Annotated in this window: 232 protein-coding genes, 2 tRNA genes and 3 pseudogenes (2 of these 237 only partly in view); 124 read left to right on the top strand and 113 right to left on the bottom strand. The window is 69.6% G+C overall.

Going from position 1 to position 222762, the window contains the following annotated elements; translation table 11 throughout:
- Positions 1-500, top strand: the 3' portion of a protein-coding gene (locus tag OG407_RS24950) for a Yip1 family protein (protein WP_405861341.1). 526 nt of this gene lie to the left of the window's left edge; 500 of the gene's 1026 nt are visible here — the last part of the coding sequence; its start codon lies beyond the left edge, outside the window; the stop codon is at positions 498-500.
- Positions 501-794: 294 nt separating this feature from the next.
- Here OG407_RS24950 and OG407_RS24955 read toward each other — a convergent pair whose 3' ends face one another.
- The 10 genes from OG407_RS24955 to OG407_RS25000 form a co-directional block, all read right to left on the bottom strand.
- On the bottom strand, positions 795-2219 hold the full coding sequence (locus OG407_RS24955) for a recombinase family protein (RefSeq protein ID WP_405861343.1): 1425 nt from the start codon (positions 2217-2219) through the stop codon (positions 795-797).
- A 120-nt stretch (positions 2220-2339) separates the two neighbouring features.
- A complete protein-coding gene (locus OG407_RS24960) occupies positions 2340-3671 on the bottom strand; it encodes a replication initiator (RefSeq protein ID WP_405868570.1) in 1332 nt (443 codons plus the stop codon).
- 152 nt (positions 3672-3823) lie between these two features.
- Positions 3824-4066: a SpdD protein gene (locus OG407_RS24965; protein WP_405849441.1), complete on the bottom strand. Its 243-nt coding sequence runs from the start codon at positions 4064-4066 to the stop codon at positions 3824-3826.
- Positions 4067-4091: 25 nt separating this feature from the next.
- Positions 4092-4286: a hypothetical protein gene (locus tag OG407_RS24970; protein WP_019075277.1), complete on the bottom strand. Its 195-nt coding sequence runs from the start codon at positions 4284-4286 to the stop codon at positions 4092-4094.
- Positions 4287-4302: 16 nt separating this feature from the next.
- Positions 4303-4494 carry a mobile element transfer protein gene (locus OG407_RS24975; RefSeq protein WP_405861345.1) on the bottom strand — a complete coding sequence of 64 codons (192 nt, stop codon included), beginning with the start codon at positions 4492-4494 and terminating at the stop codon, positions 4303-4305.
- Between the two features lie 2 nt (positions 4495-4496).
- Complete coding sequence (locus tag OG407_RS24980) at positions 4497-4679, bottom strand: hypothetical protein (protein WP_405861347.1); 183 nt, start codon at positions 4677-4679, stop codon at positions 4497-4499.
- Between the two features lie 3 nt (positions 4680-4682).
- A complete protein-coding gene (locus OG407_RS24985; protein WP_405861349.1) occupies positions 4683-5321 on the bottom strand; it encodes a DUF2637 domain-containing protein in 639 nt (212 codons plus the stop codon).
- Positions 5322-5402: 81 nt separating this feature from the next.
- Positions 5403-6785, bottom strand: coding sequence for an FtsK/SpoIIIE domain-containing protein (locus tag OG407_RS24990; protein ID WP_405861351.1), 1383 nt, complete (start codon positions 6783-6785; stop codon positions 5403-5405).
- Complete coding sequence (locus OG407_RS24995) at positions 6785-7141, bottom strand: hypothetical protein (RefSeq protein ID WP_317772501.1); 357 nt, start codon at positions 7139-7141, stop codon at positions 6785-6787. Before OG407_RS24995 ends, OG407_RS24990 begins: the two co-directional genes overlap by 1 nt.
- A gap of 168 nt (positions 7142-7309) precedes the next feature.
- Complete coding sequence (locus tag OG407_RS25000) at positions 7310-8098, bottom strand: GntR family transcriptional regulator (protein WP_362985588.1); 789 nt, start codon at positions 8096-8098, stop codon at positions 7310-7312.
- A 110-nt stretch (positions 8099-8208) separates the two neighbouring features.
- Between OG407_RS25000 and OG407_RS25005 the strand changes: the two genes are divergently transcribed.
- Genes OG407_RS25005 through OG407_RS25020 form a run of 4 tightly spaced genes read left to right on the top strand, consistent with a single transcriptional unit; the run spans position 8209 to position 10091 of the window.
- Complete coding sequence (locus OG407_RS25005; protein WP_200715647.1) at positions 8209-8616, top strand: NUDIX hydrolase; 408 nt, start codon at positions 8209-8211, stop codon at positions 8614-8616.
- A 46-nt stretch (positions 8617-8662) separates the two neighbouring features.
- Positions 8663-9091, top strand: coding sequence for an ATP-binding protein (locus OG407_RS25010; RefSeq protein WP_405861353.1), 429 nt, complete (start codon positions 8663-8665; stop codon positions 9089-9091).
- A 59-nt stretch (positions 9092-9150) separates the two neighbouring features.
- Complete coding sequence (locus OG407_RS25015; protein WP_405861355.1) at positions 9151-9522, top strand: hypothetical protein; 372 nt, start codon at positions 9151-9153, stop codon at positions 9520-9522.
- A gap of 35 nt (positions 9523-9557) precedes the next feature.
- Positions 9558-10091, top strand: coding sequence for a hypothetical protein (locus OG407_RS25020; protein WP_405861357.1), 534 nt, complete (start codon positions 9558-9560; stop codon positions 10089-10091).
- Between the two features lie 217 nt (positions 10092-10308).
- Here the strand turns inward: OG407_RS25020 and OG407_RS25025 are convergent, their stop codons facing one another.
- Positions 10309-12006: an ATP-dependent nuclease gene (locus OG407_RS25025; RefSeq protein WP_405861359.1), complete on the bottom strand. Its 1698-nt coding sequence runs from the start codon at positions 12004-12006 to the stop codon at positions 10309-10311.
- A gap of 2068 nt (positions 12007-14074) precedes the next feature.
- On the opposite strand from OG407_RS25025, the gene OG407_RS25030 reads away from it, so the two are divergent.
- The 9 genes from OG407_RS25030 (at position 14075) to OG407_RS25070 (ending at position 20314) form a co-directional block, all read left to right on the top strand.
- Positions 14075-14326 carry a hypothetical protein gene (locus OG407_RS25030; RefSeq protein ID WP_330282271.1) on the top strand — a complete coding sequence of 84 codons (252 nt, stop codon included), beginning with the start codon at positions 14075-14077 and terminating at the stop codon, positions 14324-14326.
- 221 nt (positions 14327-14547) lie between these two features.
- Positions 14548-14889 carry a hypothetical protein gene (locus OG407_RS25035; RefSeq protein ID WP_405861361.1) on the top strand — a complete coding sequence of 114 codons (342 nt, stop codon included), beginning with the start codon at positions 14548-14550 and terminating at the stop codon, positions 14887-14889.
- A 304-nt stretch (positions 14890-15193) separates the two neighbouring features.
- The gene (locus OG407_RS25040) at positions 15194-15949 is read left to right on the top strand and encodes a hypothetical protein (RefSeq protein ID WP_405861363.1); all 756 of its coding nucleotides are present in this window, start codon (positions 15194-15196) and stop codon (positions 15947-15949) included.
- A 38-nt stretch (positions 15950-15987) separates the two neighbouring features.
- Positions 15988-16965, top strand: coding sequence for a ComEC/Rec2 family competence protein (locus OG407_RS25045; RefSeq protein WP_051741057.1), 978 nt, complete (start codon positions 15988-15990; stop codon positions 16963-16965).
- A gap of 42 nt (positions 16966-17007) precedes the next feature.
- On the top strand, positions 17008-17220 hold the full coding sequence (locus OG407_RS25050) for a KTSC domain-containing protein (protein ID WP_405861365.1): 213 nt from the start codon (positions 17008-17010) through the stop codon (positions 17218-17220).
- Positions 17221-17682: 462 nt separating this feature from the next.
- Entirely contained in the window at positions 17683-18252 is a 570-nt protein-coding gene (locus tag OG407_RS25055) for a hypothetical protein (protein ID WP_405861367.1), read from the top strand.
- Between the two features lie 34 nt (positions 18253-18286).
- Positions 18287-18628 (top strand): hypothetical protein, encoded by a 342-nt coding sequence (locus tag OG407_RS25060; protein WP_405861369.1) that lies wholly within the window; start codon positions 18287-18289, stop codon positions 18626-18628.
- Positions 18629-19340: 712 nt separating this feature from the next.
- Entirely contained in the window at positions 19341-19748 is a 408-nt protein-coding gene (locus OG407_RS25065; RefSeq protein ID WP_405861371.1) for an NUDIX domain-containing protein, read from the top strand.
- A 251-nt stretch (positions 19749-19999) separates the two neighbouring features.
- A complete protein-coding gene (locus tag OG407_RS25070; RefSeq protein WP_405861373.1) occupies positions 20000-20314 on the top strand; it encodes an immunity 53 family protein in 315 nt (104 codons plus the stop codon).
- A gap of 211 nt (positions 20315-20525) precedes the next feature.
- On the opposite strand, the gene OG407_RS25075 is transcribed toward OG407_RS25070, so the two are convergent.
- From OG407_RS25075 to dcd, 3 genes are all read right to left on the bottom strand, one after another.
- On the bottom strand, positions 20526-20750 hold the full coding sequence (locus OG407_RS25075; RefSeq protein ID WP_405861375.1) for a hypothetical protein: 225 nt from the start codon (positions 20748-20750) through the stop codon (positions 20526-20528).
- A 572-nt stretch (positions 20751-21322) separates the two neighbouring features.
- Complete coding sequence (locus OG407_RS25080; protein ID WP_405861377.1) at positions 21323-21832, bottom strand: phosphoribosyltransferase; 510 nt, start codon at positions 21830-21832, stop codon at positions 21323-21325.
- 2 nt (positions 21833-21834) lie between these two features.
- On the bottom strand, positions 21835-22410 hold the full coding sequence (gene dcd, locus OG407_RS25085) for a dCTP deaminase (protein WP_033284765.1): 576 nt from the start codon (positions 22408-22410) through the stop codon (positions 21835-21837).
- Positions 22411-22967: 557 nt separating this feature from the next.
- On the opposite strand from dcd, the gene OG407_RS25090 reads away from it, so the two are divergent.
- The 3 genes from OG407_RS25090 (at position 22968) to OG407_RS25100 (ending at position 26085) form a co-directional block, all read left to right on the top strand.
- Positions 22968-23041, top strand: a tRNA-Gly gene (locus OG407_RS25090).
- Between the two features lie 384 nt (positions 23042-23425).
- Positions 23426-24706 (top strand): hypothetical protein, encoded by a 1281-nt coding sequence (locus OG407_RS25095; protein WP_405861379.1) that lies wholly within the window; start codon positions 23426-23428, stop codon positions 24704-24706.
- Positions 24707-24822: 116 nt separating this feature from the next.
- Positions 24823-26085, top strand: a complete 1263-nt coding sequence (locus OG407_RS25100) for a DUF4041 domain-containing protein (RefSeq protein ID WP_405861381.1) — start codon at positions 24823-24825, stop codon at positions 26083-26085.
- A gap of 310 nt (positions 26086-26395) precedes the next feature.
- On the opposite strand, the gene OG407_RS25105 is transcribed toward OG407_RS25100, so the two are convergent.
- Positions 26396-28324, bottom strand: a complete 1929-nt coding sequence (locus OG407_RS25105; RefSeq protein WP_405861383.1) for an ATP-dependent nuclease — start codon at positions 28322-28324, stop codon at positions 26396-26398.
- Between the two features lie 274 nt (positions 28325-28598).
- Entirely contained in the window at positions 28599-28877 is a 279-nt protein-coding gene (locus tag OG407_RS25110) for a hypothetical protein (protein ID WP_405861385.1), read from the bottom strand.
- 244 nt (positions 28878-29121) lie between these two features.
- Between OG407_RS25110 and OG407_RS25115 the strand changes: the two genes are divergently transcribed.
- Both OG407_RS25115 and OG407_RS25120 read left to right on the top strand, forming a co-directional pair.
- Positions 29122-29937 carry a hypothetical protein gene (locus OG407_RS25115; RefSeq protein ID WP_405861387.1) on the top strand — a complete coding sequence of 272 codons (816 nt, stop codon included), beginning with the start codon at positions 29122-29124 and terminating at the stop codon, positions 29935-29937.
- Positions 29934-31142 carry a hypothetical protein gene (locus OG407_RS25120; protein ID WP_405861389.1) on the top strand — a complete coding sequence of 403 codons (1209 nt, stop codon included), beginning with the start codon at positions 29934-29936 and terminating at the stop codon, positions 31140-31142. Before OG407_RS25115 ends, OG407_RS25120 begins: the two co-directional genes overlap by 4 nt.
- Before the next feature lie 260 nt (positions 31143-31402).
- Here the strand turns inward: OG407_RS25120 and OG407_RS25125 are convergent, their stop codons facing one another.
- Together OG407_RS25125 and OG407_RS25130 are read right to left on the bottom strand one after the other, a co-directional pair.
- Positions 31403-31813, bottom strand: coding sequence for a PIN domain-containing protein (locus OG407_RS25125; protein ID WP_399118465.1), 411 nt, complete (start codon positions 31811-31813; stop codon positions 31403-31405).
- Entirely contained in the window at positions 31810-32031 is a 222-nt protein-coding gene (locus tag OG407_RS25130; RefSeq protein WP_399118464.1) for a type II toxin-antitoxin system VapB family antitoxin, read from the bottom strand. The genes OG407_RS25125 and OG407_RS25130 overlap by 4 nt, the downstream gene beginning before the upstream one ends.
- A gap of 990 nt (positions 32032-33021) precedes the next feature.
- Here OG407_RS25130 and OG407_RS25135 point away from each other — a divergent pair.
- From OG407_RS25135 to OG407_RS25145, 3 genes are all read left to right on the top strand, one after another.
- Complete coding sequence (locus OG407_RS25135) at positions 33022-34005, top strand: AraC family transcriptional regulator (protein ID WP_405861391.1); 984 nt, start codon at positions 33022-33024, stop codon at positions 34003-34005.
- A 617-nt stretch (positions 34006-34622) separates the two neighbouring features.
- The gene (locus OG407_RS25140; protein WP_403865170.1) at positions 34623-35000 is read left to right on the top strand and encodes a nuclear transport factor 2 family protein; all 378 of its coding nucleotides are present in this window, start codon (positions 34623-34625) and stop codon (positions 34998-35000) included.
- 301 nt (positions 35001-35301) lie between these two features.
- Complete coding sequence (locus OG407_RS25145) at positions 35302-35928, top strand: hypothetical protein (protein ID WP_405861393.1); 627 nt, start codon at positions 35302-35304, stop codon at positions 35926-35928.
- Between the two features lie 185 nt (positions 35929-36113).
- Here the strand turns inward: OG407_RS25145 and OG407_RS25150 are convergent, their stop codons facing one another.
- Both OG407_RS25150 and OG407_RS25155 read right to left on the bottom strand, forming a co-directional pair.
- Positions 36114-36368: a PASTA domain-containing protein gene (locus OG407_RS25150; RefSeq protein ID WP_405861395.1), complete on the bottom strand. Its 255-nt coding sequence runs from the start codon at positions 36366-36368 to the stop codon at positions 36114-36116.
- A gap of 142 nt (positions 36369-36510) precedes the next feature.
- Positions 36511-36585: transfer RNA gene (locus OG407_RS25155), tRNA-OTHER, on the bottom strand.
- 85 nt (positions 36586-36670) lie between these two features.
- On the opposite strand from OG407_RS25155, the gene OG407_RS25160 reads away from it, so the two are divergent.
- The 3 genes from OG407_RS25160 (at position 36671) to OG407_RS25170 (ending at position 38370) form a co-directional block, all read left to right on the top strand.
- The gene (locus OG407_RS25160; RefSeq protein ID WP_405868572.1) at positions 36671-36994 is read left to right on the top strand and encodes a CPCC family cysteine-rich protein; all 324 of its coding nucleotides are present in this window, start codon (positions 36671-36673) and stop codon (positions 36992-36994) included.
- Positions 36995-37199: 205 nt separating this feature from the next.
- The gene (locus OG407_RS25165) at positions 37200-37649 is read left to right on the top strand and encodes a hypothetical protein (protein WP_405861397.1); all 450 of its coding nucleotides are present in this window, start codon (positions 37200-37202) and stop codon (positions 37647-37649) included.
- A 256-nt stretch (positions 37650-37905) separates the two neighbouring features.
- Positions 37906-38370 carry a DUF6221 family protein gene (locus OG407_RS25170; RefSeq protein ID WP_405861398.1) on the top strand — a complete coding sequence of 155 codons (465 nt, stop codon included), beginning with the start codon at positions 37906-37908 and terminating at the stop codon, positions 38368-38370.
- A gap of 299 nt (positions 38371-38669) precedes the next feature.
- Here OG407_RS25170 and OG407_RS25175 read toward each other — a convergent pair whose 3' ends face one another.
- The 3 genes from OG407_RS25175 to OG407_RS25185 all read right to left on the bottom strand — a co-directional run bounded on the left by OG407_RS25175 (position 38670) and on the right by OG407_RS25185 (position 41450).
- Positions 38670-39689 carry an NADPH:quinone reductase gene (locus OG407_RS25175; RefSeq protein WP_405861400.1) on the bottom strand — a complete coding sequence of 340 codons (1020 nt, stop codon included), beginning with the start codon at positions 39687-39689 and terminating at the stop codon, positions 38670-38672.
- 313 nt (positions 39690-40002) lie between these two features.
- Complete coding sequence (locus OG407_RS25180) at positions 40003-40896, bottom strand: aldo/keto reductase (RefSeq protein WP_405861402.1); 894 nt, start codon at positions 40894-40896, stop codon at positions 40003-40005.
- Complete coding sequence (locus tag OG407_RS25185; protein WP_405861404.1) at positions 40893-41450, bottom strand: TetR/AcrR family transcriptional regulator; 558 nt, start codon at positions 41448-41450, stop codon at positions 40893-40895. The genes OG407_RS25180 and OG407_RS25185 overlap by 4 nt, the downstream gene beginning before the upstream one ends.
- A 390-nt stretch (positions 41451-41840) precedes the next feature.
- Here OG407_RS25185 and OG407_RS25190 point away from each other — a divergent pair, with 390 nt between their 5' ends.
- From OG407_RS25190 to OG407_RS25210, 5 genes are all read left to right on the top strand, one after another.
- Positions 41841-42401, top strand: a complete 561-nt coding sequence (locus OG407_RS25190; RefSeq protein WP_405861406.1) for an RNA polymerase sigma factor — start codon at positions 41841-41843, stop codon at positions 42399-42401.
- Complete coding sequence (locus tag OG407_RS25195) at positions 42398-43252, top strand: zf-HC2 domain-containing protein (RefSeq protein WP_405861408.1); 855 nt, start codon at positions 42398-42400, stop codon at positions 43250-43252. Before OG407_RS25190 ends, OG407_RS25195 begins: the two co-directional genes overlap by 4 nt.
- A 63-nt stretch (positions 43253-43315) precedes the next feature.
- A complete protein-coding gene (locus OG407_RS25200) occupies positions 43316-44125 on the top strand; it encodes an ABC transporter ATP-binding protein (protein ID WP_405868574.1) in 810 nt (269 codons plus the stop codon).
- Complete coding sequence (locus tag OG407_RS25205) at positions 44122-45576, top strand: hypothetical protein (protein ID WP_405861410.1); 1455 nt, start codon at positions 44122-44124, stop codon at positions 45574-45576. The genes OG407_RS25200 and OG407_RS25205 overlap by 4 nt, the downstream gene beginning before the upstream one ends.
- Positions 45577-45689: 113 nt before the next feature.
- The gene (locus OG407_RS25210; RefSeq protein ID WP_405868576.1) at positions 45690-46283 is read left to right on the top strand and encodes a hypothetical protein; all 594 of its coding nucleotides are present in this window, start codon (positions 45690-45692) and stop codon (positions 46281-46283) included.
- A gap of 52 nt (positions 46284-46335) precedes the next feature.
- Here the strand turns inward: OG407_RS25210 and OG407_RS25215 are convergent, their stop codons facing one another.
- Complete coding sequence (locus OG407_RS25215; RefSeq protein ID WP_405861412.1) at positions 46336-47094, bottom strand: hypothetical protein; 759 nt, start codon at positions 47092-47094, stop codon at positions 46336-46338.
- The gene (locus tag OG407_RS25220; protein WP_405861414.1) at positions 47087-47689 is read right to left on the bottom strand and encodes a SigE family RNA polymerase sigma factor; all 603 of its coding nucleotides are present in this window, start codon (positions 47687-47689) and stop codon (positions 47087-47089) included. The genes OG407_RS25215 and OG407_RS25220 overlap by 8 nt, the downstream gene beginning before the upstream one ends.
- 158 nt (positions 47690-47847) lie before the next feature.
- On the opposite strand from OG407_RS25220, the gene OG407_RS25225 reads away from it, so the two are divergent.
- Both OG407_RS25225 and OG407_RS25230 read left to right on the top strand, forming a co-directional pair.
- The gene (locus OG407_RS25225) at positions 47848-48993 is read left to right on the top strand and encodes a sigma factor-like helix-turn-helix DNA-binding protein (RefSeq protein WP_405861416.1); all 1146 of its coding nucleotides are present in this window, start codon (positions 47848-47850) and stop codon (positions 48991-48993) included.
- A complete protein-coding gene (locus OG407_RS25230) occupies positions 48990-50675 on the top strand; it encodes a transglycosylase domain-containing protein (protein ID WP_405861418.1) in 1686 nt (561 codons plus the stop codon). The genes OG407_RS25225 and OG407_RS25230 overlap by 4 nt, the downstream gene beginning before the upstream one ends.
- Positions 50676-50725: 50 nt before the next feature.
- Here OG407_RS25230 and OG407_RS25235 read toward each other — a convergent pair whose 3' ends face one another.
- From OG407_RS25235 to OG407_RS25250, 4 genes are read right to left on the bottom strand one after another with little or no spacing between them, the layout of a single operon-like run.
- Positions 50726-52078, bottom strand: a complete 1353-nt coding sequence (locus OG407_RS25235; RefSeq protein WP_405861420.1) for a DUF4407 domain-containing protein — start codon at positions 52076-52078, stop codon at positions 50726-50728.
- On the bottom strand, positions 52068-53558 hold the full coding sequence (locus tag OG407_RS25240; protein ID WP_405861422.1) for a hypothetical protein: 1491 nt from the start codon (positions 53556-53558) through the stop codon (positions 52068-52070). The genes OG407_RS25235 and OG407_RS25240 overlap by 11 nt, the downstream gene beginning before the upstream one ends.
- A gap of 5 nt (positions 53559-53563) precedes the next feature.
- Positions 53564-55804, bottom strand: coding sequence for a hypothetical protein (locus OG407_RS25245; protein ID WP_405861424.1), 2241 nt, complete (start codon positions 55802-55804; stop codon positions 53564-53566).
- 28 nt (positions 55805-55832) lie between these two features.
- Entirely contained in the window at positions 55833-56609 is a 777-nt protein-coding gene (locus tag OG407_RS25250; protein ID WP_405861426.1) for a hypothetical protein, read from the bottom strand.
- A 326-nt stretch (positions 56610-56935) separates the two neighbouring features.
- On the opposite strand from OG407_RS25250, the gene OG407_RS25255 reads away from it, so the two are divergent.
- The gene (locus OG407_RS25255) at positions 56936-57454 is read left to right on the top strand and encodes a Pycsar system effector family protein (RefSeq protein ID WP_405861428.1); all 519 of its coding nucleotides are present in this window, start codon (positions 56936-56938) and stop codon (positions 57452-57454) included.
- 10 nt (positions 57455-57464) lie between these two features.
- On the opposite strand, the gene OG407_RS25260 is transcribed toward OG407_RS25255, so the two are convergent.
- On the bottom strand, positions 57465-58163 hold the full coding sequence (locus tag OG407_RS25260) for a Crp/Fnr family transcriptional regulator (RefSeq protein ID WP_403602435.1): 699 nt from the start codon (positions 58161-58163) through the stop codon (positions 57465-57467).
- A gap of 270 nt (positions 58164-58433) precedes the next feature.
- Here OG407_RS25260 and OG407_RS25265 point away from each other — a divergent pair, with 270 nt between their 5' ends.
- The 5 genes from OG407_RS25265 to OG407_RS25285 all read left to right on the top strand — a co-directional run bounded on the left by OG407_RS25265 (position 58434) and on the right by OG407_RS25285 (position 61764).
- Complete coding sequence (locus OG407_RS25265; RefSeq protein WP_405861430.1) at positions 58434-58757, top strand: hypothetical protein; 324 nt, start codon at positions 58434-58436, stop codon at positions 58755-58757.
- A gap of 196 nt (positions 58758-58953) precedes the next feature.
- Positions 58954-60096, top strand: coding sequence for a lactonase family protein (locus OG407_RS25270; protein ID WP_405861432.1), 1143 nt, complete (start codon positions 58954-58956; stop codon positions 60094-60096).
- Between the two features lie 194 nt (positions 60097-60290).
- Positions 60291-60875 carry a sigma-70 family RNA polymerase sigma factor gene (locus OG407_RS25275; protein WP_405861434.1) on the top strand — a complete coding sequence of 195 codons (585 nt, stop codon included), beginning with the start codon at positions 60291-60293 and terminating at the stop codon, positions 60873-60875.
- A complete protein-coding gene (locus OG407_RS25280) occupies positions 60872-61015 on the top strand; it encodes a hypothetical protein (protein ID WP_405861436.1) in 144 nt (47 codons plus the stop codon). The genes OG407_RS25275 and OG407_RS25280 overlap by 4 nt, the downstream gene beginning before the upstream one ends.
- Complete coding sequence (locus OG407_RS25285; RefSeq protein WP_405861438.1) at positions 61012-61764, top strand: anti-sigma factor domain-containing protein; 753 nt, start codon at positions 61012-61014, stop codon at positions 61762-61764. The genes OG407_RS25280 and OG407_RS25285 overlap by 4 nt, the downstream gene beginning before the upstream one ends.
- A 10-nt stretch (positions 61765-61774) precedes the next feature.
- Here OG407_RS25285 and OG407_RS25290 read toward each other — a convergent pair whose 3' ends face one another.
- The 3 genes from OG407_RS25290 to OG407_RS25300 are packed head-to-tail and all read right to left on the bottom strand — an operon-like array spanning position 61775 to position 63386.
- A complete protein-coding gene (locus OG407_RS25290) occupies positions 61775-62134 on the bottom strand; it encodes a hypothetical protein (protein ID WP_328681046.1) in 360 nt (119 codons plus the stop codon).
- Positions 62131-62805, bottom strand: a complete 675-nt coding sequence (locus tag OG407_RS25295; RefSeq protein WP_405861440.1) for an Asp23/Gls24 family envelope stress response protein — start codon at positions 62803-62805, stop codon at positions 62131-62133. The genes OG407_RS25290 and OG407_RS25295 overlap by 4 nt, the downstream gene beginning before the upstream one ends.
- The gene (locus OG407_RS25300) at positions 62802-63386 is read right to left on the bottom strand and encodes a sigma-70 family RNA polymerase sigma factor (protein WP_328681048.1); all 585 of its coding nucleotides are present in this window, start codon (positions 63384-63386) and stop codon (positions 62802-62804) included. The genes OG407_RS25295 and OG407_RS25300 overlap by 4 nt, the downstream gene beginning before the upstream one ends.
- Positions 63387-63652: 266 nt before the next feature.
- On the opposite strand from OG407_RS25300, the gene OG407_RS25305 reads away from it, so the two are divergent.
- The 7 genes from OG407_RS25305 to OG407_RS25335 all read left to right on the top strand — a co-directional run bounded on the left by OG407_RS25305 (position 63653) and on the right by OG407_RS25335 (position 69222).
- Positions 63653-65182 (top strand): molybdopterin-dependent oxidoreductase, encoded by a 1530-nt coding sequence (locus OG407_RS25305; protein WP_405868578.1) that lies wholly within the window; start codon positions 63653-63655, stop codon positions 65180-65182.
- Between the two features lie 73 nt (positions 65183-65255).
- Positions 65256-65906, top strand: coding sequence for a fasciclin domain-containing protein (locus tag OG407_RS25310; RefSeq protein ID WP_405861442.1), 651 nt, complete (start codon positions 65256-65258; stop codon positions 65904-65906).
- A 111-nt stretch (positions 65907-66017) separates the two neighbouring features.
- Entirely contained in the window at positions 66018-66509 is a 492-nt protein-coding gene (locus OG407_RS25315; RefSeq protein ID WP_399395376.1) for an Asp23/Gls24 family envelope stress response protein, read from the top strand.
- Positions 66510-66571: 62 nt separating this feature from the next.
- Positions 66572-66757 carry a hypothetical protein gene (locus OG407_RS25320; RefSeq protein ID WP_327402562.1) on the top strand — a complete coding sequence of 62 codons (186 nt, stop codon included), beginning with the start codon at positions 66572-66574 and terminating at the stop codon, positions 66755-66757.
- Positions 66754-67749, top strand: coding sequence for a DUF6286 domain-containing Asp23/Gls24 family envelope stress response protein (locus OG407_RS25325; protein WP_405861445.1), 996 nt, complete (start codon positions 66754-66756; stop codon positions 67747-67749). The genes OG407_RS25320 and OG407_RS25325 overlap by 4 nt, the downstream gene beginning before the upstream one ends.
- Positions 67749-68333: a hypothetical protein gene (locus OG407_RS25330; protein ID WP_405861447.1), complete on the top strand. Its 585-nt coding sequence runs from the start codon at positions 67749-67751 to the stop codon at positions 68331-68333. The genes OG407_RS25325 and OG407_RS25330 overlap by 1 nt, the downstream gene beginning before the upstream one ends.
- Positions 68323-69222, top strand: a complete 900-nt coding sequence (locus OG407_RS25335; protein ID WP_405861449.1) for a YihY/virulence factor BrkB family protein — start codon at positions 68323-68325, stop codon at positions 69220-69222. Before OG407_RS25330 ends, OG407_RS25335 begins: the two co-directional genes overlap by 11 nt.
- Here OG407_RS25335 and OG407_RS25340 read toward each other — a convergent pair whose 3' ends face one another.
- The 7 genes from OG407_RS25340 to OG407_RS25370 all read right to left on the bottom strand — a co-directional run bounded on the left by OG407_RS25340 (position 69223) and on the right by OG407_RS25370 (position 75996).
- Positions 69223-69660, bottom strand: coding sequence for a VOC family protein (locus tag OG407_RS25340; RefSeq protein WP_405861451.1), 438 nt, complete (start codon positions 69658-69660; stop codon positions 69223-69225).
- A gap of 27 nt (positions 69661-69687) precedes the next feature.
- Positions 69688-70356 (bottom strand): alpha/beta family hydrolase, encoded by a 669-nt coding sequence (locus tag OG407_RS25345; RefSeq protein WP_405868580.1) that lies wholly within the window; start codon positions 70354-70356, stop codon positions 69688-69690.
- 62 nt (positions 70357-70418) lie between these two features.
- The gene (locus OG407_RS25350) at positions 70419-71225 is read right to left on the bottom strand and encodes a DUF1295 domain-containing protein (RefSeq protein WP_405861453.1); all 807 of its coding nucleotides are present in this window, start codon (positions 71223-71225) and stop codon (positions 70419-70421) included.
- Positions 71222-72565 carry a class I SAM-dependent methyltransferase gene (locus OG407_RS25355; RefSeq protein WP_405861454.1) on the bottom strand — a complete coding sequence of 448 codons (1344 nt, stop codon included), beginning with the start codon at positions 72563-72565 and terminating at the stop codon, positions 71222-71224. Before OG407_RS25355 ends, OG407_RS25350 begins: the two co-directional genes overlap by 4 nt.
- Positions 72562-73320 carry a DUF1365 domain-containing protein gene (locus tag OG407_RS25360; protein ID WP_405861456.1) on the bottom strand — a complete coding sequence of 253 codons (759 nt, stop codon included), beginning with the start codon at positions 73318-73320 and terminating at the stop codon, positions 72562-72564. Before OG407_RS25360 ends, OG407_RS25355 begins: the two co-directional genes overlap by 4 nt.
- Positions 73317-74603 carry an NAD(P)/FAD-dependent oxidoreductase gene (locus OG407_RS25365; RefSeq protein ID WP_405868582.1) on the bottom strand — a complete coding sequence of 429 codons (1287 nt, stop codon included), beginning with the start codon at positions 74601-74603 and terminating at the stop codon, positions 73317-73319. Before OG407_RS25365 ends, OG407_RS25360 begins: the two co-directional genes overlap by 4 nt.
- Before the next feature lie 163 nt (positions 74604-74766).
- The gene (locus OG407_RS25370) at positions 74767-75996 is read right to left on the bottom strand and encodes a serine hydrolase domain-containing protein (protein WP_405861458.1); all 1230 of its coding nucleotides are present in this window, start codon (positions 75994-75996) and stop codon (positions 74767-74769) included.
- 643 nt (positions 75997-76639) lie between these two features.
- On the opposite strand from OG407_RS25370, the gene OG407_RS25375 reads away from it, so the two are divergent.
- Positions 76640-79735 carry an FG-GAP-like repeat-containing protein gene (locus tag OG407_RS25375; RefSeq protein WP_405861460.1) on the top strand — a complete coding sequence of 1032 codons (3096 nt, stop codon included), beginning with the start codon at positions 76640-76642 and terminating at the stop codon, positions 79733-79735.
- 67 nt (positions 79736-79802) lie between these two features.
- On the opposite strand, the gene OG407_RS25380 is transcribed toward OG407_RS25375, so the two are convergent.
- The 3 genes from OG407_RS25380 to OG407_RS25390 are packed head-to-tail and all read right to left on the bottom strand — an operon-like array spanning position 79803 to position 83290.
- Entirely contained in the window at positions 79803-82334 is a 2532-nt protein-coding gene (locus tag OG407_RS25380) for an FtsX-like permease family protein (RefSeq protein WP_405861462.1), read from the bottom strand.
- 3 nt (positions 82335-82337) lie between these two features.
- Positions 82338-83081 carry an ABC transporter ATP-binding protein gene (locus OG407_RS25385; RefSeq protein WP_405861463.1) on the bottom strand — a complete coding sequence of 248 codons (744 nt, stop codon included), beginning with the start codon at positions 83079-83081 and terminating at the stop codon, positions 82338-82340.
- Positions 83078-83290: a hypothetical protein gene (locus OG407_RS25390; RefSeq protein WP_405861465.1), complete on the bottom strand. Its 213-nt coding sequence runs from the start codon at positions 83288-83290 to the stop codon at positions 83078-83080. The genes OG407_RS25385 and OG407_RS25390 overlap by 4 nt, the downstream gene beginning before the upstream one ends.
- A 188-nt stretch (positions 83291-83478) precedes the next feature.
- Between OG407_RS25390 and OG407_RS25395 the strand changes: the two genes are divergently transcribed.
- From OG407_RS25395 to OG407_RS25415, 5 genes are all read left to right on the top strand, one after another.
- The gene (locus OG407_RS25395; protein WP_405861467.1) at positions 83479-84798 is read left to right on the top strand and encodes a sensor histidine kinase; all 1320 of its coding nucleotides are present in this window, start codon (positions 83479-83481) and stop codon (positions 84796-84798) included.
- A gap of 74 nt (positions 84799-84872) precedes the next feature.
- The gene (locus OG407_RS25400) at positions 84873-85532 is read left to right on the top strand and encodes a response regulator transcription factor (protein ID WP_403602368.1); all 660 of its coding nucleotides are present in this window, start codon (positions 84873-84875) and stop codon (positions 85530-85532) included.
- A gap of 168 nt (positions 85533-85700) precedes the next feature.
- Positions 85701-86882: a serine hydrolase domain-containing protein gene (locus OG407_RS25405; protein WP_405861469.1), complete on the top strand. Its 1182-nt coding sequence runs from the start codon at positions 85701-85703 to the stop codon at positions 86880-86882.
- A gap of 205 nt (positions 86883-87087) precedes the next feature.
- Positions 87088-87246, top strand: coding sequence for a hypothetical protein (locus OG407_RS25410; protein ID WP_405861471.1), 159 nt, complete (start codon positions 87088-87090; stop codon positions 87244-87246).
- Positions 87243-87461, top strand: a complete 219-nt coding sequence (locus OG407_RS25415; protein ID WP_405861473.1) for a hypothetical protein — start codon at positions 87243-87245, stop codon at positions 87459-87461. The genes OG407_RS25410 and OG407_RS25415 overlap by 4 nt, the downstream gene beginning before the upstream one ends.
- Here OG407_RS25415 and OG407_RS25420 read toward each other — a convergent pair.
- A complete protein-coding gene (locus OG407_RS25420; RefSeq protein WP_405861475.1) occupies positions 87454-87936 on the bottom strand; it encodes a MarR family winged helix-turn-helix transcriptional regulator in 483 nt (160 codons plus the stop codon). The genes OG407_RS25415 and OG407_RS25420 overlap by 8 nt on opposite strands.
- Before the next feature lie 89 nt (positions 87937-88025).
- Here OG407_RS25420 and OG407_RS25425 point away from each other — a divergent pair, with 89 nt between their 5' ends.
- The 3 genes and pseudogenes from OG407_RS25425 (at position 88026) to OG407_RS25435 (ending at position 89920) form a co-directional block, all read left to right on the top strand.
- Positions 88026-88910: an alpha/beta fold hydrolase gene (locus OG407_RS25425; protein ID WP_405861477.1), complete on the top strand. Its 885-nt coding sequence runs from the start codon at positions 88026-88028 to the stop codon at positions 88908-88910.
- A gap of 85 nt (positions 88911-88995) precedes the next feature.
- Positions 88996-89181: pseudogene (locus tag OG407_RS25430) on the top strand (ABC transporter permease subunit); the annotation flags it as partial.
- Between the two features lie 94 nt (positions 89182-89275).
- Positions 89276-89920: a hypothetical protein gene (locus OG407_RS25435; RefSeq protein ID WP_405868996.1), complete on the top strand. Its 645-nt coding sequence runs from the start codon at positions 89276-89278 to the stop codon at positions 89918-89920.
- 2 nt (positions 89921-89922) lie between these two features.
- Here OG407_RS25435 and OG407_RS25440 read toward each other — a convergent pair whose 3' ends face one another.
- The gene (locus OG407_RS25440; RefSeq protein WP_405868584.1) at positions 89923-90825 is read right to left on the bottom strand and encodes a LysR family transcriptional regulator; all 903 of its coding nucleotides are present in this window, start codon (positions 90823-90825) and stop codon (positions 89923-89925) included.
- A 422-nt stretch (positions 90826-91247) separates the two neighbouring features.
- Here OG407_RS25440 and OG407_RS25445 point away from each other — a divergent pair, with 422 nt between their 5' ends.
- From OG407_RS25445 to OG407_RS25455, 3 genes are read left to right on the top strand one after another with little or no spacing between them, the layout of a single operon-like run.
- Positions 91248-92183 (top strand): SDR family oxidoreductase, encoded by a 936-nt coding sequence (locus tag OG407_RS25445; RefSeq protein WP_405861479.1) that lies wholly within the window; start codon positions 91248-91250, stop codon positions 92181-92183.
- A 47-nt stretch (positions 92184-92230) separates the two neighbouring features.
- Positions 92231-92965, top strand: a complete 735-nt coding sequence (locus OG407_RS25450; protein WP_405861481.1) for an SDR family NAD(P)-dependent oxidoreductase — start codon at positions 92231-92233, stop codon at positions 92963-92965.
- A gap of 39 nt (positions 92966-93004) precedes the next feature.
- Positions 93005-93628 carry an NADPH-dependent F420 reductase gene (locus OG407_RS25455; protein ID WP_405861482.1) on the top strand — a complete coding sequence of 208 codons (624 nt, stop codon included), beginning with the start codon at positions 93005-93007 and terminating at the stop codon, positions 93626-93628.
- 92 nt (positions 93629-93720) lie between these two features.
- On the opposite strand, the gene OG407_RS25460 is transcribed toward OG407_RS25455, so the two are convergent.
- Together OG407_RS25460 and OG407_RS25465 are read right to left on the bottom strand one after the other, a co-directional pair.
- A complete protein-coding gene (locus tag OG407_RS25460) occupies positions 93721-94677 on the bottom strand; it encodes a hypothetical protein (RefSeq protein WP_405861484.1) in 957 nt (318 codons plus the stop codon).
- Entirely contained in the window at positions 94674-95348 is a 675-nt protein-coding gene (locus tag OG407_RS25465) for an RNA polymerase sigma factor (RefSeq protein ID WP_405861486.1), read from the bottom strand. Before OG407_RS25465 ends, OG407_RS25460 begins: the two co-directional genes overlap by 4 nt.
- A gap of 202 nt (positions 95349-95550) precedes the next feature.
- On the opposite strand from OG407_RS25465, the gene OG407_RS25470 reads away from it, so the two are divergent.
- From OG407_RS25470 to OG407_RS25480, 3 genes are all read left to right on the top strand, one after another.
- Positions 95551-96375, top strand: a complete 825-nt coding sequence (locus tag OG407_RS25470) for an alpha/beta fold hydrolase (RefSeq protein ID WP_405861488.1) — start codon at positions 95551-95553, stop codon at positions 96373-96375.
- Positions 96376-96413: 38 nt separating this feature from the next.
- Positions 96414-96617, top strand: a complete 204-nt coding sequence (locus tag OG407_RS25475) for a hypothetical protein (RefSeq protein ID WP_405861490.1) — start codon at positions 96414-96416, stop codon at positions 96615-96617.
- Positions 96618-97539: 922 nt separating this feature from the next.
- Entirely contained in the window at positions 97540-98004 is a 465-nt protein-coding gene (locus tag OG407_RS25480; protein WP_405861492.1) for a hypothetical protein, read from the top strand.
- Between the two features lie 358 nt (positions 98005-98362).
- Here OG407_RS25480 and OG407_RS25485 read toward each other — a convergent pair whose 3' ends face one another.
- Positions 98363-99331, bottom strand: coding sequence for an alpha/beta fold hydrolase (locus OG407_RS25485; protein WP_405861494.1), 969 nt, complete (start codon positions 99329-99331; stop codon positions 98363-98365).
- Between the two features lie 74 nt (positions 99332-99405).
- Here OG407_RS25485 and OG407_RS25490 point away from each other — a divergent pair, with 74 nt between their 5' ends.
- Positions 99406-99999 carry a TetR/AcrR family transcriptional regulator gene (locus OG407_RS25490; protein ID WP_405861496.1) on the top strand — a complete coding sequence of 198 codons (594 nt, stop codon included), beginning with the start codon at positions 99406-99408 and terminating at the stop codon, positions 99997-99999.
- Between the two features lie 47 nt (positions 100000-100046).
- Here the strand turns inward: OG407_RS25490 and OG407_RS25495 are convergent, their stop codons facing one another.
- Positions 100047-100910: an SDR family oxidoreductase gene (locus OG407_RS25495; RefSeq protein WP_405861498.1), complete on the bottom strand. Its 864-nt coding sequence runs from the start codon at positions 100908-100910 to the stop codon at positions 100047-100049.
- A 92-nt stretch (positions 100911-101002) separates the two neighbouring features.
- On the opposite strand from OG407_RS25495, the gene OG407_RS25500 reads away from it, so the two are divergent.
- Positions 101003-101374 (top strand): winged helix-turn-helix transcriptional regulator, encoded by a 372-nt coding sequence (locus OG407_RS25500; RefSeq protein ID WP_405861500.1) that lies wholly within the window; start codon positions 101003-101005, stop codon positions 101372-101374.
- 349 nt (positions 101375-101723) lie between these two features.
- Complete coding sequence (locus tag OG407_RS25505) at positions 101724-103064, top strand: lipase family protein (RefSeq protein ID WP_405868586.1); 1341 nt, start codon at positions 101724-101726, stop codon at positions 103062-103064.
- A gap of 37 nt (positions 103065-103101) precedes the next feature.
- On the opposite strand, the gene OG407_RS25510 is transcribed toward OG407_RS25505, so the two are convergent.
- Entirely contained in the window at positions 103102-105045 is a 1944-nt protein-coding gene (locus OG407_RS25510; protein WP_405861502.1) for a serine/threonine-protein kinase, read from the bottom strand.
- Between the two features lie 267 nt (positions 105046-105312).
- Between OG407_RS25510 and OG407_RS25515 the strand changes: the two genes are divergently transcribed.
- The 3 genes from OG407_RS25515 to OG407_RS25525 all read left to right on the top strand — a co-directional run bounded on the left by OG407_RS25515 (position 105313) and on the right by OG407_RS25525 (position 107733).
- Complete coding sequence (locus OG407_RS25515; protein WP_405861504.1) at positions 105313-105504, top strand: GMC oxidoreductase; 192 nt, start codon at positions 105313-105315, stop codon at positions 105502-105504.
- A gap of 123 nt (positions 105505-105627) precedes the next feature.
- Positions 105628-106830, top strand: a complete 1203-nt coding sequence (locus OG407_RS25520) for a cytochrome P450 (protein WP_405861506.1) — start codon at positions 105628-105630, stop codon at positions 106828-106830.
- A 123-nt stretch (positions 106831-106953) separates the two neighbouring features.
- A complete protein-coding gene (locus OG407_RS25525; RefSeq protein WP_405861508.1) occupies positions 106954-107733 on the top strand; it encodes a crotonase/enoyl-CoA hydratase family protein in 780 nt (259 codons plus the stop codon).
- Here the strand turns inward: OG407_RS25525 and OG407_RS25530 are convergent.
- The 7 genes from OG407_RS25530 to OG407_RS25560 form a co-directional block, all read right to left on the bottom strand.
- Positions 107699-108943, bottom strand: a complete 1245-nt coding sequence (locus OG407_RS25530) for a cytochrome P450 (protein ID WP_405861510.1) — start codon at positions 108941-108943, stop codon at positions 107699-107701. The two genes, OG407_RS25525 and OG407_RS25530, sit on opposite strands and share 35 nt — an antisense overlap.
- Complete coding sequence (locus OG407_RS25535; protein WP_405861512.1) at positions 108940-109701, bottom strand: carboxymuconolactone decarboxylase family protein; 762 nt, start codon at positions 109699-109701, stop codon at positions 108940-108942. The genes OG407_RS25530 and OG407_RS25535 overlap by 4 nt, the downstream gene beginning before the upstream one ends.
- Before the next feature lie 61 nt (positions 109702-109762).
- The gene (locus OG407_RS25540; RefSeq protein ID WP_405861514.1) at positions 109763-110758 is read right to left on the bottom strand and encodes a 3-oxoacyl-ACP synthase III family protein; all 996 of its coding nucleotides are present in this window, start codon (positions 110756-110758) and stop codon (positions 109763-109765) included.
- A gap of 52 nt (positions 110759-110810) precedes the next feature.
- The gene (locus tag OG407_RS25545; RefSeq protein WP_405861516.1) at positions 110811-112046 is read right to left on the bottom strand and encodes a beta-ketoacyl-[acyl-carrier-protein] synthase family protein; all 1236 of its coding nucleotides are present in this window, start codon (positions 112044-112046) and stop codon (positions 110811-110813) included.
- On the bottom strand, positions 112043-112279 hold the full coding sequence (locus OG407_RS25550; RefSeq protein ID WP_033284078.1) for a phosphopantetheine-binding protein: 237 nt from the start codon (positions 112277-112279) through the stop codon (positions 112043-112045). Before OG407_RS25550 ends, OG407_RS25545 begins: the two co-directional genes overlap by 4 nt.
- Positions 112280-112567: 288 nt before the next feature.
- Positions 112568-113767, bottom strand: coding sequence for a beta-ketoacyl-ACP synthase III (locus tag OG407_RS25555; RefSeq protein WP_405868588.1), 1200 nt, complete (start codon positions 113765-113767; stop codon positions 112568-112570).
- Between the two features lie 235 nt (positions 113768-114002).
- Positions 114003-115145 carry a saccharopine dehydrogenase family protein gene (locus tag OG407_RS25560; protein ID WP_405861517.1) on the bottom strand — a complete coding sequence of 381 codons (1143 nt, stop codon included), beginning with the start codon at positions 115143-115145 and terminating at the stop codon, positions 114003-114005.
- A 70-nt stretch (positions 115146-115215) separates the two neighbouring features.
- Here OG407_RS25560 and OG407_RS25565 point away from each other — a divergent pair, with 70 nt between their 5' ends.
- The 4 genes from OG407_RS25565 (at position 115216) to OG407_RS25580 (ending at position 119034) form a co-directional block, all read left to right on the top strand.
- Positions 115216-116187 (top strand): helix-turn-helix domain-containing protein, encoded by a 972-nt coding sequence (locus OG407_RS25565; RefSeq protein WP_405861518.1) that lies wholly within the window; start codon positions 115216-115218, stop codon positions 116185-116187.
- A gap of 26 nt (positions 116188-116213) precedes the next feature.
- The gene (locus tag OG407_RS25570) at positions 116214-116576 is read left to right on the top strand and encodes an antibiotic biosynthesis monooxygenase family protein (protein ID WP_405861520.1); all 363 of its coding nucleotides are present in this window, start codon (positions 116214-116216) and stop codon (positions 116574-116576) included.
- Positions 116577-116760: 184 nt separating this feature from the next.
- Positions 116761-117912: an acyltransferase family protein gene (locus OG407_RS25575; RefSeq protein WP_405861522.1), complete on the top strand. Its 1152-nt coding sequence runs from the start codon at positions 116761-116763 to the stop codon at positions 117910-117912.
- Positions 117913-118116: 204 nt separating this feature from the next.
- Positions 118117-119034, top strand: coding sequence for a calcium-binding protein (locus OG407_RS25580; protein WP_405861524.1), 918 nt, complete (start codon positions 118117-118119; stop codon positions 119032-119034).
- A 25-nt stretch (positions 119035-119059) separates the two neighbouring features.
- Here the strand turns inward: OG407_RS25580 and OG407_RS25585 are convergent, their stop codons facing one another.
- Positions 119060-119590, bottom strand: a complete 531-nt coding sequence (locus tag OG407_RS25585; RefSeq protein WP_405861526.1) for a hypothetical protein — start codon at positions 119588-119590, stop codon at positions 119060-119062.
- A gap of 17 nt (positions 119591-119607) precedes the next feature.
- Entirely contained in the window at positions 119608-120255 is a 648-nt protein-coding gene (locus OG407_RS25590; RefSeq protein ID WP_405861528.1) for a TetR family transcriptional regulator, read from the bottom strand.
- 121 nt (positions 120256-120376) lie between these two features.
- Here OG407_RS25590 and OG407_RS25595 point away from each other — a divergent pair, with 121 nt between their 5' ends.
- On the top strand, positions 120377-121939 hold the full coding sequence (locus OG407_RS25595) for an FAD-dependent monooxygenase (protein ID WP_405861530.1): 1563 nt from the start codon (positions 120377-120379) through the stop codon (positions 121937-121939).
- A gap of 10 nt (positions 121940-121949) precedes the next feature.
- Positions 121950-122321: a DUF6479 family protein gene (locus OG407_RS25600; protein WP_403602288.1), complete on the top strand. Its 372-nt coding sequence runs from the start codon at positions 121950-121952 to the stop codon at positions 122319-122321.
- A 67-nt stretch (positions 122322-122388) separates the two neighbouring features.
- Here the strand turns inward: OG407_RS25600 and OG407_RS25605 are convergent, their stop codons facing one another.
- The 4 genes from OG407_RS25605 to OG407_RS25620 form a co-directional block, all read right to left on the bottom strand.
- Positions 122389-123501 (bottom strand): sensor histidine kinase, encoded by a 1113-nt coding sequence (locus tag OG407_RS25605; protein ID WP_405861532.1) that lies wholly within the window; start codon positions 123499-123501, stop codon positions 122389-122391.
- Positions 123502-123507: 6 nt separating this feature from the next.
- Positions 123508-124245 carry a response regulator transcription factor gene (locus OG407_RS25610; protein ID WP_405861533.1) on the bottom strand — a complete coding sequence of 246 codons (738 nt, stop codon included), beginning with the start codon at positions 124243-124245 and terminating at the stop codon, positions 123508-123510.
- A gap of 128 nt (positions 124246-124373) precedes the next feature.
- Positions 124374-124889, bottom strand: coding sequence for a hypothetical protein (locus tag OG407_RS25615; protein WP_405861535.1), 516 nt, complete (start codon positions 124887-124889; stop codon positions 124374-124376).
- A gap of 72 nt (positions 124890-124961) precedes the next feature.
- On the bottom strand, positions 124962-126248 hold the full coding sequence (locus OG407_RS25620) for a hypothetical protein (RefSeq protein ID WP_405861537.1): 1287 nt from the start codon (positions 126246-126248) through the stop codon (positions 124962-124964).
- A gap of 159 nt (positions 126249-126407) precedes the next feature.
- On the opposite strand from OG407_RS25620, the gene OG407_RS25625 reads away from it, so the two are divergent.
- Together OG407_RS25625 and OG407_RS25630 are read left to right on the top strand one after the other, a co-directional pair.
- Positions 126408-126899 (top strand): hypothetical protein, encoded by a 492-nt coding sequence (locus tag OG407_RS25625; protein WP_405861539.1) that lies wholly within the window; start codon positions 126408-126410, stop codon positions 126897-126899.
- A 98-nt stretch (positions 126900-126997) separates the two neighbouring features.
- The gene (locus OG407_RS25630) at positions 126998-127429 is read left to right on the top strand and encodes a VOC family protein (protein WP_405861541.1); all 432 of its coding nucleotides are present in this window, start codon (positions 126998-127000) and stop codon (positions 127427-127429) included.
- Positions 127430-127463: 34 nt separating this feature from the next.
- Here OG407_RS25630 and OG407_RS25635 read toward each other — a convergent pair whose 3' ends face one another.
- From OG407_RS25635 to OG407_RS25645, 3 genes are read right to left on the bottom strand one after another with little or no spacing between them, the layout of a single operon-like run.
- A complete protein-coding gene (locus OG407_RS25635; protein ID WP_405861543.1) occupies positions 127464-127817 on the bottom strand; it encodes a hypothetical protein in 354 nt (117 codons plus the stop codon).
- Between the two features lie 4 nt (positions 127818-127821).
- Complete coding sequence (locus tag OG407_RS25640) at positions 127822-128190, bottom strand: hypothetical protein (protein WP_405861545.1); 369 nt, start codon at positions 128188-128190, stop codon at positions 127822-127824.
- Positions 128187-129440, bottom strand: coding sequence for an APC family permease (locus OG407_RS25645; RefSeq protein WP_405861547.1), 1254 nt, complete (start codon positions 129438-129440; stop codon positions 128187-128189). The genes OG407_RS25640 and OG407_RS25645 overlap by 4 nt, the downstream gene beginning before the upstream one ends.
- A gap of 69 nt (positions 129441-129509) precedes the next feature.
- On the opposite strand from OG407_RS25645, the gene OG407_RS25650 reads away from it, so the two are divergent.
- On the top strand, positions 129510-130751 hold the full coding sequence (locus OG407_RS25650; protein WP_405861549.1) for a threonine/serine exporter family protein: 1242 nt from the start codon (positions 129510-129512) through the stop codon (positions 130749-130751).
- 59 nt (positions 130752-130810) lie between these two features.
- Here OG407_RS25650 and OG407_RS25655 read toward each other — a convergent pair whose 3' ends face one another.
- The 3 genes from OG407_RS25655 to OG407_RS25665 all read right to left on the bottom strand — a co-directional run bounded on the left by OG407_RS25655 (position 130811) and on the right by OG407_RS25665 (position 133067).
- On the bottom strand, positions 130811-131512 hold the full coding sequence (locus OG407_RS25655; protein WP_405861551.1) for a DUF6445 family protein: 702 nt from the start codon (positions 131510-131512) through the stop codon (positions 130811-130813).
- Positions 131513-131610: 98 nt separating this feature from the next.
- On the bottom strand, positions 131611-132546 hold the full coding sequence (locus OG407_RS25660; RefSeq protein ID WP_405861553.1) for a hypothetical protein: 936 nt from the start codon (positions 132544-132546) through the stop codon (positions 131611-131613).
- Positions 132547-132626: 80 nt separating this feature from the next.
- Positions 132627-133067: an ATP-binding protein gene (locus OG407_RS25665; protein ID WP_405861554.1), complete on the bottom strand. Its 441-nt coding sequence runs from the start codon at positions 133065-133067 to the stop codon at positions 132627-132629.
- A gap of 244 nt (positions 133068-133311) precedes the next feature.
- Here OG407_RS25665 and OG407_RS25670 point away from each other — a divergent pair, with 244 nt between their 5' ends.
- The 5 genes from OG407_RS25670 to OG407_RS25690 all read left to right on the top strand — a co-directional run bounded on the left by OG407_RS25670 (position 133312) and on the right by OG407_RS25690 (position 137155).
- Positions 133312-134163, top strand: coding sequence for a helix-turn-helix transcriptional regulator (locus OG407_RS25670; protein WP_366494655.1), 852 nt, complete (start codon positions 133312-133314; stop codon positions 134161-134163).
- Between the two features lie 2 nt (positions 134164-134165).
- A complete protein-coding gene (locus tag OG407_RS25675; protein WP_405861556.1) occupies positions 134166-134345 on the top strand; it encodes a DUF397 domain-containing protein in 180 nt (59 codons plus the stop codon).
- Positions 134346-134361: 16 nt separating this feature from the next.
- Complete coding sequence (locus OG407_RS25680; protein ID WP_405861558.1) at positions 134362-134550, top strand: DUF397 domain-containing protein; 189 nt, start codon at positions 134362-134364, stop codon at positions 134548-134550.
- Positions 134551-134628: 78 nt separating this feature from the next.
- Positions 134629-135648 (top strand): intradiol ring-cleavage dioxygenase, encoded by a 1020-nt coding sequence (locus OG407_RS25685; protein WP_405861560.1) that lies wholly within the window; start codon positions 134629-134631, stop codon positions 135646-135648.
- Positions 135649-135760: 112 nt separating this feature from the next.
- Complete coding sequence (locus OG407_RS25690) at positions 135761-137155, top strand: polysaccharide lyase family 1 protein (protein WP_405861562.1); 1395 nt, start codon at positions 135761-135763, stop codon at positions 137153-137155.
- An 80-nt stretch (positions 137156-137235) separates the two neighbouring features.
- On the opposite strand, the gene OG407_RS25695 is transcribed toward OG407_RS25690, so the two are convergent.
- The gene (locus OG407_RS25695) at positions 137236-137712 is read right to left on the bottom strand and encodes a hypothetical protein (protein ID WP_327402687.1); all 477 of its coding nucleotides are present in this window, start codon (positions 137710-137712) and stop codon (positions 137236-137238) included.
- Positions 137713-137758: 46 nt separating this feature from the next.
- On the bottom strand, positions 137759-137917 hold the full coding sequence (locus OG407_RS25700; RefSeq protein WP_405861564.1) for a hypothetical protein: 159 nt from the start codon (positions 137915-137917) through the stop codon (positions 137759-137761).
- Between the two features lie 44 nt (positions 137918-137961).
- Between OG407_RS25700 and OG407_RS25705 the strand changes: the two genes are divergently transcribed.
- Entirely contained in the window at positions 137962-138093 is a 132-nt protein-coding gene (locus tag OG407_RS25705; RefSeq protein ID WP_405861566.1) for a hypothetical protein, read from the top strand.
- Here the strand turns inward: OG407_RS25705 and metG (OG407_RS25710) are convergent.
- The 3 genes from metG (OG407_RS25710) to OG407_RS25720 form a co-directional block, all read right to left on the bottom strand.
- Positions 138090-139667, bottom strand: coding sequence for a methionine--tRNA ligase (metG, locus tag OG407_RS25710; RefSeq protein WP_405861568.1), 1578 nt, complete (start codon positions 139665-139667; stop codon positions 138090-138092). The genes OG407_RS25705 and metG (OG407_RS25710) overlap by 4 nt on opposite strands.
- Positions 139668-139712: 45 nt before the next feature.
- The gene (metG, locus tag OG407_RS25715; RefSeq protein ID WP_405861570.1) at positions 139713-141443 is read right to left on the bottom strand and encodes a methionine--tRNA ligase; all 1731 of its coding nucleotides are present in this window, start codon (positions 141441-141443) and stop codon (positions 139713-139715) included.
- 172 nt (positions 141444-141615) lie between these two features.
- Complete coding sequence (locus OG407_RS25720) at positions 141616-142143, bottom strand: VWA domain-containing protein (RefSeq protein WP_405861572.1); 528 nt, start codon at positions 142141-142143, stop codon at positions 141616-141618.
- On the opposite strand from OG407_RS25720, the gene OG407_RS25725 reads away from it, so the two are divergent.
- Positions 142111-143346: a hypothetical protein gene (locus OG407_RS25725; protein ID WP_405861574.1), complete on the top strand. Its 1236-nt coding sequence runs from the start codon at positions 142111-142113 to the stop codon at positions 143344-143346. The two genes, OG407_RS25720 and OG407_RS25725, sit on opposite strands and share 33 nt — an antisense overlap.
- A gap of 367 nt (positions 143347-143713) precedes the next feature.
- Here OG407_RS25725 and OG407_RS25730 read toward each other — a convergent pair whose 3' ends face one another.
- The 3 genes from OG407_RS25730 to OG407_RS25740 are packed head-to-tail and all read right to left on the bottom strand — an operon-like array spanning position 143714 to position 147498.
- A complete protein-coding gene (locus OG407_RS25730) occupies positions 143714-145675 on the bottom strand; it encodes an FUSC family protein (RefSeq protein ID WP_405861576.1) in 1962 nt (653 codons plus the stop codon).
- A gap of 26 nt (positions 145676-145701) precedes the next feature.
- On the bottom strand, positions 145702-146700 hold the full coding sequence (locus tag OG407_RS25735; protein ID WP_405861578.1) for an endonuclease/exonuclease/phosphatase family protein: 999 nt from the start codon (positions 146698-146700) through the stop codon (positions 145702-145704).
- Between the two features lie 36 nt (positions 146701-146736).
- Positions 146737-147498: an alpha/beta fold hydrolase gene (locus tag OG407_RS25740; RefSeq protein ID WP_405861580.1), complete on the bottom strand. Its 762-nt coding sequence runs from the start codon at positions 147496-147498 to the stop codon at positions 146737-146739.
- A 79-nt stretch (positions 147499-147577) separates the two neighbouring features.
- On the opposite strand from OG407_RS25740, the gene OG407_RS25745 reads away from it, so the two are divergent.
- Entirely contained in the window at positions 147578-148939 is a 1362-nt protein-coding gene (locus tag OG407_RS25745) for a PLP-dependent aminotransferase family protein (RefSeq protein ID WP_405861581.1), read from the top strand.
- Here OG407_RS25745 and OG407_RS25750 read toward each other — a convergent pair.
- Positions 148821-149798 (bottom strand): hypothetical protein, encoded by a 978-nt coding sequence (locus tag OG407_RS25750; protein ID WP_405861583.1) that lies wholly within the window; start codon positions 149796-149798, stop codon positions 148821-148823. The genes OG407_RS25745 and OG407_RS25750 overlap by 119 nt on opposite strands.
- A gap of 189 nt (positions 149799-149987) precedes the next feature.
- Here OG407_RS25750 and OG407_RS25755 point away from each other — a divergent pair, with 189 nt between their 5' ends.
- Complete coding sequence (locus OG407_RS25755; RefSeq protein ID WP_405861585.1) at positions 149988-150551, top strand: SH3 domain-containing protein; 564 nt, start codon at positions 149988-149990, stop codon at positions 150549-150551.
- A 90-nt stretch (positions 150552-150641) separates the two neighbouring features.
- On the opposite strand, the gene OG407_RS25760 is transcribed toward OG407_RS25755, so the two are convergent.
- Entirely contained in the window at positions 150642-151130 is a 489-nt protein-coding gene (locus OG407_RS25760; protein ID WP_405861587.1) for a hypothetical protein, read from the bottom strand.
- Between the two features lie 101 nt (positions 151131-151231).
- On the opposite strand from OG407_RS25760, the gene OG407_RS25765 reads away from it, so the two are divergent.
- The 3 genes from OG407_RS25765 to OG407_RS25775 all read left to right on the top strand — a co-directional run bounded on the left by OG407_RS25765 (position 151232) and on the right by OG407_RS25775 (position 154443).
- On the top strand, positions 151232-151882 hold the full coding sequence (locus OG407_RS25765; protein WP_405861589.1) for an NAD(P)-dependent oxidoreductase: 651 nt from the start codon (positions 151232-151234) through the stop codon (positions 151880-151882).
- A gap of 35 nt (positions 151883-151917) precedes the next feature.
- Positions 151918-153099, top strand: coding sequence for a PP2C family protein-serine/threonine phosphatase (locus OG407_RS25770; protein WP_405868591.1), 1182 nt, complete (start codon positions 151918-151920; stop codon positions 153097-153099).
- A gap of 99 nt (positions 153100-153198) precedes the next feature.
- Positions 153199-154443, top strand: a complete 1245-nt coding sequence (locus tag OG407_RS25775; RefSeq protein ID WP_405861590.1) for a hypothetical protein — start codon at positions 153199-153201, stop codon at positions 154441-154443.
- On the opposite strand, the gene OG407_RS25780 is transcribed toward OG407_RS25775, so the two are convergent.
- Positions 154440-155051 (bottom strand): TetR/AcrR family transcriptional regulator C-terminal domain-containing protein, encoded by a 612-nt coding sequence (locus OG407_RS25780; RefSeq protein WP_405861592.1) that lies wholly within the window; start codon positions 155049-155051, stop codon positions 154440-154442. The two genes, OG407_RS25775 and OG407_RS25780, sit on opposite strands and share 4 nt — an antisense overlap.
- A gap of 143 nt (positions 155052-155194) precedes the next feature.
- Here OG407_RS25780 and OG407_RS25785 point away from each other — a divergent pair, with 143 nt between their 5' ends.
- From OG407_RS25785 to OG407_RS25795, 3 genes are all read left to right on the top strand, one after another.
- Positions 155195-156127: an alpha/beta hydrolase gene (locus OG407_RS25785; RefSeq protein ID WP_405861594.1), complete on the top strand. Its 933-nt coding sequence runs from the start codon at positions 155195-155197 to the stop codon at positions 156125-156127.
- On the top strand, positions 156124-157683 hold the full coding sequence (locus tag OG407_RS25790; RefSeq protein WP_405861596.1) for an FAD-dependent monooxygenase: 1560 nt from the start codon (positions 156124-156126) through the stop codon (positions 157681-157683). The genes OG407_RS25785 and OG407_RS25790 overlap by 4 nt, the downstream gene beginning before the upstream one ends.
- Positions 157684-157749: 66 nt before the next feature.
- Positions 157750-158157, top strand: coding sequence for a RidA family protein (locus OG407_RS25795; protein ID WP_405861598.1), 408 nt, complete (start codon positions 157750-157752; stop codon positions 158155-158157).
- An 85-nt stretch (positions 158158-158242) separates the two neighbouring features.
- Here OG407_RS25795 and OG407_RS25800 read toward each other — a convergent pair whose 3' ends face one another.
- On the bottom strand, positions 158243-159487 hold the full coding sequence (locus OG407_RS25800; RefSeq protein ID WP_405861600.1) for an amidohydrolase: 1245 nt from the start codon (positions 159485-159487) through the stop codon (positions 158243-158245).
- Positions 159488-159698: 211 nt separating this feature from the next.
- Between OG407_RS25800 and OG407_RS25805 the strand changes: the two genes are divergently transcribed.
- Positions 159699-160484, top strand: coding sequence for a mechanosensitive ion channel family protein (locus tag OG407_RS25805; RefSeq protein ID WP_327402666.1), 786 nt, complete (start codon positions 159699-159701; stop codon positions 160482-160484).
- A gap of 46 nt (positions 160485-160530) precedes the next feature.
- The gene (locus tag OG407_RS25810) at positions 160531-161133 is read left to right on the top strand and encodes a Uma2 family endonuclease (RefSeq protein ID WP_327402665.1); all 603 of its coding nucleotides are present in this window, start codon (positions 160531-160533) and stop codon (positions 161131-161133) included.
- A gap of 274 nt (positions 161134-161407) precedes the next feature.
- On the opposite strand, the gene OG407_RS25815 is transcribed toward OG407_RS25810, so the two are convergent.
- A complete protein-coding gene (locus tag OG407_RS25815) occupies positions 161408-161725 on the bottom strand; it encodes a DUF6401 family natural product biosynthesis protein (protein ID WP_405861602.1) in 318 nt (105 codons plus the stop codon).
- Between the two features lie 113 nt (positions 161726-161838).
- Here OG407_RS25815 and OG407_RS25820 point away from each other — a divergent pair, with 113 nt between their 5' ends.
- The 5 genes from OG407_RS25820 (at position 161839) to OG407_RS25840 (ending at position 166252) form a co-directional block, all read left to right on the top strand.
- Complete coding sequence (locus OG407_RS25820; RefSeq protein ID WP_405861604.1) at positions 161839-162675, top strand: helix-turn-helix domain-containing protein; 837 nt, start codon at positions 161839-161841, stop codon at positions 162673-162675.
- A complete protein-coding gene (locus OG407_RS25825; protein ID WP_405861606.1) occupies positions 162647-162901 on the top strand; it encodes a DUF397 domain-containing protein in 255 nt (84 codons plus the stop codon). Before OG407_RS25820 ends, OG407_RS25825 begins: the two co-directional genes overlap by 29 nt.
- A 48-nt stretch (positions 162902-162949) precedes the next feature.
- The gene (locus OG407_RS25830) at positions 162950-164293 is read left to right on the top strand and encodes a tetratricopeptide repeat protein (protein ID WP_366494682.1); all 1344 of its coding nucleotides are present in this window, start codon (positions 162950-162952) and stop codon (positions 164291-164293) included.
- 145 nt (positions 164294-164438) lie between these two features.
- Entirely contained in the window at positions 164439-165398 is a 960-nt protein-coding gene (locus tag OG407_RS25835) for a permease (RefSeq protein ID WP_405868593.1), read from the top strand.
- Positions 165395-166252, top strand: a complete 858-nt coding sequence (locus OG407_RS25840; protein WP_405868595.1) for a TIGR03943 family putative permease subunit — start codon at positions 165395-165397, stop codon at positions 166250-166252. The genes OG407_RS25835 and OG407_RS25840 overlap by 4 nt, the downstream gene beginning before the upstream one ends.
- Before the next feature lie 175 nt (positions 166253-166427).
- Here OG407_RS25840 and OG407_RS25845 read toward each other — a convergent pair whose 3' ends face one another.
- Complete coding sequence (locus OG407_RS25845; protein WP_405861608.1) at positions 166428-167198, bottom strand: hypothetical protein; 771 nt, start codon at positions 167196-167198, stop codon at positions 166428-166430.
- 534 nt (positions 167199-167732) lie between these two features.
- Between OG407_RS25845 and thrS the strand changes: the two genes are divergently transcribed.
- Positions 167733-168953 carry a threonine--tRNA ligase gene (thrS, locus tag OG407_RS25850; RefSeq protein ID WP_405861610.1) on the top strand — a complete coding sequence of 407 codons (1221 nt, stop codon included), beginning with the start codon at positions 167733-167735 and terminating at the stop codon, positions 168951-168953.
- A gap of 42 nt (positions 168954-168995) precedes the next feature.
- A complete protein-coding gene (locus tag OG407_RS25855; RefSeq protein WP_405861612.1) occupies positions 168996-169955 on the top strand; it encodes a nucleoside hydrolase in 960 nt (319 codons plus the stop codon).
- Between the two features lie 115 nt (positions 169956-170070).
- On the opposite strand, the gene OG407_RS25860 is transcribed toward OG407_RS25855, so the two are convergent.
- Entirely contained in the window at positions 170071-171018 is a 948-nt protein-coding gene (locus OG407_RS25860) for an LAETG motif-containing sortase-dependent surface protein (protein WP_405861614.1), read from the bottom strand.
- Between the two features lie 159 nt (positions 171019-171177).
- Here OG407_RS25860 and OG407_RS25865 point away from each other — a divergent pair, with 159 nt between their 5' ends.
- Positions 171178-172830: a glycoside hydrolase family 13 protein gene (locus OG407_RS25865; RefSeq protein WP_405861616.1), complete on the top strand. Its 1653-nt coding sequence runs from the start codon at positions 171178-171180 to the stop codon at positions 172828-172830.
- Positions 172831-172847: 17 nt separating this feature from the next.
- On the opposite strand, the gene OG407_RS25870 is transcribed toward OG407_RS25865, so the two are convergent.
- From OG407_RS25870 to aspS, 5 genes are all read right to left on the bottom strand, one after another.
- A complete protein-coding gene (locus OG407_RS25870) occupies positions 172848-173576 on the bottom strand; it encodes a DUF4142 domain-containing protein (RefSeq protein WP_403589850.1) in 729 nt (242 codons plus the stop codon).
- A gap of 209 nt (positions 173577-173785) precedes the next feature.
- A complete protein-coding gene (locus OG407_RS25875; RefSeq protein ID WP_405861618.1) occupies positions 173786-174259 on the bottom strand; it encodes a carboxymuconolactone decarboxylase family protein in 474 nt (157 codons plus the stop codon).
- A gap of 150 nt (positions 174260-174409) precedes the next feature.
- On the bottom strand, positions 174410-174784 hold the full coding sequence (locus tag OG407_RS25880) for a hypothetical protein (protein WP_405861620.1): 375 nt from the start codon (positions 174782-174784) through the stop codon (positions 174410-174412).
- 193 nt (positions 174785-174977) lie between these two features.
- Positions 174978-175952 carry an intradiol ring-cleavage dioxygenase gene (locus OG407_RS25885; protein ID WP_405861622.1) on the bottom strand — a complete coding sequence of 325 codons (975 nt, stop codon included), beginning with the start codon at positions 175950-175952 and terminating at the stop codon, positions 174978-174980.
- Between the two features lie 169 nt (positions 175953-176121).
- Positions 176122-177885 (bottom strand): aspartate--tRNA ligase, encoded by a 1764-nt coding sequence (gene aspS, locus OG407_RS25890; protein ID WP_405861624.1) that lies wholly within the window; start codon positions 177883-177885, stop codon positions 176122-176124.
- A gap of 165 nt (positions 177886-178050) precedes the next feature.
- On the opposite strand from aspS, the gene OG407_RS25895 reads away from it, so the two are divergent.
- Positions 178051-180225 carry a SpoIIE family protein phosphatase gene (locus OG407_RS25895; RefSeq protein WP_405861626.1) on the top strand — a complete coding sequence of 725 codons (2175 nt, stop codon included), beginning with the start codon at positions 178051-178053 and terminating at the stop codon, positions 180223-180225.
- On the opposite strand, the gene OG407_RS25900 is transcribed toward OG407_RS25895, so the two are convergent.
- Both OG407_RS25900 and OG407_RS25905 read right to left on the bottom strand, forming a co-directional pair.
- Entirely contained in the window at positions 180147-181241 is a 1095-nt protein-coding gene (locus OG407_RS25900; RefSeq protein WP_405861628.1) for an AI-2E family transporter, read from the bottom strand. The genes OG407_RS25895 and OG407_RS25900 overlap by 79 nt on opposite strands.
- A 73-nt stretch (positions 181242-181314) precedes the next feature.
- Positions 181315-182085 carry an AraC family transcriptional regulator gene (locus OG407_RS25905; protein ID WP_405861630.1) on the bottom strand — a complete coding sequence of 257 codons (771 nt, stop codon included), beginning with the start codon at positions 182083-182085 and terminating at the stop codon, positions 181315-181317.
- Between the two features lie 120 nt (positions 182086-182205).
- On the opposite strand from OG407_RS25905, the gene OG407_RS25910 reads away from it, so the two are divergent.
- Positions 182206-183357, top strand: coding sequence for an MFS transporter (locus tag OG407_RS25910; protein WP_405868597.1), 1152 nt, complete (start codon positions 182206-182208; stop codon positions 183355-183357).
- Between the two features lie 23 nt (positions 183358-183380).
- Here the strand turns inward: OG407_RS25910 and OG407_RS25915 are convergent.
- From OG407_RS25915 to OG407_RS25925, 3 genes and pseudogenes are all read right to left on the bottom strand, one after another.
- Positions 183381-183820, bottom strand: a pseudogene (locus OG407_RS25915) (VOC family protein).
- Between the two features lie 220 nt (positions 183821-184040).
- A complete protein-coding gene (locus OG407_RS25920; RefSeq protein WP_078622785.1) occupies positions 184041-185012 on the bottom strand; it encodes a pirin family protein in 972 nt (323 codons plus the stop codon).
- Positions 185013-185187: 175 nt separating this feature from the next.
- Complete coding sequence (locus tag OG407_RS25925) at positions 185188-185661, bottom strand: SseB family protein (protein WP_019073480.1); 474 nt, start codon at positions 185659-185661, stop codon at positions 185188-185190.
- Positions 185662-185813: 152 nt separating this feature from the next.
- On the opposite strand from OG407_RS25925, the gene OG407_RS25930 reads away from it, so the two are divergent.
- From OG407_RS25930 to OG407_RS25940, 3 genes are all read left to right on the top strand, one after another.
- Positions 185814-187640, top strand: a complete 1827-nt coding sequence (locus tag OG407_RS25930; protein WP_405861632.1) for an acyl-CoA dehydrogenase — start codon at positions 185814-185816, stop codon at positions 187638-187640.
- Between the two features lie 121 nt (positions 187641-187761).
- Positions 187762-189057 carry a M18 family aminopeptidase gene (locus tag OG407_RS25935; protein WP_403589385.1) on the top strand — a complete coding sequence of 432 codons (1296 nt, stop codon included), beginning with the start codon at positions 187762-187764 and terminating at the stop codon, positions 189055-189057.
- Positions 189058-189144: 87 nt separating this feature from the next.
- Positions 189145-189384, top strand: a complete 240-nt coding sequence (locus OG407_RS25940) for a DUF6458 family protein (RefSeq protein WP_405861634.1) — start codon at positions 189145-189147, stop codon at positions 189382-189384.
- Between the two features lie 189 nt (positions 189385-189573).
- Here the strand turns inward: OG407_RS25940 and OG407_RS25945 are convergent, their stop codons facing one another.
- The 3 genes from OG407_RS25945 to OG407_RS25955 all read right to left on the bottom strand — a co-directional run bounded on the left by OG407_RS25945 (position 189574) and on the right by OG407_RS25955 (position 192869).
- Positions 189574-191460 (bottom strand): NHL domain-containing thioredoxin family protein, encoded by a 1887-nt coding sequence (locus OG407_RS25945; protein WP_405861636.1) that lies wholly within the window; start codon positions 191458-191460, stop codon positions 189574-189576.
- 65 nt (positions 191461-191525) lie between these two features.
- Positions 191526-192317 (bottom strand): class I SAM-dependent methyltransferase, encoded by a 792-nt coding sequence (locus OG407_RS25950; RefSeq protein WP_405861638.1) that lies wholly within the window; start codon positions 192315-192317, stop codon positions 191526-191528.
- A gap of 285 nt (positions 192318-192602) precedes the next feature.
- Entirely contained in the window at positions 192603-192869 is a 267-nt protein-coding gene (locus tag OG407_RS25955) for an ATP-binding protein (RefSeq protein ID WP_405861640.1), read from the bottom strand.
- A gap of 229 nt (positions 192870-193098) precedes the next feature.
- Here OG407_RS25955 and OG407_RS25960 point away from each other — a divergent pair, with 229 nt between their 5' ends.
- Entirely contained in the window at positions 193099-193944 is an 846-nt protein-coding gene (locus OG407_RS25960; RefSeq protein WP_405861642.1) for a helix-turn-helix domain-containing protein, read from the top strand.
- Positions 193945-193954: 10 nt separating this feature from the next.
- The gene (locus tag OG407_RS25965; RefSeq protein WP_405861644.1) at positions 193955-194146 is read left to right on the top strand and encodes a DUF397 domain-containing protein; all 192 of its coding nucleotides are present in this window, start codon (positions 193955-193957) and stop codon (positions 194144-194146) included.
- Here OG407_RS25965 and OG407_RS25970 read toward each other — a convergent pair.
- Positions 194131-194526, bottom strand: a complete 396-nt coding sequence (locus tag OG407_RS25970; RefSeq protein WP_405861646.1) for a cupin domain-containing protein — start codon at positions 194524-194526, stop codon at positions 194131-194133. The two genes, OG407_RS25965 and OG407_RS25970, sit on opposite strands and share 16 nt — an antisense overlap.
- A 52-nt stretch (positions 194527-194578) precedes the next feature.
- Here OG407_RS25970 and OG407_RS25975 point away from each other — a divergent pair, with 52 nt between their 5' ends.
- Positions 194579-195586, top strand: a complete 1008-nt coding sequence (locus tag OG407_RS25975; protein ID WP_405861648.1) for a GlxA family transcriptional regulator — start codon at positions 194579-194581, stop codon at positions 195584-195586.
- Entirely contained in the window at positions 195583-196074 is a 492-nt protein-coding gene (locus OG407_RS25980; protein ID WP_327402723.1) for an LURP-one-related family protein, read from the top strand. The genes OG407_RS25975 and OG407_RS25980 overlap by 4 nt, the downstream gene beginning before the upstream one ends.
- Here the strand turns inward: OG407_RS25980 and OG407_RS25985 are convergent.
- Entirely contained in the window at positions 196071-196388 is a 318-nt protein-coding gene (locus OG407_RS25985; RefSeq protein WP_405861650.1) for a hypothetical protein, read from the bottom strand. The genes OG407_RS25980 and OG407_RS25985 overlap by 4 nt on opposite strands.
- The gene (locus OG407_RS25990; RefSeq protein WP_405861652.1) at positions 196385-197209 is read right to left on the bottom strand and encodes a carbon-nitrogen family hydrolase; all 825 of its coding nucleotides are present in this window, start codon (positions 197207-197209) and stop codon (positions 196385-196387) included. Before OG407_RS25990 ends, OG407_RS25985 begins: the two co-directional genes overlap by 4 nt.
- Positions 197210-197388: 179 nt before the next feature.
- Here OG407_RS25990 and OG407_RS25995 point away from each other — a divergent pair, with 179 nt between their 5' ends.
- Positions 197389-198213, top strand: coding sequence for a maleylpyruvate isomerase family mycothiol-dependent enzyme (locus tag OG407_RS25995; protein WP_405861654.1), 825 nt, complete (start codon positions 197389-197391; stop codon positions 198211-198213).
- A gap of 68 nt (positions 198214-198281) precedes the next feature.
- Complete coding sequence (locus OG407_RS26000) at positions 198282-199097, top strand: SAM-dependent methyltransferase (protein ID WP_405868599.1); 816 nt, start codon at positions 198282-198284, stop codon at positions 199095-199097.
- A gap of 36 nt (positions 199098-199133) precedes the next feature.
- Here the strand turns inward: OG407_RS26000 and OG407_RS26005 are convergent, their stop codons facing one another.
- Both OG407_RS26005 and OG407_RS26010 read right to left on the bottom strand, forming a co-directional pair.
- Positions 199134-200471: a nitrate/nitrite transporter gene (locus tag OG407_RS26005; protein ID WP_405861656.1), complete on the bottom strand. Its 1338-nt coding sequence runs from the start codon at positions 200469-200471 to the stop codon at positions 199134-199136.
- A complete protein-coding gene (locus OG407_RS26010; RefSeq protein ID WP_405861658.1) occupies positions 200468-201163 on the bottom strand; it encodes a GntR family transcriptional regulator in 696 nt (231 codons plus the stop codon). The genes OG407_RS26005 and OG407_RS26010 overlap by 4 nt, the downstream gene beginning before the upstream one ends.
- A 278-nt stretch (positions 201164-201441) precedes the next feature.
- Here OG407_RS26010 and OG407_RS26015 point away from each other — a divergent pair, with 278 nt between their 5' ends.
- Entirely contained in the window at positions 201442-202356 is a 915-nt protein-coding gene (locus tag OG407_RS26015; protein WP_405861660.1) for a D-alanyl-D-alanine carboxypeptidase family protein, read from the top strand.
- A gap of 99 nt (positions 202357-202455) precedes the next feature.
- On the opposite strand, the gene OG407_RS26020 is transcribed toward OG407_RS26015, so the two are convergent.
- The 4 genes from OG407_RS26020 to OG407_RS26035 are packed head-to-tail and all read right to left on the bottom strand — an operon-like array spanning position 202456 to position 204814.
- Positions 202456-203559 carry a DUF6183 family protein gene (locus OG407_RS26020; protein ID WP_405861662.1) on the bottom strand — a complete coding sequence of 368 codons (1104 nt, stop codon included), beginning with the start codon at positions 203557-203559 and terminating at the stop codon, positions 202456-202458.
- Positions 203556-203747: a DUF397 domain-containing protein gene (locus OG407_RS26025; RefSeq protein ID WP_405861664.1), complete on the bottom strand. Its 192-nt coding sequence runs from the start codon at positions 203745-203747 to the stop codon at positions 203556-203558. Before OG407_RS26025 ends, OG407_RS26020 begins: the two co-directional genes overlap by 4 nt.
- Before the next feature lie 3 nt (positions 203748-203750).
- Positions 203751-203927 carry a DUF397 domain-containing protein gene (locus tag OG407_RS26030; RefSeq protein ID WP_405861666.1) on the bottom strand — a complete coding sequence of 59 codons (177 nt, stop codon included), beginning with the start codon at positions 203925-203927 and terminating at the stop codon, positions 203751-203753.
- Between the two features lie 5 nt (positions 203928-203932).
- A complete protein-coding gene (locus OG407_RS26035; protein WP_405861668.1) occupies positions 203933-204814 on the bottom strand; it encodes a helix-turn-helix domain-containing protein in 882 nt (293 codons plus the stop codon).
- A gap of 246 nt (positions 204815-205060) precedes the next feature.
- On the opposite strand from OG407_RS26035, the gene OG407_RS26040 reads away from it, so the two are divergent.
- The 7 genes from OG407_RS26040 (at position 205061) to OG407_RS26070 (ending at position 209790) form a co-directional block, all read left to right on the top strand.
- Complete coding sequence (locus tag OG407_RS26040; RefSeq protein ID WP_405861670.1) at positions 205061-205558, top strand: ATP-binding protein; 498 nt, start codon at positions 205061-205063, stop codon at positions 205556-205558.
- Positions 205559-205621: 63 nt separating this feature from the next.
- Positions 205622-206071 (top strand): WXG100 family type VII secretion target, encoded by a 450-nt coding sequence (locus OG407_RS26045; protein ID WP_405861672.1) that lies wholly within the window; start codon positions 205622-205624, stop codon positions 206069-206071.
- A 78-nt stretch (positions 206072-206149) separates the two neighbouring features.
- A complete protein-coding gene (locus OG407_RS26050; protein WP_405861674.1) occupies positions 206150-206467 on the top strand; it encodes a WXG100 family type VII secretion target in 318 nt (105 codons plus the stop codon).
- Positions 206467-208161 (top strand): RNase A-like domain-containing protein, encoded by a 1695-nt coding sequence (locus OG407_RS26055; RefSeq protein WP_405861676.1) that lies wholly within the window; start codon positions 206467-206469, stop codon positions 208159-208161. Before OG407_RS26050 ends, OG407_RS26055 begins: the two co-directional genes overlap by 1 nt.
- 7 nt (positions 208162-208168) lie before the next feature.
- A complete protein-coding gene (locus tag OG407_RS26060) occupies positions 208169-208669 on the top strand; it encodes a hypothetical protein (RefSeq protein ID WP_366494730.1) in 501 nt (166 codons plus the stop codon).
- A 77-nt stretch (positions 208670-208746) separates the two neighbouring features.
- On the top strand, positions 208747-209046 hold the full coding sequence (locus OG407_RS26065) for an RNase A-like domain-containing protein (protein WP_405861678.1): 300 nt from the start codon (positions 208747-208749) through the stop codon (positions 209044-209046).
- 54 nt (positions 209047-209100) lie between these two features.
- The gene (locus OG407_RS26070) at positions 209101-209790 is read left to right on the top strand and encodes a contact-dependent growth inhibition system immunity protein (RefSeq protein ID WP_405861680.1); all 690 of its coding nucleotides are present in this window, start codon (positions 209101-209103) and stop codon (positions 209788-209790) included.
- A gap of 50 nt (positions 209791-209840) precedes the next feature.
- Here the strand turns inward: OG407_RS26070 and OG407_RS26075 are convergent, their stop codons facing one another.
- From OG407_RS26075 to pdhA, 3 genes are read right to left on the bottom strand one after another with little or no spacing between them, the layout of a single operon-like run.
- Complete coding sequence (locus OG407_RS26075) at positions 209841-211226, bottom strand: dihydrolipoamide acetyltransferase family protein (protein ID WP_405861682.1); 1386 nt, start codon at positions 211224-211226, stop codon at positions 209841-209843.
- 10 nt (positions 211227-211236) lie between these two features.
- Positions 211237-212244 carry an alpha-ketoacid dehydrogenase subunit beta gene (locus OG407_RS26080; protein ID WP_405861684.1) on the bottom strand — a complete coding sequence of 336 codons (1008 nt, stop codon included), beginning with the start codon at positions 212242-212244 and terminating at the stop codon, positions 211237-211239.
- Between the two features lies 1 nt (position 212245).
- Entirely contained in the window at positions 212246-213403 is a 1158-nt protein-coding gene (pdhA, locus tag OG407_RS26085) for a pyruvate dehydrogenase (acetyl-transferring) E1 component subunit alpha (RefSeq protein WP_403589410.1), read from the bottom strand.
- A gap of 321 nt (positions 213404-213724) precedes the next feature.
- On the opposite strand from pdhA, the gene OG407_RS26090 reads away from it, so the two are divergent.
- From OG407_RS26090 to OG407_RS26100, 3 genes are all read left to right on the top strand, one after another.
- A complete protein-coding gene (locus OG407_RS26090) occupies positions 213725-214387 on the top strand; it encodes a response regulator (protein WP_405861686.1) in 663 nt (220 codons plus the stop codon).
- A gap of 49 nt (positions 214388-214436) precedes the next feature.
- Complete coding sequence (locus OG407_RS26095; protein ID WP_405861688.1) at positions 214437-214874, top strand: pyridoxamine 5'-phosphate oxidase family protein; 438 nt, start codon at positions 214437-214439, stop codon at positions 214872-214874.
- A 113-nt stretch (positions 214875-214987) separates the two neighbouring features.
- Positions 214988-215992: a phosphotransferase gene (locus tag OG407_RS26100; protein ID WP_405861690.1), complete on the top strand. Its 1005-nt coding sequence runs from the start codon at positions 214988-214990 to the stop codon at positions 215990-215992.
- A 116-nt stretch (positions 215993-216108) separates the two neighbouring features.
- Here the strand turns inward: OG407_RS26100 and OG407_RS26105 are convergent, their stop codons facing one another.
- Positions 216109-217620, bottom strand: coding sequence for a protein kinase domain-containing protein (locus tag OG407_RS26105; RefSeq protein WP_405868601.1), 1512 nt, complete (start codon positions 217618-217620; stop codon positions 216109-216111).
- Positions 217621-217995: 375 nt separating this feature from the next.
- On the opposite strand from OG407_RS26105, the gene OG407_RS26110 reads away from it, so the two are divergent.
- Positions 217996-219621: a protein kinase domain-containing protein gene (locus OG407_RS26110; protein WP_405861692.1), complete on the top strand. Its 1626-nt coding sequence runs from the start codon at positions 217996-217998 to the stop codon at positions 219619-219621.
- Positions 219622-219775: 154 nt separating this feature from the next.
- On the opposite strand, the gene OG407_RS26115 is transcribed toward OG407_RS26110, so the two are convergent.
- Positions 219776-220315: a bacterial proteasome activator family protein gene (locus tag OG407_RS26115; protein ID WP_327402747.1), complete on the bottom strand. Its 540-nt coding sequence runs from the start codon at positions 220313-220315 to the stop codon at positions 219776-219778.
- Between the two features lie 162 nt (positions 220316-220477).
- On the opposite strand from OG407_RS26115, the gene OG407_RS26120 reads away from it, so the two are divergent.
- The gene (locus OG407_RS26120; protein ID WP_405861694.1) at positions 220478-221173 is read left to right on the top strand and encodes a hypothetical protein; all 696 of its coding nucleotides are present in this window, start codon (positions 220478-220480) and stop codon (positions 221171-221173) included.
- A gap of 32 nt (positions 221174-221205) precedes the next feature.
- Here the strand turns inward: OG407_RS26120 and OG407_RS26125 are convergent, their stop codons facing one another.
- Both OG407_RS26125 and OG407_RS26130 read right to left on the bottom strand, forming a co-directional pair.
- Entirely contained in the window at positions 221206-222186 is a 981-nt protein-coding gene (locus OG407_RS26125; protein WP_405861696.1) for an NAD(P)H-quinone oxidoreductase, read from the bottom strand.
- A 72-nt stretch (positions 222187-222258) separates the two neighbouring features.
- Positions 222259-222762, bottom strand: a pseudogene (locus OG407_RS26130) (potassium channel family protein); its annotated part runs 189 nt beyond the window's last position; the annotation flags it as partial.

Raw genomic sequence — 222762 nt, forward strand, 5'->3', positions numbered from 1 at the left:
TCGCCCCCCAGCAGACGTTCCTCCAGATGCGGGACTACACGATGTGGGGCACCGCCCTGATCGTGACGTTCCTCTACGGCCTGCTCGCGGTCTTCGGTTTCGACGGCGCCCGCGCGGACGCCATAAGCGCCACCCTGGCGAACGCGGTCCCGATCGTCCTGATCACGGCCGTGGCGATGGTGCTGTCGTCCTTCGTCCTGGGCGTGGTCACCCACACCCTGGCCCGCCAGCTCGGCGGCGACGGCGCCTGGCAGCCCACGGTCGGCCTCTCCATGCTGATCATGTCCCTCACGGACGCCCCCCGCCTGGTCTTCGCCATGTTCTTCGGCGGCGACGCGACCTTCGTCCAGGCCCTCGGCTGGGCCACCTGGGTGGCGGCCGGCGCCCTCCTCACGATGATGGTCAGCCGCTCCCACGACCTCCCCTGGCCGAAGGCCCTGGGCGCATCGGCGATCCAGCTCATCGCCCTGCTGTCGATCGTGAAACTGGGCACGTTCTAGAGGCTCCTCGGCTACGACAGTTTTTCCGCTACGACGACGAAGGGCTCCCGGTTCGCACCGGGAGCCCTTCGTCGTCGTAGGAGATACCGCTACCGCCGCTCAGGCGTCGAGAACCTGGCCGGTACGGCGCACGACCGGCGGTTCGACGGACCAGAGATCGTTGACCTTATGAGGGTCGTTACTCACGGTGGATCCTCGCAGTTCAGCGCCGATGCGTTCAGCTCTCTGAACAGCGAGAAGGCCCGGCACGAGGCCGGTCCTTCCGTCGGACTTCAGATGGACCTCAGATCGAGGTCAGCGCCATACAGGTTCGATCAGGCTCGGATCGAACTTCCGCTTCCCCCGACCGGCGGGATGGATAAGCACGGCAGACAGGCTGTGCAGGATCAACGCTTGCTGACGCTCGATCGGGAGAGACCTGAAGTCCTCCCCGATGTCGGCACTCAGGGACTCGGCCTGTTGCCGTGCCTTGTTGAAGCGGCCTCGCTCCAGCTTCAGTTCGTCGCGACTCCGCTCAAGATCCGGTAGCAGCTGAAGCAGGGTCGACACGGTGATCTGTTTGGCCTTGGCGGCCTGTGTGAGCTGTGTGAGGTCGGCCTCGACGCGGGCCAGTTCGGATGCCTTCGGCCACTGCTGGGCCGGGGCAACGGCACTGACGGCAGCTCTCTCCCTCTGCTCAGCGATAACCAGACTGATGATGAACTCGTCGACAGGCTCGCCGACGCGTCCGACCTGGCCGCAGCCTCCGTTCACCACGGAACACTGGTACGTGAACTTGGCTGCCTTGGAGCCCGGCCGCCACTTCCGGTTGACCTGACCTCGGATCTTGGCGTGGCACAGTCCGCACCGAGCGATGCCCGACAGCAGGTACTTGCGGGCAAGCATCCGGCCGGGTTCCTTCAGCTTGCGCTCGGCGACGACGGCCGACACCACCTCCCACTCTTCAACGGTGTTGATCGTCTCCCATTCACCGATGACCGGCTGCCCGGCATCGTCGAGGAGGATCTCGCCCCGGTAGGTGCGGTATCCGCACAGCCGCGGATTGGTCAGCATGTGCTCAAGGTGGTGATGCGCGAGCCGTTTGGTCCCCGCACGAGGATGACCCAGCCCCAGCCTCTGCCAGTCCGTACGGATGGTGCCGATGCGGACGCCTGCCAGTAGCTGTTGCTGGGCAGCACGGATGTGCTGGGCGGCTTCGGGATCGACCGTGATTCCGCCCTTCAGCCAGCCGTACGGCGCCGGCCCACCACTCGACTTGCCAAGCCGCGCCAGCTCAAGGTGCTTGCGCTGGATCCTGCGCGAAGCGTCATGCGACGACTTGTTGGCGAAGGCCACCATCACGCGGGCCATGGTGCGGCCGTCAGCGGTTCCGAGATTCAGGTCGTTGGTGACGGTGGCGAACAGACGCCGCTTGGTCTCCTCGAACAGGTCGATGAGCCGTTCAAGGTCCTTCGGCTGACGGGCCAGCCGGTCGAGGTCGTACGCGATGACCCCGTCGATCAGCCCGGCCGCCAAGTCGCTCAGCATCAACTCGAACTCGGGCCGCCGGACGTTCCGTTTGAATGCGGACACGTCGTTGTCCTCGTACACCTTCGCGACGTCCCAACCACGGAGATCCGCCAGCCGTTCACAGTCCTCTCGCTGACGTGCGACACCCAGTCCGTCGCGCTCGTCGTCACGGGAGATCCGCGTGTAAACGGCGACCTTGGACGCTCTCACTCCGGCCGTCCCTGAAGTACGAGTAGCCGACGTACCCATTCCTCATCCCTGACGGGGGCCCGGCGCAGGTGCTTCGCGATCCACTCGTCCTTCGTCATAACGCTCTTACGAGGTTCCTGCTCAGTCTTGCGAGCCATCGAGTTGACCTCCCGTCGAGTCGGCGAAGGCTCCGGAATTGGGCCGCGAATCGGCAATCGAAGCCGAGAGCCAGGCCTCAGCGACCGACAGGCCTGTTCCGGCATAAACCCAGTGGGCGAGGACATATGTCGTGTCGCTATCTCGCCCACGGGCTACTGCGGCTTGGGCTCGGCGCCATTCAGCACGGGCGTCGCGAAGGGCACCGAGGGTGGTGGAGTACCGGCGGGACTTGGTCGAGAAGTGGCCGCGGAAGCCGAGCATGTGGGCCCAGGCACGCAGACGGAGGTACTCCAGGTCCTTCCGGGCGCCGAGGGCCCAGGCCGTGCGGATGAGGCGGCGGGCATGGTCGCTGATGTCGAGTTGGGCGAGTTCAGCGGCGAACTTCAGCGGACGGTCGAGAGCTCCCGTCGCGGTTTCGGCGCCCTTCGTGGCGTACTTGGCGATGTACGCGGCGACGGCTCGTTCGGTGAGTTCCTGGCCGTCGTTGAAGTCGGCGGATCGGATGGTGCGGACGTCGAGTTGGCGGCCGAAGGTGAAGGTGTGGGCGCGGTCGTCGATGGTCGGGCCGTCGACTTGGACCTTGGCGGTTGCGGTGCGGATGGCGTCGGTGAGCAGTTCGGCGGTGGCCCAGGGCGGGGGTGGGGTGTCGCCGCCGGTGGGGCCGTCGATGCGGATGACGGCGTGGAAGTGGACGGCTCCGCGTTTCTGGTACTCGGCGACCTTGGCGAAGGACACGCGGGCGTGGTCGCGGAAGCGGCGTTGGGAGAGGCCTGCGCGCTTGGCGACTTCTCGGCGCAGGTAGGTGGAGAAGCGGCGCCAGAGGGGACCGGCGTGTGCGTTCCAGAGGACGGCGGCTTCGTAGTCGTAGGTGTCCGGGTTGAGTGGGGTGCCGAGGGTGTCGTCGTCCTGGGCGTGGTGGGTGCCGCAGCGGCAGGGGCGGCCGTCGGTGCGGCGGTTGTGGACGGGGCCGAAGCCGGGGGCGGTGAAGGTGGCGAAGACGCGGGGGTGGGTGGCGACGTGTTCGGGGGTGCCCTTGCCGCCGCGCAATCCTGCCGTGATCAGGTGGAAGGTGTCGCGGCGGTAGACCTCGGAGCAGGCCGCGCAGCGGGTGGTGCGGCGGTTGTTGCAGCGGACCAGGAGTTGGCCGGCCGGGAGCGTCGACGAGTTGAGGTGGTGGAGGATGCCGCCGATCTCGCCGGTTGTGGTGTTGACGTTGTATTCGGTGCGGTGGCCGTCGAGGCGGATGGGGTGGGTGCAGCCTCCGAGGCCGGAGAGTTGGCGGAGGATACCCGGGAGGGTGCCTTGCGCGGCCAGGTTCGCTAGTTCGGGGAGTGGGGCCGGGGTGGGGCGGGTGAAGATGGCTTGCTCCTTCTGGCTGGCTCGGTCAGGAGAGACGGGCCCCGGGGCGGCGAAATGCTTGGTCGTGTGCCGCCGCCCCGGAGGCCAGGGATCGTTTCGGGGGTCGGTCAGCGGCGGTGGTCGCGGAGCATCGAGCGCAGGACCACGGCGGCGATGGCTACGGAGATGGCCGTTACGGCGACGGCGGCCAGGAGCGCGGTGAGGACGACTCCGCCGACGACCAGGGCGACGACCGTGTTGCGGTCGATGGCGACCGGCGGGAGCGAGCGCCGTACGGGCATCGGGTCGGCCGGGGTGTGGGTGTGTGCGGGCGGCGGGGTCGGGTTGTCGGGGTACTTGGGCAGGAACACGGCGAACCCTTTCTCATCTACTCGTCTAGTCATGTGAGCCGTTTACGACACCCACGCCGGAACGCGTGCCGGACTCGATGGCGGGGGCGAGGAAGGTGTGCGAGAGCCAGAAGCCGAACAGGGCGATCAGGACGACGATCCAGGTGCGGACGCCGAGGAACTTGACCGCTCCCCAGGCGAAGAAGCCGAGGACGACGACGAGCGGCAGGCTGACGGTCACGGAGTGGAACTCCCTTTCAGCGGACGGGGCAGCGGTGGGTGTGGGCCGCCAACTCGGCGGCGGCGCGGCTGTCGTAGTCGTGCGAGGCACCGCAGCGCGGGGCGGTGCAGGCGGCGGTGTGCTTCTCCTGGCCCCGGTCGTCGTAGGACGTGGCGACCTGGACGAGGCCGATGCGGATGACGTTGCGGAAGCGGCGGTTGGCGGTCATCGTCAGTTCTCCTCTCGCGGGTTCGGGGCGGGGAACTCGGCGAGGATGCGGGCCGCTTGGGCAGGGTCCGAGGTCCGGTCGGCGGCTTCCTCGGCGAGGAGGCGGGCCAGTGCCCACCGGTTGCTGTGGGCCATCTCTCGGGCCGCGTCGAGGTAGTCGGCGGCGGTGTTGAAGGTGAGGGGCACGGGTCAACTTCCTGTCGGTGTGAGGTGGGCGGCGATAGCTTCGGCCATGGGTGCCGGGACGCCGAGGCGGGCGCGGAGGGTCGGGGTGTCGATGGGGGTTCCGGTTCTGGTGTGGTGCTCGGCGGCGACCTTGCGGGCGTGGTCGATGAGGGCGGCCGGGACCGGCACGGAGGGGCGGTTGGGTGGTGCCTCGATGGCCGGTTGCACCGGTATCCCAGGCGGAGGTTCGGGCGCGTCCTCCTGGACGTCGGCAGGCTCAACGTCGTTGTTGGTTAGGGGTGTTGCGGTGTGGGCGAGGAGGGTTCCGCCGAGGAAGGCGACGGCGGGCCAGCCCGCTACGAGGATGCGCAGCCAGGCGGGGACGTCGCCGAGGTCGAGTAGGCCGGCGGTGGCGACGTTCGCGCCTAGAGACGCGGTCAGCGCTATGACGAACCAGCACCAGCCAGAGGCCTTCGCGTGTCCGGTCCGCAGTCGGCGCCAGGCGGCGACGAGCAGGAGATCGACGCTGATGGGATAGGCCCACGCTTTCCACCCGTCCTGCCCGGCCGCCGAGGCGATGTCGTGCAGGTGGGCGAAGGAGAGGGCGGCGGCGATGAGGGCTTGGACGAGTACCGCGTCGACGCGGGCCAGTTGGGCGCGCATGATGCGGCTCCTTCCGGGTTCGGGCATGGAGGGGTAGGGACGTGGCGTGAGGCGGTCACGCCAAACTGGGCTGGGGGAAGGTCAGTTGGTTGCCGGGCGCGGCTGGGCGGTGGGGCCCGGGGTCTTGACCGGTTGCGCGGGTGCGTACGGCTGGAAGCGCTTGAGCGCGGGCAGGTCGGGCACCAGGTGCGCGGAGTCGCGGCAGATTGCGGCGGCGGCGCCGAGGGAGAGGTAGGGGGTGCGGATGCGGGACCAGCCGCCGGAGGTGTCACCCGCTACGGCCAGGCCGGGGCGTTCGGGGGCGATGGCGCAGGCGGCGCCGACGGCTTCGGGTGCGATGTCTCCGAGGGCCATTTTGGCGGAGGCTTCGTCGTTGACGCGGTGACAGACGCGGCCGGTGAGCTGGGCGCGGAGCATGGTGGCGCCCTTGCCCAGTTCGGCGCCGAAGCGCTGGCCGCAGACTTCGAGGTAGATGCCGGCGGCGCGGCCGAGCTGGGCGAGCCGGATGAGCTGGGTGACCATCTCGTCGCGCCGTTCCTCGTCCTTGCGGGTGGCGACGAGGAAGAGTTCGGCGACCTCGTCGACGAACAGCACGATCGGGACCGGGCGTTCACTCTCGGGCAGGCCCCAGATGTCTGAAGTGATCTCCTCATCGGGGCTGTTGGGGGCGATGCCCTGCCGGGACTTGATCAGGTCGTAGCGGTCCTCCATCTCGTCGATGAGCGCGGGCAGCAGGTCGGCGGCCTGGTCCGGGTCGGTGGCCAGGGCCGAGAGACGGGCAGCGAACGGGGACAGTTCCACCCCGCGCTTGCAGTCGATGCCGACCAGGGCGACCGGCTGCCGGGCGAGTCCGGCGACCAGATGGCGCAGGTACATCGACTTGCCCGACAGGGTTGCGCCGAGGGTGAGTTGATGCGGGACGGTGCGGTAGTCCCGTACGAACGGGGTGGCGTCCTCCCGCAGAGCCACCGGCACCTGGAGGAGTCCGGACGGGAGCTTGCGGGTGCGGGGCATGCGGACCCGCCGCAGCACGTCGTAGCCGACGAGCCGGAGTTCGACGACGCCGGGCTTGAGGGTGGTGACGTAGACCGCGTGCACTCCCCATGCGTGCCGCAGCCGTTCGGCGGAAGCGGCGACGTCGGCGGGTTCCTGGCCCGGGGCAAGCCGCAGACGTATCCGCAGGCCGGTCGTGGTGGGTCGGATGATGCCCCGGCGGGGCGGTACAGGCCGGACCTCGCGGCGGGTAGTGGCCTTGACGGCCAGGACCCGCAGCCGGGACGGAGCCACGGTCAGGCCGCAGGCCTCCATGACCGAGCCGTACGAGCTGAGCAGGCGGGTTGTGGATATCGGCAGGCCGATCGTGGACCAGTACGCGGCCGGGTGCTTGGCCCGGGTGTAGGCGGCCCCGCCACCGAGTGCGGCGAGGGGACCACCCACCTCCAGGAGCGTCGCAAGGTCGTTCATCAGGCAGCGGCCTCGGCGACGGCCGGGAACGCGGCCGGAGTGACGGCGGCGGCACGGAAGGCGATGCCGTGGCGCTGCTGCCCGTTGAACACGCTCTCCCACGGCCGGGCAACGAGCCCCGGGAGCGAGACCGGAGCTCCGAGCGCCAGTCCCTCGGACACACCGCCCTCGGGGATTGTGACCTTGATGAGGGACGACTCGCCCTCCTCGATGTAGACGACGCCGAGCGTCATCAGAGCCTCGCCGCTGACGGCGTCCTTGGCGATCTCGCCGGTCTGACGGTCGCGAACCTTCGGCTCCGGGGCCTCGGTCAGCAGGATCGTCGCGGCGGCGGTCTCAACACGGATGGTACGCAAGGAAGTTTCCATATCTACTCGTCTATACATGTAGCGATCCGAGAACCCGATCTCCGGGTTCATGCGGACCACCCTGCCACACAACTTGCCCACTCGTCTATACGAGTATGCATGTTGGGGTGTACGAGTTCGGGAAGCGTCCCCCGCGCACCACCGCCAGTCATGCGATCAAGTCGCCGGGAGCTGGTACGACAGCACGTACGCGTCCGCCGCCATGACCGTGTCGCAGACCTCTACGGCTCGCCCTTCCGTGTCGTAGGCGGTGCGGACGAGGTGGATCACTGGTACGCCGGAGGCCAGCCGGAGCGTCTTGACCTCGGTGGGCGAGGGCATCCGGGCGCGGATCTCCTCCTCGAAGTGGTCGAGGTGATGGCCGAGTTCTTCGAGGCGGGCGTAGATACCGCCGGGGCCGGGGTTGGGTTCGGCGATTTGCGTGCCGCGGGCGATGTCGAGGGGGAGGTAGGAGGTGGCGAACTCGACCGGCTTCCCGTCGAGGAGGTAGCGGCGCCGGCGGGCGAGCACACGCCGTACGGAGCCGAGCCGGGTGGAGATGTCCTGGCTGGCCTTCTCCTCCTTGACCTCCAGGCTGTCGACCTGGGGGTGACTGCCGGCGGCGTCGGCTTCGACGATGAACGCGGACTTGCCCTGCTCGCGGTGGCGGCGGGCGAAGCGGTCGGAGGCGAGACGCCGCACGGGCGGGCGGGGCCGGACGAAGACGCCCTTGCCGTGCTCGGCGTGCACCAGGCCTTCGCCCTGGAGGACGGAGAAGGAGTTGCGGACGGTCATCCGGGAAACCCCGTAGTGCTCGACCAGGTCAGCCTCCGAGGGCAGCTTTTCGCCCTCCTTGAACCGCCCACGGTCGATGGCCTCGCGCAGTTGGTCGGCGATCTGCCGGAAGACCGCACGATCACTCGTGGGGTCGAGATCGCCGAGCAAGCCGGAACGGAGAGGGCTCACGTTGAGTACTCCTTTAGGTATCTAGACGAGTGGGCGAGTGTTGTTGCTACGGTGGAGAGCCTAGCCAGCCGGGAGGGCCGAGGAACGTGAGCACTGACCGTCCGCACTCCGTGAGCGTCGCCGGAGTCATCGTCGACGACCACGGCCGCGCCCTCCTGATCAAGCGCCGGGACAACGGCAAATGGGAACCTCCGGGTGGCGTCGTCGAGCGAGACGAAACCCTCCCCGAGGCCCTTCAGCGCGAAGTCCTGGAAGAGACCGGCATCAAGATCGCACTCCCTGCGACCCTCACCGGCGTCTACAAGAACATGACCGGGCTGATCGTCTCCCTGGTCTTCCGCTGCCAGGCCGCCGACGGCACACCCACCACCGGGGACGAGACCCGCGCACTGCGCTGGGCCACCCGCGAAGAAGTATCCGAACTCGCCGACGAGGCATACGCGATCCGCGTCCTGGACGCACTCGACGCGGCGTCTCCGCCGGCCATCCGCGCCCATGACGGCGTGAAACTCGTCTAGCCCGAACCCGCTGCACATGGCGGCCTACCAGCACGAAGGAACTTGTATGCACGAGTATACGAGCACTGCGCGGGTCTGGGGGCTCACTTGCCCAGGTTTCCCGGAAGAGGTCAGCAGGGCGCGGCGCTGGACACGCGACATCCTGCGCGGTTCGCCGTTGGCCGAGGACGCGGAACTGATCGTGAGCGAGCTGAGCGCGAACGCGATCCTGCATACGGCCAGTGGGCGGGAAGCTGGCAGCTTCCATCTGGCGCTTGCGGTGTCCTTGCAGGTGGTCGCCCTGTCTGTGACGGATGGCGGGGGCGCAGGCACGGCTCCGAAGGTCGAGTACCAGGACCAGGAGGCGGAGCACGGCCGGGGGCTGGGCATGGTCAGCGCGATCGCGCACCGGGTCGTGGTGCACGACAGCGACGGCGGTCACACGGTCACCGCGGAACTCTTCACGGACGTACGACGGGGAGGGCACCCGTGCTGAGCGTCACGACCAGGAGCGGGTTCTGGTGCGAGTGCTGGACGGAGGGCTTGGACAGGCAGTTGCCGCCGACCCTGTTCGGCTCCTACGACGCGTACTCGGAGCGCGAGGCGGACGGTTGGGTGTCGACGATCCTCCGCACCATCTCACCGGCCCTCGACGGCGATGCTTCTCAAGCAGCCTGGACACAGCTCTACGACCACCGCATCGACACGAGACGAGCCCTCTTGCGCAAGGAACCCTGGACGGTGTCCGTCACCCACATCAACACACGCATCACCTGGACAGTCCGGCCGGCACTCTTCCTGCCGATGGCACACCCTCAAGGTGCCGAACTCCCAGCGTGCTCACACGACTTCAAGCCTCACAGGACCCACGCGACCGATATCGAGTCTCAGTCGATGCTTGACGATTCGACGTCGGGTGAGGCGTGACGCTTGCCCTAGACCTGGTGCGTTACGGTCCTGCCATGCCGGACCGGTTTCCTGAGATCACCTCCGTCGAGGAGTTCATTCGTCTGCGCCTGAGCGAGGATCCAGCGGAGAGGGACCGCTCGGCGTGGGCGGCTATGCCGATGCCGGTCTGGGATGAGTTGGTGCGTGAGCACCCGGACATGCGGTTCTGGGCCGCTCACAACCGCAGTTGCCCGCCGGAAGTCCTTGCCGAACTGGTCAAGGACGACGACTGGCGCGTTCGCGGCAGGGTGGCGAGCCGCCGCAACTGCCTGGCCGAACTGTTGGAGAAGCTAGCTAACGATCCCCACGATGCCGTCCGCAACACTGTCGCCACCCATCAGCGCTCCTCGCGCAGTACGGTGCTCCGCCTGACAGACGATCCCTGGGCCGTGATCGCCGAAGCGGCCCGGACCCGCATCGCCAACTGGCCCCAGACAGCTTCGAATGAGACGGACACAGCCAAGCCGATCACGGCCACCGCCAACCATCAGCTGGAACCGAACCATCAAGCATCACCCGGGATCGGACAGCCCCACGCGACCGACTGAGTTACAACTTTCTCTACTGGTTCAAGGCGGCTCGCTCCGCTCCCCGCGCGCGGCCCGACCCCCGGCCGGGCCTGCGCTCCTGTCTCCGCCCCGCTCCAGCCCGGCCGGGGGCCGTGCCGCGCTCAGAGAAGTAGACCGCCTGGCGTCAGAGAAGAAGACGCCTTCGACTTCATGGATCTGCGCAATCAAGGGCCGGACCCTTCGGCCTTTCGCGAGCTTAAGAGCCCATATCGATAAGGCGGCTTTCAAGCGCCACACAGAGTGCCTCGATGCTACTTGAACGTCGAGGATGCAAAGCCGATCTGGGATCAGAAGCCACAAGTTCAGAAACCAGCGCTTTAACTTGGGCACTCACATTCGAGTCATACAGTTTACCTTGCGCACGGAAGGCAGCCGCCACTCGATCGCTCCACTTTTGCTTCGCACTCCTGAATTCCGCGACATTTAGCGATACGCCAAATTTGGCCAGGATCTCACCCTTATAGAGGTCCACGTTGAGAGTATCCTCGAATTCCGACTCTTTCATTGAGGGAACGATGGTATAAGTTTCCTCCCGCGACGACAGCAATCCAGCATCCCGAGACTTTTCACCAGCAAGCAGACCGGAGGCGTCGTAATCCAATAGGACGTGGTACTGACACAACTGCTGACGCAAACCGTCAAGCTTAGGGAGAAGATTTGACGCCCCCTTCAAGTAATCCAGCGCAAGTCCCCCACTGGAAATGGACTGACCGAGCGCAGCACTCTTACTGCCAAGAAGAGCCTCAAGGGAATTTCTGTCTGTCAGCCCTTCGACAACAAGAACCAGGTTGGCCGACGCAAGATTATCTGAAGTCCTCACCCCAAGAACATCTCTAAGCTCATTCAAGGTCTTAGCTGGCGCCGCCTTACTGCCACGCACGATGATATTGTTTGAAATCCTAAACCTGTCAACCAAAAGCGGGCTATGCGTCGTATAGATCACTTGCTGCTTTGCGGCAATCTCATTCACTACCTGCCGAAGCTGGTGCACAGCGCTCGGATGCAAGTGCGCCTCTGGCTCCTCAATTGCCAGAATCAGAGCACGCCTCCCGCTTTCCGCCACCTTCCGGGCCACAGCCAAAGCAGCCAGGCTTTGCACCCCATCACCCTTATATCGAAGATCGGTTTCCGCGCCATCATTGATAAGCACCCTCGTCTCATTCATGAGCCCGTCCAGGATGTCACCTTCCGTTACCTGGATTCGGACACTTGAGATATCGGGAATGAAATCTTTTAGCGTTTCACCTAATTCAGCAGCCAGAGGCTTAAGGGCCTCCGATACCGCATTGGAGAGTTGCCTGACAATTCTTTCATACTGCTCAGAATCGAGCGCCTCACTGATTCGATCACGCAGCATTTCGCGAATCATTTCCGTCGCATCATCTGCGGTCCTCACGGACCCGACATATTCAATATGAAGGCGACGGCCAACGAAATTTGCTACTTTTCCAGATCTCTGATTAAGAGTCTCTTTCCCGGGCCCCTGTTTGCGAACAGTAAATTCCGCATACTTGTTGACGGTGAGGCGAATCGGGAGCTCAGTCTTCAAGCTCACGCCGACTTGGTTTTTGAAATCTCTCTTTTCATCTTCGGTCAGATTGAACCAGAAGTCGATGATAGTGCTTCCGCCCGGCGTCTTCTCCTGGAGGTCTTTTGGGTAGTCATCGAACCAATCATAAAACGCGTCACTGCGCAGCCGAGGGACTCCCGACCTGGTCGTACTAGTGGGGTATCCGAACCGGCGCAACATTCGCATACCCATCACAGCTGCCCGCAAAATATTGGACTTTCCTTCATTGTTTGGGCCCACTAAAACACCGATTTCTCCAAAATTTAGACGAGGTGTCTGCTTGATGGAACGGTAATTCTTCACCGAAAGCCCGGACAGCTGCATTTTCGTTCCCCTCTCACTTCCCCGACTGCAACATGTGTAGGGATCGTATAACCACAAGGTGGGCTGAACGATGCTTTGGTGAGATATCTACGGATGGTCAAGCCCTGAGTGAACGGTTCCCCCCTCGGCCCCAGCGTTCCTGGTCCCGCATGCTCGAACAGCCTCCGTGGGGGACTCCGCGTCGTCAGGACGACATGGCAACGTGGCTGAGGCTGGCGGGAGTACATCGAGACACACGCGCGCCTGGTCGGTCGACGCCCCCGCCATCGTGGCTAACTGTCGTCGGCCGAGGCTCAGAAACTCCTAAGACCAGCTCCGCAAGGGGACGTTCGAGACAATGAGGCCGTGCCATTGACGTGCCAGATCCTGCGGAGAACCTCGGGGACAGCGGGAACCGGTCCTGGGGGCTACCAAGACGTCAGCACCGCTCCGCCCCAGGTCAGCACGGCAATCGACGTCAAGAAACCCGAGCTTCCCAAGCTGAGAGCTCGGCGGCTAGCCCGCCGCCCAACGTGTGACGTCCGGGTGAGCCTATGCCTACGCTCCTCTGCTCCGGCTACCCAATGAGCGCGTTAACCGCGATGCCGGCGCCAACGAGTCCGAAGGTCGAGAGCCCTGCGATCCATACGGAATAGGCGCGCAGACGGGCCACGCGCGGCATGGGTACGTTGAGCTGAGTGCACCGGTCGTTCAGCGGCCTGTGGAGCACGTCCCACCCCTGGTCTCGCTCGAACCTCTCCAGCCAAACTGCGTCCGCGATCGCACTGAGTCGGTGTCTCATCAGCAGCTCAACAGACATGAACGCGACTACTACCGAGAGGAGCCCAGACCCGAGGCGCGCGAGTTGACCGGATCCGGGCCCGAGGCCAATCGTCATCAGGAACGCCTGAGCCGTGAGGGCGATGCCGGGTACCTGCCAGACCATCTGATCGAGACCAGCATGGCGAGCTGCGACAACTTGATACAGAACGAGGCGTTCCTCCGAACTCGGTTGCGTCGCCATCTGAGTCCCCGTAGATCGCTGTTGAAGAAGCAGGCCGTGTTCGTGGCAGATACCCCCAGGGGCTGCCAAGCATCCCCAAGAGGCTGGGGAACACTCCTCCGTCTCAGTTTCCGTCTCATTCAGCTACGTTCACGGTCGTTCAGGCAGGACCGCAGGCTGATTCCCGTCCACGCGTCAAGCGTCGATGAACGCAGTGAACGTCTCCGAACGACGTCCACAACCCCACCACCACAGTTGGAAAGCGTGTTGGTGGGCAGCCTTCCCCTGTGGACGCATGGGGGACGCTTCTGGCAACCGCCACTGGTGCGGCAATCGCCCTGGTGGGGCAGTACCTGAGCAAGCGTAGTGAGGCACGTGCCAGGACTGTGGAGTCGTTGATGGAGGCGTGCGCTCATGTTGCGGCTTCCAGCGGAGATCTCCTGAACCGCGTCTGGGAAGAGCGCGTGCTAAACCTTCAGGGCCGCGTGGTCGACTGGGACCTAGCCAGCCATCGTCTGGCGACCGCTCGCATACAAATCCTGTCTCAGGATGCTGCGCTGTTGGCCGCGCTGCGAGAGGTCAACGATGCCGGCCAAGCCCTGGGGGCGTACTGGCGCCGGGGAAACGCGGAAGAGTCCGAGTACCGAGCCCGACGGGACAGGTACCGCACAGCGCTGCGCGGGTTCGTCGAGCAGAGCAGCCGTGTCGTTGGGAAGCATCTAGAACGTCCATAGGCGCCTGCCGCACCACAACTGCACCAGATCTGGCGGGGAACAGCGGGGAATCATGGGGAAAGCGGCTAGGTCCGACGAGACCGCACTCCGACCGTCCGCCCAGGTCAGCGCCAAGACCGGCCCCCAACGCCCGCAGCTTCCCAAGCTGATGGCTGCATGCCGTCGTCACGGACCGGCCGTCGCGACTTGCTCAGGTCGACGACAAGTCCGATAACGTGACTGAGGCCGGTGGGGGTGCAGCGACACACGCGCGCCTGATCATTCGGCGCACCCGCCGTCGTGGCTGACTTTCGTCGGCTAGGGCCCCCGGAAGTGCGGTTCTCGGCCAAGGCCTAAGGGTAATGACGTCGACGTGAGCGATGACCACAAGGAAGACCTACGCAGTCTCGTCAACGCCTTGGGCGCCAGCATCCGTGACACGCACTACCAGTCCGCGTACGACGCCGCCGCGAACATCTGCTCCAGCATCTTCGACACGATCCCTGAAGCCCTCCACGACGTCGTACACCAGGCGGTCATGGCCGGATACGCAGCCGCCCTCAGCGACCTGGAGCACGGCAAGCTAGACGACCAGGTACGAGAGCGGGCCGAGATCATCGAGTAAGACTCCGCGCAGCGGGCCGTCTCAGTTTCCGTCTCGTTCAGCACCGTTCACGGCCGTTCAGGCGAGACCTGAAGCTGTCTCCACGCTGGCGACTGACCGCCCATGAAACCAACGGACTTGACGCCGGGTCACCTGAAGCCTTCGAGCTCGTTTCCGTCACCGTAGATGGCAAGTCGCGTCCAGTCCGCCGGAGCAGTCGGAAGGACGGCCAGCTCTTCAGCGTGAGCCTCGGTGACGAGGTGCAACGAGGCGAGCAGGTGTCGCTGGCGTACACCTACCGCGTCTTGGTTCAGCAACACGGACACGTACTGCACCTCGATCTCGCTCAACCGACCAAGGACTTCACGGCTGAACTTTGGTACGGCGATTGCGGTATCCGGCATATGAACGTTCTGGACTACCTGTCTGGGCCGCGACAGTCGCGAGTGGCCGAACTGGCCGCAACCGACCCATCACCAAGCGTTCAGGTGGCATATCCAGGCTGGACGTTTCCCAAGGGAGGCGTGGCCTTCGTGTGGGTGTTGGAACGGGAGATGCGCGCGGTCACTGGTCGACAGAAGTGATCACGTTCGGTCAAGAAGGAGGGTGGTCTACTCCTTTTGTCTGCCCTGAGTCTGACGGAGCGTGAGGAGTTGTCGGCCTGTGCGGCTACTGTGTGTGCGGTAGTTGGCCGAAAGCACGGGGGTGCAGAGGCCGTCTCTTCGTGTGATGCGCCAACGCGCCTGGAAGCCAAGGAACCGACGTGCGATACGAGATCGACCTTCTCTCGATCGAGGAGGAGCTCAAGGGCAGCGACGCCACAACTGTTTGGTGTTGCAGTGGGTGCAGATGCCGCCGTGTGCAGATTGCCGCTGGGGGTGCCTGACCGTGGTGTGGCTCGACGAGTACGAACGCCGGGCGAGACTCATACCGGGACTGTTGGCGATCTTTCCATTGGCGATCCTGCTCTCGGTGCTGAGCTTGCGCCAACTCCCCACGGTCTCTTACGCCATGGGCGCGGCGGCCGTCATCGGTATGCCCGTAGTAGTGGCCGACATAGTTCGTCAGCGTGGCCGGAAGACCGAGAAGACCCTTTGGGCCAGCTGGGGCGGCCCGCCAACTACGGCCTGGTTGAGGCTACGGAATTCCTCGGACAACGAGGTGCAGCGGGACCTCTGGCGCAAGGCAGTTGCGGAAGTGTCTGGCGTAGAGCTTCTGAGCCTACGGGCTGAGCGTGCGAATCCATCGCGAGCCGACCAGGCGATTGCAACCGCCGTCGGCCAGGTGCGGGATCGCACGCGGGACACCGCGAAGTTCAAGCTGTTGTTCAACGAGAACCGTAACTACGGGTTTGCACGCAACTTGTACGGAGTTCGCTGGATTGGTCGTGGCATCAGCCTCGGCGGAGTCATGGTTGTAGGCGCCTACATGGCATGGGTGTCGCTTGGGCGGCACCAGGACGGCATTACAGCCGAGAGCCTGTTCGGCGTGGCTTCGTGCCTCGCATTCTTTGTCTACTGGTGTGTTTGGCCGTCTCCAGGGCGGGTGCGAGAAGCGGCCAACAAATACGCCCAGCAACTGTTGCAGTCTGCGGTCACTTTGAAGGGTGAAGCTCCTGCGGCTGCGTCGAATCCGAACGCGTAAGTGTGCATGACCTTGAACGGAGTAGTGGAACACCCGTGATGAAGATTCATTTCCTAAATGTGGGGCACGGAGACTGCACGATCGTGGAGTTGCCCTCGGGCAGGATCATGATGATCGACATAAACAATTCTAAGAGCCTGCCCGAAGCGGATGAAGAGGCATTGGCCGAGAGTAGCGGGGTATCGCTTTATGATTTCCGCTACCGCCGATCCCAGCTAGTCAAAGGAGAGTTTCGCTCCTGGGAGGACTACTACAAGTCCTTGCTGGTCGACCCAGCTGACTACTTTAAAGACAACTTCTCGGGCAAGAGCCTCTTTCGCTACATCCAGACACATCCCGACATGGACCACATGAGCGGCCTGCATCGCCTCTTCTGGCAAGACAAAGTTACTGTTGAAAATTTCTGGGATGTAGACCACGACAAGGAGTTGGAGGAGTCTGGATTCGACAAGAGCAAGTATGCGTATGTCGACTGGCTGGTGTACAAGTGTCTGCGTGGCGGAGTTGGTCCGGACGACACTAAGCAAAAGGTGCTGAATAACCTGCGAGGGGCTTCAGCTCAATACTGGGCTGATGACAACATCGAGATCCTGTCGCCAACGCAAGAGCTGATCGACGGCTGTTCTGTAAGCGGCAGCTACAACGACTGTTCCTATGTTCTGAAGCTCACGCACGCCGGCCGTACGGTGATCCTGCCGGGCGATGCCGAATCGGCAGCTTGGAAGTCAATCTTGGACACCCCTGGGGAAGACGCGATCAAGTGCGACATCCTCAAGGCATCGCACCATGGCCGGGAATCCGGCTATCACGAGGAGGCCGTCGAGGCCATGTCGCCGGAGGTCGTGATCTGCTCGGTCGGCAAGAAACCCGGGACCGATGCCTCCGACGAGTACAAGGGCCACGGTGCCAAGGTGCTCTCAACCCGGTACAACGGCACTATTACCGTCAAGATTTGGGATGACGGCGACGTGTGGGTGCAGAACCACAAGGGGGAGGACATTCACACGATCGACTAGGGCAAGCTGAAGCCAGACAGGTGGATATCTGAGGGAGGGGTCTTGCAGCGACAGTCCGTCGCCTCAAGTAACGTTGCTTCTGTGGGCTATGCCCTTGAAGGTTCGATTCTTGAAGTTGGGTTCCATAGTGGAACCGTGTATCAATACTACGGTGTTCAGCAGTCGGTATATACCGCATTCATGAATGCTCCAAGCAAAGGCCGCTACCACGCTCGCTTCATCAGAGACAGGTATCGTTTTCGGCGAGTGGCGTGAGGGGGCTACTCGCTCCCTCGCTTGCTTCTACGCTCGCCTCGGCTCTGGGTACTTGCTTCAGGATCAGCCTCGTTTACAGTTTCCACTCCCGTGGCCTGCTGCCCGAGGATGCCCGCAATAGCAGTCCTCCGCTCCTGGAGTCGCTTCTCTTCGGCGTCTAACTCAGCCTTGGCTTTCTGTTGAACGGTCTCGTCTTCCAGGGTCTTTACGACCTATATGTATTGGCGTGAACAGATTAGCCCCATTGATCATGCGAAAGACGGGGCTAATCTTGACGTTCATAGTCAGGCTAGTAACGGCCGCTGCGGTCCCGCATCTCCACACCGGCCCGCTTGAGTTTCTTTGATCAGGCGCAGCAGGGGTGCACTCGGGTTCGAAAGGGAGTCGGCCAGGCGCACCAGGCAAAAAAAGCCCCGGACCGATCATGGTCCGGAGCCTGTGACATCCACCATAATTAGGTGCATGGATCTTGGAGGGATAGCCGCCGTAGTCGCAGCCGGATTTACGGCTCTGGGACTTCCAGCGACGTATCTGCAGGCCAGAGCAGCCCGATGCGCTGCAGACAATGCGGTAGAAGCGGCGAAGATAGCCGCTTGTGCCCTACACGCCGAAGCGCGTCGCACCGCCCAGAGACAGGCCTACGTAGATCTTCTCGTAGTAGCAGATGGGTTCGAAAAGGCCGCCGTGAGCATGGCATGGTGTGCTTCGCTTCCGCCAGGGTCCGCAGCTCGTGAGGATGCAGAGACCAGGCTGAATGATGCGCATACAGCTCTGGGCAAGGCCGCCAGCCTGGTCGGATTGGACGCGCCCGAGGCGATCATCCCGCTGGTGGAGCGACTCAAGCATGTTGCTGACGTAGGTCTTTTCTCCTCCCAGAGCGAAGAAGACGTCGAGTGGCCAACCGACGACGGGATAGTGCTCGGGAGCTATGTCCCCGCGCTGTACAGGCGTGCTCGGCAAGCGTTCGTAGATCATGTGCGACATTCCCTCAACGCTGACGTGAGGCAAGCGAGCGACTCTGTTCGGCAATAGTGGCTGTGCAGCAACGCAGCACGTCATCTGCGGCATGGGGATTGATCTGGAGCTGCACTCGTCACGGCCAGTACGCAACAACTGGCGCAAGTCCCGCGCAACACTCCTGCGGAGCTCCTTCGGGCACGGCGACGCACTGACCGATGCACTCGGCTCGCTCCAGCTCCTCGGAGTATCCGGGAGACTCACCGCCGTCGATCCGTACGGGGACACGTTGATGCACGAGCAGGCGGCCGCGGCCGCCCTCAAGGAGATCCACGGCTTGAGGCGGAGTTGCGCTGATGAGCGTCAGCTCGCTGCGCTGGACGATCTCACAACGATGATGGAAGAGTGCGCGGCTACCCCAGGCAGCTACTTGTGGTTCGCGGGCGACTGAAGCTCCCGCCAGCTTGCCGGGTGAGTGTCTAACTGCGTGACAACGCTAACGAACACCGGCGGACGAGCACGGACGCCAGCGGACCGTCAACCCAGTTGAGAGGCACACCAGCCCAAGGCGCCACCCCCACCCAAGTTGCTTCGGGACGAAGAGGTCGTGGGTTCAAGCCGCACCACATCGACAGCAGCCGAGGCCCGGATACAAGAGGTCAAGCCCTACGGGCGGAAGGCGGAAGTGCGCGAGGCATCGTCGCGGAGCAACCTGGTGGTGGGGATAGCCGTGAGGAGGCTCCGATGGCGTATCACGAGGAACGCCCCTGGCACGAGACGCACCGAACCCATCGAGCCCGACCCAGGGCCGCGCTCGGTGGGGTATTCGCGTTGGGAATCACGATCGCGTTGGCCCTGATCGAGCTTCGGGCAGCAGTGATCTTCGTAGGTCTGGCCGTCGTCACCACCTTGGTCTTGCTGATAGGCAAGTGGGTAGAAAATCGCAGCCGAGAAGGGTAACGATGCCTAGTCCGTGCCAGACGCGTGCCAGATCGTGCGGGGAGCCACGAGGAACAGCAGGGAACAAGTCTGCGACCGCCCGTGCGGCGTCCCAGGTACACCGCAGCTCAGAGCAGCTACCGCCTCCAGAGAACCCGAGCTGCCCAAGCTCAGTGTGCGGACGGCGCTGACGCAGACCATGCCTTCCGATACGGTCCCGAGCCATGGCGGATGGCAAGAGCGTGCCGGAGAAGGTGGCGTGGATCCTGGTCCTGGACGACCGGGTATTGGTGACGCGCAGTCACGGCAGAGATCGCTTCTACCTTCCGGGCGGTCATCGTGAGCCGGGCGAGTCCGACAGCGAGACCCTGGTGCGGGAGATCGACGAGGAACTGCGGGCGGCGATCGACCCGGGTTCCATGGTGCACTTCGGCACTTTCGAGATCGGCGAGGGCCATCCGGATCACGACCCCTTCCGGATGATCTGTTACACCGCCGATCACCGCGGTGAGCTGACCCCGTCGAGGGAGATCGCCGAGACAGCGTGGTTCCGCTACGCCGACCGGGACCGGGTCTCGGCCGTCGACGAGATGGCCTTCGACGCGCTGCACGAGGCCGGACGGCTTCCCTGATCCCGTGACCGCGGACTCTACCGTCGCTGCTGCGGCCTTCTTCTATGTCACGGCCGCGCCGCAACCGCACCAGATCGGGCTGGGAACAGCGGGGAATCACAGGGAAAGAGCACCGGACCGAAGAGGCCGACACACAGCCGTTCACGCAAGTCAACGCTCCAAGTAGCCCCAAATGCCGGCAGCTTCCCAAGCTGAAGGTTGGCAGCGACTGCACCGTACGGCCAGATCACGACCTCGTACCATCAGCCGTCATGGCAGACACCGGCGGAGAACTCGGTTGGCTGGAGCAGTGGTACCAAGCCCAGTGCGACGGCGACTGGGAGCACGAATGGGGCGTTCGCATCGCGACGCTCGACAACCCAGGCTGGACAGTGCGCATCGACCTTGAGGAGACGACGCTCTCCGACCGGCCCTATGTGAGAACGGACATCCAGCGCAGCCACTCCGACTGGGTGACGGCGAAGGTGTCGGACGACGTCTTTCACGCATCCTGTGGCCCCCTCAACCTCAGCGAAGCACTCCGCCTCTTCCGCGAATGGGCCACGTCAGTCAGCCAGGAGCGCTAGCCGCCCGACCAGCGTGGGCAGGGCGGTCCGTCTCAATTTCCGTCTCATTCAGCCCCGTTCACGACCGTTCAGGCGAGACCCACAACCCTCCTGGCGCCGACGACCGACCGCCCATGAACCCAGGTGAACGCACCTGCACCCAACCCACAACCCCACCCCCACAGTTGGAAAGCATGTTGGGCCCAAGGCGCTGTTTCGGCAGAACCGAGCGTCAGTTGCTTGCTTCCGGCCCCCAGTGGTCCGGCCCCACCCCGCGCCAGTCGATCCACGGCACCCCCGCGACGTCGGCAGGATCAATCTCCAGACCGGCTCGGCGAAGAAACTCGGCCAAGTCGACCACGTTGTGGGCCAGGCCGAGGATCTCGCCGTCCACGCGCACACGCCGGCCGCCCGAAGGCGAGGGCGGATGGACGATCACCCGAATCGGTCCGGACATGCCTTCAGGATCATCTCGGACATACGGTTCCGCACTCCAGCGCGTCATTCGGGGACCCTCAGGGTCCGGACGGTAGAACGCTTCACGGTGGAGCTGCGGGTAGTTCCGCTGATGGAGCCGCTCAACTCAGGTCCCGGTTCGACCGTCCCAAGCCACGCAGCTCCGACCAGGCCGCGGAACTTGGTCGCCGTTGCTGCCAGTAAGGATGGAAGAACAGCTCAGTCGACAGTCGGTACAGACGTCGCCGCAGCTCTGTACGGCCACGGCCGGGCTGCTCGGCAAGTTGCTGGTAGGTGGCGCTCCACTCCTGCTGCGCCTGGGCGAGGTTGGCGGGAATCGGTCGCATGGCCAAATTCAAGCATGTGTTCGATTTAGGCGTCCAACGGAAGCGATCGCACCCGGTGGCGGTCATGCGGTCTGGTAGCCGGATCACGGTTCAGTGATCAAGCGCCTCGCCAGCCGGCGGGAAGGGGCACATCGTCGGCCGTACGGCGTCGCGTCCCTGAACAGCACGAGAGCCCCTCGATGATCCATCGAGGGGCTCTTCCTTTGATCTACGGAGTACCCGCAGGTCAGACAGCTTCCTTGTTGGACTTAGCCGCTTCCCCCGACCTATGTACTGGAGGCAACACACTCCACGGGAAGTTGATCCACTCGTCGGTGCGCTTCCACACGTACTCGCACTTCACCAGCGACTGCGACTTCTCGTAGACGACCGCGCTGCGGACCTCGGCGACGGCGTCGAGGCAGAAGTCGCGGACCAGTTTGAGGGTCTTGCCGGTGTCGGCGACGTCGTCGGTGATCAGGACCCTCTTGTCGGAGAAGTCGATCACGTCCGGGACGGGCGCGAGCATGACGGGCATGTCGAGGGTGGTACCGACGCCCGTGTAGAACTCGACGTTCACGAGGCTGATGTTCTTGCAGTCGAGGGCGTAGGCGAGGCCGCCGGCGACGAAGACTCCGCCGCGGGCGATGCTGAGGATGATGTCGGGCTCGTAGCCGTCGTCGGCGATGGTCTGCGCGAGTTCGCGCACGGCGACGCCGAACGCCTCGTAGGTCAGGTTCTCCCGCGCACCGGCCACGGTCACACCTGCGTCCGGTGGAAGTTGAGGAAGGAACGGGAGGCGGTCGGGCCGCGCTGGCCCTGGTAGCGGGAGCCGTAGCGCTCGCTGCCGTAGGGGAACTCGGCCGCCGAGCTGAGCTGGAACATGCACAGCTGACCGATCTTCATGCCCGGCCAGAGCTTGATCGGGAGGGTGGCGAGATTCGACAGCTCCAGCGTCACGTGGCCGGAGAAACCGGGGTCGATGAACCCGGCGGTGGAGTGCGTGACGAGCCCGAGCCGGCCGAGGGAGGACTTCCCTTCGAGGCGCGAGGCGAGATCGTCGGGGAGGGTCACGACCTCGTAGGTCGAGGCGAGCACGAACTCGCCCGGGTGGAGGATGAACGGCTCGTCGCCCTCCGGCTCCACCAGCCGCGTCAGATCCGCCTGTTCGACGGACGGGTCGATGTGGGGGTAGCGGTGGTTCTCGAACACCCGGAAGTAGCGGTCGAGGCGCACGTCGACACTCGACGGCTGCACCATGGATTCGTCGTAGGGATCGATCCGGACCCGCCCGGCGTCGATCTCGGCCCGGATGTCCTTGTCTGAGAGAAGCACGCCCCGAGGATACGCAAGACGCGCGGACCGACCACCATCGGACGGACCCGCGCGCCAGCGACTACTGCGATACCGCTACTGCTACTGATGCTGCCGGTTCTACTGCTACTGCTGCCGGTTCTACGGCTACTGCTTCTCCAAGGTCACCAGCACCACACTGCGGAGCCGGGCACACCGCGGACACCTCACGAGTCGGCCGGGGCCGAGCCGCTCCGCCTGCTGCATCGGGAACGAAGCGGTACTGAACACGTGCCCATCGGCACATCGGACGACGGTGCGCTCCATCAAGTCCATGAGTCCCTTCCCCAAGAGCCGCGCCCGACTGCTGCTCGCCGGACGCCAAATGCCACATTACGGGATGAAAGGAACGACTCTCCAGGCGGCACTCCGGTCCCACCCAGACCCTCTTCCACGCCTCCACCGTACGCCCCAACTCCGGCCCACCGCAGCCGCGTCCGCCCTGCGGAACGCAGCCTGCCCACCATGGCCTCAGCGCCGGGGAGCGGACATGCGGTACAGTGACGGGGCGTTCTGACACCGGTTCAACCGGCGTTTTCGCGGGTGTAGTTTAGTGGTAGAACATCAGCTTCCCAAGCTGAGAGTGCGAGTTCGATTCTCGTCACCCGCTCCAATACGAACCCCCAGGTCGATGACCCGGGGGTTGTTTGTTGTCTGGACCAGTGGGCGGGGTGCGCACCACATCCGCACCATAAGGGCGTTTCTAGCTGCCGGTGGGCTTCTCCTTGCGGTGCGCGCGGTTGTCGATGTGGTGCTTCGCACGTTCGGCGCGGACCGTGTCGTCGAGTCCGGCCGCCAGGTCACGTTGCCGGCGGCGGGTAACACCGGGCGCAGGGCCGGAGCCACGGCACCGACCTCGTTCGCCTGGTCACCCGTGTAGGACCGGCGAGAACCTCCGCCCGTAATCCCGGGTTCACCTCGCCAGTGGCAACGATCATGGATACGGTTAACGTCCTACGATCAGGTCCTCGGGTGCCGATTCCTGTGGGGGGATGTTATGGGGAAGCGTCGCGGCTTTTTTGCGGAGCTGAACTACCAGGCACAGCAAGCGGAGAAGCGTCGGCGTCAGCAAGAGGCCGCTGGCCATCGTGCTCATCTTGCGGCGCAGCGCCAAGCAGAGCGAGCCACGAAGGCGTACGAGCGCGCGCAATTGGCGGCGGCGCGATCCTCTGCCGCGGAGAGGAAAGCCGCGGAGCGTGAGGCCGCGCGGCTCCACGTGGAGTCCAGGCTCGCTGAGGTCGAGTCGATGAACGCCAGCCTGGCCGGCGATCTCGCCGACATCGACGGTCTGCTCACGTGGACCCTGGACATGGACGACTACGTCGATCTCGAATCCCTGAAGATCTCGGCGGTCGAGCATCCTCCGTTCACACCCGGTCGCATGGCCGTCCCGGCGCCCAGTGTTCCGGAGCCGACCTACGAGCCCGAGCCCGTGTACGAGGAGCCGGTCGCACCCGGCGGCCTTTCCGCCATGCTCGGCGGCAAGAAGCGGCACCAACAGGCTATCGAGGGGGCTCGGACCGCCTTTGCGGACGCGCATCGCCACTGGGAGCGCGCCAAGGACGCCGCTCACAGCAGCTACGTCAAGAAGGCAGCCCAGCGCGAAAAGTCGGAAGCAAAGCGCGTGGCGGAACTGTCGGCCGCTGAGGAGAAGTACAAGCAGGAATGTGAGAAGCGCGAGGCTGACGCATCAGCTCACAATGCGGAGGTCGCCAAGCTCATCAACGACCTTGCCTTCGATGTCGAGTCCGCCATCGAGGAGTACGTCGGCATCGTCCTGTCCAACTCGGTCTACCCCGAGGTCTTCCCGGTCGAGCACGACCATGTATTCAATCTCGCGTCCCGCGAACTCTCGCTCAAGGTCAGCGTTCCGGAGCCTTCATCCATACCCGCGGTGAAGGCGTACCGGTACGTGAAGGCGAAGGATGAGATCGCTTCGACCAACCTGCCCGTTCGCGAAAAGAAGGAGCGGTACGCGAACGCGGTCTGGCAGGTCGCGGTTCGCAGTCTGCACGAAGTCTTCGAGGCCGACCGCGCCGGGAAAGTGCACTCGATCGCGCTGGCGGTCGGCGTCGACACGATCGACCCCGCCACCGGCCGCCCGGCCACCGTTCCTCTGGTCATCGTGGCGGCGGACCGCGAGACCTTCAACAGCTTCGATCTGGCCAAAGTGGTCCCCCAGGCCACCTTGCAGCACCTCGGTGCCGCGATGTCGAAGTCGCCATTCGACTTGGTCCCGGCGGACACAAGTCGCGGCGTCCGCGTTCGGGGAGAGTGATCATGCGGTTCAACCCACCCCCAGGGTGGCCCACACCGCCCGAAGGCTGGACGCCCCCGCCAGGATGGAACCCTGACCCGGCCTGGCCGGCCCCACCACCTGGCTGGCACCTCTTCGTGCCCGACGACGAGTCCGAACCGGACGTCGACGCCGACAAGTCCGTGACCGGGCAGACCACCGGGGCCCCTCTCACGGACCCGGCGCAGGGGTCACCGGGAACGCGGCAGAACCCCGCATTAGCCGTCCCACCGACTCCGCTACCGCTCCGAGGAGTCGACCCCGCGCCGCTGCTGGCCCGCATCGCGGACCTCGAAGCGGCGCTCGCCGCCGCACAAGGTGGCGCCGACCTGATCGATCTCAGCGATCAGCGTGCCCTGCAGGATGTCGGCATCTATCGCTACCACCATCCCTTGGAAAACGCGGCGGCCTACAAGGACCGATTGCGCAGTCTCGAAGACAAGATCGGCGAGACCGTCAAGAGCAGTCGCGCGATCCTCGCAGCCGACATGTTCACCTTCGACGGTTCTCTGGCCCGGGGACGGAAGCTGGTCGGCGATCTGTCCAAGCTGATGCTGCGGGCCTACAACGCCGAGGCCGACAACTGCGTTCGCTCGCTGCGGTCGGGGAACGTGCGCACTGCGCTGAAACGGCTGGAGTCGGCGGTCACCGCGATCGAGAGGCTCGGGGCGATCATGGAGATGCGGATCAACCCCGAATATCACGCGCTGCGTGTCACCGAGATCGAGCTGACCGCCGACTTCCAGATAAAAATGCAGGAAGAGCGCGAACACGCCCGCCACGAGCGCCAGCTTCTCCGCGAACAGCGCCAGGCCGAGAAGGAGTTGGCCGCCGAGAAGGAACGGCTTGAGAAGGAACGAGCGCACTACGTCAGCGCCCTGGCATCGCTCCGCGCCAAGGGCGACGACGCCGCCGTCACGGAACTCTCCAGCCGCCTCGCCGACATCGAGAAGGCCATCGCAGCCAACGACTACCGCATCGCGAACATCCGTGCCGGTTACGTGTACGTCATCTCCAACATCGGTGCGTTCGGTCCGAACATCGTCAAGATCGGCATGACCCGCCGCCTCGATCCGATGGACCGCGTCCGGGAACTCGGCGACGCTTCCGTGCCGTTCCGGTACGACGTCCACGCCTTGTTCTTCTCCGAGGACGCCGTGACTCTGGAGTCGCAACTCCACAAGGCGTTCGCCAGCCGACGCGTCAACTTCGTCAATCAGCGGCGTGAATTCTTCTTCGCCACGCCGTCCGAAGTCCGGACACTCCTGGCGGACAAAGTGGGCGGCCTACTCGAGTTCACGGAGGAACCCACGGCCCTTGAGTATTTCCAGAGTCGCAACCGCTGGCCGCAGAAGAGCTGAACGCGGGTCCCGCAGAACAGCCCATGTCCGCATGGTTCGTTAACCTTTTGGAAGGGCTCTGCGCGATGTCGTCGAGGACTCCGTCGACACGGCTGCAGAGATTCAACGGGCTGTCGCTGATCCCGCCTCTCAGAGGGACGGCCAGAAGGGAATGTTCGTCACCGACCCTTCAGAGCTGATCGCCGAGTTCCGCAGCGCCTTCGGCCGAATGGTGGCCTCCGTCGCCAGTCCGGCCAAGTCGCAACCCTTCCCACAGCGTCGGGGCTGTAGCTGGCGTAGAACTGCGAGCCCGCGTGAGGGAACCATCTGGCTACCGTCGCCCGGTCAGCGAACGGACGTTCTCCAGCAAGGCGTGGAGCAAGAACGGTGGCTCCGTAGCGGCCGTTCGGGTCGTCTCCAGATATGTCGCCGCGTTCTTCCCGTCGATGCCCTCGCCGACACGAACGAGTTCCTGCCTGCGCTCCTCCCAGGTCGGCCAGTGCTGGTCGAGGTGGGTCTCCAGGGTGTCCTCGAACACGGTGTAGCGGCCGGTCGAGTCGTCGGCGGGCTGGGGATTGGGCGTCGCACCCAGGTACCGGAGAAGATTCGCGTTCTTGGTCTGGTTGTTCCGTGCCTGGCGCTCGAACTCCTGCTCCTTGTCCTGCCGTTGCTGCGGGATGAGGTGTTGCACCGACGCCCGCTTCCGCTCCTCCATGCCGGCGTCGCCGTCGAACACGACGTAGCAGGGCACGCCCAGGGCGCTGAAGAGTGCGTCGGAGATCATGAGGTTGTCCTTGCCGTGGACCTCGATGACGCTGATGCCCTCCGCGCCGAGGTTGATCCCTGACCGGTCCGCGCAACCGGTGATCACTCCTTCGTCCCCGCGCCCCTCGACCAGCACCACGGCATGGGCGAAGAAGCCCTCCGCCAGCGCACCGCCCAGCGTGCCCTCAGTCCTGCTCCTGATCACTTTCTTGTCGACGAGGCCGTCCAAGGCCCCGCACAGGTCCTCCTCCGTGGCCTGCCACACTTCGGTGGCGGGGTGCCCCTCGCCGGCAGCGCGGCCCAGGCGCCGAATCTGGTGGTAGCCCTTCGGATCGATGAAGACCGGGTTGTGGGTGGCGTACATGACCTGAGTACGCGCCTGCGGCGAGGTGGCGACCAGTTCGCGGAGCACCTTCGCGAAGGTCCGCGCCTGAGGCGGGTGCTGGAAAAGCTCGGGCTCCTCGATCGCCAGGCAAAGCGTCCTCATGCCGTCAGCCGAGCGCCTGCGGTCGGCGAGGTACTTCAGCGCGGCGATGATCAGGGCGCGCTGGAAGCCGTGACCTTGCCGGTGCACCGAGGTATGAGCAGCACCGTCTCGGATGCTCACCTGGAAGGTTGTCCGGGCGGGCCTCGGAGCCTGCACCGTGGGGGTCACGACCACCTCGCGTCCGGTGGTGAACTTGGCGACCTCCGCCGAGAGCGCGGCCGACACCTCGTCCAGCACCGGGCCGTACACCTTGCTGTGCACTTCCTGCCGGGCCAGGTGGGCGTTCTCCTCGATCTCACCGAGCTGCTCGTTCGCCTGTGAGCGGTCCACGGCGTGGTCGAGGATGCGGCCGAGCGCAGTCGCCTTCTGATCGTCGGCCTCCTCGTACGCCCGCAGGTCGGCGGAGACGAACACAAAGTCGATCAGCTGGGCGAGGCGGCTCTGCCCGGCGAAGCCGAAGAAGTGCGTGTCCTCGACCTCGGCCTCGGTGAGACGGTCGCGATTGGCCAACTCCCACGTGCGCATCGTCTCCAGGACCTTGTCCTTGGTGCCGGCGGCCGACAACCCCAGGCTCGTGTCGCTCTCCCTCAACTGGTCGTAGGCACGCCGTAGTTCCATGGCTTTCTCGTTCTTGCGCACCTCCTCGAACGGCCCGTACGCGAGAGCCTTGCCCGTGATCTTGTCCTCGCCGTTCTGCCAGGTCCGCCAGATACTCACGCTCGCGGCGCCGTCGGGCGCATACCGCCCAAGAGTCTGGCGATCGTGCTCGGTGAGTCCGTCGAACTCCACCTCCACGGAGATACGGCCGTCCTCGGCCGCCGAATGGATGTCGTCGTCGCTGAGGGCGACGCCCTTCTCGCCGTTGAAGAACCAGTCGAGCGCACGCAACACGGTGGACTTGCCGACCCCCGTCGGCCCGATGAAGGAGGTGATGTCTTCGAAGGTCACGTCCACCTTGTGCAGACAGCAGAAGTTCTCGATGCGAACACGCTTGATCTTCACGGTCATCCTGGCGTTTGGGGCGGGCGGGGCATTTGACTCCCCGTGTGACGTTTGTGGACGCTAGCAGCGCCCCTGACGCCCAATCAGCCGAATTACCGAGATGAGTGATTCCTCGGATTCGGACGCCGCCATCCTTGTGCGGTCGCAATGGCCCCGCGCGGCCGGCCTACGCACCGACAGACCTCCGGCATGTAATGGCCGTACACCAGCAGTGAGTTGACGCGTATTCAGCCAACGCACCGCTGATGGGTCCCCGGGGGCGGCGATGGGCCTGCTCCTCTTACAGAGCGGGCGGACCGCCCTTGAAGAGTTTGATCAGTGCGCGTACGGCCTCCGCCGCGCCGGGGCGGCTCGCCGCGATGATGACGAGAATCGCGAAGACGAGCGGCAGCAGGATGTCAGGGGGAAGATAGCCGCTGATTCCCGACGGCTGGACGACGGTCGGCTGCGTGACGCCGGGCTGGGCGAAGGTGGTTTCCGGGGTCGGCAAGCCGCTCGTGTCGGTGAGCGGTGTGGGGCCGGCCGGAACCGGCGACGGATTCCCGAACGCGGTGGTCATGGCGGTGAACTCCTCGTGGCGGTACAGGGGTCGAGCGAGTGGACACCAAGAGATAGGTCGGCACCGACCTGGAAACCCACGAGCGTGACGAGGACGGAGGTGTGAACGCACTGCCCGTAAAGAATCTTGAACGGCCGCGTGGGTTTGCCTGTACCTCCCCACCTATAGCTCGGGTATCACCGCTGACTTCGACGGCACGACCAGGGCAGGAGGGGATGTGGTGGGGGACAGTACGGCCAGTGAGATGCCCGAGCCACCCGACGGCACACCGGAACCCGAGGAGGAGCCGGTATCCGATGCCCCGGCGGCACAGTCACCGGCTCGGCCCGGTGACGCGTGGCGCCTGCTCCACCGTGAGATGGGAGCGCCCAGAACGCCGCGTACGGCCGAACAGGACCGCAAGCTGTACGAGTTGCTCCGGCAGGCGGGCTTCCGGGGACCGATGTACGACGTGGTCATGGGCAACCTCATCGAGACGGCCAGACACATCATGCTGGCCCAGATCAAGGACGGCAGAGCCTTCGCGGCCTGCGCGAGGATCCACCGGCCCATCACCGACACGAAGATGATCGGTGTCCTCCAGACCGATGTGGGGGAACGGGACGATGTGGTGACCGATCTGCTCGAACTCGGTGTGCCCCGGTTCCGGGAAGACGCTCTGGTCGGAGGACGTTGGAAGCCGCACGGCGGGGCAAGTCTCCAGACGTTCTTCGTCGGAGCCCTGGTACGGGAACTCCCCAATGTCTTCCGCAAATGGAGCACGCAGCATCAACGGTTCAAGCCCGGCCTGACCGATCCGACCCGGTTGCCGACGCTCGTCAGACACTCCGCCCCCGATCCGGTGCGTCATGCGGTCACCACGGATCAGATCGAGTGGGCCCTGTCCGGAGCGGATCTCGGCATCCGCCGCATCGCGGAGATGATCAAGCTCGGATATCCCTGGGCGGAGATTGCGGGGGTCCTCGGAATCAGCGAGGGGGCCGCGCAGCAGCGCTGGACGCGGTTCATCAGGAAGTTCGGCAACGGCGACGACGAGTCCGACGAAGGAGGACAGCGATGAACGACACACTTGCCCCTGCCGAGGACACACCTCGACGAGCGTCCGTGCTGAACGCGCTGGGCATCCTGAGCCGTCTTGAGGAGACGTCCCCGGACCCGACGGGGGAACGGCAGCGGTGGATCACGGCGCTGGTGCATCTGGCACGGCCGGATGGAGCGTCCTCGGACGACGGCGTGGCCGATCCGGAGGTGCTGCGGGAGGCGCTGACCTTCCTGGAGGCCCTGGAGGGTTCCTCTGCGGATCCCCAGGCTCCCGGAGCCGCGGAGGAGGCCCCGGAGACCATGGAGACCATGGAGGAAGCCTGGCAGCTGTTTGCCGAGGGGGACGTAGAGCCGGACTTCGCGGAGGACATGGAGCCGGACTTCGAGGAGGACGCTTCCCAGGCAGTGCCGTCGGATTCTTCCTGGGAAGAGCGGGAGATCGCTATGCGTCTCGACGGCTACACCCAGGAGGAGATCGAGTACGTCCGCACCATCCAGGAGCAGGTTCACGAGCGGGCGATCGCCCGCATTCAGAAGGTCGCACAGTACCCGCCGCAGTACCAGCAGTACCCGCCGCCGGCTCCGCTGCCGGGGCAGGACAGGCAGTCGGCACCCGCACCTATCCCCTGGGTGAAGGGTGATGTGCGACAGTCCGCTCCGATGGCTCCCTCGGTACAGGGAAACGTGCCGCAACAGATGTACTCCATCGAACGAGTCGAGAGCACACCCGCTCCGTCGCCGGCTCGTCGGCCCGACTCGTATCGGCAGTGGGACCAGGAGTCGGCCCCGGAGGAGCGAACAGGTCGAGGCCGACATGCCCGGATCGAGCAGAGGCAGTGGCAGCAGCTCTTCTCCACCTTGGCGAGGAGTCTGGTCCTTGTGGGGGGCTTCGGGTTCGCCGCCCTCGCCTATGCCTCACACACAGCTCTGCTGCCCATTCTGGGCGTGGTGATCGTGATGGGCGGAGCTCTCACGTACGCATGGACGGCCATGCTTCACACCCAGGGCGACTCGCCGAAGGAACATCAGCGAGGAGAGCGCGTGTCATGGCTCAGGGCGCTGAGAATGTGCACGCTCGCCGTCCCGATCCTGACCCTCGTCATCGGCTCGGTGATACTCACTCTCATCGGCAGCACCCTGCTGCCGAAGCACCGCGCCGAGTTCGTCAACGAGTATGCGAGGGAGGCATTGCTGACTGCTCAACGTCTCGCCCTGCATCGCTGACCTCCATAGCCGCGCACTGCGGGCAGAGGACGTCTTCGCCGACCGGCCGGAAAAGCATGGGCTGGACGTAGTCGCCGTCGCATTCCCGAGTGCCAGTCAGGCAAGAGGAGAGGCTGCGACCGGGAGCATGGTCGGGGACGGGCGTCGGCGTGTGAAGGTCCGGGCAGGGGCGAGACCTCGCAGAGGAGGTAGCGCAGGAGGCTGCTGGGGCGGAGTACGGGGTTGCCGTCGTCGGGAAGGCGTCGGGCGGCAAAAGCACGTCAGACGACGTCGTGGATGTTGTGCTCGGTGAGGTCGGACGCGTGCCGGGCGATGGCGCGGTAGTCGGCGTCGTCGTGGAGAACGGCCAAGCCGTGGTGGGCGGCGGTAGCGGCGATGAGGAGGTCCACCGCCGAGGCGCTGCGATGCTCCCCGGCCTGGGCCATGCGGTGTTGCACCGCGCTGATCCACCGTCCGGCGTGCTTCGGTACCGCCGCATCTGGATAGAGGTCGGAGAACATCTCCGCGATCTCGTCGTACTCGCGACGGTCTCGGGCGCTGTACAGGAACTCGGCGCGCTGCACAAAGCAGGACGCGACGGCCCCAGCGTCGATCGCTTCGTACCAGGCAGATTGCAGTTTCGGCTCGCGGAGCAGCCGGACCAGGCCGGACGTGTCGAGCAAGTAGATCACCGGCTGTGCTTCTCCGCCCTGTGCAGACGCTCGGCGTCCTCGACGGCACCCCACTCACGCGCACGCTCGAAGTGACGGCGGATGCGCGCCGCGCGTTCCTGCTGCTCGGCGTAGAAGTTCAGAGCGAGATTGACCGCCTCCTTCTTGGTCCGGACGTGAGCCAGAGCCATGGCGCGCTCCAGGGCGTCATCGTCGATGTCGATCTGGGTCACGGACATACCGTGCCTCCCACGCAATGTTGGTGATGTACATAGAAGAATACGTCACCAACATTTACGGGTCCACCTGTCAGCTCCGGTGTATGCAGTCGCGACGGACCCTCCAGATCAGACCCACAGACGATGTGGTTCGGTCGGCGCAGGCGTTGCGCGCTGTACGGCCCGGCTACTGGTCCACCCCCGTGCCCACAGCGTGCCCGTAAGAGCGGACAATCACGGTCAACAGCGGTGCCACCAAGCACTCACGCCTGCAGCGACAGAACGAATCTGTGCAGTTCAGAAGCCATGTACCGGCCCGAGCGCCGCAGCTTCCCAAGCTGAGAGTGCGAGTTCGATTCTCGTCACCCGCTCCAGAATCTGCCCCCAGGTCAGCGGCCTGGGGGTTGTTTGTTGTCTAGTCCAATTCGGGGGCGGCGCCCGCTCCCAAGGCTCGGCCGCTCGCCGGCCGCCCAGGGGGCCCATCACGACTCCGAGCCGACGGCGTGCCCATAGCGCACCCTCAAGGGGTCGTTTTATCGATATGCACACCTTTGATGGGCCTATACCGGATCGCGCCAGGAGACGGCGTTCTCGCCGGTGGGGTGCCGGGGCGTGAGGTCGGCCATGGCGATGTGAATCACGGACATGGCATACGCCGCTGCCGCCGCCGGGGATGGTCGAAGGCCCGCCTTCGGCATGGGCCCACAGACATCGCCGTGAACATCGAGCGCCTCAGCGGTCCGCCATCGGCCGACGGAGTACCCCCGGCCCGGCCACCGACCGCATTCCAGGACTTCCTGAACCAGCACGGGATCCCTCGCCCGAAGTGCTGGCGGGCCGTCAGCAACGGGTCTTCAGAGCTCCAAGATCTCCGACTAGGTCAGCCCGAGGCGACGTCTCGTTCCGGCCAGATCCGCCGTGAGATGGGAAAACAGGGGCACGGCAGCAGGCAATGGCTGGCGATAATGTGCACCGTCCCTCGTACGGTCCAAAGGCGCAGGAGGTTGCGGTATGCACCACTTGCCCAACCAGGGCCAGGATGTGCTGAAGTTCCGGACGACGGATGTGGACGAGGCTCGGCAGGTCCTCCAAGAACGCTTCTACGCCAACTTCATCGACGTGCCCGACGGCAGCGCCGAGTTCACGGCCCGGTACGACATCGCCGCATTCGGTCCGCTCACACTCGGACGTCTGGCTTTCGGCGAGGAGGTGCGCATACGGTTCGGGGAACTCGGCTCTTACCACGTGGACATCCCCCTGGGTGGCCACCTGGCCTGGCGTCAAGGAACGCACACCAATGCGGTGGCGACCACCACGAACGCCGCCGTATTCCAGCCGCACGGCGACACGGCTCTGGATCGAGTGAGCACCGACTGCTCCATGCTGGCCGTAAAGATCGACCCCAAGGCTCTCAACGATCAACTCGAACGCCTTCTCGGCCGACCGCTGCGCACCCCCGTCGTCCTCACGCCCGAACTCGACGTCGCGCACGGCGCGGGCCTGAGCTGGGTCCGGATGATCCGCGCGGTGTTCGACGAGATGCCGGCCGGCGGGCTGCTCACCCGGCCGGTGGTCGCCCGTCCGCTCCAGGAGGCCCTGCTGACCGGGCTCCTCCTCGCCACCGGCCACCGCTACCGCGACGAGCTCGACCGACCAAAACCCGCCCTGCGCCCGGGCCCCGTCAAGCGTGCTGTCGAGGCCATGCACAGCATGCCGCAACACCCGTTCACGGTAGGAGAGTTGGCCGTGCTCGCCGGGGTGAGCGTGCGGCGACTCCAAGAAGCCTTCCAGCAGTATGTCGGCATGACCCCACTGGGCTACCTCACCGACGTCCGCCTCACCCGCGCCCACGACGAGCTGCGCCGCGGCACGCCGGGCGAAGTGAACGTGAGCGAGGTCGCCCATCGCTGGGGCTTCGACCACCTGGGCCGCTTCGCGTCCCGCTACCGAGCGCGCTTCGGCGAGCTGCCCTCGCAGACACTGCGTTCCGGGTGAGCACGGCCAACGCCACGCCCCGCGCTGTGCGGACAACAGCCGCGCTCAGCGGATCGTGCGCGGCGGCCACCACGGGCTAGATTCCTGGAGTTCGCGCGTCCGCTCGTGAGGTCCGCCGCGCGGACATCGGCCGGCCCGTCTCCACCCCTTCGGGCCGGTCGCCGCCCGTCGGCACCCCCCAACAGCCGCGGGCGGGTCGGCAGCGCACATGCGGCCTGAACTCCGCCTCGGTGTGCTGCTCGACATCGGTCAAGGTCCGGGCCGGGGTCGGCGCCGGCCCGGACCTTGACCGTATCGAAGGCACACCGATGAGCGATCCCGCGCCCCTGGGCGCCGCACGAGAGCGCATATGCCCAGGGCAGAAGCCATCCAGCTCGGCGAGCGCCGTCGCTTCCCAAGCTGAGAGTGCGAGTTCGATTCTCGTCACCCGCTCCAGCACGAACCCCCAGGTCGATGACCCGGGGGTTCTTTGTTGTCTGGACCGGTGGGCGGGGTGCGCGCCACACACAACGGCACCATAAGGGCGCTGCCAGTGCTGTGACCGGGATGGTTCACCGTGGTCGGGCGACGGCTCACGGGACGAGCGCGGTCCGCGAGGCGACTGCTATTAGTGGTGCATGCAGGAAGAGACCGCGCGGTCCGCGATCGACACGTTCATCTCCGCGTTCAACGCCTCGGACGACAGCTATGTGACTGCACTGCTCTCCCAGGCCCTGACCTCGGACGTAGTCTTCTGGGGGCCGTTGGGCCGCAGTGAGGGGATCGAGGCGGTCGAGCGGTTCGTGCTGGACATCCGGCGCCACCCCGCGGGGACCGGCACGATGGTGCGCTGTTCGGCGGTGGACATGCCGGACGAGTGGGCCCGGTACCAGTGGGTCTTCACGACGCCGGACGGAGGCCCCCGCCTGGCGGGAACGGACGTCGTCCATCTGCGGCGGAGCCTCATCGACCAGGTCATCGTCTTCGCGGGCGAGATCAAGCCGTCCGCCTCCTGAGTCGTTCTCCTCCGGCGCCGTCCGAAGTCCTCATCGATGCTTCTCAGAAAGCCTGGACACGGCTCTACGACCACCGCATCGACACGAGACGAGCCCTCTTGCGCAAGGAACCCTGGACGGTGTCCGTCACCCACATCAACACACGCGTCACCTGGACAGTCCGGCCGACGCTCTTCCTGCCGATGGCACACCCTCAAGGTGCCGAACTCCCAGCGTGCTCACACGACTTCAAGCCTCACAGGACCCACGCGACCGATATCGAGTCTCAGTCGATGCTTGACGGTTCGACGTCGGGTGAGGCGTGACGCTTGCCCTGGACCTGGTGCGTTACGGTCCTGCCATGCCGGACCGGTTTCCTGAGATCACCTCCGTCGAGCAGTTCATTCGTCTGCGCCTGAGCGAGGATCCAGCGGAGAGGGACCGCTCGGCGTGGGCGGCTATGCCGATGCCGGTGTGGGATGAGTTGGTGCGTGAGCACCCGGACATGCGGTTCTGGGCCGCCCACAACCGCAGTTGCCCGCCGGAAGTCCTTGCCGAACTGGTCAAGGACGACGCCTGGCACGTTCGCGGCAGAGTGGCGAGCCGCCGCAACTGCCCGGCCGAACTGTTGGAGAAGCTGGCCAACGATCCCCACGATGCCGTCCGCAACACTGTCGCCACCCATCAGCGCTCCCCGCGCAGTACGGTGCTCCGCCTGACAGACGACCCCTGGGCCGTGATCGCCGAAGCCGCCCGTACCCGCATCGCCAACTGGCCCCAGACAGCTCCGAATGAGACGGGCACAGACAAGCCGGACACGGCCCCCGTCAGCTATCAGCTGGAACCGAACCATCAAGGGCCCGCGCAAGCGAGGTTTGGGCCCGGCCCTCTGCGCCTTCGGCGCCGGGCCGTACCCCTGGGGCCGCAAGCGAGTTACGGCCCTGAGTAGAACCTGGACGCACAACGGCCACGGTCAGAACGAGCCTCCGGCGGGGGCGCTCAGGCTCCGAGATGGACGGGGCGCCGTTCGCGAGTGCCGGCCGAATGGTGGCGGGCGCGGGGAGCTCCCATCCCGTCTGCCATCGACCCAGGCAGAGCCGAGCAGACGGGATGGGAGCTGGGGAAAGTGGTGGGTTAAGGGGCGAACTGCTGTGGCCGCCGGTCGTCGGGCAGCGGATCCAATGTCGTCCAGACCCTCACAGCAGCAACAGCAGATGCCATAGTGCCCGCCGGTGGTTCCTGGTGAGCGATCACCCCATGTCTCGGCAATTGCTGGTCCAGGTTGAAGTAGCCCAGGAACAATCCCAGATCCCGACATAACGCATGGGCTTTCTGCGTGGTCATCCCGACAACGTCGGGGACCTCGATGCGCGCCGATGTGTCCTCCATACCAACACCGTAGGGCATAGGTCACGTGCCCCAGCCGTGCCCGATCCAACGGGAAACCTCGGGGAACAGCGGTCAACCACGGACAGCGCTCAGCACAACGGCCCCCGACCGATTTACCTGGTCAGGGGCCGTTCACCTGCGGTGGGTGTGGGATTTGAACCCACGGTCACATCGCTGCGACGACGGTTTTCAAGACCGTGTACCACTTGGCTCGCCCATAGAGACTCCACCGACCGCACGAAAATGGAAGGTGGGTCAGCGTGATCGCACAGCACAATGCGCTCATGGTGTTCGCGTATGTCATGGGCCGAGCCGAGAACGGTCCGTACCGCTGCCCTTGCTGCGGATTCGTCACCCTCGCTGAGCGTGCAATGTACGAGATCTGTCCAGTTTGCTTCTGGGAGGACGACGGTCAGGATGACCACGATGCAGACGAGTGCCGAGGCGGCCCGAACGGTCAGCTCAGCCTGACTGAGGCATGGCGGAACTTCGAAGCTACCGGTGCATGCAGCGGGGGTCTCTCGCCACAGGTACGCGCGCCGCGACCGGAAGAGCACCCGGACATCGCTCCGCACTACGGCACGGGTGTCCTCTACGGCGGCACCCCGTCGAGTGATCAGAGCTAGGTCCCAACTTGTCCGATCGCTCACCTCCGCGTACAGCAGCGAAGTACAGCAACCGAGGCGACCGCAGGTGACCGTCCAGAACCCCCAAGGTCCTCCTGGCTGGGCCGGGAGACCTCACCGACCTCCGCGCCCGTAGTTCGCATCGAGGGGCGCGTGGAAGCTCGACCTCGTGGCGGTGTCAGTCCTGCCGTACACAATGCCGTCCATGAGTGAGCGCTACGAGGTCGTCTTTTCCTGCTACTTGCGCGACGACATCCCCGAATGGGTCATGGCCGCCCTGCGGTGGCACTTGGGCATGGATACAGAGTTCCCCGAAGGTCTCGATGACGAAGATGAATATCTGTACCCACTGCTCGTCCCCGATGCCTACGCCAACCGCCGGATGCCCAGCGGAGACGTCGTGTCCCTCCGTCGCGAGGTGCAAGAGTTCACGAGCTCCGGGAAGCGGTATGAATGGGAGCTTTTCGCGCGGAACGGCTGGATCGACGACTCCATGCTTTACCTCCGGAGCCTGTTGGACCTGATAGCCCCACACGTCGCGCAACCCGGCTACGGAGGATACTTCCGCCATATATCCGACACCGAAGTGACTGTCTTCGACTTCCACGATGGAACGTACGAGCCCATCAAGATATGGGGTATCGACCCGCGGTAAGAGGACGGGCAACGGGCCCGTTCCCCCCGTGTGCCCATCGGAGGAAATCAGCGGAGAGCTGGTCTCGGTCCGGTGCGCCCACGGCCACCACCGTTCGTCGCCGTACGCGCGCTCCCTCTGACCTGCCCGGTGAACCCTACGAACGCCTCTGAACTGCCACGTGGACAGGTTGGAAAGCGTGTTGGTCCAACACTCGGAGATGAGCGACGGACGTAAAACAGGTGCCGGCGCAGGGCCCATGGTTGAGGATGCCGCCATGGCCAACGACCTGGTGGCGTTCCTCAAGGCGCGCCTGGACGAGGACGCCGACCTGGCCCGGCGCTGTGCCGGGGCCGGATTCACTGCGGAGTGGATCGCGCACAGAATCGCAGTCGACTTCGGCCGAGGTGACTTCACCAGCTTCCACACCGCGATCGCGCGGCACGTAGCCCTGCACGACCCTGCCCGCGTGCTGCGCGAAGTCGAGGCCAAGCGGCACGTGCTGAACCGGCACACGCTCAGCCCGGCCGAAGGTGACCCCGAGCGACCTTGGGACGACCGTGACGACTGCCAGTTCGACGGCGACCTCTGGCCCTGCGACGACCTACTCGATCTCGCCCTGCCCTACCAGGAACACCCCGACTTTCCCGAGCGCTACAAGGCGAACCGGGTAACCGAGGAACGGAACGACCGCACCACAAGCGCACCAGATAAGGCGGGGAACAGCGGGGAACCACGGTGAAGACAACCGAGCTCGCCGAAGCCGTAGGTCCGCCATTCGCCCAGGTCAACGCCAAGACCAGCCCCAAATGCCCCCAGCTTCCGAAGCCGAGAGTGCGAGTTCGGTTCTCGTCACCCGCTCCAGGACGAAGGCCCAGGTCATTGACCCGGGCCTTTTTGCTGTCCGCTGTGATCAGGTGTCGCGTGCCGGGTTCGTGCCGGAAGGCAGTTCGGGTTTCGCGCGGGACGGTCGTAGCGTGTCGACGGCGGGGCGAGGCGGGGCTGCTACCGCGCTGTGTTCGCGCCGCGACCGGCCGGGGGTCACTGCGTGATGCTCACCAGGACCTTGCCGACGGCTCCGTTCTCCACTGCCTGGTGCGCGTCGGCCGTGCGGTCGAGTGGGAAGTGGATCAGTGGCAGGCCGTGTTCCTCGCCGACCGGCAGCGCGCCGTCGCGTACTGCTGCGGCCACGTCGTCGACTGCCGCGGTGAGTGCCTCCGGACCGGCCGTGTAGAGGACCAGGAACTGCAGACGTGCGTTCAGCACCATGCTCTGCTGCATGTCCAGTTCGACCGGCTTGCCGCCGTCGTTGGCGTAGGCCGAGATCGTGCCGCGGGTCCGCAGCACGGCCAGGTCCAGGGCGAGGTTGGTGCCGAGCGCCACCTCGGCGACGATGTCGACGCCGTCCGGGGCGGTCCTGCGGATCTCCGCGGCCGGATCGCCCTCGCGGTAGTCGAGCACGTGGTGGGCTCCCGCGGCGGTGGCCAGCCGGGCCTTCTCCGGGCTGCTGACCGTGCTGATCACGGTGGCGCCGGCCCACCGCGCGAGCTGGATCACCGCGTGCCCGACCGCTCCGGCGCCGCCCGCGGCGAGCACCACCCTGCCGTCGAGCGTTCCGGGCCGCAGGCGGCGCGGCCCGTCCTCGGTGACGGTGAGCGCGCGGTGCGCGGTGAGCGCGGGGACTCCGAGTGAGGCGCCGACGTCGAACCCGACCTCGTCGGGCAGCGGCACGGCCCGCTCGGCAGGCACGACGGTGAACTCGGCGGCGGTACCGGTGGGCCGCCCCGCGGCGGCCATGAACAGCCAGACCCGCTGACCGACCCGGCTCCGGTCGATGCCCTCACCGACGGCGTCGATCGTGCCGGCGCCGTCGAGGTGCGGGGTGACCTCCGGGAAGTGCCTGGGGTGGGCTGCGCGGGAGCGGGTCTGCCAGTCGGTCGGGTTGACCCCGGACACGGCGACCCGGACGCGTACCTCGCCGGGGCCGGGCGTCGGCAGGTCGCGGTCGACGAGTCGAAGAACGTCGGGGCCGCCGGCGTCGCGGTAAATGATGGCCTTCATGATTCGTCCTCAGAACCTGGTGGAGGAGGGGCTCCCGGTGCGGCCGGGAGTTCCGTCGGGGTGTCCGGTGGCGTGTGGCCGCGCCCGGGGTCTGGTCGACTCAACTCCGGTCAGCCGACGGAGACCTCGTCGCCTCCGGTCAGCCGACGGAGACCTCGTCAGCTCCGGTCAGCCGACGGAGACCCCGTCGCCTCCGGTCAACCGATGAAGACCCCGTCGGCTCCAGTCAGCCGATCGAGACCTCGTCAGCTCCGGTCAGCCGACGGAGACCTCGTCGCCTCCGGTCAGCCGACGGAGACCCCGTCGGCTCCAGTCAGCCGATCGAGACCTCGTTGGAACGGGACTCGACCGCATCGAGAGCCGCGCGGGTCGCCGCGTCGAGGGTGATCTCGCCGGCGCCCACGTTGGCCTCCAGGTGGGCGGGGTCGGCGGTGCCGGGGATGAGCAGCACGTTCGGGGCGTGGTGCAGCAGCCAGGCGAGGCCGACCTGAGTGGCTGTGACGCCCAGGTGTTTGGCCGCCGCGTGCACCGCCGGCTCGTCGGTCGCCTTGGGCAGGCCCGGGAAGGCCCCGCCGAGCGGGAAGTACGGCACCCAGGCGATGCCCTCGGCCACGCACAGTTCCAGCATGTCCTCGTCGTCGCGGGAGACGAGACTGTAGGCGTTCTGCACGCAGACGATGCCCGCCGGCAGCGCGCGGCGCAGGACGTCGAGAGTGACGCTGCTCAAACCGATCGCACCGATCTTGCCCTCGTCGCGCAGCGCGGTCATCACCGCGAGCTGGTCGTCGAGGTCGACGACCTGGTCGCCCTCGGGACGCAGCCCGGGGCCGGAGTCGAGGCGGCGGAGGTTGACCACCTGGAGCCGGTCGACGCCGAGGCTGCGCAGGTTGTCCTCGACGCTGGCACGCAGCTGCTCGGGGCGCTGGGCGAGACGCAGCGGCGGGTGACCGCCGGGGTCGGGGTCGGCGCCGACCTTGGTGACGACCAGGACGTCGTCCTCGGGGCGCAGTGCCTCGCGGATCACGGCGTTGGCGAACCCGGAGCCGTAGAACTCGGCGGTGTCCACATGGTCGACGCCCAGCTCGACCGCGTGCCGCAGCAGCGCGACGGCCTCGCCGCGGCGGTCGTGCAGGCGCTCCAACTGGAGCGCGCCGTAGCCGATCCGGGAAACGGTGCGGCCGGCGAACGAAGCGGTGGAGGTGGTCATCGCGCTGTCTCCTCGGGCGCTGACTGCAGGGCGGTGTAGAGCAGTTCGGCCTGATAGAGCGCCATCACCCGGTGGGCGACCGGGGTGGCGCTCTCCCGGGCCTCGGCCGGGTCGTGGTGCTCGACCTTGACCAGCCATGCCGTGACGCAGTCGTGCAGCATCGCGCGCATCCGGTCGGTCATGTCGACGACGATGTCGTGGATCACCGGGTTGGTGGTCGCCTCGCCCCAGGTCTGTACGGCGAGCCGGGCCCTGACGGGGTCGATCGCCGCGACGAGCCGGGCGAGCAGTTCGTCGGGGTCCGGCGGGGCGTCGCTCGCGGCGTGCTCGCCGAGGGCCCTGGCACGCTCGGCGAGATCCCCGCGGGCGACTGCCTGGACCAGGTCGGCCTTGTTGCGGTAGTGCGCGTAGATCGAGCCGGCGGAGAGGCCGGACTCGGCGATGATGTCGGCGATCGACGTCCGCTCCAGGCCGTTGCGGCCGAAGCAGCGGACAGCGGCCTCGGCGATCTGGGCGCGCCGGAGTTCCTTGCGCGCGTCGGTGAGTCGCGGCACGACACCTCCCTCACAAAAAGAATCACTGTTCTGCTTGTGGGGGAGACACTAACAGAATGACCGTTTCTTTTGTGATGGGCAGGTCGCGCGGGAACAGGCCAGGTGGCCTCCCGCCGAGTGGTGCGGCCGTACGAACCGCGTCGCCGCGATCAGAGCCATAGCGGCGGTTGCCGACCCACTCGCCCGGCCACGACTGGTGCTGCTCGCCGACCACGGAACCCTGGTCCGGCCCGGAGACTCCGACAAGCGGCCGGTCACCGCGACGGCCAGTGGACTCTCCTCGGTTGAGCCCGTCAGTCCTCGACGGCGAGGTTGACCTGGAACCGCGGCGATGTGACGGGGCTCACCCCGAAGAGAAAACCTCCGCCCCCCGCCCCGCGTCTAGCCGGTGTGAGAGCAGTCAGGAAGGCACTCGGTGAGCTGGACGAGGAGCGTCTCGTGCGGCTGGTGGCGCGGGGGGACCGTGCGGCGTTCGACGAGCTGTACCGGCGTACCGCGCCGTGGATGGCCGTGCGGCTGCGCCGGCGCTGTGCCGACGAGCAGATCGTCGCCGAGGTGATGCAGGAGACGTATCTGGCGGTGTGGCGGGCGGCGGGGGCGTTCGCGGGGGCCTCGGTGGGCGGTACGGCCGTCGGGTGGCTGTGGACGATCGCGGCGCGGCGGCTCGTCGACGCCTTCCGGCGCCGGGCCCATCACGCCGAGCCGCCGACGGCCGCCGCACCCGCCGACGCCGCACCCGGCGCCGAGGAGGAGGTGCTCGCGGCGACCGTCGGCGGCGACGTCGGGGACGCGCTGCGCTGCCTCGCGCCGGAACTCCGGCAAGTACTGCAGGCGTTGGTGCTCGACGGGCTGTCCGTCCGGGAGACCTCCGTCCTGCTCGGACTGCCCGAGGGCACGGTCAAGACCCGTGCGCGCCGGGCCCGGATCGCGATGCGGAGGGCGCTGACATGAGCGTGGAACATGCGTCGACCCGGATCATCGGCGGTTACGCGCGCGGCCTCGGCGGCGACGGCCCCGGTGGCGACGACCTCACCGCCGATGAACTGTGGGCCGTAGAAGCCCATTTGGAGACGTGCCGGGTGTGTCGGGACCGGCTCGCGGCAGTCGTTGCCGCGGAGGTGCCGGACGTGGCGGCGCTCGTGGGGAGTGTGTGGGACGGGCTTGAGCCTCGGCTGGGCGTGACCGTGTCGCGGCGGCGGTATCGGTCGGTGCGGGTGTCGAGTTGGCTGACGCCGGCGATGGTGCCGTGGGTGGGGATGGTCGTGAGCGTCACTCTGCTCGCGCTGTTGCTCGATCTGGCCGGGGGCGGTTACGAGTTCGGGGTCGGCCGTGTGTCGCTGGTGTTGTTGCTCGCGCCGGTTCTGCCGGTGCTCGGTGTCGCGGCGTCGTGGTCTCAAGGGCTCGATCCCGCCTACGAGTTGACGGCTTCCGTGCCGAGGGCCGGGCTTCAGCTGGTGTTGCGGCGTACGGCGTCCGTGCTTGCCGTGGTCGTTCCGGCGCTGTTGGTGGGCAGTTGGGCAACGGGGGTGCCGGGGGTGACGGCCGCGCAGTGGCTGCTGCCCTGTCTGGCCTTCACGTCTACGACCCTGGCGCTCGGCGGTGTTGTCGGGGTGACCCGTGCCGCCGTGGCGGTGGTCGGCGTATGGGCCGCCGTGGTTCTGGCACCGACCGTGGTCGCCAGCCGTGCGACCTTCGCGCTGCAGGCGGGCGGGCTGGCCGTGTGGGGCCTGGTTCTCGCGGTCGGCGTCGGGGTCGTGGTCGTCCGCCGGGGCGCGTACTCCGTGCTGGGAGCCCACCGGTGACCGGCGAGAGATCGATGAGAGATGAGAAAGGCCATGGGGGATCCCGTTGGAAAGGACCAGCACATGATGCCCGCGGTGAACGCGGCCGACCTCGCGCCTACGCCCTACGCCTGGGAGATCCGGGCCACGGGGTTGAAGGTCAGGGTCGGTCGGAAACGGATGGCCGTCGACGGGCTGGATCTGTCGTTGGAGACCGGTGTGCACGGGCTGCTCGGCCCCAACGGAGCCGGAAAGACCACGCTCATAAGGGCGTTGGCCACCGTGCTGCGGCCCGCCGGGGGGACCTTGGAACTGCTCGGGGAGTCCGCGGGCGGGATGGGTGAGCACCGGGCGCTGCGGCGGCGGATCGGTTATCTGCCGCAGGAGTTCGGTTACTACAAGCGGTTCACCGTGCGTGAATTCGTCGAGTACATGGCCTGGTTGAAGGAAGTGCCGAAGGCGGAGATCCCCGGGGCGGTGCAACGGGCCGTGGAACGGGTGGGGTTGGCCGACCGGGCCGACGAGCGGATGAAGGCGCTGTCCGGTGGCATGGTGCGCAGGGTCGGGATCGCGCAGGCCATCGTCAACGACCCGGCGATCCTGCTGCTCGACGAGCCGACGGCCGGGCTGGACCCGGCCCAACGGCTGCGGTTCCGGGGGCTGTTGCAGGAGTTGGGCGCGGACACGTGTGTGGTCGTGTCGACCCATCTGGTCGAGGACGTCGCCGCCGCGTGCGGTGATGTGGTGCTGTTCGCGGAGGGGCGGCTGGTCTTCCAGGGCACCCCGGACGAGCTGGCCGCGGCGGGTGGGCCCGGGCATGTGGGCGACAGCCCGTTGGAGCGCGGCTACTCGGCGCTGTTGTCGGACCCCGAGCGGGAGAGGGGCTCCTGGTGAACGACCGTGTCCCGCGCGTCGGCGCGAACTTCCGTGTCCCGCACGTCGACGTCAACTTCCGTGTCCTGCGTACCGAGTTGAGACGTTCCGTCGCCCCCTGGGCCGGCGGTGTGATCCTGACGAGCGCGCTGGCGTTCCTGTTCCTGGTGAACGGCAGCTGGTGGAACGGCACCACGGCGTGGACGGCCCAGTGGACGTCCCTGGCCCTGTGGACCCGGAGCCTGCTGTTCTATCTGTGGCCGCTCGCCGTGGGGTTCGGGGCGTTGCAGGGGCTGCGCGACCACCGTTCGAGGATGGTCGAGCTGCTGACGAGCACACCGCGTCCGGCCCGGCACCGCGCGGCCGTACCGGCGGGCGCGACGGCGATCACACTGACCTCGGCCTACGCGCTCCTCATCCTGGTCGGCGGAGTCCAGGTACTCACCAACACCGCCTACACGCACGCCGGTTGGCTACCGATCTCCCTCGTGGGGACACTGTTCCTCGTAGCGGGGGCCCTGCTGGGCATGGGCGTCGGCCGGGCCCTGCCGTCCGCGCTCACCCCGCCCCTGCTGGCCATGAGCGCCTTCGCGTTCGCCGCCCTCATGCACCTGTCGCTCGGCCGGACGGCGACGACCGACCCGGCGGGGGGATTCCCGACCACCCAACCGAACCGCGTCTCCCTCCTGTCACCCGAGGTCGACGAGGTCCACAGCGCCCTCGTCACGCTCTCCGCCTCCGTGCACATCGGCCAGACGATCTGGGTCCTGGGCATGGCCACGACCGGTTTCGCCCTGCTGATCGCCGCGACCCGGCGCACCCGGCTGATCGCCCTCACCCCGGTCCTGGCGGGCGCGGTCCTCGCCCTGCTCGTCCTCCCGTCCGACCCGAGCCGGATGTACGTCGTCGACAAGACCGCCGCGGAGCTGGTGTGCGACGGCCCGGTGTGCGTGACGAGGACTCACGAGGACCGGCTCGCCGAACTGGCCGGTCCCGGCAAGGAGGCGCTACGGCTGCTGCGCGGCGCGCTGGGCGAACGGGCGCCGGTCTCGGTGCGCGAGAACACCGCCGTGCAGGCGCAGGGTTCCACGCCGAAGTGGTCCCGTACGACTGTGCTGTTCGACTTCGAGGACGACCTCGTCACGGCGGCGAAGGGCAGGGACCGACTGACGTGGTCCCTGCTCGCCAAGGGCCTGGTCCCGGGCTGCACCCCGACCGGCTGGAGCAGCTTCGGCGACGACCAGTACGCGCAGGCTGTCGCGCTGGGGTGGGTCCTCGGGGAGCTGAAGCCGCTGCCCGGCCTGACGGCCGGAATGCGCGAGGAGGTCGACGCCAAGGCCCGCCCGGTGTGGAAGAAGCTCATGGCGCTTCCGCGGGGTGAGCAGGTCTCGCGGATCAACGCGATGCGGGGCGCTGCGCTGGCTTGTACGGGGGATCCGTTCGAGGTGTTGTCGGGGCGGGGGGCTCGGTGAGGTGGGGCGGGGAGGCGGATATCGGGGAGGCAGGTGCCGGGGAGTGCGTCCCGGTGAGACAGGTGCCCAGGAAATGGGTGCCGGGGAGGTGGGTGCCAGTGACATGGATACCGGTGCGATGGCTGACCCTGTACGCCCGCTCGCGTCAAGTACCCTCCTCCCTCGCCGCGTTGGTGATCAGCGCGGCGGCGATGCGGGCACTCACCAGCGGCAGCGGCCAAGGGCCCGGTGATCCACGCCTGCCCGTGCTCGTCCTCGCCACCGGCGTGATGGCGGCCTCCATCGGACTCAGCGGGCAGGACCTCGCGCTGGACCGGACCGCCGCGATCCGCTGGGTGCCGCGCAGAGCGGGGCATGTGCTGCTCGCCGGGGCGGTGGTCGCGGCGGTGCTGCTGGCTGTGCAGGTGACGGGCGCGCCCATGGTCAGTACTCAGTTCATGGCCGGCACCGAGTTCGTGGTGCGGGACAGCGCGGGCCTGACCGGGCTTGCCGCCCTGGGCGCGGCGTTCTCGGGCGGGCGGTACGCGTGGACGCTGCCGTTCGCCTGGCTGTCGTTCACGTTCTTCGCCCCGGCCGCTACGAGTACGGCGATGCGGGTGGCGACCTGGATGCTGTTGCCGGCCGGCACGGCGGCGAGTACCTGGACTGCCCTGCTGCTCCTGGGAGTTGGCACCGCGGCGTACGCCTTCGCCGGACCGAGGCGGTAGGCGGTGGGCGGTGGGCGGTGGGCGGTGGGTTTCCTGACGGTCATCCGGGCGTTCAGGACGCGGCACCGGTGACCGAAAGAACGCTCCCGATCTCCGCGTCCTTGTAGAACCACTTCGCGTCGGCCGAACCCAGACCGATCCAGCCGGCGCCGGTGTCGCGCTCGCCGGTGATCTTCTCCTTGGAGGAGAAGGCGACGCCGACGTAGACCGGTTGGTCGTCGGGGTCGCGCAGTTCGACCGCGAGCGAGATCTCCGTGGTGTAGGCGACTCCGCCGGTCAGGTCGGTGACGGTCACGACCTTGGTCTCGTGCCTCTTGTAGACGGTCAACGGCCCCGCCAACTTGCGGCCGTCAGGGAGACCGGAGGTCATCGGCATGACCCGGCCCCCGACGATCAGGGCCCGCTTGCCGACGACGACCGTGCCGATGACGGGCGCGCGCGGTACGGGAGTTGACACCTCGGGGGAGGTGACGCGGGGCGACAGGACAGGGTCGGCGTGGGTGGCGGCCGGGATCTGACGCTGGTCCCCCTCCCCCGCGGAGTGCGTGAAACCCACGGTCAACGCGAAGGCGACCACGGCGAAAGCCACCGCACCCGCGCCCAGCACACCCGCCATCCGACGGCGCCCCCGACGCACCGCACGACCGCGGACCGCGGCGCCGGAGAGAACCGGGAAGGCCTCCTGGCGAGCCGCCAACTCGCGCAGAGCGGTGGAGAGTTCAGAGTCGGCGAAGAGTTCGGCCCCGCCGGAGACTTCGGCTGCGGCGAGTTCGGCGGCGGGGACTCCGTCCTTGGAGAGCTCGTCAGACACGGCCACTCTCCTTCCGAACCGACGCGCCCGCCTTGCCCGCGTTACCCGCGTTACCCGCCTTACCCGCGCCGCCCGCCCCATCAGCCCCGTCGGCTCCGTAGACCCCGCCGACCCCATCGCCCTCGTCAACCGCCAAATGCTTCGCCAACGCCGCCCGCCCCCGGTACAACCTGGCCTTGACCGTCCCCACAGGCGCCCCCGTGTCGGAGGCTATCTGCTCGACACTCACGTCACACAGATGGTGCAGGACGATCACCATCCGCTGTGCCTTGGGCAGTTCGCGCAGTGCGGCGACAAGTGCCGTGTGATCAGGGTCGGGTCCCGGCACCGCCCCGGGCGGCGGAGTACGGCGCACCAACTCCAGCCAGCGCCTGGCCCGGCGCCACCGGCTCACCGCCAACCGCATGGCGACCGTACGGATCCACGCCTCGGGCGCCTCGTCCGCGAGAAAGTCCCCGCGCCGGTCCCAGGCCCGTACGAACGCCTCCTGGACCACGTCCTGAGCCTCCTCCCTGTCACCGGTGAACGCCGAGAGCTGGCCGGTCAGACGGGGAAACGTGGCCGCGTAGAAAGCGTCGAACTCGTCCTCGGTCATGACCTCACCGGAGTCTTGGAATTCCCGTGCAACCTGACCGCCCTCGCCGTGCGTACAGGTCCCGATGGCCGCGTCCTCACCACACGCCTCACAGGAAAGACGACAAACACGCGTCCCTGGATCCACTTCCCCCACAGCCGTACCGGAGGACCCCCGAAGTGCCGCACTCCCCCGACGACTTCACCGCGTACGCCCACGCGAGCCTGCCCCGGCTGGTCACCACCGCCCACCTGCTCACCGGCACCCCCGGCGACCGCCGCGAGGCGACCGAGCTGGTGCGGAGAACCCTGGTGAAGGTGTGCGCCCGGTGGCGCCGAATACCTCGGGCCGACGTGGACTTCTATGTACGACGGTTCCTGGTCAAGGAGTACCTGCGCGGGGCGCGGGGGCGGTCGCATCGCCCGAAGGCCCAACGGGCCGTGCTCGTGCTGCTGCACTGGGAAGGCCTGCGCGAGGCGGAGATCGCCCAGTTGCTCGGCTGGTCCGCCGGTGCGGTCAAGAGCCGGGCCCGGCGTGGGCTGGCGCTGTGCGGAGGTGACGAGGAGCGGCTGCGCGGGGCCTTCGCGGAGGCCGCCGCCGGGGTCGTCCCGTCCTCCGTCCCGCTCGATGCCGTCGAACGACGCGGCCGGGCGCTACGACGGCGCCGTAGCGGAGCAGTCGGGGCCGCCTGCGCACTGCTGCTCGTGCCGGGGGTCGTGTTCGGCGCGGACCGGTTCATGAGCGGCGGCTCCACGGACGGGTCGGGCGGAGGCGCCACCGCCGTGGCGCAGAGCCCGATCAGGATCGTCGCGCCCGGCGAACGGGTGGACGCCGTACCGGGCGTACAGGTCTGGCTGACCACCGACGGGAAGCACTGGTCGACTCCGGAAGCGCCGAACCAGTTCCTCGGCCTGACCGACGCCGGTGACGAGGACGCCTACCGGAACAAGTACCAGGACATGTACAAGCAGGACCTGTACAAGCAGGACACGTACAAGTACGGGAGCGGCAGGAAGGCCAGCGTCGAGAGCGGGAAACCAACCGTCTCCGTACAACCCGACCCGCTGAACAACACCTCGTACTTCCTGTCGGGCCTGTACCGAGGCCTGTCCGCCGACCCGGCCCGCGTCGAGGTCACCGTCGGCGACCGAAGGATCACCGGTACGGTCCTCACGCTCGCGGGCAGCCCCGGCTGGGGCGTCTGGTACGCGCGCACACCGGTGACGCCGCAGGAGTTGAAGTCGAGCTCCGTCGACGGCGGCCCGACCGTCACGGTGTACGACGCGTCCGGCAAGGCCGTCGCACAGGGCGGGGCAGCCGAGTGAAGCACCGCATCCGCACCCGCGCCCGTGCCCACCTGCGGCGCATCCCGCTCCGCCTGCGCCTCCGCCGCACCCGGGGCCGCCTGCTGCGCCGACTGCTCATCGCCGTCCTGCTCCTGATCGCGTCACTCTGCACGGCGGCGGTCGTCGCGTACCGCCTCACGGACATCCCCGAACCGCACCCGGAAACGGTCACGCAGAGCACGGTCTTCGTCGACGACAAGGGCTCCTACCTGGGCCGACGCGGACCGGTGGACCGCCAGGAGGTGCCCCTGTCCCAGGTCCCGCGATACGTCCAGGACGCGGTGATCGCGGCCGAGAACCGCTCGTTCCGCACGGACGACGGCGTCTCGCCACGAGCCATCGCCCGCGCGGTCCTGGCCTCCCTCACCGGCGGCGAACACCAGGGCGGTTCCACCATCACCCAGCAGTACGTGAAGAACGCCCTGCTGAGCCCGGAGCAGTCCCTGTCCCGCAAGGCGCACGAGGCCCTGATCGCGATCAAACTCGACCGCACCCGGTCCAAGGACGACATCCTGGCGGGCTACCTCAACACGGTCTACTTCGGCCGGGGTTCGGCCGGCATCCAGGCAGCCGCCCGCAACTACTTCGGCGTGGACACCCGCAACCTGACCGTCTCCCAGGGCGCCGCGCTCGCGGCGATCGTCAACATCCCGTCGTACTACGAGAAGGCGGGCTCCGACCCCAAGGTCACCGCGACCCTCAAGGCACGCTGGGCATGGGTACTCGACGCGATGGCGACAAGCGGCGCCATCACCCCGAAGCAACGCGCCGACGCCACCTTCCCGGCCTTCCGCTTCTACCCGCCGGGCACGACCGAGGGCCAGCGCCAGTACATGATCGACGTGGCGGCACAGGAGGCCGCCGACCGACTAGGCATCTCCGAGGACCAGTTGGCCCGCGGCGGCTACACCGTCCACACCACGTTCGACCTGGCCCTGCAGGACGCCACGACGGAGGCGGTGAAGAACCTGAAGACCGGCAAGGACTCCAAGGCGGGCAAAGGCACGACCCTGCACACGGCGGTCGTGGCGATCAAACCCGGCGACGGAGCGGTCCGGCTCCTGTACGGCGGCTCGGACTACGCCCGCCAACCGTTCAACGACGCGGTCGGCGGCGCCGTAGAAGCGGGAACGGCCCTGGACCCCTTCGGCAAGGTCCCCCTCGGCGCCCCCCTGACCGACCTCCGGAAGACCCCCGCCCCCACCCCGCTGAAACTGGCCTCGGCCTACGCGACGGTGGCGGCGAACGGCGTGTACGCGACCCCGTACACGATCACGAAGATCACCCGGGACGGCCGCCAGCTGTACACGGCCCACCCCGACACACGACACCTGCTGGACGAGCGGGATGTCTTCATGGTGACCGCGCAGATGTCGAAGGCATCCCAAGCGATCCCTTCGACCCCCACCGCCCAGAAGACCCCCCGGACCCCCCAGACCTCCTTCACCGCCGGAGCGGGCGGCGGAATCACCCGCCGAACCATCTGGTCCACCACCCAGGACCCCCAACTCACCCTGACAGTCGCCCTCTTCGCCGACCGCCCGGGCAAGAAGAAGAACACGACCGTCCCCGCCCAACTCCCCAACAACCCACCACCGACCGAGTCCGCGGAGGAGACAGCGGCCCAGATCTGGCAACTGGCGACCGGAGCGACGGGATAGGCGGAACGGGCGGGACAGTCAGTCCCGCCCGCCTGCGCCGATGCCTCCGCTCAGGCGTGGAGTCCGCGTGCTCCGAGAATGCGTTCCATCCTCGCGTCCAGCTCCGCGCGCTCCCGGACCGTGCGTTCCGCCTGGGCCGTGCGGTAGCGGTGCTCCAGCGTCTGCATACGGTCGTTGGTGTCCAGCTCGACGTGGTGGCGCTGCGCCTCGTGTTCCATCCGCGCGCACTCGTGCCGTACCTGGAGCTCTTCGGTGTGCAGCCTGCGGGTGGCTTCGAAGCGGGCACCGAGGAGGGTGTCGTACATCGTGCTGCCGCTCATGAACTTGGCCAGGACGGGCAGTGCGTCGAAGGACACGAGCAGGAGGTGCAGGACGATCGTCAGGAACAGTGCGAAACCGTCCGAGCCGGCCACCTCCCGCAGGCCGTGTGCCCGGGTCAGGATGCCGTCCGTGTCCAGGTCGGCCGCGCGTTCCCGCGTCTTGGAGTTGATGGCCTGCTGGAGCAGCGGCTGGTAGGTGTCCGCGGCCTTGTCCTTCTTGCCCTGGAGCGTCTGGCCCTCGGCCCGCAGCGCCGCCAGCTGCTTCTCGTACACGCCGACCTTGCTCGTCCTGCGGTACGACGAGGAGTCCGCGCGGGCCCGTTCGCAGGTGATGGTGACGTCCAGGCCCCCGCCCCGCCAGATCCAGTTGTTGCGGCCGCACAGCCGCTGCTCGGTCCCCATCTTGTCCTTGAGCGTGTCGTTGAGGGTCTTGACCTGGGTCTGCAGGTCCGTGGTCCGGGACGTGTTGCTCGCTATCTGCCTCGACAGTTCCGCCGGTGAACCCGCGACCTTGAGCTGGTAGCGGCGGCACTCCTCGCGGCCCGCCGTGGACGCGCCGTCCGTCGGGTTGCAGGCGACGAGCATGCCCCGGTAGTCGGCCACCTTCTGGTCGTTGCCGACGGCGATCTCCTGGCGGATCTCCTTGTCGAAGATCTGGAACAGAATCGGCTCGGCGATGAACAGACCCAGCAGCACGGACAGCACCAGACGCAGTCCCAGCGACCACTTCTTGACGCCCGCGCCATGGGTGCTGGAGACCAGCCAGCTGTCCATCACCAGCACCACCCAGAACCACACCGCCGCGACCGCGAGCACGGCCGGCAAGGGGAGGTCGGAGCGGAAGCTGCCGAGCGCCAGGGCCATGGACAGGGCGCCGACCAGGGCCGTGTTGAGGACGATCGCGCCGTACCAGGTGTAGCGGGTGCGCTCCTCCGGCGCCCAGGCGAGGAGTTCCTCGCGGATGCCGATCAGCCGGCGCAGTCGCGCGGCCGGACCGGTGGCCGGGGAGATCGGGCGGACCGAGCCCCGGTCGTCGTCGATCCGGGCACTGTCGGCCGGGCGCAGTGAGATGTCAGTGGCCAAGGCTCGCCTCCGAGTCGGTGCCCCCGAGGTCGAGGTCTCCGTTGTCGTCGTAGTCGATGTCGACGCCGCCGTCGCGGCCGGTCCGTTTCTCGCGTTCGGCCGGTGCGGACCCGCCCTCCAGCTCGCCCTGCGCGTCCTCCTCCGGCACCTCACGCGCGTCGGCGCGCTGCTTGTACAGGACGTCGCCGACGCCGTTGATGAAGTCCCCCGCGTCGCGGATCGTGCTGTCGAACAGGCCCCGGTCGATGGCCCGCCTGCTCAGATCGGCCTTCACGGCGAGCACGTCGTTGGACCAGTCGCGCTCGTCGCGCTGCAGCCGTTCGGTGTCGGCGCGCTCCTCCTGGCGGCGGCGCAGCCCGTCCTCGTGGCCCAGTTCCCAGCGGTGGGTCTCCTCGCGCCGCTGGTCCGCCTTGTCCTCGCGCTCCTCCGCGCGGGTCAGTGCCTCGCGCCGGTCGTCGCGCTCGACCTTCCAGCGTTCGTCCTCCCGGTCGACGGACCGCCGCTCCACCGCGGCCTCGCGGTCGGCCTGCCGCCGCCGGTCCAGCCGCTGGGCGAGTTCGTCGGAGGTGATGTCGCCGGTGCGCCAGGCCTGGAAGTCGGCGGCACTTGGGTCGGCGCCGATCAGCTGGAAGTCCTCGGCGAGTTCGGCACGCGTGAAGCGGTTGCGCCGACCCTGCTGGAAGAGGTCGTGCTCCTGCCGCTCGGCGTCCGTGTCGTGCTCGAAGCGACTGCGCTGCCGCTCCTCCTCCTGCCGGTTGCGTTCCTTGTGGAGGGCGCTGGTGTTGCGCAGTTCCTCGCGCTTGATCTCCAGCTCGGTCTCCAGCAGGGCCCGGCGCAGCGCCGCCTCCTGTTCCCGCTCCTCCCGATCCCGCGTCCATGCCAGCTTGCGACGGTCGTCATCCTCCTTCGCGAGGGCGTCGGCCAGTTCCCTCGGCGTGAGGACCTCGACGATTCCGTGCCGGGCGCGCAGCCCGGACAGCGTGGTCGGCCGCATCTCGTGGTACGCGGTCAGCCGGGCGTCGATCCGGTCGCGCACGACGAGCGAGTCGACGATCGGCCGGTCGCTGCCGTCCTCGACGAGCCCGGGCACCGACCGCAGATGACCCAGCAGCAGCGCCTCCACGTCCGTGACCCCGTCGCGTACGACCGTGCACGGGTCGGTGACGGTGCAGTAGAAGGTGGTCCGCACGGTGAAGTCGCCGGCCTCGGCGGACGGGATGCGGGTCTCCACCACGACGGGCACCTCGACCCTCCGGTCGACGACCGTGACCGAGCCGGCGTCGACCACCGTGGGGTCGTCGGGCCGCAACTGCCCGTGATCCTCGACATACTCCACGCCGACCCTGAAGACCCGCACGTGGTGCGCGGCGAGCCGGGGCAGTTCGTCGTCGGTCCGCGTCATGCGCCGGCTCAGCAGGCCGGCGCGCCTGCCTGCCCGTCCGTACTCGCGCTGCTCGACGAGCGGGTATTTCTCGGCCATACCTGTCAGTCCTCCGTGCTCAGTACGGCATCAAGGAAGATGTCGATCAAGGGAAAACGAACCGGTGTGCCCGGCTCGGTGCGGCTCACGGCCGGTTCCAGACCGGCCCGCAGCCCGGGGCGTTCCGCCGGCCGCAGCGCGGCGCCGACGGCCGCGCCGAAGCGGGCGGCCACCGGTTCGGGCTCCTCGGACACGGTGGACAGCGCCCGCAGGGTGGCGTGCAGTCCGGCCAGGGCTCGGGTCCGGCGGGGCAGATTGCCCAGGACACCGGCCCACAACTCGCCGATCTTCTCGGTCTGTTCGGGGCTGCGTACCAGGACGTCCGCGCAGACCGGGCGCCCGGTGCGCGCGTCGCGGGCCCGCAGGACGGTCAACGTGGCGTCGAGAACGGCGTCCTTGAGATGGCCGGCCAGCAAGTCGCGCTGAGCGCGCAGCCGGTAGGCGAGCGGCCGGAACACCGCGCCGGTGTCCTGACGGCACTCCACGAGCACGGCGACGAGTCCGGCCAGCGCGAACGCCGCCTCCGTGCTCCGGCCGCCGCCCCGCCCGACCAGTCGCAGCAGCGTGTACACGGCGTCGGTCGGAAAGCGCACGCCGAGCGCACCGCTGAACGCCGCGGTCGCTGTCGAGCGCAGCTCCGGGTCGTAGGAGCGAGCCCAGTCACGGGCCACTCCGAGCGCCACGGCGGCGAGGCTCTCGTCGAGGCACATGCAGTGCAGCACCAGCGTGGCCGTGGTCTGGCCGGTGGGGCCCGCGGCACCGGACGCCCAGGGGTGCAGATAGTTCTCGGCAACCTCGTCGAAGGCGGACGGGGTGAGGAGCGCCAGCCCCTGCGCGACGGACAGTTGTGTCTCCAGGCCGGGCCGACCGCCACGCATCAGTTCGGCCAGCCAATCCCGGACGCCGTCCCAGTAGGCCGTCGAGCGGTTGGTCCACAGTTCCTGGAGCACCCACGACCGGTACTGCGGGTGCGAGAAGACCAGGGCGGTGCGGGTGAGCGCGCCGTTCTTGCGCTCCTCGACGGCGACGAGACCATTCCGGTTCAGCGAGAGGCGGCGGTCGGCGGCCCGCCGGGCGGCCGCGGCCGCCGCCTCGTCGTCGGCCGGCGCCGGGAAGGCGGGAGCCACCCAGTGCTCCAGACGCTGCTGGCACGTCTCGAAGTCGCGATAGCCGGCGCCGGTGACAAAGGCGAGCGTCGTGACCTCGGCCCACTCCTGCGGTGAGCGCTCCTGTGCGAACCAGTCGCGCACGGGCGCCGCCGCGCTGCTGCCGTACTCCGTCCACACCACGTCGGGCTCGGCGCCCCGCCCGATCCGGTCGGCCGCCGCGACGACCTCCGCGATCCGGCATCCGGCGGGCATCAGCTCCACGGACCGCTCGACGGTCTCCGGCTCGCACTTCGCGCGTGTGAGCCGCACCCGCAGCACGGCCGCCAGGTCCGGTACCTGCCAGGGCACATGGCGTACGGACTCCAGGGCCCGGCCCTCCATCTCGTGGACGGTGGTCACCACCAGGTGCGCCTCGTGCTCGCGTACGGCGTCCCGCACGCGCCGCCAGTCGAAGTCGACGGTCGCGGACGCGCTCTCGTGCATCCGGTCCAGCAGTACGTAGCCGACACCCTTCTCGAACTCCACCCGTCCGTTGGTGAGTTCCTCCAGGCTGCGGCCCGGCGAGAGCACCACGTATTCGCTGCCCTCGGCGACGGTGGCAACGAGCGCGACGGCCGCGGCCCGCTTGCCCGTGCCGGGCGGACCGACCAGGACCACCACGCCGTCCCGTTGCAGTGCGGTCACCGCCTCCTCGAAGCAGTCGGGTTCGACGTACGAGGCGCGAACGGCGTCGGCCTCGCCCGCGTCGAGCCGGCCGACGGCGCGCCGGCGGGCGTTGGCGGAGTCGGCGACGCCGATGCCGAAGTGGATCTCCGGGGCGTCCAGGGCGCCGAGGAAGTACTGGTTGACGCTGTTGTGATGCACCTGGCTCGCGCCGGCGCGAGCCTCTTCTCCGGCCTTCTTCCGCGCCACGGCGTCACCGGTGTCCTCGTTGTCGGGGACAGAGGGCTCGTCGGACTCCTTGGACTCCTTGGACTCCTGAGGTACGGGGGGTTTCTGCGGGCCGTTCCCGCCGTCGGCGGCTGCCGCGGGGGTGGTGGGCCCGGACTCCTTCGGATTCGGCTCGGGTGTCTCCGGGTTCCCCTCGGGGGACGGAGTGTCGCTCTGGCCGACCTGTTCGTTCTCTTGCTCGTCCATTCTCAGCCGTCACTCGGTTCGGTCGGCGTCAGTTGTGGATCCCGAAGACGGCACGCTCGGTATTGATGGTTCCGGAGACCACGGTGACCACCGTGTTCTTCTGGGACGTTGGAGCACTCAGGGGGCGCGCGCCGGTAACTTCACCACCCCCGTCGTCCACGGCGGGACCGTCCCCGACGTCCGCGGAGCCGCCGTCCCCACCGCCCGCGGTGTCCAGATCCAGCGCCCGCAGGTCCGCCCCCGGCACCCAGATCCAGGCCCGCCCGACGTACTCCTTCTCGGCGATCGGCACCTCGCGGAACTCCTGTGCCCGGAAGGTCGTGTACGCCTCACGCACCACGTCGTTGAAGACGGTCGCGGAGACAGCCACGGCCAGGCAGGCGTCCGGCACCGCGGCCAGTGCCGACCGCAGCACCGCGCTGTCCAGGATCCGCCCGATCTCGACGGGCGCCCGGCCCACGAACCCGGTCGGCGCCGGCGACGCCGTACCGAAGTGCACGGCGGCCCTGAGCCGGAGCCACATCTCGGGCAGCCGACCGTGGTTGAAGTCCCTCAGGCCGGCGTCCAGGCGGCGCATGAACGGGTCGACGAGGTCAGGCTCGGAGGCCCCGTCCGGCAGGACCGCGAGCACCGAGTCGCCGCCTTCCTGCGTCTCCCACCGCTCCCGCTCCAGGCCGACCGCGTCGGCGGCCTCGGCGAGCAACCGCTGGATCGCCTCCTGGAACTGGCGCTGCGTCAGCACGTCGACACCGCCATACCCCTTGGCGTCGACCGCCAGCAGCAGTCTGCGACCGAATGTTCCCATGATCGAACTCTCCGCTCATTTCCTTGGAGTCACGCTCCGTGGCCGTGCGTCCAGGAGCACGCACTGGACACACCGGCGTCCGCTCCCCCCACACGCGGACGCCGGCACGCCAGTCGTACACGCCTCGCGAATGGTGAGACCCCGTCGAAATACGGGATGCGGAAGGGTGCGGAAACATACTGCGGGCGACGGAAGTTACGGGCTGGTACTTGTACGGCGAGGGCGATTACCGGTCATACGGGATCCCGCACAAATGCGGGGTTCCGTGACCCGGCCCGGCGCTTACTGGTGTCCCGGCCGGACCGCCAACCGCAGGAGGAACGCGTATGCCGTCCAACGGAGCCGAACCCGAGACCCGACCCGAGCAGTACATGTTCAGCGCTCTGCACTCCACGCACCAGCACGCCGACACCAAGGCCGGGATCCTGGCCGCCGCACAGGCCGCGATGGTCGGTACCGCGGGGTCCTGGAGCGGCCGGGCCCTGCACACCGCGCAGGGGGGCGGTATACGAGGCGTAGTGGCCGGAAGTCTGCTCATTCTGTTCGTGTGCGGGCTGCTCGGCGGAGCCGTGTTCCTGGCCGCGACCCTGCACCCGCGGGTGATGCGTCCCCATGGCGTCAACCGCTACAGCTTCGTCCATCTCGCGGCCGGGCCCGACATCCTGCCGCCGGCAGGCCACAGCGACGAAGAGGAGCGGCTGCGCCAGGAGTTGTCGTACACGATCCGCTTTCTCGCCCGCGTGGCCGTACGCAAGTATCTGTGTCTGACCGCGGCGGTGCTGTGCACGACGACGATGGGCGTCAGCGCCGGACTGTTGGTGGTGGCCCGCCCGTTGCTGACCTGACGGCTCGGCATCACTCCTGCGGCAGGTCCGCCAGGTACTTGAGCCGGTCCAGATCCCGGATCGTCGTCGAGCGGTATCCCGTCTCCAGCAGTCCGTTCATGCGCAGTTCCCTGAGGCCCTTGTGGACCGTCGTCTCGGCGGCGCCGGTGAGAGCGGCGAGTTCCGGCTGGGACAGCCGGCACCCGACGACCACGCCACCGTCCGTCGGACGGCCGTAGGCGGTGGCGAGTTCCACCAGGAGCCGGGCCAGACGGACCTTGACCGGATAGCCGCGGAAGTCCAGGCGACGACGGTTGGCCCAGCGGAGCCGGTCGGCGATGATCCTGGTGAGGGCCACCGACACCTCGGGCCGCCGCATCAACAGCTCGTGCAGCAGGCCGGGTTGCAGGATGCGCGTCGCCATCGGACCGCAGGCCGTCACGGTGGCCGAGCGCGGCGCCGAACCGTCCACGGCCGCCATCTCGCCGACGGTGTCACCGCCGACGCGGACGGCGAGCAGCGAGGTCTCGCCGTTCTCCACCCGTGCCGTCACCTTGGCGAAGCCGGAGAGCAGCAACACGGCGTGCCGGTCGGTGGCCCCCTCGCTCAGCAGCACGTCACCGGCCTCGAACTGCTTCTGCACCCCCAGTTCGAGCAGTTCCTGCCGCGCCTGCGGCGACAGCACCCCCAACAGACTGCGCGCGGGCCATTCCGCGGAGCTGTACGGCATGAGCGGTCCCCCTGAGCGTCGGCGAGCACCCGGAAATCCTGCCCGTTCGCACCCGCCCTCGCGGCCGATCCCCATAATCGACCCCACCGGCACAGTGTCCTCCTCGTGTCCTCCTCCGCGTTCCGCACGATCCCGTGGCCCCGGTTCGGCGAGCTGAGCGTTGACGTGGGTCTTTACGGTGCCGGCGGCCTCTTCTCCACCCTTGGATAGAGGCCCCCCTCCTCCGCTGCGTCGACGATTCGTCGTCGGCCCGACGGAATGCTTACGGACATGGACCTGGACATGGACATCGCTTCGCTCACCGTCGTGCTCAGTGTGATCGTCGTCGTCTCGGCCTCGGTCCTCATCGCCTTCAATGAACCGCCGCTGTGGGTCTACGTGTTGAGCTGCGCGGGGTCGTTCCCGCTGAGCGGTGTCCTGCTGCGGCAGGCCGCCTTCGCGTCCGTCATCGAGGACGGTTCGGCCGCCGCGTGGGGGCTGCGGCTGACCGTCGCCTCCACCGTCGCCGTCGTGCTGAGCTTCCTCTTCGGCAAGGACAGCCGCGCGGGTGCCGGGAGCGCCACCCGGCGGGCACGGCGGTTCGGCGTCCGCTGATCTCCATGGCCTTCCGCTGATCCCCTGATCTCCCTGATCTCCATGGCCTTCTTACGAACCTGGGACGTCGACCCGGAGTGCGGCTTATGGCCGTTTCATCCCCCCGCTTTCGGTCTAGCGTTGCGAATCGTCCGGCGACGAGCGTGAGAACCCCGCCGGCCCCCATTCCCCTTCTCCACAAGAGGAGTACGCACCCATGACCCTCGCCACCCGCACCGTCGCCACAGGCGCCGCCCTCGCCGCGGCCGCCCTCTTCGCCGCGCCCGCCGCCGTTGCCGCCGACGCACACCACAGCCCCGACTCCCTTGCTCAACACGGCGGCAGCGCAACCGTGTTCGTGCAGAGCGACAACACCGCCGCGAACACCGTCGTGGCCTACGCCCGTGCCGCCGACGGCACCCTCGCCCAGAGGGGCGTCTACTCCACCGGCGGCAAGGGCGGCATGCTGGCCGGTACCGTCGCGGACCACCTGGCCTCACAGGGGTCGCTCGCCTACGACCGGCACCACCAGCTGCTCTACGCCGTGAACGCGGGCAGCGACACCGTGACCGTGTTCGCCGTGCGCGGCACGCACCTGCGGCGGGTGCAGGAGATCTCCAGCGGCGGGAGTTTCCCGGTCAGTGTCACGTTCCACGGGAACCGGGTCTACGTCGCCAACACGCTCGGCGGCGGTTCCGTACAGGGCTTCGTGCGGACCGGCGAACGGCTGGTGAGGGTTCCGTCCTGGCACCGCGACCTCGGGCTGGACAAGGCGACTCCGGCCGTCGGGCAGATCTCCTTCACGCCGGACGGTTCGAAGCTCGTCGTCACCACCAAGGCCTCGGGGCAGAGCATCGACGTCTTCCCGGTCGGCGGCGCGCACGGCGGTCCGTCCGCGCGTCCGGTGGTGACCTCGACCCCCGGCGCCGTGCCGTTCGGGTTCGCCTTCGACTCCGCCGGGCGGATCCGGGTGACGGAGGCCGGAACGAACTCGGTGGGCACCTTCACGGTCGGGCGGGACGGCAGACTGACCGCGAAGGGGACCGTTCCGACGGGCCAGACCGCCACCTGCTGGGCGGTGACCGCCGGCGACAACCTCTACGTCTCGAACGCGGCCAGCGGCACCCTCTCCGGCTACCGGGTCGGCCCCGGCAGCGGGCTCACCGCACTCGGCAACACGGCCACCCACCCCGGCACGGTGGACGCGGCGGCCTCCTCGGACGGCCGGTACCTGTACGTCCAGACCGGCGCCCAGGGCACGGTGGACGAGTTCCGGGTCGGCCCGAAGGGGGCACTCACCGCGATCGGCTCGGTCGTCGTACCCGGCGCCGTCGGCGGCGAGGGCATCGCCGCGGGCTGACCGACACCCGCACCCTCATCGACACCGGCACCGGCACCGACTACGGCAGGACAGGCACCGGGGCCCGCCCACGCACCGCGGCGGGCCCCGGACCCGTACCCGCTCTCCCCGTCTTTTCGTTGGCACCGCATCCAATCCAAGGTCCCGGCAGGAACGGATTACGCCCGGACATGTCCCGACCGCGGAGGCCCTCGGTGAAAGAAGCAGTACATATCGGCAGAAACCCGGCCGCAGGGCCCGACCTGGAGGAACTGGTCGGCCGGGTGGCCCTCGGGGACGAGGACGCCTTCGGGGGTGTCTACGACGCCGTGGCGGGGCCGGTGCTGGGTGTCGTGCGGGCGGTACTGCGCAACCAGGCGCAGTCGGAGGAGGTGACGCAGGAGGTGCTGGTGGAGGTGTGGCGGACGGCTCCCCGTTACCGGCGCGACCGCGGCACCGCCGTCAACTGGATCCTCACCCTCGCGCACCGCCGGGCGGTGGACCGGGTGCGCTCGGTGGACGCCGCGGTGGCCCGCGACCACAAGGCCGCGCTGCTGGCCCAGCTCCCCGAGTACGACGAGGTGGCCGAGCGCGTCGAGGCCCGGCTGGAGCGCGAACAGGTCCGGCGCTGTCTGCGCACGCTGACCGAACTCCAGCGCCAGTCCGTCACGTTGGCGTACTACCGGGGCCTGACCTACCGCGAGGTGGCGGAAGCGCTGGCGCTGCCGCTGGGCACCGTGAAGACCCGGCTGCGCGACGGCCTCATCCGCCTCCGCGACTGCCTGGGGGTGACCGCGTGACGACCACCGCCCCCCGCCGGCCGACCAGCCCGAACGCCGCACACACCTTGCGCGACCGCACGACCATCACCGACCCCCACCACCAGACCGGCCCGAACACCGCACCCACGCTGACCGACCACCCGGGGGTGACCGCGTGACCACCGTCGATCTGCACCGGCTGACGGGTGCCTACGCCCTGGACGCGCTGCCGGACGAGGAGAGCACGGCGTTCGAACGGCACCTCGCGGGCTGTGAACCCTGCGCGGAGGAGACCGCCGAGCTGAGCGCGACCGCCGCCCGCCTGGGCCTCGCCGTCGCCGTGACACCCCCGACCGCGCTGCGCGAGCAGGTGCTGCGCCGCATCACCGCCGTCCGCCAGGAGACCCCCGGCAGGCACCCGCGGAACCGCACCGCGCCGGCCGGCCCGCGGACCCGTACGCTCTCCCGCTGGGCGCTCGCCGCCTGTCTCGCGGCGGCCACGGCGCTCGGCGGTACGGCGGTCTGGCAGCACCAGCGGGCCGAGGACGCCCGCGACCGGGCGCGTCAGGCCGTGCAGGCGTCGGACGAGATCGCCGCCGTGCTGGCCGCACCGGACGCCAGGACCCGGGCCGCCGGACTGGCCGGGGGCGCCACCGGGACCGTCGTCGTCTCGCACGGTCGGGACCGGGCCGTGTTCGTCGTCTCCGGGATGGCCCGGCCGCCGGGCGGCAAGGTCTACGAGCTGTGGTTCGACGACGCCGGGACCATGCGGTCGGCCGGTCTGATGAACCCCGCCCGCACCGACCAGGCCGTCCTGCTGCGAGGCACCGTCGACGACTCGTCCGGCATGGGCATCACCGTCGAACCGGCCGGCGGCTCCCCGCACCCCACCTCCGCCCCGCTCGCCCTGCTGACCTTCCCGACCTGATCCGGGCCGGTCAGACGAGGCCCGTGACCGTCACGGTGACCCGGGGTGCGGACCGTGCCGGTGCCAGGGTGTCCAGGTGCCGTTCGACGGTGTCCCGGACACCGCGGGCCACGTCCACGGTCCTGGCCCGGCGCAGCGCGACGACGTGGATCTCGACCCGCCAGGGACCGTCACCGTCGGGCGGAGTCATCCGCACCCCGGCGGGCGCCGCCCCGGGCCGCGGCACCATCGACCGCAGCCGGTCGGTCAGCCCCGGCCGGAGAAAGGCGACCCCGGAGACGCCCTCGACGGCCGTGGCGACCTCCGCGGCCAGCGTCGCGTGCGCGGGCCGGCCGTACGGCGCGGAGTCCTCGAAGTGCTGCGCGGTCATGCCGAACCGCCTTCCTGATCGTCATCGTCGGCGTCGTCATCGTCGGCGTCGTCGGACATCGGGGTGGACACGAGGTCCGTCACACGGATGTCAACTGCCGTGACCTCCATGCCCAGTTCACGGTCCGCCGCCTCCCACACGCGTTCGCGGACCCGGGCGGCGAGCTCGGGCAGCGGGGCGTCGGCCGGGGCGTGGATGTCGAGGCGGACCTCGACCGTGCCGTCGGCACCGTCGCCGCCGTCCCCGCCGTCCCCGCCGTCACGGAGGCGGCAGGAACCGGCCCGGACGCCCGGTACCGACTCGGCCGCCGCTCGCAGCGCGCGGGCCGCGACCGCCTCCATGATCCAGAGGTCCTCGGCGGGTTCACCGAGAGAAAGGGGGCGGCCCGGGCGCAGTTCGAGGCGCACGACGTCCATGATCCGCCGGGTCAGCGGCTCGGTGTCGTAGGCGGAGGCGGTGGTGTCCGTCTCCGCCTGCAGGCCGCGCACCACGGACTCCAGGTCGTCGAGTCCGCGCACGGCCTGGCGGCAGTGCGGGCAGGTACGGAGGTGCGGGTCGTCCGTGTCTCGCTCCCAGTCGTCCCAGGTCCGCGACAACAGCCGTCCACAGGGCAGGAGTTCGTCGTCGGCCTGGGCGGGCGTGGTGTTCGGCTGGTCGGTGCGGTCGGTCATCGCCAGGCCCCCAGTGCTTGGGTCAGAGATCGGCGGGCGCGGAACACCCGGGCGCGGACGGCCTCCTGGCTGATGCCGACCGCGTCCGCGATGAACTCGTAGGAACGGCCGTCCAGTTCGCGCAGCACCCAGCACGCGCGCTGTTCGGCCGAGAGGAGGTCGAGGGCGGCGCGCAGTTCGCGGACCGCGTCGCGGCCCTCGGCGATCCGGGCCGGGGAGGAGGTGTGTTCGGCGGCGGCCACGTCACCGGCCGCCTCCAGCGAGGCCACCGGTCGGCGCGAACGCAGCACGTTCAGGCAGCGGTTGGTGACGATGCGGTACATCCAGGTGCCGAAGGCGGAGCGCCCCTGGAACTCCGGGAGCCGTCGCCAGGCGCTGAGGAACGCGTCCTGTACGGCGTCCTCGGCCTCCGCGCCGGTACCGAGCAGGCTCGTGGCGAGCCGGATCAGCGCGGGGGCGTGCCGGTGCACGAGCACGGCGAAGGCGTCCTCGTCCCCCTCCGCGGCCCGGACCGCCAGTAGGGCGTCATCGGTCTCGGCCCGGGTGTCCGGTGGTGCGTCGGGTGTGCGGGGCCCCGCCACTGGGCGGCTCCTCTCGTCCGGTCTGTCTGCGGGTTGGACACGGCCGCGCGGCGTCTGTGACGCACGTGCGCCCGCTCCTTCTCCTTGCGCTTCTCCTTGCTTCTCTTTCCGGAGCCGAAGGGGCCGCGGATGGGTCGTCAAGGGAAATTCATCCGATCGGGCGGGCGACCAATCCTCACCCCATTCGGTGCCGGATTCCCCCCGTGACCGAGAACGAGAAGAAACCCGCCACAGCACTGCTGCTGCCGCTCGCCGCGCTCAGCGGCATGCTGGCGGGTCTCGCCGCGCTCGCGGTCGCCGAGGCCGTGGCGGGCGGGGTGCGTCCGCAGGCCGGGCCGGTCGTCGCGGTCGGGGGCGCGGCGATCGACCGTACGCCCGCCGCCGTGAAGGACTGGGCGATCCGCCATTTCGGCACGAACGACAAACTCTTTCTCCAGCTGGGAATTCTCGCGGTACTCGCGCTTTTCGCACTGGCCCTGGGAATTGTCGCGCTGCGATTCCGGCGTACGGGGGCGGCCGGTGTGCTGCTGTTCGGAGTCGTCGGCGCCCTCGCGGCGACCGGCCGCCCGGATTCCACCGGGATCGCGGACGCGCTGCCCTCCGTGGCCGGCGCCGTCGTCGGGGCCGTGGTGCTGTACGTCCTGGTCGGCCGGCTCCGGCCCCGGGGACCGGCCGACCAGGACGCCGTGGCGCCGCCCGGTGCGGGATGGGACCGGCGCGGGTTCGTGATCGCGGCGGGTGCCGCCGCCGTCGGGTCCGCCGGTGCCGGGCTGCTCGGCCGTTCGCTGAGCGGTGCCGGCGGCCGGGACGCGGTCGCCTCCCGCCGGAACCTGGTCCTGCCGGTACCGGCCTCCCGGGCCCGGGCCGTACCGAAGGGCGCCGGTCTCCGGATCCCCGGCGTCAGCCCCTTCGTCACCCCCAACGGCGACTTCTACCGCGTCGACACCGCCCTCGTGGTGCCGAAGGTCGACGCCACGACCTGGCGGCTGCGCGTCCACGGGCAGGGCGTACGACGCCCGGTCACCCTCACGTTCGACGACCTGCTGCGGCGCGAACTGGTCGAGCGCGACATCACGCTCACCTGTGTGTCGAACGAGGTCGGCGGCCCCTACGTCGGCAACGCGCGCTGGATCGGCGTACAACTGGCCGATCTGCTGGCCGAGTTGGGGGTCAAGCCACCGTCGGCGGGCGGCCCGGCGGACCAGTTGGTGGCGCGTTCCGTGGACGGCATGACGATCGGCAGCCCGGTCGAGGACGTGATGGACGGCCGCGACGCCCTCCTCGCCCTCGGCATGAACGGCGAACCGCTGCCCTTCGCCCACGGCTTCCCCGTCCGCATGGTCGTGCCCGGCCTGTACGGCTTCGTCTCGGCCTGCAAATGGATCAAGGACATCGAGCTGACGACGTTCGACGCCTACGACCCCTACTGGGTCAAGCGGGGCTGGGCCCGCCGGGCGCCGATCAAGACCGAGTCGCGGATCGACACCCCGAAGCCGTTCGCCCGGCCGAAAACGGGGACGGTGATGGTGGCCGGGGTCGCCTGGGCCCAGCACCGCGGCATCGACAAGGTCGAGGTCCGCGTCGACGACGGCCCCTGGCAGGAGGCCCGGCTGGCCGCCGAGGACACCCGCGACACCTGGCGCCAGTGGTCCTTCCCCTGGCGGGCGACCAAGGGCGGCCACACCCTCACCGTCCGCGCCACCGACCGCACGGGCGCGGTGCAGACCGACCGACGGACCAAGACCATCCCCGACGGCGCGAGCGGATGGCACTCCGTGGTCGTGACCGTCGACTGACCTCACCGACCACCCACCCTTTCCACCCCCCGTACCGGCGCCCGTCGCCGTACCGATCACAAGGAGTACCCGCATGAACACCCGTATCCGCCGTACCGCCGTCGTCCTCGCCGCCTCCGCCGTACTGCCGCTGGCCCTCAGCGCCTGCTCCGACAGCGGCAGCGACTCCGCGAAGTCCGACGCCTCCACCAAGGCGTCCGCCACCGCCACCGACAACAGCATGAGCGGCTCCGACGCCACCACAGCCGACCAGCCCTTCGGCACCGGCTGCGCGGCCGTCCCGAAGAGCGGCTCCGGTTCCTTCGACGGCATGGCGCAGGACCCGGTCGCCACCGCCGCCTCCAACAACCCGGCCCTGTCCACCCTGGTCGCCGCGGTGAAGAAGGCCGGGCTCGTCGACACCCTCAACAACGCCCAGAACATCACCGTGTTCGCGCCCACCAACGACGCCTTCGCCAAGATCCCGAAGGCCACCCTGGACAAGGTCCTCGCCGACAAGGCCCAGCTGACGAAGATCCTCACCTACCACGTGGTCGGGCAGAAGCTCACGCCCACGAACCTGGAGAAGGGCTCCTTCGACACCCTGGAGAAGTCGAAGCTCACCACCGCCGGCTCGGGTGAGTCGTACACCGTCAACGACTCCGCGAAGGTGGTCTGCGGCAACGTCAAAACGGCCAACGCCAACGTCTACATCATCGACACCGTGCTGATGCCCACCAGCTGACGGTCGGCTGACGCCTCGAAGGATTTCCCGTGCCCGCCGCGTCACAGACGCGGCGGGCACGGGTCTGAAGAAGTGAGAGCACATCGGCCACGAGGCAGAAAGAGGTATGCCATGACCACGCAGACCGCACCGGTCGCCACCCAGGTCCGGCCCACCAAGGACCCGGCCACCACCGCCGTCTCCGGCGGAGCCACCGGCGCCGACCAGCCCGCCGCCGACCGCGGTCGTACGTCGATCGCCGATGTCGTCGTCGTGAAGGTGGCGGGCATCGCCGCCCGGGAGATCCCCGGCGTCCACGACATGGGCGGCGGCCTCTCGCGGAGCATCGGCGCCGTGCGCGACCGCGTACCCGGTGGCCGGCCCAACGTGGGGCGCGGGGTGAAGGTCGAGGTGGGCGAGCGGCAGACGGCGATCGATCTGGACCTGGTCGTCGAGTACGGGGTGTCCGTGATGGACGTCGCCCAGGACGTGCGGGAGAACGTGATCTCCGCCGTGGAGCGCATCACCGGCCTTGAGGTCGTCGAGGTGAACGTCACCGTCAACGACGTCCATCTGCCCGACGACGACGAGCCCGCGCACACCGGCGAGGCCCGGGTGGAGTAGGGCGGCCGGTCGAGGGCACGGGCAGGAGTGGTGGATCGGGTGACAGGTGGAGGTGGACGGGCATGAGCACACCGTTCGTGGGGATGATCGCGGGCATGGCCCTGGCGTTCGCCGGCTGGTTCGGCGGCTTCGGCGCCTTCCTGCTCGTGGCCGCGCTCGGCGGCCTGGGCTGGGCGGTGGGCCGGTGGTTCGACCGCGGCGGCACCGTCCAGGACGTACGGGACGCGTTCGACCGGAGCCGTCGATGACCACCGCCCCGGCCGAGGCCGTACCGGCAGCCGTACCCGCAGCCATCCCCGCACCCGCACCCGCCGCGCAACGGGGCACCACCACCGTCTCGGAGCGGGCGGTGCGCCGGATCGCCGAGCGGGCGACCGCCGAGGCGCTGCCCGGCCGTACGGCCAGGGCGGCGGCGACCGTACGGGGCGGAAGGGCGGAGGTGTCCCTCGGGGTGACGCTCCCCTATCCGGCCCCGCTGGCCGACGGCGCACGGGACGTCCAGCGCCATGTGCTGGAACGTACGCGGGAGTTGACGGGCCTGGACGTGGCGAACGCGCGCGTCGGCGTCACCTCGCTCGCACCGCCGAGGTACTCCCGCGCTCCGGTGTTCCCGGCCGAGGAGACCAACTCCCCCAGCACACCCAGGCGTTGGTGGTCCGCGCGCCGGACCCCGGTCGCCCTGCTCACCTCGGTGGCCGCCCTGGCCTGCGGTGCGCTCGCCCTGGATCTGATCCAGGTGCACACCGCGCACCGGGCGGCGGCGGCCTGGCGCGTCTCGGCGGTGCACTGGCTGTCCGGGCACGGGCCCGGCGACCCGGCCGTCGTGATCGGGGGCGGTCTCACGGCCCTGCTCGGCGTCTGGATGATCGTGCTCGCCCTCACCCCGGGGCTGCGTCACCGGTCCACCGTCCGTACGGCGGCCGGGCGCGTCGACGCCGCCGTGGACCGCTCGGCGATCGGGTCCCTGGTCCGCGACACGGTGGGCGACGTGCCCGGCATCACGGCGGTACGGGTCCGGGTGCGCCGCGGGCGGATCACCGTACGGGCGCGACTCGCCTTCGGCGACCGGGCCGAGGCGCACACCGCGGTCACGGCAGCCGCCCGCGCCGCCGTATCCTCCTGTCGGCTGCGCCGCGCACCCCGGGTACGCGTCACCGTCGCCCCGGAACCGGTGTGGCAACCGCCCACGACACCCTCCGTACCCACAACCACCCCTGCGGCCGAGGAAGTTGACCAGTGATGCGCACCGACCGCACGGCCGTCAACCGAACCGCTCTCGGCGCGGGCGGACTTGTACTCCTCCTCGCCGGTTCCCTGCTCGCCGCCACGGACCGGACCGTCGCGCACCGGTTGCCGTCCTGGTGGCCCAACTCCCGTACGAATACCGTGCTGTTGGACCCGGGCCGGCTGGCGCAGCTGCGGAGCGAGGGCTGGTGGACGCCCACGGTCATGGCCGCGTCGATCGGGCTGACCGTGCTGTTCGCGTACTGGGCTCTCGGGCAGCTGCGTTCGGGGTCGGGGCGGCGGATGGCGCTGCCTTCCCCCGGCTGCACGGTACGTCCGCAGGCGCTGGCCGAGGCGGTGACGGCACGGGCGACGGCCGTCCCCGGTGTCGCCCGCACGCATGCCCGGGTGCTGCCCCGACGCGGGCGCCGCCTGGAGGTGGACCTGCGAGTATGGCTGGACCCGGACACCTCCCCGGACGCCGTACTGCCCGCCCTGCGCGCGGTGACGGCTGAGGCCGAGGACGCGGCGGCCCCGTACACGACCCGCACCCGGCTCCGGCTGAGCGCCGCCAAGCACCGGGCGCCCCATGTCCGCTGAGTCCGCCGAGTCCGCCGAGTCGTACGTCGGCCGGGTCCGCCGGATCGTCGGGGTCAGGCCGCCGGCGGCCTGGTGGCCCGCGCTGCGCCGCACACCCGTGTCCTTGTGGAACGACGACATCTCGGACTACGCGGCGGCGCTGACGTACTACGCGATCCTCGCGGTGCTGCCCGCCATGCTGGCCACGGTCATCGCGTTCGGCATGATCAGCCCGGACACGGCCGAGGAGTTCGTCACCCACGTCACGGCGTACGCCCCCGCCGACTCCGGTACGGAACTGCACGCGGCCCTGACCCACGTCCTGCGCACCGACCGCACGGCATGGCCCCTGCTGGTGGCGGGCAGCGTCAGCGCGCTGTGGTCGTCCACGAGCTACCTCGCGGTGTTCCGCCGCGCCCTGCACCGCATGCACGGCACCCATGACCGGCGTTCGCCCTGGCGCAAGGCCCCGCGCATCGTGCTGACCGCTCTCGCACTTCTCGGCCTGCTCCTCGTCGGTTCGCTCACGCTGCTGCTGACCGGCCCGCTCGCGGAGGCCGTCGGCCGGATGGCGGGCGTGGACGAGACCGCGGCCTGGGCCTGGGACCTGCTGCGCTGGCCCGTCCTGCTGTGCCTGGTCGCACTCCTCGTCGTGGTCGTCTTCCACACCGGCCCGGCGGGGGCGCGTAGACGCGGGCACAGCTTGCCCGGGGGCGTACTGGCCGCCGCGTTGTGGCTGATCGTCTCCGCCGGCTTCTCGACGTACGCCACGACACTCGGCGCCTACAGCAGGCTCTACGGCTCGCTCTCCGGCAGCGTCGTCTTCCTCATCTGGCTGTGGCTGTCCAACCTCGCGCTGCTCAGCGGGGCGCAGTTCGCGGCGGAGCTGGCGAAGACCCGCGAGGCGTGACTAGCCCCAGGTCCGGGAGCACAGGACGAGGCGGTAGCCGTCCGGGTCGGCGACCGTGACTCCGTGCTCGTCCCAGTACGGGTTGTGCGCCGGGACCCGGGTGCCGCCGGTGGCCACCAGACGCTCGACCAGGGCGCCTTCCACGGGCGTGCCCAGGTAGACCACGAAGAGGTCGTCCTCGGTCGGGGCCGGTTCCAGCGGATGCTCGGGGTCGTGGGTCAGCTCGAAGTGCCAGGACGCGCCGGGCGGGCCGACCATCACGAGATCGTGCTCACCCCGGACGCGCTCGGTGGTCCGCCACAGGACGTCGAGCCCGAGCCCGTCCACGTAGAAGCGTTCCGCCGCGGCGAGGTCCCGCGAGGGGCGGGCGACACGGATGTGCGTCGTGGAGTCGATCACGCCGGGCCCGCCCGAGCCGGGCAGCATTGCCTCAGTCATGGACATGATCCTATGGTTCGACACCGCTCACAGCACCGGAATCTCCCCCACCCCATAACCCCCCGCAGGCAGGGGGTCCGGGACAGTCCCCGGGTCGAGCAGACGGGCGACCAGCGCGGCCGTCGTGTGATGCCAGAGGCCGTGGCGGCGGAGCATCCCGTGGTCGCCGTCGGCGATGAACGCCAGGCCCGCCCGCGTCGCCCCCGCCTCCCGCGCCCGGCGCACGCAGTCCGCCGTCTCCGTGGGCGAGGTGACGTGGTCGCGTGCGCCGTGCAGGGCGACGACGTGACGCCCCGCCGTCTGCTCGACGGGTTCCCCCCGCGGCCACCACGGGGCGAGGGCGACCACGCCCGTCACCAGCGGGTGACCGGCGGCGCGCAGGGCGGCCCGGCCGCCCATGGAGTGGCCGAGCAGCACGGTCGGTACGGGGCCGGTGAGTCCGGCCAGGGCGTCCAGTGCGCGCAGGGTGTCCTGGGCCGCGTCCGCGCGGTCGCCGTTCCAGCCGCGGACGCGGTAACGGACCTGGGCCACCAGGACGTCCTGGTACGGGAGCACGGAGATCACCGCGCGTACGACCGGGCCCATGCGCAGCGCGGCCAACTGCCAGGGCCGGGCGGGCCGTTCGCTCGTCTCCTGGCCGCCGTGCAGGACGAGGACGGCGGCCCGGGGGTGCGCCGGACGCCGTCGCACCTTCAACGGAGCGTGCCGATCGGCGTGTTGGGTGGTGTCGTGCTGTGGCTCGATGAGGTGCTCCTTGCTCACTCCGGCCTCGGCGGACGCGGGAGGAAACCGCTGGTGCGGGCACGGTACTCGGCATACCCCGGCCGGTCGGCCATGTGCCGTTCCAGCAGCCGTTTTCCGCTGCCCCGGGTCAGCAACAGGCTCATCACCAGCGGCGATACGACGGACACGGCGGCCGCCGCCGGGGAGTCGCAGGTGAGCAGGAACAGGCCCCACCACACGCAGAAGTCGCCGAAGTAGTTCGGGTGCCGGGTCCAGGACCACAGCCCCCGGTCCATGATCCGGCCCCGGTTCGCGGAGTCGGCGCGGAAACGGGCCAGTTGGGCGTCACCGACCGCCTCGAACCCGATGCCGACCGCCCAAAGCGCCGTACCGGCGGCGTAGTTGAGCACCGAAGGCCGGCCGGGCACGTACTGCGCGGCCTGCACGGGCAGGGACACCAGCCAGACCAGCCCGCCCTGGAGGAGGTAGACCATGCGCAGGGCGTACGCGTTCCGGCTGCCGGGCGCCTTGGCCAACATCCGCTCGTAGCGCGGGTCTTCGCCGTGCCCCCGGCCCCGGCGGGCGATGTGGACCGCCAGCCGCAGCCCCCAGACCGCCGTCAGCGCCGTCACCAGCAGTCGTCGTACGGGATCGCCCGCACCGGCGGAGGCGGCGAAGGTCACGACGGCCACCGCCGTGAAGCCGAGGCCCCAGGCGATGTCGACGATCCGGTGCAGGCCCACACGCACCGCGACCGCGAAGGTGGCGAGCATGACCGCGAGGGCCGCGGCGGCGGACCAGGCGAGGTTGAGCGCGAACGCGCTCCAGGGGAAGCCGTTCACGGCGTGGCCACGCCCTCGGCGGAGTTCGGCTTGGTGAACAGGTACTGCTGAACGTCGAGGTAGCCGGAGCGGAAACCGGCCTCGGAGTAGGCGAGGTAGAAGGTCCACAGCCTGTGGAAGACCTCGTCGAAACCGAGCGCCGCCGCCTCCCCGGCCCGCTCGCTGAACCGTTCGCGCCACAGGCGCAGGGTCTCGGCGTAGTGCGCGCCGAAGGCGTCGCGGCGGGCGAGGCGCAGGCCGGTGTGGTCGCGGGCGGTCTCCTCGATCGCCTCGGTGGAGGGGATGAGGCCGCCGGGGAAGACGTACTTGTGGATCCAGGTGAAGGTGTCGCGGGAGGCGAGCATCCGGTCGTGCGGCATGGTGATGGCCTGGAGCGCCAACCGGCCGCCGGGCGCGAGCCGTTGGTCGATGGCGCGGAAGTACACCGGCCAGAACTCGGCGCCGACCGCCTCGATCATCTCCACGCTGACGACGGCGTCGTACGTCCCGGCCGCCTCGCGGTAGTCGCACAGTTCGATGGAGACGCGCTCGCCGAGACCGGCGGCGCGCACCCGCTCGACGGCCAGGTCCCGTTGTTCGCGGGAGAGGGTGAGCGAGGTGACACGGGCGCCCCGGGCGGCGGCCCGCAGGGCGAGTTCGCCCCAGCCGGTGCCGATCTCCAGGAGCCGGGTGCCCTCGCCCACGTCGGCGAGGTCCAACAGCCGGTCGATCTTGCGGTGTTGGGCCGCCGCGAGGAGGTCGTGGCTCGCGGGGAAGCCCCGGAAGACGGCCGAGGAGTAGGTGAGGGTGTCGTCGAGGAAGAGGGCGAAGAGGTCGTTGGACAGGTCGTAGTGACGGCTGATGTTGGCGCGGGAGCCGTCGGGTGTGTTGCGCTCGGCGTGCGGGTGGCGCGGCGCCCACAGCGCGCGCAGCCGTTGCAGCGGGTCCGGGATCAACTCGGCCGCGTGTCCGGCCAGTACGGTCAGGGCGGCCACTAGATCGGGGGCGTCCCACTCACCGGCCATGTACGACTCGCCGAACCCGACCAGGCCGTGGGTGCCGATGCGGGCGTGGAACGCGGCCGGGTCGCGGACGTCGATCAGCGGGCCGCCCTTGCCGAGGTCCGGGGACCCCGCGAACCGTGCCCGCAGCGGCAGTTGGGCGAGGGCCCGTCGGACGAGGGCCGCGGTGAGCGCCGTACGGAGGCGGGAGGCGGGCGGTACGGCGGCGATGTCGGGCCAGTGCGCGGGGTCGACGGAGGTCGGACCCACGGGCCCGGTACGCCGGTCGACCCTGCTCTCGGCGCCGGCCTCGGCATCGGGCGCGCCGGTGGTGGTGATCCGGCGTTCTGCTGTCGTCATGTCGCTTTCTCCGGAGTGCGGGGTTCGGGGCGGCGGGGCTGCACCGGCAGTCCCCGCAGGTAGAGCCGTATGCCGTGGAAGCGGATCGCGGCCGACACGGCGAGGGTGGACCAGGGGTGGCGCAGCGCCAGCCGCAGCAGCCGCGCGGTGCTCGCCTCGCGCCGGGTTCCGCTCACCGTCGCGGTGAAGGCACGGCCGCCCTCGCGGTCCAGGTGGACGGTCAGGGCGAGTTGGGCGCCGGGCGCCGGCAGTCGCATGCGGTAGCCGCCGTCGACGGGGAAGAACGGTGAGACGTAGAGCTTCTTCTCGGCGCGGGCGGTGTCGGAGGCGTCCGGGTGCAGCAGATAGCAGTGCCGACCGCCGTAGGTGTTGTGCACCTCGGCGACGACACAGCGCGGCTGCGCGTCGGGGCCGTAACACCAGTACAGGGTCAGGGGGTTGAAGACGTAGCCGAACACCCGGGCGTGGGCCAGCATCACCACCCGGCCGCCGTCCAGGTACACGCCGTGCTCGGCGAGGAAGGCGTCGAGGCCGGCCCGGATGGAGAGCCGGTCGCCGTCGGTGAAGTGGTCGCGCGGGTCGAAGCGGGCCAAGGGGCGGAGCAGGCGCGGGAGTTGGGGCGGGTGGTCGGGGTCGATGAGCCACATGTAGGTGCGGTGCCGCAGCGCGTAGCGGCTCGGGGTGGTGCGGACGTGCGCGATGGTGCAGGAGTACAGCGCCGGTACGGCACTCACCCGCTCGGGTACGGCGTTCACCAGCGCACCCCCAGCGCCGCCGCGGCCTCGACACCCGAACGGCAGCCGTCCTCGTGGAAACCCCAGCCGTGGTAGGCGCCCGCGAACACGCAGACGTCACCGGCGAGTTCGGGCAGCCGCTGCTGCGCGGCCACCGACTCGGGGGTGTAGACGGGGTGTTCGTAGACCATGCGGGCCAGCACCCGTGTGGGGTCGACGCGGTGCTGGCCGCCGAGGGTGACCACGAACGTCTCGGTGGCGTCGAGGCGTTGGAGCCGGTTCATGTCGTAACTGACCTGCACCTGGCCGGAGTCGGCCGTGCAGGACGGCATCAGGTGGTTCCAGGAGGCGCGGGCACCCGGGGCGCGCGGCAGCAGCCGGGTGTCGGTGTGCAGGAGCGTGGTGTTGCGGGAGTACGGGAACGCGCCCAGCAACTCCCGTTCCAGGCCGGTCGGTTCGGCGAGCAGCCGGAGCGCCTGGTCCGGGTGGACGGCGATCACGACGGCGTCGTAGGACTCGGTGCTGCCGTCCTCGGCGGTGACGTCCGCGCGGTCGGCATGACGTCGTACGGACCGCACGGGGGTGGACGTGCGGACGTCGCCGATGTGCTTGGCGATCCGGTCGACGTAGGTGCCCGAACCGCCGGTGACCGTGCGCCACACCGGTGATCCGCTCACCGACAGCATGCCGTGGTGTGCCAGGAAGCGGAACAGATAGGCGGCCGGGTAGCGCTGAGCGGTGACGGCGTCGCAGGACCACACCGCCGACACCATCGGCGTGACGAAGTGGGCGCGGAAATAGGCGGAGTAGCCCTCCCGGTCGAGGAACTCCCCCAGGGTGAGGGCCTCTTCACCGCCCCGGGCCAGCAACCGGCGGGCCGCGCGGTGGAAGAGGGGCACCTCGGCGAGCAGCCGCAGATAACGGGGGCGCAGCAGGTTGCGGGGCTGGGCGAAGAGCCCGGCCGGGCCGCGCGCACCGGCGTACTCCAGCCCGCACCCCTCACAGCGCACGGACATGCTCATCTCCGACTCCTGCGTGGGGACGCCGAGTTCGTCGAAGAGCCGCAGCAGGCGTGGGTAGGTGCGCCGGTTGTGCACGATGAACCCGGAGTCGACGCGGTGCACCCGCCCGTCGTGCGCCGACGTCAGCTCATGGGTGTGCGCGTGCCCGCCGAGCCGGTCGTCGGCCTCGTACAGGGTGACGTGACCGGCCCCGCCCAGGATGTACGCGGCGGTCAGCCCCGCCACCCCGGAACCGATCACGGCGGTCCGGCGCCCGTCCCGCGCTGTCCGCTCCATCGCCATCTCCGTCACGTGTCCTCCCGCCGATCAGGGGTTCACGGGTAATCCGGATCAGGTCGGGCGGCGGATTGGCCGAAGGGCGAAACAGGTGGTGGGGCGACCCGGCCCGACACGAAACCCCCAGGTCGGCGACCTGGAGGTGTGGTGTCGGGCGGGCGGGACGGCTCTAGCGCGTGGGGGTCGAGCCGTCGTAGACGTGGCCGGGTGTGGCGATCTGGGTGATCGCGCGGGCGAGCAGGGTGGACGGCTCCTGGCCCCCGGTGGTGATGTCGGTGTTGATCAGCACGACCAGGGTCGCCTTGAGGGCGGGGAGGTAGACGGTCACGGACTCGTAGCCCGGGATGGAGCCGTTGTGCCCGATCCAGCCGCCGGTCTCGAAGATGCCGAGGCCGTAGTCGAGGCCGGGGAATTCGGTCGGCAGCACCTTCAGCCGCTGCTTCTGGGTCTCGGGGCTGAGCAGTTCCCCGGTGGCGACGGTCTTCGCCCAGCTGCGCAGGTCGTGCATGGTCGAGATCATCGCGCCGGCCGACCAGCCCCAACTCGGGTTCCAGTCCGTGGAGTCGGCGACCGCGCCGGTCAGGGTCTGGTTGGTGTAGCCGTGCGCGTGCGGCTCGGGGAACTCACGGACGTTCGGGCCGTCGGGGAACAGCGTCTGGTCCAGGTGGGCCGGGCGCAGCACCCGCCGGTCGATGACGTCGGCGATGTGGTGACCGGTGACCTTCTCGATCACCAGGCCGAGCAGGACCAGGTTGCTGTTGTTGTAGACGAACACCTTGCCCGGCGCGGCGGTGTTGCGGTGCTTGTAGCCGTACGCGAGCAGCTCACGCGGGGTGAACGTGCGGGTCGGGTCGCTCAGCAGGTCGTGCGCGAAGCCGGCGTCGGCGCTGTACGGGAACAGCCCGCTGCGCATCTCGGCCAGGTGGCGCAGGGTGATGTGGCGGCCGTTCGGCACGCCGTGGACGTAGCGCGCGACCGGGTCGTCCAGCCCGATCCGCCGCTCGTCGACGAGCTGGAGCAGCGCGGTGACCGTGAAGGTCTTGGTCTCACTGCCGATCCGCGAGAAGAAGTCGGTGCTCATCGGCTGCCGCGTGACCTTGTCGGCGACACCGGTCGCCCGCACGTAGCACCCCTTCCCCGGCATCCACAGCCCTACGGCGACACCGGGGATGGCGGCCTGCTTGCGGACGTCCGCGACGGCCTTGTCCAGGCGGGCGGTCAGGTCGCGGCCGAGGCCGTGCGACGGGCAGTCGTCGTGGTTGTGCCGATCGACACTCGCGAGGCGGACCGCGGTGGCGGCGGGAGTTGCGGCGGTGGCGGAAGCCGCCATCGTCGGGGTCAGGACGGACGCCACCAGCAGCACAGCTGCGAACAGGCGTCGGGACGGAGTGCGTCGCATGTGGGGGCGCTTCTTCCGGTTCGGGGCTGAGGGGTGCAACGCCACCATCCGGAGTCCGGCGGGAGGCCGTCCTGCGGTACGCGTCCCTGCGAGTCCACTCGATCGGACCGGTGTTCGGCCGCAACACCCGACCGACGCGACAGGCGTTCGACGACGGGCCCGCCGCGCGGTCAGGACACCGGGCCACGGCCTGAGGGCGTCTATCGCCGCATGGGCCCTGCTGCTCGCCGTCACCTCGACCGTCACGGCCGTGTTGAGCTTCTTCGTCGGCGGGGACGGCCGCGCGGGCGCCGATGACGACCACACCACTGACGAGCCCGCGGCCTCTCGTCCGACGGCCTGAACCTCGTACCCGCTTGGTCATGCCCATGCTGTTAGGCTCGCTGCCCTTACGCGCATGGGGGAGCCGTCGGGGGGCCGGGGGAAAATGCCAGGGCGTTGCCGTACGTCCGCCATGCCTTCTTCATTGCCTTCTGGAGGAATCGTGGCTCGACTCGGCCGACGTCGGCACAGACAGAGACCCTCTTTCGGGGCGGGTCAGGCGCGCCTCGTCCCGCCACCGGCGCGTGTCGCGGCCGTCCTGGCGGCGGCACTGACGCTCAGCCTTCCTCTTGCAGCCCTGCCGTCCCCGGCCTTCGCCACCGTGGCCGGAGAAGTCGTGGTGGACGCCGCGCCCCGTGCCGTTCCCAGGGCCACACAGATCCTCGACGCGGGGACCAGCGGCTTCCTCTGGGCCCAGGAGGGCGACGACCGGCTCCTGTGGACGGACTACGTCTCCGGCACCACGACCGCACTGGAGCAACGGCTTGACGCCCCGGTCCAGTACGACATCGACAGCGGCTACTTCACCCACTCCGCCTCCTTCAAGACCGGTTACTACGGGGACGGTTCGGACACCGTCGCTCTCTACTCGGCGGCGGACGGCCGGGTCACCCTCCTCAAGGGCGCGGGCACCTCGGGCGGCACCGGCGTGGTGCCGTTTCCCGAGGGCGCCACCTACCAGGGCACCTTCGGTGACACGGTCCTCACCAGCACCGACGCCGCCGACGGCAACCCGAACGCCTATCAGTTGTGGCGCGTCCAGGACGGGGGCCAGGCCGCTCAAACCGCCGTCACCGGGCTGCCCGACAGCGCCGCCAACATCCAGGTCGAGGACGGCGACGCGCGATCCGTCATCCTCCGCTACGACACCGGCGCCGACGGGGACGGCTACAGCCACTGGGGCCTCGTCGACCTCTCCACCGGCGTCCTCAGCGCGCTGCCAGACCGCGTCGACGCCAACAACGGCTGGGAGGTGAGCGGCTTCCGGCTGGGCGCCGACTCGGTGGTGCGGGTGCGGAGCGGGCGCAGCAAGGCCGACGTGTACGACCGTGCCGACCTGTCCGCCGCACCGCGCACGTTCGACACCAGCTCCCTCAGCTACCAGGCCACGTATGGGATCGTCGGCGACAAGCTGCTCGGCGTGGAACCAGTGTCGCCCGGCGACAACCTGTACCGGGGCCAGCCTCTGTGGGCCCTGAGCTCCGACGGCACGGACACGTCCATGGCCAAGGTCATGGACCCGGCCGCCCACCAGATCGTCCAGGCTCCGGACGGTTCCGTCCTCGTGGCGGGGGCCGACACGTACGTCGAGCGGGGCGACCTCGACTGGGGCGTGTACCGGATCGCCAAGGGCGCCGACGGCTCGGTCACCCGCAGCCGTGTGACCGCCGTGGAGCCGATGCCCGCGACGGTGAACGGACTCGCGCTCGGCAGCGGCGTCCTCACCACGGCCGGCAACAGCACGCTGTACGAGCCGTCCACGGTCGAGGGCGCGTATCGCAGCACCTGGCTCGCCACCGGCACCACCCCCGGCGTGGTCACGTCGAGTGTGGACGCCCTGGTCAACGGCCGGGACGGCAATGAGCTGCTGGCAGACGGCACCGGCCGGCACGGCCGCGTGGACTCCACCGAGTCCGGCCTGACCATGCTGTACGCCAACGGCGCCACCGGCTGGGGCCCCACCCTCGACACCGGCGACGACTCCCCGCAGCTGAAGGGTCTCTCCGGGCGGTACGCGATCGTCGACGGGGCGTCCTCCGGTCAGCAGTACGTCGCCGAGTTCCCCGTGGACGGGACGGCGCCGAAGGTGCTCCAGAAGCGCGACCGGGTCGCCGCCGCTGTGTGGGGCGACACCCTGTGGAGCGGGACGGCCACCGGGAGCACGATCACGGCCACCGGGCTCCCGTCCGGCAGCGCCGGGGAATCCTTCACCACCCGCAACGGCTGCACCCCGGCCGACCTCCAGGCCGTGGGCCGCTGGGTGTACTGGACCTGCGAGGACTTCGGGGGCGTCTCTCGGGGCGCGGGAGTCTACGACCGTACGACGAAGCAGACGGCGACCGCTCCCCAGGGCGGGGTCCTGCTCGGCGACGGCTACCTGGTCCAGCATCTCGCCGGCACCGGGTCGACCAGCGGGCTGACGCTCTTCGACCTGCACGGCGGACTGCCGTCGAGCGGCGCCTACACCGATCTGCCGAGCCACAAGGTGGCCGACTGGACCGAGATCGGCAAGGACAAGGGCCGGATCGGCACCGACTGGACCGTGGACCGCTTCGGCGGCGGCGTCGCGTACACCGACACCGAGCAGCGCGTCCATGTCGTGCCGGCCGGCTTCCCGGCGCCCGCGCTGACCGCGATCGACTCCACGGTCACCGCCAACACCGCGAGCTGGTCCGGTACTTGGTGGCTGTCGAAGCCCGCCGCCGCATGGCAGGTGGCGGTCCGCGACACGGCCGGAACCACCGTGCGCACCTTGTCCGGCGCCGACGCCCGCGGGCTGCTGAAGGCCGCCTGGGACGGCAAGGACTCCGCAGGCCGCCTCGTCCCCAACGGCACCTACACCTGGATGCTCACCGCCCGGCCCGCCGACGGCAAGGGCACCGCCCTCACCCGTTCCGGCAGCCTCACGGTGACGGCGGGAACGGCGGCACCGCGCGACTACGCGGGCAACGACGGCGTCGGTGACCTCGTCACCCTCAGCTCCTCCGGCACCCTCACCGTCCAACGCGGCACCGGCAAGGGCACGTTGGGCAGCAAGGTGTCCGGTAACGGCTGGCCGACGAGCGCGAAGTCCGTGCCGTACGGCGATCTCGACGGCGACCGGTGCAACGACATCCTGGTCCGGCTGAGCAGCGGCGCGCTGCGCGCCTACCACCCCGCCTGCGGCAAGGCGCCGACGCCGACGACCCGGTACACCTCGCTCGGCACTTCCGGCTGGAACCAGTACGACGTGCTGACCTCGACCGGTGACACGACCAAGGACGGCCGGCCGGACCTGATCGCGCGCAACACGGCGACCGGGACCGTCTACCTGTACAAGGGCACCAGTACCGGGAAGTTGTCGGCGCGCGTGAAGCTGTACGCGGACTGGAAGACGTACAAGAAGGTCATCGGCGCCGGCGACCTCAACGGTGACGGCATCGGCGACCTGCTCGTCCAGGACAAGGCGAACAACCTGTACCGCTACAACGGCACCGGCAAGGGGACGTTCGGGGCGCGGGTGAAGGTGTTCTCCGCCTGGGGCGGGTCGTACAACGCGGTCGTCGGGGTGGGCGACATCACCGGGGACGGGAAGGCCGATCTGGTCTCGCGCGACACCGGTGGCAACGTGTGGCGCAACAGTGGCAACGGCAAAGGGTCGTTCGGCGGCCGTACGAAGATCGCTTCGGGCTGGCAGGGGTACAAGTCCGTCGCGTGAGCCTTCTCGTTCCCTCGCGAAGGCCCGGGTCGTCGACCCGGGCCTTCCGCTGTCTCCTGTATCCGGCTCAGTACGCGCGGATCGCATCCGCCGGCGAAGTCCGCAACGCCTGCCGCGTAGGCAGTTCGATGGTCAGGAAAGCCGTCACCGTGACCGTCAGCGCAAGCCCCGGCAGCAGCCAGACCGGCCCCGCCGGCCAGGGGTGGCCGAGGAAGCCCTGGCCCAACAGCGCCAGCGGGATCGCGGAGAGCAGGAGTGCCGTGGTGAGCGCGGTGGCCGCCGTCATCGCGGCCTCGCGGCGCATCATCGCGCGGATCTGGCGCGGGGTCGTGCCGTTGAGCCGGAGGGCACCCAGCTCCACCCGGCGCTGGGCCGTGGCCGCGACCAGCTTGTTGGCGATGCTGAGCAGCAGGTACACGAGGAGCACGACGATCGTCGCGAGGTTGATCCACACCTCGGGCGGGGCGTCCTCAAGTCCGCCCGTGGAAGGGGAGTTGGCGGGTCCGAGGGTCAGTCCGGGGCGGGCGGCGGCGAGGGCCGTGAGGTTCTGCCGGGCCTTCGACGAGCCGTCCGTACGGATCAGGAGGGACTGGTCGAGCGCAGTGGTCGTGTGCCCGGCGGCCAGGTCGTGGGACAGCACCACCGTGCCGAAGCCGAGCCCCCGCCCGTACACGGCGACGACCTTCGCGTCGACGCGCGTACCGTCCCCGAGCACCAGATCCACCGTGCGCCCCACCCCCGCGGAACGCGTACGCGCCACATCACCGCTGACGGCGACGGTCGCGCCGGTGAGCCGGCTCAGGCTGCCGTCCCGTACGTCGAGGTCGAGGACGCCCGCCGCGTCCGGCGTGAGGATCGTCGCGGCACCCGAGTCGACCGCCGGGTCCCCGAACTCCTTGTACTCCCACACCACGGTGGTCGTCCCGACGGGAGCGGCGGCCTTCACCCCGGCCGTCTTCCTTACGGCGGCGAGCGTGCCGTCGGGCAGACCGCCCAACCCCGCTGCGCCGAGGCGCAGTTGGGCCAGGGTTCCGGAACTGGTGTCCTGCGCGGTCGCGGCCAGCACGGTCGTCTGGGTGAAGGTGTACGTCAGCACGAACACGACCGCCATGGCCAGCGTGGAGACGATCCCCGCGTTGCGCAGGGCATAGGCGCGCAGGTTGGCCATCGCCAGCCAGGTCGGCGCGGAAGCCCCTGACCTCGTCATGCGCGCCGCCGCACCGCCGATGCCGCGCACCAGCGCCGGTCCCGCCATGGCCAGCCCGATCGCCCCGATGATGCCGGCGAGCGAGGTGGCCGTAGCGCCGATGACCGTGCGGGAGAAGAGCGGCAGGGCCGACATCACCGTCGCTACGACGATGACGGCCACGCCGATACGGGTCCGGGCCCGCGACGGATCGCGCGGCTCGCTCCGCGACTCGGCGACCGCCTCGGTGGCCGGCATCCGCGAGGTCCGCCACGCCGAGCAACGGGCCGACACCTGGACGGCGAGAAGCATCAGCACGATCGCCGCGAGCGCGGGCAACGGGCTGAAGGTCAGGGGGAGTTGGGACGGGATGACGCCCCGGTCCGCGAGCAGCCCGCGGAACTGTCCGGCCAGCAGGTACCCGAGCCCCACCCCGGGCGCCACGGCGACAGCGGCCACGACGGTGGACTGTGCGGCGGCCAACCGCCGAATCTGCTTCGGAGTCGCTCCGACGGCCCGCATCAACGCCAGGTCCCGCCGCTGCCCACCGATCGCCACGGCCAGCGCACTCGCCATCACGAACCCGGTGATCAGCAGCACGATCCCCGACAGCGACCCCGCGAGCAGCACGAGCAGCGAGCGCGAAGCCCCGGCGCCGGGTGCGGCCGTGTCCCCCCGCTCGGCCCCGGTGACGGTCAGGAGCCCGGTGCCCTTCAGCTTCGTACGGACTTCGGCGGCGACCCGCTCCTCGGCACCGGGTGCGGTACGGAGGCCGACCAGGTCGACACGGCCGGAGCGACCAGCCAGTCCTACGGCCGTCTTATCGGCGAAGTAGACGGCGACGTCAGGCGTGTTGACGACCGCCGATACCCGATAGGCGCTCGCGGGACGGGAGTTGACGACGACCTGGACGCGGTCGCCCGGCTTGATACCGGCCGCTGCGGCGGTGGCGCTGTCCACCGCGACCTCGCCGGAGGCGGTCGGCGCGCTGCCGGTGACCCGCGCCCCCGCCAGCAGCTTCGTCGAGGACCAACCGTGCCCCGACACCTGAGGATCTCCGGACGACGACGCCACGACCCGACCGTGCGCGTCGACGAGAGCGGCCGGGAAGCCGATGTCGCCGACGGAGGTGGTCACACCCGGCAACTTGCCCAGCTCACCGACGAGTTGGGCCGTGATCCTACGGCGTTCCGGGAGCGCGAGCGGGAGATCTCCGGACGGGTGGAACTCCTGGTCGGCCGCGACCACGACGGACGCTCCGGCGAGGCGCCCGGCGGGCAGGTGGGAACGGAGGCCGGACTCGGCCAGGACGCCGGTGGCGGTGACCAGCGCCGCGCCGCCGAGGACCGCGCAGGCCACGGCGATCAGCGCGGTGACGCGGTGGCCGACCATCTGTATCGCGAGACGGAACATGGCTCAGACCCTCCCCAACTCGACGAGACGGGCGGCCAGTTCGTCGGCGGTCGGCGCCTTGAGGGCGTCGACCACGCGGCCGTCGGCCATCACCAGGACGTGGTGCGCGCGGGCGGCGGCTGCCGGGTCGTGGGTGACCATCACGACCGTCTGGTGCAGGTCGTTCACCAGGTCGCGGAGGAGGTCGAGGACCTCGTGGGCGCTGCGCAGGTCGAGCGCGCCGGTGGGTTCGTCGGCGAACACGACCGCCGGGCGGGCCACCAACGCCCGTACGACGGCGGCGCGTTGCTGCTGTCCGCCGGACAGCTCGGCCGGACTGTGGCTCAGCCGGTCCCCCAGCCCGACCCGCTCCACCAGCGTGCGCAGCCAGTCGCGGTCGGCGGTGCGGCCCGCCAGCCGGAGCGGCAGCGTGATGTTGTCCTCGATGGAGAGGGAGGGGATCAGGTTGTACGCCTGGAACACGAACCCGACGCGCTCGCGCCGGAGTTGGGTGCGCTTGGTCTCGTTCAGCCCGGCGATCTCGCGACCGTCGATACGGACACTGCCCGACGTCGGGGAGTCGAGCCCGGCGGCGCAGTGCATCAGCGTGCTCTTGCCGGAGCCCGAGGGTCCCATCACCGCGAGGAAGGTGCCGCGTTCCACGGTCAACGACACGTCGTCCAGGGCGCGTACGCCTCCCGGGTAGGCCTTGCTGACGCCCTCCAGGGCGATGGCGGCGGTGGTCGTGGCGGTGGCTGTGGTGTTCATCGCCGGCCCCGCAGGTTCCGTACGACGAGGGCGCCCGCGCACAGGACGGTGACCGCGCCGCACACCAGGTGCACCCAGGTGTCGGCACCGCCGAAGGAGACCGCCATGTTGGTGAGCGCGCTGGCCACGACCACGATCCAGAGCAGGGTGCGGGCGATCTCACCCCGGGTGAGACGGTCGGGTTCGGTGGTCGTCGTCTGCGACGTCATGGGGCTGCTCCCGTGGTGCTGAGCGGTGCGTTCCGGGGGTCCGGCTGTCGTCATCGACGCTATGGATCAGCACCCCTCGCGGCCGATCCCGCAGCCCGCCCGGTTCGGGGTACAGCAGGCTGTACTCCCCTCTTCCTCCGCTCTTCCTCCGCCCACGGAGAACTCCCGTACGGCATAGGGTCCTTCGCATGACAGCGAGCACGAGCGAGGCGGGTGGCGGCGCGGGTGATGGGGCGGGTGATGGGGCGGGTGATGGGGCGACCGCCCGACGCGAGAGCTTCAAGGACATCGCGCTACGGACCCTGAGCGGCGCCGGCCGGGCCGTCGCTCAGCTCGCCTCCGGCCTCAACACAGCTGTGCTCGCCGCCCTGTTGCTGCTCTGGCTGGCCCTCACCGCCGTGACGAGCGCGGTCGGGGTGGGGCTGCTGATGGCCCCCGCGTCACTGCGCGCCCTGCACGCCCTGGCCGGACGCGAACGTGCCCGGCTCGCCCGCTGGGGCCCCGAGGTCGTAGCCCCGCAGCCCCCGCCCACCCGGCTGCGGGCCGCCCTCGTAGACCCCACCACCCACCGCGAACTGCGGTGGCTGCTACGGCACTCCACCCTGGGCCTGCTGCTCGGACTGCTCGGTGTCCTGCTGCCGATCTCCGCGGTGCGGGACACCGCGTTCCCGCTGTACTGGACGTTCATGCCGGAGCACACGACGGCCACGTCGGTCGGCATCGGCAACGCGCACACCTGGCCGGACGCCCTCGCCGTGGCGCTGCTGGGCGTGGGCTGGATCGCGATCATCCTGGGGCTCACGCCCGGCATGGCCCGGCTCCAGTCGGGGCCCGGACGACGACTCCTCGCGGCCGGCCCCGACGTCGATCTCTCCCTGCGCGTCGCGGAGTTGACCGCGACCCGCGCCGCCGCCCTCGACGCGCACGCCACCGAACTCCGGCGTATCGAGCGCTCGTTGCACGACGGCGCGCAGAACCGCCTTGTCTCCGTGGCCGTGTTGATCGGGGCGGCCCGCCGCATGGTGGCCCGTGACCCGGCCGGAGCCGACGAACTCCTCGAACGCGCCCAGTCCGCCGCCGAGATGGCGCTGGCCGAACTCCGCACGGTCGCGCGCGGCATCCTGCCGCCGGTACTGGCCGATCGGGGGCTCGCGGGCGCGCTCTCCGGCCTCGCCGCGGACTGCGCGGTGCCGTGCCGGATCGACGTGGACGTGCCCGCACGCTGCGCGGCCTCCGTCGAGGCGACCGCCTACTTCGTCGTCGCCGAGGCCCTGACCAACATCGCCAAGCACAGCGGGGCCGCGCACGCCACGATCACGGCTCGCGGCACCGGCGACCGCCTCGTCCTGCGCGTCGAGGACGACGGCCGGGGCGGTGCCGACGCCGAGGGCGGCTCGGGCCTCACCGGCATCCGCCGCCGTATCGCCGCACACGACGGCGACCTCACCCTGACCAGCCCGCCCGGCGGCCCGACCGTCCTGACCGTGGATCTCCCCTGTGGTAGGTGAGTTGGGGATCATGACGACCAACGGGAGCCTGCCATGCGGAACTTGAGCTACTTGAGCTGTGGAGCGTGACCGCCATGCGGATCGTGATCGCCGAGGACGACGCGTTGCTGCGCGAGGGGCTCGCCCTGCTGCTGCGGGCGGAGGGGCTCGACGTGGTGGCCACGGCCGGCACCCCCGACGAGGCGCTGGACGCCATCGACGTCCACAAACCGGACGTCGCCATCCTCGACGTACGGATGCCGCCGACCCACACCGACGAGGGCATCGTCGCCGCGGTCGAGGCCCGGCGCCGACGCCCCGACCTGGCGGTGCTCGTGCTGTCGGCGTACGTGGAGCAGAGCTTCGCCACGGAGCTGCTCGGCGGCGGGGTGAACGGGTTGGGCTATCTGCTCAAGGAACGGGTCGGCCGGGTCGAGGAGTTCCTCGACGCGCTGCACCGCGTGGCGGCCGGCGGCACCGCGATCGACCCGGAGGTCGTCGCCCAGCTCTTCACGCGTTCCCGCCAGGACACCCGCCTCGACCGGCTCAGCCCCCGCGAACGGGACGTACTCGCCCTGATGGCCGAGGGGTTGGGCAACTCCGCCATCGCCGGGAAGCTCGTCGTCACCGACGGCGCCGTCCACAAACACATCCGCAGCATCTTCGCCAAGCTCGACCTGTCCCCGACGGACCAGGTGGACCGCCGGGTGGCGGCCGTCCTGCGCTACCTGGAGGACCTACGACGGTTGGCGTAACACCCCGTCCGTGGGCGGGCGTTGGTACAGCAGGCTGTACGGCGGACCGGCCCGCGCACTGGATCGATCACCGCGTGCCGTCTCCCTAGGTTGGTGAACACACCGGAACACAGCGGAACACACCGCGAGTCCGGTGTGCCGGACCACCAACTCCCTTGGAGACAGACCATGTTGACGACACGTCACCTCACCGCCGTAGCCGCACTGGCCGCACTCGGCCTCGGCCTGGCGGCACCCGCGGCGAGCGCGAAGGACAGCACAAGCGCCACGAAGTCCCGGCAGCGCATCACGCTCCAGCAGAGCGTGGACGCGATCCAGAGGACGGGAACCGTCGCCGTCGTAGCCCAGTCGACGGGTCCGGACGGGCGGCGGTACGCCGCCACCGGAGTCTCCGACACCGCGACGGGCCGGGCGGCCCGCGTGACCGACACGTTCCGGATCGCCAGCAGCACCAAGGCGTTCGTGTCGACGGTGATGCTCCAACTGGTCGGCGAGGGACGGGTGTCGCTGGACGACACGGTCGAACACTGGCTGCCCGGGACGGTGTCCGGGAACGGCAACGACGGAAACGCCATCACCGTAAGGCAGTTGCTGAACCACACCAGCGGTCTCTTCAACTACACCGCCGACTTCCCCGCGATCGCCACGGTGGCCGGCTTCGAGGCCGACCGGTACACCACCTGGACCCCGCAGCAGCTGGTGGGCATCGCCATGCGGCACGCCCCGGACTTCGCGCCCGGCACCGACTGGGAGTACTCCAACACGAACTACATCCTCGCCGGAATGATCATCCAGAAGGCCACCGGCCACACCTGGCAGCAGGAGGTCACCCGGCGCGTCATCCGCCCGCTGGGTCTGCGCGACACCTCGGCCCCCGACACGTCGTCCCGCATCCCCGGCCAACACCTGCACGGTTACTCGGACTTCGGCGGCTCCGGCCCGACCATCGACGTCACCGACCTCAACCCGACGGTCGCCGGTTCGGCCGGCGCGATGATCAGCACGACCAGCGACCTCACCCGCTTCTTCTCCGCCCTCCTGGGCGGCAGGCTGCTGCACCCCGCCCAACTGGCCGAGATGAAGACGACGGTACGAGCCGCCTCCCTCGACCCCGTCTGGCCCGGCGCCCGCTACGGCCTGGGCCTGATGGAGATCCCCCTGACCTGCGGCGGCGTCTACTACAGCCACGCCGGCGACCTGATGGGCTACACCACCCGCGACGGTGTCAGCGCGGACGGCCGCCGGACCGTGGTCCTGGAGGCGACCGGCGACGGCGCGTCCGACCTGTCGACGGAGGTGGCGCAGAACGCGTTGATCGACACCGAACTCTGCGCGGCAGCACGGAAGTAGCGCCCGGCCTCAGGTGGCGGCATCGGCGAACTCGGGCTGCCGCATGCCATGGAGGTTGCGGTACGCGGCCCTCCCCGGCGAGCTCCAGCCCGCCGGCAGCGCGGGGTCGGGCCGGTACACCTCGACTCCCAGCGGGCGGCAGACGTCCAGGGGGTCGCGGGCGTCCGGGCCCCAGAGCGGGACGGAGAGATCGCCGCCGGGGCAGGTGGACAGCGCACTGGGCCTCCTGGTGGCCCTCGCTCAGCAGTCCCGTCTCCGTCCGCTACGACTGCCGGCCGCCGGGTACGTCTGGCTCTTCCGCAGTCTGCCGCTGCTGGTCCTGCTGATCTTCGTCTACAACTCCCCCAGCTCTTCCCCGACTTGAGGCCACTCCTGTCGAGCCCCTTCGCCGCCGGCCTGGTCGCGCTCGTGCTCAGCGAGACCGCGTACATCGCCGAGATCCACCACGGCGGCCTGCTCGTGGCTGGGACCACTTGGGCGGAGGAAACGCCGCCGGTGTCCGCGAAGCGTTCGAATCCCGCCGACGGCTGTCACCTCGGGTCGGCCGGTTCCGTCCGGCGATCGGCCGTCCTCAGATGACCTCGCCGAGATCCTCATTGAGCCGTGCCGCGGCTTCGACGCTCGACGGCCGGCTCGCGACAAGCCGGGCCAGGTGTGCTTCAAGGACCTCGATCTGCCCGGGCCCCATATGCGCCGCCCAGCGCTCGCGCACCTCGTCGAAGAGCGAGGCGCCCAGCGTCATCATGTCGTGGCCGCGGTCGGTGACCCGCAGCCGTTTGAGGCGGCCGTCGCCCGGATCGGGCTCCCGCTCGACGTATCCGAGCTTCTCCAGTGCGGCGATCGTCCTGGCGGCGCCCTGTTTGGATACCGAGAGCCGGCGGCCGAGGTCCGAGGCCGTGTCCGCTCCCTCGTCGATGGCGCGCAGGGCGAACTCATGCGATGCGCGCACGCCCGGGTGCCCGCGGCGCGCCAGTTCGTCGTGCACGTCGTCGACCATCGACTGGAAGCCGCCGAGAAGCAGCAGCGCGAGTTCGGCGCCCGGTGAACGTGCCATGCGGCGAAGCATACGAGAAGCGGGGGTCGACAACCATGTTGTCGACCCGTAGATTGACAACCATGTTGTCGATCGAATCCAGGAGAACGATGCACCCCATGACCGGCGGCGCCACCATCCCGGGAGTCGAACACCACCAGGTCAGCCTGAACGGGACCGAACTGCACTACATATCGGCCGGAACCGTCGGCTCTCCCGTCATGCTGGTCCACGGCTTCCCCGAGACCTGGTGGGTCTTCCACAAGCTGATCCCCCTGCTCAGCGAGCACCACCGCGTCTTCGCCCCCGACCTTCGCGGCTTCGGCGACTCCGCCACCGCGACCACAGCGCACGACAGCGTGACCGCGGCCCAGGACCTGAGTGAACTGATCACGCGGCTCGACGCGGGCCCCGTCCACCTCACCGGCCAGGACATCAGCGGCGCCACCACGTTCCGCGTCACCGCCACACGCCCCGACCTCGTGCGAAGCTATGCGGCGATCGAGACCGGGCTGCCCGGGTTCGGTGTCGAAACGCTCGCGGACGTCGCCCACGGCGGTGCCTGGCACATCGGCGTGCTCGCCGCCCCCGGCATCCCCGAAATGCTGCTCGCCGGACGCGAACGGGCATTCCTCGCGCAGTACGCGATCCCGTCGCTCTGCGGGACCCCCGACGCGTTCACCGACGACGACATCGACGAACTCGTCCGCTCCTACGCACGACCCGACGCGTTCAACGGCGCGGCCGGACTGTATCGATCGATGCTCCGCGAAGGCGACGAAATCCGCCAACTGGCATCCCGGAAACTCACCACGCCCGTCCTCGCCGTCGGCGGCAGATCGGGAGAGTTCACCCCGACGGCAATGCGACAGGTCGCCGAGGACGTCAATGCCCTCTCCCTCGACGGGATCGGCCACTACGCGGCGATGGAAGCCCCCGACAGGCTCGCAGACGGCCTTCTGTCCTTCTACGAGAAACTCGACAACCTGGGGTAACACGGGCCGGTCCACGATCACCTCCACCCTGGCACCGCAAGACCCGAGGTGGGGCCGCTGAACGCCGCCTCAGCCACTGCTCGCCGTGGGCAAGGACCAGCGCGAGGCGGCGCAGGCGCTGGGCATCCCCTACGCGGGAGTCCAACGCCATGTCGTGGTGCCGCAGGCGTTCCGCGTCGCCCTCCCCGCGCTGGGCAACGAGTTCATCAGCATCCTCAAACTGACCTCCCTGGGCAGCTCCATCGCGCTCGCCGAACTCCTGCTGGTCGGGCAGCTACGCTCAACCGAGCCTGCGCGGCGAGGCGTTCGCCGTCCGGCCGGGTTCGATCGCGCTGCGGCTCGACGGCGACGGGATCGACACGGCGGTGGTCGCGCGGGACGAGGGCACGGGCGCGGTCGCGTTGCGCCTGCTCGACGCGGAGGGCCGGACCGTGCACCAGGGACGGTTGCTCTCCGAGGGGGACCGGCTGCTGGTCGGCCTGGCACCCACGGTCAACGCCGGCGCGCGGGCCGCCGTAGCGTCAGCACCTCCCGAGGTCCCGGCGTGGGAGCATGGTGATCAACTCGCCCAGCTGGACGCGGTGTTGGCGGACGGTGGCCTCGCCCGGCGCGCAGCCTTCGACCGCTATCGCGGCGGCGAGCACCGGCCGATCGAGGTGGACGTGGTGGCGTCGGTCCTCGACCACGTCTGTTCCGTCGGACTGCCCATCGGGGTCGCGGTGTTCGCCCCGGCGGTCATGCAGGCGTGCGCCGGCCGGGTCCACGTCACCGATCGAACCGTGGGCGGGCGGGTGTTCGCGGCGCTCGCGGAGAGCTCGGTGGAGATCGATCTGGCGGCGGTCCGGACGTGCCGTCTCGTCCGTTCCATGGCGGCGCACGGTCCGACGTCGGCGCTCGAAGTCGACGACGAGGACGGTCAATGCGTCGCTGTCATCACGCAGTTCGGGATGGTCGGGGAGGACGTGCACGGGGCCTGGGAGGATCTGGCGGCTTCGCTGCCTGATGCCTAGCACTAGGAAACGGCATCGCTTCCGAGCTGCCACATTTCATAGTTCCCGCATTCTGCCGTGATCTCGGCCGCCGCCTGAGCCGCGGTGACGAAGTCGTCGACAACTGGCGAAGTGTGCGATGCCGCCACCGCGAGGCAGACCTGGTCGGGCGCCAGCTCCGGGATGGGCACATAGACGACGTCCGGATGTGAGGAGAACACGGTCGCCGAACGGGCCAGGAACGAGATGCCCCGGCCGGCCGCGACATGCTCAAGCGTCTCGTCCACCCCGCGCACCAGGTACCCGGCGTTGGGGTGCGGGCGCCTGGTGGGCTGCGTGCTCGGGTCGGCATCCCAGAGGAGCGGTTCGCCGGCCAGGTCGGCCTCGGTGACCTCCTCCTTGCCGGCCAACCGGTGGCCGGCGGGCAGCACCGCCACCCGCGGCTCGGTGTACAGCGGGGTGACGCGCAGGCCGGCCTCGTCGATGGGCAGCCGCACATAGGCGACGTCGATACGGCCGTCGAGCAGCATCGGGGCCTGGTCGTCCCCTTCGATCCGCTGTACGTCCACGACCACGTCCGGGTGCCGGGCCTCGAACGCCCGCGCCGCCGGGATGACCGGGATGCCGGCCCGGAAACCGACCATCAGCCGCCGGCTGCCGCGAGCGGCCACGGACACCCGGCGGCGGACCGCGTGCGTGGAGGCGAGCAGTGGACCGGCGTCGGCCAGCAGCTGTCGGCCCGCGTCGGTCAGCGCCACGCCGTGGCGATCCCTGGTGAACAGCGCGGCGCCGAGATCCTGCTCAAGCGCGCGGATCTGCCGGCTGAGCACCGGCTGCGCGATATGCAGCGCATCGGCGGCGCGGCCGAAGTGCAACCGGTCGGCCACGGCGACGAAATAACGCAGTTTCCGCAGGTCCAGATCCAGATCCATGGCGCCTCCCGGCCCGGTGATGCATTCAGGGTATCACCACGACTGAAAGAGGTCTTGGACGCCAACTCAGGCCAGTGGCAGCCTGAATAGGTACCTGATGAGGCCGCAGCGGTTAATTCGGCACGAGAATTTGGCACAGGAATTCGACGGCGTCGACGACACAATCGTCAAAAACGACGGGGTGGGCATGGCGTCCTGTCCAGCTCCAGAAAGCAGGCACACCAAAGGTCATCATCGACCTCGTCGCCCAGTCCGTCCGGCACACCGACTTCTTCCTCGGCGTCAGCGTTCTCAGCTGAGCGCACCCGCACCACCGCCGCTCGCGCCCCATCACGCCCCATCACGCCCCATCACACCAGTCGATCCACGGCACGAGAAGAACGGCCCCTCCACCCACTCCCACAAGGAGCAGCAGCATGCGCGTCTTCGTCACTGGCGGGACCGGCCATTCCGGTTCGTACATCATTCCCGAGCTCATCGCCGCCGGGCACGAGGTCACCGGCCTGGCCCGGTCGGACACCGCCGCGGCGGCGGTGTCCGCGCTCGGCGCGAAGGTGCGTCGCGGCGACCTCCAGGATCTCGACGGTCTCAAGGAGGCGGCCGCGGACTCCGACGGCGTCATCCACGTCGCGCACAGGCAGGACCTGCTTCCCTCCGGCGGGCTCGACGCCGTGGCCGCCGCGGAGCTCCCGATCATGCTCGCGTACGGCGAGGCACTCGCGGGAACCGGAAAGCCGCTGGTCGCGGCGGGGAGCATCGGCTCACCGGGAAACCTGGGCCGACCGGTCACCGAGGAGGACCCGGCCCTTCCCGGCGGCGATGAGTACACGGGCACCCTGCGGGTTCGCAACGTCGTGGAAACCACCGTGGTCGGCCTCGCCGAGCAGGGGGTGCGGTCTTCGATCGTGCGGATCGCCAACATCGCGCACAGCACGACCGATCGTGCCGGCTTCCTCCCCACGCTGATCGCGCTCGCGAAGGAGAAGGGTTTCGTCGGCTACCCCGGAGACGGCGCGAACCTGTGGAACGCCGTGCCCGCCCGCGATGTCGCCTCCTTGTTCCGCTTGGCGCTGGAGAAGGGGCCGGCCGGCAAGTACTGGCACGCGGTCGGGGACGGGGGCATCCCGTTCCGCGAGATCGCCGAGGCCATCGGCAGCCGCCTGGGCCTGCCCGTCGTAAGCGTTCCCGCGGACGTACTGATGGTGCCGGGATACTTCGGATTCCTCGCGAACATAGTCACGCAGAATTACCCGGCGTCCAATCTCATCACCCGCCGGACCCTCGGCTGGGAACCCGCTCGGCCTGGCCTGCTCGCCGATTTGGACAACGGCCATTATTTCTCCGCCGGCTGACGACTGGGTTCACTTTTTCGGATACCTATCAATTCAACGGAGTGGTCATGGGAAAGCTCGATGGAAAGATAGCGGTGATCACCGGCGGATCCACCGGCTTGGCACTGGCCGGCGCCAAGCTGTTCGTGGAGGAAGGAGCGCACGTCTTCATCCAGGCCCGGCGGCAGGAAGCACTGGACGAGGCCGTCGAGCTGATCGGCCGCAATGTCACCGCCGTCCAGGGTGACGCGGCCGAACTGGCGGACCTGGACCGCTTGTTCGACACCGTCAAGCGGGAAAAGGGCTCGATCGACGTGCTGTGGGCCAGCGCCGGGGCGGGCGAACCCGCGGTCCTCGGCGAGATCACCGAGGAACAGTTCCACCGCGCCTTCTGGCTCAACGCGCGCGGCACCCTGTTCACCGTGCAGAAGGCACTGCCGCTGATCAACGACAACGGCTCGATCCTCATGACCGGATCCAACGCCTCCCTCGGCGCCTTCCCCGGCTGGAGCCTCTACGCGGGAAGCAAAGCCGTCCAGCAGGCCTGGGCCCGCGTCTGGCTCAACGAACTGCGCGACCGCGGGATCCGGGTCAACGTCCTGACCCCCGGCCAGGTCGCCACCGCCAAACAGGAAGAACTGTTCGACGAGGCGACCAAGGCCGCATTCGAGTCCCTCATCCCCCGCGGAGAGATGGGCCGCCCCGAAGAGATCGCCACCGTCGCCCTGTTCCTCGCCTCCGACGACTCCAGTTACGTCAACGGCCTGGAACTGGTCGCCGACGGCGGCACCACCGCCATCTGAACCACCCACCAGGAATGCAACAGGAAGAGAGCACACCTCATGAGCAGCATCACCCTCATCGGTACGGGGAACATGGCCCGTGCCATCGGCACGCTCGCGGTGGCGGGCGGCAACACCGTCGAGGTCATGGGCCGCGATCAGTCCAAGGCCGATGACCTGGCCAAGGCTCTCGGCGGCGGCGCGACGACGGGCAGGTGGGGCGCCGTCCCGGCCGGGGACATCGTCATCACGGCCCTGTTGTACGACGGTGTCGTTCCGGTCGTCACCGCGTACGGCGACGCCCTCGCGGGCAAGGTCATCGTCGACATCAGCAACCCCTTCAACGCCACGTTCGACGGACTGGCCCACAGCGAGGAGACCTCGATCGCGCAGGAAATCGCCAAGGTGGCCCCGGCCGGCGCGAGCGTGGTGAAGGGTTTCAACACCATCTTCCGCAATGTCCTGGAGAAGGGCCGGCCCAGCGTCTTCATCGCCGGCGACAGCGCGCGGGCCAAGGCGGGCGTGGCGGCGTTCATCGAGAGCCTCGGGCTGCGCCCGCTGGATGTCGGCGGCCTGAAAATGGCGCACTGGCTGGAAGGCATGGGCCTGGTCACGGTGGCGCTCGCCGGAAACGGGGTCGGCCACTGGGACTTCGCCCTCGGCGTCGACGAATTCACCGGCTGAGCCCTCGGAGCAGTCGGAACCTGTAGGCGACCATGCCAACCCAACCGACACGGGTGGGCGAGGAGAGAACGCCCCCGCCCACCCGTTCCGGATCAGCCGATCTTGTCGGTGAAGCCCGACGACAGGACCGTGAGGTGGGTGACCTTGCCCTTGCTGGCCCCGGCCGTCCACGTGAAGGTGTACTCCAGGATCGCGCTGGTCTTCGGGTCGACGATCACCCGGCCGACGCTCTTGGCCTCCGCGAACTCAACTGCCGTACCACCGCGCCCAGTACTGTCCTTGACCTGGCCGACCAGCTTGACGCCCTTCAGCCCGGACATCGCCTTGAAGAGTCCGGCCCGCAGTTTCGGGCTCGCCGGGGACTCGGTGAGCAGGCTGGCCGCCTGATCGAAGGGCGAGATGCTCTTGGGCCGCGGCGGAGTCTGCAGCAGCGCGAGCAACTGCGCCGGGTCGGTGGTCAGTTGGTCCAGGCCCTTCCAGTCGAGGTCCTTCGGCCCGAGCTGCCAGTCGGGGAGCTTCCCCTTCGTGGAGAGCTTGCCGTTGATGACGAAGGACTGGACCATGGACTGCGAGATGTACGAGTCGCCGACCGTCGTCCGGTCCCTCCAGTACTTCCCCGTGGCGGCCGACTGGCTGGCGGCCACCGTGGAGATGTCGTTCAGGAAGACGGCCGCAGTGTCCGCGCGCACCCCGCTGTGGGTGCCGGTGCTCGCCGGGGCCGCGCTGGTGTTCGCGTACGTCACCACGCCGGCCGCGACCGCGGCCGTGGTCAGCATGCCGATCAGGATCCGCCGACGCCCGGACGGCCCCCGGATCGGTGTCACGGTGCCGCCGCCTGCCTTCAGTCCGGCCCGCCCCGTAATAACCGTAGTACCCGTGGTCCCCTCCGTGGCTACGGCCGCCTCGACCTCCGCCAGCACCCTGGCCAGCGCCGGCTCCGACAGCGGCTCGACCAGCCCGGCCGTCGCCAGTTCATCGGCACCGGGGAAGTCCAGCAGTGCGCCTCGCTCGTTCATACCGTTCTCCTCAGTGTTCTCGTACGTGGTCATGCGAGGTCTCCTGTCGCGGTCAGGTTCCGTCCCGTCGGTCCGGTCGGGCTGGGCAGCGCGAGCCGGTCACGGAGTCGGCCGCGGGCCCGGTGCAGCCGCGAACGGGCGGTGCCCGCCGGGATGCCCACGACCGCGGCGGCCTCGGTCGGGCTGAGCTGCTCCCAGCTGATCAGGAGCAGCAACTCCCGCTCATCCGGGGGGAGTTCGGCGAGTGCCCGGCGTAGTGCGGGGGCCATCGCGGCGGCGTCGAGCCGCTGGTCCACCACCTGCCAGGGGTCGGTGACATCCGGTCCCGGTGCGGGCTCTTTCCGTCCCGCCCGCCGCAGGTGCTGGGCGAGCACGTTGTGGGCCACCCCGAACAGCCAGCCCCGCGCCGAACCGCGCGCCGGGTCGAACGTGCGCCGGGCGGCGAACGCCTGCAGCCAGGTCTCGGCGAGCAGATCCTCCGACGCGGCGGGCATCCGCCGGGCGAAGTAGCCGTGCAGGGCGGAGGAGTGGGTCTTCACGAGGTGGGTGAAGGCCGCCGAGTCGCCGTGTGCGGACCGCGTCAACTGGGCGTCGCTGTCGCTGTGTTCAGCACCGGCGCCGTGAGGTCCGCTGTCGCCGTGCTGGTCACTGGCGCGGTGGCGGCGCCCGCCACGGCGCCGTTTGCCCGGTTCATCCGGTTTCACCGAGTCTCCGTTTCCGACCGCCGGACGACGGTCTCACCCTGTACTTGTCATCGGCCCCCAGGAGCGTTCGCGCACCCATTCTCACCACCACGCAACCCTCACCCCTCATCATGAGAGTGGACTTGCATAAAGAGAGCCGACCCCCTACCTTAATGAGAGTCAGCTCTCAGCAAGCGAGAACAAGCGACAAGGACTCCTCACCATGACCACCCCTGCCTCCACCCCCGCCCGCACCGTCGCCCTCCCCGGCGGACTCACCGTCACCATCCAGGAGTTCGGCGAGAACACCGAAGGCACCGGCGTCCTGGTACTCCACGGCGGCGCGGGCCCACGCACGGTCGCCGGCATCTCCTCCGCCCTCTCCGAGCACGTGTACGTCGTCACGCCGACCCACCCCGGTTTCGACGGCACGCCCCGCCCGGAACGCTTCGACACGGTCGCCGACCTGGCCATCGCCTACCTGGACCTGCTCGACACGCTGGACCTCAAGGGCGTCATGGTGATCGGCAACTCGATCGGCGGCTGGATCGCGGCGGAAATGGCCCTCCGCGACAACCAGGGCCGCATCGGCGCGCTCACCCTGCTGAACGCGGTGGGCATCCACGCCCACATGGTCGAGAACCGCGTCGTCGACCCGCGCACCCTGGCCCCCTCCGACGTCAGCCAACTCTCCTTCGCCAACGCCAAGTTCCGCCCCGACTTCGCCTCCTTCACCGACGCACAGCGAGCCGCGGCCGGCGCCAACCAGAAGACCCTCGCGGTCTACGGCGGCGACCACTTCACCTACGACCCGAAACTCCGCGGCCGCCTGCACCGGGTCACGGTCCCGGTCCTGGTCGTCTGGGGCGAGGAAGACGGCATAGCCCCCCTCAAGTACGGCCGCGGCTACGCCGACTCCTTCCCCAACGGCCACTTCGCCCCGATCGCCGACGCGGCCCACTTCCCCCAGATCGAGGCGCTGGGGGCGACGCTGGGCGCGATCGGCAACTTCGTCAGCACGGTGGTGAAGCCGGGCGAGACGGACTGAGGCCGCTCAACCCCCACGTTCGGCCAGGGCCCGGGTCAGTGACCTGGGCCTTGCGGCTGCCGCAACTGGTGATGGGCCTGGGGATGATCGGCACCAACGTGCCGCGCCTGCTGGGCGCGCCCTACCCCGTCATGATGACTGTGGACACGCTCAACCTCGTGTTGGCGATCACCACGCTGTTCCTGGCCCTCCGCGCAGGTCGTCACTTCTTTCGGACCCGGGGTCTCCGTCCCCTCGAATGATGGCGACATCAGCGCCGACGCCCGCCAGCCTGCACAGGATTGGCGCGGCTGCGCGGGGCCTCAGAGAGGCAGCGGAACAGAAGGCCGCCTGGGGCTTGGCCCTTCACGATGGAGATACCCCGAGAGCCTCGGTCTCATGGGCGGACCGGAGGCAGCTTCCGGCGCTTCCGGCCGCCGCGACCGTTACGGACCGTATCCCGGCCACGCGCCAGCAGGATGCAGCCGACCACGCTGACTACCGCAGAGCAGGTGGCGAGGATGACGCCAAGCGGCTGGCGGTCGCCGGTCAGAGATCCCGCGGCGCGTATCAACTGCCCTACTCCGAGGGCCAGTACGCCCCAGCCGGCGAGGGTGTTGGCGTGCCTGCGGCGTTGCCGCCAGACGAACCACATGCCAAGAGCCAGGCAGATGGCACCACCAGCACCGAAAGCCACTGCGTTGAACATTCCCGCCTCCGGACGGAAGCGTACCGATCCAGGAGGCATGAGGAGCCGGTGAGTTGATGGCAACGACGGCACAGAGACCGACGCCCCGAACATCAGCGATCAGCTCAGAGGCGGGCGCAGCCAATGCCCGACAGGTCGCCGGGATCTACGGATGGACCCAGAACGGCGAGTACGAGGTGCTCGCACCAGACCGAGCGGGGAGAAGCGGAGAACCACAGTAGAAACAGCCCGCCACGACGAGGCCACGTCAGGCCCTTTCGGCCAGGTCAGCGCCCGAGCCGCCCGTAAATGCCCGCAGCTTCCGGTTGGCCCTGAGCTTGGCGTGATGGGGTGACCAGCCGCCCACGGCCCGGCAGAAACCCTGCTCACCCATAACTCGGCCTGCCACCATCGCACTTGAGCAGCATGGTGAGGCCAGGACCTCAAGGTTGGGCATACGGCATACCAAGGCCGGCCCCGCGTGATCAGCTTGGTGCGTGGAGACCATCATCGCCAGTGGCATAGCCGTCCTGGGGACTCTGCTCGGTTCGGGGATCACTCTGGCGTTCCAGCAGCGCACCACCGACAGGAGTCACCAGTTCGCGCGCCGCGAGAAGCTCCGGCAGGAACGGCTGGACGCCTACTCCGTCTACGCCGGTGCGCTGATCAACTATCGGCGTTGCCTGGTCCACCTCTGGTTCTGCGAGCACGAGCAAACGCCACCGGAGGATGCCGACGCTGTACGCATCCGGGCCTACGACCTGCGCTCCAACGCCCAAGAGGCCCTGTTCCGGGTGCAGATGCTTACGGATGACGAGGAACTGGGCCGGGCCGCGGAGGACGTGCTCGCCGACATAACAGTGATGCCCAAGGCCGACAGCAGGGACGAGTTCGACACTCTCAGGGTGCGAACTCGCGACGCCATCACCCGACTTGTCGGCCGGGGCAAGCAACACCTGTGAGGGACCTGCCCCCTGAGGTAAATCGTGCGCGGCCGGCGCTGACAGGTCACCGCTTGGTCATCGGCCAAGCCCGATCGTCGGTTGGGTCCCGGACGTGTTCTCCGGGCCGCCCCCGGACAGGTCGGGGATGCAACCATTCCCTACGGAGCTGGAACCCCCGGAAGCCGGCCGCGCGCTTGCGACCATAGCCGTAGACACTGACAACGGACCCGCCCCTCGACGTGCAACGCCACAACGCGCACAACTGCGGCAGCGGGGTATCTGCTGGTGGCCAACCAACACAGCGGGACTGCTCCGGCGTTGAAGGTTCTGGAGGACGGGTCGTTGGTGGAGTCGGGGATGCTCGTGCACCCGCTCGTTACCCGACACCCACCCGATCGATGAACGCGCTCAACGCCCCCACAACCGCACCCGGTTGCTCCTCCGGAATGAAGTGTCCGGCGTCCGGGATGACCGCGCCGGTGACGTTCTTCGCCCAGGGGGCGAGGGAGGCGGCCATGTCGGGGATGGAGCCGTGGGAGCTGGAGATTCCGAGGACCGGGAGGGTCAAGTGGCCGCCCAGGGAGGCGAGGGCGGTGCGGTTTTCGTGGGCTGATTCCTCGGCGTCCCGGAAGTAGGCGAGGGCCGCGTGGAGGCCTCCCTCGGCTGCGATGGAGGCGGCGTAGTAGTTGATCTCGGCGGTGCTGAAAGTCGTCGGGGAGAGGGTTTTCGTCCTCAAGAACCAGCCCACGTAGGCCCGTTCGCGGCCGACGATCAGGGTCTCGGGGAGTTCGGGGACCAGGTGGAAGGCCAAGTGCCAGGTTTTCCAGGCGCGTTCGGGGTCCGTGGGGATGGTGTCCGGGAGGGTGATTCCGGGGATGCCGGCGTCGAGGAGGGCGACGCCGTGCAGGTGGTCCTGGTACTTGAGGGCGAGGGAGAAGGCGACGCAGGCACCGATGTCGTGGGCGGCGAGCCAGTACTTCGGTACGTCGAGTGCGGTCAGCGCGGTCTGGACGCGGGAGGCGAGGGTGTGGGTGTCGTAGCCCTCGTCGGGGCGGTCGGAGTGGCCCTGCCCGGGCAGGTCGACCGCGATCACGTGGAAGCGCTCGGCGAGGCGGGGCATCGCCTTGTGCCAGGCCCACCAGTTCTGCGGGAACCCGGCGAGCAGCACGACCGTAGGGGCGCTCGGGCTGCCGCCTTCCACGGCGTGCAGGCGGATTCCGTCCGCGTCGACCCAGCGGTGGGTGAAGCCGGGGAGGTCGCGCAGCGGGAGACCGGCGACGGCGGCCGAGGTGGGGGCCGCATTCCGGTCGGGTGAGCCGTTCGGGGTGATGTCGGCTTCGGTCATGTATCCAGGCTAGCCCATCTTGGACTGTTTGGTTCAGGATAGGATGGGCGGGATCGAGGACGGGGTGCGTGCGGATGGCCGGGAAGAAGCAGTTCGACGTGGAGGTCGCGCTCGACGCGGCGATGGTCCAGTTCTGGCGGGACGGGTACGCCGACACCTCGCTCGACGACCTCTCCAACGCGACTGGATTGAACCGGAGTTCGCTCTACTCCTCGTTCGGCGACAAGGAGTCGCTCTATCTGCGTTGCCTGGACCGGTACGCCCTCCGGTACGGGGACAAGTACGAACAGGCGCTCTCCTCCGGGGTGTTCGGGGAACCACTGTCGGCGATCCGGGCGTTCTTCGACGTCACCCTCCACCGCATCGCCGACCCCGCCGTACCGGACGGCTGCCTGGTCGCCCAGACCGCGATGGCGACGCCCGTCCTCAGCCCCGCCATCGCCACGCGCGCGATCGAAGCCGTAGGGCTGCAGCGTGCGCGCCTCCGAACCGCCCTGCACAGCACGGAGTTGACCGAGAGCGACGCCGAGGACCACGCCACTCACATCACGGCGGTCAACCAGTCGCTGGCCGTGATGAGCAGGGCCGGGGCGAGCGGCAGGCAGCTCGGCGCGATCGTCGACATCAGCATGAGCGCGCTCGCGCAGGCTTTGCACGGCCGGGGTTAGAGCGCGGTCAACTGCCGTAAGGGGAACGGGAGAAGCGGCGCCCGGTCTCAGCGGAACGCGGCGACATGGCGCGCGGCCCAGTCGGCGAACGGGCGCGGGGTGCGGCCGAGGACCCGTTCGATGTCCGGGCTGATACGCAGTTCGGCCGGGCTGGGGGAACCGAGGATGGTCAGGGTGTCCTCGGCGAGTTCGGGCGGCATGCTCTGGGACATGGCGGCCTTGGCCTCCTCGCGGGTGAGGTCGTGGAACCGTACCGGCGAGCCCAGCGCGGCGGCGATGGCCTCCGCCTGCCCGCGCGGTGTGATCACCGCGGGGCCGGTCAACTCGTATACGCCACCGGCGTGTTGGTCGTGCAGCAGGCAGGCCGCCGCGACCTCGGCGATGTCCGCCGGGTCGACGATCGGCACGCCGATGTCGCCGAAGGGCGCGGCCACGACCCCTCGCGTGCGGATGGACTCGGCCCACCACAGGGCGTTGGAGGCGAAGCCGCCCGGCCGCAGGACCGCCCACTCCAGGCCGGACTCCCGCAGTACGTCCTCCAGCCCGCGCATCGCGATCCGCGTCGCGCCGAACGGCCTGGTCGACACGCCCTGGGTGGAGAGCAGGACGACCCGGCGGACCCCGGCGGCCTCGGCCACGGCGATGATGTCGGCCGGGTTGGCTCCGGTGGCGTGCAGGTCGCCGGAGAGGAGGAGGAACAGCGCCTTCGCTCCGGCCAACGCGGGTTCGAGGCCCGCCGGTTCGGCCAGGTCGGCGGCGACATGGCGAACACCGTCCGGTACCTTCGCCGTCCCCGACCCGGCCCCCGTCGCCGCGTGCCGCGACACCGCCGTCACCTGCTGCCCCACCTCGGCCAACGCCCGCGTCAACGGCCGGCCGATGTTCCCGGTAGCCCCGGTCACCACGATCATGTTCAGCTCCTTGTCGCCTGTACTTCTACGGCCGTCACGCTAGGAGCCGGGCTAACTTTTGGTAAGGGCATACCCAGAGGTAAGCTCATAACATGACGGAAGGCGTGCAGGAGGGAAGGGTCGAGCCGGGTCTGCGGTATGAGGTGTTTCACACCGACTGCCTCGCCCGCGATGTCGTCGACCACGTGACCAGCAGATGGGGCGTCTGGGTCCTGATCTCCCTGCGCAACAACAGCCTCCGCTTCTACGAACTCCGCGAAAGCATCCAGGGCATCAGCGAGAAAATGCTCGCCCAGACCCTCCGCACCCTGGTCCAGGACGGCCTGCTCTGGCGCGAGGTCGAACCGACGACACCGCCCCAAGTCACGTACGGGCTCACCGAGTTCGGCCGGGATGTCGGTGAGCCGCTGTCGGAACTGTTCGACCGGATCACGCGGCGGCTGTCGGCGGGGGACGCGGGCTAGCGAACCCCAACCCGCACGTCGACGCCGCCGTACCGCGATCCGGCGGACCTCGAACCGGCGCGCGCCGCCGGGCGGTTGTGGGACTTCGACACCGGTCGCGATCCGATGGTGAGCGAGCCGCAGGCCGTAGCCGAGTTGCTTGAGCGGGTGGCGTTGACAGTGACGGCGGCGGGATGACGGCCGCCCTGTAACCCGCTCACAGAATCGGCTGACAGTCAGTCACATTACCGAAACGTAACCTACCGACAGGTATCACGAGTAACTTACCCGCAGGTAAGTTCCAGGCGAACCATTCTCCGGACGGCCGCTCCACAGGAGGTTCGCCATGCCCGAACGCATGCCCGCACGCATGCCCGCACGCAAACGAAACCTGCTCGCCGCCGCGATCACCGCGGCGGCCTGCCTCACCACCCAGGCCCTCGCCCTCACGACCGCCGGCCCCGCGACCGCCTCGGCCGAGGTCGTCTCCCGAGGCGTCACCATCCCCGAGTTCTACAACCCGCCCACCACCCTGCCCGCCGCCGACGGCACCCTCGTCCGCAGCGAGCCCCTCCCCCTCGCCCTGAGCCTGCCCGGCCTCGACGGCAGCACCCTGCCCGGCACCGCGACCCGCCTGATGTACAAGTCCACCGACTCGAACGGGCAGCCCGTCGCCGTCACCGGTGCCTACATCGAACCGTCCGCCGACTGGCCCGGCACCGGCCCGCGCCCCCTCGTCGCCGTCGCCCCCGGCACCCTGGGACAGGGCGACCAGTGCTCCGCGTCCATGGGGCTGGAGCACCCGCTGTCCCTCAACAGCCAGACCGTGTCGGTGGGTTACGAGGATCTGGCGATCTACCGGCTCCTCGCCGAGGGCGTCGCCGTCGTCGTCACCGACTACGTCGGACTCGGCGCCACCGACCGGCTGCACACCTACGTCAACCGGATCGACGAGGCGCACGCGGTGCTGGACGCCGTACGCGCGGCCCGTTCGGTGACCGGCACCTCGGTCACCGCCGACTCGCCCGTCGGGCTCTACGGCTACAGCCAGGGCGGCGGAGCGACCGCCGCCGCCGCCGAACTCCAGTCCTCCTACGCCCCCGACGTCACCCTCGCCGGAACCTACGCCGGTGCCCCGCCCGCCGATCTGACCTCCGTCACCAAGGCCATCGACGGCAGCGAACTCGCGGGCGCGCTCGGCTGGTCGCTCAACGGGTTCCTGCAGTCCGACCCGGCTCTGAAGCCGCTCGCCGAGGCGCATCTCAACGATGCCGGGAAGGCCGCGCTCACCGATCTGTCGACCATGTGTGTCGCGGACGCCCTGCTCGGCTACGGCTATACGCGGAGCAGCAGTTGGACCACCGACGGCTCGTCCATCAGCGACATCATCGCCTCAACTCCCGCGTTGCGGGAGTTCCTTGACGAGCAGCGCATCGGCACGCTGAAGCCCTCCGGGCCCGTCCGGCTCGCGACCGGCGTCAGCGACAACCTCGTCCCGCACGCGCAGGCCCGCCAACTCGCCCTCGACTGGTGCGCGTTGGGCGGCAATGTCACCTACAAGGCCGTCGTCCTGCCCAGTGTCGGCAGCGCGCTCCTCAATCACTTCGCCCCCCTGCTCACCGACCAGGGCGCCGCGATCTCCTGGCTCACCGACCGCCTCGCGGGCAGGTCCACGGGCTCCAACTGCTGGACCATGCCCGTCCAGCCCTGAGACCCGCCGGACGAGCCCGGCCGTCGACGCCGAACCGTCACCGCACCGGAAGTTCCCTCGCGACGTTCCCTACGACCGTCACCGCCAACTCGGCTGCCGTGTCGCACAGTTGCTTGCCGGGCTGTGGTGCGTACACGGTCAGCTGGAACAGTTCGGTGGTGTCCTCGCCGACGGAGTCCGTGTAGGCGCGGTGCGGAGTCCGTACGGTGCAGCTGTCGTCCTCGGCCTCGTCCGCGACGTAGTAGCTCTTGGTGCCGGCGACGTTCACGAGCGTCCCGTCGTCGGCGTCGAGCGAGTTGTCCCGGCTGAACTGGATCTCCACCTCGCGCTTGCCGTCGTCGCTGGACCAGTCGCAGTCCCAGGAGCCGAACCCGGGTTCCTGGTTGGCGAGTTGGACGCCGGGCACCCTCTTGAGGTCGGCGGCGTCGAGGAGCGTGCACGCGTTCAGCCGGGCCAGGGAGTTCGCGGCCGGTGCCGACGCGCGGCGGGGTACCGGGCCGTCGGCCAGGACGCCGACCACGTGATCGGTGGCGGCGTCGGCCAGTTGGCACGGGTCGGGCGACGACGGGGCCAACTGCCTTCCGATGACCCTGATCTGCGTGCCGTCGGTGGGCAGGACGGCCCGTTCGCAGGTCTCCCCGTCCCGCTTGACGGTCACGACCGTGAGGCTGCCGACCAGGCGGGTGGACCGGATGTCGTCGAAGTCGTCCCGGTCCGCGTCGAGGTTGACCTGGACGTCCGCGATGTCGTCACCGCTGGTGTTGCGCACCAGGACGTCGCATCGGTCGATCTCGCCGTAGTCCGGGTCGAGTCCGGTGTGACCGAAGCGGCTCAGCGAGGCCGCGTCGATCAGCCCGCAGGGGTCGGCCGTACGCTCGTCGCCGATGGTGCCGGCCCGCGCCGAGGCCGAGGGCTTCGCGTCGGCCAGGCCAACACCCTTGTCGTGCACGCCCTTTGAGTCCCACGGGCCGAAGAGGACGAGGCCGCCCGCGACAGCGGCGGCCGTCACCAGCGACACCGCGGTGACCGCCACGGGGCGTCGTCGAACGCGGCGCGGCAGCGAGAGGGTGAGGACGTCCCGGGTACGGCGGGACAGCCGGCCCAGCCGGAGTGTCGAGGACTCCAGGTGCAGGGTGCGGCGGTCGTCCAGCCGTTCCTGGAGGTGCGCGGGCGGCGGTGCGGCGCGGGTCAGCAGCTTCCGGGCGTGCGCGGCGTCGGGCCGGTCCCGGGGGTCCACCGCCAGCAACGCGACCAGTGGCTCGGTGAGTTGACCGGCCCGGCGGGTGGGTTCGATGCGTCCCTCGACGGCCCGGGCCAGATAGGTCATGAGGTGCTCGGCCTCTCCGTACGGCGACTGCCCCTCGACCGCCGCGAACAGCGAGGCACCCAGGGAGAACACGTCCGCCTTCTCGCCGGCGGGCTGTCCTTTCGCCAACTCCGGTGCCAGGTAACGAGGTTTGCCGCGCACGGTGCCGGTCGTGCTCTGCGTGGCGTCGTTGCCCAGGGCCCGGGAGATCCCGAAGTCGGTTAGTCGGGCGACGCCTTCGTCCGTGACGAGGATGTTCTCCGGGGTCACATCGCCGTGCACCACGCCCGCGCGGTGCGACTTCACCAGCGCGTCCGCGATCTGGCAGCCGATCGACCCGGCCTCTTCGGGTGCCAACGGGCCGCGTGCCGCCATGAGTTGGGCGAGGCTGCGGGAGGGGACGTACTCCATGACGATCCAGCAGGTGGTGCCCTCGTCGATGTAGTCGAAGACGGCCACGATGTTCGGGTGGTGCAGCCGCCCCGCGTTGCGCGCCTCGCCCATGAGCCGTCGTGTGGCCCGATCGTCGTCCAGGCGGGCGCACTTGACGGCGACCCAGCGTTGCAGCCGCTCGTCCCAGGCCCGCCATACGACGCCCATGCCGCCGGTGCCGATGGGCTCGTGCAGGAGGTACCGGCCGTCGATCCTGTCCCCGGCCGCAGGCGTCACCGACACCGTCCCACCTCTCACCCTCACACACGGTTCCGACGGGTAACGGAGTGTACAGACCGGGCACTTGAGGGTGATCGGATTCACCGGACTTCGAAGGGACCCACCCCGAACCGCCACACGCTTCGGGGACACCCGATCGACAGCATGACTCTCTCCTCCGAGAATTACATGCCCGTTTGGTGAAGGCGGCAGACGGGAGTTACCGCCCTCGCCGCGGGCGGCGGCCTCGTGATCGACGCCAACGCCCAAACCCCGTCCACCTGACACTCGTTGGGCGGCGTCCCGGTGGGAGACGCCGTCGACCTCTACGGCCGCGTCCTCGGCCACAAGGGTCTCTACGTCCTCGACGGCGCCCGCATCCCGGGCGCCACCGGCGCCCGCAACCCGTCCATGACCATCGCCGCGCTCGCGGAACACAGCATGCGGACGATCGTGCGGCGGGACCTCGGGCGGGTCTTCTGACCGACGCGGCGGACGGTACGACGACGGTCGTCACCGGCGCGCATCGGTTGCCCCGGCCGATCGTTAGGGAGGCGTTCGCCTCGTCACCGGGGCGGCGCTCACCGATGCCCAGCCGGAGTGCCCATGCCCGCCGACGCAGTCGCCCGTCCGCCCGCCGAACTCCTCGCGGCGCGGGCGAGCGATCCGTACCCGTACTTCGCCTGGCTCCGCCGGCACGCGCCCGCTCATGCGGAGCGCCGGCCCGGTCGGCCCGCGGTGTGGCAGATCTCCCGCCATGCCGATGTGCGGGCTCTGCTGAGCGACGACCGGCTGAGCAAGGACCCCGGCCGGGTTCCCGGCTACGTGCCGGGACCGGCCGGGCTCAACCGGCATCTCGTGCACGCCGATCCGCCGGACCACACCAGGCTGCGGACCCTGGTGAACACGGCGTTCGTACCCCGTCGCATCGCCCGCCTGGAACCCGTCGTCGCCGAGGTCGCGCACCGGCTGCTGGACCGGGTCGAGCGGAACCCGCACGTGGATGTGATCGCGGACTTCGCGGCGCCGCTGACGTTCCGCATGATCTGCGCGATCCTCGGCGTCCCGGCGGAACTCGACACCCCGGCGACCCGCGACACCCTCATGGCCACCATCGCCCCCGGCACCGGCCCGGACCACGCCGAGAGCGAGCTGCACGCCCTGCTGGACACCCTGATCGCCGGAAAGCGGGCGGGCGGTGAGCAGAGCGGGGTGGACCTGCTGGGGGCGCTCGTGCGGGCCGGTGACGAGACCGGTGCGATGAGCGAGGAGGAACTGCGCTCCACCGCCTACCTGTTGCTCCTGGTGGGACACGACACCACCATGAACCTCATCGGCAACGGCACACTCGCCCTGCTGCGCCACCCCGGCCAGGCCGCACGGTTCACCGGCCCCGAGGCCGGACCGGAGTTCGTCGCCACCGCCGTCGAGGAGTTGCTGCGCTACGACTCTCCGGTACGGGACGCCACGTTCCGGTGCGCCGCCGAACCGGTCCTGCTGCATGGCCAGTTGATCGCCCCGGGGGACATCGTGAGTCTCCTGATCGGCTCCGCCAACCGGGACGGGACCTGCTTCCCGGACCCGGACCGGCTGGACCTGGGCCGGAGCCCCAACAACCACCTCGCGTTCGGCCACGGCCCCCACTTCTGCATCGGCGCCGCCCTGGCCCGCCTCGAAGGCGCCGTCGCCTTCCCGCTGTTGCTGGAACGTCTGGGCTCGGTCCAACTGGCCAAGCCCGCCGACGAGTTGTCCTGGCGGCCGACCCGCGTGATGCGCGGACTCGCCGCGCTGCCCGTCGTCCGCCGCTGACGAACCCGACAAGCGGCGCCCGAGAAGCCGCACTTGAGAACCGGACCCCGCGAAGCAGCGCCTGAGAAGCAACATCTGAGTAGCGACATCTGAGCAGCGACATCTGAGAAAGGGCACCGCGCCATGGACCCCGCGCCCGCTCCCGGCCCCGTGGTGGTGACCGCCCGGCAGGACGGCACCCTGATCATCACGCTCAACCGGCCGCACGTCCGCAATGCCATCGACCGGCGGCTGGCCGCCGCCGTCGACGCCGCCCTGACCGAGCTGGAGACGGACCCCGCGCTCACCGTCGGCGTCCTCACCGGCAGCGGCGGCCACTTCTGTTCCGGCATGGACCTCAAGGCGTTCCCCACCGAGGGCGTCCCGGTCGTCGCCGACCGGGGACTGGCGGGACTGACCCGGGCCCGGATCCGCAAGCCCCTGATCGCCGCCGTCGAGGGCGCGGCCGTCGCCGGGGGCTTCGAACTCGCCCTCGCCTGCGACCTGGTGACCGCCGCCGACACCGCCTTCTTCGCGCTCCCCGAGGTGGCCCGCGGTCTGATCGCCGCCGAGGGCGGGGCCGTACGGCTGCCCGGCCGGCTGCCCCATCACCTGGCCATGGAACTCCTGTTGACGGCCGCGCCGCTGCCGGCCGCGACCGCGGCGCGGTACGGACTGGTCAACCAGCTGACCTCCGAGGGCAAGGCACTCGACGCCGCGCTCGCGCTCGCGGCCCGCGTCCAGGCACACTCGCCCCAGGCCGTGCGCGTCACCAAACAGATCGTCCAGGACACCCACGGCCTGGCCGACCGCGACGCCTTCGCCGTGCAGGACCCGCTCAGCGCGCCCGTGTTCGGCACGGCGTCCGCCGTCGAGGGCAGCCGGGCGTTCACCGAGAAACGTCCGCCCCGCTGGAGTGCCTGACCTGTGCCGCCCAGGTCACCGGAAGTTCCCGCAGCCCGTACACGATGGCGTCCTGGTTGTAGGTGAGTTGATCCGCAGGCACGGCGAGGCGCAGGGCGGGCAGGCGGCGCAGCAGGGTCGTGAGGATGATCTGGAGTTCCACGCGGGCCAGGGTCTGGCCCAGGCACTGGTGGATGCCGTAGCCGAAGGCGACGTGGCGGCGGGCGTCGCGGGTGAGGTCGAAGTCGGCGCCGGACGCGAAGAGTTGCTCGTCGCGGTTGGCGGTGGACAGCATGCAGATCACGCCCTCGCCCGCCGGGATCGTCACCTCGCCCACCCGCACGGTCTCGGTCGCCGCCCGGCCGAGACCGAGGTGGATGATCGTGAGGTGCCGCAGGAGTTCTTCTACGGCGCCGCGCACCAACTCCGGGTTCGCGCGCAGGAGTTCCGCCTGGCCGGGGCGGCGCAGCAGGGCGAGCACGCTGACGGCCGTCATGTTCGCGGTGGACTCGTGCCCGGTGACCAGGAGGAGGAAGCCGAGCGAGGCGGTCTCCTGGTCGGTCAGGTCCTCGCGGGCGGCGAGCCGGCTGAGGATGTCGTCACCGGGCTCGCGACGCTTGCGCTCCGCCAACTCCGTCAGATAGCCCATGAGTTGGGCGTGCGCCCGCTCCGCCTCCGGGCGGGTGGTGCGGTTGTCGAGGAGCGTCCGGCTGAGCGACTGGAACAGGTCGTGGTCCTCGTACGGCACCCCCAGCATCAGACAGATGACCAGTGACGGGACCGGCAGCGCGAAGTCCGCCACCAGGTCGGCCGAGGTGCGGCCCTCGGTCATGCGGTCCACGGCCCGGTCGACGATGTCCTGGATACCCGGGCGTAGTTCCTCGATGCGCCTGACCAGGAAGTCCTTGGTGACCATGCGGCGCAGGCGGGCGTGCTCGGGGTCGTCCATGCGGATGAAACTCGGCTTGGCGGTGGCCAGTTCACGCTGCCCGGCGGACAGGAACGGGAACCCCGGTGTGCGCGCGTCCGCGCTGAACCGGGCGTCGGCCAGCACGGCCCGTACCTCGTCGTACCCGGTGACCAGCCAGCACGCGGTGCCGTCCGGCAGCACGGCACGGGAGACGGCGGCCTCGCGGGCGACGGCGGTGTAGGCGGGCGGCGGGGAAAAGGGACAACTGCCGTAGGGGGCAGGGAGGTTGATGGCCGCGGCGGTGAGGGTGGTGGCGGTCATGGGTGGGCTGTCTCCTCGTGGTCGACGAGCGTGATGGCCCCGCTGGGGCACAGGTCGGCGGCGAAGCGCACCTCGTCGGCGTACCGCGCGTCCGGCTCCGGGACGAGCAGCGCGACCCGGCCGTCCGACTCGTCCTGCTCGAACACCTCGGGCGCCACGCCGACGCACTGACCCGCGCTGCAACAGCGGTCCCGTTCCAGGAGCACGGTGAGCGAGGGCCGCCGGTCGGAGGGGGTGCGGAGGGTGTTGAGCGTCGTACACATGGTGGCCGTCTGGCCGGCCAGGACCAGGAGTTCGACGAGCTGCTCGGCGTTGAGAGCGCGGGCGAGCCGGTCCCAAAGTCCTTCGGGGATGGAGGAGTTGACGGCCAGCAGATCCGCCGCCTCCAGGAGGGCCCGGTCCTCCGGCTGCCAGGGGTGGACGGCCGGGTCGGCCGCCGTCGCGTCGATCTCCACTTCCGTCAGTCCCGCGTCCTCGGCCCGTGCGCGGTGCCGACCGTGGACGTAGGGCGCGTCGAGCCGATGCGCGACCCGCAGCACGATCAACTCGCGTCTGCGGTGGCCGAGGGTGCCCTCGTGGGTGAGGACCCGGGCGAGGGAGAGCCAGGCGTGGGCGAGGACGGGGTGGTGGGCGAGGGTACCGAACAGGTTCTCCCGGCCGGGACCGTCCTGCCGGGAGTCGGCGAGCAACGACCGCAGGACCGGGGGCCATTGGGCGGGAGGGAGGGGTGGAATGCGGGGGGTACGGGTCGGGGTCATGGTGCCTTCACGTTCGTACGGTGTCGGGGGCCGGGGAGTTGTCGTGGTGGGCCGGCGGCGGTCACCAGCGGCACACGACCACCCCCGCACTCGCCCCGCTCGCGAAGCCGAACATGCCCACCAGGTCGCCGCGATGGAGGCGGCCGCTGTCGAGGGCGGCGGCGAGCTGGAGGGGGATGGTGTTGGTCGCCACGTTGCCGTGGGTGGGGAAGGTGGCCAGGATGCGGCCCGGGTCCACGCCCACCCAGTCGCAGACGACCTTGGTGAACGGCACCGACGGCTGGTGCACACAGACGAGGTCGAGGTCGTCGCCCTCGACGCCCAACTCCCGCAGCGCGCCCCGCACTTTGCCGGGCAGCCCCTCGAACGACCCCACCAACTGGGCGGAGTCGATGCGGAGATGGCCGAGTGTGCGGTGCTGCGCGTACGGGTTGGGCAGGGTCGCCGCGCGCCAGCCCCAGGAGTTGGCGAAGAACCGGGAGCCGAGGATGCCGGGCCGGTCACCCGCCGCCACCAGCAGGGCCGAGCCCATGTCGCCGGTGCTGAGGCTGGGCAGCGCGGTCAACAGGTCGGCGGGGTCGTCCAGTTGCCAGCGGCTCTCCCGGGTGCTGACCTCGGCGGTGGTCACCAGCACCCGCCGGTACTGCCCGCTCCGGATGAACGCGTCGGCGACCTCCAGGGCGTTGAGGACTCCGTTGCAGGCGTTCTTCAGGTCGAACACCGGGCAGCCCAGGCCGAGTTTGTCGGCGACGACATGAGCGGTGGCCGGCTCCTCCATGTCGGCGAGGATGCCGGCGTAGAGGAGCAGGTCGACGTCGCCCGGTCCGGTGCCGGTGTCCTCGAACAGGCGCCGGGCCGCGTGCGCGGCCAGGTCGGAGGGCTGCTCCTGATCGTCGGCCACGGTGCGTTCCGCCAGTCCGTACATGCGCTGGAGCACCCCGCGCGAGAGCGGTACGGCGGGGCTGCCCGCCCGGAACCGGTCCTCCACGGCGGCCACGGTCTGGCGTCCTTCGGGGATGTGGACGGTGGCGTGAACGATGGTGCTGTGTACGGTCATTGGTCCCTCCTCGGTCGTGGGTCTGGGCTCGGGCCCCGGCTCGGTCCTCGGCTCAGTCCTCGGCGGTGAGGAGCAGCACCACGTTGTGCCCGCCGAACCCGAAGGAGTGGCTGACGGCGGCCCGGACGCGCTGTTCGCGGGGTGCGCCCGTGACGCAGTCCAGGTCGAAGGGGAGGTTGTCCGGGGTGAGGTTGGCGATCGGCGGGACGGTGGAGCGGTGCACGGTCAGGGCGGTGAGCGCCGCCTCGATCGCACCGGCCGCGCCGAGGCTGTGGCCCATAACTCCCTTGGCCGCGGTGACACTTGGCCGGTGCGGCAGCACCCGCGCGATCAACTCCGCCTCGGTCAGGTCATTGAGTGGGGTCGAGGTCCCGTGCGCGTTGACGTGATCGACGTCCGCAGGCCCGAGCCCCGCCTCCGCGAGCGCCGACCGCAGCGCGGCCTCGGCGTGAACTCCCCCCGGGGCAGGGGCGGTCGGGTGATGCGCGTCGGAGGTCTGACCGGCCCCCGCGAGACGGGCGTACCGCCGCTGGCCACGGGCGCGGGCGTCCGCCTCCCGTTCCAGGACGAGGATCGCGGCGCCCTCGGAGATCACGAACCCGTCCCGGTCCGCCGCGAACGGCCGTGAGGCGGCGGCCGGTTCGTCGACCCGGGACGACAGCGCGCCCATCCGCTGGAAGCCCGACGCGATCACCGGGGTGACGGCCGCCTCCGTGCCACCCGCCACCGCGATGTCGCACAGCCCGGCGAGCAGCAGCCCCCGTGCGACCGCCAGGGCACTGGCCCCGGAGGCGCACGCGGTCTCGGTCGCCAGGGACGGACCATGGGCGCCGAGGTCCAACGACACTTCCCCGGCAGCCATGTTGGGGATCAGCATGGGCACGAGCGTGGGCGACACCAGTTCGGGACCGCCCTGGTGATGGCGGACCGTCTGGTCCTCCAGATGCGCGGCCCCGGCCAGCCCCGAACCGATCACCACGGCGACCCGCGCCCCGTCCCACCCGGCCGGGTCGAGCCCGGCGTCGGCGACGGCCTCGCGCGCCGCGAGCACGGCGAGCTGGCTGAACCGGCCCATGCGCCAGGCCTTGCCGCCGCCGATCCGCGCCTGCTCCGGGGTCATCAGCGGGATGCGGCAGGACAAGTCCACGGCGCAGCCCTTGAGTTCGGGGTCCGTGGCACCGGCGGACCGCCCGCTCAGGACCCCCTTCCAGGTCTCCTCGCGGCCGACCCCGGCCGGGGTGATGAGCCCCAGGCCGGTGACGGACACGGGCGCGGACGCAGCGTTCATCGCTCCCGCTTGGCGTTCAGCGCGGCGACGAGCTCACCCACGGTGCTGTGCTTGGCGGCCTCTTCCTCCGCAACCGGAACCCCGAGCTGCTCCTGGAGCGCCAGAGCGAGTTCGGCCAGCGCGAGCGAGTCGAGATCGAGGCTCTCCAGAGTGGCCTCCGGCCGGATGCTCTCGGCACTGACCTCGAACTTCTCGGTGAGTACGGCGGTCACGGCGGTCTGGGCGGGGGACATGGGGGGTCCTTTCGACGGGCGAGGGGAGGGGTGGGGTGGGGTGGGGCTCAGGGGTGAGTGGAGTTCCGGAACCGAGGCGTCCGACCTGTTTTTTGCAGGGCAGACGCCGGTGGACGGGCACGTTCGGGGACGGGAGGGGTTGGGCTCAGGCAGGCGCGGTCTCAGGCGGGTTGGGTCTCAGCGAGGGCGGGTCTCAAGCGAGGTCGGTCTCAGGCGGGGTCGGTCTCACGCGAGGTGGGTCCCAAGCGGGGCTGGCTCAAGCAGGGCGGGTCTCAAGCGGGGCGGGTCTCAAGCGATCTGGGTCCGCAGGGCCGGGTCGGCGGCAGCGGCTACGGCCGGATTGGCGGCTACGGCCGGGTCGGCGGCGGGTGCAGCCGGATTGACAGCGGCTACGGCCGGGCTGGCAGCGGCTACGGTCGCGGCATCCGTGCCGGTAGCGTCGATGTCCGGCACGGTCGGTAGCTCCGGCCACACCAGGGACGCCGAGCCCCAGGTGAGACCGGCGCCGAACGCGGTCAGCAACACCCTTTCCCCCGCGCGGAGTTCACCCCGCGCGGCGGCGTCGGCCAGGGCCAGCGGGATGGACGCGGCGCCGGTGTTGCCGACGCGCGCGATGTTGGTGACGTGCCGTTCGCCGGGTACCGGGATGCGGTCGCCGACGGCGGACAGGATGCGGGCGTTCGCCTGATGGGCGCAGAACCGGTCCACATCCTCGGCCGCCCAGCCCGCGCGCTTGAGCACGGTGTGGGCGGACTGGGTCATACGGGTCACCGCATGCTGGAACACCTCTCGCCCCCGCATACGGAAGTAACGGTCGCCCGGGCCGAATTCACCGGGCCGGGCACGCTCCCGCGCACCCCCGCCGGGCACCTGGATCAGCTCCTCGCCCGAACCGTCGCTGCCGAGATCCAGCGCCAGCACGGCACCCGGCTCGTCGCGCTCACCGCGCCGTAGGACCACCGCCCCCGCGCCGTCGCCGAACACGATTCCGGCGGAACGATCCTGCGGGTCCAGCAGCGTCGAGTACACCTCGGCCGCGACCAGCAGGACCCGGTCGGCACACCCCGAGGTCAGGGCGCCGACGGCGGCGGCGAGGCCGTAGACGAAACCGCTGCACGCGGCGGAGACGTCCCACGCGGCGATCTCGCCGAGGCCGAGGCGGGTGGTCAGGCGGGGTGCCATGGCGGGCATCGGCCGGTCGGGGGTGGAGGTGGCGACGATCACGGCGTCGACCAGGGGTCCGCCGGCGACCGCGAGCGCGCGGCCGGCCGCCTCCAGCGCGAGGTCGCCGGTGGTCACGCCCGGTGCCGCGCGGCGGCGTTCGCCGATGCCGGTGCGCCGGCGGACCCAGGCGTCGTCGACGTCCCACGCGGCGGGCAGGGCGTGGTTCGGCACCGCGTCCGGGGGGACGAAACCGGCGATGCCCTCAAGGACGGCCGTCTGCGGCGTTCTCAAGAGCGGGGCTGCGCTGGGCAGTCGGAAGGTCACACACGCCTCGATGGGGAAGTGATCTTGGACGAGCGCCATGACTGTAGATCGGATCAAGATCGGGGCGGGGGCGTGACGCGATTCGAACACCTGACCAGTTTCGGCCAGTTTTCCGCAAAAGCGCAGCTCAGCGAGCGAAGTGAGGAAACGTTACGTCTGTTATGTGGCTCGCAGATCACCCGAAAGAGGGCGGTTGGAGGCGGCCGTTCGACGCACAACCGCCCCCGGCGTCATGTCAGTTCGTGAAGTCGAGCGTCAAGTGCCCCGGCGCCAGCGCGCCGAGGAAGCCGCGCGCGTCCGCGAGGGCACCGGCGGTGACCACCCCGGACGGCCGGTGCGGATCGGCGAGCACCCGGCAGGCCGCCTCCACGACGAGGGGTGCGGTGACCGCGTAGATGTCCTGGCCGGAGGCGACGGCACGGCGGGTCTCCCCGTCGCGCGTCGCCACGACCTCGACGAGGAAGGTCTGCGCGGAACGGCCGGAGTCGTCCACGGCGACGGGCCCCGACGTGTCGGCGGAACGCAGGTCCTCTACGGCGGACACCGTCATGCAGGTGTCAATGTCCGGTACGGAGAGGTGAGTTGGGATGGTCGCGCTGTCGGCCATCGTGAACTCGCCGACCACGGGCCGGGTTCCGATCGGGTCCGGGAACGTCCAGTCGGCGCGGGGTGCGTCACCGGAACGGCTCTGCAGACGGCCGTCCGCGTAGAGGATGCGGCCACCGGAGCGACGGCCCGACGACACCTGGCCCGTGACGCGCGTGCCGTCGGTGGGGCGCCAGTCGCTGAGGGCGTAGGCGATGCTGATCCTGTCTGCGGCTGCGGCTGCGGCTCCCTGTCGGTGTCCGTCCCCGTCCCCGTCCCCGTCTACGGTCTTCCAGTCGCCGATCGCCGCCGTCGCGAGGAGGTCGCCGAGACCGCCGTAGAACGCCACCGCCGGGACGACCAGGCCACCGGCCTCGCGGGCGCGGTCGCCGTAGGCGGCGATCGTGTCGAGCACCACCTCCGTCTCGGCGGTGACGTCGAGGTACGGCACACCCGCGCGCAGTGCCGCGTCGATCACCGGAGCCGCCGTCGAGGCGAACGGGCCCGCGCAGTTGATCACCGCGTCCGCGTCAACGAGGGCGCGGTCGAGGGAGGCGGGGTCGTCGACCGTGGCCGGGCGGGTCTCCAGGTCCGGGTACAACTCCCCCAGCGCGGCGAGCCGTTGGGGGTCACGCCCCGACAGGATCGGGAGGAGACCACGACGCCGGAGTTCCGCGACGACGAAGCGGCCGGTGTGGCCGTAGGCGCCAATGACGGTGACGCGGGCGGGAGTTGTGAGGGACGCGGGAGTCGCGGGGGTGGTGCTCGGCTGGGTGCGGTGATCCGTGGTCATGAATCAAGGGTGGCGGTCGGGCGCTCCGCGCTCCAGTGGCTGGAATGACGATGCCCGTACAGTTTCGGACATGGACACAGATGGAGTGCAGGCGGGGCACAGGGTGGCACTGGCCGTCGCGGACGGCACCCCGCTCTTCGAACTCGCCTCCGCCTACGAGGTGTTCGGGGTGGACCGGGGAATCGCCGAACCCTGGTACGAGCTGACCGTGTGCGGTCCGGCCGCAGCCGGGGTCGGAGGCTGGCTGCGGGCGGACACCCGGCACGGACTCGACGCGCTCGCCACCGCCGACACGGTCATCGTCCCGGCCTGCCACGACGTGGACGAGGAGCCAACGCCCACACTGGTAGAGGCAGTTAGGGATGCCCACGAGGCCGGCGCCCGGATCGTCTCGCTCTGCACGGGTGCCTTCGTGCTGGCCGCCGCCGGACTGCTGGACGGGCGCCGCGCCACCACCCACTGGGCGCACACCGACGTCCTGGCCGCCCGCCATCCCCAGGTCCAGGTCGAACCCGACGTGCTCTACGTCGACGAGGGCACCGTGCTCACCTCGGCGGGCAAGTCGGCGGCGATGGACCTGTGCCTGCACGTCGTACGCACCGATCACGGCGCGGCGGTGGCGAACACGCTCGCCCGCACACTGGTCGTACCGCCCCACCGGCTGGGCGGGCAGGCCCAGTTCATCCCGGCACCGGTGTCGCACGGCACGGAACACGCCCTCACGGAACTACTGTCCTGGGCGACGGCCCGCCTCGACGAGCCGCTCACGGTCACCGACCTCGCCCGGCACGCGGCGATGAGCCCGCGCAACCTCACCCGCCACTTCCACGCGGTCACCGGCACGAGCCCCCTCCAGTGGCTCCTCGTCCAACGGGTCAACCGCGCCCAGGAGTTGCTCGAACGGACCGCCCAGGGGATCGACCAGGTCGCCGCGAGTTGTGGGCTGGGCAGCGGGGCGACGTTGCGGCGGCACTTCAACCGGGTGCTGGGGGTGCCGCCGGAGGCGTATCGGCGGACGTTCCGGGAGGGCCTGCGGCCTTGAGGCCCCGCCTGTTGAAGAATGGGCCCATGAGCATCGTCAAGATCAACGTACTCACCGTCCCCGAAGAGCAGCGCGAGACCCTGGAGAAGCGCTTCGCGAACCGGGCCGGGACGGTGGACGGCTCGGACGGCTTCGAGTGGTTCGAGCTGCTCCGCCCCGTCGAGGGCACCGACACCTACCTCGTCTACACGCGCTGGCGCGCCGAGGAGGACTTCCAGAACTGGATGTCGGGGATGGGGCAGGCCGCGCACCGGGGTGGGCCCGGGGGCGGGTCCGCGCAGGGATCCGCACCGGGTGCCCCGCAGGGTGAGCGGCCGAAGCCCGCCGCGACGGACGCGACGCTGTGGACGTTCGAGGTGGTGCAGCAGGCGGGGCCCAAGGAGGGCTGACCAGCGGCTCCGCCCTGACTGTCCGATCCTGGCGGTCGGTTCCTGACCGCCAGGTAGAGCCGGCCGCCCAAGTGGCCGCGTCGGCGGTGTCCTCGGCCTCTCGGCAAGGAGAGGGCGAGAAGCGGGTGAGGAAAAAGAGGCGTGCGGGATGTTTGAACCGCCTCTGAGCGGTGAGGCGAGGCGAATGCGTGCTTCTTCCACCGCCTCCGCCGCCTCCGCCGAGACCTCGGGCTCCGCCCAGGCCCACGGTCGCACCGGGCTGTCCCCCAGCCCCACCGCCCCCGCGGCGGAACCCACCGCGTCGGAGCGCGTCCCCGGAAAGCAACGCGACCCCTTCTTCGACAACGCCAAGTACCTGGCGATCGTGCTGGTGGCGATCGGCCACTCCTGGGAGCCGCTGCGGTCGAGCAGCCGTAGCGTCACCGCGTTGTACACGCTCGTCTACGCCGTGCACATGCCGGCGTTCATCGTGATCTCCGGGTACTTCTCGCGCAGCTTCCGGGCGACCCCGCCGCAGATCAGGCGGCTGCTGGGGGGAGTTGTGGTGCCGTACGTCGTGTTCGAGACGGCGTACACGCTGTACACGCGCTGGACGGACCACCAACCCGACCGCGCCATCAGCCTGTTGGACCCGCTGTACCTGACGTGGTTCCTCGCGGCGCTCTTCGTCTGGCGGCTCACCACGCCGATCTGGAAGCACGTACGCCGGCCGCTGCCGGTGGCGCTGGGAATCGCGATGCTGGCGACGCTCTCCCCCTCCATCGGCAACGACCTTGATCTGCAACGGGTGTTGCAGTTCCTGCCGTACTTCGTGCTCGGGCTGTGTCTGAAGCCGGAGCACTTCCAGCTCGTACGGCGGCCGGAGGTACGGCAGTTGGCGGTGCCGGTGTTCGTCGTCGCGCTCGCGGCGGCGTACTGGTCGGTCCCGCGTTTCGACTACGCCTGGCTCTTCCACAACGCGAGCGCGGAGCAACTCGGCGCGCCCGACTGGGAAGGGCCGCTCATGACGCTGGCCCTGTTCGCCTGCTCGACGCTCCTGGTCGCCTGCTTCCTCGCCTGGGTGCCGCGCCGCCGCACCTGGTTCACCGCCCTGGGCGCGGGCACGCTCTACGGCTATCTGCTGCACGGGTTCGTCGCGCAGGGCGCCAAGTCCTGGGGCTGGTACGACCCTTCGTGGATGCGGGGCCCCCTCGGCGAGGTCACGGTGACCGCGGTCGCCGCCGTCGTCGTGACCGCGCTGTGCACCCCGCCCGTGCGGCGGCTCTTCCGCTTCGCCATGGAACCGGAGTTGCGGTGGGCGTTCCGCCGCGACGCGACCGAACTGGCGCGCCCCTAGGGATGGTTGTGGTGGATCGGCGGGCCAGTTCGTGAACTCGCGCTGAATCACGGCTGACACTTCACGGGGATGCGACACCCGGGCGACAGGACGCACAACCAAGGACACGGAGGGGCGGTCAGACGCTGTGCCGGGATCCGGATCCACCGGTTTCGGGCACCTTGATTTCCGTCAACTCCCCTTACGTCCCACGGAGGTTGTGCGATGCCCTGTCGTTCTTCCCGTCGTTCTTCCCGTCGCCGTACGCCGCGTTCCGCTTCGGCGCTGACGCTCGCGCTCGGCACCGCGCTGGCCGCCCCGCTGTTCCTCGCCGGGACGGCGGACGCGGCCACGGCGCCGGCCACCGCCGCGCTCAACTCCGGTGGCCAGGAGGTCATTTACACGGCCGCCGCGGGCCAGGCCAACAAGGTGACCGTCACCGCGACCAGGGTGACCGGCACCGAGAAGATCTCGTATCTCATCGACGACGTGGTCACCATCAAGGCGGGCACGGGCTGTTCGTACCCCAGCGCCTCGGACCACACCAAGGTCCTCTGCACGGTCACCACGCTGGACAGCCAAGACCCTTACCCCACCTTGCAGTTGACGCTCGGCAACGGCAACGACACCCTCGCCTACCACAACAGGACCGACCAGACCTACAACTTCGCCTCGGTCGACCTGGGCGCCGGCAACGACAAGGCCACCGACGACGGCGGCGTCGACGGCAACTACATCGCGGGCGGCACCGGCAACGACACCCTCACCCTGGGCACGTACTCGGTGGGCTGGGGCGACGACGGCAACGACACCCTCAGGGCCGCCGCGGGGACCATCGCCCAGGGCGGCAACGGCAACGACACCATCACGACCAGCGGCGACGCTGCCGACGGCGGGGCCGGCAACGACGTCATCACCGGTGGCGCGGGCGCCCAGAGCCTGACCGGCGGCACCGGCAACGACAGGATCCACGGCGGTTCCGGAAACGACTTCATCTACGGCGGCACGGGCAACGACGTCCTCTACGGCGACGCCGGCGCCGACACGATCTACGGCAACTCCGGCAACGACACCCTGTGGGGCGGCGCGGGCACGGACGTCCTGTCGGGCGGGCCGGGGCGGAACGTCGTCCACCAGAACTGACACGCGCCGACATCGGAGGACCGGCTCAGGGTGTGGTGCAGCCGACCACGACCCGGGCCGGTACGCGGAACGCGTCGTCGTACAGCGTGGACACCTCGACAGTGACGTCAACGCGGGTGCCGTTGGCGGCCGTTGAGTGGTACTGCCGGGCGGGGGCCCGCAGCGACTTACCGCACAGGCCGTCCGGCAGCGCGATCTCGGGGTCGCCGTCCTCGAATTTGGTCCCGTACTTCGGGTCGAACAGGGCCTTTCCCCCCGGGAGGATGCCCGCGCGGTTCAGGTAGTCCTTCGTCCGCCAGCTCGTGAACGTGACCTGAGCGCCGCCGTTCCGCGTGTAGTAGTGAACGTCGGTCGCGTCGGCGGGGATCGTCGCGCCCCCGGCGGTGATCGCACCGGGCAGTCGCAGGTCGCTCCCGTCGCACGCCCGCGCGTCCCCGAACGGATGGAACAGCTCGTCCCGCAGCAGCCAGGTACCCCCGCCGCCCACCACCGCGAGCACGACCACACCGACCCCCAGCCACACCGGCACCCGCCGCCGCCCGGCCACTGCACTCATCAACGCCCTCTTGTCGGCTACACCGCGTCCAGCCCCGTCATGAGCTGCCCGTACGCCCCCTCCGCGGCCGCGACCGCGTCGTCGTACGCCTCGTCGGCGGTCCGTCCCGACGTGATCGTCCGCCAGTTCTCCTGCCCCAACTCCTGCTGTACGGCGATCAGATGGGCCGCGGCCAGGCGTCTGACGATCGGTGGCGCACCGCCGGAACCGGAGCCGCCGCCGGACAGCAGGGCGTCCGCGAGCGCGTCGATGTCCTGGCTGGTGTACCGCTGCCTCATGCCGATGTGGAGGCTGGGCGTGCGGTAGACGAGGTCCTGGAAGGACAGCACCTCGGGGTGGTCGTTGAGGCCGGTGATCGGGTTCCGGGCGGCTAGTCCGGCCAGGAAGTGGTCGCGCAGGGCCGCGGTCGGGGTCAGTCCGGCCGGGCGTTCCCGCACCACGCGGGCCGCTTCGCCGAGGTGGTCGGCGAAGCGGTGCAGGACCAGGTCCTCCTTGGTCGGGAAGTAGCGGAACAGCGTGGCCTTGGAGACCTCGGCCGCCGCCGCGACCTCGACGACGGACACCTCGTCGAAACCCTGCGCGCGGAAGAGACGCAGGGCTTCCTGAGCGATGAGGTTCCGCGTGCGTTCCTTCTTGCGCTCGCGCAGACCGGCGGGTTCGTCCATGCCGACGACTTTACCAGAATAATGAGACTCGGGATTGGATGAGACCGAGAATCTTCTGAGACTGGGTTGCATTTTCTCGCCGACCGGTGTTCCATGGACGCGGGACGACGAGAGGACCCTCATGACCGACGACGTTGTACGGAACGAAGGCGTGCTGATCGTGGGCGCCGGACCGACCGGCCTCACGCTCGCCGTCGAGCTGGCCCGGCGCGGCGCGGGGGTGCGGATCGTGGACGCGGCCCCGGCCCCGCACCGGGAATCCCGGGGCAAGGGTCTGCAGCCGCGCACCCTGGAGGTTCTGGAGGACGTCGGTGTCACCGGACGCGCCCTCGCCGCCGGGACGACACGGCTGCCGTTCCGCAAGTACTTCGACGGCGCGCATGTGAACGACACCGACCCCTTCGCGGACGCCCGCCCCACACCCGACGCGCCGTACGAGCGAGGGGTCCTCATAGGGCAGTGGCAGGTGGAGAAGCTCCTGCGCGAGCGGCTCGCGGAGTTCGGGGTCGGCGTCGAACGCGGCACGGAGGTCACCGGGTTCGAGCAGGACGAGGGCGGTGTCACGGCCGTCCTCGCCGACGGCGAGCGCATCAGGGCCGGCTATCTCGTCGGCTGCGACGGCGGGCGCAGCCGGGTGCGCAAGGCGATGGGGGTGCGCTTCGACGGTACGACGGACGAGACGCAGTCGATGGTCGTCGGCGACGTCGAGGCCGAGGGGATCAGCCGAGACGTCTGGCACCAGTGGTTCGCGTCGGACGGGCGCGGAGTGATGCTCTGCCCCATGCCCGGCACGAACTCCTTCCAGTTCCAGGCGGGCCCCGAACTCGACGCGGGCGGCGAGCCGTTGCCGCCGTCGCTGGAGGGCTTCCAGCGGATCTTCGACCGGTACGCGGGCGTGCCCGGCGTCACGCTGACCGACCCGACCTGGCTCTCCCTCTGGCGGGTCAACGTCCGCATGGTCGACCGGATGCGCGTCGGCCGGGTCTTCCTGGCCGGGGACGCCGCCCACATCCACCCGATCGCCGGCGGCCTCGGCATGAACACCGGCATCCAGGACGCCTACAACCTGGGCTGGAAACTCGCCCTCGCGACCGCCGGGCAGGCGGGCCCCGGACTCCTGGACACCTACGAGGAGGAGCGCCTCCCGGTGGCCGCCTGGACCCTGGGCATCAGCAGCGACCTGTACGCCCGGGTCCGCGAGGCGGTCAAGGAACCCGGCACCGGTGTCGAGGCCGCGGCCCCGCCGCCGATGGGCACCGGTTACCGCTGGAGTTCCCTCGCCGCCACCGGCACTCCCGCGGCCACCGGCGACCCCGCCGTCCTCCGACCCGGCGACCGTGCTCCCGACGCCCCGTGCCTGGACGCGTCCGGCAACCCGGTCCGGCTCTTCGAGGTGTACGCGGACCCGCGCTTCACCCTGCTCGGCTTCGGCGCCGAAGTCGCGGGCGCGGTGGGCAAGTTGGGGGCCGAGCACGACGACCTGCTCCAGGCGTTCACGGTGGACGGCGGCGGCAGTGACCTGCGGGACCACGAGGGTCACGCCCGACGCGCGTACGGCATCAGGACCTCTACCCCCGCCCTCGTCCTGGTCCGCCCCGACAACCACATAGCGCTGCTGACCCGGGACCCGGCCGAAGTGGCGGACTATCTAACCCGAATCACCACATTCCCCACGAAAGAGTGATACTCGGAGTATGAGCATGGCAACGTACGAACTGCTGGCCGCGTCGCACAACACCCTCGACGTGGGTGCCGCCTTTCTCGGTGGCCTGCTGATCGTGGGCGCGCTGGTCTGGGCCATCTACTTCGGCATGAAGATCCGGGACCAGGAACTTCCACGGCCGCTCCCCGAGGAGCAGCCCCACCTCCCCGCGGGCGGCGCCGTCCACGAGATGCGCGAGATGCGGGAACCCGACGAGATGCCCGTCGCCTCGGAGGAGAAGGAGCGGCTGATGCCGTACCAGCTCCATCACTCCGGGACGAGAACGGGCAAGGACCAGAGCCGGCTGCGCTGGCTGCCCGGGAGGAGCGGTTCCTTCGGCGGGGGCGGCATAGGCCACGTGTGACCTGACCCGGGGGTGCAGGGATCCAGGGGTGCAGGGGTGCGCCCCGCAGGTTCGCCCTGGGTTCGGCTCACACCTCCGCCGCGGGCAGCGTCACCTCGAACCGGCAGCCGCCCGACACGTTCCGTACGGCGGCCCGCCCCTGATGCGCCTCGACGATCCCGCGCACGATGGCGAGCCCCAACCCGGCCCCGGCGGGCGGGGTCCGGGCGTGGGTGCCACGCCACCCGGTGTCGAAGACGCGCGGCAGATCGTCCTCGGGAATCCCACCGCAGCCGTCCGTCACGGACAGCACGACCCCGTCGGCGGACCGCTCGGCGGCAATGGCCACCGTGCCGTCGGCAGGCGTCCGCCGGATCGCGTTGACCAGCAGATTCCCCAGCACCCGGCTCATCTCCTTGCCGTCGACCTCGACCGGTACCGGTTCGATCCGGTCGCCGACCAGCCGTACGCCGTACTCGCGCGCGAGCGGGTCCGCGCCGGCGAGGGCATCGCCGATCAGGTCGTACAGGGACATGCGGGAGCGGGTGAGGGCGAGTGAGCCGGCGTGGATGCGGGAGAGTTCGAAGAGGTCGCCGACCATGTCGTTGAGGCGTTCCACTTCGGTGCGGATCTGGCGGAGGTAGCGGCCGGGATCGGCGGCGACCCCGTCCTCCAGGGCCTCGGACATCGCGCGCAGACCGGCCAGCGGGGTGCGCAGGTCGTGCGAGATCCAGGCGACGAGTTCGCGCCTCGATGACTCCAACGCCCGCTCGCGGTCGCGGGATTCGGCCAGCTTGGCGCTGGTGGCGGCCAACTCGCGGCTGACGTCGGAGAGTTCGGCATTGGCGGGGCGGGCGGGGGCCGAGTAGTCGCCGCCGTCGCCGAAGTCGCGGGCGGCGAGGACGAGTTCACGGCTGCGGGCGACGACCCAGCGGCCGAGCAGCAGGGCGGTGAGCAGAGAGACGACGGCGGCCATCGCGACCACGGTCGTGACCACGGACAGGTCGTGCCGGGAGAGGAACATCGCCTGTGCGACGGCGAGTGTCCCGGCGAGCATGGCGGTCACGGCGACCGCGGCGACGACGGACACGGAAGCGGTGAGCGACCGGCGCCGCAGCAACCACAGGGCACCGGCGCCGAGCACTCCGGCGCCGGCGGCTCCGAGAAAGGCGAACAGGGCGATGAGGAGGGCATCACGCATGACCGGTCAGTCCCCCTCGGTGCCGGTGGGATCGAAGCGGTACCCGATCCCCCACACCGTCTGGATGTACTGCGGCCGGCCCGGATCGTCCTCGACCTTCCCGCGCAACCGCCGCACATGGACGGTGACGGTCGACAGGTCACCGAAGTCCCACCCCCACACCTCGCGCATCAGGTCCTCCCGCCCGTACACCCGCCCCGGGTGCCGAAGAAAGAAGGTGAGAAGGTCGAACTCCCGGTGGGTGAGGGTGAGTTCGACGCCGTCCTTGGTGGCGCGGCGGGCGGCGGGATCCACGCCCAGTCCCCCGGCGCTCAACGGTATGGCGGACCCGACCGGCGACCGGGACCGCCGCAGCACGGACTCCACCCGCAGGACCAGCTCCCTGGGGCTGAACGGCTTGGTGACGTAGTCGTCGGCCCCGACCTCCAGGCCCAGGATCCGGTCGTCCTCGTCGCCCCGGGCGGTCAGCATGATCACCGGCACGGGCCCGCGCCCCCGCATCCGCCGGCAGACCTCCAGCCCGTCCATCCCCGGCAGCATCAGATCGAGCACGACGAGATCGGGCCAGTGAGCGTCGGCCCGGGCCAGCGCCTCCGGCCCGTCCGCGGCCCGCTCCACGACATACCCGGCCCGGTCGAGATACCCGGAGACGACTTCGGCGACGGTCGGATCGTCATCGACGACCAGTACCCGGGCGCCGACCGTCCCCTCGGCCTTCCCGACCTTCTCGTACGACTGCTGCATGGGGCCAGCCTCGCACCCCGCCCCCGCCGATGCCGCCCCGCACCGGCTCCGGGCGCCGGACGTCCGTGTTTCGTAAGAACCTCCGGCGCCCCGCGCGGCTCCGTTGCCGTGCGGGGCTTTCACAGGTGTTACTGCTGCGCTCCGGCCCGTGCCGGGCTGTACGCCGACAGTGCCCAGATCACGAACACGTCGACCGCGATCATGATCACCGACCAGACCGGCGCGTACGGGAGGAACATGAACTGGAGGATGGCGCTGAGGCTGGCGAGGACGATGCCGCAGACCCGGGCCCAGCTCATGCCCCGGAGGATGCCCCAGCCGGTGATCGCGCCCACCGCGCCGAGGCAGATCAGGATGACGCCCCAGCCGGTGAGGTTGATGCTGTAGATGTAGTCGCCGACGCGGGTGTAGACGTCGTCCTTGGCCAGCGCGGAGATGCCCTGGAGGATGGCGATGACGCCGTTCATCAGCATCAGGACGCCGGCGAAGACCGCGCCGCCCATCGCGAGGCCGCCGCCGGGCGGGGGCGGGACGTGGCCTCGGGTGCCGGGCGCCTGGCCGGAGTCGTTCCAGGCCGGGGGCTTCTCCTGGTCGCCGGCGGACGGCGAGTGCGGCTGCTGCGTCGAGTGCGGCTGCTGGGTCATGGCCGTACCCCACCTCTCTGTGGTGTGTGGTGCTTCGACCATCCGGCCGGGGCAACCCCTCCACCAGGGGAGTTACGCCGAACGGGTGACACCCGAAGCGGCCCCCGGTTCCGGCCCCGGCCCCGGTTCCGCCGCCAGGAACTCCACCACCGCCAGCCCGAACAGCACCGCCAGCCCCAGCCCGACCACCACCCACCCCGTCGGATACGACCACAGCAGATACGCCAGCAGCGCCCCGCCCACCAGCACCCAGCTGATCCACACCCGGTACCGGCGCACGAACGGACCCACCGGTCCCGTACGCAGCCCCGCCCCGTCGGCGACCGCCCGCACCGCCCCGATCCCGGACGTCCACAGCCGTCGTACGAGACCGGCCCGGCGGCCCGGACCCGTCAGCCAGGCGCCCAGGGCGACCACCACGCCCAGCGCCACGACCATCCGCACGGTCGTGTGCAGGAAACGGGTCAGCGCGTCGTACACCGCGCCGGCCGCCGCCGGTGACACTCCCGCCGGGAGCGCGTCCAGGTAGACGGCGCGGAAGATCCGTAGCGCGATGCCCAGCAGGGCCGTCGCGGCGGCGACGCCCAGCGCGCCCGTCACCAGCGCGCGCCGACGCCGTCGCGCGAGCAGGACGCCCGCCGCGACCAGCAGTACCGCCACCAACGGCAGCCAGGTACCGGCGAGTTGGAGGAGGCGGAAGTACGTCTTGTACTTGGCCAGGTCGTCGCTCTTGAGCAGCGTGATCGACGTATGAACCTCGGGGATCTTCCCGGCGACGGTCATCCCCTCGTCGACCAGCCGCTGTTTCACCTGGTCCACGACCGGGCCCACGTCGAGCGTCACCGCGCCGTCGTCGAGCCGTACCGCACCGCCCCCGCTGCCGGTCAGGGCTTTGTCCACAGTGCTGTGGACACGGCGGTTGGCGTCCTTCCAGATCGTGGCGAAGGCGTCCGAGGCCGCGACCGCCTGCGCCTTGTCATGGACGAAGGCGCGGACCGAGTCCTCCAGCGAACCGCCCAGCGCCCCCAACGCCTTTTCCACCAGCGGGCGTTGGTCGGGTGCCGCGCCGGACAGCAGGGCGGTGAGGTCGAGGTGGTCCATCACGGCCGACGTCGCCCGGTTCGCGACGGCGTTCTGGATGTCCGGGTCGGAGGCGAGCGGCGCGACCGTCGCCACATAGCGGTCCGTGTCCCCGACCGTGTCCGCCGTCCACGCGGCCACGACGCCGAGCGGCGCGAGGACGCACCCGACGACGACCAGCAGGATCGCGACCAGCGAACGCACCCGGCGCCCCGGCCCCCGCCGCCGCTCCGCCTCCAGTTCGGCCACCCGCGCCCGCAGCCGGTCGAGTTCCGTCACCCCTGCCTCCTCCGCGCGTGTGACTGCCAGCGCACCCTCGATGGTCCGGGGCCGCGAGCAGTGCGGTGCCGTTCGGGTGACGCCCGCATGCGGCCGTACCGCATCGGCCCTTCACTGGAGGGACGACCTGGGGGACGACCCGACACTCATGGAGGCGACATGGCCTGGAACAGGCGCGGTGCGGTGCGGGTGGCGGCAGCTGTCACCCTCGGCCTAACCGGTCTGGCCGGGTTGACCGGTTGTTCCGACGACAGCACTGCCTCCTCCGTCGCCAGCAAGGCCGCCTCCGCCGTCGCGTCCATCGGCGCCCAGGCCACCGGCGCGATCGCGTCGGCCACCGCCGAGGCCGGCCGCAAGCTCGACAACGTGAAGAACGGCGCCGACGCGAAAGACTCCGTCCAACTCGGCACCCCCACCACCGACTCGGCCGGCCGCAGCACCGTCGAGGTCACCGTCGACAACACCGACGGCTCGGCCAAGTCCTTCGCCGTACAGGTCGAGTTCAAGGACGACGGCGGCAATCTCCTCGACACTGTCGTCGTCACCGTCTCCGACGTCCCGTCCCACAAGTCCGCTACGGCGACCGCCCGCAGCAACCGCGAGCTGTCGGGCGGCGTGAAGGCGGACGTCGGCACGGCGCTGCGGTACTAGGGCGTAAATTGGGGCCGAGGTGGGACGACCTTCTTCCGCGTCCGCTGGTGCGTACGTACGTCAGTCGCGCGGCGCGGCCAGAACGACGGGAGCCAGCCATGAAGCCGAATCGCTCCATTCCGGCGTCGACGGTCATCCCCGTCCTGATCTATCCCGATGTCCGCGAGGCGGTCGCCTGGCTCGGTGCGGCCTTCGGGTTCGCCGAGCGGGTCCGGATCGGGGAGGACCACCGCGCACAGCTCGCGTTCGGCGACGGTGCCGTGATCGTCGGAGACGTGGGGCATGATCGCCGCCCGCCGCGCCCCGGCGAGGTCACCCACGCGGTGACGGTCCGGGTGGAGAACGTCGCTGCCCACTACGAGCGGTCCCGGGACCATGGCGCACGCATCATCATGGAACCGACCGACTTCGAGTACGGCGAACGGCAGTACACGGCCGAGGATCTCGCGGGCCACCGTTGGACGTTCTCGGAGACGCTCGCCGACGTCGCCCCGGAGGAATGGGGCGGAACGTCCGTCACGGCCGACTGACGCATCCTCGGCGCCGACGCGTGCCGGTGTGCCCTCAGCGGCCCCGCGACTTCGCGAACTCCCGCAGGAACAGCGCCTCTACGTGCGCCATGTGCTCGATCTCCGAGGGGTCGACGCTCTCGTTCGGGGCGTGGATGAGGCAGCGGGGTTCCTCGACGCCCATGAGGACGATCTCGGCGCGGGGGTAGGTCTCGGCGAGGACGTTGCACAGCGGGATGGAGCCGCCGTGGCCGAGGAAGACGACCCACTGGGCGGCCTTGTGGCACTCCTCGGGCGGGTACTGGCGGGGGTCGGCGACGGACGGGATCGTGACGAGCTCGGTGAGGTCGGCCTGCGCGCGAGGCATCAACTCGGCTATACGGGACGCGAGTTCGGTCATCGTGATCACTGCCTCACCGTGTCGTCGGTCTTGAGGTCGTCGATCTTGTCCTGGATCTTGTGCAGCTTGTCCGGGCAGTAGATCTCCAGGATCTTGGCCTCGGCCCGCAGCGCGGCCGTGTCGCCGATGACCGGGCGCTGCCGGGGTCCTTGCAGACGATCCCGCCGTCGGTGCCCAGCGCCCGCGCGATCTTCTTGGTCTCGGGCCGCGGATAGCCGGCCGCCACCGCGGCGTCGGCGAGCTGATTCGCCTTGTCCGTCGCCTTGTTGGTGGTCTTCACGCTGTCGTACTGGATGACACCGACGACGGCGAGCGCGACCAGCAGGACGATGGCGCCGACGTAGATCCACCGGTGCTCGGAGGCGAACCTGGTGGGGCTCATGCGACATCACCCGCCGTCGTCCCGTCCTCCGCCTGCGCGGTCGTACGCCACGAGGGTCTGCGGAACTTGAGGAACGCCCACGGGATCAGCAGCCCGAGGATCACCAGGCCGCCGCCGATGATCCCGACGTACGACCAGACGCTGCCGCCGCCGAACTGCGAGGGCGGGACGAAGCCGATCGCGAGCGCGGCGACCGAGGCCAACAGGCCGACCGTGCACAGGAGATGAAGGGCGGGGACGCGATAGCCGCGAGGGTGGTCGGGCTGGGTCTTCCGGAGCCTCATCGCGGCGACGAACATCAGCAGGTGGACGATCAGATACACCTGCGTGGTGATGGTCGAGAAGATCCAGTACACGTTGGAGACGTTGGGGAGCAGCGCGTACCCGAGGGCGATGACGGTCGTGACGACGCCCTGGGTGACGAGGATGTTCTGCTGCACCCCGAACCGGTTCAACTTCTGCAGGAACGGCGTGAGCATGCCGCCCAGCGACGCGGAGACCAGCATCACGGCGGCGATCGGGGTCATCCAGCCGATGTGGAAGTACGAGAAGAACGCGTTGAACGCCTGCATCACACCGGCGGTGAGGCTGGTCTGGTCGGACGGCACCACCCAACTGATCGCCAGGGCGGGGAGGATGAAGATGAGCAGCACCAACCCCATCGCCAGGAACATCGACTTGGGGTACTCCTTCGCCGGGTCCTTCAGCGACGAGACGTGGACGGCGTTCATCTCCATGCCGGAGTAGGAGAGGAAGTTGTTGACGATGAGCCCCCAACTGGACAGTCCCGCAAGGGCCTTGGTGCCCCGCGAGGACACCCGCACGCCCGTCCAGTACAGGACCATGATGACGATCGCGGTGTGGAGGCCGTTGGAGGCGAGGGCCGGGTCGATGACGTACGAGATGGTGCTCGCGACGAAGGCGAGCAGGCTCGGGTAGGAGAAGATCGTCATCGCGAACTGGCACCACACGGCGAGGAATCCGAGCGGTTTCGTCAGCCCCTCGCTCACCCAGCGGTAGACACCGCCGCTCCAGCCGGAGGCGAGTTCCGCCGAGACCAGCGCGGTCGGCAGCCGGAACACGACCGCCGGGGCGAGGTAGAGGAACACGCAGGCCAGGCCGTACACGGCCATCGCCGGGGCGGCCCGCAGGCTGGCCACCGACGAGGTCGTCATCAGCGCGAGGGTGACCCAGGTCAGGGCGGGCGCGGACCGTCCAGGCTGGGGGTGGGTTCCGAGGAAATGTGACACTCGGGGCCCTGAGTGTCACATTTCTGCGCAAGAGGTGTGCTGGGTCGGCGATCGGTGAGGGAGGTGGTCGTGGAGCGACAGCGCGCGGCCCCCGTCGCACTCGACGAACTCACCACGTTCCTGGCCCGGTTGACCCGACTGCTTCTGCGATCTAGCGGTGAGGGCGCGGAGTTGATCGAGGAGTCGGTGCGGTCGGCGGCCCGGGCCCTGGGTGGCGAGGCGTCCTTGCTCCTGGTCCCGGACGCGGCGGCGCTCACCGTGACCGCCGGGGGCGGAACGCGGACCGTGACGGTGCGCGGTTTCCCCGAGGTGTTCCGCCTCGACCAGGTCACCGCGCTGAAACCCCTGCTCACGGACGTGGAGAAGGGCCGCCTGAGCGTGCCGGAGGCGGACCGGCGGCTGACCAGGATCGAGAACGCCCCCGCCCCCTACCCCTGGCCGCTCAAGCTCCTCGGCATCGTGCTGTTCTCACTGGGCTTCGCCCCGCTCATGCAGCCGACCTGGTACGAGGTCGGGTCGACGGCGGTACTGGCCACGATCGCGGCGGCGTTGGCGATCACGGCGGACCGACTCCCGCGCCTGGCCAAGGTGTTGCCGCTGGTCGTCTCCACGGTCGTCTCGGTGGTGGCCCTTGAGGTCTTCGCCCGCGAACCGTCCCACGGCGGCCCGGTGCTGCTGATGCTGCCCGCCCTCTTCTTCTTCGTCCCCGGCGACTATCTGAGCGCGGCCACCGCCGAGTTGGCCGCCGGCCTCATCACCACCGGCGCGATCCGCCTCGTCTACGCCGTCTTCCTGCTGGTGCAGCTCTATCTGGGCGTGATGCTGGGCGTGTTCGCGACAGGCACCTCCACGCACTCCCTCTGGGACATCGCGGCGGACTCCGACATGGCGCGCTGGGCACTGTTCCTGGGCTGGATCGTGTTCACGGCGGGCACGGTCCTGGCCTTCGCCGTCCCCCGCCGCCTGTACTGGCCGCTGCTCGCCCTCGTCTACGTCACGGTGGGCGTGCAGTCGCTGTTCACGAAGCTGGTGGGAGAGGTCGGGGGAACGTTCGTGGCGGCGGCGGTGCTGTCGGCGGCGGCGACACTGCTGGCCCGCTCCGAGCACCGCCCGCCCCGCCTGGTCCTGCTCCTCCCCGGCTTCTTCACCCTCACCGTCGGCTCCCTCGGCATGCGCGGCCTGACGACGCTGGCGGGCGGGCATGTCATCGAGGGCTTCCGGGACCTGCTGAAACTGGTCACGATCGTCACGGCGATCGCGGTGGGGATGGTGTTCGGGGCGGCGCTGACGGAGCGGAGAAAGGGGCCGTAAGTCGCCGTAGAAAGAGGGGTGTTGGGGTCAGACCGCCCAGTACTCAGGCCATCCGGTGCTCAGGCCATCCAGAAGAAGACGGCGGTCATCCGCTTCTCCTCCAGCGTGCTGCCGTGGTAGCCGGTCGCGCTGTGCACGAGGTTGGCGTGATAGAGCAACAGGCTGTTGTACTTGTGCGGCACGCGCACGTCCTCTTCAAAGGCGTCGGGCGCCACGAACCGCGTCCCCAACGCCTCGACGAGGTTGTTGTGCGGGGCTTGGACGACGTTGCCACCGAGCCGTCCACCGGGGAGATGCTGCCGGTAGAAACTGGTGCCACAGTCCTTCGGCACGGAGGGGTTGAGGTAGAGCACGGCGGCGTACCGGCACAGGGCGCGGGAATCGGTGTGCGGCCGGGGCTCGCTCTCGCCCTTCCCCACGACCTGGATGCAGTTGTGGTTGAGCGTCCCGCCGCCGGGCGCCTTCTCCACCCACAGTTCCTTGACCCCGATCGCCTGCTTCACCAGCCGCTCGATCCGCCCCAGTTCGGCCGGCTCAAGACCCGGCATGGTGCGCAGCCCCGGCCAGGTCTCCGACGTGTACGGATACCCCTTGACCCAGTCGTCCTTCGCGAGACACCGCTCCCGTACGGCATCCACATCCGGAAGCACGTCGTTCAGCACCCAGTAGTCACGGCCCTTGGTGGGCTTGCGGTACGGGAGGACGGGGAGGGGGGCCTGCTGCCGGGCTCGCTGCTGGGGGTGTGGGGGGAGTGGTGGCATGGGGCCGAACGTATAGCGGGGGTTCGCCAATGCTGTGCCATACACCGGTCAACATTCCGTCAACGAAGGGCAGTTGACGGTCAAGGGCAGGGGGTGAGTCAGGGGGTGGCGTCCACTGAGCCTTCCGCGCCATCCACTCCTTCGGCAAACAGATCTTCGGAGGCTGTGACCGTCAGGGCCCGGTCGAACCAGAGGGTGAGGGTGTCGAGGTCGGTGCAGGACGTGATGCGCTCCCGGGTGTCCTCGGAGACCAGGATTCCGCGCTTCTCCAGCAGGCGCAGGATCAGTGCGGCCTCGCCCGCGGCTTTACCCTCAGCCTTGCCCTCGGCCTGACCTTCGAGATAGGCCCTCTCCATGAGGTGGCCCCGGCCGGGGAAGTAGTTGACGAAACCCATGATGCTCCTCCATTTGTCTCCGGCGGGGGTCTCCCCGAGGGTGACGTCCAGGAATTGGTAGATGTAGTCGGAGGCGTCTGCGTCCATGCCCGTCAGGGCATGGTCCAGTGCGTCCAGTATGGCGTCGCAGTCGCGGTTGTTGGCGTGCGTCAGGGCGGAGAACGCGGCGAGCGCGGGATTTCTGGCTGCGGTCCTCGCGTCTGTGATCATGGGGAGGTTGTCCGGCCCGACAACGAGGGGCCACGTTCGCTGCACGGTCCAGCCGCGTGTGCCGCAGTCGAACGGACCGGTCGCCCACTTGGCCGTGGCCCGGTCGCGGCAGAGCACGAGCAGCAGGACCGGCAGCTTGTACTTCGACTGGAGGTAGGCGACGTAGTACGGCCAGCTCGCCTCCTTCCGGTCGTCGCGCCTCTCCTGCGACTCGACGGCGAGCAGGAAGTCCTCCCCGTCCGAAGGACACACCCGCAGCGCGGTGTCGATGTGCCGTGCGATCGGCCGGGTCTCCGTCACGTCGGAGGTGATCGCGTAGACCGCCGCCTTCTCGGGTAACGCGATGCCGAGCACGCCGAAGACGGGCGTGAGGATCTCGGGCCGCTCCTGGAAGATGCGGCGCATGCCCTCGTGAGCTGATGTGACCATGTGCGCAACCTAGATGGATCAAGGACCGGGTTGTCCGGCCGATTCGGGGACGTTCACTCTTTCGAGGGGCGAATGAACGTTCAGGCCGAGCGGCCCAGTTCGCACCAGACGTACTTGCCCCGGCGGCCGTTCCTGGACAGGGGCTGCCAGCCCCAGAGGTCGGCGCAGGCCTTGACCAGGCCCAGACCCCGGCCCTCCTCCCGGTCCAGGAGCTTGGCCAACTCCCGCGGGGGTTCAGGGGGTTCAGGGTTCGCGTCCCAGGCGCCGATGCGGAGGGTGTCGGGTTTCCAGGAGACCCGCAGGATTGCGGGGCCTTTCGTGTGGCGTACGGCGTTGGAGACCAGCTCCGTTGCGAGGAGTTCGGCGGTGTCGACCAGGCCGATCAGTCCGTGCATCGTCAGGATCAAGCGGAGGGTGCGGCGGCAGACGGTGACGGAGCGGAGGTCGTGGGGGATGGTGAGGGCGTATTCCCAGGGGGAGGCTGGGGCGACTCGGGTGGCTGGTTCTCCGGTTTCGGGCATGGGTGACTCCTGCTCAGGGAGGGGGAGTTGGCGTGTGGTGCGGCTCGGCGGGCGGTGGCTTGTCGCGGCCGTCATGGCAGGACGGGGCGGTGCGCTTCCGGGGTCCCGGCGTTCCGCAGGGTGTGCGCCGCGTCACTGACGGTAGAGGAGAGATTTCTCCTCGCGCAAGCTGTTCACGTAACCTGGTACCCGAACGAGGGCTTCAACAGGGCCTGTGAGCAGTGCCGTTGAGGAGATGAGCAGGATGGCGCCGAGAAGTCAGCCCACCGCCCGGCAGGTGCGACTGGGGACTGAGCTGCGCAAGTTGCGAGTCTCCGCGGGGATGTCGGCTCGCGAGGTGGTGGGGATCCTGTCGTCGACTTCGGCGCAGATGAGCCAGGTTGAGGCTGGCCTGTCGGGAGTCAGCGAAGAGCGACTACGCAAGCTCGCAGCGCTCTACGGCTGTGGAGACGAGGCGCTGATCGAGGCGCTGGTGGACATGGCGACGGATCGTACGCGCGGCTGGTGGGAGGAGTACCGGGATGTCCTCCCGCCCGAATTCCTCGATCTGGCGGAACTGGAGAACCACGCGCGTTTCATTCAGGTGATCGCTACAGCCCATGTACCGGGGCTGCTCCAGACCGAGGAGTACGCACGAGCGGTGTTCGGGTACTGGATTCCGCCGCTCCCGGAGAGCGAACTGGAGCTTTGGGTCGCGTATCGCATGCGTCGCCAACAGATCCTCTCGCGAGACAGCGCGGTTCCGTATGAGGCGGTGCTGCACGAGTCCGTACTACGTACTCGTGTCGCGGACCGGCGGGTGGCTCGCGCCCAACTCGACGAGCTGGTGCGTCAGTCGGAGCATCCCGGTGTCTCGCTGCGGGTGATCCCCTTCGACGTCGACGGGTTCGCCGGGGCAAGTTCGTCGTTGATGTACGCGGGTGGCCGGGTGCCGACCTTGGACACAGTGCAGCGGGACACCCCGTACGGTTCCGCCTTCCTGGACGCCGCCACCCAACTCCAAGACATGCGAACGCTCTTCCGTAAGGTTGAAGAAGCGTCTCTTGACCCCACCCGGTCGCGGGACTTCATCCACCGTCTGTCGAAGGAGCTGTAGGCGTGATTCAGTGGCAGAAGTCCACGTACTCCGGTGGCGCGGCGGGCAACGAATGTATAGAACTCGCCCACAGAGAAGCCGAGTTGCTCCTACGGGAGAGCGACGACCCCACGCGAATACTCCCCGTCACCTGCACCGGGCTTGCCGGACTCCTGCGCCATCTTGGAGCGGACCCGCGATAGCGGAAGGAGCTGTGCCGTGATCGAGTGGCAGAAGTCCTCGTTCTCCGGCGGCGGAGACGGCAACGAGTGCGTGGAACTGGCCGAGAGCCGCGGTGCCTTGCTTCTCCGCGAGAGCGACGCCCCAGGTCGAATACTCCCCCTTACCCCCGCCCCCCTCGCTACCCTCCTCCACCGCATACGCGACCAGCGCACCGGCCCCCGCTGAGGAAGACGACTTCAGGATTCATGGGAAACCACAGCCCACACCCATGCTTCTTACAGGCCTCTTACCTACCGTCCGGGCATGACGGGAAACGAAACAACCAACCAGTCGCCGGAACAACCGCGTAGCCAATCCCCCGCGCACAAACGGGACTTGACCCGGCGCAAGGTCGTCGTCGCGGGCGGAGCCGCTGTCGCCGCGGTCGGTGTGGGTGGCGGGCTCGCCGCGAGTGCCTTTGCCGATGGGGCGAGCCCGGCCGCGCCCGGGAAGAGCAAGGCGAGCGGCGCCGAGACGTGTTACACGCTCACCTCGGAGACCACCGAGGGGCCGTACTACATCGACGCCGACAAGATCCGCCAGGACATCACCGAGGACGAGGAGGGCATTCCGCTGACCCTCACCCTCAAAGTCATCGACGCGGAGACCTGCAAGCCGCTCCGGAACGCCGCCGTCGACATCTGGCACTGCAGCGCGCTCGGCATCTACTCCGGGTATGAGGCGATGAGCAGCGGTGGGGGTGGCGGCGCCCCCACCGACGCGCCCTCGGGTACGCCGACCGACACACCGTCCGGTACCCCTACCGGCGAACCCCCGTCCGGCGCCCCCTCCGGCGGAACCGGTGGTGGTCACTCCGAACCGACCGACGACGAGCGGTACTTGCGCGGCACCTGGAAGACCGACAAGCGCGGCTACGTCACCTTCAAGACGGTGTTCCCGGGGTGGTACCAGGGCCGTTGCGTCCACATCCACGTCAAGGTGCATGTGGACGGGACGTGGACGGACGCCGGTTACGAAGGCGGGCACACCTGCCACACCGGCCAGCTCTTCTTCGACGAGAAGTCCGTGCTCGCGTCGGCCGCCGTTACGCCGTACTCCACGAACACCACCACCCGCACCACCCTCACCGAGGACACGATCTACCCGCAGAACGGCCACGAAGGCGGCCTGCTCTACCTCGACTACGACAAGAAGCGCATCGCCAAGGGTGTCCGCGCCCACCTGACGATGGGCGTCGCCCCGGACGAGACCCACGACAGCACCGACACCCAGCCGAGCGCATCCGCTTCGGCATCGGCGTCCGCGTCCGCATCCGCGTCCTAATAGATCGTTAACTGTGCTCAGGATCAAGAAAGTTGGCGGGCCGCGGCAACCTTCTTGATCCGCACGGCCACTGAGGAGTCGTAACCCCCTCACCGCACCAAAGGACTCCCCCGTGGCCGCCACCGCCTCACCCGCCCCCGCCCCCGCTCCCTCTCCCTCTCCCTCTCACCGCCGTTCCCTCCGCAAGCGCCGCACGATCATCGTCACCGCCGCTGCCACCGCCGCAGGCATCGGCGCCGGCATCCTCGTGCTCAACGCGAACGCGGCCAGTACCACCGCGACCGTCGACCTGTACCACCAGACGCTCGCGGCCAAGGACGGGTGGGCGTCGTCCGGGACCGGTACCACCGGCGGTGCCAAGGCCGACGCCGCGCACACCTTCACCGTCAGCACCCGCGCCCAACTCGTAAAGGCGCTGGGGTCCACGAGCGACACCACCCCGCGGATCGTCAAGATCAAGGGGCCGATCGACGCCAACACCGACGACTCGGGCGAGAAGGTGAGCTGCGCCGAATACTCCTCCGGGACCGGGTATTCGCTGGCCGCGTATCTCAAAGCCTTCGCCCCGTCCGCGTACGGCACCTCCAAGCTGCCCTCGGGGACGCAGGAGAAGGCGCGGGCCGCCGCACAGGCCAAGCAGGGGAAGAACATCATCTTCCGGGTGCCGGCCAACACCACCGTCGTGGGCGTGCCCGGCACCAAGGCCGGGATCACCGGCGGGATGCTGCAGATACAGAGCGTGGACAACGTCATCGTGCGGAACCTGACCTTCGCCGCCACCCAGGACTGCTTCCCGCAGTGGGACCCGACGGACGGGGACAGCGGCAACTGGAACTCGCAGTACGACGCCGTCACCCTGCGCGGTGCCACGCACGTCTGGGCGGACCACAACACGTTCACCGACGCGCCGGGGCTCGACACCTCCGACCCGGCGTACTACGGGCGCCAGTACCAGATCCACGACGGCGACCTCGACATCACCAAGGGCTCGGACCTGGTGACCGTCGAGCGCAACCAGTTCACCAACCACGACAAGACGATGCTCATCGGCAGCAGCGACACCGACAGCGTCGGCAAGCTGCGCGTCTCCATCCACCACAACGTGTGGAAGGGGATCGTGCAGCGGGCGCCGCTGGCCCGGATCGGGCAGATCCACATCTACAACAACTTCTACGACACCACGAACCTCAACGGGTACGTCCTCCAGTACAGCGTCAACTCCCGTGCCAAGGCGCAGGTCGTCGCCGAGGACAACTACTGGAAGATTCCCGCGAGTCAGAAGGTCGGCAAGCTGTTCAGCGGTGACGGGACCGGGTCCATCGCCGGTGGCGGCAACCTCGTCAACGGCACGGCCACCGACCTCGTCGCCGCCTACAACGCCGCCAACTCGAAGAAGCTGAAGACCACCGTGAACTGGACGCCGACCCTCAAGGCCGGTCTGGAGACCTCCGCCAAGAACCTGCCGACGGAACTCGCCACCACGACCGGCGCCGGCGTCCTGTCCTAGGAACCGGCAATCGGCAATCAGCGAGCCGCCCTTGCACCTGCCGAAGCGAGAACACCCGTCAGGTGCAAGGGCGTTGAGGCTCAGCCGTCGTACGTGCCGTCCCACGGTGGCCCGAAGGCGTGCCGGTCCGGGTACAGCTCCGCCCAGCTGCCGTCCTCGTCCTCCTCGACCAGGAGGCCGAACAGGACGCCGTCGACGGTGCGTTGGAAGGGGCGGATCGCGATGTCGGTGTAACTGCGGCGGGGGAGGGCGCGGAGCAGTTTCGCCAGGTGGATGCGGGCCTGGGAGAGGACCGAATCGTCGCCGTGCGGGGCGCGTTGCTGCTCGGCCCAGGTGCCGGCGCACCAGATCTCCGAGTCGCGGTAGCGGCCCGCGGCGTCGAAGGTGTGGAGCACCGTGTAGAGACGTTTCTGCTCTTCCCAGCCGTCGTCGGGACGGAAGCCTTGGGGGAACGCGTAGGTGACCGACGCCAGGAACTGGCCGTCCGCGTAGCGGCCGACGGCGCCGCTGCGTTGATTCGGCTCGTAGGCGATCGGAATGACCTCGGGGACTGCCATGGCGGAACCTTACGGGTTGGCGCGAACACGTCTACGACGGGGTCGGTCAGTGAGACCGTGCGACCTCGCCGAGTTGCCCCTGGGTCAAGGGTGGCACCTCGATCGGGTGGGCCGCACCGGCCCGCAGACCGTCGAGGAAGAATCCCAGGCAGCGGCGCCAGGCGTCGGGCGCCGTCTCCATCGATTCCCGGATCACCTGGGACATCGCCCAGCTCAGGGTGACGAGGTCCTCCGGTTCGAAGTCAGCTGGTGACGGGCAGTCCCGAGCGGTTCGGGAACGTGGGCGACCGGACCCTCGACCCGGACGAAATCGCCGACGGTGCCTGGGAGTTGGTGGCGCGGCGGGACCGGGCGGAGGAGACGTTCAGCGTGCTCGGCTAGGAGTCCGTACGGTCATCGAGGCGCGGAAAGAGCACCGCGCCCTTCGTCACCGGGGAGCCGGGCGGAAGCGCACCCCACACGGAGGCGTCCCGGACCCGCTGGTCCCGTAGCGGGCCCAGGGATGTCGAGGCGCCGAGGGAGTCCCAAAGGCGTTCCGACGTCTCCGGCATGACCGGTTCCAGGAGGATCGCGATCACGCGCAGCGAGTCCGCGGCCGTGTAGAGGATCGTCGCCAGGCGGGTGCGGGCCTCGGGGGAGCCGGACTTGGCGACCTTCCAGGGTTCCTGGTCGGTCAGATAGCCGTTGACCTGCCGGACGAAGTCGAAGACGGCCAGGATGCCGCCCTGGAAGTCGAGTTGGTCGCCGATACGGTGGTCCGCCTCCGAAGTCGCCCTGAGGAGGGCTGACTTGAGTGAGCGTTCGGCCTCGGTCTCCTCACCCGGCGCGGGCAGGCCGCCCTCGAAGTACCTGGCCGTCATCGCGGTCACCCGGGACGCCAAGTTGCCGTAGCCGTTAGCGAGTTCGCTGGTGTAGCGGGCGGTGAAGTCCTCCCAGGAGAAGGAACCGTCCTGGCCGAAGGCGATCGCGCGCAGGAAGTACCAGCGGTAGGCGTCCACGCCGAAGTGTGCGGTGAGGGTCTCGGGGCTGATGCCGGTCAGGTTGGACTTGGACATCTTCTCGCCGCCGACCAGGAGCCAGCCGTTGGCGGCGATCCGGCCCGGCAGCGGCAGGCCGTTGGCCATGAGCATCGCCGGCCAGATCACCGCGTGGAAGCGGAGGATGTCCTTGCCGACCAGGTGGACGTCGGCCGGGAAGGTCGCCTCGAACTTCTCGGGGTTCTCGTTGTAGCCGACGGCCGTCGCATAGTTGAGGAGCGCGTCGACCCAGACGTAGATCACGTGTGACTCGTCCCAGGGGACCTTGACGCCCCAGTCGAAGGTCGAGCGGGAGATCGACAGGTCCTGGAGGCCCTGGCGGACGAAGTTCACGACCTCGTTGCGGGCCGAGGCGGGCTGGATGAAGTCCGGGTGGGCTTCGAAGTGGGCGAGGAGACGGTCGCCGTACTCGCTCAGCTTGAAGAAGTCGTTCTCCTCCTTGAGGAGTTCCACCGGGCGTCGGTGGATGGCGCACAGCTTGGTGCCGTCCTCCGCCTCGACCAGCTCGCCCGGGAGCTTGTACTCCTCGCAGTACACGCAGTACGGGCCCTCGTAACCGCCCTTGTAGATCTCGCCCTTGTCGTACAGGTCCCGCACGAACTCCTGGACGCGGTCGGTGTGGCGGCGCTCGGTGGTGCGGATGAAGTCGTCGTGGGAGATGCCGAGATGGGCCCAGAGGGGTTTCCACGACTCCTCGACCAGGCGGTCCGCCCACTCCTGCGGGGGCACGCCGTTCGCCTCCGCCGTGCGCAGGATCTTCTGGCCGTGCTCGTCCGTGCCCGTGAGGAACCAGACGTCCTCGCCGCGCCGGCGGTGCCAGCGGGCGAGGACGTCGGCGGCGACTGTGGTGTAGGCGTGGCCGAGGTGGGGGGCGTCGTTGACGTAGTAGATGGGGGTGGTGACGTAGTAGTACGTCACCGGGTCATCCCTGGTCCGCGCCGCAGCGCCCCTTTCGCCATCGGGTCAGGCCTGGTCTCCGCCGAAGCGCTCCTTGTACGTCTCCAGGTCCTCGTCCGTGAGCTTGGCGAAGAGGACCGGGGGGACGGTGAAGGGGGTGCCCGCGGGGACGGAGGTCAGCGACTTCGCCTCTTCCGACGACACCCAGGTCGCCGTGTCGGCGGGGAGGGCGAACGCCGCTCGCATCGCCGCCGAGGAGGACGGGATGAAGGGTTCGGAGACGACCGCGTAGAGGTGGATCAGGTTCATCGCGGTGCGGAGGGTGAGGGCCGCGGCCTCCGGGTCGGTCTTGATCTCCAGCCAGGGGGCCTTCTCCTCCAGGTAGGAGTTGCCGGCCGACCACAGGGCGCGGAGTGCCGCCGCGGCCTTGCGGAACTGGAGGGACTCCATCTGGGTCTCGTACTCCGACAGGAGATCGGAGATCTGCTCGCCCAGCTTCGTCTCCGGGTCGCCCGCCGCCGCGCCCGCCGGGACCTCGTCGCCGAAGCGCTTCTTCGAGAAGGAGAGGACCCGGTTGACGAAGTTGCCCAGGGTGTCGGCCAGGTCCTTGTTCACCGTCGCCGTGAAGTGCTCCCAGGTGAAGGACGAGTCGTCGGACTCGGGGGCGTTGGCGATGAGGAAGTAGCGCCAGTAGTCCGCCGGGAGGATGTCCAGGGCCTGGTCGGTGAAGACGCCTCGCTTCTGGGACGTGGAGAACTTGCCGCCGTAGTACGTCAGCCAGTTGAAGGCCTTGACGTAGTCGACCTTCTTCCACGGCTCGCGTACGCCGAGTTGGGTGGCGGGGAACATCACCGTGTGGAACGGGACGTTGTCCTTCGCCATGAACTCCGTGTAGCGGACGGGGTTCTCGCCGGTGTCGCTCTCGTACCACCAGGACTTCCAGTCGCGCGTCTCACCGGCGGGGGCCGCGTCCGACCACTCCTTCGTCGCGCCGATGTACTCGATCGGGGCGTCGAACCAGACGTAGAAGACCTTGCCCTCCGCCGCCAGCTCGGGCCAGGTGTCGGCGGGGACCGGGATGCCCCAGTCCAGGTCGCGGGTGATCGCGCGGTCGTGCAGGCCCTCGGTGAGCCACTTGCGGGCGATGGAGGACGCGAGCTGCGGCCACTCCTCCTCGTGGGCCGCGACCCACTCCTCGACCTCGTGCTGGAGCTTCGACTGGAGGAGGAAGAGGTGCTTGGTCTCACGGACCTCCAGGTCCGTGGAGCCGGAGATCGCCGAGCGCGGGTTGATCAGGTCCGTGGGGTCCAGGACCCGGGTGCAGTTCTCGCACTGGTCGCCGCGGGCCTTGTCGTAGCCGCAGTGGGGGCAGGTGCCCTCGACATAGCGGTCCGGGAGGAAACGGCCGTCGGTGGGCGAGTACACCTGGCGGATGGCTCGCTCTTCGATGAAGCCGTTCTCGTTCAGGCGGCGGGCGAAGTGCTGGGTGATCTCCCTGTTCTGGGGGGAGGAGCTGCGGCCGAAGTAGTCGAAGGCCAGCGCGAAGCCGTCGTAGACCGCCTTCTGCGCGTCGTGCGCCTGCGCGCAGAACTCCGCGACCGGGAGGCCCTGCTCCTTCGCGGCCAGCTCGGCCGGGGTGCCGTGTTCGTCCGTCGCGCAGATGTACAGGACGTCGTGGCCGCGCTGGCGGAGGTAGCGGGAGTACACGTCCGCCGGGAGCATGGACCCCACCATGTTGCCCAGGTGCTTGATCCCGTTGATGTACGGAAGGGCGCTGGTGATGAGGTGTCGAGCCATCGGGGGGCTGCTCCCAGGTCGGTCTGGCTGGTGCGTTCCGTGTCTTGCGAACGCGTCTTACGAACGCGTCTTGCGAACCTTGAAATCGTAGCCGACATGGGTGTGCCGCCCGCCTCCCGTTTTACGGGGTGGGAAGCGGGCGGCACGTGGTCCTGCGGGTACCGCTCTGTGGTTACGGGCGCCAGTCGATCAGTACGCCGTCGTAGAGCTCCGCGTCCGTGAGCTCCAGGGGGGTCGGGCCCGCGTGGAAGAAGGCCGTGTTGTCGGTCTTCAGCTTGCGGAGGTAGTCGAAGGCCTTGTTCTCGTGGTCGCCGAACGCGACGAACGAGAAGAACACGGAGGCGTGCGACTTCGCGGCGTCCGTGAGGGACTGGGTGGCCGGGGTCTTCGCGTCCGGGGCGCCGTCCGTCTGGAAGACGACGAGGGCGGGGGTGCCGGGGGTGGCGTTCTTGTCGTAGTGCGTGAGTACGGCTTCTACGGCGGCGTGGTAGCTGGTGCGGCCCATGCGGCCGAGGCCTGCGTGGGCCTCGTCGACCGCGTTCTCGGGGGAGGTGGGGGTGAGGTCTGTCGTGCCGTCGACCTCGGTGGAGAAGAAGACGACGTGGACGGTGGGGGTGGGGTCGGGGTCCAGGTGGGTCGCGAGGGCGAGGGTCTGGTCGGCGAGGGCTTGGGCGGAACCGTCCTTGTAGTACGGGCGCATGCTCGCGGAGCGGTCCAGGACGAGGTAGAGCTTCGCTCGGGTACCGGTGAGGTCGGCCTTGGAGAGGGCGAGCGCGGCGGAGCCGGACCCTACGGCCTCGGCTGCGCCATCGGCCTCGATGCTCTCCCCACCCGCACCGCCCGTGACGGTCTCGTCGTCGAGTGCGGGTGGCCCCTGTGGGACGTCCTCGCCGTCGGCGGCTGCGGCGAGGGGGGTGGGTACGGCTGCGTCCACGTCTGCGTCGGCGTCTACGTCCGCGGCGACTGGTTCCGCTGCGGGTTCAGCGACGGGTTCTGCCACCGGTTCCGCTACGGGCTCAGGGGTGGTGACCTCATCGGCCACCGGGTCGACGGTCGGCTCCGCCTCGGGGACGGTCTCCGCGACTGCCTCCGGCTCGGGCTCCAGGGCAGCGGCACTCTCTACAACAGGCTCGACCTCGGGCTCGGTCTCCGCGACCGGCTCAGCTTCCGCTTCCGGCGTCGCCTCAGCCGCAGGCGCGGCTTCTACCTGAGGCTCGGCGCTCGGCTCGGCCTCCGCTTCCGCCTCCGGCGTCACCTCGGCCGCAGGCGCGGCTTCCGCCTCAGCCTCGGCAACCGGCTCGGCTTCCGCGACCGGCTCAACCTCGGCCTCTGCCTCCGGCGCCACCTCAGCCACAGCCACAGGTTCTGCCTTCGCCTCAACAACCGGCTCCGCCTCGGCGACCGGCTCAACAACACCCGCAGTCACCGGCTCAACCACGACCACGGCCACGGGCTCGGCAACAACCTCAGTGGTCGGCTCAGCAACCACCTCGGCAGCCGACCCAACAGCAGCCTCAGTCACCGGCTCAGCAACAACCTCAGCAGCCGGCTCAACGGCAGCCTCGCTCACCGGCTCAACAGTCACCTCAGTCGTCGGCTCAACGGCGACCTCGGTCACCGGCTCGGCAACAACCTCGGCGGCCGGCTCCCCAACAGCCTCAACCGTCGGCTCGGCGACAGCCTCAGCGGCCGGCTCGGCAACGACCTCCGCCGTCGGCTCGGCGACAACCTCCGCCGACACTCCCGGCTCCCGCTCGCCCAAACCCCCGGTACCCTCCGCGCCCTCCACCGACGTCGCCGGCTTCGGGACAGACACGTTGTCGAAGGCCAGCGCCACGAGCTCGTGCTCGTCGTCCTCCAGCGTGGAGGACGGGCGGGGCTCCGGGACCGTGGCCGCGGGTGACGGCTTCGGGGTCGTGGTGAGGTCGGGTTCTGTGGAGGGGGACGGGACCTTCGCGTCCGGTTCCGCGGCCACCGTGGTCGGCTGCTCTTGCGAAGGAGTGCGTTCCGCACTCTCTGTCTCGGCGGCACGCTCCTTGCGTGACCTGCCGAACGCATTCCGCAGGAGAGTGAGAATGCCCATGTGCGCAACCCTTCGCGTGAGTTGAAGCCGTCAATCCCTGGCCAGGACGGACACGTAAGGTTAGCGGCCTCGGACGGCGATCTTAGGCATGGGCAAGGCGCATGAGACGCGTCTCGTCAACACCCCCTGTTTCAGCCACCACTTCGCTCACCCGTTCACCTGCCTGTTTGTGCCTCGGTTCGGTGCCTCAGTGCGGCGACGCGATCGCCCGTGCCGCCGCCACCTCCTGCCGCAACGGCTCCAGCACACTCTCCACCGGGCCCGTCAGATCCGTACGGACCTCCACCAGCACCTCCGACTCGCGTACGCCCTCCGCCAACTCCCGGAGCTGTAGCGCCACTTGGGTCACCTCGGCCGGGGACGGCGGTGGTGCTCCGTGCTTCACCCGTACCCGCGCCGCCGTCGTCGCGTCGACGATCCGCTCCACGGCCACGACCAGCGGGAGCCAGCCGGCGGCCAGGCGGCCGGTGGGCGGGGGTTCGGTGAGGGCACGCTGGAACTCCGTACGGATGACGGACAGATCGCGGTAGAGACGGCGCCGCATACGGGCACGGGCCGCCGGGTCCACCTCCGCCGGCACGGGGGTGGTTGTGCCGAACGCCGACTCCACATACCCCGCCGTGTCCGCCACCGCCTCCGCCAACCGGTCCCCCACCCGCGTGTGCCAGCTCTCCGGCCAGAGGAGATAACCGGCCACCAGCGCGATCCCGCAGCCGATCAGGGAGTCCACCAGGCGGGGGAGCAGCAGTGCCGTGCCCTGGTGGTTCAGGACGTCGGAGAGGAGGAGGATCACCGGGGTGATCGCCATCGTCTGGTAGCCGTAGCCGCGCGGGGTCAGGGCCGGGATCAGGGGGGCCAGGGCGAGGAGGACCAGGACGTCCCACCAACCCCTCGGTACCGCCGACAGCACCGCCGCCGCGATCACCAGTCCCGCCACCGTGCCGAGCGCGCGCAGCAGTGCCCGGGAGAAGACCGAGCCGAAGTCGGGCTTCATGACGAAGGTGATGGTCAGGGCCACCCAGTACGAGCGCGGGACGGGGAGGGACGACACCAACACCTGTGCCAGGCCGATGCAGACCGCCAGGCGCAGGCCGTAGCGCCAGGAGCCCGAGGACAGCAACACATTCCGCGCCGCCCTCGCCGTGCGGATGCGCAGTGCCGCCGGGCGGCCCAGGCGGTCGTCGATGCCCCTCGGGTCGACGTCCGGGGCCGTGACGACCTCCGCCGCGTGGCGCAGGGCGTGGTCGACCGCGCGGGTTGTCTCGCCGGTCGGGGCGGGGAGGTCGAGGCCTATCGGGCCGGTGTAGCCCGTCTCCACGGCGTGGGCCAGGTGGCGGACCGCCTCTCGGATCTCGGGTGGGAGGGGTTGGCCGGACTGGTGGACCGCGGGGGCTGCCTCCACCACGGGCGTGATGGCGTTCAACTGGGCCAGCAGGCGGGTGAGTTCGGGGCTGCGGCCGTGGGCGCGGGCTCGGCGGGCGAGGACGAGGTCGTACGACTGGTTGAGGGACTGGGTGACTGCCTGGCGGGCCGCGTCGTACGCCGCCGTCGGGTCGTCGCCGCAGGTAGAGAGGAGGTCGGCGACTGTGCGGTAGGTGTTCGCCACCGCCGATCGTTCCGGGATTCCGGAGCGCAACGGCCAGGCCAGCAGGGCCAGGAGGAGGACAAGGAGGCCGCCGCCGGACATCAGGGCGGGGGCCAGCCACCATGCGCCGGGGAGCGGAAGTCCCGCGCCGATCACCGAGTTGAGGAGCAGGAGCAGGCCCGATACGGAGGCCACCGCGCCGATCGTCGAGATCATCCCGGAGACGAGCGCGATGCCGGTGAGTGCGGCGACCGCGTACCAGCCGTGGCCGTAGACCGCGGAGCCGAGCGTGACGCCGATCGCGCCGAAGAGCTGGGGGATCGCGATGTTGAGGATGCGCATGCGGTACGCGTCGGCGGTGTCGCCGATGACGCCGGAGAGGGCGCCCATGGAGGCGAGGGCGCCGTAGGCCGGTTGTCCGACGGCCAGGCCGATGGTGAAGGGGAGGGACATCGCGATGGCGGCGCGGGCGATGGCCGGCCAGTTGAGGGGGGCCTGCTGGGGTTGGAGGTTCCTCACCAGCCAGTCGGGGGGTGTGAGGCCGTTGGGGAACTCGCGGGACATGCGCCCATTATGAGCGGCCCCTCTCCTTATTCGTGCTGGTGAAGTGTGATGTCGACCAGCAGGGCGCGGTGGTCGGTGTCGGCGATGTCGAGGAAACGGGCGCTGTTCGCAGAGAAGTCCGGGGAGAGGAGGACATGGTCGATCTGGGTGCCGAAGGTGGGGGTGAACCGCTCCGGCCAGCTGGGGGTGCGGGGGTGCCCGGCCATGCGGGCCGCGTCGCGCAGGCCGGTGTCCAGGATGCGGCGGAAGGCCGCGTGGTCCTGGGAGGAGTTGAAGTCTCCGGCCAGGACGGTGGGGGTGGTGGGATCGGCCGCGGCGAAGGTACGGAGCCTGCCCAGCTCGCGGCGCCAGAGACCGACCTGGTTCGGCAACGGGGGCATGGGGTGCGCCAGTTGGAGCCGTACGGAATGACCGGCCACGTCGGCCACCGCGCCCGGCATGCCCATCGTGCCGGTGACGCCCTTCGTGCCCTTGAGCGGGAAGCGGCTCAGGATCACCGAGCCGTGCGAACCGGTCGCCGCCACCGCCTGCCGGTACGGGAACTCGGTGCCGAAGTCCCGCTCCAGCGTGGCCTGGCAGGTGTACTCGCACTCCTCCACGAACACCACGTCCGGCCGCTCCCGCCGGATCACCGGCACCAGGGAGCCCGTCCCCTGCCCGAACTCCACGTTCGAGGTCAGGACGCGGAACTCGGCGATCGCCGGGCCGCTCGGGTCCCCGCTCTTCCCGTACGGCTCGATGAACCACGCCAGCAGGCCCAGCAGCGCGACGCCCCAGACCAGGCCCAGTCGCCAGCGGCTGAAGAGGGAGAGGAACAGGCCGACGCCGGTCGGGGCCAGCAACCAGGGGAGGAACGCGAGGAGTTGGGGGACGGGAGTGATGGCGTCCGTGTCCGCCGTGCGGCAGCCGACGACCACGCTCACGCCCGTGAACAGCAGCCCGGCGCACCATCGCCAGAAGCGGCGCACCCGATGGCGTTCGGGCACGAAGTCGGCGGCGGTCCACTCGGTGGTCGCGGTGCCCAAGGGGTTACCTTCCGCCGGTGGACGTAGATGTCCGAATCATCCCACGTGTGCCAGGAACTCCCCCAGCATCTCGTTGAACTCCTCCGGGCGTTCGAGATTCGGCAGATGCGCCGCGCCCTCGATCACCCGGAGCGTGGAGTCGGGGAGCGCCGCGTGCATCGCCTCCGCGTCGGAGACGGGGGTGTAGGTGTCGTCGGCGCCCACGACGACCAGGGCCGGGACCGTCACCCGGGTCAACAGGTCGCGGTAGTCGGGGCGTTGGGCACGGGCGCGCAGGGCTGCCGCGGCGGACCCGGGGTCGGTGGCCGTCATCATGCGGTGGACGTGCGCCTTGACCTGCGGGTCAGCGGACGGCGCCACCATCCGCTCCAGCACCTCGTCGGCGTACCCGCGCATGCCCTCGCGGAGGAGACGGTCGGCCGTCGCCTCGCGGGTACGGGCCGCCTCCGGGGTGTCCGCCGACGGGAAGGTGTCGGCGAGGACGAGACCCCGGACGCGGTCGCCGAACCGGGCGTAGCAGTCCATCGCGATCTGGCCGCCCATCGACAGGCCCGCCAGCACGAACGTCTCCACCCGCTCCTTGTCCAGCAGGGCCTCGATGTCGGTGGTGAAGTCCGAGAAGGCGGTGACACCGGAGGTCGAGGGGGAACTGCCGTAGCCGCGCAGGTCGGGGGCGATGACCCGGCGAGTGGGGGAGAACGCCTCGGTCTGCGGGGTCCACATCGTGTGGTCGAAGGGGTGGCCGTGGATCAGAACAAGAGGGGCAAGGGGGATATGGGAGGGCGTAAGGGGTGGCATGTGATCGACCCTAGGTCCGCCCAACTCCTCGGTGCAATAAGATCTTTGCCCTCGGTGCAATTCAGGGAGGGGAGGGCGGATGGCGGACTACCGGCACATCGCCGACCGCGTCGCGGACGACATCGCCTCCGGACGGCTCCGGCCGGGTCAACAACTGCCCCCGCAGCGGGTGTTCGCCCGGCAGCGCGGGATCGCCGGGTCGACGGCAGGGCGGGTCTACGCCGAACTCGGGCGCCGGGGCCTGGTGGTGGGGGAGGTCGGGCGCGGCACCTTCGTGCGGGCCGCGGCGGCGGGGCCGTACGGGCGGGCGATCGTCGAGGCGGCGACCACCGCCGCGGTGAACCTGGAGCTCAACTACCCTTCCGCGCCCGGCCAGTCGGAGCTGCTGGCTCCCGCCCTCGCGCCGCTGCTCCGCCCGGACGTACTGACCGAGGCCCTGCGCCCGGCTGCCGCGACCGGCACCGCGGTAGCGCGCGAGGCCACGGCGGATCTGCTGGCCACGCCCGCCTGGCGGCCCGCCCCCGACCGGATCCTCTTCAGCGGCAACGCCCGGCAGGCCATCGCCGCGACCCTCGCCTCCCTCGTCCGGCCGGGTGGCCGGGTCGGGGTCGAGCCGTTGACGTATCCGCTGGTCAGGGAGATCGCGGGGCGGCTCGGGGTCACGCTGGTCGCGCTGGAGGCGGACGGGGACGGGCCGCGTCCGGAGTCGGTGCGGGCCGCGCATCGGACCGCTTCCCTCTCCGCGCTCTATCTCCAGCCGACGCTCCACAATCCGACCTCCGTGACGACGAGTGAGGCGCGGAAGCGGGAAATCGCCGATGTCGTGGGGGAGTTGGGGCTGCCCGTCGTCGAGGACCGGATCTGGTCGTTCCTTCATCCGGACTCCCCCGCGCCGCTCGCCGCCTACGCGCCCGGGCTCGTGCACGTCGTCGACGGGCTGTCGAAGCGGGTCGCGCCTGGGCTCACCGTCGGGTTTCTCGTCGTGCCCGCACACCGAGTTGAAGCGGTGGCCGTCGCCATCCGGTCGGGCGGGTGGAGCGCGGGGCGGTTCGCGCTGGAGGCGGGGGTGCGGTGGATGACCGACGGTACCGTGGGGCGGCTGGTCGCGGCCAAGCGGGCGGACGCGGCGGCCCGACAGCGGCTGGTGGGCGAGGAGTTGGGCGGGTTCGCCGTACGGGCCGATCCGCTCGCCTATTACGCCTGGTGGGAGTTGCCCGCGCCGTGGCGGGCCGACACCTTCACCGCCGCCGCGGCGGCGCACGGGATCGCCGTCACACCCGGGACCGCCTTCGGCGTCGATCCGAAGGTGACCCCGGACGCGGTCAGACTTGGGCTCGCGTCGGCTGCTGTGCCCGATCTGCGGCGGGCGTTGCGGACGCTCGCCTCTCTCGCAGCAGGCGCAGGAGCAGGAACTCCCGTACGGGGCGGGCGTATCGGGTGAGCCAGGCCAGCGCGGCCACCGTCAGGCCCACGCCCAGCAGGAGCCAGGCGACCTTGCGCAGGGTCGCGGTCAGGGCGTCGTAGATCGCGCCGCCCGCCGCGCCGGAGAGCTCGGCCGGCAGGTCGGCGACGGTGAAGTGGCGGCCGATCGCGAGCGCGAGGCCGAGCAGCGCGCCGCCGAGGGCCGTGCCGAGCGCGGTCGCGGTGATCGCGCGGCGGCGGCGCACGGCGACGGCGATGCCGGTGACGGCGAAGACGGCGGCGGCCACGGGGAGCCAGAAACCGGCGACCTCAAGCACGTGGAACTCCCTCCGGAGCGGGCCCAGTTCACCGGCCGGGAGGACCTCGACCCGGGTGTGCTGGACGGGGATGTTGTTCGCCAACGGGAGGTTCTCGTGGGCGAGTTGGTGTTTGACGCTGGCGGTGACGGGGGCGAGGTCGACGGTGACGGTGCCGGACCGTCCCTCGTCCCGCAGGGCGTTCAGGACGGCTTCGTGCGTGATCCGGTTGCCCTCGTCCCAGGCGACGCGGAAGGCCTCGGTCTTCGTGAACGAGCGGACCGCGTCGTGCACGAACGGCGCCATCACGCCCTGGGTCGCGCTCATCCGGACCCCGCCGACCCTGGCTCCGCCGACCTGGATCCCGCCGATCTGCACCTCGCGCAGGATGCCCGCGCCGACCGTGTCCGCGATCGCGTCCCGTACGGCCGGGTCGGCGGCGAGCGGCGCCATCGTCGTGACGTAGCGGCCGGAGTCGGTCAGGCCGTACGCCGCCCAGGCCGCCAGCGCGCCGAAGGGCGTGAGGAAGCAGGAGAGGGCGACGAGGACGGCCGACAGGGCGCTCCGGAGACGTGGGGGCACCTCCTCAGGACACGGCCGGGAGGCGTCGTATGCGAGCGGGTCGGGGTTTTTTGACTGCATATGGGTCACATGTCAAACCGAATGGGTGGGGGTGGCCCCGGAACCCTTGGCGGAACTGGGGAGTCCGCTCTCGGGTGGAGGCTTCACCCGAACGGGTGTTTCCTGGAGCTGGGGAGAAGGAGGCCGAACATGCGCACCACTCCGGCCCTGCGGACTCTGGCCGCGGCCCTGCTCACCGGTGGCACTCTCGCCGTCGCGGCGGCGGGCACCACGGCAGCGGCAGCACCGACCACGTACGCCGAAGGACATGGCGGTGGCGGCGGTGGCGGCAGTCCGATCTGGGGCACCATCGTGTCCCGCACGGAACTGAACGTGCGGGAGTCGCCCACCACCCACTCACCCGTCGTCGACGCGCTCTCACCCGGCAGTCAGGACCGCGTCCAATGCGTGGTCAGGGGACAGAGCGTCAACGGAAATCCCGACTGGTACTGGCTCGTCGGCGCGCAGGCCTGGGCCAGCGCCGCGTTCGTCGACACCGGCGGCCAGGGCGTGCCGTCCTGCTCGGACCCGTGTCCGGGCTGGAGGGACGGCGGCAACGACTCCAACTGGGGCGGCGACAACTCCGGCTGGAACAACGACAACAGCTCGTCCTCGTGGAGCACGTCGGCCTCCGGGTCGAGCGCCTCGGGCTCCTGGAGCTGGAGCGCCTCCGGTTCGTCGACCGGCGGCGGCATCTGGAGCTGGGCGCCCTAGAGCGGCCGTAGCGAAGGGATCGTAGCCAGCAAGCACGTGGGCCCCGGCACCAACTCGGTGCCGGGGCCCACGTGTTGCTGTCGTGTCGGGTCAGCGGATGCGGTTGCCCTCTCCGTCCTCGCGTGTGTAGTAGCGGTAGAAGAAGACGAGGAAGACGGCCGCCGTGGTCGCCAGACCGATGGCCGCGGAGCGCAGCACGCTCTCGCCGGTCTGGCTGTAGAGGAAGCCGAGTGCCGCGCCCGCGAAGCCGGACTTGACCAGCGAGTGCAGTTCGCGCTTGAGCAGCGGCGCGAACCGGGCCACCGCCAGGCACAGCACGATGAACGCGAGCGCCGTGACGAAGCCGAACAGAAGGTTCCAGCCGGTGATGGGGCCGCCGCCGCGACGGTTGGCCGCCGCCCAGTAGCCGTAGACGAGTCCCAGGACGACCGGGATCGCGATCTTCGCCACGCGGTGGACGCGTGCGTCGAAGATGTCGGGCAGGTTGCTCGTGAATGTGCCCCGGCCGGTCGTTCCGCTCGGGCCGCTGATGGTGCCCGGGCCGGTCATTCCGCCGGGCGTGGGTGCCGCATGAGCCATGAGAGCACTCCTCTCTCTCCCCGTACTACCAATGCACACCCCGGCGGGGGCGGTGGCAAGTCGGCGTGCGGCCTCCGTTGCGGCGTGTTTCGCTGGGGCGCATGAAGCTCGTACTCTTCGGCGCCACCGGCATGGTCGGCAGCCGGATCGCGACGGAGGCGTCGGCCCGCGGCCACCAGGTCCTGGCGGTCAGCCGCTCCGGCCAGTCGCCCGTCCCCGGGGTCACCGCCACGGCGGCCGACGCGACGGACCCGGCGCAGGTCGCCGAGGTCGCGCGCGGCGCCGACGCGGTCGCCTCCGCGTGCGTACCGCCGCGCGACGGCAGTGACCCGCGCGGCCCCTTCCTCGCCCTGAACGAGGCGCTCGTGGCGGGCGTCCGCGCGGCCGGTGTCGGGCGGCTCCTGGTGGTCGGCGGCGCCGGCGGCCTGGAGGTCGCCCCCGGGCAGGCCCTCAGCGACCAGCCCGGCTTCCCCGAGGCCTACCTCCCGGAGGCACACGCCCACCGCGACGTCCTCGCCTACTACCGCGCCCTGGACGACGGCCTCGACGACGGTCTTGACTGGACGTACGTCTCCCCCGCCGCCGAGATCGCCCCGGGCACCCGCACCGGCCGCTTCCGCGTGGGCGGGGACCAGTTCATGACCGACGACCAGGGCCGCAGCTTCATCAGCGCCGAGGACTACGCGGTCGCCTTCGTCGACGAGCTGGAGCGGGACGAGCACCCGCGCGCCCGGATGTCGGTCGCGTACTAACGGTCGTGCGCCGCCGTGGAACGGGGTTCAGGCTGGTGCGCTACGGCGACTCCGGGCGCTCCCCGCTCGACCGGCTGCCCCGCGCCGGGGACCCCGACGCGATCCGGCGGCAGCATCTGCTGCGGGTGCGCGGGCGGAGCGTCGCCTGGATACCGCCGCTGCTGGTGCTCATCAGCATCCTGGTGGTCGACTGGTGGACCGGCGGCGAGTTCCGGACCGTCTCGTGGATCGTGCTCGTGCCCGGGATCGCCGCGGCGATCTGCGGGGTGCGGGGCACGGCCGTGTTCGCGGTGCTCGGCCTCGCCACCTACGTCCTCGCCGACCACGCCTGGCCGCGCCAGTACCAGACCGGGCTGCCCGACTTCATCCTCGTCGGTGTCGGCGGCGCCCTCGCCGTCCTGGCCTGTGTGGTCCGGGTCCGGGGCGAGCGCCGCATGCTGCGGATGCGGGACGTCGCCGAGACCACCCGCCGTACGCTGCTGCGCCCGCTGCCGCCCGGCTGGGGCGGCCTCGACCACGCGGCCGTCTACCTCGCCGCGGACGCCTTCGCCCGGGTCGGCGGCGACTTCTACGACATCCAGCCCGGCCCGCACGGCACCCGCGCCCTCGTCGGTGACGTCCAGGGCAAGGGGCTCGGCGCGGTGGAGGCGGCGGCGGCGCTGCTCGGCACGTTCCGCGAGGCGGGGTACCACGAGCGGGAGCTCGCGACGGTCGCCGCGCGGCTGGAGACCCGGATCCACCGGCACGGGCTGCATCTCGCCGCGCTCGATCGCGAGGACGACGACCGCATCGACCGGTTCGCGACAGCCATCCTGCTGAGCTTCCCCGTCGGCGAACCGGACACCGTCGAGGTCGTCAACTTCGGTCACGAACCCCCGCTGGTGGTCGGCCCGCACGGGGTACGGTCCCTGCCGCCCGGGCACGGACTCCCGCTGGGGCTGGGCGAGTTGGCCCACATGGACGGGCCGCCGCCGACGCTCCGGATCAGCCTCGCGCCCGGTGAGACCCTGCTCGTGGTCACCGACGGGGTGACGGAGGCACGGGACGGGTCCGGCGTCTTCTACCCGCTCAAGTCCCGCGTGGCGGAAGGCGTTTCGGCCGATCCGAGCATCGCGGAACCGTCCCGCCTCGTCGCCTACGTCCGTGACGGCACCCTGCGGCACAGCGGCGGCCATCTCGCCGACGACACCACGGTCTTCGCGGTACGGCGGTCCTGACATCACCCTTTGCGACAGCAGAGGTTGGGCAGAGGTTACGGTGCTGAGGTACGAAGTGAACGATGTGATCGCTGTGTTCGACGGTTCGGGGGAGGGCGTATGCCTGGAACGGTGCTGCTGCTCGCGGCCTCGCCGGTCGGCAGGGGCCGGCTGGTGGACGCGGCCTCCGTACTCCCCGTCCTCGCCGCCGTCGACCCCGCCGTCCTGTCCGGCACCGACACCGCCAACGTTGTCGAACTCGCCGACCCGCTGGAGCCGCAGGCCGTACTGACCCGGTTGCGGGCCGCCGCCACGGCACCGGGTCCGTTGACCGTGTTCGTCACCGGCCAGCTCCAACTCGACCGGAAACAGCACCTTCCGCATCTGGCCCTGGCCCGTACGACCCCGGCGACCGTCCGCTACACCGCGTTCCCCTGGGCCTGGTTCCGGGAGGAGCTGCGCCTGCGCGCACCCGGGACGACGACGTTGCTGCTCGACCTGCACACGGATGCGGAGACCTGGCAGTGGCTGCGGGCTCATCCCCTCGACTCGGGCCGCACGAACGCGGTTTACGGTCGCATCGCCCCGCCACCCGCTCGGCGCAGCGTGGCTGTCCCCTCGTACATGAAGGCGGTCGCGACGATCCTGCGCAGCGGGTGGCGTCCGCCGGTTGAGCAGTTGCATCAGCAGGCGGTTGGGCGGCTGGGGGCGGAGGGGTATGCGGACGTGGTGCTTGCGGCGCCAGGAAGCGTTGGGGCGGGGAGCGTTGGGGCGGGCGTCCCTGGGGGCTTCGCCCCCAGACCCCCATCGGCCCTGAAGGGGCCTCGTCCTCAAACGCCGGACGGGCTGGATTTTGCGGGCCTGAGTGGAAAGAGTGCGCCGCAAGGCCAGGAGAGCGCGCCGCAAGGGCGAAGCCAGGTCAACGCGCCGCCGAGCCACGACAACGACCCGCACATCGCCGTCGCCTCCGCCGCGCAAGCCGGGCGTCATCTCGACGCCGACGCCCTGGCCGCCGAGCACGAGCAAGCCGCTGTCCGTGCACACGGCCGGGGTTCCGAAGAAGCGCTGCACTGGATCGAAGTGCGGGCCGATCTGGCGATGTTGGCCGGGGATCCGGTGCGGAGCTGTCGGGCCTGGCTCGCGGTGGCTGCGGCGAGGTTGGCGGCGGGACAGTCACCCGACACAGCCGCCGTCGAGGCGGCCGTGGACCGGGCCCATCACCAGTGGGGGCAGATCCACGACCCTGCCCCCGCCCGTGAACTCGGGCTCACGCTCGCCGAGTTGAGGAGCCGGGTGCCGGGGCGCCGTGCGGGTGCGCTGGACCACGTACGGAAGCAGCTGCTTCAGCTTCAGCCGCAGGGCTAGGCGGTAGTTCGGGCCAACTCCACCTCCAGCGCCGTCATTTGCATGTCCAGGGCGAACTCGAAGCGTTCGTCGAAGGTGCCGGCGATGACGTGGGCGGAGGCCTTGCGCAGGGCCGGGAACGTGTCGTCGTCGAAGGCCAGTACGGGGTCGGGGGCGTCGGCGGACTGGGCCTGTTGTTCCTGGGTGATGCCGAGGATCAGGTAGAACACGGTCCAGTTCGCCCAGGCCGCTGTCCGGGGTGGGAAACCCGCGTCCAGGAGGGTCTGGATCATCGTGTCGGCCAGCCGGTACGTGTGGGTCTCCGTGGTCGCGATTCCGGAGACCAGGCGTGCTCCGTCGCGATGGGCCAGGAGGGCTCCCCGGCTCCAGCGGGCGAGGGCGCGGAAGCGGTCGTCCCACCGCGCGGGGAGGGTGTCGACCTCCAGCCCCGTGAAGATGGCGTCCGACATGAGGACCAGCAGGCGCTGCTTGTTCTCCGCGTGCCACCGGACGGTGTTGTGCTGCACGCCCAGCCTGTCCGCGACGGCGCGCATCGTCACCTTGTCCAGGCCCTGCTCGTCGAGCACGTCGAGTGCCGCGTCGACGACCGCCGCACGGCTTATGCCCATGGTGCGCCTTCCTTCATGACCCCTCGCCCCCCTCGGCCCCTCGGCTCCTCTTGTCCGGTGGCCAACGATATAGATGATCGCTCTTGTCCATTGGACAAGGGGGCGATACCGTTGGTCAGTGCCCAAGAGGTGAGGAGTGTGCCGTGTTCCTGGATCCTGAGTTCCTTCCGGTTTATGAGTCGCTGCCGGAGATGGACGTGTTCGCCGATGTGCCGGGGGCCCGCGTGGCCCTGAGCGCGGCCAGCGGCGACGGCAAGCCGGACGGCGAGGTGAACGTCGAGGACCGTGAGGTCCTCGTGGAGGGCGTGGACGGGCACGCGCTGAACCTGCGGGTCTACACCCCCGTGTCCCGGAGCGCCGCCCCGCTGCCCGTGGCGCTCTGGATCCACGGGGGCGGGTTCGTCCTCGGCGGGCCCAACGCGGAGGACGCCACCTGCCGGCGGCTGACCGCGGAGCTGGGTATCGCCGTCGTCGCCCCGGACTACCGGCTCGCCCCCGAGCACCCCTACCCCGCCGCGTTCGACGACTGCTACGCCGCCCTGCGCTGGGTCGTCGACGAGGCGGACGCCCTGGGAGTCGACGCAGCGAGGCTGGCCCTGGGCGGGCACTCCGCCGGTGCCGCCCTGGTCGCGGCCGTGGCCCTCGCCGCCCGGGACCGGCAGGGGCCGCACATCAGGTACCTCCACCTCGGATACCCGGTCCTCGACGACCGCCTGGAGACCGTGTCGGCCCGGGCCGTCACCGACCCGAAGCTCTTCAACCGCCAAGGGGCGGCGGCCGGTTGGGAGTTCTACCTCCGGGGGAGCGACCCGGAGGCCGGTTACGCCGTACCGGGCCGGGCGAAGGAACTGAGGGACCTGCCGGCCAGCTACATCCTGGTCGACGGGGTCGATCCGGCGCGGGACGAGGCGCTGGAGTTCGCCGCCCGGCTGAGCGCGGCCGGCAACTCCGTCGAAGTCCACCTCGTACCCGGCGTACCGCACATGTTCGACGTCCTGGCCCCGGGCATCCGCGCGAGCCGCCGGGCCGTAGCGGCCTGGACGACCGCGTTCGCCCACGGGATCGGAGCGTCATGAACCAACAGGTCGCCATGAATCAACGGGTCACCACCGACCAACAGGTCGCCACGAACCAACAGGTCGCCATCGCGGGAGCGGGGCCCGTCGGGCTCTGGCTGGCCGCCGAGCTGCGGCTCGCCGGGATCACGGTCACCGTCCTGGAGCCGCGCCTTGAGCCCGATCCGAAGTCCAAGGCGCTCACCGTCCACCCCCGCACCATCGAGCTGCTGGCCTCCCGCGGACTGGAGAAGCCCTTCCTCGAAGAGGGCCTGCACATCCCCAGCGGGCACTTCGCGGTCCTCGACAGCCGGCTCGACTTCGGCCTGCTGGAGACCCGCTACCCCTTCACCCTGGCGCTGCTCCAGAGCCGTACCGAGGAACTGTTCGAGATCCACGCGCGAGCCGCCGGCGCGGACATCCGCCGCGGCCACCGCGTCACCGGTCTGACCGAGACCCCCGACTCGGTCACCGTGCACATCGAGGGACCCGACGGCCCGTACGACGAGGAAGCGCTCTACGTGGCCGGCTGCGACGGCACCCGCAGCACAGTCCGTACGAGCGCCCAAATCCCTTACCCCGGCGACGACTTCACCGTGCTGGGCTTCCTCGGTGACGTCGTCCTGGACGAGCCCCCGCCCGGTGCGGCGTTCAGCAAGACCGGCATCGACGGCCTCGTCATGATCGTCGCGCTGCCGGGCGGCCTGCACCGCGTCGTCGGCACCGTGCCCGCCGACGTCCGCACCGACTGGCCCGGCGACCTCACCCTGGAGGAACTGCGGGCGAACGTCCGGCAGGTCACGGGCACCGACTTCGGTCTGCACTCGCCGACTTGGCTGTCCCGCTACGGCAACACCAGCCGCCAGGCGGAGCGTTACGTCAAGGGCCGGGTGGTCCTCGCCGGTGACGCCGCCCACCAGCACATGCCCGCGGGCGGGGTGGGGCTCAACGTCGGTGTCCAGGACGCCACCAACCTCGGCTGGAAACTCGCGGCCACCATCCAGGGCCGGGCGCCGGCCGGTCTGCTCGACACGTACCACGACGAGCGCCACCCGGTCGGCGCCGACCTGCTGGAGCACACCGCCGCCCAAACGGCGCTGATCGCCGCGTTCACGCCGGACGGCCAGCGGCTGCGTTCGCTGCTCAGCAAACTCGTCGCCGAGCAGCCCGAGTTGAGCCGGACCCTGGGCGAGCGCCTGTCCGGGCTGCACGTCGCCTACGACGCCCCCACGGCCGACGCGCACCCGCTCGTGGGCCGGCGGGCGCCCGACCTCGCCTTCACCGACGGCGGCGACACCGTGTTCGCCCTGCTCCGGACCGGCCACCACGTCCTGCTCGACCTGCGCGGCCCCCACGCCAACCGGGAAACACCCCTGGCCACCGCCGAGGACGGCCCCTTGGTCACCCGCACCGCCACGCTCACCGGGGAACACGCCCCCTGGGCGGAGGTCACCGCCGCCCTGATCCGCCCCGACGGCCACGTGGCCTGGGCGACCGAGGAACACGACCCCGGAAAACTCCCGACCGTCACCCGGGATGCCCTCGACCAGGCCGGCCTCACCGGGACCGACCGGTAACGGCCCCGCCCGCCACGCCCGGCCACGACTCAACTCACCCTCTCCACAACACCCTTGGGAGTACGCATGTCCGCGGAGATGATCAACCCCCCGACGCTCGCCCCGCCCGTCATGAACCTCTACACGCAGGTCGTCGCCGCGACCGGCACCCGGTTCGTGGCCATCGCCGGGCAGGTCGCCATCGACGCCGAGGGGCAGCTCGTCGGGCCCGGTGACTTCGCGGCCCAGGCCGAGCAGGTCTTCCGCAACCTCGGGGCCGCGCTCGAAGCGGCCGGGGCCACCCCGGCGGACCTGATCAAGATGACGATCCATGTCGTGGGCCACCGCCCCGAGATGATCGACACGGTCTTCACCGCCGGCAGCAAGGCCTTCGACGGCGAGTGGCCGCTGCCGGCCAGCACCTACCTCGGCGTCGAGGCGCTCGGCCTGCCGGAGTGGCTCATCGAGGTCGACGGCTACGCGGTCACCGCCTGACGCGGAGCCACCAGGACACAGGCCACCAAGACACGGGCCACCCCGGCACAGGCCAACCCGGCACGGGCCACCCCGGCGACCGCGTCTACTTCACCGTCAGGAACTCCAGCGCGCCGGACACCAGGGTCCGTACACCCGGGACGACCGTCACCAGGTCGGGTGCGAAGTTCGGGCTGTGGTTGCTGGGGACCGCGTGGAACTTCTCCATCAGGTCCGTGCCGGGCGCCGCGTCCCACACGTCCGCCGGGGTGCTCGTCACGAACCAGTAGGAGTACGGGACGCCCTCGGGGACCAGCCGGGGAAAGTCCTCGCTGCCCGTCGCCGGGCCGGGGTCGAAGACCGTGCCCGCGCCGAGGACCTCGGTGTGCACGGCACCGATCCGGCGGTCGGTGTCCGCGTCGTTGACCATCGTCGGGAGGCTGGTGCCGATGGTCACCTCGGGCTCGCGCGGGCAGCCCGCGGCGAGGCACTCGCCGGACGCGATACGGCGGATCGCGGCGATCATCCGCTCCCGCACGTCGTCGGACTGGGTGCGCAGGTTGAGGGAGATCCGGGCCTCGGTCGGGATGATGTTGTGCCGGGTGCCCGCCTCGATACGTCCCACGGTCAGGACGGCGGAGTCACGGGCGGCGATCTCCCGGGAGACGACCGTCTGAAGGCGGGTCACCAGGTACGCGGCCGTGACGACGGGGTCGACCGTCGCCTCGGGGCGTGAGCCGTGACCGCCGAGGCCGTGGACGACGATGTCGATGTCCGTCGAGGCCGACATGATCAGGCCGGGCACGTGCGGGTAGAACCCGGCGGGCCCCGGCGCCGCGTGCTGGGCGAGCAGCACGTCCGGCCGCGGGACGCGCTCGTACAGGCCGTCGGCCACCATCGCCGCAGCGCCCGAACCCGTCTCCTCCCCGGGCTGCCCCACCAGCACCAGCGTCCCCGACCAGGTGTCCCGCCCGGCGGCCAGCGCCTGCGCGGCACCGGCCAGCCAGGTCACGTGCAGGTCGTGCCCGCAGGCGTGCATCACACCGGGGACCGAGGAGGCGTACGACAGCCCGGTCTCCTCCCGCACCGGCAGCGCGTCCATGTCGGCGCGCAGCAGGACGGTCGGGCCGTCGCCGTTGCGGAGCACTCCGGCGACGCCGGTACCGCCGATGCCCTCGACGGTGTCGTAGCCCGCCTTGGTGAGGCGTTCGGCGAGCTTCGTGGCCGTGCGGTGTTCGCTGCCGGACAACTCGGGGTGCCGGTGCAGGTCCCGGTAGAAGTCCTCCAGGTCGGGGACCGGGAGGTCGGCGGTGAGGTCAAGTGCGGTGCGCGCGGCGGGGGATGAGGTCACGGAGGCAGCGTATGCGCGCCGGATGTGCGTGCGGGAGCCCAGCCGGTCCCCGCGATCCCGGTGTGGGGGCCGCAGCCGCTGATCCGGCTGTCACTCACCCGTACGGCCCAGCTCACGCGGCCACGTCCGCACGGCGCTGCTCCACTGATGAGGAACGAAGAACAAGGGGGCCGGTAGTACCCACTAGGACCCACCGAAGGAAGTGCCGCCCATGGCTGTTCCCGAAGCCACCCTCGCCATCAACTTCACCCAGGGGCTGAACGACGCCTGGTCGAAGGTCGCGCAGTTCGTGCCGAAACTCATCGGCTTCCTGGTCATCCTGGCCATCGGCTGGTTCGTGTCGAAGATGATCGCCCGCGTCCTGGACCGGGTGCTGCGCAAGGTCGGCTCGGAGAAACTCTCCGAACGTGCCGGTACGGAACGGTACTTGAGGGATTCCAAGTACGACATGACCGGCATCGTGTGCAAGATCGTCTACTACGCGCTGATGCTGATCACCCTCCAGCTCGCGCTCGGCGTCTTCGGCTCCAACCCGGTCAGCACGATGATCAACGGCATCGTCGCCTGGCTCCCGCGCGGCATCGTCGCGGTCGTCCTGGTGGTCGTCGCGATGGCCATCGCCAACGCGGTCCGGGGCATCGTGGGCAGCGCCCTGTCGTCCATGTCGTACGGCAAGATGCTCGCGACCATCGTCTGGGCCTGCATCATGGCGCTCGGCGTGATCGCGGCCCTCGGCCAGGCGGGCATCGCCACCTCGGTCACCCAGCCGGTGCTCTACGCGGCCCTCGCGACCGCGGCCGGCATCCTGATCGTCGGCGTCGGCGGCGGCATGATCACCCCGATGCGCCAGCGCATGGAACGCATGCTGATGGCCGCCGAGCGCGAGACCACCAACGCCAGGGGCAGCCTCACGGCCTACCAGTCGGGCCGCCAGGACGCGATGACCAACCAGCCGGTGCGCGAGCGCACGGACCTGCCGGGGTCGTCGGACATGTGAGTCGCACGGCTACGCTGGGTCGTACTGTCGCGAAGGAGATGGCGGTATGACCCAGCAGACCATTTACCAGCATCTGCGTGAGTTGCGGGATCATTTCACGCCGCCGCAGGGTTTCACCTTCCCCGAGATCAGCAACGGCACGTTCGTCATGATGATGAGCCCCCGCCCCCGGCACCAGCTCACGGCCGTGGACGTGCGCGACCAACTGGCCGGACAGCTGCCGCCCGGAATAATCGCCGCGGAGGCCACGGACACGGATGACGCGTCCCTCGGCACACTGCGCATTCCTGACCTGCTCGTGGTCCCGCGCTCGGCCATGGAGACGGACGATCCGCTGGACCCGCACGAGATCCTGCTGGCCATCGAGATCGTCTCCCCGTCGAACCCCGGCAACGACTACGACGCCAAGAGCCACGACTACCCGGCGATGGGCATCCCGCACTACCTCATCCTCGACCCGCGCGACGGCACCTGGACGTACCAGTGGGGAATCGACACCCACAGCGGCCGCCCCGCCTACGGCAACCGTCTTCAGCGGCAGCCGTACGGGACCCCGCTCGCCGTCACCACCGAGCTGGGCACCTGGAAGCTCGACACGAGCGGGCTGCCGCTCTACTCGCGCAAGGACATGATGCTTCCGCCGGAGTGAGCGGAGCGGGACACGTGGTGCTGGGCCGGCGAATGGTCCGCGGCCTTGGCCGGGCTCGCGTTCGCCGCTCCGATCAGGGCGGCTACGGCGATGACGGCGGCGCAGAATCCTCTGACGTAACGCGCGGACATACCTACCTCGCAACGACAGTGACAGCGACAACGACGGCGACGACAGCGATGAGTTAAGCACGCTTAATGCGTGCCTAACTTAGAGGGTCGAAGTGCGCAACGGGAAGGGCTTCAGGGCGAGTTGAGTTACCGGAAACCCTTTTTCAGTCACCGTGGCGCTGCCCGGGAAGCAGCCCGTGCCGGTGCACCAGCCAGCTGATGGCGGTCAGCCTGCACACCGCGTAGTCGTGGCCGACCGGCTCCCGCCAGTCCAGTTCCGCGAGCGCGTCCAGGAAGCCGAGCGCGTAGTCCGTGAGGTCGGCGCGGTCCGGTGGCGGGGGCAAAAGATCCGGGCCGCCCGCCGCGAGGCGTTCACGCAGTTCAGCCACGTGCTGGTCGACGGCGGCCACGAAGGCGGGCTCGAACGCGAACTCCGCGAAGCGCGGCGCGTACAAGTCGCTGATCTTGGCCAAAGGGGACATTTCTCCACCGTACGTTACGAGCGTTATGGAGAGTTCGTGATTCTCATCACCCAGGCGGCGTCAAGTAGTTACTCTCGGCGACAGGCCGGTAACTACTCGGAGGTGACTGTCGCATGGTCCACGTTCGCCAACTCGACCCGAGCGCATCCCCGTTGGACTACTTCGGCTATGAATGCCGTCGGTTGAGGGAGGCGGCGAGTCTCACGCTGGAGGGCCTCGGCAAGATCCTCTACTGCACCGGCTCGCTCATCGGGCAGATCGAGACGGCCCAGAAGGTCCCGACCCGGAACTTCGCCGAACGCCTCGACGCCGCGTTCATGACGGACGGGTCCTTCACCCGCATGATCGGCATGGTTCTGCGGAGCCAACTCCCCAACTGGTTCCAGCCGTACGCGGAGATGGAAGCGAAGGCCGCCTTCATCTCCACGTATCAGTGCCAGGTGGTGTACGGACTGCTTCAGACGCCGGAGTACGCGGCGGCGGTGTTGGCCGTCGACTACCCGGACAAGATCGAGGAGATGGTCGCGGCGCGGATGGAGCGGCAGCGCATTCTGGAGAAGAAGCAGCCGCCTGCGGTTTGGGTCGTCCTGGACGAGGCCGTGCTGCTCCGGGAGATCGGCGGCCGTGAGGTCATGCGCAAACAACTCGCCCGTCTAGTGAGCTTTCGCGAGAACCCCTGGGTGAACATCCAGGTGCTGCCGTTCTCCGCGGGCGCGCACGCCGCGACGATGGGTTCCTTCAATCTCCTGCGCTTGGACGACGACCCCGACATCTACTACTCCGACGGCTACGACCAGGGGCACATGACCGCCAACCCGGAAGTCATCAGGGAACGTTCGGTCGGATACGCTCGCTTGCAGGCCACTGCCCTCTCGGTGGAGGACTCGGCCGATCTGATCGCGCGCGTGATGGAGGAACGTTATGGAGACCGGGCGGAAGACGTGGCGTAAGTCCAGTTACAGCAGCACCAACGGCGGTGACTGCGTCGAGTGCGCCCCTCTCGGCACTGTGGAGTGGCGTAAGTCGTCCTTCAGCGGCAGCAACGGCGGTGACTGCGTAGAGGTCGCTACCGGTGCCCCCTGCGTCGCGATCCGTGACTCCAAGAACCCCGGCGGGGCTGTTGTCACCATCAGCCGCGCCCACTTCGAGGACTTCATCAACTCGCTCTCCGTGTAACTGAGTTACTCGCCAGTCTGTAACTCGGCTTACTGGCATGATTAATGCATGGTGAGACGGGACGACCCGGAAGTCATCGGGCGCAGGGTCCAGCAGTTGCGGCACGAACGCGGGCTCACCCAGCGGCAGTTGGCCGAGCCCGCCTACACGCCCGCGTACATCTCCACGCTTGAGGCCGGCCGGGTCCGCCCCTCCGACGACGCGTTGCGCCACCTAGCCGAGCGACTCGGCGTCGCCTACGAGGAGTTGGCGACCGGCCGCCCCGCCCACCTCGCCACCGAACTGCGCCTGCGCCTGACCGAGGCCCAACGCACCCTGGCGACAGGGGAGTCGGAAGAGGCCACCGAGCAGTACGCCGATCTCCTTGAGGAAGCGGTGTCGCTGGGGCTGGCGGACGAGGAGGCGGTGGCACTGCTGGGGCTGGGTGAATGCGGCCTCGACACCGGCGACTTGACCGCCGCCCGCCTGCACTTCGAGCGCGCCGAGCAACGACTGGCCGACGAACCGCTCCCCTCCCGCGTCCCGGCGATCCGGGGCCGAGCGGTCGCTCACTACCTCACCGGTGAACTCCGTTACGCCGTCTACCTGTTGGAGTCCACCCTCGACGAGCTGAACCGGGGCGGCCTGCACGACCCGGATGCCCTGCTGCTGCTCTACGCGAGCGCGATAGGGCCGTACATGGACATGGGCGCGCACGCGAGGGCGGCCCAGGCGGCGGAGTTGGCGCTCGCGCTGGCGCCGCAGGTGGCGGACCCGGCGCTGCTGGCCCGTATGCACAGGTCGGTGGCGCGGACGCTGATAGCGGAGGGCAAGGTCGCCGAGGCCGACGCCTCCCTTGCCAAGGCCGCCGATCTGTATCGCCAACTCCAGTTCCGTACCGAACTCGCCAACTGCCACTGGATGCGCGGCTACGTCTACGCCCAGGACGGCGAACTGGAGCGCGCCGAGGTCGAGTTGAGACAGGCGCTGGCCATGCTGACGGCGAAGCGCGCGGCCCTCTACAGCAGTCAGGTCGCCGTCGAGCTGGCCGACGTACTCCACAAACGCGGCAAGTCCGACGAGGCCGCCGCCCTCCTCCACGACGTCCTCAGCGACCTCAGCTCCGAACGCGGCGCCCTGCACTCCGCCGCCGCCCACCGCCTCCTCGGCATCATCGCCGAGGACGCCCGCGACACGGACGCGGCCGAGGAGCACTACGTCCGCGCCCTCAGCCTGCTGGAACGCGCGGGCGCGGCCGGCGACCTGGCCGACCTGTGCCGGATGCTCGGCGACCTGCTCCGCCGTACCGGCCGGGTGGAGGCGGCCCTGGACGCGTACCGCACCGGCCTCGGCCACCGCACCGCCCCCGGCACGACCACCCTCGGCCCGGCCCCCGCACAGCCTCCTCTTTGACAAATCGGGGATACCGCACAGCGCCGACGGTTACCGTGCGACGTACGAGTCGTAGCCGTAGTGGTGTGAAACGGGATGAGACAGGCGCGTGCGGGTGCAGAACGAACGGACCGTGGTCGACGGCCTGCGCCTGGCCGTACGCGCCATGGTCTACGCGGTCCTGGGCGGCGCGGCGCTCATAGCCATCGCCACGGTCGTCTCGGTCCTCGGCCCGATGGTGGCGATGGACCTCTACACCCCGGCCGTGGCGGCCTGGTGGACGGTCTTCACGGCGGTCGCCGTCCAGGGCGTCCCCTTCCTGCTGCTGGGCACGGCGGTGTCGGCGGCGATCGGAGCGTTCGTCCCGGAACGGGTGTTCACTCGCCTCCTCCCCCGCAACCAGGCCCTGGCGGTCCCGATCGCGGGCGCGGCCGGGGTGGTCCTGCCCGGCTGCGAATGCGCGTCGGTACCGGTGGCGAGCAGCCTGATGCGGCGGGGGGTGGCCCCGGCGGCGGCGCTGGCGTTCCTGCTGTCAGCCCCCGCGATCAACCCGGTCGTCCTCGTAGCCACATCGATCGCGTTCCCGAACCAGCCGAAGATGGTGCTGGCCCGCCTGGTCGCGTCGCTGGCGACGGCGGTGGTGATGGGCTGGCTCTGGGCGAGATTCGGCAAGGAGGAGTGGCTACGCCTCCCGAAGCGCACGCAGGCTGCCGCCACTTCCCCGACCGGCGTGAAGGCCTTCGTGGCAGGCCTGCAACACGACTTCCTGCACGCGGGCGGCTTCCTGGTCCTGGGCGCGGGGGCGGCGGCAACGTTCAACATCGCCGTACCGCGCTCGGTCCTGGCCGTCTTCACGGGTTCGTCCTGGCTGTCGCTCCTCCTGCTGGCGTTCCTCGCGGTCGTGTTGTGCGTGTGCAGCGAGGCGGACGCCTTCGTGGCGGCCTCGCTGAGCGGCTTCTCCCCGGCGGCGAAACTGGCGTTCATGGTGGTGGGCCCGATGGTCGACCTGAAACTGATCGCGCTGCAAGCGGGCACCTTCGGCCGAGCCTTTGCGCTCCGCTTCTCCTCGACGACATGGCTGGTGGCGGTGGTCAGCAGCACGCTGGTGGGTTGGTGGTTGCTGTGAGGCGCTACGGCTCGGCGGTCCTGCTGCTGCTGACGGGCGGAGCGGTCCTACGGATCTCCCTCTTCAGCGAGCTGTATCTGCGGTACGTGCAGGCGGCGTTGAGGCCGTACCTGGTGGTGTCGGGGGTGCTGTTGATGCTGCTGGGGTTGGTGGCGGCGGTGAGGGGGATGCGGCATGGGGAGGACGAGGACGAGGACGAGGACGAGGACGAGGACGAGGAGGAGGAGGGAGAGGTCGAGGTCGAGGTCGAGGAGGAGGAGGGAGAGGTCGAGGTCGAGGTCGAGGTCGAGGTCGAGGTCGAGGTCGACGAGCATGGCCACTCGCACTCCCACTCCCACGCGCACGCGCACGGCGGCCCGCGTATCGCCTGGCTGCTGACGCTCCCCGCCCTGGCGCTCCTGCTCTTCCCGCCTCCCGCGCTGGGCTCGTACAGCGCGTCACGCGAGGAGGCACAGCGTGCGGCGCAGGGCACAGGCACCTTCTCGGCGCTGCCCGCCGGGAACCCGCTGGACATCTCGGTCGCCCAGTACAGCTCCCGCGCGATCTACGACACCGGCCACTCCCTCAAGGGCCGCACCCTCCGCATGACCGGCTTCGTCACCCACGGCTCCAACGGCACCTGGTACCTCACCCGCCTCCTGGTCACCTGCTGCGCGGCCGACGCCACGATCAGCAAGGTCGAGATCCGCGGCGACGAGGCGGACGGCGCCCCGCAGACCGACAGCTGGGTCACGGCCACGGGCGTGTGGGTACCCAAGGGCAAGCTGGGGACGGACGGGGCGTGGCCGCCGATCCTCAAGGCGACGGTGGTCAAGCAGGTGAAGGAACCGGCGGACCCGTACGACAAGCGTTGAGGCCGACTCGGTTCAGGAGGCTCGCTTGTCCTCGACGTGGACGACATGGAGTTCCGTGCCGTCCCGATGACGCTTGGCACGTCCGAGCAGTCCGACGGAACCGGGCCGAACTTCTTCAGAAGCTCGGTGTCCACGGCGGTCATCCTGCCGCAGAGCACTGACACCGATCCGGTTCCTAGATCTGCACCCGCCCCTGCTTCTGCACCTCCGTCAGCCGCTGTGCGCCGGTCTGCAACGCCTGGCCGGCCGCGTCCACCGGTACGTTCCCCAGGCCGCCGTTCGTGACGGTGATGGTGTCGTCGCCGATGCGGACGGCGGCGGTGTCGAGGGTGAGGGTGGACTGGTCGCCCTCGGGGGTGGTGCCGGTGAGGGTGAGGTGGAGGCCCTCGCGGGCGTCGCCGACGGTGGGGAGGGTGGCTTCCGTGACCGTCACGGTCTGGGTGCCGGAGCGGGTGGTCGTCGCCGTGAAGTTCGCACACTTCTGGGGGAGGGTGCGGAGCCAGTCCAGGGTGCGGGTCACGTCTGCCTGGGGGAACGCGGCCACCTGATAACGGAGTTGGGCCTCGTCGTCGGTGTCGTCCAGGGTGGTCACCGCCTGGGTGGTGGCGGGGGTGCCGAGGAGTTCGTCGGCGTAGAGGGCGTCCAGGAGGCGTTGGCAGTCGGGGACGTTCGTCTTCGCCTTGAGCAGGGTGTCCCGCCAGGTCGCCGTGCCTTGGGTCGGGGTCCAGGGGGCGCCCAGGTCCGCGTCCGTGATCAGCGCGGCCTGGGCCTGGGCCGGGGTGAGGACGGGGGCGGCGGCGGGGGACGCGTGGGCGGCGGGGGTCGTCCGCACGGCCGAGGGGGAGGGCGCGGTCGTCACCGTGTGCAGGATGGCCTCGTTCGCGCAGCCGGCCACGGTCAGCAGTGTGCCCGCGGCGAGGAGGATCAGGGCCGGGGTGCGGGTCATCGAGGGTCCCTCCTGGGGCGGGGTGCCGGATCGTTCCCCCAACGGCACCATCGCCCAGGCCTGCTCACCAGCGCGCCGGGCCGTCCGGGTGAGTGGGGGTGCGGGGGTTGCGGATCGGGTGCGGGCCCGGTGGGGGCTGGTCGCGCAGTTCCCCGCGCCCCTAGAAGACGGGGGCGTCGGTTGCGGGTCGAGTGCCGGTCCGGTGGGGGCTGGTCGCGCAGTTCCTCGCGCCCCTGGGGAGGTTGGCGCTCGGGTTGGCCTCAGCGCTGACCCCCTGTTTTTAGGGGCGCGGGGAACTGCGCGACCAGCCCCCACTGCCCCGCAGCCGAAAATCGATGGCCGGAGTTTTCGTGCGGCTGCTAGCGTCCGCCGTGTGAAGCGCGCCAAGCCATTCCCGTCCTTCTGGACGACGACGCCGGAGACTGTCCCGGCGCGCTGACTGCTGAACCGAGTCGAAGCCCCGGGGCGAGTGCCCCGGGGCTTCGTCGTCGCCGGATTCCTCGCCCCGCCAGCCGCAAAGCGAGGAACCCCGCCATGTACGACCACCGCCGCCTCGGCCGCGAACTCGACCTCTTCGACACCGACCCCCTGATGGGCGCGGGCCTGCCGTACTGGCTCCCCGACGGCGCGACCGTACGCCACGAACTGGAGGAGTACGTAAGGGAGTTGGAGCGCTCCGCCGGGTACAGGCACGTGTACTCGCCCGTGCTCGGCAAGCGCGAGCTGTACGAGATCTCCGGTCACTGGTCCCACTACAGCGAGGACATGTTCCCGCCGATGAAACTCGGCGGCGAGGAGGTCGTACTGCGGCCCAGTCTCTGTCCGCATCACGCCCTCATCTACCGGTCCCGCTCGCACAGTTACCGCGAACTACCCCTCCGCATCGCCGAGTTGGGCGGCATGTACCGCTCCGAACTCTCCGGCGTCCTCGGCGGCCTCACCCGCGTCCGCGCCATCCAGCTCAACGACGCCCACATCTTCTGCACCCTGGACCAGGCCGTGGAGGAAGCCCGCACCGCCCTGGACCTCATCACCCGCGCCTACGCGGACCTCGGCATCCGCGCCTCCCGTCATCGGCTCTCGCTGCCGGGGGACGGCGCCAAGTACGTTGCGGATCCGGCCCTTTGGCGCCGGGCCACCGCGATGCTGAAGGAGGTCCTCGACACCTCCGGCGTCGTCTACGAGTCCGCCGAGGGCGAGGCCGCGTTCTACGGCCCGAAGATCGACGTGCAGATCGCGGACGCGGCCGGCCGCGAGGCCACCCTCTCCACCGTCCAGATCGACTTCCACCAGCCCGAACGCTTCGACCTGCACTACATCGGCGCCGACGGCGCGAAACACCGGCCGGTGATGGTGCACCGCAGCGTCATCGGGAGCGTGGAACGGGCGGTTGCACACCTGGTGGAGGAGCACGGCGGGGCGTTCCCGGCGTGGCTGGCGCCGGTGCAGCTGGTGGTGCTGCCAGTGTCGGAAGCGCAGGAGGGACAGGCGTACGACCTCCTCCGTCAAGCCCAAGTGCAGGGCCTGCGCGCTGAGTTGGCCGGTCCCGAGCAGGGCAGCCTCGGTGCCCGCATCCGAGCGGCGCGACTCGTCCCGTACCAAGCCGTGATCGGCGAACGGGAAGCCGCCGACGACCTGGTCGCCGTACGCCTGCGGGACGGGCGGCGGATCGAGCCGCTGGCGCCCGCCGAACTCCTGCACCGCATCGGCGCCCGGGTCGAGGCACGTGGCGCCGAACTGTGGGCGGATGCGTAAGGTCACCCTTGATCCGCCGAACAGCTGCGAGAGGAGCCTGCCGTGACCGGTCAGCCCATCCCCGTGATCATCGACTGCGACACGGGGGTCGACGACGCCCTGGCGCTGCTGTTCGCCGTCCGCCACCCGGGCCTGGACCTGCGCGCGGTCACCTGTGTCGCCGGGAACACCGATGTCGACCAGGTCGTACGGAACACGCTGATCGTCCTGGACCACGCCGGTGCCGGTGACATCCCGGTCGCGCGGGGTGCGGCCCGGCCGCTGATCGAGCCGGCGCGTTCGGCGGCGCACGTCCACGGGCAGGACGGCATGGGCGACATGGGGCTGCCGGACTCCACCCGTACGCCGGTCGACGTGGACGCGGTGACCCTGCTGCGCCGCGAGATCCTGGCGTCGCCGAGCCCGGTCACGCTCATCCCGACGGCGCCCCTGACGAACATCGCGCTGTTGCTGCGGACGTTCCCGGAGGTCACCGACAACATCGAGCGGATCGTGTTCATGGGCGGCGCGGTGGCGGTCGGGAACGCCACGCCGGTCGCGGAGTTCAACGTCTGGCACGACCCGGAGGCCGCCGCGATCCTGCTCACCGCCGGGGTGCCGATCACGATGTACGGGCTGGACGTGTTCGAGCGGGTGCAGGTTCCGGCCGCCGATGTGCGGCGGCTGCGGGAGAGTTCGGAGCCCCGGCTGAAGCTCGCCGGCGACCTCCTCGCCCACCGCGACCCGGCCGCCTCCGGCGACCCCACCCCCACCGGCGGCCTCGGCGACGCGGGCGCGGTCTGCGCGGTCGCCGACCCGGGCGGCCTCACCACCCGCCTCCTCCCGGTCGAGGTCTCCCTCGCCCCGGGGCCGGGCCGAGGACAGACGATCGTCGACCGGCGCCCGCGCCACGGCGAGTCCGAGATCCACGACGGCTTGCGCGAACAGGCCCTGGTGGACGTGGGGTTGGACGTGGATGTGGAGCGGTACGTGAAGCTGTGGCTGGAGACGGTCGAGGCATAGAAGGCGTAGAGGGGCAGAAGGGTAGAGGGGTAGGACGGCAGACGCCGGGCCGGGAGTGTGTCCCGGCCCGGCGTCCTGCTTATCAAGCGCTACGCGCTACGCGCTCGACCTGGGGCTACGACTGCGAAGCCCGCCGACGCCGCGTCGCGACCACGATCGCCGCGCCGCCCGCCAGCAGGACCGCCGCCCCGCCGACCAGTGCGCCGGTGTTGCTGCCGCCGCCGGTCTCCGCGAGGTCGCCGCCACCGCCGCCGTTGGGCGAGGGGGCCGCCGCCGGGGTGGTCGACTCGGAGTCGGCCGGGGTCGGGGTCGGGGTGGAGGACTCCGGGGTGGACTCGGAGGCGCTCGGGGTCGGGGTCGAGGAGTCGGAGGCCGGCGGGGTGGACGCCGGGACCGACGGGGGGACCGAGGCCGGGGCCGACGGGGTCGGGGGCTGGGACTCGGTGGTCGTGCAGTCCTTCGTACCGCCGTTCCAGGCCGCGATCAGCTTGTCCTTGATGACCGTGTGGTCGGGGCCCTTGGGCAGGTCGCCGTGGACGAGGCCGTCGCCGGCGTCGGGGTTGCCGTCGAACTTGACCGCGCCGCGGTAGAGGTCGATCTGCGCGAAGCAGCCCTCGTCCGGCACCGCGATGTCGAGCGAGTCGGTCTGGCCCTTCTTCACGGTCACCGTGTCGAAGTCGACGAAGACCTGCCGGCCGGAGGTGGCGAAGGTCGGGCCGTGCGCGATGTACGAGGCGAGCGAGGCGGTGCAGGTGGAGGCGTCACCGGCGGTGCGGACCTTGATGTGGATCTTGCCGTCGTCGGTGGGCTTCAGGTTCTGGTCGTCGACCTTGACGGAGGGGAAGAAGTCCGTGCCGTTCAGCGAGAACTGGCAGCCCTCGGTCTCGGTGACCGTGCCCGCGCCGGAGCCGGGCCGGTAGTGGCCACCGGACCCCCAGCCGTCACCGCCACCGCCGTGGGCCCAGGCGCCGGAGGCACCGCCGACGGATGCCGCGGCGAGGGCGAGGGAGGCGGCGCCCGTCCCCAGCAGGCGACGCACAGTGACACGACTCGCTATGGACATACTTATCCCATCTTGGCCTGACAAGGAGTGGAGGAGTTGCGCAGCGAAGGAAACACCGGGCCCATTGGTCACATGCGCCACAGCGTGTGCACATCGTGGGTCCACCGGAAGTTGACTGTCAACTTCCGTCAGCGCAGCGGGAATTCATAAGGAGACCACGTGACCGACCTGTCCTCCCGTGACCCGGACTGGTGGCGCCAAGCCGTCGTCTACCAGGTCTATCCGCGCAGTTTCGCCGACGCCGACGGCGACGGACTCGGGGACCTCAAGGGCATCACCCAACGCCTCGGTCACCTCGCCGCCCTCGGCGTCGACGCGCTCTGGCTCAGCCCGTTCTACCCGTCCGAACTCGCCGACGGCGGCTACGACGTCGCCGACTACCGCGACGTGGACCCGCGCCTGGGCACGCTCGACGACTTCGGCGCGATGGTCGCCGAGGCCCACCGTCTTGGCCTGAAGGTCATGGTCGACATCGTGCCCAACCACACCTCCCGGCTGCACAGTTGGTTCCAGGAGGCGCTCGCCGCCCCGCCCGGCTCCGCCGCCCGCGACCGCTACGTCTTCCGGGACGGACGCGGTGCGGACGGTCAACTCCCGCCCACCGACTGGCCGTCGGTGTTCGGCGGCAGCGCGTGGAAGCAACTCCCCGACGGGCAGTGGTACTTGCACCTCTTCACGCCCGAACAGCCCGACCTGAACTGGGACAACGAGGAGGTGCGGGAGGACTTCCGCACCACGCTCCGCTTCTGGTCCGACCGGGGCGTCGACGGCTTCCGCGTCGACGTGGCCCACGCGCTCGCCAAGGACCTCACCGATCCGCTCCGCGACGTGGGCCCCATCGCGGCGAACTCCGAGGACGTCCTCGACTCGATCCCGCCGGGCACCCACCCCTACTACGACCGCGACGAGGTCCACGAGATCTACCGCGACTGGCGGCGTACGGTCCTCGACACCTACACCCCGCCCCGCATGGCGGTCGCCGAGGCCTGGGTACCGGCCGCCCGCCGCGCCCTGTACGCCCGCCCGGACGAACTCGGCCAGGCCTTCAACTTCGAGTACCTGGAGGCCGGTTGGGACGCGGACGAACTCCGCGAGGTGATCACCGGCTCGCTCGCCACGGCCCGCGCGGCAGGCGCCTCGGCCACCTGGGTGCTGTCCAACCACGACGTCGTACGACACGCCTCGCGCCTGATGCTGCCCCCGGGCACGGACCCGAACACCTGGCTCCTGTCGAACGGCCGCACCCCGCCCGTCGATACGGCGGCCGGCCTGCGCAGGGCCCGCGCCGCGACCTTGCTGATGCTGGCGCTCCCCGGTTCGTCGTACGTCTACCAGGGCGAGGAACTCGGTCTGCCCGAGGTCGCCGACCTGCCAGTCGAGGCCCTCCAGGACCCGATCTGGGAACAGCAGGGCCACACCCACAAGGGCCGCGACGGCTGCCGGGTACCCCTGCCGTGGACTTCGGCCGGTCCGTCCTACGGCTTCGGGGCGGGGCCCGCGTGGCTGCCGCAGCCGGCGAGCTTCGCGTCGTACGCCGTCGAGGCACAGGACGGGACCGAGGGCTCGACCCTGGAGCTCTACCGCACGGCATTGCGGCTGCGCCGCAAGCTGCTCGAAGGGGAGTCGCTGACCTGGGCTCCGGACAGTCGGCCCGGAGTGCTGCACTTCACGCGCTCCTCGGGCTGGCGGTGTGTCACCAACCTGTCGGACGAGCCGGTCGCCCTGCCGCCGGGGGAGGTGCTGCTGAGCAGCGAACCGGCGGCAGGGGGTGGGGAGTTGGGGCCTGACACGACCGTGTGGCTGGGGGCGTAGCGCGCTCGGCGGCGCACTCACCCCACGGTCGGGGTCTGGGTGGAGCTGGGTGACGCCTCGCCCGGCAGGACCGGCGGCTGGGTGGTGCTGTTCACCGGCGGGGTGAGCACCACCTCCGGCTGGCCCGCGGGCGGGGGCGGCGGGGTCAGGTCCACGGCGGGCAGCTTCGGCGGGGTCGTCTCCTGGAAGAGGACCTGGCTGAAGTTGACCAGTCCGGTGTCCTCCATCACCGTGATGTGGTCCAGGACCGTCGCGTTGGCCTGGTTGGCCAGGATCCGCACCAGGGTGTTCTCGGTCGTCCCGCGGATCTTCGCGATGGTGGCGAAGATCGAACCGTGCGTGACCCGCAGGATGTTGGCGAAGTCCGTGTCGAACTGCTTGCCGCTGTCGCCGTTCAGGGTGTTGATGAACCCCTGCTGCTGCGGGCTGGGCTGGTTCGGGATCGTGATGTTGAGCATGGGTGCGATCTTGCGGACCGTGGAGTCCAGCGCCGCGTGCCCGTCGATGAGGTGCTTGCTCGCGGTGATGACCGCCGGGCTCGCCCCCTTCTTCAGTCCCATCTGGCCGACGGGGTACTCCCACAGCCCTGCCGCGCGCACCTTGACCACGAAGTCGCGGTCCGCCTCGGTCAGCGGCCCCCACTGCGTGTTGGCGATCACGCGTGCGGGCGCGCTGGAGACCGTGGTCACGCCCAGCATTGCCGGATAGGCCATGGCGACGAGGGTCAGGCTGAGGGCACCGCCCACAACCATCGTTCCCGTCGCGTTCCGCGAAAAGCGCACCGTACCTCCTGTGTCGTGGACCGCCCGTCGGCGGTACGGACAGTCAGGAATACGGATCGGGGCCGCGCCCGAAGTCTTTTGTTTTGGCAAAGCCGGAGTGGGGCGTGTCACAAGTGGTGGGGGGTGGGTCCGGTTGCCGTGCCCCGGGACGCGGCCCTGGTGCCCGGCTCGGGTCAGGCGAACCGGCCGGGCTGGTAGTCGCCCGCGGGCATCGTGAGCATGACGTTCATCCGGTTGAAGCTGTTGATGAGGGCGATCAGCGAGACGAGCGCCATGAGCTGCTCCTCGTCGTGGTGCTTGGCGGCGTTCGCCCACACCTCGTCCGAGACCCCGCCGGCCGCGTCCGCGATTCGGGTCCCTTCCTCGGCCAGCTCCAGCGCGGCCCGCTCCGCGTCGCTGAACACGGTCGCCTCCCGCCACACGGCGACGAGGTTGAGCCGTACCGACGTCTCCCCCGCGGCGACCGCGTCCTTGGTGTGCATGTCGGTGCAGAACCCGCACCCGTTGATCTGGCTCGCCCGGATCTTCACGAGTTCCTGCGTGGCGGCGGGCAGCGTCGAGTCCTCGATGACCTTGCCCGCGGCGACGAAGTGCTTCAGGGCCTTGCCGGCGAGCGGACTGGCAAAGGCGTTCAGTCGGGCACCCATGGTGAGCTCCTCTGTTCTGTCGTGGCTGGTGACTACACAGCACTGACGGAACGGGCCCCCAGGAATGTGACAGCCCTGAGTGTGAGCTGGATCTCGCTCCGGCGCGCGGGCGCCGCTCGTGGCAGCGCCGCGACTGAACCCGCCGGACTCTCAGGCCGCTACGGCGGCCACCCCCAACGCCGCCCGCGCCGTGGCGATATGGGCGAGGCCCTCCTTCGCCACCCGCGTCGCCTGGGCGTACTCGTCCGCCGTGTGGGCGGCGGAGAGCTGGGCACCGGCCGCGCGGTGGCACTCGGCGGCGTCGGTCAGTGCCCGGGTCGCGGTCTCGCCGGCGCCCGACCAGATCCTCGCCTCGGGGACCGACAGGCTCGCGCCGAGTCGCAGGACCCAGCCGCTGGCCTCGACCTCCGCGTCCAGGTCGGACAGGTCGGAGTCGCCGCGCGCCCGGTGCGAGCGACGCTGTACGACGACGGCGGACGCCGCCCCGGCGATCAACAGCAGTGCGAGCAGCACGACGTATCCCATCGCTTCCTCCAGGCCTTCACGGTGTACGGGCCGGGCGGATCCGACCCCGTACGTCCATGACACGCCCTGCCTCTGTGCGGGCACATCGATATTCCTGTGCGTCCGCTGCGAGGTTTCCATGGCGGTGAGCCGGAAGGGGTGCGGGAGGCGTGGGAGGCGTACGGGGTCGGGATGAGGCCGTGCGTCCGTCAGGTCAGCTCGCCGAAGCCGAGGGCGACGCGGAAGCCGACGGGCCCGGGCCGCCCGGACCCCCGCCGCCCTCCCCGTCGTTCGTCTCGTCCGGCGCCACCCCCAGCGTCAGCCGCCCCCGCACACCCCGCCCGATGTGCCGCCGGTCGTACTGGAGGTAGAGCAGGCCGCCCTCGTGGCCGTTCTGGGGGTAGATCCCGTCCTCGGTGAGCGTCGTGCGGGTCGCCGTGTTCGAGACGTACGGCTCCAGGACCGACGTCGCGATGACCGACTTCTCGTCGAAGAACAGCTGGCCCGTGAAGCAGGTGTGGCCGCCCTCGTAGCCCGCGTCCGTCCACTCGCCGTCGACGTGGACCTTGACGTGGATGTGGACGCAACGGCCCTGGTACCAACCCGGGAACACCGTCTTGAAGGTGACCTGGCCGTGGCGGTCCGTGTGCCAGGTGCCGCGCAGGAAGCGGTCGGCGTCGGTCGGTCCCTGGTGGCCGCCGCCGGGCGGCGGGCCGTCCGTCGGGGTGCCGGTCGGGGTGCCGGACGGCGGTGGGCCCGTGGGGGCCGGGCCGCCACCGCCGCCGCTGCTCGACTCGTAGCCCGAGTAGATACCCGTCGCGTTGCAGTGCCAGATGTCCACGGCCGCGTTCCGCAGCGGTCTGCAGGTGTCCGCGTCGATCACCTTGAGGTCGAGGGTGAGCGGGATGCCCTCCTGGTCCTCTCTCACATCGCGGCGGATCTTGTCGGCGTCGATGTAGTACGGGCCCTCGGTCAGCTCGGAGGTGAGGGTGTAGCACGCCTCCCCCGAGGCGGTCGGTTTCGGCGGGTGCGGACGCGGGGCGTTCTCCTGCGCCGAGGCGTTCACCGACAGCGCTCCGGCGACGCCCACCGCCGTCACGGCGACACCGCCGGCCACCAGGACCGTACGGCGTGCCAACTGGCCCTTGTCTTCCGGGACTTCGGAGTCCGTGGGGGGCTGAGAATCCATGGGGGGTACTCGGGAATCCGTCATGCCGGGGACGCTAGGGGCGCCCGACGTGACATGAACATGAGAATGCGCTGTGAATCCTGTACATATACGAAAGGGGCTCGAAACCGTCGTCGGTTTCGAGCCCCTCCCACAGGAAAACCTGCGGCCGGACCGTGCTACTTCGGCACTACTTCGGCTGCGGCTTCCGCACCGACAGGTGCAGCTCGCGCAGCCGCGTCTCGTCCAGCTCCGTCGGCGCGCCCATCATCAGGTCCTGCGCGTTGCCGTTGAGCGGGAACGCGATCGTCTCGCGGATGTTCGGCTCCTCCGCGAGCAGCATGACGATGCGGTCGACGCCGGGGGCGATCCCCCCGTGCGGCGGGGCGCCGAAGCGGAACGCGCGCAGCATGCCCGCGAACTGCTCCTCGACGGTGTCACGGTCGTAGCCCGCGATCTCGAAGGCCTTGAGCATGATCTCGGGCTCGTGGTTCCGGATCGCGCCGGAGGACAGCTCCACGCCGTTGCAGACGATGTCGTACTGCCAGCCCAGGATGTCCAGCGGGTCCTGGGTCTCCAGGGCCTCCAGACCGCCCTGCGGCATCGAGAACGGGTTGTGCGAGAAGTCGATCTTCCCGGTCTCCTCGTCCTTCTCGTACATCGGGAAGTCGACGATCCAGCAGAAGCGGAAGACGCCCTCCTCGAAGTGCCCGGCGCGCTTGGCGGCCTCGACCCGCACCGCGCCCATGATCTTCGAGACCTCTTCGAACTCGCCCGCACCGAAGAACACCGCGTGGCCGGGGGCCAGCGAGAGGCGCTTCGTCAGCTCCGCGATGTTCTCCTCCGTGAGGAACTTCGCGATCGGGCCCGTCAGCGAGCCGTCCTCGGTCACGCGGACCCAGGCCAGGCCCTTCGCGCCGAGGGTGACCGCGAAGTCGCCGAGCTGGTCGAAGAACTTGCGGGACTGCGCCGCGACGTCCGGCACCGGCAGCGCGCGGACGTGCTGGCCGGCGAAGGCCTTGAACTCCGAGCCCTCGAACACGTCCGTGATGTCGGTGAGTTCGAGCTTCGCGCGCAGGTCCGGCTTGTCGGAGCCGTACTTCACCATCGACTCGCGGAACGGGATGCGCGGGAAGGGGGAGGTGACCGGCTGGCCGCCCCCGAACTCCTCGAACAGCTCCGTCATCAGCTTCTCGATCGGCTGGAAGACGTCTTCCTGCTCCACGAAGCTCATCTCGACGTCGAGCTGGTAGAACTCGCCCGGCGAGCGGTCCGCGCGGGCGTCCTCGTCACGGAAGCAGGGCGCGATCTGGAAGTAGCGGTCGAAGCCGGAGATCATCAGCAGCTGCTTGAACTGCTGCGGCGCCTGCGGAAGGGCGTAGAACTTGCCCGGGTTCAGGCGCGAGGGGACCACGAAGTCGCGCGCGCCCTCGGGGGAGGTCGCGGAGAGGATCGGGGTGGCCATCTCGTTGAAGCCGAGGGAGACCATCTTCGAGCGGATCGAGGCGATCACCGAGGACCGCAGCATGATGTTGCGGTGCATGCGCTCGCGGCGCAGGTCCAGGAAGCGGTACTCCAGGCGCCGCTCCTCGTTGACCCCGTCCTCGGTGTTGATCGTGAAGGGGAGCGGGGCGGCGGCGCCGAGCAGCTCGACCTCGCCGACCTCGACCTCGACCTCACCGGTCGGCAGGTCCGGGTTCACGTTGTCCGTGCCGCGGGAGACGACCTTGCCGTCGACGCGGACCGTCGACTCCTTGGTCACCTTGTCGAGCGCCTCGTACGCGGGCGTGCCGGGGCGGGCGACGAGCTGCGTGATGCCGTAGTGATCGCGCAGATCGATGAAGAGGATGCCACCCAGGTCGCGCCGATTGTGCAGCCAGCCACTCAGCCGGACGTCGGTGCCGACGTCAGAGGCGCGGAGCTCGCCGCAGGTGTGGGACCTGTACCGATGCATCGTCGTTCATCCAGCCTTCGCGGATCGGGGAGTGTTTCACGTGAAACGTCCGGGGCCGGAGCCCGGACGTCCCAAGGGTACCGGCCACCCATAGATCGCCTCCCCACCATTAACTCCGGGCTCCCTCGGTGGCAGGTTTCGATCTCCTCTTCTTAGAGTGGGGCAATGCGCACTGGTGAGCCCCTGCCCGCCGTGGGGGAGGTACTCGCCGCCCTCGCGACCGGCCTGTGGCATTGGGACACCGCTTCGGAGCTGGTCACGGTGGACGCCGAGGCCGCACGGCTGCTCGGGCTACCCCCCGAACAGACCACCCTCACGGAGGCCCAGACACGGGCCCGACTCCACCCCGTGGACTGGAACGAGATCACGGGGGTCGTCGGGCTGGCCGTCGCCGAGGGCACCCTCGCCGAGGTCCGCATCCGGATCATGGACGAGCGGGGCCGGGTGATCCGCGTCGTCCGCAGCCGGTCCAAGCCGTCCTACAACCCCCAGAAGCGGTCGTACGAGCTGATCGGCACCCTCCAGGAGGTCACCGAGCCCACGCCGGGCACACCGGCCGGGCGGACCGCGGTCACCGGTGACTGGCGACGGTCCCGGGAGGCGTTCCTGCTGGACGCGGGCCGGGCGCTGGCGGAGGCGCGGTCCACGGCGGAGGTGCTGCGGGTCGCGGCGGGCCTGTCGATGCCGGGCTTCTCACCGGACGGCCTCGCGGTGTTCGGGGTGTCGGGCGACCGGCTGACGATCGTCGGCCACCACGGGCACCAGCCGGGCGACGAGGACCCGTTCTCGCACATGTCGATGGTGACGGACTACCCGGCCGCCGAGGTCGTACGGACGGGCCGTGCCGTCTATCTGTCCACGCCCGAGCAGTACAAGGAGCGCTACCCGGTCACCTGGCCGCTGGCCCAGCACTTCCATCGGCAGTCCTGGGCGTTCCTGCCGCTGACGGTCGCCGGGCGGACCATGGGCGCCTGGATGGCGGCCTTCACGTACCCCGTCGCCTTCACGCCCGACGAACGCTCCGTCCTCACCACGGTCGCCCGCATGCTCGCCCAGGCCCTCTCCCGCGCCGGTGTCGCCGAGTCCGAGCGCGAACTGACCGACGGCCTCCAGCGCTCCATGCTGCCCACGCTGGGTGTGGAGATCCCGGGCATGAGCGTCGCCGCCCGCTACATCCCGACCGGCGGCGGGCTCCAGGTCGGCGGCGACTGGTACGACATGATCCCCTTGCCCAACGGCAGGATCGCGCTGGTCATCGGTGACGTACAGGGCCATGACGTGCGCGCCGCCGGGCTGATGGGCCAGCTCCGCATCGCCCTGCGCGCCTACGCCTCCGAGGGCCACCGGCCGGACGCGGTGCTCTCCCGCGCCTCCCGCTTCCTGCACGGCATCACCAACGGCGACGCGGAGAAGGCCGACCCGCGCTTCGCGACCTGCCTGTACGTCGAGGCCGACCCGGCGACCGGGGTCCTGGAGATCGCCCGCGCCGGCCATCCCGACCCGGCGATACGCATGGCGGACGGGACGGTGCTGATGCGGCCCACGGCGGGCGGACTGCCGCTCGGCATCGACCCGGACGCCGACTATCCGACGACCACGCTCGCCCTGGAGCCCGGCGAGACCATGCTGATGTGCACCGACGGGCTGATCGAGACCGGCGGCCACGACCTGGAGACGGGCTGGCAGCGCATCCGGACGATCCTGGAGGACCACAGGGGCGACCTGGAGGAACTCGCCGACGCGCTCGTCCAGGCCGTCCACGGACCCTCCTCGCACCACACCACCGGCCCGCTCGCGGACCGCCGCGAGGACGACATAGCCGTACTCCTGCTGTCCCGCGAGGGCGAGGCCTGCGGCTGCGGCGACACGACCACCGTCCCCCCGAAGATCCGCCGTACGGTGCTCACGGTCGCGCAGGCCGAGCCCGAGCGGATCGCGGTGGCCCGGCAGCAGCTGCGCGAACTCCTCCACGACTGGACCGGCGCCGACCAGGTCGACTCGGCGGTCCTGCTCGTCTCCGAGATGCTCACCAACGTCCTCGTCCACACCGACGCCGACGCCCTGCTGACCGCCGAGGTGACCGGCGAGACCGGTGAGCGGCGGATGCGGGTCGAGGTCACGGACGCCGGCGACGACCTCCCGCACAAGCGGCACCCCGGTGAACTGGCGTCCTCCGGGCGGGGGTTGCTCCTCATCGAACTCCTCGCCGAGACCTGGGGCGTGGACCCGAGGGGCGAGGGCAAGAGCATCTGGTTCGAGCTCTACGAGTCCGACGGCGACGGGGACACGGCCGGTGAAGGCCCGGGCGGCGTCTCGGAGTTCGGGTCCTGGGACGCGTAACGCTCCCGCAGTTCGTGGACGACCCCGAAGGCGGCCGCGGTCAACGGCACCGCGAGCAGCATGCCGAGGATTCCGGCCACGGACGCGCCCGCGGTGATCGCGATCATCACCACCGCCGGATGCATCTGCACGGTCCGGCTCTGGATCATCGGCTGGAGCACGTGTCCCTCAAGGACCTGCACCGCGAGGACGACACCGAGGGCCCACAGCCCGATGACGACACCCCGGTCGGCGAGCGCGACCAGCACGGCGACGGCCCCGGAGAGGAACGCGCCGAGGTAGGGGATGTAGGCCCCGACGAAGACGAGCGCGGCCAGGCCGAACGCCCCCGGCACGTCCAGCACGAGCAGCCCGATGCCGATGCAGAGGGCGTCGATGAGGGCGATGACGGTGGTCCCCCGCATGAATCCCTCGACGCCTTCGAAGGCACGGCGGGCCATGGCCTCGACGAGATCGGCGTTGTCGTGCGGGGCGAGCGAGCGCAGGAGCCCGGCGGCGCGGTCGGAGTCCCGCAGGAAGAAGAAGACGAGCAGCAGTGCCAGGACGGCCATGGCGATGGTCTCGCCGACGACACTGACCCCGCTGATGACGTTCGAGGCGGCCGTACCGCCGAACTTGGTGAGCAGTTCCTTGGCGTTGGAGGCGAGGTCGTCCACCGAGGTGCCGGCGGCCCCGAAGTGGTCGGAGAGGGAGTTCCCCGCGTCCTTGAGCGAGGACACGATCTGGTCCCCGGTGTCGATCAGCGCGGCGACGACGATGTACACGGCCCCGCCGACGACGGCGACGACCGCGACACAGGTGATCATCGCGGCCACGGACCGGTTCACGTGCGCCTTCACGAGCCGCCGGTACAGCGGCCCGAGCAGCGCGGTCCCGAGCAGCGCGAGCAGCACGGGCGTCACCGCGGTCTTCAACTCGGCACAGAGCCGGATCCCGACGTAGCCGACCCCGGAGACGAGCAGCAGGACGGCACACCAGGCGGCGAACCGCCGTACGGGAACGGGGAGTAGCTGCACGCTCCCACCCGATCACGCGTCGGGCGGGCGGGCCCGGTGGGACGGGCCGCCCGGGTGACGGCGGGTCAGGTCTTCACCGCTCCCGCCGCGGTCTGTCCATGCCCGCGCGGTAGGTGCCGGGGGTGATGCCCGCCGTCCGGGCGAAGGTCTGGACGAAGGCGCTGGTCGTCGCCCATCCGCAGGCGTGGGCGGTGTCGGTGACGGTGGCGCCCTCGGCGAGCATGACCATCGCGGTGAAGATCCGGACCCGGGTGCGCCACTGGGGGAAGGTCAGGCCGAACTCGTCGCGGTAGAGGCGGGAGAGGGTGCGCTCGCTGGTGTGCACGCGGTCGGCGAGCTGGGCGAGGGTGCAGGGCTCGTGCAGGTCCTCTTCGACGAGGCGGCAGGCGTCGGCCAGCCGTTGGTCACGGGCCGCGGGCAGGGCGACGGGCTCGGTCGTCACGCGGCGCAGCCGGTCGCGCAGCACTGTCTCGATGTGCCGGTTCTCGGTGTGGGTGAGGGTGCTGCCGGCGAGCGCGATGAGCAGTTCGCGCACCAGAGGGTCGACGGCGATGACCGTGGGGCGTTCGGCGTCGAGCAGGGGCGTCCGGCCGCGGGCGGGGAAGCCGATGGTGTGGAAGCGGCTCCGGCCGTGGAAGCGGTGTTCGTGCCAGGTGTTCGCCGGGATCCACACGGCGCGGTCGTCCGAGGCGATCCAGGAGCCGTGTTCCGTGGTGATCGCGAGCACGCCCGAGCTGACGTAGATCAGCTGGTGGTCGTCGTGGCGGTGCCGGGCGATGGTCTCGCCGCCACCGAGGAACCGGGTGGTGGTCGGCGCGACGGGCTCGTGGCGGATCTGCGACATGGATAGGCAGAATACGGGAAGCGCGCCCGGGGTGTTCCCGCCCATCGTGGATACGTGACAGCCATCCAGGAAACAGACACGCCCCGTGCGGCGGGTGGTCCGCCCGGGCACTGGCGCCGGATGCGGATCTGGGCGAGCGCCCACGCCGTGGACGACTTCTACCAGGGTCTCGTACCCGCCGCGGTCCCCTATTTCGTACTGCAACGCGACTTCAGTTACGTACAGGCTTCCGGGCTGGCCCTGGCCGCGACACTCGGCAGCGCGTTGCCGCAGGTGCCGATCGGGCTGCTCGCCGACCGGTTCCGGCTGCGCTGGATGTCGCCGCTGGGGGTGAGCCTGGCGGGTATCGGGGCGGGCCTGTCCGGGCTGACGCCCTCCTACCCGCTGGTCTTCGCGCTCCTGCTGACGGCGGGTGTCGGTATCGCGATGTTCCACCCGCCCGCGGGCCGCGACGCACGCCGCGCCGCCGGGGGCAGCGCCACCGCGATGAGCTACTTCGCCGCGGGCGGCAGCGTCGGCTTCTTCATCGCCCCGGCACTGGTCACACCGGCCCTGGACACCCTCGGGATGAGCGCCACGGCCCTCTTCATCCCACCCGCCGTCCTCATGGGCTTCGTCCTGTTCCGCCACCACAACCGCACATCCGCCACGGCGGTCAGGGCGGTCCAGCGCCAGGGCAAGGACCGGCCGGGCCGGTTCGCGGCCCTGACCGCCGTCGAGATCGTACGGTCCACCATCTCGACGGGACTGAACACCTTCATCTCCCTCTACTGGATCCGCCACCTGGAGGCGAGCAGCGGCCTCGGCGGGCTCGCCCTGACACTCGAACTCGGCGGCGGTGTCGCCGGCACCCTGCTCGGCGGACGGTTGGCGGACCGCATCGGCATGGTGCGCACCGTCCAGATCGGCAACGCGGCGATGCTGCCCGCCCTGTGGCTCATGCTGATCTGCGACGACAAATACGCGGCGCTGCCCCTCGCGCTGCTGGTCGGCCTGATCTCGAACATCCCGTTCGCCGTCCTCATCAAGCTCGGCCAGGACTACCTCCCCAGCCGCCCCGGCACCGCCGCCGGCGTCACCCTCGGCCTCGCGATGAGCGCGGGCGGACTCTTCATGCCCCTGCTGGGCCTCATCGCGACGCACTACGGCCCCCGGGGCGCGCTCGCGGTACTCGCCACGGTGCCGGTGTTGGCGATGCTGCTGTCGGCGTTCTTGCGGGAACCGGTCCCGGAGGAACCGGTGTGCGCGGAGGACACGTCCCTCGCCACGTGACGTGGCGATCAGACGTGTGAGCCTCACCCCAACTGCTCCGCCAGGCCGACGATGATCCCTCCGGCCCGCGGACGTAGCAGAGGAGATAGCTGTCCTCGGACCGGGCGATCCCGCCGAGGAGTTCGGCGCCGTGCGGGCGCAGGCGGGCGACCGTGTCCTCGATGTCGTCGACGGCGAACATGACGCGGTGGGTGCCCAGGATGTTGTGCGGCCGGTCGCGCGGACCGGCGCCGGTCGCCTCGGGGGTGCGGTACTTCGCCAGTTCCAGGCGGCTGTGGCCGTCCGGGGTCCGGACCATCGCGATGTCGCAGTGGACGCCGTCGAGCCCGGTGCACTGGTCCGCGAAGGGGCCCTGGACCTCCCCCCTGCCCTCCAGCTCCATACCGAGTTCCACGAAGAACGCGATGGCGGCGTCCATGTCGTCGACGACGATGCCCACGTTGTCCATGCGTTGAATCGCCATGCTGATCCACTCCCTTTTTCCCGGGGCTTCCCCGCGCCCGGGGCTTCCCCGCGCTACCGCTGATGCCCCTGGGACGGAGCCGGTCGCACGTTCTCGACATGGATCCGAGCACCGACCGACCCGGGAACCAAGCCGACAAGCCCGGCAAGCCCGAAGCCCCGTCCAGACCTGGACGGGGCTTCGGGTACTTCTGCTCCGGTTACTTCCGCTCCGGTGCGGCTTACAGGCCGCCCTCACCCATCCCGTGCACGGCCGGGATCGTCCCCAGCCGGCCCTTCTGGAAGTCCTCGAACGCCTGCTGGAGCTCCTCGCGGGTGTTCATGACGAACGGGCCGTAGTGCGCCATCGGCTCGCGGATCGGCTGGCCGCCGAGGATCGCGACCTCCAGGTCCGGGGTGTTCCCGTCCTGCTGCTCGTCCGCGCGGACCGTCAGGGACGAACCCGCGCCGAAGACCGCGGTCTGGCCCATGTGGATCGCGCGCCGCTCCGCACCGACCGAGCCCTTGCCCGCCAGGACGTACGCGACACCGTTGAAGTCCTCGCGCCAGGGCAGCGTGACCTCCGCACCCGGGGCCACCGTCGCGTGGATCATCGTGATGGGCGTGTGCGTGATGCCGGGACCCTGGTGGCCGTCCAGCTCACCGGCGATGACGCGCAGGAGCGCGCCGCCGTCGGGGGTGGTGAGCAGCTGGACCTGGCCGCCGCGGATGTCCTGGTAGCGCGGGGGCATCATCTTGTCCTTGGCCGGGAGGTTCACCCACAGCTGCAGGCCGTGGAAGAGCCCGCCGGACACGACGAGCGACTCCGGCGGCGCCTCGATGTGCAGCAGGCCCGCGCCCGCCGTCATCCACTGGGTGTCGCCGTTGGTGATGGTGCCGCCGCCGCCGTTGGAGTCCTGGTGGTCGAAGACGCCGTCGATGATGTAGGTGACGGTCTCGAAGCCGCGGTGCGGGTGCCACGGGGTGCCCTTGGGCTCGCCCGGCGCGTACTCCACCTCGCCCATCTGGTCCATCATGATGAACGGGTCGAGGTGGCGGTAGTTGATCCCGGCGAACGCGCGGCGCACCGGGAAGCCCTCACCCTCGAAACCGCTGGGCGCGGTCGAGACGGCGAGCACGGGACGTGCCACGGCGTCGGCCGGCGCGGCCACGCGGGGCAGGGTCAGCGGGTTCTCTACGGTCACTGCAGGCATGTCGGGACCTCCTTGTGCGTCGAGTTTAGTTGAGCGTTGAACTTTCTGCTACCCCACAACAGAAGAAGCCCGGAGGGCATTCCCTCCGGGCGTTCCGTGTGACGGGGTGATGGGGGCGACGGGGCGATGGACGTCAGCCGTACATCGTGAGCGCTCAGCCGCACACCATGAGTGCTCAGCCGTACATCCTGCGCATCGCGAACTCCACCATCTGCTCGACCGCCTTCGCGTCGAACACCATCCGGTGCTCGCCCTCCATGTCGACGACGAAGCCGTAGCCCGTCGGCAGCAGGTCGATGACCTCGGCGCCGGTGATCACGAAGTACTTGGACTCCTTGCCGGCATAGCGGCGCAGTTCCTTGAGCGAGGTGAACATCGGGATCACCGGCTGCTGGGTGTTGTGGAGGGCGAGGAAGCCCGGGTTGTCGCCGCGCGGGCAGTACACCTTGGAGGTCGCGAAGACCTGCTGGAAGTCCTCGGCCGCCATCTGCCCGGTGGTGAACGCGCGCACCGCGTCCGCGAGCGAGGGCGGGGACGGCTCGGGGTAGAGCGGCGGCTGCTGGCCGTAGCCGCCCACGCCGCCGGCCATCTGCTGCTGGGGCGGGACGTACCCCTGCTGAGCGCCCACGTTCTGGTCGTAGCCGTACATGCCCGCAAGAGTAACGAGTCACAGATGGACGGCTTGGGGTTGCGTCTTATTACCGACGGGTAGCATCATCGTAGCTACTGCTTAGTACACGTCTCGTCGTACCAGTCTCGACGTACATATCTCTCTACGGATCTTTCTACGGAGTCGTCGCCATGGGGCACTACAAGTCGAATCTCCGCGACATCGAGTTCAACCTCTTCGAGGTCCTCGGGCGCGACAAGCTGTACGGAACCGGTCCGTTCGCGGAGATGGACACGGACACCGCGAAGAGCGTCCTGGCGGAGCTGACCCGGCTCGCGGAGAACGAGCTGGCGGAGTCCTTCGCCGACGCCGACCGCAACCCGCCGGTCTTCGACCCGGAGACGAACACCGCGCCGGTGCCCGCCTCCTTCAAGAAGAGCTACAAAGCCTTCATGGAGTCGGAGTACTGGCGGCTGGGGCTGCCCGAGGCCATCGGCGGTACGACGGCTCCGCCCTCCCTGATCTGGTCGTACGCGGAGCTGATCCTCGGCGCGAACCCGGCCGTGTGGATGTACTGCTCCGGGCCGGCCTTCGCCGGGATCCTCTACGACGAGGGCAACGACGTACAGAAGAAGATCGCGCAGCTCGCGGTGGAGCGGACCTGGGGGTCCACCATGGTGCTGACCGAGCCCGACGCCGGTTCGGATGTCGGCGCGGGGCGGACCAAGGCCGTCCAGCAGGACGACGGCTCCTGGCACATCGAGGGCGTCAAGCGCTTCATCACGTCCGGTGAGCACGACATGGAGGAGAACATCCTTCACTACGTGCTGGCTCGGCCGGAGGGCCACGGCCCCGGCACCAAGGGGCTCTCCCTCTTCCTCGTGCCGAAGTTCCTCTTCGACGTCGAGACCGGCGAGCTGGGCGAGCGCAACGGCGTCTACGCCACGAACGTCGAGCACAAGATGGGCCTCAAGGCGTCCAACACCTGCGAGATGACCTTCGGCGACCGGCACCCCGCCAAGGGCTGGCTGATCGGCGACAAGCACGACGGCATCCGGCAGATGTTCCGCATTATTGAGTTCGCTCGCATGATGGTCGGTACGAAGGCCATCTCGACGCTGTCGACCGGGTACCTCAACGCCCTTGAGTACGCCAAGGAGCGCGTCCAGGGTCCCGACCTCGCGGCCTTCGGCGACAAGGCCGCGCCCAAGGTCACCATCACGCACCACCCGGACGTGCGCCGCTCGCTGATGACGCAGAAGGCGTACGCCGAGGGCATGCGCGCCCTGGTGCTGTACACCGCGTCGATCCAGGACGCGATCGCCGTCAAGGAGGCCGAGGGCGAGGACACGTCCACCGAGCACGCGCTCAACGACCTCCTCCTGCCGATCGTCAAGGGCTACGGCTCCGAGAAGGGCTACGAGCAGCTCGCGCAGTCGCTGCAGACCTTCGGCGGCTCCGGGTTCCTCCAGGAGTACCCGATCGAGCAGTACATCCGGGACGCCAAGATCGACACCCTGTACGAGGGCACCACCGCGATCCAGGGCCAGGACTTCTTCTTCCGGAAGATCGTCCGCAACCAGGGCGCGGCCCTCAACTCCCTCGCCGAGGACATCAAGAAGTTCCTCGCGCTGGGCACGGGCGGCGAGGACCTGGCGGGCGCCCGCGAGCACCTCGCCAAGGCGGCCGTCGAGCTGGAGGCCATCGTCGGCCTGATGCTCACCGACCTCGCGGCGACCGAGCAGGACGTCAAGAACATCTACAAGGTGGGCCTCAACACCACCCGCCTGCTGCTCGCCTCCGGCGACGTCGTCGTCGGCTACCTGCTCCTCAAGGGCGCGGCGATCGCCACCGAGAAGCTGGAGACGGCCTCCGCGAAGGACAAGCCCTTCTACACGGGCAAGATCGCGGCTGCGAAGTTCTTCGCGGCCAACGTTCTGCCGGGCCTCACCCTGGCCCGCAAGGTCGCCGAGGGCGTAGAACTGGACCTGATGGAGCTGGACGAGGCAGCCTTCTAGGCGACCGCGGAACACGTTCCAGGACAACACCGGTACAGCTTCGCGAATCCCCACATCGCCCTTGTGAGGGCCCGCTCCCGACGCCGGGGGCGGGCCCTCGTACGTCGTTAAGGTGAATCCCATGAGCGAACCATCCCGCTTCGACCGCGGCCACACCGACGACCTGTTGACCTTCCTGGCGGCGAGTCCCACGCCGTACCACGCCGTGGCGAACACCGCCGAGCGGCTGGAGAAGGCAGGCTTCAGGCAGGTCGCCGAGACGGACGCCTGGGACGGCACGAGCGGCGGCAAGTACGTGCTGCGCGGTGGCGCGATCGTGGCCTGGTTCGTCCCCGAAGGTGCGGCCCCCCACACCCCCTTCCGCATCGTCGGCGCGCACACCGACTCCCCGAACCTGCGGGTCAAGCCGCGTCCCGACACCGGCGCGCACGGCTTCCGCCAGGTCGCCGTCGAGATCTACGGCGGACCGCTGCTCAACTCCTGGCTCGACCGGGATCTCGGCCTGGCCGGCCGGCTGACCCTTCGGGACGGTTCGACCCGCCTGGTGAACGTGGACCGGCCGCTGCTCAGGGTGCCCCAACTCGCCATCCACCTGGACCGTTCCGTGTCGGCGGACGGGCTCAAGCTGGACAAGCAGCGGCACCTCCAGCCGATCTGGGGCCTCGGCGACGACGTCCACGACGGCGACCTGATCGCCTTCCTGGAGGAGGAGTCGGGGCTCGCGCCGGGCGAGGTCACCGGCTGGGACCTGATGACGCACTCCGTGGAGGCACCCGCCTACCTGGGCCGCGACCAGGACCTGGTGGCCGGTCCGCGCATGGACAACCTGCTGTCGCTGCACGCCGGCGTGGCCGCGCTCGCCTCCGCCGCCGCCCGCGAGGACCTGCCGTACATCCCCGTGCTCGCCGGTTTCGACCACGAGGAGAACGGCTCGCAGTCCGACACGGGCGCGGACGGGCCGCTGCTCGGCGGGGTACTTGAGCGCTCGGTGTTCGCGCGCGGCGGGTCGTACGAGGACCGGGCGCGGGCCTTCGCCGGGACCGTCTGCCTGTCCTCCGACACCGGTCACGCGGTGCACCCGAACTACGCGGAGCGGCACGACCCGACGCACCACCCGCGGGTCAACGGCGGACCGATCCTCAAGGTCAACGTCAACAACCGCTACGCCACGGACGGTTCGGGCCGCGCGGTGTTCGCCGCCGCCTGTGAGAAGGCCGGCGTGCCCTTCCAGACCTTCGTCTCCAACAACTCCATGCCCTGCGGCACGACGATCGGCCCGATCACCGCGGCCCGGCACGGCATCAAGACCGTCGACATCGGCGTGGCGATCCTCTCGATGCACAGCGCCCGCGAACTCTGCGGCGACCGCGACCCGTTCCTGCTGGCCAACGCGCTGACGGCGTTCCTGGAGGGTTAGCCAACTCCCGCCTGGCGCATGGGTGTTGCCTTCCCGGGTACCCGGAGGCGGACCGGGCCGACCGGACCGGACAGGGAGGCAACACTCATGGGCCTGGGCGGATGCATCATCCTCATCGCCGTCGGCGCGATCCTCACGTTCGCGACCGACTGGCACATGCAGGGGGTCAATCTCGACCTGGTCGGCGTCATCCTCATGGTCGTCGGGCTGATCGGGGTCGTGACGTTCAGCAGCATGGCCCGGCGCCGACGCGTGGTGATACCGGGTCGGACGACCGTCGTCGAGGACGACGAGACGCGCGGCTACCGCGGTGGCTACGGCGGCTGAGCCCCGCCCAACCGGATCCTTCGGCGGTGGATACGTGGGCGTACCCCGCACTCGGACCGAATCGCCCGCACAGGACATACACAGCCAACCGTGAGCAATCCGTGACGCGGTACGCATGGTGCGGTTGTGTGAACCTCGTGAAGACTTCGTGCAGTTGAGGGCCCGGGGAGAGGCAGCCCCGGGCCCTTCTCAGGCGTCCCGGTCGTCCATGCCGGCCAGCACGAGGGGGAGCCGGTCCGCCCCGCCCTCGGTGAGGCGGACCGGGACGCCCCAGTCCTGCTGGTGGACATGGCAGGCGGGGTACTCGTTGGCCGGGTCGTCATCGCAGGAGGCGGCCATCGCGGACACGTGCAACACGCCTTCCGGTACGGCCGGGTTGAGGGCCAGGGTGCGGTTCAGGTCCGTGCCCGCACCCTCACCGCCGACGAGCAGCTCGGGCGGGGTCGCGGAGACGAGCAGCCGGGTCGAGGGGCCGTAGCGGGTGTCGAGCTTCTGCCCGGCCGGGGCCTGGAAGATGACGTCCAACTTCAGCTCGCCGGGGGCGACTTCGGTGGCCGCGCGCCGGGTGCGATGGGCGACGGACTCGACCCGCACGGCCTCCTCCGGCAGGCGCAGCCGGGTCAGCCGGTGCCGGGCCGACTCGACGACCAGGATCTCGTCACCGACGAGCACGGCGTCGCTCGGCTCCCTCAAGTCCGTGGCCAGCGTGGTGACTTCGCCGGTCGCGGGGTCGTAGCGGCGCAGGGCGTGGTTGTACGTGTCGCTGATCGCGACCGAGCCGTCCGGGAGCGCGGTGACGCCCAACGGGTGCTGGAGCAGCGCCTGTTCGGCCGGTCCGTCACGATGCCCGAAGTCGAAGAGACCGGTGCCGACGGCGGTGTGGACAGCCCCGTCGAGGTCCACCCAGCGCAGGGCAGACGTCTCGGAGTCGGCCAGCCACAGCCGGTCGGCGGTCGCGGCGAGTCCGGAGGGCTGGGCGAACCAGGCCTCGGGGCCGGGTCCGTCGACGAGCCCTTCGTTGGTGGTACCGGCGGTGACGGCGACGGTGGCTTCGGCGGGGTGGGTGGGGCCGGCGGAGTGGGTGGGGCCGGTGGAGCCTGCGGCGGGGTCGTACGCCCAGAGTTGATGCACGCCGGCCATGGCGATCCACACCTTGCCCTGCCACCGGGCCACGTCCCAGGGGGAGGAGAGGCTGACCTCGCGGGCGGGGCCCGAGGTGGGCTCGCCCTGCATCCACTGACGGCCGGTGCCCGCGAGGGTGGTGACGGCGCCGGTGGTGAGGTCGATCCGCCGTAGCGCGTGGTTCACGGTGTCGGCGACGACGACGGAGCCGTCGTCGAGGAGGGCGAGGCCCTGGGGTTCGTTGAAGGTGGCGGAGTCGGCCGGACCGTCGTGCAGGCCGCGCGCGCCGGAACCGATCCGCCGTACGACCGTCTCCCCGTCCGCGGCCAGCTCGACGAGTTGGTGCCGGGTGGTGTCGCTGACCAGGAAGGTGCCGGACGGCAGGGCCAGCGCCTTGCCCGGGAAGCGCAGCACCGTCGGCTCCGGTTCCGGCGCCACGTACGGGCCGTCGCCGCGCCGGAGGGTGCCCTTCGCGGCGTGCTCGGTCTCCAACTCCTCCACCAGCCGCTCGATGGCGTGCGCGTGCCCCTCGCCCGCGTGCTGCGCGACGACGTAGCCCTCCGGGTCGATCACGACGAGCGTCGGCCACGCGCGCACGGCGTACTGCTTCCAGGTCGCCAACTCCGGGTCGTCCAGCACCGGATGCTCGACGCCGTACCGCTCGACCGCGTCCACGACCGCCTGGTGCTCGGCCTCGTGCACGAACTTCGGCGAGTGCACGCCGATGATCACGACCGTGTCCCGGTGCTTCTCCTCCAGCTCACGGAGTTCGTCCAGGACGTGCAGGCAGTTGATGCAGCAGAAGGTCCAGAAGTCCAGGATGACGATGCGTCCCCGCAGGTCAGTAAGGGTGTACTGCTTCTCGCCCGTGTTCAGCCAGCCGCCCTTGCCGGTGAGCTGGGGGGCGCGGACGCGGGCTCGTCGGGGAGCGGGTGCCGGGGATGCGTCGGTCATGGATCAAGGGTGCCACCGCCGGCTCGCCCTACGACACGGCCGTCGCGGCCGGCTCCGCGGCCGGGTCAGCCCGGCTTGACCGCCAGCGTCGCGAAATAGTGCGACATGTATTGAGCGGACGCGTCGGACTGGTGCGGCGCTTCCGCGAAGGCGGTGAGGACGAACCCCGCGGCGAGTTGCCCGCCGATCTGGCCGGTGAGGGTGTGGCTGTATTCAAGAGCGGCATCCGCGCCGAACTTCGTGACGCGCTCCTCGGCGGAGTACTGCGTGACATCGCTGTAAGGCAGCTTGTGCACGACGATCAGCTCGCCGCGCTCGTCGAGCGCCTCGTGGTCGAACAAGTACACATCAGGGTTGAGGAAGCCCACGAGCAGAGTTCCGCCCGGTCGCAGGACGCGGAAGCACTCGCGCCACACCGGTGCCAGGTCCGGTACGAACAGGTTGGAGACCGGATGGAACACGACGTCGAATGTCGCGTCGCCGAAGGCGCCGAGGTCGCGCATGTCGCCCAGGACGGTGCGCAGTTCGAGTCCGTCGCGCACGGCCACCATCTGGTCCTGGCCGAGTTGGCGGGGTGAGTTGTCGAATACGGTGACCCTCGCGCCCGCGGCGGCGAGGATCGGACCCTGCTGGCCGCCGCCGGAGGCCAGGCACAACACGTCCTTGCCGGTCAGGTCCGCCGGCAGCCAGGAGCGGTCGACCGGCTCATGCCCGACGAGAACGATCGACCAGTCACCCCTGCGGGCGCGCTCGACGTCCTCAGCACTCACCGGCCTCGACCACTCGTTGCCCTCTTGGACGTACTTGTCCCAGGCTGCCCGATTGTGGGCAACGGGGTCGACACCACTGTCCTGCACGTTCAACTCCCTGCCACTGCCGAGCGGACACCTGCGGTACTGAGAGTCCGGTGCCGCCAGCCAACACGATTGCGGAGTGCGGGCTCAACGGAATTAGCGGGCAGAACGCAAGCGTCGCCGGTCGGGAGGCCACGGCCGGCCAGCTCTGCGGGCAGGTCGAACCACACCCCCTTGCCCTCCGGGTGCGGTTGCCCGCCGTACGGGATGTCCGGGCCGTGACCCCAGCAGCCTTCGGTGAGGGCGTCCACCAAATACAAGCCCCTGCCACCGCCTCGCTCACCCGGTTCAGCCGTCAACTCCCTTATCACCGGCGGGTTCTCGTCCCCGTCGTACACCACGACCCGCAACCGCCCCTCCTCCACCGCCAGCCACAGCACCGTCACCGCCCTTAGCGTGCACGCAGGCGTTGGTGACGAGTTCCGAGGTGCAGAGGATCGCGTCGTCGACCAGGGCGCGGTCCAGCTCCAGCGTGCGCAGAACGGTGGCGACGAAGTCGCGGGCGATGTGCGGAGAGGTGTCGAGGGGTGGACAGATGAGGGTGTACGAGGGCATGGGACATCAACTCCGTTGAGATGAGGGGGGTTTGTGCGCGCCTGGGCTCGTTGCTGTCCGGCGCCCCGGTGTCGACGGCCGGGGTGGCGCTTCCAACGGGCGGTGGGCGTGCGGGAGTTGCGGATGGGTGACCGTATTGGCACCCTCCGTGAGGTACGTTACGACCATAGCGACTCAGCCTGATACGCATCAACCGTTCCAGGAAAGTACGACGAACGAGGAGACCTCCATGCCGCCGAGGGCGAACCCCACCGCACGCCAAGGGCGACTCGGCACTGAACTACGCAAGCTGCGCGAGGCGACGGGCATTGAGTCGCGGGACGCCGCCGCTTTCCTCGGCGTGAACCAGACCCAGATCAGCCACATCGAATCCGGCCGGTTCGGAATCGGCGAGCAGCGGCTGCGCGGACTTGCCAGGTTCTACAAATGCGACGACGGCCAACTCATCGACGCATTGGTCGAGATGGCGGCGCCGCGGTCCAAGGGCTGGTGGGAGGAGTACCGCGGCGTGCTGCCGCCCAAGGCGCTCGACCTCGCCGAGTTGGAGCACCACGCCTTGTACGTCCGCGTGTTCCACATGGTGCACATCCCGGGAGTTCTACAGACCGAGGAACATGTACGCGCAGTCTCGATGTTCGCCGCGCCGAGCCTCACGGAGGAAGAGTGCGAGACCCGTGTCGCGTTCCGGATGCGCCGTCAGCAGGTCATCGCTTTGGGGACGCCCTACGACGTGATCGTCCACGAAGCCGCACTACGGATGCGTGTGGGTGGCTCCAAGGTAGCCCGCGCCCAACTCGACCACCTTCTTGAGGCATCCGACTGGAAGTCGGTCACTCTTCGGGTCATCCCGTTCGCGGCCGAGGGGTTCGCGGGGGCGGAATTTTCCATGCAGTACGTTGGCGGCGCCATTCCCCAACTCGACACCGTGCAGATCGACGCGCCCCATGGCGCCGAGTTCATCGATGCCCCAGTGCGGCTGAGCCGCTACCGAACCTGGGGCGAGAACATCGACAAGGCAGCTCTCCCGCAGGAGGCTTCCCTCGACCTCATCCGCCGTATCGCCCAGGAATTCTGAAGGAACACCCGTGCCCCAAGCCCTCCACTGGCAGAAGTCGTCGTACTCCGGAGGAAACGTCGAAACCAGCTGTCTGGAGATAGCCACCACCCCCACCACTCTGCACCTCCGTGAGAGTGACACCCCGGGCACGATCCTCTCGCCCGCCCGCACAGCCCTGAACGCACTACTGACCTCAGTAAAGGGTCAGTTCAGGGTGTGACCCGTCGTCGCGTCCACGTGGGCCGGGATCTCCTCGTGGTGGTCGCCGACCGTGAGGGTGCCGGTCGGTTCGAGGACGAGGATCTCGGACGGGACGGGGGCGTAGGGCTTGTGCTCCGTGCCGCGCGGGACCGTGAAGACGGAGCCCTTGGGGAGGACGACCGTGCGCTCGCCCGCTGACTCCCTTAGGGCGATGTGCAGTTCGCCGTCCAGGACCAGGAAGAACTCGTCGGTGTGGTCGTGGGTGTGCCAGAGATGTTCGCCCTCGACCTTGGCGACGCGGACGTCGTAGTCGTTGACGGTGGTGACGATGCGAGGGCTCCAGCGGTCGGTGAAAGAGGCCAGGGCGGCGGGGAGGGAGACGGGCTCCGTGGTGGTCATGGAGTCATCGTCGGGGGTGGCCGGGCAGCCCCACGAGTGCTAGGAATCGCACATGCCGCAAGGATCCTCTCAGCGCCCGCACCACCCTCATCGGGTCGCCGTGATCGTCGACGAGGGCACCAATCCCTTCGAGGTCGGCGTCGCCACCGAGCTGTTCGGGCTGCCGCGGCCCGAACTCGGGCTGCCCGGGCCGCTGTACGAGGTGCTGGTGTGCACGCCCACGCGCGAGGTGCGGATGAACCACGGCTTCTTTACGGTGACCGGTACGCATGGTCTCGACGCGGTGGACACGGCGGACACCCTCGTCGTACCGGGCCGGCCCGACAACGTCGTACCGCGCGGGGCCGCCGTTCTCGACGCCATTCGGCGCACCCACGCGCGCGGGGCGCGTGTCATGAGCCTGTGCACCGGGAGCTTCGCGCTCGCCGAGGCCGGGTTGCTCGACGGGCGCCGGGCGACCACCCACTGGATGTGGGCCGACCGTTTCCGCGCCCTGCACCCGCGCGTGCGGCTCGAACCGGACGTCCTCTTCGTGGACGACGGGGACATCCTCACCGCCTCCGGGAGTGCCGCCGCGCTCGACCTGGGGCTGCATGTCGTACGGCGGGACCATGGCGCCGAGATCGCCAACGCGGTGTCCAGGAGACTGGTCTTCGCTGCCCACCGGGACGGCGGGCAACGGCAGTTCGTGGAGCGGCCGTTGCCCGATGTGCCCGACGAGTCGCTCGCCCCGCTGCTCGCGTGGGCGCAGGGACGGCTGGGCGAGCCGTTGACGGTGGCCGAGCTGGCCACCCGTGCGGCCGTCTCCCCCGCGACCCTGCACCGGCGCTTCCGTTCGCAGCTCGGGACGACGCCGCTCGCCTGGCTGACCGGGGAGCGTGTGGCACTGGCATGCAGGCTGATCGAGCGCGGGGAGGAACGGCTCGACGTGGTCGCGGCGAGGTGCGGTCTGGGCACCGGGGCGAACCTGCGGGTACGGCTGCGGAAGGAGACCGGATTGAGCCCGTCGGCCTATCGTCGGCGTTTCGGACCGGCTGCCGGGGAAGCCGTAATGTCATGAGATTCCTCGTACGCGATCGGATCCTCGGCTTCGGTGAGGATTACTGGATCGAGGACCAGAACGGCAACAAGGTGTTCCTGGTCGACGGCAAGGCCATGCGCATCCGGGACACCTTCGAGCTGAAGGACACGCACGGGCGCGTGCTCATCGACATCCACAAGAAGATGCTCGCCCTGCGCGACACGATGGTCATCGAACGGGACGGTGAGCCCCTGGCGACCATCAGACACAAACGGTTCTCCCTGCTGCGCAACCACTACAAGGTGTCCCTGGTCGACGGCACCGAACTCGACGTCAGCGGCAAGATCCTCGACCGCGAGTTCGGCGTCGACTACGACGGTGAGCTGCTCGCGCAGATCTCCCGGCGCTGGCTGCACATCCGGGAGACCTACGGCGTCGACATCGTCCGCGAGGACGCGGACGCGGCGCTGCTGATCGCGGTGGCGGTCTGCGTGATCCACCTGGCGGAGAAGGAGCGGGAGGACTAGGACCCTTCGGGGTCGGCGGCCGTACGGGCACGAGCGCGTGCCCGGCGGCGCTCCCTCAGGCGGTCCCCGAAGTAGCCGCCCACGACGAACAGCGCGCCGAAAACCGCGCTGGCCGTCCAGCTGGGAGGGGCGTCGGCCACCCGGCCCACGAGCCAGACGAACACCGTCACGGGGCCCCACTCGACGAGCACGGTGGCCAGTACGGTGCGGGGACGGGCGGCCGACCGGGAGTCGCGTGGCGCGGTGTCGTAGCGGTCCCGGGCCAGGAAGGCGCGTCCGAGTGCGGCCGGGGTCCGCCCGGTTCTGCCGCTCACCGCGTGCGGCGCGGACGCTCCAGCCCCAGTACCCGGTCCTTCAGCGCCGGGAACTGTTCCCGGGTCACCGACACCTTCGCGGGGTCGAAGTCCACCGTGAGGATCTCCTCGCCCGCGCCCGCCTCCGCGAGGACCTCGCCCCAGGGGTCGACCACGATCGAGTGACCGGCCTGGGGAACTCCGGCGTGGGTGCCGGCCGTTCCGCATGCGAGGACGAAGGACTGGTTCTCGACCGCGCGGGCCTGTGCCAGCAGGGTCCAGTGGGAGCGGCGGCGTTCGGGCCAGCCCGCGGGGAGGACGAGGGTCTCGGCGCCGGCGTCGACGAGACCGCGGAAGAGTTCGGGGAAACGGAGGTCGTAGCAGGTGGCAAGACCGATGACCGTCTCGGGCAGACGGACCGTCACCAGCTCGCTGCCCGCGCCCATCAGCACGGCCTCGCCCTTGTCGAAGCCGAAGCGGTGGATCTTGCGGTAGGCGGCGGCCAGTTCACCGGAGGGGGAGAAGACGAGGGACGTGTTGTAGAGGGGGCCGTTCCCCGCGGCGGAGCCGCCGTCAGACGCAGCCCGTTCGGGGATCGAGCCCGCGTGCAGCCACACGCCCGCGTCGCTCGCCGCCTTGGCCATCGCCTCGTAGGTCGGGCCTTCCAACGGCTCCGCCTCCTCGGCGAACCGCTCGTAGGCGAACGCACCCGTCGTCCACAGCTCCGGCAGGACGACGAGGTCGGCACCGGCCTGCTCGCGGACGAGGGACGCCATCCGAACCCGACGAGATTCGACCGATTCGCCCTCTTCTACGGCGATCTGGATGAGGGAGGCGCGCACACTACCACCGTCCTGGCATTCGAGCCGTTGACACGGGCCTACGATCGTCACACGAAAGCACTGCCGGGGTGCCTCACAGCAGCGTAACTTAGCGTTCCAAGACACCCGCCGACAGCCACCTCCCGCTGGCAACGCCGCCCGCCACCCGACCTGTACCGACCGCCGAGGGGTCCCGTTCCGTGAGTCTGCATCCCACCCTCCAGCCCTACGCCGACGCCTGGACCCACTCCATCGACGCGATATCCGAGCTGGTCACCCCGCTCGTGGAGGGAGAGTGGAACCGGCGAACGCCGTGCCCGGGCTGGTCGGTGCGTGACGTGGTCTCCCATGTCATCGGGCTGGACAACGAGATGCTCGGCGACCCCCGTCCCATCCACACCCTCCCGCGCGACCTCTACCACGTCACCAACGAGCACCAGCGCTACATGGAGATGCAGGTCGACGTACGCCGCCACCACACGGCGCCGGAGATGACGTCGGAGCTGGAGTACACGATCATCCGCCGCAACCGGCAGCTGCGGAACGAGTCGCGAGAACCCGACCGGAGGGTGCGCGGCCATGTCAGCACCGAGGTCACGCTCGAAGAGTCCATGCGCACCCACGCGTTCAACATCTGGGTGCACGAGCAGGACCTGCGCGCCGCCCTCGGCCGCCCCGGCAACCTGGACTCCCCCGGCGCGCACATCGCCCGTGACGTGCTCCTCGCCGCGCTTCCGAAGGTCGTCGCCGACGACTCGGGCGCCCCGCGCAGTTCCGCGGTCGTCTTCGACGTGCACGGCCCGATCGAGTTCCTCCGTACGATCCGCGTCGACATCCAGGGCCGCGGCACCCTCGAAACCGCCCCCGCGCTCGGCCCCGCCGCGACCCTGATCCTCGACTGGGAGACGTACGTCCGGCTCGCCTGCGGGCGGGTCACCGTCGACTCGGTGTCGGACAAGGTCAAGGCGGACGGCGATCCGGAGCTGTCGGCGTCGATACTGCGGAACTTCACCGTCACCAAGTAGCAGCGGCAGCGCGTTAATTCGTTGTCGCCGGCCGACCGTCTGTGGCTAGCCTCCGCCGCATGTCTGACGTGACGTCCGAAACCGAGAAGCCCCAGAACACCCAGAACACCCGGAAGACCCAGCCTGACGACGGGCCTCCCCGGCTCACCCGGCTCGCCTTTCACAACCCGCTCTCCGAGGCGCGTGCCGCCGGGATCGTGCGGCGACTGGCCGGTGCGGGGCCGCGCACGGTGCTCGACCTCGGCTGCGGCTGGGGCGAGTTGATGCTCCGGGTCCTGACCGCCGTACCGGAGGCGCGGGGGGTCGGGGTCGATGTGAACGCGCGGGATCTCGACCGTGGGCGGCGCGATGCCGAGGCGCGGGGGCTCGCCGAGCGGGTCGAGTTCGTCGAGGAGTCGGCCGTGGGGACGGGGCGCGGGCCCGCCGATCTCGTGCTGTGTCTGGGCGCGAGCCAGGCCCTCAGCGCCGCGGAGCCGCCCCGGCACACCGTCGAAGCCCTGCGGGAGTTGCGGCGGCTCGTCGACGACGGGGGACGTGTGCTGTTGGGCGAGGGCTTCTGGCAACGTCCGCCTACGACGGCCGAGTTGGCCGGCATGTGGCCGGAGGCTCGTGCCGACGAGCACTACGACCTGGCGACGCTCGTCGATCTCGCGGTGGCGGCCGGGTTCCGTCCCGAGTGGACCGAGACGGCGAACGCGGACGAGTGGGAGGAGTTCGAGTCGGCGTACCAGGCGGACGCGGAGGTGTGGCTCGCCGGGCACGGTGACCATCCGCTTGCCGCCGCGACCCGCGAGCGCCTCGACCGGCACCGGGCCCAATGGATGAGCTACCGGGGCGTGTTGGGGATCGCCTACCTCACGCTGGTACCCGTCGTACCGGCGTAAGAAAGTCGTGTGAGAGCGGTGTGAGAAAGGGCGGGTTCACGCGGGCACGTGGACCGTCTCCACCCGGCTCGCCACGAGCCGTTCGCTCTCGCGGCGGGCCGCCCGGCGCCGTAGCCGGAGGATCTGGCTGACGCCGACCGCCTGGAGGACGAAGATCACCGAGAAGGCGATCGAGTAGTTGTCGCCGGTCGCGTCGAGGAGCACGCCGACCAGGAACAGGGTCGTCATCGAGGCCACGAAACCACCCATGTTGGTGATTCCGGAGGCGGTGCCCTGACGCTCCGGCGGGTTGGCCGGGCGGGCGAAGTCGAAGCCGAGCATCGAGGCGGGCCCGCAGGAACCGAGCACCGTGCACAGCACGATCAGCAGCCACATCGGCGCGTGGTCACCGGGGTAGAGAAGCGTGACCGCCCACACCAGCGCCGTGGCGCCGACCGTGCCGAGCGCCAGCGGCAGCCGCGCGGTGTGGTGCCGGGCGACGATCTGGCCGTAGACGAGGCCGACGAGCATGTTGGACAGGACGACGAGGGTGAGGAGTTCGCCGGCGGTGGCGCGGGACAGGCCCTGCGCCTGGACCAGGAACGGGAGGCCCCACAGGAGCAGGAACACCATCGCCGGGAACTGGGTGGTGAAGTGCACCCAGAGGCCGAGGCGGGTGCCCGGTTCGCGCCAGGACGCGGCGATCTGACGGCGGACGTAGGCCGCGCCGCGGTGCGGGAAGGGGGCCGGTTCGTGGCCCTCCGGGTGGTCCTTCAGGAACAGAAGAAGCAGGACGAGGACTACGACGCCTGCGAGCGCGCTGCCCGCGAAGGCGGCCGTCCAGCCGATGCCGTGCAGCAGGCGCGCGATCACCAGGGTGGAGACGAGATTTCCGGCCATTCCCGCGAGGCCCGCGAGCTGGGCGACCATCGGGCCGCGGCGGGCCGGGAACCAGCGGGTGCCGAGGCGCAGCACGCTGATGAATGTCATCGCGTCACCGCAGCCGAGCAGCGCGCGGGAGGCGAGGGCGGTGCCGTAGGAGGGCGAGAAGGCGAAGCCGAGCTGGCCGGCGGTGAAGAGCACCACCCCGATGGTCAGCACCTTCTTGGTGCCGAGGCTGTCGACGAGGAGGCCGACGGGTATCTGCATGCCCGCGTAGACCAGCAGTTGGAGGATCGAGAACGTCGACAGGGCCGAGGCGTTGACGTGGAACCGCTCGGCCGCGTCGAGCCCCGCGACACCGAGGGACGTACGGAAGATGACGGCGACGAAGTAGACGGAGACGCCGATGCCCCACACGGCGAGGGCGCGGCGGCCACCGGGCGGATCACCGGGAAGGGAGAGGGCGGAACCGGAACTGCCGCTACTACTGCTGTTGCTGCTGTTGCTGCTCATCGGACCTCGCCCCGGGCCAGGTGGGAGAACCAGTCGACGTGCTGGTGGACGATCCCGGCGGCCGCCTCGGCATCGCCGGTGCGCAGCGCGTCGAGGATCGCCGCGTGCTCGGTGAGCGTCTTGGCGATGCGGTCGGGGTGCGAGTGCATGATGGCGACGCCCATCCGCAGCTGCCGGTCGCGGAGTTGGTCGTAGAGGCGGGAGAGGATCTCGTTGCCGCCGCTGCGCACGATCTCGGCGTGGAAGCAGCGGTCGGTGACGGCGGCGCCGGCCAGGTCGCCCGCGGCGGCCTGTTCCTTCTGCCGGTCGAGGAGTTCTTCGAGCCGGGCGATGAGGGTCGGCGACGCCGGTACGACCTTGCGGACCGCGTGCTGCTCGACCAGCATCCGGGTCTCGACCACGTCCGCGATCTCCTGCGAGGAGACGGGCAGGACCAGGGCGCCCTTCTTCGGGTAGAGCCTGATCAGCCCCTCGACCTCCAGGCGCAGCAGCGCCTCGCGCACGGGGGTCCGTGACACTCCGACGGCCTCGGCCAACTCGCCCTCGGTGAGCAGGGTTCCGCCTTGGTAACGCCGGTCCAGGACACCCTGTTTGACGTGGGTGTAGACGCGGTCGGCGGCGGGGGGTTGCTTGACGACGAGAGGGGCGGAATCGGTGGCGGCGAGGGACGGAGCGGGGGACGCGGACGGCATGAGGACAGCATAGATACAACACGTACACATGAGGACGGGCGTCCAGGATGCGGACGGAATCGGGGGGAACCGAGGGGAACCAAGGGGCGCCGGGCGCGCGTCTACGGATGTGCATTTCCGCGGCCGGTTCTCGGGGGCGTTTCACACATTCGGGGAACCCGGCCCAGCAACCGCACAACCTTCTGTGCTACTTACGTGTCACACACGTGCGGCCCTCTCTTTCCCCCCTCCAACTGGGCCGCTCCTCAGGGGCATTCAACGTATTCGGGGTACCTCAGTTGATTACTGCCATTACCGGCATCAAGGGCAGCCGCTTCCGCAGAGCCGCCGCGGTCACCGTGACCGCAGGCGCCGTGCTCGCGACCGGCGCCCTGACCGCGGCACCCGCACAGGCCGCCGTCGCGAAGCCGACGATCGTGGCCGCGGGCGGTTTTGTGATGAACAACGCCACCGGCAAGTCGCTCTACACGAAGGCCGCGGACACCAAGCGGTCGACGGGCTCCACCACGAAGATCATGACCGCGAAGGTCGTCCTCTCGCAGGCGAACCTCAACCTCGATGCCAAGGTCACCATCCAGAAGGCCTACAGCGACTACATCGTCGCCAACACCGCCTCCTCCGCCCACTTGATCGTCGGCGACAAGGTCACCGTCCGCCAGCTCCTCTACGGCCTGATGCTGCCGTCGGGCTGCGACGCGGCGTACGCGCTGGCCGACAAGTACGGCGCGGGCTCGACGCGCGCCGCGCGCGTGAAGTCGTTCATCGGCAAGATGAACTCGACGGCGAAGACGCTCGGCCTGACGAACACCAAGTTCGACTCGTTCGACGGCATCGGCAACGGCAACAACTACTCGACGCCGCGCGACCTGACGAAGCTCGCCAGCAACGTGATGAAGAACGCCACGTTCAAGACGGTCGTCAAGACCAAGTCGTACACCGCCAAGACGGTCACCAAGACCGGCAGCACCCGCACGATGGCTGCCTGGACCAACACGAACACCCTGCTCAGCAGCTACAGCGGCACGATCGGCGTGAAGACCGGCTCCGGCCCCGAGGCCAAGTACTGCCTCGTCTTCGCCGCCACCCGCAACGGCAAGACGGTCATCGGCACGGTCCTCGCGTCGTCCTCGGTCACCCAGCGCTCGACGGACGCGACGAAGCTGCTCAACTACGGCTTCGCGACGATCGGCTGACATCCAGTCAGCTTGCTTGTCCGCAACCGAGGGACCTGCCGCATGCCAGCGGCGGGTCCCTTTGTCGTACGGCTCTCTCGCCGGCCTGGCTCTGGCTCTCTAGTCGGTGTCCGTCGCCGCCAGCACCGCGATCCGGCGGCGGTCGGGGGAGAGGGCGGCTATGCCGTAGTCGGAGTCGATGTCGCCATGGAACCAGTCCGTGTCGGCCTCGAAGTGGAACCAGGTACTTTGCCGCGCACGATGCTCCACCTCCCCCGCACTCGCGCCCGCCGGAGCACCGCTCAGCCCGGCGATCGAACGCCACGCCCACAGCCGGCCGTACGCGCCGTGCACACCCGAGTCGAACATGCCGCCCATCGACGCCGTGTCGAAGAGGAGTCGCCAGATCGCGTCCAACGGGCGGACGGCGATCTCGAAGCGATCCGTAGGGCCGAGCCCGTCGACGCACTGCATGGGCAAGGTCGGCAGCAGAGCCGGCATCCGCTCGGGTGGGACGGCCTCGTCCAGCAGGAACACCCAGGCGCCGTGGTCACCCCATTCGCCCGCCTGCACGGCGGCGACGATGCTCTCGTGTACGTCCGTCGTGGCCATGTCGCGCAGGGCGAACCGCTCGGACTTACGGGGCGTCGGCGGGTCCACGCGGCCCTCGACGGGCAGTTGGCTCGGCACTCCGTAGGAGGAACCGTTGATCGAACGGGTCGGGAAGTCGGCGCCGGACTCAAGGCCACGGCGGTGCACCGGGAGCCAGGCGAGGGCGTGCCAGCCGGGTCGGACGATCACCCAGGAGCGCAGCGCCGGGAACGCGTCGGTCTCCACGCCGCGGAGCACCAACTCGTGGAAGAGGCAGTCGCGCAGTTCGTCCAGGTGATCCTGCGCGCGACGTTCGAAGACGGTGGCTGCGAGGTCGGCGACCTGATGATGCTCTGCGAGGAGTGAGGCGACGAAGGGCAGCAGGGGGCGGCTCCCTGTGGACGGGCGTTTTTCGTCGAGGAGTTGGAGCAGGTGGCCCAAGCTGTCGCGGCCGGGGGTGAGGGCCAGCACCCTTACCACGTGGGCCAGTTGGCGCTCACATTCCCGCACCTGCCGTACGGCTTCCGCATGCCGGTCGGCCAGCTGCTCGCCCAGCTCACGCATACAGGCCGCGTCCCCTTGTGCGGCGCGCTGTTCGGCCTGGCTCCACGTGAGGCCGTCGAAATCGCTCACCCTTGGTGGTCACCCGCGTGTGCTGCGAACGCCGTCCAGGCCGAGGGGGTGATCTGGAGTATGGGTCCGTCCACGCGCTTGGAGTCGCGGACGGCAACGGTGCCGGGGATGTCGCGGGCGACCTCGACGCACTCGCCGTGAGCGTCGCCGCTGCTGTACGTGGACTTGCTGAACTCGAAGTAGTGCATGGTTCACAGCTCCCTGGTGAATGTTGCCCATGCGTTGGGGTTGAGCCGAAGTATCGGGCCGTGCATGTCCTTCGAGTCACGGACGGCCACCGTGCTCGTGATGTTGCGGGCGACTTCGACGCATTCCTGACCGGCATTTCCGCCGCTGTAGCTGGACTTGACGAACTCGAATGCGGGCACGCCGGCTACGTCTCCTTCAGGATCGCGTCGATCAGTCTGACCGAGTTCTGCCCCGCGAGGCCCAGCCGCGTGATCCGGTCGAAGAGCCCGTTGTGGTGGTCGGCATCAGTATCGCTCTCGAGCCAGACGGTCGACGAGGTGGTATCCACGTGAACCACGTCCAGTGCACCCGGCTCGGCGAACGACACGATGGTGAAGGCGCTCGTCATACCCGGATGCGCACCGGCCAGGTAGGGCAGCACCTGGAGCTTCACGTTCGGTCGGCGCGCCATGTCCAGCAGATGCCCCAGCTGGGCTCGCATGACCTCGCGCCCGCCGACGAGTTGACGCAGGGCGGCCTCGTGCACGACCGCCCACAGTTCCAGCGGGGCCTCTCCGTGCAGCCGAGCCTGTCGTGCCATTCGGGAGTCGACGAACGGCTCGATCTCGTCCGGGTCCTCCCAGTGGCCGTTGCCGACCGCGAGTGCCCGCGCGTAGTCCGTTGTCTGCAACAGCCCCGGAACTACGGCCAGTTGCCATGTCCGGATGTTGGTGGCGATGTCTTCCAGCGCCACGTACTCGACCATCGCGGAAAGCTGCGGGTACTGGTTCCACCAACCACGGGCCTTGCGTCTCTCACGGTCCGTCCTCGCGAGGGTCAGCAGCCGCGCGATGACCGGTTCGGCTGTCTCGCCGTAAAGGTGACAGAGCGCTCGGATATCCGGATCGCGGATCGGCACCAGCCCGCGCTCCATCTTCGCGACCTTGGCCACCGACGCCGACAGCGCCTCGGCGGCATGCGCCTGACGCAGCCCCCACATCTCACGCATGCGCAGCAGTTCACCGCCCAGCCGCCGCGCAAGCACGGTCGACACTGACACCCCGCGATCAGGGTTCCGACCTGCCATCTCGCGCTCCCCCCCGACGAGTTGGTCACAGTCTGTGCCGTCGTCGCACTGCGAGCAAGCAAGTTCGAGTAGAAATTTATGGCCTCACACTTGCTGGCCAATGTCCCCCACCGCTACCGTCAGTACCGAATCGCCCACCCAGCGACACCAGTTGGCGGAAGCGCACCGCGCTGCCCGCACCCGGCACAGCACGGCAGAGCCACCCCACCTGGCCTCGTCCCCCACCGCACAAGGAGGTGGGCCCCGGTGACCGGCTCCTGTCCTCCCGGACTCCCCAAGCCCCACGACCGCCGCCGCTACGACCGCTACGACGCCGTCACCTACACCCCGTACCCGATCAACATCCCCCGCGCCCGCAGACACGTCGCCCACCTCACCACCACCTGGGGACACCCCCACTCCGCCGGCGACGCGGCCCTGCTGGCAAGCGAGTTGTGTACGAACGCCTTACTCCACGGCTGCCTGCGGGACCGCCTGTTCCGCGTGGAGACGTCCCTCACCGGCAACGCCCTGCGGGTCGCGGTCACCGACCCGAGGGGCGAGCGGCTCCCGTACCCCCAAACCTCCACCCCCGAGGACCAGTTCGGCCGAGGCCTCCTCATCGTCCGTACGCTGGCCGCCCGTTGGGCCGTGGAGAAGCTCACCGTCGGCAAGACCGTCTGGGCGGAGTTGGACATCCCGAAGAATCCAACGGAGCCCGCTCCACACCGAATTGAAGGCTTCCGAAATCCCTGTCGACCGTAGGATCATTGCAACCGCAAGTGACATGTGATGCCGACGTGACGGAGACGGGGACGGGGATACGGCATGACAGTGCCTGGAATCGGTGCGGGCGGAGGTGGGGGGCGAGGTGGAGGCGGTGGCCCCGACCTGCACGTCACGTCCTCCGACCTCACCAAGCTCGCCGGCGACCTCGACGACATGCAGGACCACCTCGACAAGCAGGTCAGGCGGATGGACACGATCGTCGACCGCGTCGAGGCCGGCTGGCGCGGCCCGGCGGCGACGGCGTACCGCGAGTTCCACCGCGCGGCGACCGAGGACGCCGTACGCATCCGCGAAGTGATGAAGCTGCTGGAACAGGCCGTGCGGATGAGCCGGGACGGCTTCTCCGCGAACGACATCGACGTGCTGGAGCACATGCGGACGATCCAGGTCGACATCGGCAGCGAGGTCGACAAGCTGTCGACGCCCAACGTGGAGACGGCAGGGGATACGCCGGCACCGCCTCCCCGCAGCAGCCTCGACTCCTTCTGACCCTTCTGGTCCTTCCGCCCGCGAGCCGTCAAGTGCCCATTGCCCAGCCGTAGTTACCGACCGATATCCAGGGGGATCATGTCGACCGGGGCTTCCGCCGACGACGACCACATAGCCGTCTCCTTCGCCACACTCCACGACCTCACCGCCGAGCTGGAGGACATCCTCAAGCAGCTCAACACCAAACTCGACGACCTCTACGACCGCGCCGAACCGGTCGTCCTGTCATGGAAGGGCGAGGCCCGCGAGGTCTTCGTCGAGAAGCTGGATGAGTGGGACCGCTCGGCGCAGGATCTGCAGGCCGCGCAGAAGTGGTTGCACGCGTATGTCACCACCGGTCACGCGAATTACGCGGCGGCACACCGGGCGGTGCTGCGCGGCTGGGGAGCCGCCTGATGAGCACCCCGACGCCTCCCGGGACCGGGAAGATCGATGTCACTCCGACCGTCCTGTACGGCGTCTCAACGGGCATAGCAGGTCAGCAGGACCCTCTTGACCGTGGCATCAAGTCGTTCCTCGACGAACTGGCCCGGTACCCGGACGGCGGCGGGAGGGGTACGGCGATGAAGGACTTCACGACCGCCTACCTGAAAGTCGCCGAGCGTTTCCTGGAGGTCTGGGCGAAGTCCGTGGTGAGCGTGGGAGGAGCCGCTGTCGGCTTCACGTCCACCGCCAACAGCTACGCGGCGGCCGACGCGGCCACACACCCTTCGCCGACAGGACAGCCGACGCACCGGCCGAACCCGCATGTCATCGACAAAGTCCCCACGTACGGTCCGGTCACCGATTTCAAGTGGGGGGACATCGATGCGGGCCAGGACCTGATGCAGGAGGCCCTCGAAGGCCTGGAAGCCGTGGTCCTGGCTGTCATGCGGCCCCTGTTGGAGCACGAGTGCCGTTGGGGCAAAGCGGCGACGATCCTCCCGTTGCCCAATCATCTGCGCCTGTACTCAATCTCCCAGGCGTGGCGCATGCCGCAGACCACGCTCGGCATGGTGGACGGAACGCTGACGGGCCTCGTCGGCAGCATCACCGACCAGACCGACCAGGACTGGTACAACGCGATGCGGACGTTCTGCAGCACGTTGTGGGGGACGTCCGCCTGGGGCCAGAACCGCGAAGGTTACGACTGGGCCAACGACGACGCGAAGAAGAGGGGAAGCAGCCATCCCGTCTTCGCCGTTCTCTTCGACACGTGCGATGCCATGGTCGACGCGATCTACAACGTCGCAAAGGCCGCCGAGGACGTCCGGGACGATCTGCACCGGATTTACCGCCAAGCCGTTGTCGACAGTATCAAGCAACTCGACCCCAGAGATATAGACGTCACGGACGCGAAGAGTCTACTGAAAGGGCTGTGGGAAACAGGAAAGGGCTTGGTCGCGGACGTCTCCGTCGGGATCGTGCTGAACATCGACGAGGGCGCCCTGAACGACGCCGTGTCGGCCTACGAGAACCGCATTCATCGACAGGCCGGCGAAATAAAAGCGTTACTGCCGGCACTGGACGAGGCATACACGAGCACACCGACCTTCAATGCCGAGACGGCCAGAGCTGAGGCGTTCGGCGCGCGGGCGTTGACAGGCTTCAAGGGAAATCCTCTGTATACAGTGCCAGGGGACAGCGAAGCCAATCATGCATACCCGCTCGACCTGGCGAATCAAGAAGGAATACACGGAAGTCACATCATCGACAAGCACGTGGGTAAGACCGATGAGCAGCTCGCGCAGCGGCTCAGAGATCAGCCGACGATCGACGCTGCCTCCACTTTCTCTAACCTTCCCGCTGCCCAGAAATACACACAGAACGCGATGGAATATATCGGGCCACCTGCAAATTCAGGGCAGCAAAACGAAGGCGTGAACAATAAGGCGAAGATCGAGAGGTGGATTTCCAGGCCACGCTCCGATGCCTCTATTTTGACCCTTGATCCGGTCGAGTACAATTCCGTGACCGGGCGTACGATTACAGCTGGCAACCCGCACGCAAGTGCCGCGCAGGATACACATACCGTGAAGGTCGTACTCAAATACAAGAATGGCCTCCACCCACCCTATGTAGCCTACACATCCATGCCGACGCTTCCATAAGCCAACCATGGGAGGATCTGTGACGAGGAATAATCCGGACCTGCCCGGGTGTCTGCAAAGGTATTTCGACGAGCGTCAATCCTTTGCTGCAATCAATTCCCGCGGGGAAACGGAATGGAATGAAACTGTCGTAGAAATGGTTCACGGAACCCATGCACTCCGAATTGTTGACCGCACGACATTGCGCGACAGCCTTTTGGAAGTTTCACATGAGGGAGCTCTCGATCTGGCCAGACTGATTTCTGGCGGATCCCTTCTGTACGGTCCCAGTGAATCCCTCCGGACATTGGACACGGAGCGGGACGAATGCTTGCGCGAAACCTTGGCAACCGCCGGGAAAAACGCCCGGTTCTTCACCAATCACGGGCACGCGGAAGATGGTGACCAGGCCGATTTTCTGGTGTCGTCGTTTCACGTCAACTCGCTTGCCGACACAACAATCGACGTCTGCCTTATCGGAGTTTCTGACGAGAATGTCCTGGTTCTCTGGCGTTTCGAGGATGACTAGACACTCCTGGCCACCCCCGAAACCATGAGGACTGGCGTCGCGATGTGCAGGCCGTGAAGACTGAGAGTGAGCAACGAATGCGTACCCGCACCGCCACCTACCCCGACCGAGAAACCGCCCAATGGGCCACCCAACAGACCGTCACCGCCAGCGAACAGGTCATCCACCGCTGGCTCGCCCAGTCCACCCGCCCCCGCCTGACCATCGAGGCGACGTGGCCCTCCCGCCCCGAGCCGGTCGGACGAGTCCTGCTCCAGGCGATGATGCTGGCCGGGCGAGACCCCGTCGATGTCCACGCGGCCCGCGTGATCCTGAAGCGGGACGAATCCCGACCGCACGGCTTCGCCGTCCACGCCACGTTCCCCGTCTACCTGTAGCCCGTAGCCGTAACCGACCCACCCGTAGCGACCCGATCCGTAGAGGCTGATCCCGTGCCCCTGAGCCCCCTCGAACACGACCGCCGCTACGGCGAGTTGGACCAGGTGATCCGCGCCTACGCCGGGCAGCCGGCCGACGACACCCCGGACAAGCCGAGCGAGGCACTGGTCGCCTACCTCCGCCACACCTGGCACAGCCGACCGTGGGCCCTCGCCGTCGCGGAGCGGCAGCTACGGGAGTACGCCGACAATCCGCCGGGCCGACTGCGCCTGCGGCTCGGCGAGTTCTACGCCATCCCGGACGTGGGGCTCCCCGAGGCCGAGATCCAGCAGTGGCTGTACTGCCTCGCCGATCACGTCAAGCACAGCGTCGGGGAGGGCGAGGTCCCACCCCCGGCCACCCCCGCCACCCACTGGGAGTGGCACGCCCGCTTCCCGGAACTCGGTCAGTTCCTCGGCGGCTGGTTCTCCCAGGACATGCCGGACGAGTTCGACGACCACGACGCGGCGACCGACGACTACCGCACCTCGACCGACCCGCACCTCGTCGCCCGCCTCACCGGCGAGCTGCACGAACTGCTCGCCCTGGACATCGACGAGTCCGACTACGCCCTCGCCGTCGCCGAGTTGGGCATGGAGGTCGATCCGCCGACGCCGTACTCACCGAGCGGCTGGCTCGCGCTGGTCGCCGACCGGCTGACCACGCCGCGCGCCGACTACGGGACCCCGGCAGACCAGAGCTGAGCCGCGCGCCCCCACTCACAGAGACGCGCGGCCCATGAAGGCAGCAGCCACTACCCCCAGGTGATCAGCCTCTTCGGCTGCTCCAGAATCGCCGCCACATCAGCCAGCACCTTCGACCCCAACTCCCCGTCCACCAACCGGTGATCGAAGGACAGGGCCAGCGTCGTCACCTGACGGGGCTTCACCTTGCCCTTGTGGACCCAGGGTTGGAGTTTGATCGTGCCGACCGCGAGGATCGCGGACTCGCCGGGGTTGAGGATCGGTGTGCCGGTGTCGATGCCGAAGACGCCGACGTTGGTGATGGTGACCGTGCCGCCCTGCATCGCCGCCGGGGACGTCTTGCCGTCTCTCGCCGTCGATACCAACTCACCCAGGGACTGGGCGAGTTGCGGCAGTGTCTTCGCGTGGGCGTCCCTGATGTTCGGGACGATCAGGCCGCGTGGGGTCGCCGCCGCGATGCCGAGGTTGACGTAGTGCTTGAGGACGATCTCCTGGGCGGCCTCGTCCCAGGACGCGTTGATGTCCGGGTTGCGCTTGATGGCGACGAGGAGGGCCTTCGCGATCAGCAGGAGCGGGTTGACCCGTAGGCCCTGCATCTCCTTGTCCTGCTTCAGCTCCTCGACCAGTTTCATCGTCCTCGTCACGTCCACCGTCACGAACTCCGTGACATGCGGTGCCGTGAACGCCGAACCGACCATCGCCGCCGCCGTCGCCTTGCGGACGCCCTTGACCGGGATTCGAGTCTCCCGCGTCGAGTCCGCGACAGGCAGGGAGGGCGCCGGAGCCGCTACCCGCTCAGGCGCCTGCGCCTGCGTCTGCGCCTGCACCGGGGCCGGTGCCACCGCCGCGTGCACGTCCTCGCGGGTGATCACGCCGTCCCGGCCCGACGGGGTCACCGTCGCCAGGTCGACGCCCAGGTCCTTCGCCAGCTTGCGCACCGGCGGCTTGGCGAGGGGGCGGGATGTCACCACTGCTTCCGGCACGTGGCCGTTCAGCTCGGCCTGGACCGCCGCCGACGCCTCCTGGGCCGGGATCTCCGCGCCCTTGCGGGGGCGGCGCTTCGTGGCGGACGTGGAGACGCCGTAGCCCACCAGGACCGGTGTGCGGGCCGGAGCCGCGGGCTTCGCTGCCTCCTGCACGGGAGCGGCCGGGGTCTCCACAGGAGCCGCCCCGCCCCCGGACACGTCCACCGCGATGATGGACGTCCCCACGTCCACCGTCGTCCCCTCCGGGAAGCGGAGTTCGCGCACCACCCCGTCGTACGGGATGGGCAGTTCCACCGCGGCCTTCGCCGTCTCCACCTCGCAGACGACCTGGCCGTCGGTGACGGTGTCGCCGACCTGGACGTACCACTTGAGGATCTCGGCCTCGGTGAGGCCCTCGCCCACGTCCGGCATCTTGAACTCGCGTACGGACGCTTCTGTCATCGTCGTCACGGCCCTCTCCTCAGTACGCCAGAGCGCGGTCGACGGCGTCGAGCACCCGGTCCAGGCTCGGCAGGTACTCCTCCTCCAGGCGGGCCGGCGGGTACGGGGCGTGATAGCCGCCCACGCGCAGCACCGGGGCCTCCAGGTGGTAGAAGCAGCGCTCCGTGATGCGGGCCGCGATCTCGCCGCCGGAGCCGAAGAACACCGGGGCCTCGTGGACCACGACCAGGCGGCGGGTCTTCTCCACCGAGGTCTGGATCGCGTCGAAGTCCAGCGGGGACACCGAGCGCAGGTCGAGGATCTCCAGGGACCTGCCCTCCTCGGCGGCCGCGTCGGCGGCCTCCTGGCAGAGCTTCACCATCGGGCCGTAGGCGGCGAGGGTGAGGTCCGTGCCCTCGCGGACCACGCGGGCCTTGTGGAGGGGGTCGGGGATCGCCTCGCTGTTGACGTCGCCCTTGTCCCAGTAGCGGCGTTTCGGCTCGAAGAAGATCACCGGGTCGTCGCTCTGGATGGCCTGCTGCATCATCCAGTAGGCGTCCGACGAGTTCGACGGGCTGACGATCTTCAGGCCCGGCACGTGCGCGAACAGCGCCTCGGGGGACTCCGAGTGGTGTTCCACCGCGCCGATGCCGCCGCCGTAGGGGATGCGAATGACGACCGGGAGCTTGACCTTGCCCAGGGAGCGGGCGTGCATCTTGGCGAGCTGGGTGACGATCTGGTCGTAGGCCGGGAAGACGAAGCCGTCGAACTGGATCTCCACGACCGGGCGGTAGCCGCGGAGGGCCAGGCCGATAGCTGTGCCGACAATTCCTGATTCGGCCAGCGGAGTGTCTACCACCCTGCGCTCGCCGAAGTCCTTCTGGAGGCCGTCCGTGACGCGGAAGACGCCGCCGAGCTTGCCGACGTCCTCGCCCATGATGAGGACCTTGGGGTCGGACTCCAGGGCGGCGCGCAGCGATTCGTTGATCGCCTTGGCCAGCGGCAGGTTCTTGAACGTCGTCGCCTGTGTCGCATTCTGTGCCGCCATGTCACTTACCCCCCTCTTCGTCCGCGAACGACGCCTGGTAGGCGGCGAACTGGGCCCTCTCCTCGTCGACGAGCGCGTGCCCGTCCGCGTACACGTGCTCGAAGATGGCGAACCGGTCCGGGTCCGGCATGGCACGGACCGCTTCGCGCACTCGTCTGCCCAACGCTTCGCTCTCTGTTTCGAGTTCCGCGAAAAATCCCTCATCCGCGTGACGCGCGGCTTCGAGGTACGTGCGCAGACGCAGGATCGGGTCCTTCGCCTCCCAGGACTCGCGCTCCTCGTCGGCCCGGTACTTGGTCGGGTCGTCGGAGGTGGTGTGCGCGCCCATGCGGTACGTGTACGCCTCGACGAGCGTCGGGCCCTCGCCGTTGCGGGCCCGCTCCAGTGCCCACTTGGTGACCGCGAGGCAGGCCAGCACGTCGTTGCCGTCGACGCGGACGCCCGGGAAGCCGTAGCCCTGCGCGCGCTGGTAGAGCGGGACGCGGGTCTGCTTCTCGGTGGGCTCGGAGATGGCCCACTGGTTGTTCTGGCAGAAGAACACGACCGGCGCGTTGTAGACCGCGGAGAAGGTGAACGACTCGGCGACGTCGCCCTGGCTGGAGGCGCCGTCCCCGAAGTACGCGATCACGGCGCTGTCGGCGCCGTCCATGGTCACGCCCATCGCGTAGCCCGTGGCGTGCAGGGTCTGCGAGCCGATGACGATCGTGTACAGGTGGAAGTTGTTCGTGTTCGGGTCCCAGCCGCCGTGGTTGACGCCCCGGAACATGCCGAGCAGGTTGGTCGGGTCGACCCCGCGGCACCAGGCGACGCCGTGCTCGCGGTAGGTCGGGAAGACGTAGTCGTCCTCCCGGGTGGCCCGCCCGGAGCCGATCTGGGCGGCCTCCTGGCCGAGCAGCGAGGCCCACAGGCCCAGCTCGCCCTGGCGCTGCAGGGCGGTGGCCTCGGCGTCGAAGCGGCGGGTGAGCACCATGTCGCGGTACAGGCCGCGGAGCTCATCGGGGGTGATGCCGGCGACGTACTTGTCGTACGGGGCGGTCTTGGCGTTCTTGACTCGCTTGCCCTCGGGCGTCAGCAGCTGGACGAGGTCCGGGTCGGCGCCCTTGGCCTTGCTTCCGGCGCTGCGTCGCGGCTTGCGCGGGGCAGTGCTCTCCACGGTCACGTGTGCTCCTCCGTCGGTCCGGCTCCCCGGGTTCGCCGGGTGCCAGTGCGGCTCACCTGCGCCCCACGGACGCACAGGGTGGGTGCGGTTCGTCGGGAACAGGCGTGACAGGTGCCCCGGCGAGCGCCCTGCAGAAGGCACGTTACCCAGTGCTCCACAATTCTGTGAAACCCCTCCTGACCTGCGATTTTGCTTGGATTTCCAAGTAAATCGCGAAAGTCGGGAACAAGTCCTGGTCACAGCCTTGCAGGGGGCCGGAACAACGGCACGTTATCCCGCTCACCTCGGGCACGGGAAGAGCCCGTATGTGAGACTTACCGCGTGCCCGGAGACGGAAAAATCAGCGTATTTCTCCTCGATGACCACGAAGTGGTCCGCCGGGGTGTCCACGAGATGCTCTCGGTCGAGGCCGACATCGAGGTGGTGGGCGAGGCCGGTACGGCGGCCGACGCGCTGGTGCGGATCCCGGCCGTGCGCCCCGATGTGGCGATTCTCGACGTACGGCTCCCGGACGGCAGCGGGGTCGAGGTGTGCCGCGAGATCCGCGCGCGGGACGAGTCCGTGAAGTGCCTGATGCTGACCTCCTTCTCGGACGACGAGGCCCTCTTCGACGCGATCATGGCGGGCGCCTCCGGGTACGTCCTGAAGGCCATCCGGGGGAACGAACTGCTGAGTGCCGTACGGGACGTCGCGGCCGGCAAGTCACTGCTCGACCCGGTGGCGACGGCCCGGGTGCTGGAGCGGCTGCGCAACGGCGGCCCGCAGCAGGACGAGAAGTATGAGTCCCTCACCGACCAGGAGCGCAGGATCCTGGACCTGATCGGGGAGGGGCTCACCAACCGGGCGATCGGCGAGCGGCTGCACCTCGCGGAGAAGACCATCAAGAACTACGTGTCGAGTCTGCTTTCCAAACTCGGCATGGAGCGGCGCTCGCAGGCGGCGGCCTATGTGGCGCGGAGACAGGTCGAGCAGCAGCGTCATTAGGGACCAAAGACCCCTCCCCTGGGCATGCGGTCCGGCCGACAGTGTTCCTATGTCCCTCGACGCACCACCCGGCGCCGAACAACTCGCCGTCGACCTGCTCTCCCGCACCGATCACGGCAGGGTCGCCACCACCCTCCGGGCGCTGCCCTTCCTGGCCTTCGCCAGCCACATCGTGCAGGACGGGCGGCTGCTGCTGCGCATGCCCCGGAGTCACGGCTACCACCACGCGTGCGTGGGCAGCGTCGTCGCCTACGGAGCGGACAACCTGGGCTCGGCCGGGCCGGGCGAGGGTCTGTGGTCCGTGCAGGTCGTGGGCGCGTGCGAGAGCTACGATCCGACGGCCGACCAGGTCGAACGTTTCGGCCCCGTCCCGGCCACGGTGGACGGGGAGTCGTACGAGCCGGTCTATCTGCGCATCGAGCCCCAGTTGAGCACCGTGCACTCGGCGGACGGCGGTCCGGAACGGCACTTCAAGCCCACCCTGTGACCGAAAGCGACCATCGACGACCGAGCGGTGACTTGCTGTGACAAACCGCAGCTCAAGGGCCCACCCCGTGCCCTAGCATCGGCCGCGTGCCGCCCTTACGTGTACCACCCCCCGTGCCCCACGCGCCCCCGCTGGGCGCCCTCCTCCGCCAGTACGCCGCCGGGTCCGCCGTCGCCTGCGAACCCGTCGAGCAGGGCCTGCTGAACCGCGGCTACCGGCTCCGCACCACCCGGGGCCGCTACTTCCTCAAGCACCACTTCGACCCCGAGACCGCGGACCCGGCGGCGATCGCCCGCCAGCACACCGCGACCCGGCGGCTGGCCGACCTCGGCGTTCCCGTGGCTCCCCCACTGCCCGCCCGCGACGGCCGTACGGTGGCCGTCGTCGGCGGGCACGCCTACGCCCTGCACCCCTGGATCGACGGCAGGCACCGCCACGGCGGCCAGTTGACCACCGGCCAGTGCGGACGCCTCGGCGCGCTCCTGGGGGTCGTCCACGCGAGCCTGGAGCGGGTCATGCCGGGGCGCCGGGAGGAGTGCGCGCCGGGCGCCGACCCCGCCGACACCTTCGCCCTCATCGACGACCTCCTCGGGCACGTCCGCCGGCACCGGCCCGCCGACGCCTTCGACGAACTGGCCCGCCACCGGCTGCTGGAACGCCGGGAGCTGCTGGAGCGGCACGCGGACCGACGGCCGCCGCGCGGGGCCTCCGTGGGGTGGGTGCACGGGGACTTCCACCCGTTCAACCTGCTCTACAAGGGCGACGCCCCCGCCGCGATCGTCGACTGGGACCGCCTCGGCGTCCAGCCCCGCGCGGAGGAGGCCGTACGCGCCGCCGCGATCTTCTTCGTACGGCCCGACGGGGCCCTGGACCTGCCGAAGGTGCGGGCGTACGCGCACGCCTACCGGCGTTCGGCGGGCGCCGGCCCCGCCGAACTGGCCGCCGCCGTGCACCGGGTGTGGTGGGAGCGGCTCAACGACTTCTGGATGCTGCGCTGGCACTACGAGCGGGGCGACACTCGCGCGGACCCCCAGTTCCCGGCCGCGTCGGCGCTCGCCGTGTGGTGGACGCGGGAGTACGACACGGTGTGCGAGGCGTTCGCGGAGGGCGCCCCCTAAGGCAGCGGAAAGCGGAGGGCGCCTCTTAGGGCAGCGAAAAACAGCACGCGCGCGTGGACCCCTGTTACGGGGCGCACGCGCGCGTAAGTGCTTCGGTGCCGGTGATCCGGGCCGGGTCAGCCGCCGCCGAGGGTGCCTGCGACGGCGCCGCCGTCGTCGCCCCCGTCGTCACCGGTGCCGCCCGATTCCGTCGGGTCCGCCGAGGTCGTCGTGGACGGGGTGTCCGACGGCTCCTCGGAGACCGTCGCGGACGGGGTGCTCGAAGGCTTCTCGGTGGCCGTCTCGGACGGGGTGTACGAGGGCTTCGACGTCGGCGTGTACTGCGAACCGGAGGTCGTGCCGCTGTCGTCCGTGTCCGTGTCGGACGGCGAGGCGGTCGCGTCGTCGCTCGGCGTCTCGGTGGCCGTGTCGTCGGTCGCGGTCTGCGAGGTGGTCGGCGACTGGGTGGTGCCCGAACCGCCGCTGCCGCTACCGGTGTTGTTCAGCGCCAGCGCGACACCCGCCGCGATGGCGATCACCGCGAGCACCGCGAGGATCCACAGCTTGCCCCGGCCGCTGCCCTGGTTGCCGTGCCCCTCGAAGCCGCCGTCGTCGCCGTTGCCGTAGCCGCCGGGCAGGATCGGCTGCGGGATCTGCGTGGTGCCGGAGGAGTCCTGGGGCATCACGGTCGTACCGGCGAAGCCGCCGGGCGGGGTCCCCTGCCCGTTGGCCACGGTCACCGGGCCGGTGTTCCAGGTGCCGGTGTGGCCGCCCTGGTCGTAGAGCATCTGCAGGCCGTACTGGACGAGCCCGCGCATCTCCTCGGCCGTCTGGAAACGGTCGTCCGGGTCCTTCGCGAGGGAGCGCATGACGAGGCCGTCGAGTTCCGGCGGGCAGACGCCGTTCGAGGTCTGGGACGGCGGGACCGGGATGTCCTGGACGTGCTGGTAGACCACCGACAGCGGGGTCTCGCCGGTGAACGGGGGCCGCAGCGCGAGGAGTTCGTAGAGGAGGCAGCCCGTCGCGTACAGGTCGGAGCGGTGGTCGACGGCCTTGCCGAGCGCCTGCTCCGGGGAGAGGTACTGGGGCGTGCCCATGACCATGCCGGTCTGCGTCATCGTCGTGGACGCCCCGTGCAGGGCGCGCGCGATGCCGAAGTCCATGACCTTGACGGCGCCGTTGTGCGTGATGATCACGTTCGCGGGCTTGATGTCGCGGTGCACGATGCCGTGCTGGTGCGAGTAGGCGAGCGCCTCCAGGACGCCGGAGACGATGATCAGGGCCTGCTCGGGCCCGGGCGCCTCGGCGTTCAGGAGGAGGTCGCGGATCGTGCGGCCCTCGACGATCTCCATGACGATGTACGGCACGGACATGCCGCCCACGTAGTCCTCGCCGGAGTCGTACACGGCGACGATCGCGTGGTGGTTGAGGCCGGCCACCGACTGGGCCTCGCGCGTGAAGCGCGCCTTGGACGTCGGGTCCTCGGCCAGGTCCGAGCGGAGCAGCTTGACGGCGACCGTGCGCCCGAGCCGTACGTCCTCGGCCGCGAAAACCTCGGCCATACCGCCCCGGCCCAGTCTGTGGGTGAGCCGGTACCGGCCGTCGCCGACCAGTCCGCCGTTACCCCACAACTCCGGTGCGTCCGACATTCCGCCGCCAGCCGCCTCGGGGTCGGACGGGCCCTGAGCGTGCTGCTGTGCCATCAGTCCTCGCCGTCGTTTCTGCCCGCGGTGCGCGCGGTGTTGTTACGGTCTCCGTCGGCCACGCTACAGGCTCGGCGCAAGCCTCCGGTCCGGGATCAGTGCCGGAATCGTCCGGAGACGGACCGGCCATCAAATCGGTATCACGGGGCGTCGTGCAAATTCTGTGTACCGCCGGTACAGCACCTGTAACGCTTCCACGACTCTTCTTTCGCGTACGGTCACGGATCGGGCACCGCGCTTGACGTGTCAGTGCCCTCCGGCAGACTTGGCCGGGAATGGCACTTTCGATCACTGAGCCGGCGCCGATGGGGGACACGGGACATGAGCCAGGACGGCGCACAGGGCCGCTACGCGGGGCGCGCGCTCGCAGGTGGCCGCTATCAACTGCGCGACCTGCTCGGCGAGGGCGGCATGGCCTCGGTGCACCTGGCGTACGACTCGGTGCTCGACCGCCAGGTCGCGATCAAGACACTCCACACCGAACTCGGCCGGGAACAGGCCTTCCGCGAGCGCTTCCGCCGCGAGGCCCAGGCCGTGGCCAAGCTCACCCACACCAACATCGTCTCGGTCTTCGACACCGGCGAGGACGCCCTCGACGGCACGACGATGCCGTACATCGTCATGGAGTACGTCGAGGGCCGCCCGCTCGGCTCCGTACTCGACGAGGACGTACGGCAGTTCGGCGCGATGCCCGCCGACAAGGCGCTGAAGATCACCGCGGACGTGCTGGCCGCGCTGGACATCAGCCACGAGATGGGCCTGGTCCACCGGGACATCAAGCCGGGCAACGTGATGATGACCAAGCGCGGGGTCGTCAAGGTGATGGACTTCGGCATCGCCCGCGCCATGCAGTCCGGTGTCACCTCGATGACGCAGACCGGCATGGTCGTCGGCACCCCGCAGTACCTCTCGCCGGAGCAGGCGCTCGGCCGGGGCGTGGACGCGCGCAGCGACCTGTACTCGGTCGGCATCATGCTGTTCCAACTGGTCACCGGGCGGCTGCCGTTCGACGCGGACTCGCCGCTGGCCATCGCGTACGCGCATGTGCAGGAGGAGCCGGTCGCGGCCTCCTCGATCAACCGTTCCCTGCCGCCGGCCGTGGACGCGCTGATCACCCGCGCGCTGAAGAAGAACCCGAACGAGCGCTTCCCGAACGCCGAGGCCATGCGCGACGAGTGCCTGCGGGTCGCCGCCTCGCTGCACGCCGCCGCCCCGAGCATCGTGCCGGGCGCGCCCGCACAGAGCGGCGCGGGCGTCGGCTCCGCGGTCTTCCCGCCGGTCGACCAGACGGCCCCGGCCCCCACCGGCCCCGTCCACACGCCGTACCAGCCGGGTCCCTACGGCGGCACGCCCGCGCCCGCCCCGGCCTACGGCTATCCGCCGCAGGCGGGCTACCAGCCGCAGCACTCGGTCGGGTTCGGGCAGCAGGGCATCTCGACCCCGCCGCCGTACAACCTGACCCCGCAGCACCCGACGCCGGCCTCCGGGGGAGGCGGCGGCAGGAGCAACAAGCCGGTGATCATCGGCTCCGCGGTCGTAGCCGTCGTCGCGGTCGGCGCGCTGATCGTCGCCCTGTCGATGAACAACGGCAGCGACGGCGACGCGAAGGGCGGCGGCAGCGCGAGCGCGAGCACCTCGGTGACGGCGGTCGAGGGCCACCGTGACGGCGACACGTCGAAGACGATCGCGACGACCGCGTGCACGGAGCCCGAGGAGTCGTACAACGACCCCAGCAAGATCCAGGTCCCGGACTTCCAGTTCAAATACGTCAGCTCGGTCAAGACCTGCCTGCAGGCCGCGGGCTGGAAGGTGAAGATCAAGTCCGAGGACGAGAACACGTACGGCCAGGGCACGGTCATGGACCAGTTCCCGGCGGCCGGCACGGACGTGGACCCCAAGGACATGCCCCAGATCCAGCTGGGCGTGTCCACGGGCAACCCGTCCTGACGTCGGAGAGCGACCCGTCGCGACCCCGGTGATGTGGAGGGGCCCGGCAGCATCGGCTGCCGGGCCCCTTTGTCGTGTCGGTACGGGCTCGTGTGCGGGTCGGGGGTCGTCCTACAGGTAGGGGTCGGGAGTCCTACAGGTACGGGTCGGAGTCCTACAGGTACGGGCCGCCCACGCGACCGCCGCCCGGCTGACCCTCCTCGGCGCCGTCGCCGCTGCCCGGCGGCAGCGCCCGGCGCATCTGCTCCAGCTGCGCCCGCGCGGCCATCTGCTGGGCGAACAACGTGGTCTGGATCCCGTGGAAGAGCCCCTCCAGCCAGCCCACCAACTGGGCCTGCGAGATGCGCAGTTCCGCGTCGCTCGGCGTCACGTCGTCCGCGAACGGCAGCGACAGCCGCTCCAGCTCCTCCACCAGCTCCGGCGCCAGACCGTCCTCCAGCTCCTTCACGGAGCTGCGGTGGATCTCCTTGAGCCGGGCCCGGCTGGCTTCGTCGAGGGGAGCCGCACGCACCTCCTCAAGAAGCTGCTTGATCATGCTGCCGATCCGCATGACCTTGGCCGGCTGTTCCACCATCTCCGTCACCGGGATCTCGCGGGAGTCCTCGTCCCCGGTGCCACCCAGCGCCATCCCGTCCTGTCCCACGACCAGGATCTGAGGCTTCTCCGGTGACCTTTCGTTCCTCGGCATCTCCATGCCGCCATTCTCTCGCACTCGTACACCTCAGCACTGTGGTGCCCCCCCTCGAAGGGTGATCGACCGTTTCCGCATGGCCGAACCCGGAGTGCCGGAGCGCCCACCCGGTGTGACGCTGATTGCGTCGATCTTGCCGCCTCGGCTCGGGAGGGGGTCACGGACGTGACTCCATGGCTGCGTACATTGCCGTCGCTGCGTGTGACGGGGCTGCTGCTCGTGCTGGGCACGGGCGCGGTGGTGAGTCCGTGCGGGGGTGTTCCGGCGTACGGGGCTGTTCTCGCGTACGGGGTGGAGGCGGGGAGCGGTGCGAGTACCGGCGGTTCCGGGAGTGGTGGTCGGGTCGCGGTCTCGGCGCCCTCGTCCCCGTCCGCCCCGGCCACGGACTCCGCTACGGCGCCTGCCACCACCTCCGCCTTGCGGCCTGCTGCCGGCCCCGACCCAGCCCGTGTCTCCCCCGATCCCTCCCGGGCCGGCAGCCAGGCGGGCGAAGGGCGGGAACGGCCCGGACGTACCGCAGGGCCGACCGCGGACGAGGACGAAAGCGGAGGTGGGGGCGGAGGTGGGAACGGGGGCGACGGCGACGACACGACCGGTCTGACAGCGGACGGTGACGACGACGGGAGCCACTCGGACAGTTCCGCCAGTCCCGCCAGTCCCGCGCCCGCCGACTCCGCGTCCGCCCAGGGGGCGGCACCCGTGCCGACCTCCCCGCCGCTCCAGCCCGTGCGCCAGACCGTCACCCACGCCGAGGACCCCGCCGAGCCCGTGCTGCGGATCCTGCCGCTGGGCAGCGGCCTGATCCTCATCGGGCTCGGCCTGGGCCTCGCCTTCATCGGCCTCCGGGTGCGCCGTAGTTAGGAACTGCCGGGCCTACGGCGGACAGTCCGGCCCTACGGCGCGACGAGCAGCACCTTTCCGATGTGCCCGCTGTCCTCCAGCACCTGGTGCGCGGTCCCGGCCTCGCTCATCGGCAGCTCCCGGTCGACGACCGGGCGGATGTGACCGCCCTCGATCAGCGGCCAGACATGTTCGCGTACGGCGGCGACGATGGCCGCCTTCTCGCCGAGCGGGCGGGCCCGCAGCGAGGTCGCGCTGATCGCGGCCCGCTTGCCGAGCAGGGTGGCGATGTTCAGCTCGGCCTTGATGCCGCCCTGCATCCCGATGATCGCGAGCCGCCCGTTGACGGCGAGGGCCTGGACGTTGCGGTCCAGGTACTTGGCGCCCATGTTGTCGAGGATGACGTCGGCGCCGGCACCGCCCGTGGCCTGCTGGAGCTCGGCGACGAAGTCCTGCTCGCGGTAGTTGATCAGGATGTCGGCGCCCAACTCGGCGCAGTAGTCCAGCTTTTCCTTCGTACCGGCGGTGACGGCGACCTTCGCGCCGACGGCCTTGGCGAGCTGGATCGCCATGGTGCCGATACCGCTGGAACCGCCGTGCACGAGGAGCGTCTCGGCGGGGCGGAGGTGGGCGACCATGAAGACGTTCGACCAGACCGTGCAGACCACTTCGGGCAGCGCGGCGGCCTGCTTCAGGTCGATGCCGGCGGGTACCGGCAGCAACTGCCCGGCCGGAACGGCGACCTTCTCGGCGTAACCGCCGCCCGCGAGCAGCGCGCACACCTCGTCGCCGACCGACCAGCCGGACACCCCGGGGCCGATCCCGGTGATCCGGCCGGAGCATTCGAGGCCGGGGTAGCGGGACGCGCCGGGCGGCGGGTCGTAGAAGCCCTGGCGTTGCATGATGTCGGCCCGGTTGACGGCGCTGGCCACCACCTCGACCAGTACCTCGCCCTCGCCGGCGACGGGATCGGGGACCTCGCCCCACACCAGTGCCTCGGGCCCACCAGGTTCGGAAATCGTGATCGCATGCATGGGGCCGACGCTACTCCTCGTCCTACGGCCGACCGCCGAAGGCGGGCCACCGAGGGGGCGGCCGGAGGCGGGTCACTCCGGCAGCGGCCGGGTGTCCGGTGCGACCTGCGAACCCGGCGAGACCCGCACGATGGTGATGAGCCGGTCGGTCAGCTGAAGGGTGCCGATGGCCGGATCGTCGTAGCCGAGCACCCGGTGCCCTCGGACGACGCTCACCACCAGGTCGTCCGTGTCGCGCGGCGACTTGCCGACCTCGGCCTTTATGACCGGGCGTTCGGTCATGTCGAGCCCGCTGCCCTGCTGGATGAGGTCCTCCATGACCATGCCGGCGGCGGGGCTGAGCACGGACAGGCCGAGCAGGCGGCCGGCCGCGCTGGCGCTGGTGATGACGGCGTCGGCGCCGGACTGCTTCAGCAGCGGCGCGTTCTCCTCCTCGCGCACGGCGGCGACGATCTTCGCGCCGCGGTTGAGCTGCCGGGCCGTGAGGGTCACCAGGACGGCCGTGTCGTCGCGCTGGGTGGCGATGATGATCTGCCGCGCCCGGTGCACCTCGGCGCGCTTCAGGACCTCGCTGCG

The organism is Streptomyces sp. NBC_01515 (assembly GCF_045040345.1).
Taxonomy (GTDB): Bacteria; Actinomycetota; Actinomycetes; order Streptomycetales; family Streptomycetaceae; genus Streptomyces.

Bases quoted from the DNA above. Each gene is read 5' to 3' on its own strand.
- OG407_RS24975 (WP_405861345.1), bottom strand. From the start codon at position 4,494: ATGACCGCCAACCGCCGCTTCCGCAACGTCATCCGCATCGGCCTCGTC.
- OG407_RS24985 (WP_405861349.1), bottom strand. From the start codon at position 5,321: ATGCGCGCCCAACTGGCCCGCGTCGACGCGGTACTCGTCCAAGCCCTC.
- OG407_RS24990 (WP_405861351.1), bottom strand. From the start codon at position 6,785: ATGAACGACCTTGCGACGCTCCTGGAGGTGGGTGGTCCCCTCGCCGCA.
- OG407_RS25010 (WP_405861353.1), top strand. From the start codon at position 8,663: ATGCACGAGTATACGAGCACTGCGCGGGTCTGGGGGCTCACTTGCCCA.
- OG407_RS25020 (WP_405861357.1), top strand. From the start codon at position 9,558: ATGCCGGACCGGTTTCCTGAGATCACCTCCGTCGAGGAGTTCATTCGT.
- OG407_RS25025 (WP_405861359.1), bottom strand. From the start codon at position 12,006: ATGCAGCTGTCCGGGCTTTCGGTGAAGAATTACCGTTCCATCAAGCAG.
- OG407_RS25045 (WP_051741057.1), top strand. From the start codon at position 15,988: ATGAAGATTCATTTCCTAAATGTGGGGCACGGAGACTGCACGATCGTG.
- OG407_RS25055 (WP_405861367.1), top strand. From the start codon at position 17,683: ATGGATCTTGGAGGGATAGCCGCCGTAGTCGCAGCCGGATTTACGGCT.
- OG407_RS25060 (WP_405861369.1), top strand. From the start codon at position 18,287: ATGGGGATTGATCTGGAGCTGCACTCGTCACGGCCAGTACGCAACAAC.
- OG407_RS25065 (WP_405861371.1), top strand. From the start codon at position 19,341: ATGGCGGATGGCAAGAGCGTGCCGGAGAAGGTGGCGTGGATCCTGGTC.
- OG407_RS25070 (WP_405861373.1), top strand. From the start codon at position 20,000: ATGGCAGACACCGGCGGAGAACTCGGTTGGCTGGAGCAGTGGTACCAA.
- OG407_RS25075 (WP_405861375.1), bottom strand. From the start codon at position 20,750: ATGTCCGGACCGATTCGGGTGATCGTCCATCCGCCCTCGCCTTCGGGC.
- OG407_RS25095 (WP_405861379.1), top strand. From the start codon at position 23,426: ATGGGGAAGCGTCGCGGCTTTTTTGCGGAGCTGAACTACCAGGCACAG.
- OG407_RS25105 (WP_405861383.1), bottom strand. From the start codon at position 28,324: ATGACCGTGAAGATCAAGCGTGTTCGCATCGAGAACTTCTGCTGTCTG.
- OG407_RS25110 (WP_405861385.1), bottom strand. From the start codon at position 28,877: ATGACCACCGCGTTCGGGAATCCGTCGCCGGTTCCGGCCGGCCCCACA.
- OG407_RS25115 (WP_405861387.1), top strand. From the start codon at position 29,122: ATGCCCGAGCCACCCGACGGCACACCGGAACCCGAGGAGGAGCCGGTA.
- OG407_RS25120 (WP_405861389.1), top strand. From the start codon at position 29,934: ATGAACGACACACTTGCCCCTGCCGAGGACACACCTCGACGAGCGTCC.
- OG407_RS25130 (WP_399118464.1), bottom strand. From the start codon at position 32,031: ATGTCCGTGACCCAGATCGACATCGACGATGACGCCCTGGAGCGCGCC.
- OG407_RS25135 (WP_405861391.1), top strand. From the start codon at position 33,022: ATGCACCACTTGCCCAACCAGGGCCAGGATGTGCTGAAGTTCCGGACG.
- OG407_RS25140 (WP_403865170.1), top strand. From the start codon at position 34,623: ATGCAGGAAGAGACCGCGCGGTCCGCGATCGACACGTTCATCTCCGCG.
- OG407_RS25150 (WP_405861395.1), bottom strand. From the start codon at position 36,368: ATGGAGGACACATCGGCGCGCATCGAGGTCCCCGACGTTGTCGGGATG.
- OG407_RS25160 (WP_405868572.1), top strand. From the start codon at position 36,671: ATGGGCCGAGCCGAGAACGGTCCGTACCGCTGCCCTTGCTGCGGATTC.
- OG407_RS25165 (WP_405861397.1), top strand. From the start codon at position 37,200: ATGAGTGAGCGCTACGAGGTCGTCTTTTCCTGCTACTTGCGCGACGAC.
- OG407_RS25170 (WP_405861398.1), top strand. From the start codon at position 37,906: ATGGCCAACGACCTGGTGGCGTTCCTCAAGGCGCGCCTGGACGAGGAC.
- OG407_RS25175 (WP_405861400.1), bottom strand. From the start codon at position 39,689: ATGAAGGCCATCATTTACCGCGACGCCGGCGGCCCCGACGTTCTTCGA.
- OG407_RS25180 (WP_405861402.1), bottom strand. From the start codon at position 40,896: ATGACCACCTCCACCGCTTCGTTCGCCGGCCGCACCGTTTCCCGGATC.
- OG407_RS25195 (WP_405861408.1), top strand. From the start codon at position 42,398: ATGAGCGTGGAACATGCGTCGACCCGGATCATCGGCGGTTACGCGCGC.
- OG407_RS25200 (WP_405868574.1), top strand. From the start codon at position 43,316: ATGATGCCCGCGGTGAACGCGGCCGACCTCGCGCCTACGCCCTACGCC.
- OG407_RS25220 (WP_405861414.1), bottom strand. From the start codon at position 47,689: ATGACCGAGGACGAGTTCGACGCTTTCTACGCGGCCACGTTTCCCCGT.
- OG407_RS25240 (WP_405861422.1), bottom strand. From the start codon at position 53,558: ATGGCCGAGAAATACCCGCTCGTCGAGCAGCGCGAGTACGGACGGGCA.
- OG407_RS25245 (WP_405861424.1), bottom strand. From the start codon at position 55,804: ATGGACGAGCAAGAGAACGAACAGGTCGGCCAGAGCGACACTCCGTCC.
- OG407_RS25250 (WP_405861426.1), bottom strand. From the start codon at position 56,609: ATGGGAACATTCGGTCGCAGACTGCTGCTGGCGGTCGACGCCAAGGGG.
- OG407_RS25255 (WP_405861428.1), top strand. From the start codon at position 56,936: ATGCCGTCCAACGGAGCCGAACCCGAGACCCGACCCGAGCAGTACATG.
- OG407_RS25260 (WP_403602435.1), bottom strand. From the start codon at position 58,163: ATGCCGTACAGCTCCGCGGAATGGCCCGCGCGCAGTCTGTTGGGGGTG.
- OG407_RS25265 (WP_405861430.1), top strand. From the start codon at position 58,434: ATGGACCTGGACATGGACATCGCTTCGCTCACCGTCGTGCTCAGTGTG.
- OG407_RS25270 (WP_405861432.1), top strand. From the start codon at position 58,954: ATGACCCTCGCCACCCGCACCGTCGCCACAGGCGCCGCCCTCGCCGCG.
- OG407_RS25290 (WP_328681046.1), bottom strand. From the start codon at position 62,134: ATGACCGCGCAGCACTTCGAGGACTCCGCGCCGTACGGCCGGCCCGCG.
- OG407_RS25295 (WP_405861440.1), bottom strand. From the start codon at position 62,805: ATGACCGACCGCACCGACCAGCCGAACACCACGCCCGCCCAGGCCGAC.
- OG407_RS25305 (WP_405868578.1), top strand. From the start codon at position 63,653: ATGCTGGCGGGTCTCGCCGCGCTCGCGGTCGCCGAGGCCGTGGCGGGC.
- OG407_RS25310 (WP_405861442.1), top strand. From the start codon at position 65,256: ATGAACACCCGTATCCGCCGTACCGCCGTCGTCCTCGCCGCCTCCGCC.
- OG407_RS25315 (WP_399395376.1), top strand. From the start codon at position 66,018: ATGACCACGCAGACCGCACCGGTCGCCACCCAGGTCCGGCCCACCAAG.
- OG407_RS25320 (WP_327402562.1), top strand. From the start codon at position 66,572: ATGAGCACACCGTTCGTGGGGATGATCGCGGGCATGGCCCTGGCGTTC.
- OG407_RS25325 (WP_405861445.1), top strand. From the start codon at position 66,754: ATGACCACCGCCCCGGCCGAGGCCGTACCGGCAGCCGTACCCGCAGCC.
- OG407_RS25330 (WP_405861447.1), top strand. From the start codon at position 67,749: ATGCGCACCGACCGCACGGCCGTCAACCGAACCGCTCTCGGCGCGGGC.
- OG407_RS25335 (WP_405861449.1), top strand. From the start codon at position 68,323: ATGTCCGCTGAGTCCGCCGAGTCCGCCGAGTCGTACGTCGGCCGGGTC.
- OG407_RS25340 (WP_405861451.1), bottom strand. From the start codon at position 69,660: ATGACTGAGGCAATGCTGCCCGGCTCGGGCGGGCCCGGCGTGATCGAC.
- OG407_RS25355 (WP_405861454.1), bottom strand. From the start codon at position 72,565: ATGACGACAGCAGAACGCCGGATCACCACCACCGGCGCGCCCGATGCC.
- OG407_RS25365 (WP_405868582.1), bottom strand. From the start codon at position 74,603: ATGGCGATGGAGCGGACAGCGCGGGACGGGCGCCGGACCGCCGTGATC.
- OG407_RS25370 (WP_405861458.1), bottom strand. From the start codon at position 75,996: ATGCGACGCACTCCGTCCCGACGCCTGTTCGCAGCTGTGCTGCTGGTG.
- OG407_RS25380 (WP_405861462.1), bottom strand. From the start codon at position 82,334: ATGTTCCGTCTCGCGATACAGATGGTCGGCCACCGCGTCACCGCGCTG.
- OG407_RS25385 (WP_405861463.1), bottom strand. From the start codon at position 83,081: ATGAACACCACAGCCACCGCCACGACCACCGCCGCCATCGCCCTGGAG.
- OG407_RS25390 (WP_405861465.1), bottom strand. From the start codon at position 83,290: ATGACGTCGCAGACGACGACCACCGAACCCGACCGTCTCACCCGGGGT.
- OG407_RS25395 (WP_405861467.1), top strand. From the start codon at position 83,479: ATGACAGCGAGCACGAGCGAGGCGGGTGGCGGCGCGGGTGATGGGGCG.
- OG407_RS25400 (WP_403602368.1), top strand. From the start codon at position 84,873: ATGCGGATCGTGATCGCCGAGGACGACGCGTTGCTGCGCGAGGGGCTC.
- OG407_RS25405 (WP_405861469.1), top strand. From the start codon at position 85,701: ATGTTGACGACACGTCACCTCACCGCCGTAGCCGCACTGGCCGCACTC.
- OG407_RS25420 (WP_405861475.1), bottom strand. From the start codon at position 87,936: ATGGCACGTTCACCGGGCGCCGAACTCGCGCTGCTGCTTCTCGGCGGC.
- OG407_RS25425 (WP_405861477.1), top strand. From the start codon at position 88,026: ATGCACCCCATGACCGGCGGCGCCACCATCCCGGGAGTCGAACACCAC.
- OG407_RS25445 (WP_405861479.1), top strand. From the start codon at position 91,248: ATGCGCGTCTTCGTCACTGGCGGGACCGGCCATTCCGGTTCGTACATC.
- OG407_RS25450 (WP_405861481.1), top strand. From the start codon at position 92,231: ATGGGAAAGCTCGATGGAAAGATAGCGGTGATCACCGGCGGATCCACC.
- OG407_RS25455 (WP_405861482.1), top strand. From the start codon at position 93,005: ATGAGCAGCATCACCCTCATCGGTACGGGGAACATGGCCCGTGCCATC.
- OG407_RS25460 (WP_405861484.1), bottom strand. From the start codon at position 94,677: ATGACCACGTACGAGAACACTGAGGAGAACGGTATGAACGAGCGAGGC.
- OG407_RS25470 (WP_405861488.1), top strand. From the start codon at position 95,551: ATGACCACCCCTGCCTCCACCCCCGCCCGCACCGTCGCCCTCCCCGGC.
- OG407_RS25485 (WP_405861494.1), bottom strand. From the start codon at position 99,331: ATGACCGAAGCCGACATCACCCCGAACGGCTCACCCGACCGGAATGCG.
- OG407_RS25490 (WP_405861496.1), top strand. From the start codon at position 99,406: ATGGCCGGGAAGAAGCAGTTCGACGTGGAGGTCGCGCTCGACGCGGCG.
- OG407_RS25495 (WP_405861498.1), bottom strand. From the start codon at position 100,910: ATGATCGTGGTGACCGGGGCTACCGGGAACATCGGCCGGCCGTTGACG.
- OG407_RS25500 (WP_405861500.1), top strand. From the start codon at position 101,003: ATGACGGAAGGCGTGCAGGAGGGAAGGGTCGAGCCGGGTCTGCGGTAT.
- OG407_RS25505 (WP_405868586.1), top strand. From the start codon at position 101,724: ATGCCCGCACGCAAACGAAACCTGCTCGCCGCCGCGATCACCGCGGCG.
- OG407_RS25520 (WP_405861506.1), top strand. From the start codon at position 105,628: ATGCCCGCCGACGCAGTCGCCCGTCCGCCCGCCGAACTCCTCGCGGCG.
- OG407_RS25525 (WP_405861508.1), top strand. From the start codon at position 106,954: ATGGACCCCGCGCCCGCTCCCGGCCCCGTGGTGGTGACCGCCCGGCAG.
- OG407_RS25530 (WP_405861510.1), bottom strand. From the start codon at position 108,943: ATGACCGCCACCACCCTCACCGCCGCGGCCATCAACCTCCCTGCCCCC.
- OG407_RS25535 (WP_405861512.1), bottom strand. From the start codon at position 109,701: ATGACCCCGACCCGTACCCCCCGCATTCCACCCCTCCCTCCCGCCCAA.
- OG407_RS25540 (WP_405861514.1), bottom strand. From the start codon at position 110,758: ATGACCGTACACAGCACCATCGTTCACGCCACCGTCCACATCCCCGAA.
- OG407_RS25545 (WP_405861516.1), bottom strand. From the start codon at position 112,046: ATGAACGCTGCGTCCGCGCCCGTGTCCGTCACCGGCCTGGGGCTCATC.
- OG407_RS25550 (WP_033284078.1), bottom strand. From the start codon at position 112,279: ATGTCCCCCGCCCAGACCGCCGTGACCGCCGTACTCACCGAGAAGTTC.
- OG407_RS25560 (WP_405861517.1), bottom strand. From the start codon at position 115,145: ATGACCACGGATCACCGCACCCAGCCGAGCACCACCCCCGCGACTCCC.
- OG407_RS25565 (WP_405861518.1), top strand. From the start codon at position 115,216: ATGGACACAGATGGAGTGCAGGCGGGGCACAGGGTGGCACTGGCCGTC.
- OG407_RS25570 (WP_405861520.1), top strand. From the start codon at position 116,214: ATGAGCATCGTCAAGATCAACGTACTCACCGTCCCCGAAGAGCAGCGC.
- OG407_RS25575 (WP_405861522.1), top strand. From the start codon at position 116,761: ATGCGTGCTTCTTCCACCGCCTCCGCCGCCTCCGCCGAGACCTCGGGC.
- OG407_RS25580 (WP_405861524.1), top strand. From the start codon at position 118,117: ATGCCCTGTCGTTCTTCCCGTCGTTCTTCCCGTCGCCGTACGCCGCGT.
- OG407_RS25585 (WP_405861526.1), bottom strand. From the start codon at position 119,590: ATGAGTGCAGTGGCCGGGCGGCGGCGGGTGCCGGTGTGGCTGGGGGTC.
- OG407_RS25590 (WP_405861528.1), bottom strand. From the start codon at position 120,255: ATGGACGAACCCGCCGGTCTGCGCGAGCGCAAGAAGGAACGCACGCGG.
- OG407_RS25595 (WP_405861530.1), top strand. From the start codon at position 120,377: ATGACCGACGACGTTGTACGGAACGAAGGCGTGCTGATCGTGGGCGCC.
- OG407_RS25600 (WP_403602288.1), top strand. From the start codon at position 121,950: ATGAGCATGGCAACGTACGAACTGCTGGCCGCGTCGCACAACACCCTC.
- OG407_RS25605 (WP_405861532.1), bottom strand. From the start codon at position 123,501: ATGCGTGATGCCCTCCTCATCGCCCTGTTCGCCTTTCTCGGAGCCGCC.
- OG407_RS25610 (WP_405861533.1), bottom strand. From the start codon at position 124,245: ATGCAGCAGTCGTACGAGAAGGTCGGGAAGGCCGAGGGGACGGTCGGC.
- OG407_RS25615 (WP_405861535.1), bottom strand. From the start codon at position 124,889: ATGACCCAGCAGCCGCACTCGACGCAGCAGCCGCACTCGCCGTCCGCC.
- OG407_RS25625 (WP_405861539.1), top strand. From the start codon at position 126,408: ATGGCCTGGAACAGGCGCGGTGCGGTGCGGGTGGCGGCAGCTGTCACC.
- OG407_RS25630 (WP_405861541.1), top strand. From the start codon at position 126,998: ATGAAGCCGAATCGCTCCATTCCGGCGTCGACGGTCATCCCCGTCCTG.
- OG407_RS25640 (WP_405861545.1), bottom strand. From the start codon at position 128,190: ATGAGCCCCACCAGGTTCGCCTCCGAGCACCGGTGGATCTACGTCGGC.
- OG407_RS25655 (WP_405861551.1), bottom strand. From the start codon at position 131,512: ATGCCACCACTCCCCCCACACCCCCAGCAGCGAGCCCGGCAGCAGGCC.
- OG407_RS25660 (WP_405861553.1), bottom strand. From the start codon at position 132,546: ATGGTCACATCAGCTCACGAGGGCATGCGCCGCATCTTCCAGGAGCGG.
- OG407_RS25665 (WP_405861554.1), bottom strand. From the start codon at position 133,067: ATGCCCGAAACCGGAGAACCAGCCACCCGAGTCGCCCCAGCCTCCCCC.
- OG407_RS25670 (WP_366494655.1), top strand. From the start codon at position 133,312: ATGGCGCCGAGAAGTCAGCCCACCGCCCGGCAGGTGCGACTGGGGACT.
- OG407_RS25685 (WP_405861560.1), top strand. From the start codon at position 134,629: ATGACGGGAAACGAAACAACCAACCAGTCGCCGGAACAACCGCGTAGC.
- OG407_RS25695 (WP_327402687.1), bottom strand. From the start codon at position 137,712: ATGGCAGTCCCCGAGGTCATTCCGATCGCCTACGAGCCGAATCAACGC.
- OG407_RS25700 (WP_405861564.1), bottom strand. From the start codon at position 137,917: ATGTCCCAGGTGATCCGGGAATCGATGGAGACGGCGCCCGACGCCTGG.
- metG (WP_405861570.1), bottom strand. From the start codon at position 141,443: ATGGCTCGACACCTCATCACCAGCGCCCTTCCGTACATCAACGGGATC.
- OG407_RS25720 (WP_405861572.1), bottom strand. From the start codon at position 142,143: ATGCGCCCGTACTACAAGGACGGTTCCGCCCAAGCCCTCGCCGACCAG.
- OG407_RS25730 (WP_405861576.1), bottom strand. From the start codon at position 145,675: ATGTCCCGCGAGTTCCCCAACGGCCTCACACCCCCCGACTGGCTGGTG.
- OG407_RS25740 (WP_405861580.1), bottom strand. From the start codon at position 147,498: ATGCCACCCCTTACGCCCTCCCATATCCCCCTTGCCCCTCTTGTTCTG.
- OG407_RS25745 (WP_405861581.1), top strand. From the start codon at position 147,578: ATGGCGGACTACCGGCACATCGCCGACCGCGTCGCGGACGACATCGCC.
- OG407_RS25755 (WP_405861585.1), top strand. From the start codon at position 149,988: ATGCGCACCACTCCGGCCCTGCGGACTCTGGCCGCGGCCCTGCTCACC.
- OG407_RS25760 (WP_405861587.1), bottom strand. From the start codon at position 151,130: ATGGCTCATGCGGCACCCACGCCCGGCGGAATGACCGGCCCGGGCACC.
- OG407_RS25765 (WP_405861589.1), top strand. From the start codon at position 151,232: ATGAAGCTCGTACTCTTCGGCGCCACCGGCATGGTCGGCAGCCGGATC.
- OG407_RS25775 (WP_405861590.1), top strand. From the start codon at position 153,199: ATGCCTGGAACGGTGCTGCTGCTCGCGGCCTCGCCGGTCGGCAGGGGC.
- OG407_RS25780 (WP_405861592.1), bottom strand. From the start codon at position 155,051: ATGGGCATAAGCCGTGCGGCGGTCGTCGACGCGGCACTCGACGTGCTC.
- OG407_RS25790 (WP_405861596.1), top strand. From the start codon at position 156,124: ATGAACCAACAGGTCGCCATGAATCAACGGGTCACCACCGACCAACAG.
- OG407_RS25795 (WP_405861598.1), top strand. From the start codon at position 157,750: ATGTCCGCGGAGATGATCAACCCCCCGACGCTCGCCCCGCCCGTCATG.
- OG407_RS25805 (WP_327402666.1), top strand. From the start codon at position 159,699: ATGGCTGTTCCCGAAGCCACCCTCGCCATCAACTTCACCCAGGGGCTG.
- OG407_RS25810 (WP_327402665.1), top strand. From the start codon at position 160,531: ATGACCCAGCAGACCATTTACCAGCATCTGCGTGAGTTGCGGGATCAT.
- OG407_RS25815 (WP_405861602.1), bottom strand. From the start codon at position 161,725: ATGTCCCCTTTGGCCAAGATCAGCGACTTGTACGCGCCGCGCTTCGCG.
- OG407_RS25820 (WP_405861604.1), top strand. From the start codon at position 161,839: ATGGTCCACGTTCGCCAACTCGACCCGAGCGCATCCCCGTTGGACTAC.
- OG407_RS25825 (WP_405861606.1), top strand. From the start codon at position 162,647: ATGGAGACCGGGCGGAAGACGTGGCGTAAGTCCAGTTACAGCAGCACC.
- OG407_RS25830 (WP_366494682.1), top strand. From the start codon at position 162,950: ATGGTGAGACGGGACGACCCGGAAGTCATCGGGCGCAGGGTCCAGCAG.
- OG407_RS25835 (WP_405868593.1), top strand. From the start codon at position 164,439: ATGGTCTACGCGGTCCTGGGCGGCGCGGCGCTCATAGCCATCGCCACG.
- OG407_RS25845 (WP_405861608.1), bottom strand. From the start codon at position 167,198: ATGACCCGCACCCCGGCCCTGATCCTCCTCGCCGCGGGCACACTGCTG.
- thrS (WP_405861610.1), top strand. From the start codon at position 167,733: ATGTACGACCACCGCCGCCTCGGCCGCGAACTCGACCTCTTCGACACC.
- OG407_RS25860 (WP_405861614.1), bottom strand. From the start codon at position 171,018: ATGTCCATAGCGAGTCGTGTCACTGTGCGTCGCCTGCTGGGGACGGGC.
- OG407_RS25875 (WP_405861618.1), bottom strand. From the start codon at position 174,259: ATGGGTGCCCGACTGAACGCCTTTGCCAGTCCGCTCGCCGGCAAGGCC.
- OG407_RS25880 (WP_405861620.1), bottom strand. From the start codon at position 174,784: ATGGGATACGTCGTGCTGCTCGCACTGCTGTTGATCGCCGGGGCGGCG.
- OG407_RS25885 (WP_405861622.1), bottom strand. From the start codon at position 175,952: ATGGATTCTCAGCCCCCCACGGACTCCGAAGTCCCGGAAGACAAGGGC.
- aspS (WP_405861624.1), bottom strand. From the start codon at position 177,885: ATGCATCGGTACAGGTCCCACACCTGCGGCGAGCTCCGCGCCTCTGAC.
- OG407_RS25895 (WP_405861626.1), top strand. From the start codon at position 178,051: ATGCGCACTGGTGAGCCCCTGCCCGCCGTGGGGGAGGTACTCGCCGCC.
- OG407_RS25905 (WP_405861630.1), bottom strand. From the start codon at position 182,085: ATGTCGCAGATCCGCCACGAGCCCGTCGCGCCGACCACCACCCGGTTC.
- OG407_RS25910 (WP_405868597.1), top strand. From the start codon at position 182,206: ATGCGGATCTGGGCGAGCGCCCACGCCGTGGACGACTTCTACCAGGGT.
- OG407_RS25920 (WP_078622785.1), bottom strand. From the start codon at position 185,012: ATGCCTGCAGTGACCGTAGAGAACCCGCTGACCCTGCCCCGCGTGGCC.
- OG407_RS25925 (WP_019073480.1), bottom strand. From the start codon at position 185,661: ATGTACGGCTACGACCAGAACGTGGGCGCTCAGCAGGGGTACGTCCCG.
- OG407_RS25930 (WP_405861632.1), top strand. From the start codon at position 185,814: ATGGGGCACTACAAGTCGAATCTCCGCGACATCGAGTTCAACCTCTTC.
- OG407_RS25935 (WP_403589385.1), top strand. From the start codon at position 187,762: ATGAGCGAACCATCCCGCTTCGACCGCGGCCACACCGACGACCTGTTG.
- OG407_RS25940 (WP_405861634.1), top strand. From the start codon at position 189,145: ATGGGCCTGGGCGGATGCATCATCCTCATCGCCGTCGGCGCGATCCTC.
- OG407_RS25945 (WP_405861636.1), bottom strand. From the start codon at position 191,460: ATGACCGACGCATCCCCGGCACCCGCTCCCCGACGAGCCCGCGTCCGC.
- OG407_RS25955 (WP_405861640.1), bottom strand. From the start codon at position 192,869: ATGCCCTCGTACACCCTCATCTGTCCACCCCTCGACACCTCTCCGCAC.
- OG407_RS25960 (WP_405861642.1), top strand. From the start codon at position 193,099: ATGCCGCCGAGGGCGAACCCCACCGCACGCCAAGGGCGACTCGGCACT.
- OG407_RS25970 (WP_405861646.1), bottom strand. From the start codon at position 194,526: ATGACCACCACGGAGCCCGTCTCCCTCCCCGCCGCCCTGGCCTCTTTC.
- OG407_RS25975 (WP_405861648.1), top strand. From the start codon at position 194,579: ATGCCGCAAGGATCCTCTCAGCGCCCGCACCACCCTCATCGGGTCGCC.
- OG407_RS25980 (WP_327402723.1), top strand. From the start codon at position 195,583: ATGAGATTCCTCGTACGCGATCGGATCCTCGGCTTCGGTGAGGATTAC.
- OG407_RS26005 (WP_405861656.1), bottom strand. From the start codon at position 200,471: ATGAGCAGCAACAGCAGCAACAGCAGTAGTAGCGGCAGTTCCGGTTCC.
- OG407_RS26010 (WP_405861658.1), bottom strand. From the start codon at position 201,163: ATGCCGTCCGCGTCCCCCGCTCCGTCCCTCGCCGCCACCGATTCCGCC.
- OG407_RS26025 (WP_405861664.1), bottom strand. From the start codon at position 203,747: ATGCACTACTTCGAGTTCAGCAAGTCCACGTACAGCAGCGGCGACGCT.
- OG407_RS26035 (WP_405861668.1), bottom strand. From the start codon at position 204,814: ATGGCAGGTCGGAACCCTGATCGCGGGGTGTCAGTGTCGACCGTGCTT.
- OG407_RS26045 (WP_405861672.1), top strand. From the start codon at position 205,622: ATGACAGTGCCTGGAATCGGTGCGGGCGGAGGTGGGGGGCGAGGTGGA.
- OG407_RS26050 (WP_405861674.1), top strand. From the start codon at position 206,150: ATGTCGACCGGGGCTTCCGCCGACGACGACCACATAGCCGTCTCCTTC.
- OG407_RS26055 (WP_405861676.1), top strand. From the start codon at position 206,467: ATGAGCACCCCGACGCCTCCCGGGACCGGGAAGATCGATGTCACTCCG.
- OG407_RS26060 (WP_366494730.1), top strand. From the start codon at position 208,169: ATGGGAGGATCTGTGACGAGGAATAATCCGGACCTGCCCGGGTGTCTG.
- OG407_RS26065 (WP_405861678.1), top strand. From the start codon at position 208,747: ATGCGTACCCGCACCGCCACCTACCCCGACCGAGAAACCGCCCAATGG.
- OG407_RS26080 (WP_405861684.1), bottom strand. From the start codon at position 212,244: ATGGCGGCACAGAATGCGACACAGGCGACGACGTTCAAGAACCTGCCG.
- OG407_RS26095 (WP_405861688.1), top strand. From the start codon at position 214,437: ATGTCCCTCGACGCACCACCCGGCGCCGAACAACTCGCCGTCGACCTG.
- OG407_RS26105 (WP_405868601.1), bottom strand. From the start codon at position 217,620: ATGTCGGACGCACCGGAGTTGTGGGGTAACGGCGGACTGGTCGGCGAC.
- OG407_RS26110 (WP_405861692.1), top strand. From the start codon at position 217,996: ATGAGCCAGGACGGCGCACAGGGCCGCTACGCGGGGCGCGCGCTCGCA.
- OG407_RS26115 (WP_327402747.1), bottom strand. From the start codon at position 220,315: ATGGAGATGCCGAGGAACGAAAGGTCACCGGAGAAGCCTCAGATCCTG.
- OG407_RS26125 (WP_405861696.1), bottom strand. From the start codon at position 222,186: ATGCATGCGATCACGATTTCCGAACCTGGTGGGCCCGAGGCACTGGTG.